Origin of the sequence: Endozoicomonas sp. ALB032 (assembly GCF_049310125.1) — a bacterium.
Lineage (GTDB): Bacteria > Pseudomonadota > Gammaproteobacteria > Pseudomonadales > Endozoicomonadaceae > Endozoicomonas_A.
This window is the reverse complement of record NZ_JBLYNW010000001.1, coordinates 6,664,502-6,895,187: the sequence shown is the minus strand read 5'-3', so window position 1 is coordinate 6,895,187 and position 230,686 is coordinate 6,664,502. Positions and strand designations below refer to the sequence as shown.

At 47.3% G+C, this 230,686-nt stretch carries 165 protein-coding genes, 4 tRNA genes and 1 pseudogene (2 of these 170 cut by a window edge); 80 read left to right on the top strand and 90 right to left on the bottom strand.

What is annotated here, in order from left to right:
• The 4 genes in view from ACO6VG_RS25050 to ACO6VG_RS25035 are tightly spaced (at most 27 nt apart) and all read right to left on the bottom strand, a layout consistent with a single transcriptional unit that may run on beyond the window.
• Nucleotides 1-192: the beginning of an arsenate reductase ArsC gene (locus tag ACO6VG_RS25050; RefSeq protein ID WP_422476151.1), read on the bottom strand. 282 nt of this gene lie to the left of the window's left edge; the window shows 192 of its 474 coding nt (coding positions 1-192); the start codon lies at nucleotides 190-192; the stop codon falls past the left edge of the window.
• A 27-nt stretch (nucleotides 193-219) separates the two neighbouring features.
• Nucleotides 220-1,149 carry a radical SAM protein gene (locus tag ACO6VG_RS25045; RefSeq protein WP_422476149.1) on the bottom strand — a complete coding sequence of 310 codons (930 nt, stop codon included), beginning with the start codon at nucleotides 1,147-1,149 and terminating at the stop codon, nucleotides 220-222.
• Nucleotides 1,140-2,192, bottom strand: a complete 1,053-nt coding sequence (locus ACO6VG_RS25040; protein ID WP_422476147.1) for a methyltransferase domain-containing protein — start codon at nucleotides 2,190-2,192, stop codon at nucleotides 1,140-1,142. The genes ACO6VG_RS25045 and ACO6VG_RS25040 overlap by 10 nt, the downstream gene beginning before the upstream one ends.
• The gene (locus tag ACO6VG_RS25035; protein ID WP_422476145.1) at nucleotides 2,185-2,892 is read right to left on the bottom strand and encodes a TIGR04282 family arsenosugar biosynthesis glycosyltransferase; all 708 of its coding nucleotides are present in this window, start codon (nucleotides 2,890-2,892) and stop codon (nucleotides 2,185-2,187) included. The genes ACO6VG_RS25040 and ACO6VG_RS25035 overlap by 8 nt, the downstream gene beginning before the upstream one ends.
• 293 nt (nucleotides 2,893-3,185) lie before the next feature.
• Here ACO6VG_RS25035 and ychF point away from each other — a divergent pair, with 293 nt between their 5' ends.
• The 7 genes from ychF (at nucleotide 3,186) to cls (ending at nucleotide 7,714) form a co-directional block, all read left to right on the top strand.
• Nucleotides 3,186-4,277: a redox-regulated ATPase YchF gene (gene ychF / locus ACO6VG_RS25030; RefSeq protein ID WP_422134804.1), complete on the top strand. Its 1,092-nt coding sequence runs from the start codon at nucleotides 3,186-3,188 to the stop codon at nucleotides 4,275-4,277.
• A 270-nt stretch (nucleotides 4,278-4,547) separates the two neighbouring features.
• Nucleotides 4,548-4,624: transfer RNA gene (locus ACO6VG_RS25025), tRNA-Met, on the top strand.
• 89 nt (nucleotides 4,625-4,713) lie between these two features.
• Nucleotides 4,714-4,788 (top strand) — tRNA-Gln (locus tag ACO6VG_RS25020).
• A gap of 7 nt (nucleotides 4,789-4,795) precedes the next feature.
• Nucleotides 4,796-4,872: transfer RNA gene (locus ACO6VG_RS25015), tRNA-Met, on the top strand.
• 88 nt (nucleotides 4,873-4,960) lie between these two features.
• Nucleotides 4,961-5,035, top strand: a tRNA-Gln gene (locus tag ACO6VG_RS25010).
• Nucleotides 5,036-5,357: 322 nt separating this feature from the next.
• Nucleotides 5,358-6,137, top strand: a complete 780-nt coding sequence (locus ACO6VG_RS25005; protein ID WP_422134803.1) for a TSUP family transporter — start codon at nucleotides 5,358-5,360, stop codon at nucleotides 6,135-6,137.
• Nucleotides 6,138-6,247: 110 nt separating this feature from the next.
• Nucleotides 6,248-7,714 carry a cardiolipin synthase gene (cls, locus tag ACO6VG_RS25000; protein ID WP_422134802.1) on the top strand — a complete coding sequence of 489 codons (1,467 nt, stop codon included), beginning with the start codon at nucleotides 6,248-6,250 and terminating at the stop codon, nucleotides 7,712-7,714.
• Between the two features lie 94 nt (nucleotides 7,715-7,808).
• On the opposite strand, the gene ACO6VG_RS24995 is transcribed toward cls, so the two are convergent.
• From ACO6VG_RS24995 to ACO6VG_RS24960, 8 genes are all read right to left on the bottom strand, one after another.
• Entirely contained in the window at nucleotides 7,809-8,357 is a 549-nt protein-coding gene (locus ACO6VG_RS24995) for a DUF3299 domain-containing protein (protein ID WP_422138666.1), read from the bottom strand.
• A 1-nt stretch (nucleotide 8,358) separates the two neighbouring features.
• On the bottom strand, nucleotides 8,359-9,621 hold the full coding sequence (locus tag ACO6VG_RS24990) for an ABC transporter permease (RefSeq protein ID WP_422138665.1): 1,263 nt from the start codon (nucleotides 9,619-9,621) through the stop codon (nucleotides 8,359-8,361).
• Nucleotides 9,621-10,340: an ABC transporter ATP-binding protein gene (locus ACO6VG_RS24985; RefSeq protein ID WP_422138664.1), complete on the bottom strand. Its 720-nt coding sequence runs from the start codon at nucleotides 10,338-10,340 to the stop codon at nucleotides 9,621-9,623. The genes ACO6VG_RS24990 and ACO6VG_RS24985 overlap by 1 nt, the downstream gene beginning before the upstream one ends.
• A gap of 1 nt (nucleotide 10,341) precedes the next feature.
• Complete coding sequence (locus ACO6VG_RS24980; protein WP_422138663.1) at nucleotides 10,342-11,049, bottom strand: ZrgA family zinc uptake protein; 708 nt, start codon at nucleotides 11,047-11,049, stop codon at nucleotides 10,342-10,344.
• 587 nt (nucleotides 11,050-11,636) lie between these two features.
• Nucleotides 11,637-12,131, bottom strand: coding sequence for a cytochrome b/b6 domain-containing protein (locus tag ACO6VG_RS24975; RefSeq protein ID WP_422476143.1), 495 nt, complete (start codon nucleotides 12,129-12,131; stop codon nucleotides 11,637-11,639).
• Nucleotides 12,124-12,525: a cytochrome b562 gene (locus ACO6VG_RS24970; RefSeq protein ID WP_422134796.1), complete on the bottom strand. Its 402-nt coding sequence runs from the start codon at nucleotides 12,523-12,525 to the stop codon at nucleotides 12,124-12,126. The genes ACO6VG_RS24975 and ACO6VG_RS24970 overlap by 8 nt, the downstream gene beginning before the upstream one ends.
• 156 nt (nucleotides 12,526-12,681) lie before the next feature.
• Complete coding sequence (locus ACO6VG_RS24965) at nucleotides 12,682-13,131, bottom strand: rhodanese-like domain-containing protein (protein WP_422134795.1); 450 nt, start codon at nucleotides 13,129-13,131, stop codon at nucleotides 12,682-12,684.
• A gap of 49 nt (nucleotides 13,132-13,180) precedes the next feature.
• Nucleotides 13,181-13,471: a PA4642 family protein gene (locus tag ACO6VG_RS24960; protein WP_422134794.1), complete on the bottom strand. Its 291-nt coding sequence runs from the start codon at nucleotides 13,469-13,471 to the stop codon at nucleotides 13,181-13,183.
• 253 nt (nucleotides 13,472-13,724) lie between these two features.
• Between ACO6VG_RS24960 and ACO6VG_RS24955 the strand changes: the two genes are divergently transcribed.
• On the top strand, nucleotides 13,725-15,164 hold the full coding sequence (locus ACO6VG_RS24955; RefSeq protein WP_422476141.1) for a hypothetical protein: 1,440 nt from the start codon (nucleotides 13,725-13,727) through the stop codon (nucleotides 15,162-15,164).
• A gap of 52 nt (nucleotides 15,165-15,216) precedes the next feature.
• Here ACO6VG_RS24955 and ACO6VG_RS24950 read toward each other — a convergent pair whose 3' ends face one another.
• The gene (locus ACO6VG_RS24950) at nucleotides 15,217-15,774 is read right to left on the bottom strand and encodes a hypoxanthine-guanine phosphoribosyltransferase (protein ID WP_422137133.1); all 558 of its coding nucleotides are present in this window, start codon (nucleotides 15,772-15,774) and stop codon (nucleotides 15,217-15,219) included.
• Nucleotides 15,775-16,065: 291 nt separating this feature from the next.
• Here ACO6VG_RS24950 and upp point away from each other — a divergent pair, with 291 nt between their 5' ends.
• Both upp and ACO6VG_RS24940 read left to right on the top strand, forming a co-directional pair.
• Nucleotides 16,066-16,692, top strand: a complete 627-nt coding sequence (gene upp, locus ACO6VG_RS24945) for a uracil phosphoribosyltransferase (RefSeq protein ID WP_422134792.1) — start codon at nucleotides 16,066-16,068, stop codon at nucleotides 16,690-16,692.
• Between the two features lie 18 nt (nucleotides 16,693-16,710).
• Nucleotides 16,711-17,970 carry a uracil-xanthine permease family protein gene (locus ACO6VG_RS24940; protein ID WP_422134791.1) on the top strand — a complete coding sequence of 420 codons (1,260 nt, stop codon included), beginning with the start codon at nucleotides 16,711-16,713 and terminating at the stop codon, nucleotides 17,968-17,970.
• 23 nt (nucleotides 17,971-17,993) lie between these two features.
• On the opposite strand, the gene ACO6VG_RS24935 is transcribed toward ACO6VG_RS24940, so the two are convergent.
• Entirely contained in the window at nucleotides 17,994-18,368 is a 375-nt protein-coding gene (locus ACO6VG_RS24935; protein WP_422134790.1) for an STAS domain-containing protein, read from the bottom strand.
• A gap of 250 nt (nucleotides 18,369-18,618) precedes the next feature.
• Complete coding sequence (locus ACO6VG_RS24930) at nucleotides 18,619-20,229, bottom strand: AbgT family transporter (RefSeq protein WP_422134789.1); 1,611 nt, start codon at nucleotides 20,227-20,229, stop codon at nucleotides 18,619-18,621.
• A 472-nt stretch (nucleotides 20,230-20,701) separates the two neighbouring features.
• Here ACO6VG_RS24930 and ACO6VG_RS24925 point away from each other — a divergent pair, with 472 nt between their 5' ends.
• The 3 genes from ACO6VG_RS24925 to ACO6VG_RS24915 all read left to right on the top strand — a co-directional run bounded on the left by ACO6VG_RS24925 (nucleotide 20,702) and on the right by ACO6VG_RS24915 (nucleotide 24,540).
• The gene (locus ACO6VG_RS24925) at nucleotides 20,702-22,024 is read left to right on the top strand and encodes a hypothetical protein (protein WP_422441945.1); all 1,323 of its coding nucleotides are present in this window, start codon (nucleotides 20,702-20,704) and stop codon (nucleotides 22,022-22,024) included.
• Entirely contained in the window at nucleotides 22,008-23,348 is a 1,341-nt protein-coding gene (locus ACO6VG_RS24920) for a hypothetical protein (protein WP_422476139.1), read from the top strand. The genes ACO6VG_RS24925 and ACO6VG_RS24920 overlap by 17 nt, the downstream gene beginning before the upstream one ends.
• A 136-nt stretch (nucleotides 23,349-23,484) precedes the next feature.
• A complete protein-coding gene (locus ACO6VG_RS24915; protein WP_422134786.1) occupies nucleotides 23,485-24,540 on the top strand; it encodes an endonuclease/exonuclease/phosphatase family protein in 1,056 nt (351 codons plus the stop codon).
• Between the two features lie 161 nt (nucleotides 24,541-24,701).
• Here the strand turns inward: ACO6VG_RS24915 and gatB are convergent, their stop codons facing one another.
• The 4 genes from gatB to ACO6VG_RS24895 form a co-directional block, all read right to left on the bottom strand.
• Nucleotides 24,702-26,204: an Asp-tRNA(Asn)/Glu-tRNA(Gln) amidotransferase subunit GatB gene (gene gatB / locus ACO6VG_RS24910; RefSeq protein WP_422134785.1), complete on the bottom strand. Its 1,503-nt coding sequence runs from the start codon at nucleotides 26,202-26,204 to the stop codon at nucleotides 24,702-24,704.
• A gap of 78 nt (nucleotides 26,205-26,282) precedes the next feature.
• The gene (gene gatA, locus ACO6VG_RS24905; RefSeq protein WP_422476137.1) at nucleotides 26,283-27,734 is read right to left on the bottom strand and encodes an Asp-tRNA(Asn)/Glu-tRNA(Gln) amidotransferase subunit GatA; all 1,452 of its coding nucleotides are present in this window, start codon (nucleotides 27,732-27,734) and stop codon (nucleotides 26,283-26,285) included.
• Between the two features lie 60 nt (nucleotides 27,735-27,794).
• Nucleotides 27,795-28,082, bottom strand: coding sequence for an Asp-tRNA(Asn)/Glu-tRNA(Gln) amidotransferase subunit GatC (gatC, locus tag ACO6VG_RS24900; RefSeq protein ID WP_317145569.1), 288 nt, complete (start codon nucleotides 28,080-28,082; stop codon nucleotides 27,795-27,797).
• Nucleotides 28,083-28,356: 274 nt separating this feature from the next.
• Nucleotides 28,357-29,046 carry a tellurite resistance TerB family protein gene (locus tag ACO6VG_RS24895; protein WP_422476135.1) on the bottom strand — a complete coding sequence of 230 codons (690 nt, stop codon included), beginning with the start codon at nucleotides 29,044-29,046 and terminating at the stop codon, nucleotides 28,357-28,359.
• 473 nt (nucleotides 29,047-29,519) lie between these two features.
• On the opposite strand from ACO6VG_RS24895, the gene ACO6VG_RS24890 reads away from it, so the two are divergent.
• From ACO6VG_RS24890 to ACO6VG_RS24855, 8 genes are all read left to right on the top strand, one after another.
• A complete protein-coding gene (locus tag ACO6VG_RS24890; RefSeq protein WP_317145571.1) occupies nucleotides 29,520-30,557 on the top strand; it encodes a rod shape-determining protein in 1,038 nt (345 codons plus the stop codon).
• A 98-nt stretch (nucleotides 30,558-30,655) separates the two neighbouring features.
• Nucleotides 30,656-31,561 (top strand): rod shape-determining protein MreC, encoded by a 906-nt coding sequence (gene mreC, locus ACO6VG_RS24885; protein WP_422134782.1) that lies wholly within the window; start codon nucleotides 30,656-30,658, stop codon nucleotides 31,559-31,561.
• Nucleotides 31,558-32,046, top strand: coding sequence for a rod shape-determining protein MreD (gene mreD / locus ACO6VG_RS24880; RefSeq protein ID WP_422476133.1), 489 nt, complete (start codon nucleotides 31,558-31,560; stop codon nucleotides 32,044-32,046). Before mreC ends, mreD begins: the two co-directional genes overlap by 4 nt.
• A 5-nt stretch (nucleotides 32,047-32,051) precedes the next feature.
• Entirely contained in the window at nucleotides 32,052-32,651 is a 600-nt protein-coding gene (locus tag ACO6VG_RS24875) for a Maf family protein (protein ID WP_422134780.1), read from the top strand.
• Nucleotides 32,652-32,860: 209 nt separating this feature from the next.
• The gene (rng, locus tag ACO6VG_RS24870; RefSeq protein ID WP_422134779.1) at nucleotides 32,861-34,333 is read left to right on the top strand and encodes a ribonuclease G; all 1,473 of its coding nucleotides are present in this window, start codon (nucleotides 32,861-32,863) and stop codon (nucleotides 34,331-34,333) included.
• 31 nt (nucleotides 34,334-34,364) lie between these two features.
• Nucleotides 34,365-38,321, top strand: a complete 3,957-nt coding sequence (locus ACO6VG_RS24865) for a YhdP family protein (RefSeq protein WP_422476131.1) — start codon at nucleotides 34,365-34,367, stop codon at nucleotides 38,319-38,321.
• Nucleotides 38,322-38,453: 132 nt separating this feature from the next.
• On the top strand, nucleotides 38,454-39,893 hold the full coding sequence (gene tldD / locus ACO6VG_RS24860; RefSeq protein WP_422134777.1) for a metalloprotease TldD: 1,440 nt from the start codon (nucleotides 38,454-38,456) through the stop codon (nucleotides 39,891-39,893).
• A gap of 96 nt (nucleotides 39,894-39,989) precedes the next feature.
• Nucleotides 39,990-41,507 (top strand): IS1182 family transposase, encoded by a 1,518-nt coding sequence (locus ACO6VG_RS24855; protein ID WP_422137198.1) that lies wholly within the window; start codon nucleotides 39,990-39,992, stop codon nucleotides 41,505-41,507.
• Nucleotides 41,508-41,796: 289 nt separating this feature from the next.
• Here the strand turns inward: ACO6VG_RS24855 and ACO6VG_RS24850 are convergent, their stop codons facing one another.
• Together ACO6VG_RS24850 and ACO6VG_RS24845 are read right to left on the bottom strand one after the other, a co-directional pair.
• The gene (locus ACO6VG_RS24850; RefSeq protein WP_422134776.1) at nucleotides 41,797-42,423 is read right to left on the bottom strand and encodes an NUDIX hydrolase; all 627 of its coding nucleotides are present in this window, start codon (nucleotides 42,421-42,423) and stop codon (nucleotides 41,797-41,799) included.
• A 60-nt stretch (nucleotides 42,424-42,483) separates the two neighbouring features.
• Nucleotides 42,484-43,581 (bottom strand): AI-2E family transporter, encoded by a 1,098-nt coding sequence (locus ACO6VG_RS24845; protein ID WP_422134775.1) that lies wholly within the window; start codon nucleotides 43,579-43,581, stop codon nucleotides 42,484-42,486.
• Between the two features lie 367 nt (nucleotides 43,582-43,948).
• Here ACO6VG_RS24845 and ACO6VG_RS24840 point away from each other — a divergent pair, with 367 nt between their 5' ends.
• On the top strand, nucleotides 43,949-44,341 hold the full coding sequence (locus tag ACO6VG_RS24840) for a hypothetical protein (protein WP_422134774.1): 393 nt from the start codon (nucleotides 43,949-43,951) through the stop codon (nucleotides 44,339-44,341).
• A gap of 61 nt (nucleotides 44,342-44,402) precedes the next feature.
• The gene (locus tag ACO6VG_RS24835; RefSeq protein ID WP_422134773.1) at nucleotides 44,403-44,582 is read left to right on the top strand and encodes a hypothetical protein; all 180 of its coding nucleotides are present in this window, start codon (nucleotides 44,403-44,405) and stop codon (nucleotides 44,580-44,582) included.
• A gap of 172 nt (nucleotides 44,583-44,754) precedes the next feature.
• On the opposite strand, the gene ACO6VG_RS24830 is transcribed toward ACO6VG_RS24835, so the two are convergent.
• Nucleotides 44,755-46,251, bottom strand: coding sequence for a carboxypeptidase M32 (locus tag ACO6VG_RS24830; RefSeq protein ID WP_422134772.1), 1,497 nt, complete (start codon nucleotides 46,249-46,251; stop codon nucleotides 44,755-44,757).
• A 169-nt stretch (nucleotides 46,252-46,420) separates the two neighbouring features.
• Between ACO6VG_RS24830 and ACO6VG_RS24825 the strand changes: the two genes are divergently transcribed.
• Complete coding sequence (locus ACO6VG_RS24825) at nucleotides 46,421-47,395, top strand: tetratricopeptide repeat protein (RefSeq protein ID WP_422134771.1); 975 nt, start codon at nucleotides 46,421-46,423, stop codon at nucleotides 47,393-47,395.
• A gap of 116 nt (nucleotides 47,396-47,511) precedes the next feature.
• Here the strand turns inward: ACO6VG_RS24825 and ACO6VG_RS24820 are convergent, their stop codons facing one another.
• From ACO6VG_RS24820 to ACO6VG_RS24800, 5 genes are all read right to left on the bottom strand, one after another.
• Nucleotides 47,512-48,900, bottom strand: a complete 1,389-nt coding sequence (locus ACO6VG_RS24820) for a hypothetical protein (RefSeq protein ID WP_422134770.1) — start codon at nucleotides 48,898-48,900, stop codon at nucleotides 47,512-47,514.
• Nucleotides 48,901-49,354: 454 nt separating this feature from the next.
• Entirely contained in the window at nucleotides 49,355-50,116 is a 762-nt protein-coding gene (locus tag ACO6VG_RS24815; RefSeq protein WP_422134769.1) for a sulfite exporter TauE/SafE family protein, read from the bottom strand.
• A gap of 8 nt (nucleotides 50,117-50,124) precedes the next feature.
• Entirely contained in the window at nucleotides 50,125-50,631 is a 507-nt protein-coding gene (locus ACO6VG_RS24810; protein WP_422134768.1) for an 8-oxo-dGTP diphosphatase, read from the bottom strand.
• Between the two features lie 81 nt (nucleotides 50,632-50,712).
• Entirely contained in the window at nucleotides 50,713-51,378 is a 666-nt protein-coding gene (locus tag ACO6VG_RS24805; protein WP_422134767.1) for a metallophosphoesterase, read from the bottom strand.
• 54 nt (nucleotides 51,379-51,432) lie between these two features.
• The gene (locus tag ACO6VG_RS24800; RefSeq protein ID WP_422134766.1) at nucleotides 51,433-52,794 is read right to left on the bottom strand and encodes a hypothetical protein; all 1,362 of its coding nucleotides are present in this window, start codon (nucleotides 52,792-52,794) and stop codon (nucleotides 51,433-51,435) included.
• Between the two features lie 125 nt (nucleotides 52,795-52,919).
• Here ACO6VG_RS24800 and ACO6VG_RS24795 point away from each other — a divergent pair, with 125 nt between their 5' ends.
• The 9 genes from ACO6VG_RS24795 (at nucleotide 52,920) to ACO6VG_RS24755 (ending at nucleotide 61,044) form a co-directional block, all read left to right on the top strand.
• Nucleotides 52,920-53,387: a YybH family protein gene (locus ACO6VG_RS24795; RefSeq protein WP_422134765.1), complete on the top strand. Its 468-nt coding sequence runs from the start codon at nucleotides 52,920-52,922 to the stop codon at nucleotides 53,385-53,387.
• Between the two features lie 133 nt (nucleotides 53,388-53,520).
• The gene (locus tag ACO6VG_RS24790; protein ID WP_422476129.1) at nucleotides 53,521-53,874 is read left to right on the top strand and encodes a hypothetical protein; all 354 of its coding nucleotides are present in this window, start codon (nucleotides 53,521-53,523) and stop codon (nucleotides 53,872-53,874) included.
• 124 nt (nucleotides 53,875-53,998) lie between these two features.
• A complete protein-coding gene (locus ACO6VG_RS24785) occupies nucleotides 53,999-55,057 on the top strand; it encodes a phospholipase A (RefSeq protein WP_422134763.1) in 1,059 nt (352 codons plus the stop codon).
• Between the two features lie 347 nt (nucleotides 55,058-55,404).
• A complete protein-coding gene (locus ACO6VG_RS24780; RefSeq protein ID WP_422476127.1) occupies nucleotides 55,405-56,289 on the top strand; it encodes a hypothetical protein in 885 nt (294 codons plus the stop codon).
• The gene (locus ACO6VG_RS24775; protein ID WP_422476125.1) at nucleotides 56,286-56,558 is read left to right on the top strand and encodes a phospholipase A; all 273 of its coding nucleotides are present in this window, start codon (nucleotides 56,286-56,288) and stop codon (nucleotides 56,556-56,558) included. Before ACO6VG_RS24780 ends, ACO6VG_RS24775 begins: the two co-directional genes overlap by 4 nt.
• Nucleotides 56,559-57,080: 522 nt before the next feature.
• On the top strand, nucleotides 57,081-58,004 hold the full coding sequence (locus ACO6VG_RS24770; protein ID WP_422138642.1) for a hypothetical protein: 924 nt from the start codon (nucleotides 57,081-57,083) through the stop codon (nucleotides 58,002-58,004).
• Nucleotides 58,005-58,323: 319 nt separating this feature from the next.
• On the top strand, nucleotides 58,324-59,244 hold the full coding sequence (locus ACO6VG_RS24765; protein WP_422476123.1) for a hypothetical protein: 921 nt from the start codon (nucleotides 58,324-58,326) through the stop codon (nucleotides 59,242-59,244).
• Nucleotides 59,245-59,334: 90 nt separating this feature from the next.
• Nucleotides 59,335-59,502: a phospholipase A gene (locus ACO6VG_RS24760; protein WP_422137131.1), complete on the top strand. Its 168-nt coding sequence runs from the start codon at nucleotides 59,335-59,337 to the stop codon at nucleotides 59,500-59,502.
• A 555-nt stretch (nucleotides 59,503-60,057) separates the two neighbouring features.
• On the top strand, nucleotides 60,058-61,044 hold the full coding sequence (locus ACO6VG_RS24755; RefSeq protein ID WP_422476121.1) for a hypothetical protein: 987 nt from the start codon (nucleotides 60,058-60,060) through the stop codon (nucleotides 61,042-61,044).
• Between the two features lie 49 nt (nucleotides 61,045-61,093).
• Here the strand turns inward: ACO6VG_RS24755 and ACO6VG_RS24750 are convergent, their stop codons facing one another.
• From ACO6VG_RS24750 to ACO6VG_RS24740, 3 genes are all read right to left on the bottom strand, one after another.
• Entirely contained in the window at nucleotides 61,094-62,266 is a 1,173-nt protein-coding gene (locus tag ACO6VG_RS24750) for an alpha-hydroxy acid oxidase (protein WP_422134758.1), read from the bottom strand.
• Nucleotides 62,267-62,454: 188 nt separating this feature from the next.
• Nucleotides 62,455-62,985, bottom strand: a complete 531-nt coding sequence (locus tag ACO6VG_RS24745; protein WP_422476119.1) for a general stress protein — start codon at nucleotides 62,983-62,985, stop codon at nucleotides 62,455-62,457.
• 327 nt (nucleotides 62,986-63,312) lie between these two features.
• Nucleotides 63,313-64,161 carry a hypothetical protein gene (locus ACO6VG_RS24740; protein ID WP_422412129.1) on the bottom strand — a complete coding sequence of 283 codons (849 nt, stop codon included), beginning with the start codon at nucleotides 64,159-64,161 and terminating at the stop codon, nucleotides 63,313-63,315.
• A gap of 275 nt (nucleotides 64,162-64,436) precedes the next feature.
• On the opposite strand from ACO6VG_RS24740, the gene ACO6VG_RS24735 reads away from it, so the two are divergent.
• Entirely contained in the window at nucleotides 64,437-65,693 is a 1,257-nt protein-coding gene (locus tag ACO6VG_RS24735) for a WD40 repeat domain-containing protein (protein ID WP_422412127.1), read from the top strand.
• A 170-nt stretch (nucleotides 65,694-65,863) separates the two neighbouring features.
• On the opposite strand, the gene ACO6VG_RS24730 is transcribed toward ACO6VG_RS24735, so the two are convergent.
• Nucleotides 65,864-67,117, bottom strand: coding sequence for a hypothetical protein (locus ACO6VG_RS24730; protein ID WP_422134754.1), 1,254 nt, complete (start codon nucleotides 67,115-67,117; stop codon nucleotides 65,864-65,866).
• Between the two features lie 202 nt (nucleotides 67,118-67,319).
• Between ACO6VG_RS24730 and ACO6VG_RS24725 the strand changes: the two genes are divergently transcribed.
• The gene (locus tag ACO6VG_RS24725) at nucleotides 67,320-68,600 is read left to right on the top strand and encodes a DNA polymerase Y family protein (RefSeq protein ID WP_422134753.1); all 1,281 of its coding nucleotides are present in this window, start codon (nucleotides 67,320-67,322) and stop codon (nucleotides 68,598-68,600) included.
• Between the two features lie 23 nt (nucleotides 68,601-68,623).
• On the opposite strand, the gene sctU is transcribed toward ACO6VG_RS24725, so the two are convergent.
• The 9 genes from sctU to ACO6VG_RS24680 all read right to left on the bottom strand — a co-directional run bounded on the left by sctU (nucleotide 68,624) and on the right by ACO6VG_RS24680 (nucleotide 75,706).
• Nucleotides 68,624-69,679: a type III secretion system export apparatus subunit SctU gene (gene sctU / locus ACO6VG_RS24720; RefSeq protein ID WP_422134752.1), complete on the bottom strand. Its 1,056-nt coding sequence runs from the start codon at nucleotides 69,677-69,679 to the stop codon at nucleotides 68,624-68,626.
• Nucleotides 69,676-70,467, bottom strand: a complete 792-nt coding sequence (gene sctT / locus ACO6VG_RS24715; protein ID WP_422134751.1) for a type III secretion system export apparatus subunit SctT — start codon at nucleotides 70,465-70,467, stop codon at nucleotides 69,676-69,678. Before sctT ends, sctU begins: the two co-directional genes overlap by 4 nt.
• A 14-nt stretch (nucleotides 70,468-70,481) precedes the next feature.
• Nucleotides 70,482-70,745, bottom strand: a complete 264-nt coding sequence (sctS, locus tag ACO6VG_RS24710; RefSeq protein ID WP_317145607.1) for a type III secretion system export apparatus subunit SctS — start codon at nucleotides 70,743-70,745, stop codon at nucleotides 70,482-70,484.
• A 9-nt stretch (nucleotides 70,746-70,754) separates the two neighbouring features.
• On the bottom strand, nucleotides 70,755-71,414 hold the full coding sequence (gene sctR / locus ACO6VG_RS24705; protein WP_422134750.1) for a type III secretion system export apparatus subunit SctR: 660 nt from the start codon (nucleotides 71,412-71,414) through the stop codon (nucleotides 70,755-70,757).
• A 30-nt stretch (nucleotides 71,415-71,444) separates the two neighbouring features.
• Nucleotides 71,445-72,470: a type III secretion system cytoplasmic ring protein SctQ gene (gene sctQ / locus ACO6VG_RS24700; protein WP_422412121.1), complete on the bottom strand. Its 1,026-nt coding sequence runs from the start codon at nucleotides 72,468-72,470 to the stop codon at nucleotides 71,445-71,447.
• 67 nt (nucleotides 72,471-72,537) lie between these two features.
• Nucleotides 72,538-73,272, bottom strand: a complete 735-nt coding sequence (locus ACO6VG_RS24695; RefSeq protein WP_422134748.1) for a type III secretion HpaP family protein — start codon at nucleotides 73,270-73,272, stop codon at nucleotides 72,538-72,540.
• Nucleotides 73,273-73,299: 27 nt separating this feature from the next.
• Nucleotides 73,300-73,761 (bottom strand): type III secretion system stalk subunit SctO, encoded by a 462-nt coding sequence (gene sctO / locus ACO6VG_RS24690; RefSeq protein ID WP_422138631.1) that lies wholly within the window; start codon nucleotides 73,759-73,761, stop codon nucleotides 73,300-73,302.
• Between the two features lie 5 nt (nucleotides 73,762-73,766).
• Nucleotides 73,767-75,098 carry a type III secretion system ATPase SctN gene (sctN, locus tag ACO6VG_RS24685; RefSeq protein WP_422476117.1) on the bottom strand — a complete coding sequence of 444 codons (1,332 nt, stop codon included), beginning with the start codon at nucleotides 75,096-75,098 and terminating at the stop codon, nucleotides 73,767-73,769.
• A gap of 110 nt (nucleotides 75,099-75,208) precedes the next feature.
• Nucleotides 75,209-75,706 carry a type III secretion system chaperone gene (locus ACO6VG_RS24680; protein ID WP_317145613.1) on the bottom strand — a complete coding sequence of 166 codons (498 nt, stop codon included), beginning with the start codon at nucleotides 75,704-75,706 and terminating at the stop codon, nucleotides 75,209-75,211.
• 235 nt (nucleotides 75,707-75,941) lie between these two features.
• Between ACO6VG_RS24680 and tadA the strand changes: the two genes are divergently transcribed.
• The 3 genes from tadA to purL all read left to right on the top strand — a co-directional run bounded on the left by tadA (nucleotide 75,942) and on the right by purL (nucleotide 81,501).
• Nucleotides 75,942-76,442, top strand: a complete 501-nt coding sequence (gene tadA, locus ACO6VG_RS24675; protein WP_422476115.1) for a tRNA adenosine(34) deaminase TadA — start codon at nucleotides 75,942-75,944, stop codon at nucleotides 76,440-76,442.
• A 111-nt stretch (nucleotides 76,443-76,553) separates the two neighbouring features.
• Nucleotides 76,554-76,856 carry a hypothetical protein gene (locus ACO6VG_RS24670; RefSeq protein WP_422134744.1) on the top strand — a complete coding sequence of 101 codons (303 nt, stop codon included), beginning with the start codon at nucleotides 76,554-76,556 and terminating at the stop codon, nucleotides 76,854-76,856.
• Between the two features lie 739 nt (nucleotides 76,857-77,595).
• Nucleotides 77,596-81,501 carry a phosphoribosylformylglycinamidine synthase gene (purL, locus tag ACO6VG_RS24665; protein ID WP_422476113.1) on the top strand — a complete coding sequence of 1,302 codons (3,906 nt, stop codon included), beginning with the start codon at nucleotides 77,596-77,598 and terminating at the stop codon, nucleotides 81,499-81,501.
• 70 nt (nucleotides 81,502-81,571) lie between these two features.
• On the opposite strand, the gene ACO6VG_RS24660 is transcribed toward purL, so the two are convergent.
• The 5 genes from ACO6VG_RS24660 to ACO6VG_RS24640 all read right to left on the bottom strand — a co-directional run bounded on the left by ACO6VG_RS24660 (nucleotide 81,572) and on the right by ACO6VG_RS24640 (nucleotide 96,060).
• The gene (locus ACO6VG_RS24660; RefSeq protein ID WP_422476111.1) at nucleotides 81,572-81,889 is read right to left on the bottom strand and encodes a hypothetical protein; all 318 of its coding nucleotides are present in this window, start codon (nucleotides 81,887-81,889) and stop codon (nucleotides 81,572-81,574) included.
• Nucleotides 81,890-82,041: 152 nt separating this feature from the next.
• On the bottom strand, nucleotides 82,042-83,499 hold the full coding sequence (dgt, locus tag ACO6VG_RS24655) for a dGTPase (RefSeq protein ID WP_422412110.1): 1,458 nt from the start codon (nucleotides 83,497-83,499) through the stop codon (nucleotides 82,042-82,044).
• Between the two features lie 517 nt (nucleotides 83,500-84,016).
• Nucleotides 84,017-85,279, bottom strand: coding sequence for an SGNH/GDSL hydrolase family protein (locus ACO6VG_RS24650; protein WP_422476109.1), 1,263 nt, complete (start codon nucleotides 85,277-85,279; stop codon nucleotides 84,017-84,019).
• Nucleotides 85,280-85,469: 190 nt separating this feature from the next.
• On the bottom strand, nucleotides 85,470-90,626 hold the full coding sequence (locus ACO6VG_RS24645) for a hypothetical protein (RefSeq protein ID WP_422476107.1): 5,157 nt from the start codon (nucleotides 90,624-90,626) through the stop codon (nucleotides 85,470-85,472).
• 385 nt (nucleotides 90,627-91,011) lie between these two features.
• Nucleotides 91,012-96,060 (bottom strand): hypothetical protein, encoded by a 5,049-nt coding sequence (locus ACO6VG_RS24640; RefSeq protein WP_422476105.1) that lies wholly within the window; start codon nucleotides 96,058-96,060, stop codon nucleotides 91,012-91,014.
• Between the two features lie 319 nt (nucleotides 96,061-96,379).
• Here ACO6VG_RS24640 and ACO6VG_RS24635 point away from each other — a divergent pair, with 319 nt between their 5' ends.
• Nucleotides 96,380-97,528, top strand: coding sequence for an RNA-guided endonuclease InsQ/TnpB family protein (locus ACO6VG_RS24635; protein WP_422138625.1), 1,149 nt, complete (start codon nucleotides 96,380-96,382; stop codon nucleotides 97,526-97,528).
• Between the two features lie 262 nt (nucleotides 97,529-97,790).
• Here the strand turns inward: ACO6VG_RS24635 and ACO6VG_RS24630 are convergent, their stop codons facing one another.
• Nucleotides 97,791-102,728, bottom strand: coding sequence for a hypothetical protein (locus ACO6VG_RS24630; protein ID WP_422476103.1), 4,938 nt, complete (start codon nucleotides 102,726-102,728; stop codon nucleotides 97,791-97,793).
• A 469-nt stretch (nucleotides 102,729-103,197) separates the two neighbouring features.
• Between ACO6VG_RS24630 and ACO6VG_RS24625 the strand changes: the two genes are divergently transcribed.
• A complete protein-coding gene (locus ACO6VG_RS24625) occupies nucleotides 103,198-105,006 on the top strand; it encodes a hypothetical protein (protein WP_422476101.1) in 1,809 nt (602 codons plus the stop codon).
• Nucleotides 105,007-105,008: 2 nt separating this feature from the next.
• Here ACO6VG_RS24625 and ACO6VG_RS24620 read toward each other — a convergent pair whose 3' ends face one another.
• Both ACO6VG_RS24620 and ACO6VG_RS24615 read right to left on the bottom strand, forming a co-directional pair.
• The gene (locus ACO6VG_RS24620) at nucleotides 105,009-105,227 is read right to left on the bottom strand and encodes a hypothetical protein (RefSeq protein WP_422476099.1); all 219 of its coding nucleotides are present in this window, start codon (nucleotides 105,225-105,227) and stop codon (nucleotides 105,009-105,011) included.
• Nucleotides 105,228-105,575: 348 nt separating this feature from the next.
• Nucleotides 105,576-106,589: an IS110 family transposase gene (locus ACO6VG_RS24615; RefSeq protein WP_422132667.1), complete on the bottom strand. Its 1,014-nt coding sequence runs from the start codon at nucleotides 106,587-106,589 to the stop codon at nucleotides 105,576-105,578.
• A gap of 439 nt (nucleotides 106,590-107,028) precedes the next feature.
• Here ACO6VG_RS24615 and ACO6VG_RS24610 point away from each other — a divergent pair.
• From ACO6VG_RS24610 to ACO6VG_RS24590, 5 genes and pseudogenes are all read left to right on the top strand, one after another.
• A pseudogene (locus ACO6VG_RS24610) lies at nucleotides 107,029-107,462 on the top strand (DNA topoisomerase); the annotation flags it as partial.
• A gap of 702 nt (nucleotides 107,463-108,164) precedes the next feature.
• Nucleotides 108,165-110,021: a hypothetical protein gene (locus ACO6VG_RS24605; RefSeq protein ID WP_422476097.1), complete on the top strand. Its 1,857-nt coding sequence runs from the start codon at nucleotides 108,165-108,167 to the stop codon at nucleotides 110,019-110,021.
• A 130-nt stretch (nucleotides 110,022-110,151) separates the two neighbouring features.
• Nucleotides 110,152-112,080, top strand: a complete 1,929-nt coding sequence (locus tag ACO6VG_RS24600; protein WP_422476095.1) for a DNA topoisomerase III — start codon at nucleotides 110,152-110,154, stop codon at nucleotides 112,078-112,080.
• 199 nt (nucleotides 112,081-112,279) lie between these two features.
• Nucleotides 112,280-112,624, top strand: a complete 345-nt coding sequence (locus ACO6VG_RS24595) for a hypothetical protein (RefSeq protein ID WP_422134733.1) — start codon at nucleotides 112,280-112,282, stop codon at nucleotides 112,622-112,624.
• A 137-nt stretch (nucleotides 112,625-112,761) separates the two neighbouring features.
• Complete coding sequence (locus tag ACO6VG_RS24590; RefSeq protein ID WP_422476093.1) at nucleotides 112,762-113,913, top strand: hypothetical protein; 1,152 nt, start codon at nucleotides 112,762-112,764, stop codon at nucleotides 113,911-113,913.
• Between the two features lie 144 nt (nucleotides 113,914-114,057).
• Here the strand turns inward: ACO6VG_RS24590 and ACO6VG_RS24585 are convergent, their stop codons facing one another.
• Entirely contained in the window at nucleotides 114,058-114,588 is a 531-nt protein-coding gene (locus ACO6VG_RS24585; RefSeq protein WP_422134731.1) for a hypothetical protein, read from the bottom strand.
• A gap of 442 nt (nucleotides 114,589-115,030) precedes the next feature.
• Here ACO6VG_RS24585 and ACO6VG_RS24580 point away from each other — a divergent pair, with 442 nt between their 5' ends.
• The 3 genes from ACO6VG_RS24580 to ACO6VG_RS24570 all read left to right on the top strand — a co-directional run bounded on the left by ACO6VG_RS24580 (nucleotide 115,031) and on the right by ACO6VG_RS24570 (nucleotide 118,388).
• Nucleotides 115,031-116,158, top strand: a complete 1,128-nt coding sequence (locus ACO6VG_RS24580; protein WP_422476091.1) for a hypothetical protein — start codon at nucleotides 115,031-115,033, stop codon at nucleotides 116,156-116,158.
• 345 nt (nucleotides 116,159-116,503) lie between these two features.
• A complete protein-coding gene (locus tag ACO6VG_RS24575; RefSeq protein WP_422476089.1) occupies nucleotides 116,504-117,532 on the top strand; it encodes a hypothetical protein in 1,029 nt (342 codons plus the stop codon).
• Nucleotides 117,533-117,707: 175 nt separating this feature from the next.
• Nucleotides 117,708-118,388: a hypothetical protein gene (locus tag ACO6VG_RS24570; RefSeq protein ID WP_422138620.1), complete on the top strand. Its 681-nt coding sequence runs from the start codon at nucleotides 117,708-117,710 to the stop codon at nucleotides 118,386-118,388.
• Nucleotides 118,389-118,943: 555 nt separating this feature from the next.
• Here the strand turns inward: ACO6VG_RS24570 and ACO6VG_RS24565 are convergent.
• On the bottom strand, nucleotides 118,944-119,846 hold the full coding sequence (locus ACO6VG_RS24565; protein ID WP_422476087.1) for a transposase: 903 nt from the start codon (nucleotides 119,844-119,846) through the stop codon (nucleotides 118,944-118,946).
• A 505-nt stretch (nucleotides 119,847-120,351) separates the two neighbouring features.
• Entirely contained in the window at nucleotides 120,352-122,400 is a 2,049-nt protein-coding gene (locus tag ACO6VG_RS24560; protein WP_422137130.1) for an FAD-dependent oxidoreductase, read from the bottom strand.
• A gap of 137 nt (nucleotides 122,401-122,537) precedes the next feature.
• On the opposite strand from ACO6VG_RS24560, the gene ACO6VG_RS24555 reads away from it, so the two are divergent.
• Nucleotides 122,538-123,146, top strand: coding sequence for a TetR/AcrR family transcriptional regulator (locus ACO6VG_RS24555; protein WP_422134726.1), 609 nt, complete (start codon nucleotides 122,538-122,540; stop codon nucleotides 123,144-123,146).
• Between the two features lie 20 nt (nucleotides 123,147-123,166).
• Here ACO6VG_RS24555 and ACO6VG_RS24550 read toward each other — a convergent pair whose 3' ends face one another.
• From ACO6VG_RS24550 to ACO6VG_RS24530, 5 genes are all read right to left on the bottom strand, one after another.
• Entirely contained in the window at nucleotides 123,167-123,859 is a 693-nt protein-coding gene (locus tag ACO6VG_RS24550; protein ID WP_422138617.1) for an HD domain-containing protein, read from the bottom strand.
• Nucleotides 123,860-123,916: 57 nt separating this feature from the next.
• On the bottom strand, nucleotides 123,917-124,594 hold the full coding sequence (gene artM, locus ACO6VG_RS24545; RefSeq protein WP_422476084.1) for an arginine ABC transporter permease ArtM: 678 nt from the start codon (nucleotides 124,592-124,594) through the stop codon (nucleotides 123,917-123,919).
• Nucleotides 124,594-125,256 (bottom strand): arginine ABC transporter permease ArtQ, encoded by a 663-nt coding sequence (gene artQ, locus ACO6VG_RS24540; RefSeq protein WP_422138616.1) that lies wholly within the window; start codon nucleotides 125,254-125,256, stop codon nucleotides 124,594-124,596. Before artQ ends, artM begins: the two co-directional genes overlap by 1 nt.
• Before the next feature lie 53 nt (nucleotides 125,257-125,309).
• A complete protein-coding gene (locus tag ACO6VG_RS24535; protein ID WP_422134722.1) occupies nucleotides 125,310-126,086 on the bottom strand; it encodes a lysine/arginine/ornithine ABC transporter substrate-binding protein in 777 nt (258 codons plus the stop codon).
• A gap of 187 nt (nucleotides 126,087-126,273) precedes the next feature.
• Entirely contained in the window at nucleotides 126,274-127,011 is a 738-nt protein-coding gene (locus ACO6VG_RS24530; RefSeq protein WP_422134721.1) for an ATP-binding cassette domain-containing protein, read from the bottom strand.
• A 377-nt stretch (nucleotides 127,012-127,388) separates the two neighbouring features.
• Between ACO6VG_RS24530 and argR the strand changes: the two genes are divergently transcribed.
• Genes argR through ACO6VG_RS24500 form a run of 6 tightly spaced genes read left to right on the top strand, consistent with a single transcriptional unit; the run spans nucleotide 127,389 to nucleotide 131,564 of the window.
• Nucleotides 127,389-127,847 (top strand): transcriptional regulator ArgR, encoded by a 459-nt coding sequence (gene argR / locus ACO6VG_RS24525; RefSeq protein WP_422134720.1) that lies wholly within the window; start codon nucleotides 127,389-127,391, stop codon nucleotides 127,845-127,847.
• Between the two features lie 45 nt (nucleotides 127,848-127,892).
• Nucleotides 127,893-128,087 (top strand): hypothetical protein, encoded by a 195-nt coding sequence (locus tag ACO6VG_RS24520; RefSeq protein ID WP_422134719.1) that lies wholly within the window; start codon nucleotides 127,893-127,895, stop codon nucleotides 128,085-128,087.
• The gene (locus ACO6VG_RS24515) at nucleotides 128,056-129,177 is read left to right on the top strand and encodes an ABC transporter permease (RefSeq protein WP_422134718.1); all 1,122 of its coding nucleotides are present in this window, start codon (nucleotides 128,056-128,058) and stop codon (nucleotides 129,175-129,177) included. Before ACO6VG_RS24520 ends, ACO6VG_RS24515 begins: the two co-directional genes overlap by 32 nt.
• Before the next feature lie 2 nt (nucleotides 129,178-129,179).
• Nucleotides 129,180-130,013, top strand: coding sequence for an ABC transporter ATP-binding protein (locus ACO6VG_RS24510; RefSeq protein WP_422134717.1), 834 nt, complete (start codon nucleotides 129,180-129,182; stop codon nucleotides 130,011-130,013).
• Nucleotides 130,010-130,978 carry an MlaD family protein gene (locus ACO6VG_RS24505; protein ID WP_422476082.1) on the top strand — a complete coding sequence of 323 codons (969 nt, stop codon included), beginning with the start codon at nucleotides 130,010-130,012 and terminating at the stop codon, nucleotides 130,976-130,978. The genes ACO6VG_RS24510 and ACO6VG_RS24505 overlap by 4 nt, the downstream gene beginning before the upstream one ends.
• Nucleotides 130,979-130,982: 4 nt before the next feature.
• Complete coding sequence (locus ACO6VG_RS24500; protein ID WP_422134715.1) at nucleotides 130,983-131,564, top strand: PqiC family protein; 582 nt, start codon at nucleotides 130,983-130,985, stop codon at nucleotides 131,562-131,564.
• 348 nt (nucleotides 131,565-131,912) lie between these two features.
• Here ACO6VG_RS24500 and ACO6VG_RS24495 read toward each other — a convergent pair whose 3' ends face one another.
• From ACO6VG_RS24495 to ACO6VG_RS24470, 6 genes are all read right to left on the bottom strand, one after another.
• Nucleotides 131,913-132,368: a DUF29 domain-containing protein gene (locus tag ACO6VG_RS24495; RefSeq protein WP_422134714.1), complete on the bottom strand. Its 456-nt coding sequence runs from the start codon at nucleotides 132,366-132,368 to the stop codon at nucleotides 131,913-131,915.
• 203 nt (nucleotides 132,369-132,571) lie between these two features.
• Nucleotides 132,572-133,048, bottom strand: a complete 477-nt coding sequence (locus ACO6VG_RS24490; RefSeq protein ID WP_422134713.1) for an RING finger domain-containing protein — start codon at nucleotides 133,046-133,048, stop codon at nucleotides 132,572-132,574.
• 152 nt (nucleotides 133,049-133,200) lie between these two features.
• Nucleotides 133,201-134,274, bottom strand: coding sequence for an SbmA/BacA-like family transporter (locus ACO6VG_RS24485; protein ID WP_422476080.1), 1,074 nt, complete (start codon nucleotides 134,272-134,274; stop codon nucleotides 133,201-133,203).
• 102 nt (nucleotides 134,275-134,376) lie between these two features.
• Nucleotides 134,377-136,353 carry an amidase gene (locus ACO6VG_RS24480; RefSeq protein ID WP_422134711.1) on the bottom strand — a complete coding sequence of 659 codons (1,977 nt, stop codon included), beginning with the start codon at nucleotides 136,351-136,353 and terminating at the stop codon, nucleotides 134,377-134,379.
• Nucleotides 136,354-136,608: 255 nt separating this feature from the next.
• Nucleotides 136,609-137,202: a transposase gene (locus tag ACO6VG_RS24475; protein WP_422476078.1), complete on the bottom strand. Its 594-nt coding sequence runs from the start codon at nucleotides 137,200-137,202 to the stop codon at nucleotides 136,609-136,611.
• Nucleotides 137,195-138,127 carry a transposase gene (locus ACO6VG_RS24470; RefSeq protein WP_422476076.1) on the bottom strand — a complete coding sequence of 311 codons (933 nt, stop codon included), beginning with the start codon at nucleotides 138,125-138,127 and terminating at the stop codon, nucleotides 137,195-137,197. The genes ACO6VG_RS24475 and ACO6VG_RS24470 overlap by 8 nt, the downstream gene beginning before the upstream one ends.
• A 996-nt stretch (nucleotides 138,128-139,123) precedes the next feature.
• Between ACO6VG_RS24470 and ltrA the strand changes: the two genes are divergently transcribed.
• On the top strand, nucleotides 139,124-140,431 hold the full coding sequence (ltrA, locus tag ACO6VG_RS24465) for a group II intron reverse transcriptase/maturase (protein WP_422132384.1): 1,308 nt from the start codon (nucleotides 139,124-139,126) through the stop codon (nucleotides 140,429-140,431).
• 237 nt (nucleotides 140,432-140,668) lie between these two features.
• Here ltrA and ACO6VG_RS24460 read toward each other — a convergent pair whose 3' ends face one another.
• The 5 genes from ACO6VG_RS24460 to ACO6VG_RS24440 form a co-directional block, all read right to left on the bottom strand.
• Nucleotides 140,669-142,702: an amidase gene (locus tag ACO6VG_RS24460; RefSeq protein ID WP_422476074.1), complete on the bottom strand. Its 2,034-nt coding sequence runs from the start codon at nucleotides 142,700-142,702 to the stop codon at nucleotides 140,669-140,671.
• 176 nt (nucleotides 142,703-142,878) lie between these two features.
• Nucleotides 142,879-143,658: an FKBP-type peptidyl-prolyl cis-trans isomerase gene (fkpA, locus tag ACO6VG_RS24455; RefSeq protein ID WP_422134709.1), complete on the bottom strand. Its 780-nt coding sequence runs from the start codon at nucleotides 143,656-143,658 to the stop codon at nucleotides 142,879-142,881.
• Nucleotides 143,659-143,900: 242 nt separating this feature from the next.
• Complete coding sequence (gene arsJ / locus ACO6VG_RS24450) at nucleotides 143,901-145,139, bottom strand: organoarsenical effux MFS transporter ArsJ (RefSeq protein ID WP_422410888.1); 1,239 nt, start codon at nucleotides 145,137-145,139, stop codon at nucleotides 143,901-143,903.
• The gene (locus tag ACO6VG_RS24445; protein ID WP_422134707.1) at nucleotides 145,114-145,908 is read right to left on the bottom strand and encodes a metalloregulator ArsR/SmtB family transcription factor; all 795 of its coding nucleotides are present in this window, start codon (nucleotides 145,906-145,908) and stop codon (nucleotides 145,114-145,116) included. The genes arsJ and ACO6VG_RS24445 overlap by 26 nt, the downstream gene beginning before the upstream one ends.
• 64 nt (nucleotides 145,909-145,972) lie before the next feature.
• On the bottom strand, nucleotides 145,973-146,977 hold the full coding sequence (locus tag ACO6VG_RS24440) for an ArsJ-associated glyceraldehyde-3-phosphate dehydrogenase (RefSeq protein ID WP_422134706.1): 1,005 nt from the start codon (nucleotides 146,975-146,977) through the stop codon (nucleotides 145,973-145,975).
• Nucleotides 146,978-147,408: 431 nt separating this feature from the next.
• Here ACO6VG_RS24440 and ACO6VG_RS24435 point away from each other — a divergent pair, with 431 nt between their 5' ends.
• The 3 genes from ACO6VG_RS24435 (at nucleotide 147,409) to ACO6VG_RS24425 (ending at nucleotide 150,975) form a co-directional block, all read left to right on the top strand.
• A complete protein-coding gene (locus ACO6VG_RS24435) occupies nucleotides 147,409-147,744 on the top strand; it encodes a PBPRA1643 family SWIM/SEC-C metal-binding motif protein (protein ID WP_422134705.1) in 336 nt (111 codons plus the stop codon).
• 457 nt (nucleotides 147,745-148,201) lie between these two features.
• Entirely contained in the window at nucleotides 148,202-149,929 is a 1,728-nt protein-coding gene (locus ACO6VG_RS24430; RefSeq protein WP_422134704.1) for a WD40 repeat domain-containing protein, read from the top strand.
• A gap of 242 nt (nucleotides 149,930-150,171) precedes the next feature.
• A complete protein-coding gene (locus tag ACO6VG_RS24425) occupies nucleotides 150,172-150,975 on the top strand; it encodes a hypothetical protein (protein WP_422476072.1) in 804 nt (267 codons plus the stop codon).
• A gap of 28 nt (nucleotides 150,976-151,003) precedes the next feature.
• Here ACO6VG_RS24425 and ACO6VG_RS24420 read toward each other — a convergent pair whose 3' ends face one another.
• Nucleotides 151,004-151,987, bottom strand: coding sequence for a hypothetical protein (locus tag ACO6VG_RS24420; RefSeq protein WP_422476070.1), 984 nt, complete (start codon nucleotides 151,985-151,987; stop codon nucleotides 151,004-151,006).
• A gap of 72 nt (nucleotides 151,988-152,059) precedes the next feature.
• Here ACO6VG_RS24420 and ACO6VG_RS24415 point away from each other — a divergent pair, with 72 nt between their 5' ends.
• Nucleotides 152,060-152,203: a hypothetical protein gene (locus tag ACO6VG_RS24415; protein WP_422476068.1), complete on the top strand. Its 144-nt coding sequence runs from the start codon at nucleotides 152,060-152,062 to the stop codon at nucleotides 152,201-152,203.
• Nucleotides 152,204-152,224: 21 nt separating this feature from the next.
• Here ACO6VG_RS24415 and ACO6VG_RS24410 read toward each other — a convergent pair whose 3' ends face one another.
• From ACO6VG_RS24410 to fba (ACO6VG_RS24395), 4 genes are all read right to left on the bottom strand, one after another.
• Nucleotides 152,225-153,247: a hypothetical protein gene (locus ACO6VG_RS24410; protein ID WP_422476066.1), complete on the bottom strand. Its 1,023-nt coding sequence runs from the start codon at nucleotides 153,245-153,247 to the stop codon at nucleotides 152,225-152,227.
• Nucleotides 153,248-153,320: 73 nt separating this feature from the next.
• Nucleotides 153,321-154,226 carry an N-acetylglucosamine kinase gene (gene nagK / locus ACO6VG_RS24405; protein WP_422476064.1) on the bottom strand — a complete coding sequence of 302 codons (906 nt, stop codon included), beginning with the start codon at nucleotides 154,224-154,226 and terminating at the stop codon, nucleotides 153,321-153,323.
• Between the two features lie 90 nt (nucleotides 154,227-154,316).
• Entirely contained in the window at nucleotides 154,317-155,381 is a 1,065-nt protein-coding gene (fba, locus tag ACO6VG_RS24400) for a class II fructose-bisphosphate aldolase (protein WP_422134699.1), read from the bottom strand.
• A 372-nt stretch (nucleotides 155,382-155,753) separates the two neighbouring features.
• Nucleotides 155,754-156,611 (bottom strand): class II fructose-1,6-bisphosphate aldolase, encoded by an 858-nt coding sequence (gene fba, locus ACO6VG_RS24395; protein WP_422134698.1) that lies wholly within the window; start codon nucleotides 156,609-156,611, stop codon nucleotides 155,754-155,756.
• A gap of 958 nt (nucleotides 156,612-157,569) precedes the next feature.
• Here fba (ACO6VG_RS24395) and ptsI point away from each other — a divergent pair.
• The 12 genes from ptsI to ACO6VG_RS24335 all read left to right on the top strand — a co-directional run bounded on the left by ptsI (nucleotide 157,570) and on the right by ACO6VG_RS24335 (nucleotide 174,269).
• Nucleotides 157,570-159,291 (top strand): phosphoenolpyruvate-protein phosphotransferase PtsI, encoded by a 1,722-nt coding sequence (gene ptsI, locus ACO6VG_RS24390; RefSeq protein WP_422138602.1) that lies wholly within the window; start codon nucleotides 157,570-157,572, stop codon nucleotides 159,289-159,291.
• Between the two features lie 178 nt (nucleotides 159,292-159,469).
• A complete protein-coding gene (gene adhE, locus ACO6VG_RS24385; RefSeq protein ID WP_422134696.1) occupies nucleotides 159,470-162,088 on the top strand; it encodes a bifunctional acetaldehyde-CoA/alcohol dehydrogenase in 2,619 nt (872 codons plus the stop codon).
• Nucleotides 162,089-162,525: 437 nt separating this feature from the next.
• Nucleotides 162,526-163,731 (top strand): 5-aminolevulinate synthase, encoded by a 1,206-nt coding sequence (gene hemA / locus ACO6VG_RS24380; RefSeq protein WP_422412963.1) that lies wholly within the window; start codon nucleotides 162,526-162,528, stop codon nucleotides 163,729-163,731.
• A gap of 25 nt (nucleotides 163,732-163,756) precedes the next feature.
• On the top strand, nucleotides 163,757-164,272 hold the full coding sequence (locus ACO6VG_RS24375; protein WP_422134694.1) for a YgjV family protein: 516 nt from the start codon (nucleotides 163,757-163,759) through the stop codon (nucleotides 164,270-164,272).
• 315 nt (nucleotides 164,273-164,587) lie between these two features.
• Nucleotides 164,588-165,970, top strand: coding sequence for an N-acetylglucosamine-specific PTS transporter subunit IIBC (nagE, locus tag ACO6VG_RS24370; protein WP_422134693.1), 1,383 nt, complete (start codon nucleotides 164,588-164,590; stop codon nucleotides 165,968-165,970).
• A 319-nt stretch (nucleotides 165,971-166,289) separates the two neighbouring features.
• The gene (locus ACO6VG_RS24365) at nucleotides 166,290-166,547 is read left to right on the top strand and encodes an HPr family phosphocarrier protein (protein ID WP_422134692.1); all 258 of its coding nucleotides are present in this window, start codon (nucleotides 166,290-166,292) and stop codon (nucleotides 166,545-166,547) included.
• A 709-nt stretch (nucleotides 166,548-167,256) separates the two neighbouring features.
• Nucleotides 167,257-168,264, top strand: a complete 1,008-nt coding sequence (gene gap / locus ACO6VG_RS24360; RefSeq protein ID WP_422134691.1) for a type I glyceraldehyde-3-phosphate dehydrogenase — start codon at nucleotides 167,257-167,259, stop codon at nucleotides 168,262-168,264.
• Nucleotides 168,265-168,657: 393 nt separating this feature from the next.
• Nucleotides 168,658-170,094, top strand: a complete 1,437-nt coding sequence (pyk, locus tag ACO6VG_RS24355) for a pyruvate kinase (RefSeq protein WP_422134690.1) — start codon at nucleotides 168,658-168,660, stop codon at nucleotides 170,092-170,094.
• A gap of 77 nt (nucleotides 170,095-170,171) precedes the next feature.
• Nucleotides 170,172-171,152 carry a 6-phosphofructokinase gene (pfkA, locus tag ACO6VG_RS24350; RefSeq protein ID WP_422134689.1) on the top strand — a complete coding sequence of 327 codons (981 nt, stop codon included), beginning with the start codon at nucleotides 170,172-170,174 and terminating at the stop codon, nucleotides 171,150-171,152.
• A gap of 291 nt (nucleotides 171,153-171,443) precedes the next feature.
• On the top strand, nucleotides 171,444-171,950 hold the full coding sequence (gene crr, locus ACO6VG_RS24345) for a PTS glucose transporter subunit IIA (protein ID WP_422134688.1): 507 nt from the start codon (nucleotides 171,444-171,446) through the stop codon (nucleotides 171,948-171,950).
• A 644-nt stretch (nucleotides 171,951-172,594) separates the two neighbouring features.
• Nucleotides 172,595-173,296, top strand: a complete 702-nt coding sequence (locus ACO6VG_RS24340; RefSeq protein WP_422134687.1) for a hypothetical protein — start codon at nucleotides 172,595-172,597, stop codon at nucleotides 173,294-173,296.
• A gap of 238 nt (nucleotides 173,297-173,534) precedes the next feature.
• Nucleotides 173,535-174,269, top strand: a complete 735-nt coding sequence (locus ACO6VG_RS24335; protein WP_422134686.1) for a copper homeostasis protein CutC — start codon at nucleotides 173,535-173,537, stop codon at nucleotides 174,267-174,269.
• A gap of 5 nt (nucleotides 174,270-174,274) precedes the next feature.
• Here the strand turns inward: ACO6VG_RS24335 and ptsG are convergent, their stop codons facing one another.
• Both ptsG and ACO6VG_RS24325 read right to left on the bottom strand, forming a co-directional pair.
• Nucleotides 174,275-175,711, bottom strand: a complete 1,437-nt coding sequence (gene ptsG, locus ACO6VG_RS24330) for a PTS glucose transporter subunit IIBC (protein WP_422138600.1) — start codon at nucleotides 175,709-175,711, stop codon at nucleotides 174,275-174,277.
• 194 nt (nucleotides 175,712-175,905) lie between these two features.
• On the bottom strand, nucleotides 175,906-176,910 hold the full coding sequence (locus tag ACO6VG_RS24325; RefSeq protein WP_422138599.1) for a LacI family DNA-binding transcriptional regulator: 1,005 nt from the start codon (nucleotides 176,908-176,910) through the stop codon (nucleotides 175,906-175,908).
• A gap of 363 nt (nucleotides 176,911-177,273) precedes the next feature.
• Between ACO6VG_RS24325 and ACO6VG_RS24320 the strand changes: the two genes are divergently transcribed.
• The 6 genes from ACO6VG_RS24320 (at nucleotide 177,274) to ACO6VG_RS24295 (ending at nucleotide 183,586) form a co-directional block, all read left to right on the top strand.
• Complete coding sequence (locus ACO6VG_RS24320; protein WP_422476062.1) at nucleotides 177,274-178,995, top strand: hypothetical protein; 1,722 nt, start codon at nucleotides 177,274-177,276, stop codon at nucleotides 178,993-178,995.
• Nucleotides 178,996-179,408: 413 nt separating this feature from the next.
• Complete coding sequence (locus tag ACO6VG_RS24315; RefSeq protein ID WP_422476060.1) at nucleotides 179,409-180,314, top strand: TIGR01777 family oxidoreductase; 906 nt, start codon at nucleotides 179,409-179,411, stop codon at nucleotides 180,312-180,314.
• Nucleotides 180,315-180,572: 258 nt separating this feature from the next.
• Nucleotides 180,573-181,544, top strand: coding sequence for an ABC transporter ATP-binding protein (locus ACO6VG_RS24310; protein ID WP_422137129.1), 972 nt, complete (start codon nucleotides 180,573-180,575; stop codon nucleotides 181,542-181,544).
• A gap of 62 nt (nucleotides 181,545-181,606) precedes the next feature.
• Nucleotides 181,607-182,320 carry an ABC transporter permease gene (locus tag ACO6VG_RS24305; protein WP_422137128.1) on the top strand — a complete coding sequence of 238 codons (714 nt, stop codon included), beginning with the start codon at nucleotides 181,607-181,609 and terminating at the stop codon, nucleotides 182,318-182,320.
• Between the two features lie 91 nt (nucleotides 182,321-182,411).
• Nucleotides 182,412-183,236 (top strand): NADPH-dependent 7-cyano-7-deazaguanine reductase QueF, encoded by an 825-nt coding sequence (queF, locus tag ACO6VG_RS24300; protein WP_422138596.1) that lies wholly within the window; start codon nucleotides 182,412-182,414, stop codon nucleotides 183,234-183,236.
• A 74-nt stretch (nucleotides 183,237-183,310) separates the two neighbouring features.
• Nucleotides 183,311-183,586 carry a hypothetical protein gene (locus ACO6VG_RS24295; protein ID WP_422134680.1) on the top strand — a complete coding sequence of 92 codons (276 nt, stop codon included), beginning with the start codon at nucleotides 183,311-183,313 and terminating at the stop codon, nucleotides 183,584-183,586.
• A 119-nt stretch (nucleotides 183,587-183,705) separates the two neighbouring features.
• On the opposite strand, the gene ACO6VG_RS24290 is transcribed toward ACO6VG_RS24295, so the two are convergent.
• The 7 genes from ACO6VG_RS24290 to ACO6VG_RS24260 all read right to left on the bottom strand — a co-directional run bounded on the left by ACO6VG_RS24290 (nucleotide 183,706) and on the right by ACO6VG_RS24260 (nucleotide 193,687).
• Nucleotides 183,706-184,209, bottom strand: a complete 504-nt coding sequence (locus ACO6VG_RS24290) for a YcgN family cysteine cluster protein (protein WP_422134679.1) — start codon at nucleotides 184,207-184,209, stop codon at nucleotides 183,706-183,708.
• Nucleotides 184,199-188,815 carry a hypothetical protein gene (locus tag ACO6VG_RS24285; protein ID WP_422476058.1) on the bottom strand — a complete coding sequence of 1,539 codons (4,617 nt, stop codon included), beginning with the start codon at nucleotides 188,813-188,815 and terminating at the stop codon, nucleotides 184,199-184,201. Before ACO6VG_RS24285 ends, ACO6VG_RS24290 begins: the two co-directional genes overlap by 11 nt.
• A 404-nt stretch (nucleotides 188,816-189,219) precedes the next feature.
• Nucleotides 189,220-189,468: a YcgL domain-containing protein gene (locus tag ACO6VG_RS24280; RefSeq protein ID WP_422134677.1), complete on the bottom strand. Its 249-nt coding sequence runs from the start codon at nucleotides 189,466-189,468 to the stop codon at nucleotides 189,220-189,222.
• Between the two features lie 43 nt (nucleotides 189,469-189,511).
• On the bottom strand, nucleotides 189,512-190,657 hold the full coding sequence (gene rnd / locus ACO6VG_RS24275; RefSeq protein WP_422134676.1) for a ribonuclease D: 1,146 nt from the start codon (nucleotides 190,655-190,657) through the stop codon (nucleotides 189,512-189,514).
• A gap of 328 nt (nucleotides 190,658-190,985) precedes the next feature.
• A complete protein-coding gene (htpX, locus tag ACO6VG_RS24270; protein WP_422134675.1) occupies nucleotides 190,986-191,873 on the bottom strand; it encodes a protease HtpX in 888 nt (295 codons plus the stop codon).
• Between the two features lie 101 nt (nucleotides 191,874-191,974).
• The gene (locus tag ACO6VG_RS24265; protein WP_422134674.1) at nucleotides 191,975-192,403 is read right to left on the bottom strand and encodes a hypothetical protein; all 429 of its coding nucleotides are present in this window, start codon (nucleotides 192,401-192,403) and stop codon (nucleotides 191,975-191,977) included.
• A gap of 66 nt (nucleotides 192,404-192,469) precedes the next feature.
• Nucleotides 192,470-193,687: a pyridoxal phosphate-dependent aminotransferase gene (locus ACO6VG_RS24260; RefSeq protein ID WP_422138592.1), complete on the bottom strand. Its 1,218-nt coding sequence runs from the start codon at nucleotides 193,685-193,687 to the stop codon at nucleotides 192,470-192,472.
• 44 nt (nucleotides 193,688-193,731) lie between these two features.
• On the opposite strand from ACO6VG_RS24260, the gene ACO6VG_RS24255 reads away from it, so the two are divergent.
• Both ACO6VG_RS24255 and msrB read left to right on the top strand, forming a co-directional pair.
• The gene (locus tag ACO6VG_RS24255; protein WP_422138591.1) at nucleotides 193,732-193,983 is read left to right on the top strand and encodes a hypothetical protein; all 252 of its coding nucleotides are present in this window, start codon (nucleotides 193,732-193,734) and stop codon (nucleotides 193,981-193,983) included.
• Nucleotides 193,980-194,372: a peptide-methionine (R)-S-oxide reductase MsrB gene (msrB, locus tag ACO6VG_RS24250; RefSeq protein WP_422476057.1), complete on the top strand. Its 393-nt coding sequence runs from the start codon at nucleotides 193,980-193,982 to the stop codon at nucleotides 194,370-194,372. The genes ACO6VG_RS24255 and msrB overlap by 4 nt, the downstream gene beginning before the upstream one ends.
• A 32-nt stretch (nucleotides 194,373-194,404) precedes the next feature.
• Here msrB and ACO6VG_RS24245 read toward each other — a convergent pair whose 3' ends face one another.
• The 9 genes from ACO6VG_RS24245 to ACO6VG_RS24205 all read right to left on the bottom strand — a co-directional run.
• Complete coding sequence (locus ACO6VG_RS24245; RefSeq protein ID WP_422412277.1) at nucleotides 194,405-196,732, bottom strand: response regulator; 2,328 nt, start codon at nucleotides 196,730-196,732, stop codon at nucleotides 194,405-194,407.
• A gap of 148 nt (nucleotides 196,733-196,880) precedes the next feature.
• Nucleotides 196,881-203,060, bottom strand: coding sequence for a hypothetical protein (locus tag ACO6VG_RS24240; RefSeq protein WP_422476056.1), 6,180 nt, complete (start codon nucleotides 203,058-203,060; stop codon nucleotides 196,881-196,883).
• Between the two features lie 209 nt (nucleotides 203,061-203,269).
• Complete coding sequence (locus tag ACO6VG_RS24235) at nucleotides 203,270-208,651, bottom strand: hypothetical protein (protein ID WP_422476055.1); 5,382 nt, start codon at nucleotides 208,649-208,651, stop codon at nucleotides 203,270-203,272.
• Complete coding sequence (locus tag ACO6VG_RS24230) at nucleotides 208,648-214,242, bottom strand: hypothetical protein (protein ID WP_422476053.1); 5,595 nt, start codon at nucleotides 214,240-214,242, stop codon at nucleotides 208,648-208,650. Before ACO6VG_RS24230 ends, ACO6VG_RS24235 begins: the two co-directional genes overlap by 4 nt.
• Nucleotides 214,243-214,836: 594 nt before the next feature.
• Nucleotides 214,837-215,820: a transposase gene (locus tag ACO6VG_RS24225; RefSeq protein WP_422476051.1), complete on the bottom strand. Its 984-nt coding sequence runs from the start codon at nucleotides 215,818-215,820 to the stop codon at nucleotides 214,837-214,839.
• A 126-nt stretch (nucleotides 215,821-215,946) separates the two neighbouring features.
• Entirely contained in the window at nucleotides 215,947-221,148 is a 5,202-nt protein-coding gene (locus tag ACO6VG_RS24220) for a hypothetical protein (protein WP_422476049.1), read from the bottom strand.
• A 214-nt stretch (nucleotides 221,149-221,362) separates the two neighbouring features.
• Nucleotides 221,363-225,016 (bottom strand): hypothetical protein, encoded by a 3,654-nt coding sequence (locus ACO6VG_RS24215; RefSeq protein WP_422476047.1) that lies wholly within the window; start codon nucleotides 225,014-225,016, stop codon nucleotides 221,363-221,365.
• Nucleotides 225,017-225,102: 86 nt separating this feature from the next.
• Nucleotides 225,103-230,328, bottom strand: a complete 5,226-nt coding sequence (locus ACO6VG_RS24210; protein ID WP_422476045.1) for a hypothetical protein — start codon at nucleotides 230,326-230,328, stop codon at nucleotides 225,103-225,105.
• 143 nt (nucleotides 230,329-230,471) lie between these two features.
• A protein-coding gene (locus ACO6VG_RS24205; protein WP_422476043.1) for a hypothetical protein crosses the window boundary here: on the bottom strand, nucleotides 230,472-230,686 show its 3' end. It continues 4,774 nt past the right edge of the window; 215 of the gene's 4,989 nt are visible here — the last part of the coding sequence; its start codon lies off the right edge, out of view; the stop codon is at nucleotides 230,472-230,474.

Genomic DNA, 230,686 nt, shown 5'->3' with positions numbered 1-230,686 from the left:
CGACTGCTGTCGGCTGATATCAACGCCAGCTTCCTGCATGACCCTGACTGCAGATGGGTTGAGCCCGTGGGCTTCAATGCCTGCGGAAAATGCTTCATAACCTGAAGGGAGCAGGTTTTTGGCCCAGCCTTCCGCCATCTGGCTGCGACAGGAGTTGCCAGTGCAGAGGAACAGTATCCGGGTTTTAGCCATCAAAATCTCCTGTTATTGAGCAGACAATCAGAGTTCGCTGCAGGAAGAGCCAAAAGCAAAACAGCTGTAGCAACGGTGGTGTTTCATACTGATGGTTTCACTCAGGCTCGTCCGTAAACTCTTGCCAAGGTTGTACTCAGTATCGTCATCCACCAGTGTGCAGGCGTAAACCTGCATCTGCCCGTTTTGTTTGACCATCATTTTGGAAAACGCGCACATAAACTGACGACGACTTTCTTCTGTCTGATAGCGGGTCATACAGTCTGTGCTGACGTGGGGAACATCCGGTAAAGAACCGGGAGGCAGGAAATCCGGAAAGGCCACCTGTTTCAGGTTGATGGGCAAACCGTTCAGTTCAAAAAGATCTCTGAAGGCCTGTTCAACCACTGCCGTGTTTTCGTCTTTTTCCATATGTCTGGCGACGGAGATGTTAAAGCCATTTTCATGCAGTAGTTTCAGTCCTGAAAGAGCGATGGCAAAGCTGTCTTCACCTCGTCCTGCGTCATGTTGTTCAGCGTTTGGATGATCCAGGCTGACTCTCAGGGATATGGGGTAAGGGTTACTGCTCAAACGAGTCAGCTCATCAAGCCTTTTGATCATGGGGGTCGTGCCATTAGTCAGAACCAGGCAGGGGCGATGCTGGGAGGCATAGTCCAGGATTCGGATAATGTCTTTAATGACAAAAGGCTCTCCTCCCGTAAAAGAGAATTGTTCAACCCCCAGTTCAAGTGATTCATCAATGTAGGGTTTTACTTCTGTCAGAGTCGGGGCGTCCAGCCTCTTGCTGGCCGGACTTGAACCCTCCAGACAGAAGCTGCAGGAAAGGTTGCAACGGGTTCCGGTATGAAACCAGAGTTCTTTCAGTTGATGAGGTTTGATATAACCTCTGGGGCTGCCATCAGGCGTAAAGTGCCAATCCTGGCTTTTAGTGTCTGGAGGTGTTCCTGTCAGCAACATGAGCCATCACTTCCTTTGTTTTCATGGGTGGAAGATGAGAAGGGCAGCGAGGTTCCGCAGCCATCAAAAATGCCATAATGGGTGCTGAAGTTACCAATGAACTCGAAGTGTTCACGGAATCTTGTATCGTGCAGCATTCTCCAGGTGTTACCGCAAACCGGGAAAACCTTGCCTTTGGTAATAGGGTGGTGCCCATCCAGATTGAAAGTGTTGGGATGGTGATCAATCGTGCCTTTATAGATCACAGCCTGTCCATAGTCCTCGCAATGACTTTCCAGCTCTGGCAGTTTGAACAATCGATAAGTCGCCGAGAAAAACCGGATATCACCGACCTGAGCTTCAATCTTACGGTTATTGATAGTGACAGGTTTATCTTCCACCAGTCTGGGGTCAGTGAAACCGGCCTTTTTGGCCAGATTCAAAAAGTCATTCCAGTAGAGGGCACCGCTGAGACACTCTCCGTAAAGCACCGGATCATCGACCAGTTCAGCAGGAATGCGGCGATCAGAATAGACGTCAGAGAAGTAAAGTTCACCGCCTGGTTTCAGCAGACGCCAGGCTTCTCTCAACACTGCTTCCTTGTCCGGAGAAAGGTTGATCACGCAGTTTGAAATGATCATGTCGAAGCTGTTTTCTTCCAGGTTCAGTTGATCCAGTTTTTCAATATAGCCTTTGTGGAATTCGGTGTTGGCTTTTGCATAGCCGAATTTTTCCCGGTGGTATTCGACATGTCGGTTGGCAATCGCAAGCTGTTCGTCTGTCATGTCGACACCGACGACATAACCCTTTTCTCCGACCATTTGAGCCAGGGCATAACAGTCACGACCTGATCCGGAACCAAGGTCGAGTATTCTGGCGCCTTGCAACTGCTCAGGGCAGACCAGTCCACAGCCATAGTAATGGCTCAGAACCTCGTCATGAATATTGGCAAGGGCACTTTTCAGGTGGCGTGGCATGGTTGTATCGGTGCAGCAGGCATTGGTCTGCAGGTCATCGCTGCCTTGCAGAGTCTTGCCATAGTAATTCTGTACTGTTTCATGCATGAGAGGTTTTTCCTTGCTTGAAAATAGATTGAATATGTTTTGACAGAGCCCTTCGGGCAGGTCGATTATCACGATTCAGTTCGGGGAGCACTCCGAGCAAATCTTTTAAATGATCAACATCCTGGCCAGAAGGAGCGTAGCCGACGGATAAGCGGGATTGACGACAAAGACTCGTCAGTGACACTCCCAGAGAGCCTGTGCTCCAGGGCAGCTTTGAAAGGTCAGGCCAATGAGTTCGGTTGGCCATGATGGTGACGCCGCCATCACTGGCCTTGCTGAATACTGTGTCATAGGTCTTGAGCTTTTGTGCCGTGTCAGAGAGGTCTTTGAGGCTGAGTGTCGGACAGTCACTGCCAATATAGATGAGGTTTTCTTTTCCCTGAAGTCTCAGCTCATTGTCGATGTGGTTCAGTCTCTCACCGAGGTTGCCAGAGCCCTGGGGTACTACCAGGTTGTCGTCGCCCTTCAGAAGCTGACTGGCCCAGTCATAGTCGCTTTCATGAGAGGGAGCAATAACTTTCTGGCCTGGCCACTCTGATAAATCTTCCAGTGCACAGGCTAGCAGGTGCTGAGCAACCGTCAGAGCCTGTTCTGTTCCCATGTCAGCAGCAAGGCGTTGTTTTCCCTGGTGTAAGGCGGGCTTTTTGCACACAAGTATCAATGTTGCCTTTTTTATCAGACTTGGTTCGTAGCTTGTCATTATTCTTTGATTTTAATTTCGCTTATGTGGTCGCAGGAGCCAGACTCCGGCCTGCTATTGCGTAACTATACTGCGGAAACAGTTGTTTGGATTCAAGGCTGCGGTTTTTTTTAAAGCTCTCTTCAGGGTTGTCTGGCTAACCTGCCGGGTGTTGTTCTGCCGGTAGGGAAAGCATTCTGCTGTGAGTCAGTATAAATCCGGAAAGAGCAGTCGGGCATAATACTGGTGTCAATTCAGGTCGGGCTTTATAATCCTGTCCCAAATTTTTATTGAATTTCCCCTGGTAACTTTTTATGGGCTTTAAATGTGGCATCGTTGGTCTGCCCAACGTCGGCAAATCAACACTGTTCAATGCTTTGACCAAGGCAGGGATTGATGCAGAGAACTTCCCTTTCTGTACTATCGAGCCAAATTCGGGTGTCGTGGCCATGCCCGATCCGCGTCTGAATAAGCTGGCTGAGATTGTTAAGCCTCAGCGTGTGTTGCCCACGACCATGGAATTTGTCGATATTGCCGGCCTGGTAGAAGGTGCCTCCAAGGGTGAAGGTCTGGGCAACAAATTCCTGGCCAATATTCGTGAGACTGATGCTATCGCCCACGTAGTACGTTGTTTTGAGAATGATAATGTTATTCATGTGGCCAATAAGATTGATCCGGCGGCGGATATCGGCATTATCAATATCGAGCTGGCCATGGCGGATCTGGAAAGCTGTGAAAAACAGCTGCAGCGAGTCACTCGTGTCGCCAAAAGCGGCGACAAGGATGCCAAGGCCCAGAAAGTCCTGCTGGAAAGAATTGTTCCCCATCTGGAAGAAGGCCACCCTGTTCGATCCATGGCAATGACCGATGAAGAGCAGAAGCTGACCAAAACATTCCATCTTCTGACGACAAAGCCCACCATGTACATTGCCAACGTCGATGAAGATGGTTTTGAAGATAACCCTTATCTGGACGTTGTTCGTGACATCGCCAGGAGCGAGGGTTCTGTCGTGGTGACAGTCTGCAACAAGCTGGAAGCTGAGATTGCTGAGCTCGAAGATGAAGAGCGGGATGAATTTCTGGCCGATCTGGGTATGGAAGAGCCAGGTCTGGATCGTGTGATCAGGGGGGGGTATGAACTTCTTGGACTGCAGACGTATTTCACTGCCGGAGTTAAAGAAGTGCGTGCCTGGACTGTGAAGATCGGTGCGACGGCGCCTCAGGCTGCAGGTGTGATTCACACTGACTTTGAGCGTGGGTTCATTCGTGCGGAAGTGACGGCTTACGATGAGTTTGTTCAGTACAACGGTGAACAGGGTGCCAAGGAAGCAGGTCGTCTGAGAGTGGAAGGCAAGGATTACATCGTCAAAGATGGCGATGTTATGCATTTCCGTTTCAATGTCTGATGCAATTGGGGTTGTCTGACCAGATAGCCCTATCCTTTTTAATTCCGGGTCATTCACTTCTGGAGAGTCATTATTGCTCTTATCCGGGATGGTATTAATAGAAGCATTAACAGTCCGTTCTGAAAAAATAATAAGGCTTTGAATAAGGCGCATGCCAGTACCCGCAGAAATACGAAACAGGGGTAGGGGTTTTCTGAAAGTTCCTAAAAAAGCCGCTTAAACAGTTGACAGGACAGCGTTAAATCCTGAAAATGCGCACCATCTTTCGGCGGCTAGGTAGCTCAGTTGGTTAGAGCACAGCACTCATAATGCTGGGGTCGGCAGTTCGAGTCTGCCCCTAGCTACCATATTCAGGAGCTTGCAGGCAGGCGACTGCTAACGTAGGGTCGAAAGTGTACACGGAATGTCCATATCCTATAAAACATTTCGTATTTGCTGGGGTGTAGCCAAGCGGTAAGGCAGCAGGTTTTGATCCTGCCATGCGGGGGTTCGAATCCCTCCACCCCAGCCATAAAAATGGCTAGGTAGCTCAGTTGGTTAGAGCACAGCACTCATAATGCTGGGGTCGGCAGTTCGAATCTGCCCCTAGCTACCATTACTGAAGGGTTTGCAAGTAAGCGAATACTAACGTAAAGTCGAAAGTATCCACGGAATGTCCACAACTTAAAAGCATTTCGTACTGTTGGGGTGTCGCCAAGCGGTAAGGCAGCAGGTTTTGATCCTGCCATGCGGGGGTTCGAATCCCTCCACCCCAGCCATTTCTCTGAAGCCCGACTGAAACAGGTTGGGCTTTTTCGTTTCAGTGACTTTTAAAACCTCAATGTGTAAGTAATACCCAACTTGATTTGATCAGGAAGGTGATCTTCGGGGGGGGCGCAGATGCTGTTCTGAGCATGAAGTTATTTGTGTGAATGTTTATCTGTTGTCATTGCGGATAGCCAGGCACTCAAAACATCAAGATAATCTCATTCGTGTTTGGATTCGATCCAATAAAAAAAGACATTTCGTCATTAAAGAAAAAACGTTTGGGTTATTTGCTGGACGACAAAGACCTGACGCATCATAAAGTTGAGGCCTGTTTTGGATTTTGTATTTACTCTTGATTGGGGGTTATTGCTGTTTTTTGTTGCGATTCTGGCTGGTTTTGTTGACTCCATTGCAGGCGGCGGCGGATTGATTACAGTCCCCGCGCTTCTGGCGGTGGGGCTTTCTCCGGCACAGGCTCTGGCGACCAATAAATTACAGTCAACAGGCGGCTCTTTCTCTGCCAGTGTTTATTTTATTCGAAGAGGGTTGGTGAATCTCAGGGAAATGCGTTTTGCCATTTTCATGACCTTTGTTGGCAGTGCCGCAGGCACGATTCTGGTTCAGTTGATTGATGCTTCGGTTTTGAAGCAGATTATTCCCTTCCTGTTATTGGGTATAGCTGCTTACTTTATTCTCTCCCCCAGTGTCCGAAATACTAAAGCTTCTTCTGCCAGAATGAGCCTGACCGCTTTTGCCTGTTCAGCAGGGTTGGGAGTCGGCTTTTATGATGGCTTCTTCGGCCCGGGCACGGGCTCTTTCTTCGCCATAGCCTTTATCAGCCTCCTTGGTTATTCCCTGACAATGGCGACGGCTCATACCAAGGTTCTGAACTGTACCAGTAATGTGGCTTCCCTGCTGTTCTTTATATTGGGTGGTCAGGTTGTCTGGGCCGTAGGGGGAATCATGCTGATAGGTCAGTTCATCGGCGCCAGACTGGGATCGAGAATGGTTGTGAAGCGTGGTCAGCAGATTATTCGTCCCATGATCGTCGTTATTTCACTGGTTATGACCGGCAAACTCATGTGGGACGAATACGGACATTTGCTGTTTTGACGTTTTTTCTGCGAAAGTGACGGTTTAGCGTTATTATAGATAGTCCTGCAGGCTCCTCGCCCTGGAGTCTTATAACTGTTTGTGAAGAATAACGTCACTCAGATATTTGAATGGACAACAGCTGGCTCAATGCATTGTTTGGGGGAATCTATCTTGCCCTGATCATCGCCTTCGGAATTCACATTATTATGCAGCGCAGGCCGGTAGGCGTGACTCTGGCCTGGGTACTGTTGCTGTTCATTCTGCCGGTAGCCGGTTTTTTCTTTTACCTGCTGTTTGGCTCAAGGCGCCTTGGGAGAAGAAGGCTCCGACGTCTGGAGAGTCTGTATCCTGACTACGAACAGTGGTCTAGCCACCTTTCGAGAGTGATTACCCAGCGGCAGCTTGAGTATCCCTCCAATACTCCTCATACAGGGATCTACAAGCTGGCGGAGCAGACCCTGGGTATTCCAGTGCTGCCTTGTAGCAAGCTTCAGCTGTTTCATGAAACCGATACCATTCTTCATGGCCTGTTACAGGACATAGAGAAAGCCAGATGCAGCATTGTACTGGAGTTTTACATCTGTGAGCCCAAGGGGCGAATCAAGGTTCTGGCAGAGGCTCTGATCAGAGCTTCACGAAGGGGTGTTGACTGTATGGTAATACTTGATGCAGTGGGCAGTCGTCAGTTTCTTCGAAGTGAGTGGGCAAGACGTTTCCGTCTGGAGGGCATCAGTGTTACCGGGTCCATGCCGGTTGGTCTTTTAAGGATGCTGTTTGAGCGCCTTGATATTCGCAACCATCGCAAAATTCTCGTGATTGATGATGAAATTGCTTGGAGTGGCAGCTTTAACCTGGTCGATCCTGTTCATTTTCGTCAGAAGGCTAATGTCGGACAATGGATCGACGCCATGGTCAGGGTAGAAGGTATACCCGCACACGTTATGGCAGTGATTGCTCATTGGGATAAAGCGCTTGAAACGGGTGAAAAACATTCGTCGTTTAATGCTACCTACGAGTTTCCACCTTCCTGTCTTGACAGTTACACCGGTGCTGATGTTCACGTACTGCCATCAGGACCGGGTATCAACCGGGAAAGGCTCCATCAGGTTTTGCTTACCGCAATTTACGAAAGTAAGGAAGAGCTGCTGATATCTACACCTTATTTTGTTCCGGACGAATCATTGCTGACAGCCCTGAAGTCAGCGGCCATGAGAGGGGTGGACGTTCAGTTACTGGTTCCTCGCAGAAATGACTCCAGAATGGTTCACTATGCCAGTCGCTCCTATTACGAAGACCTGTTAAACGCAGGGGTGAAAATATTGCAGTTCAAGGGAGGATTGCTGCATACCAAGTGTGTTCTGGTGGACCGATCGACCATTCTTTTTGGTACTGTAAATCTGGATATGCGCAGCGTCTGGCTGAATTATGAAGTGACCATGATCATCTATGACAGAGCCTTCAGCCAAACCATGGCGACGCTTCTGGATCAGTACATGCAGAACTCCGAGCGTGTTCGTTTGTCTCTATGGAGCCGAAGGTCTGTCACCAGACGGTTTCTGGAGAGTCTTTTTCAGCTGTTAAGTCCTTTGTTGTGAAGTAAGTACCTAACCAGCAGGCCTGGTAGTTACTGCGTCGTTTAAGAACATCCATGTTTTGATCAATAAAGATTTTTAACTGAAACAGTTCGCCTTATTTATAGACTTCCAGCGAGTCAACAGTTATGGAGTAAAGGGTTTCAGTGTACTCTGAGTGAGTGGTCTCAACGTGCAGGGTTCCAACCAGCCAATACGGGATTAAGCCCGCTTCCTCAACTTTGATGCCTTTTTCTTTATTCTTGAATTTTACATAAATGGTCTGGTTAGGCGGTGGTGCTGGTACGTGGATGCAGGCACCCCTGGTTGGTACCAGCAACAGCTCCGTCGCTCTCTGGTTTTTGTCGAGGTTAAGTGGCACGAGGTATCCGGGTATTTTTACCGTGCGTTTGTCCAGTCTTGCAACGGGCGTCTTGCCCAGATTATCCAGATAGGCGATGACATCATCTTTGCTCATCTCTCCGGCCTGATAACTGTCAACGACTTTTTGATCCGGTGCAGGCATCAGCTCGTCCCAGGTGATCTCTATGACTTCTGCTTGGGTTGCAGGCTTTTCCACCGGCTTGGCCTGAACGGTGGTGACTGGCAGCAGGGCCAGCAGCGTTGTCAGTATCAGGGATTTTCCTGTTTTCATGATGATATCCATTTTAGACTCTTATGGTCAGGCCATCGGCAAGAGAGTTTTTGTAGGCGCGCCAGGCCGGGATTATGCCCAAAACAATGGCGCAGACAATGATCATTCCGGCCAATGACCATTCAAAGGTGCCCGGAGCACTGATGGCCAGGTGCAGCCCCAGCATCTGTTGCACAACGGGCTGAATAGCGAAAAGCAGTCCATAGAGTATAAGGAAGCCCAGAAGGGTTCCTGACACCGCATAAACGACAGATTCAGTGATCATTAGCGTGAAGATATGGATCGGCCTTGCGCCAACTGAGCGGAGAATGGCCATCTCCCGGCGCCTTTCATTAAGAGAAGTGAGAATCGTAGTCAGCATGCCCATCAGACCTGCCAGGACCACCATGATGGAAACCGCCAGCAGTGCCTTTTCTGCGGTGCCAACCAGTTGCCAGAGCTCCTGAAGAGCAACACCGGGCAGAATGGCGGTCATGGCTTCCTGCCGGTATTCATTGACTTTCCTCTGGTATCGGAAAGCGGCAATACGGGATTTCAGGCCAACGAAATAGGCGGTAACACTGGCGGGCTGCAGATTCATGGCCTGTGCCTCTGCAGCGGACACCGAGAATGCGGCAATGGGTGGTGCACCACTTACCCAGTCGATATGCAGGGCTTCGATCCCCTCAAGAGAGATTAGAATTACTCTGTCCGTGGGCGTGCCCGTTGGCTTGAGAATGCCGGAAACCTTAAAAGGCTTATCATCGTGAGGCAGCAGACTCTTACTTTCTATGCCATGGCTCAGAACAATGCTGTCACCGACTTCATAGCCAAGGCTGGCAGCGACTTCAGATCCAAGTACAGCGTCGTATAAGGCATTGAAAGGTTGGCCCTCGGACAGTTGCAGTGATTCATCATCGCCGTATCGAAAATGACTGAACATGTCGTGGGAGGTGCCCACGACCCGATAGCCATGGTGGGAGTCACCCAGGGAAATGGGAACAGACCAGGCAACATCCGGGGCAGACGTCAGATCCTGATAAGTCTCCCAGGAGATATTGTTGGTGGCATTGCCAATGTGGAAAACAGAATACAACAGAAGATTGATAGAGCTGCTTCTGGCTCCCACAATCAAATCCGTACCTGATACGGTGTTGGTAAAGCTGTTTTTGGCTTCGACCCTGATACGTTCAACCCCCAATAGCAGGGCTACGCTGACAGCAATAGAAAATATAGTCAGCAAGGCGGTTGTTTTTCGGTTTTTAAGGCTCTTTAAAGCCAGGCTTAAAATCGACATCAGTCCACCTCTTTGACTTTGCTGGCCCGGTTAATTTCATTGAGCACAATGCTGCGATCAAATAACGATTCAAGGCTACGGTCGTGGCTGACGAATAGCAGGGTGTTGCCTACTGTTTCACATTCTGCGAACAGCAGATTGATGAAGGCTTCCCGGGTATCTGTGTCAAGTGCTGAAGTAGGCTCGTCGGCGATGATCAGATCAGGCTTGCCAATCAAAGCTCTGGCGGCGGCAACTCGCTGTTGCTGTCCGATACTCAGTTCTGTAGCGGGACGATGCAGTATGGATTCGTCCAGTTCCAGATGTTTAAGAAGACGTCTTGCTTCGTCCTGCTCACTGCCAGCAATACTGTCGAGATTGCTTTTGCGCTTTTTGGCAAAGCCCAAAGACAGAGTGACGTTCTCTATTACAGAGAGATAGGGAATCAGATTGAACATCTGGAAGATAAAGCCAATATGATCAGCACGGAAGCGATCGCGCTGCACCGGGGAAAAACGACTAATGTCGTTCCCCAGCACGTTGACCTGTCCCCGCTCCGGTGTAATGACGCCGCCGAGCAGTCCCAGTAGTGTGGTTTTGCCGGAACCCGATGGGCCGCGGACAAAGACCTTTTCGCCTCTGGATACAGTCAGTTCAGGAATATCCAGAACAGGTATTCCTGCTTTCCAGCTGAACTCAACAGCTGTGAGTTCAATAACGTGAGAGCGGGAGTCAGTCATCTTAGAAGCGAACCTCTGGCTTGCTCTTGGTCATTTCGGCAGCCATCTGACCTTTTTGGGTGAAGCCCTGAACACTTAAGGATTCGCTGCGCTCGAATGTTTCAAAGATTGAGGTGCTGATGGTGTTCAGCTGATTGGCATTGCCACATTCAAAGACGTACGTAGCTGAGATATCCATATGCCCGCTTTCGCTCTCATGCTCTTCATGGTTGTGTTCACCGTGATGGTCATCATGATGGTCATCAGAGGCATGCTCACCGTGATGATCGTGCTCATCATCATGGCCATGAGATGCGTGCTCATCGTGGTGATCATGCCTGTTATGATCTTTTTCATGATGTCCGTGATCGTCGTTATGAGCTTTTTCACGACCATGATCGTGATCAACAGAGCTTGAGGTAGCTTTGGCGCTAACCAGTTTGCAGGAAGCGGCAGGGGTCATGCTCCAGAGGCTGGCGGCTTCCAGCTTTTCCAGAGCTTCATGGAGCTGGTGGCGTTGTTTATCGGTAGTAATGGTCTCGAAGCCCAGCACATCATTGGCAGGCATTTTCAGTTCCAGGTGAATTTCAGAACCTTCGACTGCAAAGTTCAGTTCACCCTGTCCGTGAACATGGGCGTCAACGTGACGCTGCTCTCCATTTGCGGAATAAACAGTCAGGGACAGGACTCCGCAGGCAATACCGGCAGCCAGTTTAGTAAAAGTTTGCATAATGTCACTCGTAGAGGCACTTATCTGATAAATAGGTTTTCTGGTTTATTGATGACATCAGATAAAGGCCGGCGGAGCCCGGGTCAGCTTTTTGGTGGGGGTTTCCAGAGAAAAGGAGCGGGTTTTTTCTGCACTGTTGAAGGGAGCGAAGAACGAACGTTCTGCAGTAAACAGTGCGGGGGACGGAGGTGCCTGGGAAGTCAGTTGGCAGCCCGCTGAATGATGCTGATCCCCATGCCAGTGATCGGCATGATCATTCAGCGATAGTTGTTGGAGCAGATTGTGATAGCTAGAACTAAAGTCCTTAGGGGGATTATGCGTGTGACTGACGGAGTAATGGATAACCAGCAAATAAACGACACAAATCAGACAAAATCGAAGAGGATTTGGTCTGTGTCTGTGGGCAGTGTTTATCAGGCTTATGGTTAGCATTCAGTCATGTTATCGACACATTGGTAGTAATGGTCCGAATTATTCTCTAAAGCCCTAACAAAAAGCAATACTATAAGACACAGTCATTTGCGTTTAATCGAATTGCTTGCCGTGTACTTTAAAATGAACTTTCCTGGCTAAGCTAATGTCTGTCGTCAGAGCATTGTCTTGACCAGGTTTCGACGGGTCAGCCAGGAGGTAATGAATACTGCCAGTAAATGCAGGCCGACAAAGTAGTAGAGGCCATTCACCAGCATCGAATGCCATTCATAAACATTGTGTTCAAAGCCAAAGTCGGTATCCTGCAGCCACCCGGTAAACGCAGCCAGAGCCAGGGCAATCCACATCAGCCAGACAGCAATCGCTCCCATCGGGTTGTGGCCATTTTCACCCTGCTGCCGGGTTTTCAGCTCGTGAAGGTGCTGTTTGATGCCCGAGAATGAGGGCTTGATGTCCCCAAGGCGGGCAGGTGCCGGGGCAAAAGTCACGCCGTAAAGCAGTCTGAGTCCTACCAGGGCAAGGATGACCCAGCCAGAATACGCATGGTACTCGCTGTACCCGTCAATCAGAAAATGATTACTGAAAAAGAGTAATGCAACCGTCCAGTGAATCAACTGAACGGTTCGTGGCCATTGAAACTTTTTAGACATCGAACTTTCTGTGGTATTTCTTTCTGATGTCATTGAGCTTTTTCATTCTTTGTTTGGCCAGATCCAGATCTTTATTGTCGAGAGCAGCCTGAACCCCGGCCAGTCCGGTCAGCAGTTGATCAATGCCTTTTCGGAATTCCTCAGGCGCATCAGTGTAGCCGGTCTCCCTGGCGTTTTCGGCGTGCGTACGGAATTCAGTTAGGTAGCTCTGCATGTCTTCAATGGTTTTAGCAGAGCCGGAGCGTTTGAAATTGAAGCCCATTTTTTTCATTTCAGTGTTCAGTTCATCAGAATGACCTTCGTGGCCATGGCCATGAGCTGAAGCAGGCATGGAAGCCATCAATGAAGCGGACAGTGCCAGTGGTATAAAGAGGGCTTTGGCAAGCGATTTCATATTAACTTTCCGAATAAACATTTCGCTCGGGCATCATAATGATTCTTGCAAGAAATAAGAAGGCTAGTTGTGTAAAACTTTTTGATTTAAAGGCACTGTCACTGAAGGGCATGTCATAAAATATCCGAACACTTTCAGACATTTACCGACATAAAGTTATTCTGTTTTTCTGGTTGCCAGACTACCGCCCTGATCTTTCCAGTCTTTCAGACCTCCTCTGAAGTGCATGATGTTGGTATAACCCCGAGCCGCAGCAAAATCTGCTCCGGCAAACCAGGATGTACATTGTGGACCACCACAATAAACAACTATGGGGTAGTTTTTCAGGATGGGTAGTTGGCTCTCCAGAGTGGCTCTGTCTGTCAGAGAATAGGCATCTGGCAGGTGGCCCATGGTATAGGTCTCCCCCCTGTTAGTATCAAGAAGAAACACTTCGCCAGCATCGACTGCCTTGCGCAAGTCAGGGTAAGAGATGGCGGGGTAGTGCCTGTTGTAGGCGGCGAGCCTGTCTTCCGTGGTTGCGTTTTCTGAAGCTGTCACACTGGTGCTCAGCAGGATCGCGGCGCAAGCCAGCATACGTGGGTCTCTTAACCATGAAGTGAACATGGGGGGTCTCCGGTTTACTGCTAAAGCTCAGAGTATAGATGGCCTGTCGCTAGTTGGCTCCGAAGTTCTTTAAAGCTTGGGCATAGGGTGCGGCATGATGGTGTGTTTCCAGTAGCGATAGAAAGGTGCCGCCCTCTGGTGTCACTGGATTGATCTCCAGACTTGTTTCCGAGTAAAAGTGCAGGAATCGTTCAAAGTCCTCTACTCGCAGTGCACGATAAGCACGGGTCAGAATGTGTAGGGCGCGATCTTCTCCGGCTGGTGCCTGAAGGGTAAGCAGTTCTTTGATTCGCTCATCATTCAGCACTTCACCAATGACTTTCTGTTTGTCTTTCTTCATCGTTATTCCTGATAGCTTTTGGCTGTTTGCCGGCATTGTACACGATGGATTTTAAACTTTCAGGAATCTTAATCTTGATACTTTCACCGGGATTGTCGGAAAAGTGGCGATTATGGCATTTATAGTTGCCCAAGCCCTATTCAAGTAATCTGAATTATTCCGAAATGGTATAGATTTTTTAAATAAGCGCCTCAACTTTAGATGATACTTAATTTTACAAAGGAATAGACTGAATGAATCAGAGGTAACAAGGATGTCAGCAGCAGCAGTAGGTTCAGTTGGGGGGCAAAGTCCGGTAAAAACTGGGCAGCAGGTTTCTCAGGGTATTGAAGGAGGAGCCAGAACGAAAGCCCAGAGTATGAATCGCAGTATCGAAGTGCGTAATCATCCCAATTTTCTCCCTTCATCTCCCCCGACACACAGCAGTTCACTTCAATCACTCCCATCTGACATTTCGCTGTACGAACGAAAGAGCGAAGTAGTAGAGGGTCGAAAGCACATTGAATCAAATCATTTAGAAAAAGAGCCATCAGGCTCTGTCAGCCCAGCTAAAGAAATCACCAAACCGACCTTAAAGCAAAAGGTGGTTCACATCTTTGGCGAGTTGAAGCGTTCCTTAAAGAATGAAAACTGGAAGCCTGTTCCTCAGGATCTGATCAATAGGGTTCGCAACAATGGTTTGAGAGAAGAGCTTTCCACCAGAAATGAAAAGATAGTGCAACTGGGCGAGCTGCAAGAAAGAGCCAATGCTCTGGAGAACAAGCTGGTAAGTTTTGATAAAAAGTACGCCAAGTCACTTGCGCTTTATGCGGCACCGGAAAATCCTCCCAAAAAAGGTAAGTTTCCGGCTCCGGATGGAAAAACCTACGACTTTTCCAAGGGGCAATTTTTTGGTGACAGAGTGAAGATGTTGAATGAGTTCAAAGCTGCCTTTGATAAAGATCCTGGTTTTCAGAGTTACAACTCTGATCTTGAAGAGTTAAGAAGTATAAAAGGCAATGGAGATGAGCCAGGCAAAAAAGCTGAGCTGAAAAAGGAGATCAGGGAGCTGAGTCAATCCCTGAAACCAAGGGTTGACGCAGAGGCTGGTCAGGAAACCGAGCTTCGCCTTGGAAATCTCGATGCTCAGGTAGAGACTATTCAAATGAAAACGAAAAAGGCAATTCAGCAAAAGTCCGAAGAGTATCGAACAAATATAAAAACACTGAAAGAAGCAGTAGATAGTAAAAGAAAAGAACTGGACTCCCACAGAATGGAGAATGAGTTAAGGAAGTTCAAAATCTCGGGAGTGACACGCAAGCTCGAGGGAATCGAAAGCTCCAGACGACGGTGGCTGAATAATGTTGAGAGTAATACTCAATTGAATCCACAGCAGAAACAGCAGAGCAAAGCACGAATAGAGGCGTCATTCAGTCAGAGGAAGGTGGAGCTTCAGGAAGAGTTAAAGAGCCTTAAAAGTAAGGTAAATTCTTATCAAAGCATAAAGCAAGTGCTTCAGGAAGAATATGATCGAGCCATTGAGGCCAGGGACCACGCCGCTGAGGGCAGAGGTTTCAGAGAAAGCATAAATGAAATTCTCAATGGGGAGAGTAAAGAAATAAGAAAAATTTATGAAATGCGCAAGGCATTTCCCGGGAAAGTTGAACTTGATCGAGCTGCAATCAGAAAAGGTTTGCAGGGAAGAATAAGCTAAAAGGCGTTGAACCAGTCTACCACCGGGTAAACTGGTTCAGCTCACTCAATTTTCAGTGACCCTTCAAAGCAAAAATGCCGTTGGCATTTCGCCAGTAGCCCTGGTAATCCAGCCCATACCCAAAGATATAACGATCTTCAATTTCAAGACCAGAGAAATCTGCCTTGAGGCCGGGGCGAGCCTTGCGGTCGTGCAGCTTGTCAACCAGAACGGCGGTCAGAACCTTCTCGGCACCCTGTTCCTTGCAGAAGTCGACAATGGCGTCCAGAGTGTGGCCCTCGTCAAGAATGTCATCAACGATCAGAATTGTCCTGCCCTTCATGTCCTGTGAAGGGCGTACTTTCCAGTCCAGACGGCCACCGGTTAATTGATCACGGTAGCGTGTGGCGTGCACGTATGAGGCTTCCAGGGGGAACTGCAGGTGAGTGAGCAGCTTGCCGGTAATGACCATGCCACCATTCATTACACAGTAAACCAGTGGATTACTACCAGACAGTTGTTCTGTAATAGCGCTGCCCATATTTTTAATGGCGTCTTCTATCTGTTGTTCATTGTACAGGCAGTCAGCCTCGTTGAGGACTTGCTGGATATGGTCGAGATCAACAGACATGGGTTGGGAACCTCGTTGTAATAACTCGTCATTGGCTAACAACTGGCTTTCTCCGGAAACTGCCTGATGGGCAAGCAATGAATCGGGTTCCAGGCAGCGCAGACAAAAGTTGAACCGTGGAAAAAAGAGGGCAACGATACCTACATTAGATGTGAACAGCAAGTTATAGCTTACTTCGGTTTGCTGTGAGAAAAACTTATAGGTGGGTCATAAGGGCTGTGTAAAAATAAAAAGATTCAAGCCCGTCAAATGGGTAGAGTCAGTATTAAGTGGAAGGCATCGGGAGCTGACATGAGCGTACAAGAAATCAAGCACCCTCTGGTACAACACAAGCTGGGCATTTTACGCACCAGGGGTATCAGTACGAAAGGGTTTCGGACACTGGCTAATGAAGTGGGTTCGCTGCTAACTTACGAAGCGACCAAAGATTTTGAGCTGGAAGATCATGTTATTCATGGCTGGGCCGGAGACGTCACCGTCAAGCAGATCAAAGGTAAGAAAATTACTATTGTTCCCATTCTCAGAGCAGGTCTGGGTATGATGGATGGAGTGCTTGATCTGGTGCCGGGTGCCCGGGTCAGTGTCGTAGGTCTGTATCGGGATGAAGAAACCCTTGAGCCGGTTCCTTACTTCGAAAAGCTGGTTAAGGATATCGATGAGCGAATTGCTCTGGTATTAGACCCTATGCTGGCTACCGGTGGTTCCATGACGGCCACTATTGATATGCTCAAGAAAGCCGGCTGCAAGGAAATCCGCTGCCTTGTGCTGGTGGCGGCTCCGGAGGGTATAGAGAAAGTGCTTGAAGCTCATCCGGATGTCAAAATCTTTACTGCATCAGTAGATGATTGTTTGAATGACCACGGTTATATCATACCGGGTCTGGGCGATGCAGGAGATAAAATCTTCGGAACTAAATAGTGAAGGGAAAGGCTGATTATGACTGATATAAACCTGGCCGATGATGGAATGCCAGTATGGCGACAGATGTTGATGGGGGGGCAGATGCTGTTTGTCGCCTTCGGTGCTCTGGTACTGGTGCCCTTGTTGACCGGGTTGGATCCAAATGTTGCTTTCTTTACCGCTGGTATTGGTACGCTGATATTCCAGTTATGTACCAGACGGCAGGTGCCTATCTTTCTGGCCTCTTCTTTTGCCTTTATTGCGCCTATTACGTTTAGTGTTCAAAGTTGGGGCCTGCCTGCAACATTGGGCGGTATGATGGCAGCAGGGCTGTTTTATGTAGTGCTCAGCTTTATCATTCGCCTGCGGGGAAGCGGCATCCTTTATCGATTATTTCCTCCGGTAGTAGTGGGTCCGGTGATTATGGTCATTGGTCTCGGGCTGGCGTCTGTTGCCGTTGACATGGCCAGTGGTGATGCCAACTCATCGATTGATCCCAATACTTCCTTGTTGCTGGCGGGCGTCGCTCTGGTGACAACACTGGCCGTTTCCACCATGGCCGGCGGTATCTTCAAACTGATTCCGGTTATCTGTGGAATCGCTGTTGGTTATATTGCTGCGTTATTTATGGGGGTTGTGGATTTTCAGCCGGTTATTGATCGTCCATGGTTTGCTGTTCCTGCGTTTACGGCCCCGGAGTTTAACTGGAATGCCATTCTGTTCATGGTACCAGTCGCGATTGCGCCAGCTATTGAGCATATTGGCGATATGCTGGCGATCAGTTCGGTTACCGGTAAGAAGTACCTCGAAAAGCCCGGTCTGAAAAATACCCTGATGGGTGATGGTTTTGCCACTTCTGCTGCGGCCATGTTGGGTGGCCCTCCCAATACTACCTACTCAGAAGTCACCGGTGCGGTGATGCTGACAAAAGCTTTCAATCCCAAAATCATGACCTGGGCTGCAATCATGGCTGTTGCAGTGGCGTTTATCAGCAAAGTCGGTGGCTTTCTGGCTACGATTCCAACACCGGTGATGGGTGGAATCATGATGCTGTTATTCGGCTCTATTGCTGTTGTCGGTCTCAGTACCATGATCAAGGCTCAGGTGGATCTGAGCAAGCCACGCAATCTGGTGATTGTGTCAGTTGTTCTGGTGTTTGGTATTGGTGATCTGGCTTTGTCGATGGGTGGGTTCACTCTGAAAGGCGTTAGCCTTTGTGCCATTACTGCCGTTTTGCTGAATGCGATCTTGCCTCATGCCGACAGGGAAGATAAGTTTCAGTCTACAGATGCCTGATTGCAAGTGATCCTGTTACAAAACTAATTGAAACTGATCCTGTCCAGCTCGGTATTAGATTCTAACAGCATAGATTCAGCTTCATCCAGATCTTTGGCAATGTTGATGAATCTGGAGATGCCCGTCAGTTCCAGCAGTGAATGGATGGATCTTGAGACATTGCAAAGTGTGATGCTGTGAATCCGGGTCAATGAATTTCGCGTGTTGAGTAAGACTCTCAGGCCTTCGCTGCTGATGCTGAATAGCTGTGAACAGTCCAGAATCAGGTGGTGATTGCCCTCAAAGGTGGCGGCTTCGATGGCTCGGTCCAGCATTTGTGAGGTGGCAGCGTCCACTTTACCCCGAACTTCCAGCAGGGTGTAGTTGTAATGATCTTCCAGATTGATGGATAAGGCCATAGTCTTACTCCTTTAAAATGGCTGCTTTGTTGCGAGATATCCTAGGATCTGTTGGAAGCAATTGGTATAACAAGGTTGACAGCATTGCTGACAATTTCAGCTGAACAGCTTTTTTTCCGGCAGGTCTTTTCGTGGGTTAAGCTGTTCCGATGGAGCGGTAGGTTTGAGATTCGCTGGTGTCTCTGACTTATTTCCGAGCAATAAAAAAGGGGTGAACCATCACCCCTGTCTTAAATGTCCTGTCAGTCAGTTAGCCAGCACTGTAGAAAGTCGCTGACCCCGGTCCAACCGGCAGACCCATTACGAAGATCCAGATGAAGAACAACACACTCCAGCCAATCACAAAGAACATTGAGTAAGGCAACATCATGGAGATCAGAGTGCCAATACCGAGGTCTTTCTTATAACGTGAAGCAAAGGCAACGATCAGGCCAAAGTAGCTCATCATTGGCGTGATGATATTGGTGACTGAGTCACCGATACGGTAGGCGGCCTGAATGACTTCAGGCGCGTAGCCTACCAGCATCAGCATTGGCACAAAGATTGGTGCAGTAACGGCCCACTGCGCGGAAGCGGAGCCAATCATCAGGTTTACAAAACCACACATCAGGATGAAAACAACGAACAGTAGTGGGCCGGTCAGGCCGATGTTCTGAAGGAATTCCGCACCCAGTACCGCAAAGATGGTGCCGAGATTGGTCATGCCAAAGAAAGCAACAAACTGGGCAGCAAAGAACACCAGGACAATGTACATGCCCATGGTGCTCATGCTCTTGGACATGCAATCGATTACGTCTCTGTCATTCTTGACCGTGCCTACCGTTTTACCGTAGACAAAGCCGGGAATCGCAAAGAAGATCAGGATCATGGCAACAATGCCCTTAAGGAATGGAGAGCCCGCAACAGCACCCGTTTCAGGGTGTCTGAGAACGCCCCACTCGGGAACAATGGTGAGAGCCATAACACCCACCAAGACCAGTAATGCCATTCCAGCCCGTTTCAGGCCGCGTTTCTCAAGGTCGGTGACGTCTTCCATTTTGTCTTCAGAAAGATCAACGGAAGCTTCTGATTCGTTGTACTTGCCCAGACGAGGCTCAATGATCTTGTTGGTTACCCAGGTACCTACGAAGGTGATCAGGAATACACTGACCGACATGAAGTACCAGTTGGCTTCAGGACCCACGACATAAGCCGGGTCAATCATTCTGGCGGCCGTTTCTGTGATGCCGGAAAGCAGTGGATCAACAGTGCCCAGAAGCAGGTTAGCGCTATACCCCCCGGAAACACCGGCAAAAGCGGCAGCCAGACCGGCCAGAGGGTGTCTTCCCAGTGAGTGGAAGATCATGGCAGCCAGAGGAATAACAACCACGTAGCCCAGTTCAGCAGCGGTATTGGACAGAATACCGGCAAACACAACAATCATGGTTACGGTGTTGCGGGATGCCTTCATCACCAGGGAGCGAACCAGTGCACTTAGCAACCCGGAGTGTTCTGCAATAGCAACACCCATGAGAGCAACCAGTACGGTGCCCAGAGGAGCAAAGCCGGTGAAATTGGTAACCAGCCTGGTCACAATCATCCGCAGGCCATCACCTGTCAGCAGGTTGACAACATGGATCATGCCATCTGTTGCACGGCCTGCGGCTCCCTCCGGACGGGGGTCAACGACACTCAGTCCTGCCCATGAGGCGATACCACTGATAATAACAATACCCACAGCAAACAGGGCAAACAGGGTAATTGGATGGGGTAACAGGTTGCCAAGCCACTCTACAGTAGCGAGGAAACGATCAAAGGCGGTGCTATTATTTTTGCTATTATTTGCATCACCTGTTGGGAGAGTTTCGGACTGGTACGACATACTTCCGCTCCAAACAGTTTTAGTAGTTTTTTAGCCAGCATCTTTGCTTGTAGTTTTGATAGCCTGGCCATGAGTAACACTCATTCGTTAAATGCTTGTGATTGTGGTCGTTTAGCAAATGAATGCGACGGATGAGTCAGGCAAATGATCCTGACAAAAAGATAAGCTGGACTATATTCCCAGAAAATCTGGTCGGCATAATACTCTGAAACAGGATTTTTTTACAAATTTAGTTATAAGTATATAGTTTTTATTTGATTTGAATTTCATTTTAAAAGACGTTTGTCAATTAAGTTGAAAACCCTGAGTCCATGGTAAGCAGGTAACAGGGCTTGTTTAGGGAGGGATTTGACAATTAATTCTTCCGTGGCACGACTGATCGTGAGCTAAGGCATTTTTACGATGAATGATCAGAACCTGTTCACCTTCAATAGTACTTAGGATGTGGTTTTTGTAGATAAGGAGTCTGAGTATGGAGGCTGGATCCAGTCAATCTTTCACAGTCAGTCAACCTCTGAGGCCATCGGGCACGGGTAATGAGCTTCATTCAAGGGGGGTATCAGGTCGTTCTGCCACATTCAATACTCGCAATGTGACAAGGGCGGATAACCCTTCTTGTAAACTGACTGTTTACCTCGACAATGGCCACAGCTTTGTCAGGCTTGAAAACAAGGACAGAGGAGTAGACATTACCCGAGGTCTCTACCCAGCACGGTTTGTTGCATCGAAAGCTAATCTTCGTAATAAGCTGAGGCTGGAAGCTCTGTTCAATTCTGAGACTTTTCCCGTTAGTCCCTTGTTATTAAAACTATCCAAACCAGCTCCTGTGGAGGAAGTGCAAAAGCCTCGCGTTGCTCGTAATCAGTGTCCGGTGGTTGATAGTAATAATGATAAATTGAAATCCAAACTTTATCTGACCTATGCAGCGTCTTTGGGGGCAAAATTGGCGGGCAAAACACACGTAGGGCGAGCATTGGCGTTAATGGGTGTTCATAGAGTGCTTTTTTCGAAAATGCAGGGGCGCCTTTCAGATGAAACCTTCGGCTATGCCTATGAGGGGTTTGACAGTATCCCTAAAGTTACTTTCTTCATTTCTCAGCAAGAAGCATTGGCGGTGGAGAAGTATATCTCAGAGTATGACAATGCCTGTGATAAAGGAGAGGAAAGTTGTATCTTTCAAGGGATTGGGTTCAACTGTGTTGATTTTGCCCAGGAAGCTTTCTCAAAAACGGACTATTCCGGTCATTTTATTGAATATTTCACCCCTTCAATTTTGTCGCAGAGCGTGGGCATGGCAAGACTCTACGCAGTTGGCTGTCATCTTGTGGTCAAAAATCCCGCTTCGATAGCTGGAACACTGATGTTGGCGGTCGTGGTTGGCAAATACGCAGTTCCCAGGCTGAAGGAAGCTGTCAGGAGTGTTGGCAGTTGGATCTGTGGTTGGGTGTGGCCTGCACAGCAGGCAATCGCAGCGACACAGGTCGATGTGAGTGAGTTGAAGCGGCTTCATGGCAGCCTTCAATTAGCCAATTTATACTGCGAGGTATTCTGGGAAAATTATAGTGAAAGAGATGCTGAAGCCAGAAAGCTGATCAGCGATAGTGTTGATCTTCAGGCGCGTTTCGATGATCTGGAAGAGCTGATCAAAACAGAAGACTATAATGGAAGACATCAATCGTTTATTTATAAAGAGCTGAAAAATATTCAGGACGGCTTCACCGAATTCTTCAGGGAGGCTGCTGACATGAAGAACGCTCATAACAGCGGGGAGAGTTGGCATGGGCGCTGGGCATAGTAAACTTCAGACAGGGGCTCTGCCTCCCGGGCCGATGGATACCGGTGATCTTTCTCAATCCGGCGTCCTGTTTCGTGATTCGGCGACTTTCAATACTCGCAATGTGACAAGAGCAGATAACCCTTCCTGTAAACTGACTGTTTACCTCGACAATGGCCACAGCTTTGTCAGACTTGAAAACAAAGCCAGAGGCGTAGACATTGCTCGCGGTCTCTATCCTGTTTCGGCTACTCGGTGGGAAGTGATACCACAGAATGCAGAAGGTAGTCTTGATGATGATCATGAACTGGACTCCCTGTCTCATTCTGAGGCTCCCCCCGCTGATCCTCGAGTACCGAGAGATGAGAAACCAGACCCTGTTGACGAAGTGCTCGAGCCTTTCGTTGATCATAATCAGTGTCCTGTGCGGGAAGTTGTTGGGGATCTTGGGCGGGTTCGCAGACTCTTACTGGCCTCTGTAGTGTCTGGAGGGGCCAAGTTGGCGGGCAGAAGATCTCAGGGAAAGGTGTCGTGTTCTGTTGGAGTTGACAGATATTCATATGAAATTCTTTCCAAAACACAGCAGGGGGTTGTGTTGGATGAAGCTATCGAATTTAAAACTTATTACCATAACGAAATTAATGATATCCCTAAAGTCACTTTCTTTATCTCTCAACAGGAAGCCATAAGAGTTGAGAAGTATATCTCAGAGTACGCCGATGCCTGTGATAAAGGAGAGGAAAGTTGTATCTATCAAGGGCTTGGGTTTAATTGTGTTGATTTTGCTCAGGAAGCTTTTTCAAAAACCGGCTATCCCGGGCATTTTATTCAATACTTTACGTCTTCCCTTCTGGACCAGCATCTGGGTGTAGCGGGACTCTACGCAGGCAGCTACCATCCTCTAGTCAAAACGGCCAAATCGATAGGTGGAACCTTGATGTTGGTGGCAATAGTGGGTAAATACGTCCCTAAATTGACGGAAGCGGTAAGAAGTGTTGCTAGCTGGATGTGTGGCTGGGTCTGGCCTGAGCAGCAGGCAGTTGCAGCGACAAAGGTGGATGTGAGTGAATTGAAGCAGCTCCATGGCAGGCTTCAATCAGCCAATTTATCCTGTGAGGCGTTTTGGGAAAGCTATGAAGCAATTGATGCTGAAGCTAAAAAGCTCATCAGCAACAGTGTTGATCTTCAGACACGTTTCGATGATCTGGAAAAGTTGATCAAAACTGAAGGTTATGATGGAAGACATCAATCGTTTATTTATAAAGAGCTGCAAAATATTCAGGATGGCTTCACCGAATTCTTCAGGAAGGCTAATAATATGAAGAGTGCCAAAAACAGCCATTAATCTCCTTCTTGTGGTTCCATTTTTTACTAGTAGCTGAAGGCGTACGCCCCGGTCAGTAGCCCCTGATTTTCTTCTATGCTTTTTTTCGAGAGCTTCTATCCTGTAAATTTGATTTTCCAGTCAGTGAGCAAGCTTGATGAAAGAGTTCAGTGCCCTTCTGGCTTTACTTTTTGGGGTGAGTATCCTTGCAGTTGCAGGTTCGCCTTTGCCGGATGCTTCTGGAAAACGAAAAAGTATGGAATCCATTCCCGTCTACACCAGCCCTCCCACGACCTGTCCCTTGAGTGTCTCTGATCAGTGTTTGCCTCTTAAACTATTGACCTGGAATGTGAATCTGATGACTTCCTATGACTTTTTTGAGTTCCTGATGTGGTGGTTTGGTAGCCAGGACATGAACGATCCGGAAATGAGGGCGCAGGAAATTGCCCATTATATGAGCAAGAGGGATTATCACATTGTCTCGCTTCAGGAATTGGGTGATCAGTATCTCAGAGACGTCGTCAATGAGGGAATGAGGCAGGCAGGTTATTACATGACGCCTGTTTTGGGTGAAGGGTGGGAATGGCTGTTGTATGGCAGGCTATTCAATGGCGGGGTAGTGATTTATAGCAAGGCGCCGATTCTTGAGATGCGTGAATTTGTCTTTCCAATGCCGGCAGGCAACCAGGGGTGGTGTGCTGTCGGTGCCTGGTATATCAAGGTGCCAACCCAAAGTGGAAATTTGCATGTGTTTGGTCTCCATTTGCAAACGGTGCAAACTGATAGCGAAGATGAATACAAAGGTCTGATCAGGCACTACGATTATCTTGGGGAGATCAAGAGTAAATTGAATATACCCAGCCATGAAGCAGTCATTTACATGGGGGACTTTAATTCTGATGCGGGTAGAAAAGACGGAGAATCTGAAGGGGGTGAATATTTTCAAATCATGCTGGAAACCCTGTTCAGCCGCCAGGCAGCTGATTTTACCAATACCTCTTTGCCCTATTCCTTTGACATCCATAGCAATGGAATGGCCAAAGGAAAAGGTCCTCATCAGGGTACTCTGGATAATATTCTTTGTGACAGGAGAAATGTCTGTCCAGTGAGTGGTTACCTGAGAATTTTACAGGCCAATCAAACAAATACCCGATTAGGTGTGCTTTCGGATCATTATCCCGTTGAGGGTATCCTGTATTTCACTGAGGAATAAATCTTTAAGGTTCATATTCCTCTTCCCCGGAGGCTGTCGAAAAACTCTGGTTTCCACGCTTTCAGGTCCTGTAGGGCAAAGCGTGGGAAAGAGCTGTTGGAGTTTTGCGACTGCCTCCTTGGGGTGAGTTGGTTGATTGTCTCCGAATCGGAAAATAACTCTCAGGCGTCCAGCTTTTTCTTGAGAATCTGGTTAACCATACCTGGATTGGCTTTGCCTTTTGAGGCTTTCATGGCCTGACCCACGAAGAAGCCGATCATCTTGCCACGCTTTTCGGGAGGTGCAGCGCGATAGTTTTCGACTTGTTGGGCGTTGGCAGCAAGTACTTCATCAATCATGGATTCAATGGCGCCTGTATCGGTCACTTGCTTGAGACCTTTCTTCTCGATGATTTCATCCGCATCTTTGCCTTCGCTATTCCACAAGGCTTCAAAAACCTGTTTGGCGATCTTGCCAGAAATGGTGTTGTCCTTGATGCGGGCAATCAGGCCTGCCAGTGCTTCAGCAGAAACAGGGCTGTCTGAAATTGCAATGCTTTTGGCATTCAGGGACTTGGATACTTCACCCAGAACCCAGTTGGCAGCGAGTTTGGCGTCACCACTGATTTTCGCAGCGGTTTCAAAGAAAGTGGCCGTCGCCTGATCGCCTGACAGAATTTCAGCATCCACTTCGCTCAACCCCAGCTCTCTGACAAAGCGGGCTTTTTTGGTATCTGGCATTTCCGGCATTTCAGCACGGAGTTTTTTAAGACGACTGTCTTCTATCACAATCGGCAGCAGGTCCGGGCAGGGGAAATAACGGTAATCGTTGGCCTCTTCCTTGCTGCGCATGGAGCGGGCTTCGCCGGTGTCGCCGTTATAAAGACGGGTTTCCTGAATGACTTCGCCACCGTCTTCTATCAGATCGATCTGACGTTGCACTTCTTTCAGGATTGCTGCTTCCATGAACTTGAAGGAGTTCAGGTTCTTGGTTTCGGTGCGGGTACCAAGCTCTTTCTGACCCTTTGGGCGTACAGAGACGTTTACGTCAAAGCGCATGGAGCCTTGGGACATGTCACCATCGCAGATGCCGAGTGTGGTGACGATAGAGTGCAGTTTCCTGGCGAAGGCGACTGCTTCTTCGGCATTACGCATGTCGGGCTCTGTCACAATCTCAATCAGAGGTGTGCCAGCACGGTTGAGGTCGATACCGGTCATGCCGTGGTAATCTTCGTGCAGACTCTTGCCCGCATCTTCTTCCAGATGAGCGTGATGAATACGAACGGTTTTGGTCGAGCCGTCTTTCAGAGTAATCTCTATGTGACCTGCACCGACAATGGGCTTCTCCAGCTGAGTGGTCTGATAGCCTTTTGGCAGATCAGGATAGAAGTAGTTCTTACGTTCGAAAACGTTAACCTGGTTGATCTCGGCATCAATACCCAGACCAAACCTGATGGCCATGTTAATGGCTTCTTCGTTCACCACCGGCAGGACGCCCGGCAGGCCCAGATCGACCGCACAGGCCTGAGTGTTGGGCTCGGCGCCAAAAGCAGTAGAAGCTCCGGAGAAAATCTTGGTTTTGGTGGCCAGCTGAACGTGAATTTCCAGGCCGATAACGGTTTCCCATTGATCTGTTGACAGTGGCCAGTGATCAGTGGTCTGTTGACTCGGAGTTGTTTGAGACACTTTTCAAATCCTCGAAATGTAATCCGTTGTAAATTGTCTTTCAGGAGGTAAGTCTGAAGCACAATCTACCGCCCACTGTTAACCATTAACCGGGAACTGTTTATGAAAGTCGGTGGCCTGCTGGAAGCGGTGAGCAACGTTCAGCAGTCGGGACTCATCAAAGTGACGGCCAATCATCTGCAAACCTGCTGGTCGGCCACTGGCCATTCCGGCTGGTATCGACATGCCGGGCAGACCCGCCAGATTAACAGACAGGGTGTAAATATCGGACAGATACATGGCAACAGGGTCGTTGCTCTTCTCGCCAATGTTGAAGGCCGAGGTCGGAGCGTTAGGTCCCATGATAATGTCACACTGTTCAAAAGCATTTATAAAGTCATCACGGATCAGGCGACGAATCTTCTGGGCTTTTTTGTAGTAAGCATCGTAGTATCCTGCAGACAGTGCGTAAGTACCCACCAAAATACGACGTTTGACTTCTTCACCAAAACCTTCGCTACGGCTGCGCTTGTACATATCCATCAGGTCAACAGGATTATCACAGCGGTGACCAAAGCGGGCACCGTCAAAGCGTGACAGGTTGGAAGAAGCTTCAGCCGGTGCAATTACGTAATAAGAAGGAATGGACAGCTCCAGATTAGGCAGGCTGACTTCTTTGACCCTGGCCCCCAGCTTTTCGAATTCAGCAACGGCGTCTCGCACACATTGTTCAACTTCAGAGTCGAGGCCCGTTGAAAAATATTCTTTTGGTAAGCCAATTGTCAGACCGTCCAGAGACTCATTCAGATTGGCTGTATAATCGGGCACTTCACGATCCAGGCAGGTAGAGTCACGGTGATCGTAGCCAGCCATTACGTTCAGCATCAGGGCCGCATCTTCGGCGGTTTGTGTCATAGGGCCTGCCTGATCCAGACTGGATGCATAAGCAATCATACCGTAACGGGATACACGACCGTAGGTAGGTTTAAGGCCCGTGATACCGCAATGAGAAGCTGGCTGACGAATGGAGCCGCCAGTATCAGTGCCGGTGGCACCGGCTGCCAGTCGTGCTGCAACGCAGGCTGCAGAACCACCGGAGGAACCGCCGGGAATGGCCCGGGTATCCCAGGGGTTTTTCACAGCGCCGAAGTGACTGTTTTCGTTGGAGGAACCCATGGCGAACTCGTCCATGTTGGTTTTACCCAGCGTGACAGAGCCGACTTCCTTGAATTTTCGGGTAACCGTTGATTCATAAGGCGCTACAAAGTTGTCCAGGATTTTGGAGCCGCAGGTGGTTTTTACACCTTCTGTGCAAAACAGGTCCTTATGGGCCAGAGGAATACCCGTCAATGCCAAGGCATCGCCTGTTGCACGACGTTCGTCGGCAGCCCTGGCTTGTTTCAGTGCCAGTTCTTCGGTCACTGTTATGTAGCTGTTGTAATTGCCATCAAGCTGTTTGATTCGCTCAAGATAGAGCTGGGTCAGCTCAACACTGGACAGTTCCCCGTCGGCCAGGGCGCGGCTTTGTTCTGAGAGTGATTTATCGTACATGATTCTGGGTAATCGCTTTAAAACAGGGTAAAGGGTTGAGGTTTCTGGTATCGAGCCAGCTCACTCAATCACCTTGGGAACCAGGAAGAGTCCGTCTTCAATGGCCGGTGCACAGCTCTGCAGCTGCTCGCGATTATTCTCTTCAGACACAACGTCTTCGCGCAGGCGCTGGATGGCATCCAATGGGTGAGCCATGGGTTCAACATGATTGGTATTAACTTTCTGCATCTGGTCAACCAGTTCGAGAATGCGGCTGATGGTATTGGCAGTGGTCTCTACCTGATTGTCGTCTATGGACAAGCGCGCCAAATGGGCAAGCTTCTGAATTTCAGAGGCATCAATGGCCATGGCTATCTCCGAATTCGGGCTTTAAAAAGCGGTCATACCCAGCTTTCACCTGCTTTTTGAGGCTAAGAGAGAGCTGGACGTGAAGAATAAAGGCTAAATGTATGGGCTATGAAGGTGAATCTCAAGATGCAGTCGAGATTAATTCTTGTAGACAGAAGTCATGGGTGTCGAGTCGGTCTGGGAAGAGGTGTTGAGAAGTCAGGACCAAATCGTCAGAAGCAGGTTTGAGTCGGAACCACAAAGACGAACGGACCTTTGTGGTCCCTTCAGGGTATTACGCCGCTTGCACATGGGCTTGGGCTTCGAGTTTTTCAACCAACTCAGGCTCGAGTTTCAGCTGTCTACCCAGTTCCTCAAGATAGTTTTTTTCCATAGCATTTTGTTCATCCACAACGAGAAGGGAGGCAAGATAGACCTCAGAGGCTTCTTCAGGACCGAACACTTCATTAGCTACTTCTGCCGGATCAAGAGGTTTCTTCAATTCCTGCTGTACAAATTGATTCAGTTCTTGACTGGTTCCCATTGACTCGAAGGCTTTATAGATTCTTTCTCTTTCGACTTCATCCACGTGGCCGTCGGCTTTGGCGGCGGCAATCATCGCCATCAGAATCACCTGATTCTGCCTTTCTTCATTTTCCTGCTGCAATTCCAGATCGCTTGAGTCTTGTTGGTTATCTTCAGGCTGATTGGCCCAGCCCTTGTAGGTTTTCAGTGCTAATGCTCCCAGGGCTGCTGCACCACCCGCTTCGGCTGCTTTACCTGCCATCGTGCAGCCTTTTTTGGCGTCAAGTAGCAGAGACAAAGCACCGCCAGTCAGTGCACCTTTTCCGAAGCCAGAAAAAATAGAGCCGCCTTCTCTGTCTGATGAAGAGGTTTTCAGTTCTCCCTCAAGTTTGTGTTTACCTTCACTGATCAGGGAAGAACCTGAGCTAACAACTTGATTAAATAAACCTTTAAAATCCATAACGGCCTCCCGTTCAGATTGTGCTCATAACGGGGTTACTATACGTGTGTTCGTCTGCTTAGCATGAATAGGCGGGGTAAAGGTTTGTTAGCATCGGGTAAGGATTATCAAAAGTTTTAGTGTAAGCCATCACTAATGTCAGAAGTTCGGGCTTTTTTGTATGAAGTGCGCAAGGCATGTGATTTTTAATTGGAAACGAGTATAGCTCAAATAGTTCGAAAAAGGTGAGGAGCAGGTTCATGATTTTTTATTTTATTTCAAAATTATGAATGGCGGCCATTGAGAACGCAAGCTATCTGCATTAGGTTAATCTATGGTCTGTGTTGAATAGCTTAAGTGGCAATCCTCCATTTTGACCCTGAGTAACTCTTATTGGACCATACAGATTGCGGAATTGTTGCTTGCTCTGAGTACTGTGCATTGATAGAGTTTGCGGCATTTAAAGAAAGCCTTGAATCAAGGTAATACAGAAAATGCTGAAAAGGTTACGGGGTCTGTTTTCCAGCGATTTGTCAATCGACTTGGGAACGGCTAACACATTGGTCTATGTCCGCGAAAAGGGAATAGTCCTGAATGAGCCATCGGTTGTGGCCATTCGAAACTTGGGGCCACAGAAAAGCGTAGTCGCGGTAGGCGCTGATGCCAAGCGTATGCTGGGAAGAACACCAGGCAATATTACTGCCATCCGGCCCATGAAAGATGGTGTGATTGCAGACTTTGATGTCTGCGAGCGCATGCTTCAGCATTTTATTAACAAAGTGCATGAGAACAGTTTTATACAGCCCAGTCCTCGAGTACTTGTCTGTGTTCCCTGCAAGTCCACCAAAGTGGAACGCAGAGCCATTCGTGAATCCGTTCTGGGTGCTGGTGCCCGTGAAGTTTATCTGATTGAAGAGCCCATGGCAGCCGCTATTGGTGCTGGTTTGCCGGTAGAAGAAGCCAGTGGCTCCATGGTAGTCGATATTGGTGGTGGTACCACTGAAATTGCCATTATCTCTCTGAGCGGTGTTGTCTATTCCGAGTCTGTAAGAGTGGGTGGAGACCGTTTTGATGATGCGATCGTAACCTACGTTCGCCGCAACTATGGTAGCCTTATTGGCGACTCAACCGCTGAGCGCATCAAGCAAGAGATTGCTATTGCTTATGCCAGTGATGAGTTAATGGAAATCGACGTCCGTGGTCGTAATCTTGCTGAAGGTATTCCCCGCAGCTTTACCCTGAACAGCAGTGAAATTCTTGATGCCCTGCAGGAGTCCCTGAGTGCGATTGTTCAGGCGGTTAAAAGTGCACTGGAACAGTCTCCACCGGAACTGGCTTCCGACATTGCCGAGCGAGGTCTGGTGTTGACTGGTGGCGGTGCCTTGTTGCGTGACCTGGACAAACTGATCAGTGAAGAGACCGGCCTGCCCGTGCTGGTGGCTGAAGACCCGCTGACCTGCGTTGCCCGTGGCGGTGGTCGGGCTCTGGAAATGATGGACAAACATTGTATGGATTTACTGTCCACCGACTGAACGTCATTTGGGTTGCTTTCCAGCCAAACAACAGGCCAAGCGGTTTCCGCCTGGCCTGTTGTTATGAGTGAAGCCTGTATTTTTGTGAAATTAAAAGATTGAGTTCTCCGTGCAAATCACAGGAGCCAGCCATTAAATCGATATTTAGCCAGCAACAGTCTTTGGCGACACGTTTTGTCTTTTTGCTGAGTATTTGTATTGCCCTGCTGTTTGTTGATCACCGTTATGAGTACCTCTCTACTGCACGCTCCTGGTTAACAATGGCTGTTACCCCCCTGCAGTGGATCTCTGATTTGCCCTCCCGGGCTATTAGCACAGCTGATGAACTGGTGACTTCCCGAAGTGAGCTGCTTGAAGAAAATACCCGGCTGAAAGCCCGTAACCTGATTCTTGAACAAAAAGTTCAGAAGCTGGCATCTCTGACTGCCCAGAACCTACGCCTGAAGGAATTGCTGAATTCATCCGAACTTGTGGATGAGCAGGTTCTGGTGGCTGAAATCATTGGTATTGATCCGGACCCCTATGAACATATCGTGACGATCAATAAAGGTTCTACCGACGGGGTGTTCAGAGGTCAGGCCATTGTTGATGCCCACGGGGTTATGGGGCAGGTGATTGCCGTTAATCCGGTCAGTAGCCGGGTCATGCTGGTCACAGATACCGCCAGCAGGGTTCCTGTCCAGGTTAATCGCAGTGACTATCGTGCCATTGCCGTAGGCACCGGCAGTATGGATTCTGTCGAGCTGCTTCATATTTCCGACACAGTGGATATTAAGGAAGGTGACCTTTTGACCAGTTCGGGTCTGGGACAGATTTACCCGGTGGGCTACCCCTTGGGGAAAGTCAGGAAAATAGTGCGTACACCAGGGGAGGCGTTCGCCAGGATCGAGGTTCAGCTGATGGCTGAAGTCAACAGGACACGTTTTGTTCTGCTGGTCTTCCGTTCAAACGAAGACATGGAACCGAAATTGGCACCTGAGGCTAACCAGAAGGAGAGCCCATGAGTATGCAGAAAGCCAATGCTCACTGGATTGTCTGGTTTTCCGTGCTGGTTGCTTTCCTATTGAGTATTTTACCTCTGCCAGCCTGGATCTCCATTGCCAGGCCATCCTGGGTGGCTATGGTGGTGCTTTATTGGGTCCTGGCTCTTCCAGAGCGTTTCGGATTATTTTTTGCTTTCTTCACCGGCTTGTTGATGGATGTTGTGCTGGGAACAACCTTTGGTCAGAATTCTATGGGATTGTTGCTGGTGGCTGTGATTGTGCTGGGTCTGCACCGCCGTTTGAGAATGTTCCCCTGGTGGCAGCAGGCCTTTATGGTGTTTGTGATTGTCGGTTTTTATCAGTTGCTGAATTTGTGGATTCGCAGTGCCCTGGGTAGAACGCCGCCGACCCTCTGGTATCTGGCGTCGGCCCTCACCAGCGCCGCATTTTGGCCATGGGTGTCTGCTATTTTAGGGGCACTGAGGCGAAACTTCAGAGTGACCTGATTATCATGATTTATCTTGCTTCCCAGTCGCCGCGCAGAAAGGAACTTCTCCAACAGATCGGTATTGCCTTTCAGCAGATTCATTGCGGGATTGATGAAACTCCGCTTTTGAGCGAGGCTCCTGAAGCCTATGTTACCCGAATGGCTGAAGAAAAAGCGCTGGCCGGATGGCAGCAGCTTACTCTTGACCATTTGCCAGCCAGACCTGTGCTGGCAGCTGATACATCAGTGATTCTGGGAATGAAAATACTCGGTAAACCCGAAAATGAGCCACAAGCCTGTGATATGCTGTTGTCATTAAGTGGGAATAGCCATGAGGTATTCACAGCAGTTGCGGTCACTGATGGTAATAATCTATCTGTGAGAGTATCCAGAACAGTGGTCAGAATGGCTGCTTTTGATCGGAAAGTGGCAGAAGCTTACGTCGCCACCGGTGAACCAATGGATAAGGCCGGTGCTTACGGTATCCAGGGAAAAGGAGCCGTTCTGGTAGACAGCATAACGGGAAGCTACACCGGCGTGGTGGGTTTGCCCGTTAAGGAAACCGCAGATCTGCTTCAGAATCTGGGCATTAGCCCATGGCACTCTCAGTCAGTAAAAAACTGATCAGAAAGAACCTCGGGAGACTGTTCAACAGCTTTCCTGCCAGACAAGGCTCCTTCGGTCTGGCAAATCGTTTTCAGGTATTTGTTTTGTTTTTTTAGTTTTTCTGGCAGGTCAGGATTGTCATTGAATTTTGAACCCTTCGGACTTACAGCCAAGATGGCCTTAAGTCCGAAGGGCTCTGGGAGGCTGACCAGCTCAAGGGGAAGGGAATGAGTGAAGAGATTCTGATGAATATCACGCCAATGGAATCGCGTGTGGCGCTGGTTGAAAATGGGGTACTTCAGGAAATTTACATTGAGAGAGCCTGTAGTCGAGGCATTGTCGGTAATATCTACAAGGGCAAAGTAGTCCGGGTTCTCCCCGGAATGCAGGCTGCTTTCGTGGATATCGGTCTCGAAAGGGCCGCTTTTATTCATGCCAGTGAAATTGCTCCCCGCAATGAGAGAGACAATGATGATCAATCGGAGCGACCGATTGTCGCGCTCGTTCATGAAGGTCAGTCGCTGGTTGTCCAGGTTACCAAAGATCCCCTGGGAACAAAAGGTGCCCGCCTGACCACACATATCTCTATCCCTGCCCGCTATCTGGTACTGATGCCTCATAATAATCATGTAGGCATTTCCCTGCGCATTGAAGATGGAGAAGAGCGCGAGCGTCTCAGAAAGCTGGTTGAAGAAGGCATGAGTGACGACGGGGAAGATCAGAAAGGCGGCTTTATTCTCAGAACAGCAGCAGAAGGTATTACCGAGGCAGAAGTGAAGGCCGATATTCTTTTCCTGAGAAGGCTATGGCAGACCATTGAAGAAACGGTTAAGGAAAACACGGCTCCGGCCACGATTTATGAAGACTTGCCTCTGCACTTGAGAACTATGCGTGACCTGGTGGAACCAGATATCGAGAAAATCCGAATTGATTCCAGGGAGACCTTCAATAAGGTCTCCAAGTTTGTCAAAAAACTGGTGCCCCTGGTGGATGGCAGGGTGGAATATTATCCGGGCGAGCGTCCAATTTTTGATCTGTTTGGGGTCGAAGACGAAATCAACAAGGCGCTCAGTCGCAAGGTGCAGTTGAAGTCAGGCGGCTATCTGATTATCGACCAGACTGAGGCCATGACCACGATTGATGTCAACACAGGGGCTTTCGTAGGTCATCGTAACCTCGAAGAAACTATCCTTAAGACCAATCTGGAAGCATCTGTAGCCATTGCCCGGCAGTTACGACTGCGAAACCTGGGCGGCATTATTATTATTGATTTTATCGATATGGAAGACCCGGAGCATCAGAGGCAGGTGCTGAGAACCTATGAGAGATCTCTGGAGAAAGATCACGCCAAAACCAACATCACTGGCGTGAGTGAACTGGGGCTGGTGGAAATGACCCGTAAGAGAACACGGGAGTCGCTGGAGAATGTGCTCTGTGAACCCTGTCCAACCTGTGATGGTCGTGGCACATTGAAAACAGCTGAAACAGTGTGCTATGAAATTTTCAGAGAAATTCTTCGAGCTGTTCGCGCTTATGATAGCCAGAGTTACACCGTTCTGGCATCTGAACAGGTGGTGGACCGCCTGCTGGATGAAGAGTCAAGTAATGTGGCAGATCTCGAAGAATTTATTCAAAAACCGATTCGTTTCCAGGTTGAACCCATATACAGCCAGGAACAGTTTGATGTGGTGCTGGTATAACCGGGAATAGGAACTCGTCAATGAAAAACAGATGGCCTGGTATTTTATGAGGTCAGATTCAAGACTGGTAACTTACCTCAAGTCTGCCGCTCTATGGAGCTTCCGCCTGGTCATGGCGGCCCTTCTTTTAATTGTATTGCTGGTGGCCGGGGTCCGGATTTTTATCGGATCCCTGCCCTTGTTGCAAGACTATCTGGTTGAATATCTTAACAACACGCTCGACACTTCTTTCGCTGTCGATCAGCTGGACGCCAACTGGGCTGGGGGTACTCCTACTCTCAACATCAAAGGGTTGACGCTTCAGGGCAATGCTTCTGAAGCTCCCGGTTTTGCTATCGAGCGCCTTGATCTCGAGCTGGATTTTAAAGCCAGTCTGATGAACCGGGCTCCGGTCTTTTCCTATCTGGAAGCAGAAGGTGTCACTCTGGCCATTGAGAGCGACAGTGATGGCGTGTGGTCACTCAGAGGAGTTCAATACATCCGTGACGACGGCAAGGGCTTTAACCTGCACAAAACTCTGGAGTTATTACAGCTTCAGGAACACATTGATGTCACCAATTTTTCCCTGACAATGCAGCCTTATGGCAGTGAGCCGCTGATTATTGATACCCGCTATTTTTTCTTGGTTGAAGAAGCGTCAGATCTAAAGCATCTTCAGACCAGAATTGTGACACAACAAGGGAGTCTGGAGTTCAAAGCATTGGGCAAGGGGATTGAAAGAAATGACATGACCTGGACCGGGCTTATCAAGGCCAGTGCACTGGACCTGGCTCCCTGGTCTGCGCTCTTTTCACAAGACATTCTTCAGTTGAAAGCCGCTCATTTGAAAAGCACGGAGTTGAAAACCGCACAATTGAATCTCGATGCTGAGTGGCAATATCTCGATGGTCAGTGGCAGTTGCAGGGAGATTTGAATCTGCCATCGATTGTCTACCAGAAAGATCAGCAACTGCTGCCGAATGCTGCTTTGTCGACTGAGCTTTCACTGGCGAGTAATTATCTGATTGGAAGTACAGACTGGCAGCTTGGGCTGCAAAATATGAGTCTGACGTCCGGCGAGCATCATCTTGGTCTTAACATCAAGATTCATGGCAAGAGGGAAAGAGAGCCGACTTACACGACTTCGGTTAACTCTGTTGATCTGGCAGCGCTCAAATCTTTTCTGGTCAATACTCAGCTAATGCCAGAGCTGGCTGATGAGCTGTTCACTATTCTCAACCCGGCAGGTGAGCTCGATAACATATTTGCCCAATACCACCCTGATAAGCCACTTAGGGAGCAGCTGGATCTTTCTGCGAAACTGAAAGGCGTTTCAGTGGCTGCCTGGGAGGGAGCACCGTCTGCTTCAAACGTCAATGGCCATCTAAAAATGGGCATGATCAGCGGCTATTTTGACCTGGATACAGAAAATTTTACATTGGGGCTGACCAAACTGTTTCGCGATGTCTGGCACTTTGATACTGCCCAGGCAAGGCTGAGTTGGGATGTACTGGATAAGAAGAATTTCTTTCAGCTGAGTAGCGATGATATCACCATAAAAGCACCCGAGGGTAATCTCAGTGGTCGGCTGAGGCTCGATATTCCCCTGGATGGCAAGGAGCCCATTGTCATGGACCTGAATGTGGGCATGAAAAACGGTGATGCCAGCTATACGCCAAAATACCTGCCCAGCCATCTGCCAACGCTTTCAAAAGAGCTGGTCGAGTGGCTTGATTCCAGTATCAAAGGGGCCGAAATTTACCAAGGGCGCTTTACCTACGATGGTCCGCTGGAAGACACTGACGACTCTGATGCTGTGAAGTGGGGACTCTATTTCGATGTCAATAAAGCGCGTCTGGATTATGATCCTGACTGGCCAGAAGTCTATGACGCCCGGGGACAAGTGTGGGTGGATAACGACAACATCAAGATTGAATTGGCCTCAGCAAAGTTATTGGCTGCAAAGCTCAGTCATGTCCAGGCTGATCTGGCGCTGGATAAAAATCTGGATTTGAATATCTCTGGTCAGGTGGCCGCTACAGGCACGGATCTCGAAAAGCTCTTGACAGAGACCCCCATAGCTCAGCGGCTGAAGGGAGAAGCAAAGAAGTGGACGATTCGTGGAGACCTGAATGGCAGCATTCAGTTAGGGATTCCACTTGAGCGTACCATGGATACGTCAGTTGACGTAAGTATGGAAACATCGGGAGCGTATTTTGGCATAGATGCGGCGGACATCCAGATTGAAGACATTGAAGGTGTCTTGAATTTCAGTACTGAAACCGGATTGTCTGCTGAAAAAGTGAGGGGTCGCTTTCTGGGTGATGCTGTTGAGGCTCGAGTTTACACCGATATGAAGAATAAAACTGAGCCTGAAGTCCATGTCCACTGGAACGGTTCTGTTTCTGCTGAAGGACTTCAGCAATGGCTTCAGCTGGATGCTCTCAGTTTTCTCGAAGGTGCCAGTCACTACAAAGGCGAGTTAATACTGGGCGGCAAGCCTGCTGACCTTCAGTTGAAAGTGACCAGTGACATGAAAGGCATGGAAATCGAGCTTCCGGCGCCTCTAAAAGTAGCGGCTGGCCAGACAGTGCCTTTTGAACTGCGTCTTAATCAATTCACTCATCGAGGTGAACTGGATACTGCTGTTTTGGATATAGTTCTTGGCAGGACAGCACAGGCCAGAATTCAGTTTGAGAATGGCTTCAAGTATAAGTCTGCTGTCGTTCTGCTTGGCAATAAAGGTAAATTGCCGACTATGAAGCCCGATAAAATTGTACTGTCCGGGCAACTATCCAAACTTGATCTGATGCCATGGAAGCGTCAGTTTGAAGGGCAGCCGGGTGACACAACAGAAAAGACTCTGGTGAGTCAGATAGAAGTCCGTCAATTGAAGATTGACCGACTCATCTGCAATAAAGAAACTCTGAATAATCTGGTGTTTAACCTGTCTCATGAAGCCCGTGGCACACGTCTTGATTTAAGCAGTGACACGATAGATGGTAGTTTGATAATACCTGAGGATCAGAAGCAACCCTACCAACTGAATTTGAAAAAGCTGCATTTTTCCCAAGATCCTGCAAAGAATGAAGCTACTGCCGGGCATAAAGGTGTATTGGCTGATATCCGGCCTTTAGATCTGCCCAATGCTGATGTCTCCATTAGCTCTCTTAAGTTAGGCAGCAGGAATCTGGGTTCAGTTGCTTTTGGTTTGAGACCCTTTCCTGATGGCAAGCGTATTGAGAATCTGAAAATCAATCTGCAGAAGATGGAGTTATCCGGAGATCTGGACTGGACCTCTATCAATGGTCAGCAAAGAACTTTTTTTAATGAGCATCTGACGGGGTCGGGAATTCAGGCTCTTCAGGAAGCTCTGGGTATCTCACCTTTTGTTTCAGCAAAGAAGACGACCATTGAGGGAAAACTGGCCTGGGATGGACCTCCGATGGGTATCAATATGGCGTCACTGACAGGTGCCGTTCGACTGAAGCTGGAAACTGGCACCCTGCAGAAGTTGGAAGGGGGAGCCGGAGCTTTGAAAATGTTCGGCATCCTGAATATGGAGGCACTGACCCGACGTCTGCGACTGGATTTTTCTGACCTCTACAAGAAAGGCATCAGTTTTGACCGTATGGACGGGGTCGTGCGGTTCAACGAAGGGCTTATCACTTTCGATAAGCCGCTTGAAATTCAGGGGCCTTCATCGAACTTCAAGATGGATGGTCACATAGACACTCTTTCCGAGAGGATGGATATGAGTCTGGTTATTACACTTCCTCTATCGTCTAATCTGCCAATACTCAGTGTTTTGCTGGGGTCTGCGCCTCAGGTGGCTGGTCTGATTTATCTGGCGGATGTGCTGGTGGGCAAACAAGTGGATCAGCTGGCCAGTATTCGCTACCGGATCAAAGGTTCTTTTGATAATCCTGAAGTGACTCTGGATCAGTTATTCTCCGGCAAAGCCCGAAAACCAAACCAGACAGAGATTCCCAAGCGGAAAAAACCCTGACTCAAAAACAGGATTAAGCAAAATGAGAATGCTTTTTCTATCTATAGGTGTGACAATCTCACTATAACGACGTCTGCCCGCTCCGAATTCATAGGGGCAGGCTATGGATAATAGCAAAGGCCTGAATAAACTATGACCGACATTCTTACACAGGCGCGAAATCATTTGCTGGCGCCGGCAAATATCGGTGACAACGAATTGGGCAGAGTACTTGACAGTATTCTCGGCCATTCGGTAGATGCTGCGGACCTCTACTTTCAGTCCACACGCCATGAAGCCTGGTCGTTGGAAGACAGTATTATCAAGGAAGGCAGCTTCAATGTAGACCGGGGTGTGGGTGTACGTGCTATCAGCGGCGAGAAAACCGGTTTTGCCTATTCCAACGAAATTATATTACCGGCCCTGGAGCAGGCTGCGGGTGCGGCTCGCAGTATTGCCCGTCAGGGGCAGGAACATCAGATTCAGGCCTGGAACCGCAGCCAGCCACTGGCTTTATATGGCATGGATAATCCTTTGGATTCTATGAGCCGTGAAGAGAAAGTGGCACTACTCAAGGCTGTTGATCAGGAAGCCAGAAAAGCGGATCCAGCGGTTAAGCAGGTGAATGTCAGCCTGGCGGGGGCCCATGAAGTGATTCTGGTGGCTGCTTCTGATGGTACACTGGCAGCAGACATTCGCCCGCTGGTTCGTATGAGTGTCAGTGTTATTGCCGAGAAAGATGGCCGTATTGAGCGAGGTTCTGCCGGTGGTGGTGGCCGTGGTGACTATCTGCAGTTTATCCGGAATGACAAAGGTTTGGGCTACGCCCGTGAAGCGGTGCGACAGGCTCTGGTGAATCTTGAGGCCGTTGCTGCTCCGGCTGGGACCATGCCAGTGGTATTGGCTCCGGGCTGGTCGGGTGTTCTCTTGCATGAAGCCGTAGGTCATGGTCTGGAAGGCGATTTTAACCGTAAGGGAAGTTCTTCCTATTCGGGTCGCATCGGTGAAAGAGTTGCTTCCCCACTGTGCACCATTGTTGATGATGGCACTCTGACAGGCCGCAGAGGTTCCCTGAATCTTGACGACGAAGGCGTACCGACCGAATCAACGGTTCTGGTTGAGAACGGTATCCTGAAAGGTTACATGCAGGACAAGCTGAATGCTCGTCTGATGGGTGTCGCTCCAACGGGTAATGGACGTCGGGAGTCTTATTCTCATCTGCCCATGCCGCGAATGACCAATACTTACATGCTGGCCGGCAAGAGCGATCCGGGTGAGATTATTACCAGTGTTGACAAAGGTATCTACGTTGCCAATATGGGCGGTGGTCAGGTTGATATTACTTCCGGCAAATTTGTATTCTCTACCAGTGAGGCTTACCTGATTGAGAATGGCAAGATCACTACCCCGGTTAAAGGCGCTACCCTCATTGGTAATGGTCCTGATGTGATGAATCAGGTCTCCATGGTTGGTAATGATCTTGAGCTGGATCCGGGCGTTGGCGTCTGCGGTAAAGACGGCCAATCTGTGCCTGTTGGCGTGGGCCAGCCTACGCTGAAGATTGATGAAATCACGGTAGGCGGAACGGCCTGATCATTATGGGAAGTGGCCGGTGAAACTGCCTAGGAGCCTGACCGAGAATAGGCTTATCTGTTATGATAAGCCTTAAACCAACTCTGATTATGCCAAATGTCACCACCACCAAAGTTTAAGGACAGTCCTGTTGAGTTTGATCAGCATCTGCTGTTCCCAACCAACGTTTTCGATTTGCTTCCCAAAGATCATGATTGTTTTATTTATGAAAGCATTTTTCAGAACATTAATACGTCTGAAGTCGAAAAAAAATATCACCACCTTGGTCAGCACGCATACCCTCCAAAGCTCATTGTCGCTATTCTGATCTACGCATACAGCCATGGTGTTTTCAGTTCCCGTGAGATTGAGCGACGGTGTCGACAAGACTTGGCGTTCATGTATATCTCACAAATGAACTGCCCGAATTTCAGGGTTCTTGGTGACTTTCGTAAGGATAATCTGTCGTTTTTCCATGACTGCTTCAAACAGTCAGTCAAACTGGCCATTGAACTCAAAATGGCATCACTGGGTCATATCAGCCTGGACGGCTCCAAGTTCAAAGCCAACAGCTCAAAACACAAGGCCATGAGCTACGGGAGGCTCAAAGCGAAAGAGGCAGAACTCAGTGCCGAAGTGGATGAGCTGATCAAAAAAGCCAGTCAGTGTGATCAGGAAGAAGATGACGCCTACAAAGCAACCAATGGTTACAGCATTCCTGAAGACCTCCAGTTTAAAGAAGAGCGCCTGAAAAAAATCAAAGAGGCCAAGAAAGCACTTGAAGAACGTGAAAAAGCTTTAAATCCAGACAAACCAATAGACGACAAAAAGCAGATCAGTTTTGCAGATCACGATGCCCGCATGATGAGCAAGAAGGGGTATTGTGAGTACAGCTACAATGCTCAAATTACAGTTGATTCCGATAACCAGATCATTGTTGGCCAGCATGTCAGCCAACACGCCAACGATGTACAGGAAGTGGAGCCGGCGCTGAGGGCATTATCAGGAGCCACTGATGGCGCGGCTGTAGATAAGTGGAGTATGGATAATGGTTACTTTTCAGGGTCAAACTTACATACAGTCGAGCGACATGAGATTGATGCCTATATCGCAACCGACAAGGCGGAGAAGCCTGCCGCTGACGACCTTGAAAGCTCTGACAGGAAGTTTGTCAAAGCGGATTTTGCGTATGATTCCGAAGCTGATGTATTTATCTGTCCGGCAGGGGAAAAGCTGGTAACGAACCCGGCCAGCAAAAGCAAAAGAAAAAGCTACCGGGCAAACAAGACGGTATGCAGGGAATGCCCTTATCGTCGGAATTGCAGTGATTCAAAGAAAGAGGCTGGCAGGGTTATCCGTACCGATAAGTTTGAAAAAGCACGTCAGGCTATGAATAAGAAAATGGAGACAGCCGGTGCGAAAGCCATATATGAGCGTCGTAAAGTTATTGCGGAGCCACCATTTGGACAGATAAAAGAATCTGGTTTCCGAGGGTTCAGTCTCCGCGGCAAAGAAAAAGTTTCAGCGGAATTTTCACTGGTATGCACTGCGCATAATATCAAAAAATTTGTAAAAGCGGCTTCCACGAGGTCAATCCGTCTTGAAGATTTGAAAGAGGCTAAAAAGGCAGCATAGAGGCTGTGAGAAGGCATAAATATGCAAAAATGAGCAAAATCCCACTAATAATTGGATATTTTTTGCTCATTTTAAGATTTGGGAAAACTTCTGTTGGTCTGGTTGCGCTATTCTCGGTCAGGCTCCTAGCAGCCTGTCGGACTTAAGCGCCCGTAGCGAGGATTGCGAGAAATTGAGGATAAAAGTTTCTGCTTCTGAGGAGAATAGCGGTGCTATTTGACGAAGAAGCAGGAATTTTTAGACCAATTTATCGCAACCGCAGTAGGGCAGACTTAAGTCCGACAGGCTGCTAGCTATCGAACTCTGTGGGCAGTTCACGATTTTCATGATGTTGCTTCAGCAAAGCGATGTCAGAAGCAATGGTTCTCCCCTGTGAAAGAGGTGGGAGTTGATCCGGTTCGAAAAAGCCGACCTCTGATATCTCGATATTGGCAGTGGGACTACCGCCCTTGAGTTCGCAGAGAAACAGCATTTTGATCAGGTGATGGGGGTTTGTGGGGTAGTAGGGATGTTTATGAACATCGCGAACAGCCACCAGCTTCCCGGCTTTGACAACATACCCTGATTCTTCCAGAGTTTCCCGTTCTGCTCCCAGGGCCGGAGACTCACAGACGTCGGCCCAGCCACCCGGCAGGGCCCAGCGACCATCAGAGCGCTCTCTCACCAGCAGGATACGACCTTCCTGAAACACCCCGGCCCGGATATCGAGCTTGGGTGTGGTGTAGCCATTCTCAGGAAGAAAAAAATGATCAACTTTTTCAATGGGAGCACCGGCGAGAAGTGCCGTCATTTCGTGGGCAATGCCCTGGAGCTGATGGTAGCGCTCCAGGTCAAAGTCGCCATCAGCATAAGTTATTCCGTTTTGGGCTATAGCGCGAATCTTTTCAGCCCAGTCTATCCATGGATTTTTCTGCATGATATTTGCCTGTCCATTGATGAATCTATTCACTCTAGTACAGTCGGCTGGAGCTGAGTATTACTTTGACAGTTCAGCTTCTACTTCCTCTTTTGTCCGACCAGATCCGAGAAGCGCAGCAAACCTTCGGCTACCGGGTGAGGACTCCAGCAGTACTTTTATGCTGATGGTCAATGGAACTGAGAGCAGCATGCCAATGGGACCCAGTAACCAGCCCCAGATCAGTAACGATAAAAAAACGACCATGGATGAAAGGCCAAGCCCTTTACCCAAAACTCTGGGCTCAAGCATGTTACCAATCAGCATGTTGATCGCGAAATAGCCTGTTGAAACAAATATCGCTTCAGAAAAACCCAGTTGCAGCAAAGTGATCAGAATACCGGGTATCGCCGCCAGTATGGAACCAATGTTTGGAATAAAGTTCAGGGCAAAAGCCAGAATGCCACCGAGCAGGTAAAAGTTAACCCCTTGTGACCATAGCATCAGAGCGACCAGCAATCCGGTGAGCAGACTGATTGCCGTCTTCAGGGCAACATAATGATTGACCGAGGCAACAAATCTTTCGAGATCTTTCAGTTGCTGGTCCGGATTGGGCATGGCGCGGACCAGCTTATTTTTTAGCAGCGGAGCCTCGGCCAGCATGAATATAACCGTCAGAAAGATCAGAAAAGCATAACTGGTGGCACTGCCCATATGACTTAGCATGGACGTTAAAAAGCCAAACAGGGACGAGGTATCCAGTGGTTCAGTGATGGATTTCAGATCCAGATTAATGTTGCGCTGTGCCAGTTTTTCACTGACCTGGTGGATCATCTCGATCGTTTGCTGCTTATACCCTGGCAGTGCTTTGGCGAACTCCTGCAAGGCGCTGCCAATGGAAGCCACAATCATCATCATAGTAATGATAAGCACCGAGACCACTAACAAAATACCCAGCACCCTGGGAATGTGCAGTCGGCTCAAGGCATTAATGGCAGGGTTAAGAAGGATCGCCAGGAAGTAGGAAAACAGCAGGAGAGAGAGTATTTCACTGCCCAGACGGATACCGGCTAGAATAATCACCAGTGAAGCAGCTGTCACTAAATAGCGGCTAATGTTCTGTATTTCGGCTGATTGCATACTTGATTCTTGCTCCTTTTGCCTATGTTCAGGATTCAAGATCTGACTCCTCTGCTTGCAAAAATTGATTGTCATCATCGTTGCCAGCCATGGAGAGTCGAAGGCGAATGCTACGCCGATCCACCTTGGCTAACTTAGTGAGTAAGCCGCCATCTTTATACTAAAATGCTTTCAGAACAGGCTCGCCTGGATGTATCGCAGATGAAGCCGCATCAAGCTTAATCCCGACAAAGGGAGCGTCGCAATGACTGTATACAGGATTTTGAGGAAACCATCAAAAATTAAGTTGTGCCTGATCTCATTGCACAGCATGCCATGGGCAATTGGGCTTGCCTTGGTATTTGTCGTGCAAATTGAAAAGTCGATCATGCACTAAAATCCTAAAGCCAGATATTTGAGGCTAAAGATGATTAAAAATATCTCATGTTTATTTTTAATATCAATAATGGCATTTGCATCTAGCATTGCCTTATCCGGTAATTGCACAATAGTGACAAAAACATATGTAGAAAGCCTTAAGAATGGTAACGAATGCAATGGCATACTGCCATTATTCAGCAACAAGGATGACTTGGTGTATTCACCTAAATATGGAGAAATTACAGCTAAACACTTATTTTGCCATAAGGATAAAGATGTGAAATATGATGTTGTCAATCAACAGCTTTTGACTGACTGCGTGTTAAATTTAACTCTGAATATTGAGGGCATTAATAGCTCATATGTTGATGTTTTTGTGCTTGATGAAAATGGTAAGATCAAATCCTTATCCATTTTTCCTGACCCATCAACATTGTGACTGATATTCACTCCCACCCTCTACGAGGGTGTTGCAAAGCTCTCTCCGGCGTGGGAACGCGTTGACTCCCGTCATTGTCGGCTTCATTCTCGTCATTCCCGCGAAGGCGGGAATCCACACTGACTCTCCACCAGAACCATACTGCCCGGTGTCCCCCTGGCCTTGTCATCCCCGAGAAGGCAGAGATCCACCGTTGGCGCTGGATTCCCGCCTTCGCGGGAATGACGACTTCAGAGCGTGAGAACGAGCTGTTGAAGTTTTGCGACATCCTCTCTACTTGGGTGGGCCTCAGGTCTTGATCCTGCTCCTTTTAGATATGCTGGAGATTCAAGACCCGATCCCGCTGCTGCTCAGGGTAAACCTGAACCCGGTCTCGGAATGAGTGGGTCCGGAAATTTAAGGGGAGCGAGTCATCAGGTGTTCAGGTAACGACTCAAAACGTGCTGTTTGAAGTGATCTGCATTCAGTGGCTCGCCAGTAGCCTTAGTATAAAGTTCATGGGTTTCCAGCTTGCTGCCCTGCTGCCAGATGTTTTCTGTCAGCCAGTTAAATACCGGCTCCAGATCACCATTAGCGATGCGACTTTCTACATCGGGTAATTGTCGTTTAACAGCAGCAAACTGCTGGGCTGCATACATGGCACCCAGAGTATAACTCGGGAAGTAACCGAAAGCGCCCATCGGCCAGTGAATGTCTTGCATGCAGCCGGTGCTGTGATTTTTGCCGGTGGATAGGCCCAGGTAAGCCTGCATTTTCTCATTCCAGATCTGGGGCAGGTCATCCACCTGCAGGTCTCCTTCGATCAATGCCTTCTCGATTTCATAACGCAGGATCACATGCATTGGATAGCTGATTTCATCGGCATCAACACGAATAAAGCCGGGCTTTACCCGGTTGTAGATCATCTCAAGATTGGTCTGGCTGAAACGTTCATCTTCCTGACCTCTTGCCAGATGTTTCACGATCAGAGGCCTTATCAGATGCAGGAACTGGGGGCTGCGGCCCAGTTGCATTTCAAAAAACAGACTCTGGCCTTCGTGGACCCCCATGGAACGATAAGAGCCCAGCGGCAGCGCCCTCAGATCTGCCGGAAGATTCTGGTTATAGCGGGCATGACCTGTCTCGTGGATGGTTCCCATCAGGGATTCAACGAAGTCTCGTTCGTTATAACGGGTTGTGAGGCGAACATCTTCCGGAACCCCTCCACAGAATGGGTGAACACTGACGTCCAGTCGGCCATGGTCGAAGTCAAAACCCAGCAGTTTCATTACATCCAGCCCGAGGGCTTTCTGGCTTTCAGCAGGGTAGTGGCCCTGACTGGCGATCAGAGAGTCATTTTTCTGTTTTTCGACAACGGTTTGCAGGGTTTCTGGCAGCCAGCTCTTGAGGTTGCTAAAAAGGGCATCCAGCTCTCTGGAGGTCATACCGGGTTCATAAAGCTCGAGCATGGCATCGTAGCTTTTGGCACCGGAAGCAGCGGAGCGGATACTGGCCTCTTCACGGGCCAGTTTGACGACTTCTTTCAGGTTTTCGGAGAAGCCTTTCCAGTCGTTTTCCGGGCGCTGGGTTCGCCAGGCATGTTCGCACTTCGAGCTGGCCAGAGACTGAGCTTTAACCAGATCTGCTGGTATGACCGAAGCCTTTCTCCAGCTGCGTTCCATTTCCCGGATAGAACTTTGTATTAACGCATCGTCAGCTTTCTCTCTGGCTTCCTGAAGCCAATGGCCAACCTGTTCTTCAGTCAGCAGTTCGTGCATCAGGCTGGAGAGTTCTGCAAGGGCTCCAGCGCGGGCCTGATTGCCCCCGGAAGGCATCATGGCTGCCTGATCCCAGCTGGCCATGGCAGACAGATGTTGAAAACGGTAAAGCTTGTTGAAACGTTCTACCAAATGGTTGTAAGCCTGGTTCATAGTTCTGGTTCCATTGTTTTGGTTATTGTAACGGTTGAATTCTGTCGAGTAGTCATCCCGGCTTTTGGCCGTTGACAGAGCGAAGCTTCATCCAGTGCAGAATGGTTATCCTATACTAGACTCCTTTTTCTGTCGGCTATTAATTACGGGTAAGATGGAGTCTGAATTTATGCCAAAGCCGTTTTTCCTGACTGTTTCAAAACCTTATTTTCACAAATATAAAGCAAAATGCTTTGTACTTTTGTGCGCTATTCTCTTTGCGACACCCTCAGTCAGCGGGCAGGCGTCTGATGAAGACCCTGCTGTTTGTCAAAAATTTCAACCACCTGAGAGCAAGTCAGGACAATTGGTCGACTGGCTGTTGCGCAATGGCTACGAAATGAAGGAGCAAGGCTGCTGGCAGACCTATATCCAATTGGGCCCCCAGGGAATGCAGGAAGCGGCCATGCACTCGCGTTTTCAGGACCGGGTTCGAATTGCTCTGGCGGTGGCTTCCATTTACTTCTATCAGGGCGATTATGACCAGTCTCGCAAAGTGGCTGAGGAAGCCAGCAACTATGCTCAGGAGCACGAAGAGTGGGATGGATACATTGCCAGCCTGGCTCATTTGTCCGGGGTGGCCAGGGCCCAGGGTCGAGACGAGGCGGCGCTTGGCTATACCAAAAAAGGCATGGGAGTGATAGAGAAACACCCGCCCGTTGACCCGTACCTTAAGGCTAAGACGCTGTATAATCTGGGTGCGTTTCTCAGTGATTCGAATAAACCTGATCTGGGTCGTGCCAGGATAGCATTGGTGAGATCTCTTGCCCTCTATCATCATCTGAAAAATCATTACGAAATCGTCCGTACACACTTGAGGTTGGCAAGAATTGATTACCTTGAAGGTCACTACGACAGTGCTCTGATTGTTATTGAATCTGTAAAAAAACTTGAAGCCCTTGCTGGGGCTGAGAGTCCACGTACCCGGATGCTAACTCACTACATGGCGGCAAAAGTTCATCATCGTCTGGAAAATTGGGACACGGCGAGAGCGGAAGTCCTGAAATCACTGGCTCTGTCTGATCGCATGAATGCCAGGGAGGATGGGAAAAGAGCAAGAGCTTTGCTGGCTGCGATTGATAATAAGACTTTCGTTAACGATTAGTGCAGCTAAGCGTTAATATCCGTACCATTTCAACTTGCTCCCATGCTGCTGCATTGGAGTGTGACCAGCTCCCCGTATGCATTCCCTCGCAGAGCATGGGAACGAGAAGATCGTGTTTAGTCATCACTGTGGCGGTTTTTCAGTTTATTATACAGAGTTTCAGAATAGGCATTTGACACCAGCTTGATATATTCATTGACGGCAATTTTTCTGAGTTCATTCGTGAACAACAAAGAACCAATAGCGGCATCCGAGATCAAAGAAGTTGTAATCTGTCTTCCTTCTTTTTTGAACTTCTCCAGTTTTTCTCTTGAGTCCCAGATGGATTTATTGACTTTCTCCCTCACGGCACCCCGACAGTTTGCTACAAACTTGCGTTCTTGCTCGGGAGTAAGAGCAGGTAAAGATACATTGCTGTACTGAATCTTTTCTGCCACCAGCTCGAGTAATTCAGAAAAGTTTTTACCACCTGGAAAAAATTGCTGCATTCCTGCCTGAGACAGGTTGAGTACAGGTGAACTCCCCATTAGCTTTACCATTTTGATCCCGTCTTCACCCTTGAATGACTCGGGTTTTCCTTTAATCCCCAACGCAAGCTCCCGGGCTGCTCTGAAAATAAGACCGGCATTGTCAGAATCACCTCCCATACTTTCAATCCAGTCTTTTACGGCTTTTTTAAAGAAGCTATGGGATATCTTCTGGCGCAAAGCAGTATGATCCTGACCGAACTGAACATCAAAGTCAGTCTGATAAGCAGTGTTAGAAACGTTCAACCTGTTTCTTCCTATTAGATAGGAACGCAGATCATTTACCAACATAATCGAATTCGATGCTTTATCGAATTGAAACACCAATGCATCACTCGTATAATCAACAGCATCATTATCAGGCTCTTGTGCAGAATCTTTCTGTGGAGGCAGCTTCAACGCATTTAATAGCAACAGAGCCTCTTTTTCGGTTATTTTGTGCGTTGCGGGGTCATACCCCTGAGAAAAAAAAGCATCAAATACCTTATTGACGTCAGCGTCAGGAAAAGCATTCTGAAGTGCAGCTTTGAAACTATCATTGATCTCAACACGCGTTGGCTCTTTATGCTTTGGCCTGAACAGTCGGCCAATCCATGACGTTTTCGGAACAATCTCACCCGATTTGGAATTATAACTAACACATTCTGTGAGATACGCTGCTTGATGCTTATCCGTCTCAGAAGAAAAAGCAGACAAAATAGCCCGGGAAAAGTGAACCGGGGCACGCTTACTTAAAACAGGTGAAGGGGGCGTGGCTACCACATCCCTTGCCAAAATACTTTTCCCCTCCAAGGTAGAACCAGGGGCTTCAGGCGATGGAGTATATCGCCGGGAATTGTCCACCGAACTGACCCGATATCCAAATATTAGTGCTTTAGCAGCCCTGCTAACCGCAGCAATACGACTCTCGCCTTGATCCAGAGTCATTCTGTAAGTATGCTTGCACCCCTCCATACGACCCATTGGCTTTTGATCCATTGGTTTATCATCTTTGTATTCACCTTATAATGCTGTATCGGCTGAAAACTCAGGTGGATTAAGTGAGTGAGACTTTCGTTAACGATTAGTGCAGCCAAGCGTTAATCTCCGTACCATTTCAACTCGCTCCCACGCTGCTGCATCGGAGTGTGACCAGCTCCCCGTATGCATTCCAACGCAAAGCGTGGGAACGAGGAGAAACGAGTAACTGCTTGAATGGTTAGAAGGTTCTGAGAGCAACAATTCTTTTTTGGACACTTGATAAACCTTGAATGTTATTCAACTGAAAAGCTTCAATGCTGTCCTGGTGTTATTCCTGAACTTTGGTCAGCTGGATACCGGCATTAATATTCCAATATCTGATTTAAATTACCTCGGCAGTAAACCAATAAACTGACCAAGCAATGGGCTCGTTTATTCTAGTCGACAAACTTTTGGTTTCTGCAATTTTTTATTAGAACAAGCCGGTTAGAAGCTTCAGCCCTGTTAGAAAAAGGCAGATGTATAAAACCTTGTAAAAAAAATCAGTAGAGATGGTTTTAACCATCTTCATTCCAAGCCAGACACCCAGAGGGCAAACAGGTAGCAACAAAGAAGACAGTAGCAGGTTATCTGGGGTGAACTCGCCAAGGGCAGCATAGGCAGGACATTTGACCAGGTTGAGAGAACCAAAAAAGATCGCCATGGTGCCTGCCAGAAATTCCTTTTTAAGCTTCAACGGCAGCATGTAAACACTCAGGGGAGGTCCCCCGGAGTGAATGCCGAAACTGGTGAAACCACTGACGGTTGACCAGAAGATACCGGACAGTGTTCCCGGCTTGCGGGGTGAGTGAAAGTAGTGACCGAACCATTGCTTCAGGCAAAACAAAATGGCAATGATACCGATCATGCCTTTGACAGCCTGTTCACTGAGGGATGCAAACACCATCAGGCCCAGCAACAGGCCGAACAGGCCAGGAAAAATAATGATCCTGAACACAGTCCAGTCCACGTGCTTCCGCCATCCCCAGACGGCGAATCCGTCCATAGCTAACAGCAGGGGCAGGAGGATTGCGGCAGCCTGAACGGGAGGCATGGATAACGACATAAGTGGCACGGCAATCATGCCCAGAGCATTGCCCATGCCTCCCTTGCCCAGCCCCGTAATAACGACCGCCGGGATAGCCGTTATAAAGAAGGGCAGCTCTGGTATGGACGACAGCGGTGCTGAAAACATGGGAAAAGTCAGGTGAGAAGTTCGATTTCGTAATCCAGCATTTTATCCTTGTTGAACAGGTAGCGACCGATAAAACTCTTTTTCTTAAGCAACAGCGGTAACCAGTAGCGGTCATCCTCCCACATTTCATCATAAGGAATATCTTTGATATGAAACCACAGGGGAATCGCCTCGTCGGTTTCTTCGGGAATACCATCGTAGTCAGAAGCGGAAAAGGCGTAGACATGAATGGAGTAGCCATCGACAAACTGGAACAGGCATTCGCCATGGAAGGTCATATTCAGCGGGGTGATTTTCAGTTCTTCCTGAACTTCACGCACTGCGCACTCCAGTGTGGTTTCACCCTCTTCAAGCCTGCCGCCGGGCCCATTGATTTTACCGGCTCCCAGTCCGCGCTTTTTACGAATTAAAAGAATATGGTCACTTTTAACGATAAACGTCAGGGTAGCAGGATCCTGCGCTTTCCAGCTTTCCCAGTCGATGTCGGACAGTGTTCTGGCGATTATGGGCTGCATGTCAGGCTTTTGCTTTGTCGATACTTCAAATTCCCAAGTATAAAGCAGTGCTGAAAAAGATGGCGGGTTAATTTTTTCTCTCTATTTAAGTTGTGACAGTGGCAGCAGTGTCAGAGTGTTGGACCTGAAAGCCCCGGTGTCAATAAAGTGGGTATTACCGAGGGTTGTAGGATCTTCGACAATGGTGTGGCCACAGATGATATGATCAACACCTTCAACCCAGTCTGTGTTTCCGGTTTGTACTTTTGTTCTCGACCACATCAATTGCCGGGTCAGTTCCGGATCGGTCTCTATGTTACGGGGATTCCATTGCTTCAATGGGTATTCTGCGTGACAGATCGCCAGTTTGTTGCCATTAGAATGTTCAACGAGTATCAGGTAGGGCAAAGTATCAACCCAGTTGGCATACTCTCGCATTTTTTTTGCAGAAACTTTAAGATGCCAGCGACCGCCATTGAGAACCCAGTCTGCCAGAATAGCTGATGACTCAGGGTTTCGGGCAATGGTCCTCAGGGTATCTTCGTGATTGCCGCAGACAGGGTGAAACCAGGGTTCATGGATCAGGGAGAGGCAACCGGGCGAATCAGGACCCCGGTCAATCAGGTCTCCAACACTGAAACAACGATCTACCTTAAAATCAAAATCCACACGCTCCAGAGTTTCGAAGAGCAAGTCGTACATGCCGTGTAGGTCGCCGATTGCGAAATCTCTTCCTGATAAGTTGGGTCCAAAGGTTTGAAGAAACATGATAGCTCCTTTGCAGTCCATTGCTTCTGGAGTTAGAAGTAGACACGGGTCGTGTTAAGTTCCTTTGAGTGTTGCCAGACCCGATTTTGGATCAATCTGTATCCCGATGGGTGCTGACCTGAGTATAACCTTCACCTGTTTGTCATTGGCCAAAACCCTGAATGACAGTGGTGTACTCTTGGGCAGTTCGCCGTTTTTTCTTGCCTCGGCAGCGGTATCCAGGGCATTAAGGTAAAAAGGCAACACCTTCTCTACTGTTTCGGCCAGATTGCTGAGAATCATAGCGTTAGCCATTAGCGCAGGTACATAAGTCGGTGTAGCGTAATCGGTGGTCTTAAGCTGAGACTGGATATGATCGACCCAGAGTTTCTTTTTTTCTTCGGGCAACTTGTTGAAAGCTTTCAGCAACTGCTTACCTTCTTCCGGAGTAAAGAGTCTCATCATTGCAGCCAGAGCACCAAGAGCCTCGATTTCCTGAGTCGATAGCCCGCTATTGTTTGACAGGTTCAACCACCAGGCTCGCGCTGTCAGGTAGGAAGGAATGGGATTAAAACCGGGATCTTTCTGCAGCTTGTCCAGTTCTTCTTTGATCTGGTTCATTGCCCGGTAAGTGTTCTCTGTCAGGTAAAGAGAGCCTTTGGCACTGATGTGACCTCTGAAGCCGGCAATATTATCTACCCAGTAGGCATACCAGAGGTTCAGGTCCCCGGGCTTCAGTGTGCCACTGCGAAAGCCCTCTTTCAGAGTGCTGTACATATTCAATGAACCTTCGTCGTACATCATATGGCGCAGATGACTTTCCGGCAGGAACACAATGGTGAATTTACGGCCATCGGAGTGGTATTTACTGGCAACTTCTTTAGCCAGCGGGTAGATACTGGTGGCTTTTTTCGCCGTGACCGAAAGGAAACGGGTACTGTCTTCGGGGAGTTTGGTACCAAGGACTGCAGAGGCCCGCTCCCTCGCGGTCGGTGACAGGGTAACGGCGCTGATGATCGCTGCCGCAGCCAGTGTTTCGTAGGACTCCTCGTCCAGTCCACGAATGAGCGCTGATAGCTGGTTGAAGTGTTCAAGACTCAAGACCGGCTTATCCAGATCTTTCTGAGGCAGGATAAATGCATCGTAGTCCTTTTGTGTACCGGATCTCAGCAACTGCAGTGAATAAAGGCGCGACAGGGCACGAGGGACTTCCGAATGTATATTGGAGGGTAGCTGGTCCGCCGACATTTCAGGGGTGACATTGGGATTGTCCATGACCCAGCTTAGCTGCTCTATCTGGCTGCTGGTAATATTCAGATCCTTACCATAGGTGACGCTGATGTATTCTCTGATCAGGTTGACGGCTTCACTGGCCTGAGCCTGCCAGCCAGGCAGAATCAGCATTAAAATAAAAAGAGGCTTTAATAATGTTTTCATAACTGAAAGGGTAGTGGGTGAGATGCCTAAGCATAGCAACAGGCTTGGAGTTTGCTTCAGGGTTTTTGAATCCGCTTATGAAAATTCCGTCAAGAAACCTGCGTTGACTCTACCTGCAGTTTTATATGAATATTTCAGGAACAGGGCACTATTCAGGAGGGGACAGCATGGCGGACTCCAGAGAGACCATCCGATCATTGTTTGATCTGCAGGCTGAAAACTATATTCAGCAGGACAGTGTTGGCATGCTGGATCATTATGCACCAGAAGAAGAGCTGCTGTTCTGGAGCTCAGAGGGAGCCCAGATTAACGGTCATGATGCCTTGAAGTTTTGGTATGAAACCCTCTTCAACCAGTTCGAAATCCTGTCTGTTAAATACCGAATTGAGTCTGCCTGGGAGGGACCAGACCAGATTTCCTGCAGCAGTACCTGGCAGTTGGAAACCCGGCTCAGGGATGTTGAGTGGGCGGTGGTAGAACTACAGTTTCTGCGGGCGACACACGTTTTGAGACAGTACCAGGGAGCATGGAAAATAGCACATATCCACTCTTCTCCCATTGGCCAGGCCTCAGCCGATTTTCCCGCCAGCTGATGGTTCTCCAATAGCAGGTGGTTTTTCTTGTACCAGCCCCGGGGGGGACAATGGTCTAACCTGGAGTCACTGCTCTTTTTAACCTTCCTGTCTGGGACAGTGGGCTTTTCCCTGACCAACATTAGAGTGACTTATGCGGCGTTGCATTACTGCACCCAGTGAACAGTACAAACTGGCTCTGGCTGTCTCCATGGTTGCTATGCTGGAGCTTTATGGTTTCCTGATCTATGCCCTGATGGCCAGTTATATCGCCGGGCATTTTTTTCCTGCCTCGGATCAGCTGACGTCCCTGCTGGGAAGTTTTGCTGCCCTTGCTGCAAGGTATTTAACCAGACCGTTGGAAGGGCTGTTTTTCGGGCACCTGGGACCTGCATACTATCTTGTGGTCATCGGCATTATCAGTCTGATGGCGGTTCTGGCTCCCTGGCCTGACTACGATATGAAAAAAAATGAATGTCTTGACACAACACTAGCGGAAAAGGGTTGAGATTGCAGAGTCAGGGATTTATGTTCGCTCATGCAGTAAAGTTTCAGATTGCCCTGTGATGAGCCCAGTCGCGCACCGACATCTCGGCTCATTGTACTCATTAGGAAGAAAAAGAGTTTCAACCATGGATAACAATGCGACGCCTGTCTCATTCAAACAAGGACCTTTGTGGGTTGCAGTTACAGTCCTGAGTCTGTTGCCCGCTTTGGCTTTTTCATCAAGCTTCTATGAACAATGCCTCCTGAAACAGGCTATGGAAGCCGATGACCAGATCACAATGGCGGAGATCAGGGCCGTTTGCAGCAAACCCTCCGAAGAAGATGCTCTGTCAGTCGTTGCAGGTGATTCCGATATGGCCCGGGAGGGAGAGAAAAGCGCTTTTGATGAGCGAGTCAGAGGGGAACGTCAGGCATTTGATAATCGTTTCGTGATTACTCCCCATCGGCCCAATTATGTGCTTCCGGTTTCCTGGAACAGCAATGTTAACAAGGCACCTTACAATGAAGTAGGTGAGGAATTGTCGTCAACTGAAATCAAGTTTCAGCTGAGTCTGAAAGCGCCTGTCTGGGAAGGTCTGTGGAATGGTTACGGTAATGTTTATGTCGCCTATACCAACACTTCCTGGTGGCAGGCCTACAACAGCAACTCGGCACCATTTCGGGAAACGAATCATGAACCGGAGGTCTTTGCAATATTCCCGGTCGATTATTCGGTATTGGGTATGGACTTGAGGGCTGTAGTGGTCGGTCTGTCTCACCAGTCTAATGGCCGGTCGGGCAATCTATCCCGAAGCTGGAATCGGGCCTACCTGAATTTCCTGCTGGAAAAGGGTGATTTTTACATGAGCTTCAAGCCCTGGTATCGAATTCCGGAACCTGAAAAAGATCCCAATAACCCGAATGATACCGAGGGGGATGATAACCCGGATATTGAAAAGTTCATGGGGCATGGTGAGCTTCATTTTGGCTATAAACTGGACGAACATCAGATTTCCATGATGCTCAGAAACAACCTTCGTTTTTCTGATAACAAAGGCGCGGTGCAACTGGGTTGGTCCTTCCCTCTTAATGACCGTTTCCGGGGTTATTTCCAATACTTTAATGGCTATGGTGAGAGCCTGATTGATTACAATGCCAGTGTAAACCGGATCAGTATGGGTGTGATGTTGACCGACTGGTTGTGACAGTGCTTCTTACAACAACTCGACTATACTGAAGCGTCAATCATCAATAGCATGGGACGCTTTCAGTATCAGTGGGGTTCATCTCTTGATAGTATCGCCATTCCTCGTGTATCTCTGTGTGGGCGCAAAACCATCCGTCGGCAAAGAAATAATAATAAGAAAGTTCAGTGAACTTAATTTCGGTTTTTGGGTCAAAGCATCACTGAAAACGCTGTATCACAAAACAATGAAATATGATTGTTCCTGATTAGAGTGACTAACGGCGCTGTTATCGGTCGGGCTTTTGAGCTATGACCTGATGAAACGTCAGCTCTGAGCAGGCAGACAAAAAAAGGAGACTGGGCAAGATGGCAAATATTATCATAGCTGTAGCAGTGACATATCTTTATCATTGCTTTTCAGGATATGTTTCAGACAATCAGACGAAAACGAATGAAACAGTTTTGGAAGTGCATCAGCCTGTAAATAATGGGGCAGGTGTAGAAACACTGTACCGAAATTCTGACTTGGAAAAAACGATCATAAAAGAGCTGATGGATTTAGAGGGTGAAACTTTGCCTGAAGACTATGAATCCAGATTGTTCAGTTTAAGTAGGGGAAATATAAAAACGAATGCACTTAATGATGGTGAACTGGATAAGGTAAATCAGATCTTTGACGCCATTAAAGGCCATATGATTGAGTTGTTCAAAGGCCGTGGTACTTTTGATCTGGAACGGGTACAAGCTGCTGATATTGAGGCTGTTTATATTTATTCTTTTAGTCACAAAGCTGCTACTCCGGAATGTCTTACATTGAACGATATTTGTCAACCCGCTAATACCCAACTCATAACTCAAAGCAATAATCAAGACTCAATATTGGATAATTATAAAAAAATGTTCTCAGCAGAATGGATTCTTGATAATTCCAAAGGGGGAGAAAAATATCGGGAATTAAGTCCCGGAGACTTCCTTCTTGATGTAGACTTTGCCCAAAAAAAAATATTATATGAAAATAATTCTTCTTTTCTAACGGCATCCAGAGTCATTGCAAAAAATGAAGTATTCCCCACTACGGGTTTCAGAGCACTATTTGTAATGACAGATCCTGATAAAAAAGACCTTTTTATTCAAACGACTGGAAGAAGCTACACTCACAAAATTGATGCCGAACAGCTATCAAATATGCTTAAAACCATTCCAGGAAGACAAATATCAATGCTCACAGGGTTGGCCAAAAAGCTTAATTGAAAAATAACCCTGATATTGAAAAGTTCATGGGACAGGGTGAACTTTATTTTGGCTATAAGCTGGATGAGTACCAGAATTCCATGATGCTCAGAAACAACCTTTGTTTCTCTGATAACCAAGGAGCGGTGCAACGGGTCTGCTCCTTCCCTCCTAATGACTATTTCAGGGATTTTTGCCATTACCTTTATGACCATGAAGAGAACCTGATTGATTACAACGCCAGTGTAAACCGGATCAGTATGGGGGTGATGTTGACCGACAGACTATAAAGTGCGTTTCACGAGGACTCGACTATACTGGAGCGTCAATCACCAATAGCATGGGACGCTTCAGTAAGTGGGGGTCACCTCTTGATAGTATTGCCATTCTTTCTATGTCCCCGTGTGGGAGCAGAACCATCGATTTATAAAGAAATAATAACCAGAGAGTTCAGTGAACCTGGTTCTGGTTTCAGGGGCAGAAGTATCACTGAAAAAAGTATCAATGAAAACGGTTCATCTCAAACCATTGGAAGTAGGGTATTCCTGATTAGCGTCATTAGGGACACTAAGTACCTAACCAGTTGGCTTCGCATATTCTGGACGGCGGCTTTTTCCATCCTTCTGCGTTCCAACTCTGGTTGCGTAGCTATGGCTACGCACCAGTCGTTGCGCCTTGAAGGATGAAAAAATCCACTCGCCAGAATATGCGAAACCAACTGGCCAGGTACTTATGATCGTTAAGGCTCCTGAAGCTATGACTTAATGAAACGCAACCTTCAAGCAGGCAGTCAATAGAGGAGACTGGAAGACATGGCGGTAAATATTCTTATAGCAGCAGCAATAGCATATCTTTATTGTAATTCAGGAAATGCACCCGACAAACGCACCAAAAAGACTGAAACAGGCTTGGAAGTGCATCGGCCTGTAGATAGAGGGACAGGCGTAGAAACACTCTATCGAGCCTCCGGAATAGAAAAAAAGATCATCAAAGAGCTGATGGATTTGGATGGAATGACTTTTCCTGAGGACTATGAGTCCAGATTATTCACTTTAAGTAGAGGGAGTATAGACACTAATGCCCTTTCTGAAGATGAGCAGGATAAGGTGAATCAAATTTTTAACGCAATAAAAAGTCACATGATTGAGTTCTTTAAAGGCAAGGATACTTTTAATCTGGAAGAAGCTCGAGATGATGGCATTGAGGCTGTCTATATTTACTCTTTTAGTCACAAAGCCGCTACTCTGGAATGCCTTACATCAAACGATCTTTGTCAACCTGCAAATACCCAACACATAACGTTTAAAGGTAAGCCCACAGCTCAAAGCAATAACGAAGATTCGATTTTTGATAATTATAAGAATATGTTTTTATCCGAATGGATTCTTGAACAATCTAAAGCGAGTCTGAAAGGCTATCGGGAAACAGATCCCGGCTATTATCTTTCTGGGGCGGATTTTACCCAAAAAAAATCATTGCATGAAGCATGTCTTGGTTTTATAGAGGCGTCCAGAGTCGTTGAAAAAAATAAGGCATTCCCCACTGCGGGTTTCAGGGCCGTGTTTATAATGACTGATCCAGCTAAAAAAGATCTTTATATTCAAACTGCTGGAAGAAGCTACACTCACAAATTTGGTGCTGAAAGGTTATCAAATATGCTTAAAACCATTCCAGGAAAACAAATATCCATGCTCACAGGGCTGGCCAAAAAGCTTCATACAAAAAAACAACCCTGATATTGAAAGCTTTATGGGACATGGTGAGCTCCATTCAGGCTATTGCCATTCCAGACGCACACTGCGCTAAAGCAAATCAAATAACTGCAAAGAAATAATAATTAGGGTGCTCAGGGGAATTTAATTGAGGTTCTGATGTCTAAAGTACTATGGGAGGCTTCAGATTATCTCAAACCGGAGGAAGAAGGTCGTTTTTAAACGGAGCTGACTGCAGAATTGAGACTCTTTCAGAATTTATCCCTGGATAGTTAAATATCTGATGCCATGACTTTCTGAAATGCGAACGCTCAGAATAGATGTATAAAATGGAGGTGGAGGCATGAAACCAATTCTCGCAGGATTAGCAGTTTACTTTGCTCTACATTATTTTTCAGAGGATATTCCAGATATTCAGACTGAAACAGAAGAGCAAGTTTATCAACCTGTAAATAATGGTACAGGCATACAGTCACTATATCGAAATTCCAACTTGGAAAAAACAATCATCAAAGGACTGAAAAATTTAGGCGGGAGAACTTTGCCTGAAGACTATGAGACCAGATTGTTCACTTTAAGTAAGGGCGATCTGGATACTGCCAGTCTCTCTGATGCTGAGTTAGGTAAATTAAATGAAGTTTTTAGCACAATCAAGAACCATGTCATTGGGCTGTACCGACGCAGCGATGAAATTGATCTGGAACTAATAAAATCTGCTGATATTGAGGCTGTCTATATTTACTCTATTAGCCACACTGCTACCACTCTGGAATGTCTCACATGGAACGATATTTGCCAGCCTGATAGTGCCAAATACACAGAGCATAGATTAAAAGATATAACACAATTGGGTAATAAAAACTCAGTTCTGGATGATTATACAAACATGTTTGCATTCGATTTTATTATGAAAAAAACCATAGACGAAGGTTTTTTATACAACTACTATAGTACGTCTTACATGAACCTCATTGATGAAGTAAACTTTACCAAAAAACAGTTAATACAAGAACGAATTTCTGATCTTATATCGCTCGCCAGTATCACCGATGAAGATAAAGGATTGCCCGCTTTGGGATATAGGGCTTTATTTGTAATGACTGATCCTGACAAAAAGAACCTTTATATTCTAAGTACTGGCAGAAGGTACACCGGCGGTCACAATGCCGAACAGTTATCAGAGTTACTCAAAACCATTCCGGGAAAACAAATATCAAAGCTTACAGGAATCGGAAAAAGGCTTAATAAAAAAAAACAACCTTGATATTGAAAAGTTTATAGGACATGGTGAGCTTCATTCTGGCTATAAACTCTATGAACACAAAATTTTTCACGATGCTTAGCAGTAACCTTCATTTTTCTGATAACAAAGGCCCAGTTACCACTGGGCTGGTCCTTCCCTCTTAATGACCGTTTCCGCGTCTATGTCCAATACTCTAATGGCTATGATGAAAGCCTGATTGATTACAATTTCAGTCTGAACCGAAACAGCATGGGTGTGATGCTGACCGATTGGCCATAATATTGCCTTTTACAAAGAGTCGGCTACACTCCAAAGCGTCAATTGCCAATAGCGTGTGACGCTTCAATATTATCGGGGTTTATCTTTTGTCAGTATCACCACACTTCATAATTACTCAGCCATACGGAATCGAATATTTCTGGCTTATTGGGCAGGTGCTCTGCAAGGCGCAACGACGGGAACATAGCAAGCTATGTGACCAGAGTTGCAACGCATCACGACTGCATGGATGCAGGAGCTAGAGCAACGCAGGAGCAGTTGCCGCGAGTCCCTGAACAATAAGTCAGAAAATATGATTTTGTATGGTTGAGTACTTATATTCCTGTGCGGAATCAAAGCCATTTACCCAAAAAGCAATAATAACCAGAGAGTTCAGTGAGCTTAATTTCAGTTTTGGGATCAAAAATTTCGGTGAAAGTTTTTATCTCAAACCAGTGGGAAGAAGGTCTTTCCCAGTGGGAGTTAGTAACCGGATTCTAATCGGTCAGGCTCCCAGAGCTATCAATTAATGAAATACTCGCTTTAAGTAGGCGTTCAAAAAAGAAGGTTAAGCAGATGTTATTAAAAACGGTTGCATTAGCAGGACTGGCATATCTTTTTGGTTTTTTTTCAGAAGATGTTCCAGATACCCGGACTGAAACGACTGAAACAGGGTTGGAAGTGCAACAATCTGTTGAAAGAGGATTGGAAGCGCCTCAATCTTTTGAAACAGGTTTGGAATTGCCTCAACCAGTCAATAGAGGAACAGGCATAGAAACGCAGCTTCGAACTTCCGGCTTGGAAAAGACGATAATCAACGAGCTGATGGAGTTAGATGGGAAAACTCTGCCCGAAGACTATGAATCCAGATTATTCTCATTAAGCAGGGGGAGTATAAACATGGATGCTCTTTCTGATGATGAACTGGAGAAGTTCAATCAAATCTTTGGCGCAATAAAAGACCATATGATTGAATTGTTCAGCGATGAGTATACTGTTCGTCAGGAACTAATAAAAGCTGCTGATATTGAGTCTGTCTATGTTTATTCTTTCAGCCACAAAGCTGCAACTCTGGAATGCCTTACGTCGAACGATATTTGCCAACCTCCTAATGCTCAACACTTAATACTTAATGCCGAAAGTACAACTCAAAGCAATGATGAAGGCTCAATGTTTGATGATTACAAAAAAATGCTTTCATTCGAATGGATTCTTAAACATTCCAAAGTGGGCTTGGCAGGCTATCAGGATTCAAATTACGCGTTAACCCTTCATGGGGTAGACTTTGCCGAAAGAAAAATGTTAGAGGAAACAGCTTCTGATTTTGTAAGTCTGTCCAGAGTCATTAAAAAAAATGAAGCATTTCCCACTATGGGCTTCAGGGCTGTATTTATAATGACGGGTACCAGTAAAGAGAATGTTTATACTGTGTCTACGGGAAGAAGCTACACTCACAAATTTGATGCCGAACAGTTATCCATTATGCTTAGAACCATTCCGGGAAAAAAAATATCAATGCGCACAGGGTTGGCCAAAATGCTTAATAAAGAAAAGCAATATTGATATTCTAACTCTATAAAAGATCGTTAAATCGTTAAGACACTCACTCAAGTCACCGGGAATGATAGGCGAATTCTGGTCGGAACCGGAGATTACTTCGGTTCAACTCTGAAATGCTTTTACAACCCATCAGTTTCATATCCCGCTCCATTTCGCTGCACAGATTACCCAGAGCCTTTTCAACGCCAGCTCTTCCCGCTGCTGCCAAAGCATAAAGATACAGGCGGCCACCTGAGCAGGCTCTGGCGCCCATTGACAGAGCTTTAAGAACGTGTGTACCCCTCTGTATTCCGCCGTCGCATATCACATCAATTCGATCTCCAACGGCATCTACGATTTCTGCCAGCTGGTCAAAGGGAGAGCGTGAGCCATCCAGCTGTCGGCCACCATGGTTGGAAATCATAATGGCAGCAGCGCCGATATCTACGGCTCTGCGTGCATCTTCGACCGACATGATGCCTTTCAATACCAATGGCTTTTCCCAGTAGCGGACAATCTCTTCAGCTGCCTGCCAGTCCATACTTTGATCCAGCATGGTATTGATGTAGCTACCGATCGAAAGGGTAATGCTGGTGCCTTCGCCAACATAGTCCTGAAGCTGAGGCAGCTCAAAGCCACCATGGGACAAGTAATTCAGACCCCAGGCCGGATGACAGGTAAAACTCAGCAGACTCTTCAATGTCAGTTTGGGGGGGATGGTAAAACCGGTGACAAGATCCCTTTCCCTGTTGCCTCCCACAGCTGTATCCACCGTTAATGCCATGGCATCGAAGTTGGCTGCCTTGCATCGGTCTATCATGTTGCGGGTCAGCCCCTTATCCTTATGTACGTAAAGCTGGAACAGCTTCGGGGTTTTAATGGTTGAGGCAATCTCTTCGATGCTGGTGGTGCCCAGAGAAGAAAGGCCAAAAAGCGTGCCAAACTGTTCTGCTGCTTTTCCTACAGCCATCTCACCTTCATGATGAAAGAGGCACTGCAGTGCGGTGGGCGATAAGAAGAGAGGGATGTCCAGATCCAGCCCCATAACCCGGGTAGAGAGATCAACATGCTCTGCACCTCTCAAAACATTGGGTACCAGGTCACAGTTGGAATAGGCCTCGGTATTTCTTCGCCGTGTGGTCTCATCATCCGCAGCGCCGTCAATGTAATGAAAAATGGGGGAGGGCAACCGTCTTCGGGCGAGTTCCCGGAAGTCTCTGGTGTTGTGGCAGTGTTTCAGGCGCATGGTTTTCCACTGGCCTGTCGTCGGTGACAGTCTGTAGTTGGATCATGAAAAATATTTGGCGCTTTAGGTATAGCACCGATTTGGAGCAGATCAACAACAAACCGAAAAAATGCGTGCCGGTTTTGCATAGCTGCTGGTCAGTTCTTCTTATGATGTCAAGCAAGCTATTTCAGAGGGAGAAACTGGTATTATCCGACGTCGGCTTCATTATGGGTTTCGACACCGTCATGGTCAGTCTTTTCCAACAGTAACGCGGCAGCTGTTGCAACCTCTTCCTCTGTGCCGTTATACAGCAGCAGAAAGTTGCCGGCAGACAGAGATTTCTCGTAGCGGACAATGCTGTTTTTAGGAATCCCCATACTGGCCAGACCAGCCCCGAGAGCTGACAGCCCGCCAGCAATAACCGCACCTTCAAGCCCGCCGGCAATAGCTGATACCAGCGGTCCTGCGATCACCATGGGACCAATGCCAGGAATCACAAAAAACGCAGCACCAAACAAAATACCCCACAGACCACCCCAGAAGGCACCGATCTTGCCCCAGGCTTTCATCCGGTCCCCGGTGTTGTAGTAACCTACTACGTGCTCTTCGGTATGGTAGTCATTACCAACTACTGAAATTTTCTTCATCTCAAAGCCAGCTTTTTGCAAGCTTTTAACCGCATCATCGGCCGCATTATGGGTTTTGTAGGTAGCAACGCAGGTGTTTGGCGTCTTCATTGGAGTACTCCAGGTAGAAGTTAGCGCTCTAGGAGCCTGACCGAGAATAGACTGCCCTACTGCGGCGGCAGCAAATTGGTCTGTAAATCCGCTTTTGTTCGTCAAATAGCTCGCTATTCTCCTCACAAAACCGAATTTTCATCCTCAATTTTCTGCCGTCCTCGCTACGGGCGCTATTCTCGGTCAGGCTCCTAGGAAAAATAGTTGATTCTCGGTATCCGTCAAATAGTGGTCAAATGTCCAATAGCAGTCGAATTCAGGCTTCCAGTATCGTTTATTTGCAAAAAAAAGCCAGGAGCAAGTCCTGGCAAAAAGGAGTGTTCTCAATTATTTCGCGGTGGTGGTTCTAACCCTGGTTTTCTGTCCGTTCTGGCCTTCCAGCGGGCGGTTCTTTTCAAAGTCCTGTCTCAGATACAGTTTTGGAAAAGCGTGGTTGGCAAACTCTTGTTGAGTAAAGTCACGAATGGCTTTTTTCTCACCCTTTGTCCGGGTGTGTTTGGGTTGTGCCAGCCGTTTGATTGTTTCAGGGTTAACCTTGCCGCTTTTATCCCGGGCTACAGGGGCTTTCAGGTTATCCTCATATTTTTTTCTGGCTTCGACCAGTGCGTTTTGTCTGGCCAGAAAATCTGCAGAGAGGGCTTTCTGTTGTGCCTTGGGCTTGCGTTCATTTTTGTCACCGAAAACCACCGTGCGGATGTTCTTTTGATAACGGTCAGCGACCTCTGCTCCCGGAGTATCGAGAGGGATGGTGTGAGGCTTGGCAAGAGCCGTCATGAAGGCATGGTCTGGATTTTTCTTTAACTGGCCCACTGGACGAGGAATTCGAGATGGCGCTTTCGTGGATCGCTCTTTTAAGGGCTGTTCTTTGCTGGACGGCTCTTTGATATAGGAAGTGGTGTCAGCAACGGATACCTGCCTGTCGCCAATATCCGTTTCATCCAAATCCCACTCAAAGAACATGCCGTTCTCATAGAGGTCAAGCATATTGGTTATGGAGTCTTTCGCCATGGACCCGACTGCACTGGCTCCGGAATAAAATATGGATACTGCCCTCGAAGCACCATCACACAGCCAGTTTTTGGCTTGCTTTTTGCCCTCTGAAAATGCATTGAGAGCAAATTGCAGTGTACTGCCTGTTTCAGTGTCCGGTGATTTGGTGATCATACATGAGTACATAGGCAACTCCTTTCTATCCTTGAATGCTGTTATTGATATTCAGCTTACCCTTTTTTCAAAAGCTGCTTAATGACCTTCTGGTCAGCAGAACTAACGATCTTTCTCCAGTATGTGCAGCCAAAGCAAGTATGGGCTTCTGATTGAGTACGAATGTCTGCATTAATTCAACGCTCAATCTTTTTATGATCAAGAAGCTCAAGTTCGGATACTCTTTTTCCAACACCGGGTGAACAACAAGCTAGGATGTTAATGCTCAGATACAAGGTGGAAGGTGGATGAACATTGTGAAGAACCTGGCTGTTGCAAGCCTGATTATCTTACCGGCAGTAAGCTGTCTACAGGCACAGGCTCAAACGTCAGGCTCAATTCAGCCAACAGAAATACCACCTCAATTATTCTATGAATTTGAAGTAGATCCGAACCAGCTACCGGAAATACCCACTGCTCCTGCGCCAACACATTGTCCCCCTCACAGGGCATTGAGTATTTCATGGAATAAAAACAGTACGCTCATAGCTGTGGGAATAGGTTCTGGGGATAACGATGGCGATACGAGAAAGTGTCGGCTTTCAGGAGCCCTGCAAATCTTTAATGTGAGTGCCTCAGGATACCCGAGACTCGTGCGTACCCATCACGCAACAAACTGGATAGAAAGCGTTACTTTCAGCCCCGACGGCACTCAGCTGATAGCCGGGGGGAAGGATGGCAAGGTCAAGATTTATGGAGGGATAAGCCCGTTCAGCTACCAGGACACCCTGTCCGAAGCGCTAAGAGATTTACGAACCGTTGCCATTAACCCGAACGGCACCCTGCTGGCAGCCGGGGGATATAACACAAAGATCATGCTTTATCTTAAGAACGAAACCAATCAGTTCACCTACGTGAAAACCCTGTCCCAAGCATCACGGCTTAGTAGTGTAGTAGATCTTGACTTCAACCCCATCAACAGCCAGCTGGCAGCAGCTCAACGTCACCGAATTGTAAGAACTTATCGCGGGACCAGTCCGTACAATCTTCTGAAAACCCTGTTTGATTCGTGCTGCCAGATGTTGGCTGTTGCCTACAATCCCAACGGCACCCTGCTGACATCCGGGGATATGGTAGGACAGGTCAGGTTTTATAACGGGATGAACCCGAACAACACCCTGCACACTCTATCCGTATCAGGCCAGGTATCGAGCCTTGCCTATAACCCAAGTGGTACCCGGCTGGTAGTTGGGCAGGGCAATGGCAAGGTCAGTGTTTTTGAGGGAATCATTCCGTTCTCCCATCTGCACACCCTGCCCTCCGGCAGGTCACCGACGGTTGTTTACAGCCGCGATGGCAAATGGCTGGTCACCGGGGGGGATGATGGAAAGATCATGATTTATCGGGTCGATGGTTTAAGAGCACCGACAACAGAAGCTGTTACGAAAACCCGGATAAAAGTCAGCATAGAAAACGGCACAGAAGTACATAGCTCTTCGACATTCACAGCCCTTTCGCTAGTCACATTATTAACAACGGTTCTTCAGGGGATGATATTGCAATGATGTTTTTGGACAACTTCTCTCCGACTCCGGAGAAGTCTTGTCTCTCTATTTTCGCTGTTTTCTCTCATGACCATACCGGTCTCGGACATTATCCGAAGTATTGATAGAAAGCTGGAGGAAGATGTATTCCTTTTTTCAAAAGCTGCTTAATGACCGTCTGGTTAGCAGACCTAACGATCTTTCTCCAGTATTTGCAGCCCACCGCCTGAAAGGTTATGGAAGAAGGTGTCTCCGGGAACAATATCCACCCGACAGCGGGCTTCTTCCGGCAGGCTCTTCAGTAGCAGGTCTCTGTTTTCTGCCTTTTCCAGAACGTCGGCAGAGAACTCTCCCAGGATGACAATAGGGTGTTCCGGACTCTGCCCCGGATAATATTCGCTCTGTTTGATGTTGATAATAGTGGCCAGTTGCTCAATAACCTCATGGAAAAGGTCTTTCAGTTGAGTTCGGGCCTTGTCATAGTTGCTGCGGCTCACTGCATGCTGACCGCTGAGATAATCCTGACGGTTGCCGTCGTTGTAGATCTGGCTGACCTGGTAACCCAGAGTATTGATACCTGTGCGACCCCAGCGCTTCATCATGGCATAGGGATCACCTTTGTATTTACCATATTCCTGCACATAGTCGCTGGCGAACAGGGCCTGATGGATTGGCTGTGACGCCATATAGGGAAGATAACTTTTGTTTTTGCAGGGTGCAGGGCTGAACCAGGCGTTCTGGCTGGCCTGGCCAATATTCCAGTAACCCCCCGCCATACTCAGCCATTTCGGCAATCTGGCAGACCAGGGGGTGATCTGGCCGTTTTTGACCTGGTAAGGCACCGCTATTGTGGTGGCCTGAATCAGGTCGAAATGTCTGCTGGCTTTATGGTTTCTGTGCAACCAGCTTTTGGCACTGGCGGCCATCAGGGTATGGTCGCCCACCAACTTTACGTTTTCCACCATCATCCCGTGTTCCCTGAACAGAGCCTTTGCCATACAGGTGAAGTAAGCCTCCCGATTTTGACTAACCGGGCAGTTTTTAGTCATCAGAGATCGATATTTTGAGAGCTGGCCTGGTTCAGGTGCTGGCTTTTGGCGATAGAAATCGTAGCCAGCGATACCAATAACGAGATCCGTGCTGCTGTTGGGCGCCAGCTTCGAGTGTTCCAACATGTCTTTTAATGCGCTTTCCAACAGTTTTAGTGGCGATTCGTTGAATGCGATATTGCCGGGGTCTTCGGCCAGATGAGCATCTTTGCCTGAAGATGCATAACCTGCAAAGGCAGGCGTTTCGATGCCGGTGTGAGCAACGGCCATCCGGGCGTCGAAATTGCTTACGTAGACCGTGGTGCGGTATCTGGCCGCCAGAACGGCTTCGTTGAAGCCGAAAAAGCTGAACAGTGTCAGTACGATTTGAAAGACGATCCTTGCGTGTTTGAACATGGCTACTTCCCCGTGTGAACCAATGTAGAGCTGATCGTACGAGATTCAGACAAAGGCTTGCATAACATCTCTGTCAGCAGTGCTGACGAAACCGGAAGACCTTGTAAAACTGCACTCATACGCCTCAATTCACACGTTTACTCCCCTGTTTCCGGGGCAATAAAAAAAATCAATCAATGAGGGGCTTGTCTGGAAGCTTCAGGTGAATAATACTGTATGCATGAACAGTATTTCTGTAAAAGACAAGCCCTGGCCCAGAATGATTGCGCTGGTGGATATGAATGCCTTTTTTGCCTCCATTGAGCAGCTGGATCGGCCTCAATGGCAGCAAAAGCCGGTGTGTGTCACCAATGGCCGAACAGGGACTTGCATCATTACCGCCTCCTATGAGGCCCGTGCCCGGGGCATCAAAACCGGGATGAGGTTGCGCGAGGCCAGAGGGTTGGCACCTGACCTGATCCAGGCACCTTCCCGGCCTTATCGTTATGCCCAGATTTCTTCCAGCATTATGGCAGCTCTGGAAAGCATCACGCCGGAAATAGAAGTCTTCTCGGTGGACGAGGCTTTTCTCGATCTGACCGGCTGTCAGTCGCTTTATGATTGCCCGGTGGCCGAGATAGGTCGAAGGATCAAGGCGTGCGTTTTTGAGGCTTCCGGCCTGCTCTGTTCAGTAGGGATCAGTGGTGACAAGAGCACCGCCAAGTGGGCAGCCAAGCAGCAGAAACCGGACGGACTGACCATTGTCCACCCCTATCAGGCTCGTGAAACCCTGTCGAATGTGCTGGTTACTGACCTGTGTGGCGTAGGGTCAGGCATTGGACGTTACCTGGCTCAATACGGGGTGCATCGCTGTGGTGATATGCAGAAAGTGCCCATCAGCGTGCTGGGCAATCGTTTTGGCAATCTGGGTAAACGTATCTGGCTGATGGCCCAGGGCATGGACCCGGAGCCACTGCATAAAGAAGTGGGCGTGCCCCAGAGCATCGGGCATGGCAAGGTGATTCCGCCCAATACCCGGGATAAAACCATCCTGAGAACCTATCTGTTGCATATGTGTGAAAAGGTGGCTGCCCGCCTCAGACGTTATGACTTTGAAGCCCGGTTGTTTGCCATTGGCATGAATACGCCCGGAGGCTGGGTCAGCAAAAAGCTGAGGACGACAACCCCGACATCCGATGGCGATCAGATCATGGCACTGGCGGACTTTTTTCTGGATGTCTATTGGGATCAAGGCGAGAGAAGTCAGGGCGTGCATCAGGTACACGTTGGAGCCCTGGACCCTCAACCCAAACATAGGCAGAGAGAGCTGTTTACGGAAGAAGATGCCAAAAAAGAAAAACTGCTGGCGACTATTGATGAGGTCAACCATCGTTATGGAGAGTTCGCTCTGTGCAAGGCCCTCTTGCTGAATCGCTCGGAAATGCCCAATGTTATCTCACCGGCCTGGCGACCAGCGGGGCCCAGAAATACTTTGGAGAGTTGACTGGACGTTTGACAGGCTCAATCTCAAGACTCGTCTGAGATGCCCTGTTTTTCCTTGAGATCTTCTACCCATCGGAAGACTTCTGCCACCGGTTCAATCAAATCGCTGGGGATGTAACTGGCAATGTCTGTATCAAACAGGGCGTGAGCCAGGGGGACATTCTCCATAACGGGGATGCCTTCCTTATCGGCAATTTTCACAATAAAGCGTGCACGCCCACCCCGACCTTTAACCGTTACCACGGGCAGTGGCGTCACATCCTGTTTGTAGTGCAGGCCGATCGCCAGGTGAGTCGGGTTTTTGATCACCACGTCTGACTTCTTGGTGTTTTCTGCTTCGTTGAGAATCTCCTGGTGGATTTCTTTTCGTTTACCTTTGATTTCAGGGCTACCTTCCATCTCTTTATGTTCGCGCTTGACTTCATCCTTGGACATTTTATTTTCTTTAGTAAACTGCTGCTTCTCGAAAAGATAGTCCAGCACAGAAATCACTATGAAAGCCGCAATGGCATAGATCATCAGTTTTTTCATCAGGACCCCGACAACAGGAAGAATACAGTCACTACCACAGTAGGGGAGGTTGAACATATCAGCGAGGCTGTTTCTGATAACGAAATAAACAACGATGGAAAGAAACACAATCTTGATAACAGACTTGAAGAATTCCACCAGGTTTTTGATGGCAAAAATGCGCTTGAATCCGGCAATGGGGCTGATCTTTTTGAGGTCGGGTTTTACCGATTCACCGGCCAGCAGAAAGCCAAACTGCATGATGTTGCCTATGATGGCAGACAGCATGGATACCATGACCAGAGGTAGCAGAAGCTCAATGGATTTTTCAAGAATGCCCTGTGTGACAATCTTGAAAGCGTCCTGAAAGTTTTCGTTATAAACCGTTGCCGGGAGGATCACCATTTCCTGAATGGTCGTGAGGTAAGTATCGCTCATAAACCAGAGGGTGCAGAACACAGCGATAATGCCAAAGGTGCTGGAGACTTCCTTGCTCTTGGCTACCTGACCTTTTTTGCGGGCGTCACGCAGCTTTTTCGGAGTGGGTTTCTCTGTCTTTTCAGCACTCATTTCCAGAGCTCTCCCAGGGTTTTAAAGACCATGGGAATGCCTTCGTCATGTTTTTTGGCCAGTTTCAGAATCGTGCTGACGTAAATCACCAGGATGGCTGCCGCGACACCGGATTTGATCGGCATGGCGAGAATAAATACGTTAAGCTGAGGGGCTGAGCGGCTGATCAGGGCGATACCAAATTCTGTGATAAACATCGCGATAACGACAGGAGCAGAAAGCCACATGGCCAGGCCAATAATCAGGTTGAACTGATTCAGGAAAAAAGTGGAGGCTTCAGGGTTCAACCTGGGATAGAAACTGAATACAGGCCATACCTCATAGCTGATGAAAAGACTTTGCAACAACAGCAGGAATAAGCCGCTGGTCATGAAAATGGCGGTAAAGGCCTGGGAGAACAAAACACCCATGGGTGAAGTTTCGGCACCGGACAGAGGGTTCAGGGCGCTGGCCATGGAAGCACCCCGCTGGTTATCAATGAAGAAACCTGCTGATTCCAGTGCCCAGAACGGGATGGTGATACAAAATCCGATAATGGCTCCGATAAACGCTTCTTTCAGGACAATTCCGGCAGTGGCATAAATGGTGATGGTGTCATCGGGTTTGTGTTCTGCCAGCATAGGATGGAGAAACAGGATCATGCAGGCGCATATGCCATTTCTCATCATGGCACCCCCCAGCATGCGCTTGTGCAGGAAAGGAATCAGAGTGAACAGGGCAACAATTCTGGGCGTGCCCATGGTAAATACATAAAACCACTCTTTTAGCTCATCTATTGGGATGACCATGACGGATTATCCGGTTAGAGGTCTGGGATTTTGTTCATGATGGCCAGAGAGTAATGATAAATCTCAATGCCCAGCCATCGGGCAGTAGCAAAGATACTGATGATGACGGCAATCAGCTTGAAGGCGAAGGGCAGGGTTTGTTCCTGGATCTGAGTCAGGGCCTGAATCAAACTGATCAGCAGACCTACGCCAGCCGCGGCAATGATAGGCGGCATGGATAAAATCAGAGTCAGCATCAGCGCCTGGGCTGTGAGCTGGATGATGTCCGAATCTACCATGTTCTTTTCCTAGCCATAACTTAATACCAGCCCCTGAATTAAACGGGTCCAGCCGTCCAGCAAGACAAACAGGAGCAATTTGAAAGGCAAGCTGATGGTCATGGGCGAAACCATCATCATACCCATGGCCAGCAGGATGTTTGAGACGATCAGATCAATGACGATGAAGGGCAAATAGAGCAAAAAGCCAATCTGGAATGCCTTGGTCAATTCCGTGATACAAAAAGAGGGCAGCAGCACAATCAAGTCATCGCCCGAGAGTTCCTGCTGGTATTTTTTTGGCCACAGAAGGCGTGCCGATTTCAGAAAGAAGTTACGCTCATTTTCGTTGGTGTTGTCTTTGAGAAATTGCTTGTAAGGGGCGCTGGCGAGCCTGACAGACTCGATCCAGGAAAGATCCTCAAAATTAATTTTTTCAGGTTCCAGCAACTCATAAGACTCATAGCCTATAGGTGCCATGATATAGAGTGTCAGGATAATGGCCAGGGCGTTCATGGCAATGTTAGGTGGAATCTGCTGGAGACCGGTGGCGTTTCTGAGAATGGAAAAAACCACCACCAGCTTCAAAAAAGAAGTGCCCATGACTGCCATGAATGGAATCAGCGCCATCAGTGCCAGTGGCACCATCAAATAAAATGGGCTGGTTAAATTCAGAATGCCGCTTTCCATGGCGGGAACCTGCTTTAATCGATGTACTGCTTAGGATTCAGTCTTACCCGTCAGCTCTGTGATCCGGGCTCCGAGTCGGCCTTCAATTTCTACCAGCTGACATCTACCAATGAGTTGGCCATTGGCTCTGATCCTGACCGGTGCTTCTATGGGGTTACTGAGCTGGAAAACATAGCCTGGCGACAGGCTTTGCAGTTCTGCGAATGTCAGTTGTTGCTCACCCACTTCGAACATCAGTGTCACTGGCAGGTCGTGAAGATCAACAGGGCCTGCAGGTGCTTGAGGAGCTTCACCTTCCGGCATAGGCTCTTCATACCCTGTGTACCCCTGGTCATAATGTTCTTCCATAGCCTGAAGCCTCTGTGAAATAGTGACCCGGGTATCCTCGAGAGTGCCCAAAAAAGCAACATTCTGTTTGATTCCTACAATCACCTCTGAGTCACTGACGTGTTTTTCCAGAAAAACAATGTCACCTTCTTCCAGGTCATTGAGTTCACTGCGATTCAGTAAGGTGCTGCCTTTTTGCAGGGTTACCCATAAAGGTATATCGGGCAGCGAGGTGGATTGATGAGGCGGAATTGACTTCAAGAGGTTCTCTATTACCTCGGAATACTCAATCTGTATAGTTGAGCGGATGTTTTCGGCTTCAAGATCCACTGCAATGAGAGGAGCGTCTGTCGGCTCTGCAGGTTTGAGATGACTGAGCGTGACAGACTGACCTAACATCTGACCCAGGAAATTAAACAGGGGGGTCAGGCTACTGGCAATAGCAGCGTCACGAAGGCTTTCGGGCAGTTTTTTAATGATTTGATGGTCGAGTTTTTTGGGTAGAAGAAAATCCAGAACCTGTCGGCCCAGGTAGAGTTTGCCGGTGTAACCCGCCAGTTCCAGATCAGCCTGCCAACTGGATGTCTGGTGACCAAGACCGGCAAGGGAGACAGTGAATTCGATAGCGTTCAGTTGAATCTGGTAGCGGGCTTTGCGATGACACAGGAGTTGCCCCAACTGAAGCTCGGTGGCTGATATTGTTTCAAACTTCAGTGGTATCGCTTCCATTCGTGTTTATCCGCTCTTTTGGGAGTCCCTGTCGGAATTAACCGCAGTAGGACAGTCTTAAGTCCGACTAGGAATCATTGTCTTCCTGATCTTCTTCACCCACGTACTCCTGTTGGGAACGACCGTCATTCTGTTCGTTGCCATCACCAGACAGGTTGATGTTGACCTGAACTTTTTCGCCCAGCTTTTCCAGATTCTTCATCAAGCTGGCTTCGTTGGCTACCAGAAAGTTGTGGGAATCTGCTGAGGAGGTATTCATGGTGACCTGCAGTTCACCAGATACTCTCTGAATGCGGATTTCCGTGCCCGGCAGAATATTGTCTTTCAGAGTAATTCGAACTTCGGCACCCTGGATAGCGTCTTTTGAAGACACCATGATTTTATCAACCAGCTTGTTGATGACTTCATTGATCTCTTTGGGGCCAGTGACCGCCTGGATGCTTTTCAATTGAGTTTCTGAGGCCTGCTGAGTTTCCCTGACCTGACCGATCACATGGTCACTGCCGTCAAGCATAGACTTCATGGCACCTTCTTCCTGACCTTTCTGACCTTCACGACCACTACCCTGATCTTTAAACTTGCCTTCCAGGGCTTCCTTGGCACTTTTTCTGCGTTCTGCCATCAGGCTTTCAAGACTTTGACCGTCTTTGGATTCCCCTTTGGCGCTTTTCGGGTCTTCCTTCTTTTTCATCTTTTTGGAAAAGTCAGAAGCCTGATCCTCAGACACCTTCTGGCTCTGATTCTGGGTAGGCTGGTTGTTGTTATTCTGCTGAACATTCTGATTAGCGTTGGTGGGCTGCATAATTGGCCTCCTTGCGATCTGTAGACCCTAGGATTTCGGGCGAACAGTAAATTCTTCCATTTCCAGGTCTTCGAGGCGAGCGGCTTCTTTTGCGGCTTCCTGGTCCTGAACTTTGGTAAACTCTTCAAACTTTTCCACAGCCTGCATGGCTTTCATATGATCTTCACGGGCCTGTTCAAGCTGCTCTTTGGCCTTCTCGACATCCTGTCTGGCTTCGTTGATGGCCTGTTCCAGCAGTACATCCTTTTCACGCATCCTGGCTACATTGGCTTTCAGCTGATCCAGTTCGTTCTGCTTTACCTCGGTATTGATAATGTTATCGTAGAGCCTTTGTTCTTCTTTACAGCGCCAGTCAATGTACTCTTCCAGTTCCTGCTCTTTGTTTTTGACTTCCAGCTGAGCCTGTTCCAAACGGTATTCACACTTACGCACCTGGTCCTGAGCAGACTTTTCACGAATCTGCTTAACCTTGAGAAGTTCGTGCAGCATTCAGATCAGACTCCAACGACGTGACGCAGCTGCTGGATGGTCGTGTCATAGTCATTGAATTCGTCGGTGCGCTGCTTCAGAAAGGTTCGTATGGCGTCTATTTTTCGCAAGGCTTCATCAGCCACCGGATCTGAACCCGGTTTGTACTCACCGACCTTAACCAGCAGTTCAATCTCATCAAACTTGGCCAGAAGTTCCCTGAGTTTGCCCGCAGCGGCTTTGTGCTCTTCCGGGGTGATGGCATTCATGACACGGCTGGCGCTGGATAGAACATCAATAGCAGGGTAATGGTTAGCGGCAGCCAGTTTTCTGGAAAGGATAATATGACCGTCCAAAATGGATCGGGTTTCATCCGCTACCGGTTCAGTCATGTCATCGCCTTCTACCAGTACTGTATAGAGCGCCGTGATTGAGCCTGTATCTGACATACCGGCACGTTCCATTAACTTGGGAAGCGTGGCAAAGACCGAAGGTGGAAAACCCCGGCGGGTAGGTGGCTCACCGGCTGCCAGTCCTATTTCACGCTGGGCACGGGCAAAACGGGTGACGGAATCCATCAGCAGCAGAACTTTTTTGCCTTTGTCTCTGAAATACTCTGCGACAGCCGTGGCGGTATAGGCAGCCTTGGCTCTTTCCATGGAAGATTTATCCGAAGTGGCAACGATGATAACGGACTTCTTGACGCCCTCCGAGCCGAGATCATGCTCAATAAACTCCCTGAGTTCCCGTCCCCTTTCACCGATCAGCGCAAGCACGGTGACATCAACCTCAGCGCCTTTCACCAGCATTGAGAGCAGCGTACTCTTACCGCCACCAGCGGCTGCGAAGATACCCATACGCTGTCCTTCTCCGCAGGTCAGGACACCATCCAGAACTCTCAAGCCCAGAGGTAAGGGTTTATCAATGATCTGGCGGGTCATCGGGTCAGGGCTGTCGGCATAAACCGGATACCAGGTTTCAGGTTCCACGTCTTCGAAGGCTGCCGGATTCAGAGGGTTTCCCATACCATCAAGCACGTGACCCAGAAGATGAGAGCCAACGCCCACATGGTGAACCTTACCTGTAGGAATTACTTCTGTCGTGGAGGAGATACCCATGATTTCACCCATGGGGGAGAGTACTGTTTCGTGACCCTGAAAGCCTACCACCTCGGCATAGCTGGTTTTGTCATCGTTTGGAGTCACCAGCTCACACAACTCGCCAATCTTGACACCGGGAACCGCCGCCTTGATGATCATGCCCTGTACTTCGGTAACACGGCCACGAATATCTAATAGCCGACTGCTTTCAACCGCATTTTGAAGCGCTGAAGTGAGGTAGTTAAGTGCTTCGGCCACGATCCCTGTCTCCTCTGCCAGTCGTTGCTTTTGTCGCCCTATAGGGTTTGATCAGCTAGAAAGCAAAAGAGGGCTGAATAAGCCCTCTTTTTTGATGTGTTGATCAAGAGTCAGACCATCATGCCCATGTCTCCGGGTCCGCCAGGAGCGGTGGGAGGGGGCTTTGGGCCACTATCTTTAGGTGGGGCAGTCCCATCGCTTTCCGTATTATTCACTTCGGAGATCACCCACTCGAGCGTGTTGACGAACTTCTCCAGAGTGGATTCAAAGTTACCGTAGTCCGATGAAGCCTGCATAGAGCGAATCAGCAGAATTTCAGACTTGTCATGGTTCAGGGCGTGGAAGGCACCCTGCATACTGTGATGCTGAAGGTTGAGTGACAGGAGCTTTTCATACAGGCTGGTTTTGGCGTCGTCGTGAGCGTCCATGGGTTTTACTGAAGAAACGAATACCAGAGCTTCGTCTTCTTCCAGGTATTCCATGTTTACGATCAGGGTGTCATCAAAACAGAGACCACAGGCATCGTGTTCATTCAAGCTGAGCTCACCCAGACCGATGCTCTCTGCAAAATGCTGTATATTCTCTTCTACATTTTGCTTGTAACTCATTCGAACAGACCCTCCAATGGTTCTTAGTCAGAAACTGAAATAACGATAAGTAACTTTCAGTATATATCGCTCTTTTGTCTTGCGTTGGAGAATTCCTGATTACCTGCTCTGGGGAACTCCAAGACCCGATTAGAGTTTTTATCGGTCAAAGTGACGAACGTCTGTATACTTGTTTCAACTTTTTTTAAATATTCAGCTCATGGCAGTTTTATTCCCTGAGTAGTGAGATTCTTTTTTGGTAGATCAAAACAGTACCGATAGCCTCTGGATGCGCGAGGCCCTGAAGGAAGCAGAAAAAGCCCGGGAAAAAGACGAAGTTCCGGTCGGGGCCGTTGTGGTCAGGGGAGGCGAAATCATAGGTCGAGGGTATAACCAGCCCATCAGTGGCTGCAATCCGGTGGCCCATGCCGAGGTGCTCGCCTTGCAGGAAGCGGCTGCCACTCTCAACAACTACCGGTTGGTGGATTGTGAACTCTACGTGACTCTTGAGCCTTGCACCATGTGTGCCGGAGCAATTATCCATAGTCGGGTAAAACGAGTGATCTTTGGTGCTCTGGAGCCCAAGGCCGGGGCTCTGGTCAGTCAGAACCGGACTTTAGAGCTGCCCTATGTGAACTATCGGGTGGAAATGACTCCCGGAGTCCTTGAAGAGGAGTGCAGCGAAATCATTTCCTCTTTTTTCAGAGCCCGACGTGAGGCCAAGAAAGCAGAGAAGAGGCGCTTGAGGTTGTGCTGAGATGAAACTTTTTATTAAGAGGGACTGTCCTAGAATTAGCCTTTCATTGAAAGAGCAGCCCAAATCCTGACTTTTGGGTGAACTTATCTTTGTGAATAGGAGTACATTTTGATGAAAAAACTTATTCTGGCGATCCCACTGGTTGTAGCACCTATCATGGCTGCTGCAGAAATACGAGAAATTGAACGAAAGCTATTGAGTGATTGGGACTCAAGAACCATGACAAGTTATTTTGACACAGTGTCTGAACAGTACTGTCTGCTGGTTGTTGACCCTAAACATTCGATTTTGGATTGCAAACCTATCCATAAGTTTTCAGAGCGGGCTCAAAGAAACATTCTTGGCAACATGTACGTACCAAAATCCTGCGTTGGCGAAAGCGGAGTTTCTAAAGGCTATTGTCCCAAAAACTGAATTTCAGTGTGTTAACCCGGACGGAAGAAATACTCAGTTTACATTTATCTCTGAAAGTACACTCAAGCTGCATTTTTAGCAAAATCGTCGTAAACCCTCGCCCAATCGAGGGTGTCGCAAAAGGGTATGGTCAGCAGGATATATCAAGATCGTCGTTCCCGCGCAGGCGGGAACCCACCACGAGCAGTGGATCTCCGCCTTCGCGGAGATGACGGTTTGAAGCTTGAAGCGTTTTAATTGACCTTTTGCGACACCCTCAATCGGGCGGGGATATAAGACGGGAACGCAGAGCGTTCCGGTTGAGCATTTGTGTGTAGTTGGTTATATTTTCCATCGGTCTGTCTCTATGCAGAGACTCACGGTGACGAAAATCAAGCACTGTTAACAAAAAATTAAGGCAGAGACAACTGCCCAACCGCCCTTGAAGAACCAGACGAGCCCATACCTGAGTGACCCGTTAAGGCTGCGGCAAATCAAACAAAAGACCAATAAATAACCGAGGGGCACCCGGTTACTGCTGATGGAGGCTTCTGTGTAAGTCCAGTCGCTATAGGCTGGTTGTAGCCTGTGAAGTCAGAAGCCTCGCCTGACAAGGCGGGGAGTGTCACAGATAGATGGGAACCATTGAAGGGAAAACCTGCCAAGATCCATAGATCAATCACTGGTTTCCATACCTGGGTTTCGATTATCATAGCGCCCCTGATTATCTCCCTGAGTCCAGTTGAGGACAGTTTTTAACATGCTCATTTTGCGTGGTGCTCCGGCTCTCTCGCCGTTTCGTAGCCAAAAGCTGCTTGAAACCCTGCAACACAGGATCCCCGAAATTACCGGTGTTTTTGCTGAATACCAGCACTTTGCCCGGGTCGACGAGGCATTGTCCGACCAGGAATTGAAAGTTCTGAAACAGCTGCTGACCTACGGTCCCCGGATGCAGGAAGGTGAGTGCTCAGGCACTCTGTTTCTTGTCGTACCCCGTCCAGGCACTATTTCCCCATGGTCCAGTAAAGCCACCAACATTGTTGAAAATTGTGGTCTCAGCAAGGTTCACCGTATTGAGCGCGGTCTGGCTTACTATGTGTCTGCCGAAGAAGGCCTCAGTGAACATCAGAAAGAAGTGGTATCCAGCCTGATTCATGACCGCATGACCGAGGCTGTGTTGGCCGATGCCAGAGAAACAGAGCTTCTCTTTGCAGAAACCGGGCCAGCGCCCCTGACCCGTGTGGATATTCTTGCAGGCGGGCGTGAGGCCCTGGTTGCCGCCAACCAGTCCCTTGGACTCGCTCTGGCAGAAGATGAAATCGATTATCTGGTCACCAGCTATGAGGGGTTGGACAGGAACCCCACTGATGTTGAGCTGATGATGTTTGCCCAGGCTAACTCCGAGCACTGCCGCCATAAGATTTTTAACGCGACCTGGACCATTGACGGTGAGCGGCAGGATCATTCCTTGTTCCAGATGATCCGTAATACCCACACTATGAACAGTGAAGGTGTGCTCTCGGCCTATAAAGACAACGCCTCTGTTATTGAAGGCTCCAGAGCCGGGCGTTTTTTCCCGTCTCCTGAAAAGAAAGAGTACCAGTATCATCAGGAAGACATTCATATCCTGATGAAAGTGGAAACACATAACCATCCAACCGCCATCTCGCCCTGGCCCGGTGCTGCTACCGGTGCTGGTGGTGAGATCCGTGATGAAGGGGCTACCGGTCGAGGCTCCAAGCCAAAGGCGGGGCTGACCGGTTTCTCCGTATCCAATCTGAATATTCCCGGCTACAAACAGCCCTGGGAAAAAGACTACGGCAAGCCGGATCGGATCGTGACTGCCCTGGATATTATGCTGGAAGGTCCTCTGGGTGGTGCAGGCTTTAACAACGAGTTTGGTCGTCCAAACCTTTGCGGTTACTTCCGTACCTTTGAAGCCACAGCCAAAGGCTCTGCTGGCGAAGAAGTGAGGGGGTACCACAAGCCCATCATGCTGGCAGGTGGTCTGGGTAATATCCGCGCCGCTCATGTTGAGAAAGCTGATATTCCCGTTGGCGCCAAGCTGATTGTTCTGGGTGGTCCGGCCATGCAGATCGGTCTGGGGGGGGGGGCAGCCTCTTCCATGACTTCCGGTGAAGGTCAGGAAGATCTGGATTTTGCCAGCGTTCAGCGTGGTAACCCCGAGATGGAGCGTCGTTGCCAGGAAGTGATTGACCAATGCTGGCAGCTGGGTGATGAAAACCCCATCGTCTTTATCCACGACGTGGGTGCGGGTGGCCTGTCCAATGCGCTGCCAGAACTGGTCAGCGATGGTGGCCGTGGTGGTCGCTTCCAGCTCAGGGATATTCTGAATGATGAGCCAGGCATGTCCCCCCTGGCGCTCTGGTGTAATGAATCCCAGGAACGTTATGTGATGGCGGTAGCTCCGGAAAATATGGAGCTGTTTGAAGCTATCTGCCAACGTGAGCGTTGTCTCTATGCCGTTGTGGGTGAAGCCACCGAAGAGCCAAACCTGCTGGTGGAAGACAGCCACTTTGATAACAAGCCAGTGGATATGCCTCTGGATGTTTTGTTGGGCAAGCCTCCCCGCATGCATCGTGATGTGCAGGCAGAAACCATTCAACAGGATGCACTGGACCTTTCCGGTGTGACTCTGGAAGAAGCGTCTGAGCGAGTTCTCAAGCTGCCAACCGTCGCCAGCAAAAACTTCCTGATTACTATTGGCGACCGCTCTATTACCGGTCTGGTAGCCCGTGAGCAGATGGTCGGCCCATGGCAGGTTCCTGTTGCTGACTGTGCGGTCACCGCTGCTGCTTTTGATACCTTCACAGGTGAAGCCATGTCCATGGGGGAGAGAACCCCTCTGGCTCTGATCAATGCGCCTGCGTCAGGTCGTATGGCGATCGGTGAAGCGATTACCAACATTGCCAGCACCCGTATTGGCAAGCTGGGTGATATCAAACTGTCGGCAAACTGGATGGCCGCTGCCGGTCATCCGGGTGAAGACGCCAAACTCTATGAAACCTGTAAAGCGGTTGGTATGGAACTCTGCCCGGAACTGGGTATTGCTATTCCTGTAGGCAAGGACTCTATGTCCATGCGCACCAGCTGGAAAGATGGCGATGTAGAAAAGAGTGTTACCTCGCCTCTGTCGCTGGTGATTTCGGCTTTTGCTCCCGTAACAGACATCCGCAAGACCGTTACGCCAGAGCTGCGCACCGATAAAGGTGAGACTGATCTGTTGCTGGTGGATCTGGGTCGTGACCAAAACCGTCTGGGTGGTTCTGCTCTGGCACAGGTTTATGGCCAGATTGGTGATGTGGCGCCTGATGTTTCTTCTGCGCAAGACCTCAAAGGGTTCTTTACTGCCATCCAGCAATGTCTGGAAGAAGACCTGCTGTTGGCTTACCACGACCGTTCAGACGGTGGTCTCTTTACCACATTGGTTGAGATGTCCTTTGCCGGTCACACCGGAATTGAGGTGAATCTGAATAAGCTGGCGGGCGATGAAGCGGCCATTATCCCGGCCCTGTTTAACGAAGAGTTGGGCGCCGTTCTGCAGGTTCGTCGTGCAGACAAAGGTAAAGTTAAGGATATTCTGGCTGGGCTGGGTCTGGCTTCCTGCGTGCATACCATTGCCTCTCTGAGACCGGATCAGCGCATCAACTTTGTCTTCAATGGCCAGCTGGTCAGTAGCGAAAGCCGGGTTAAATACCAGCGCTGGTGGGCTGAAACCAGCTATCGCATGCAGGCTCTGAGAGATAACCCTGAATGTGCCCGTCAGGAATTTGATAACCTGCTGGATGACGGCGACACAGGTTTACATGCCTCTTTGCCGTTCGACATCAATAGGGATGTTGCTGCTCCATTTATTGCCACTGGCGCCAGCAAACCTCAGGTAGCCATTCTGAGGGAGCAGGGTGTTAACGGTCATGTGGAAATGGCAGCGGCTTTTGATAAGGCTGGCTTTCAGGCAGTGGATGTTCACATGAGTGACATTCTTTCCGGTCGCCGTAACCTGACAGAATTCAAAGGATTGGTAGCCTGTGGCGGTTTCTCCTACGGTGACGTTCTGGGTGCGGGAGAAGGCTGGGCGAAATCAGTGCTGTTTAACAGCATGGCCCGTGACCAGTTTGCGGCTTTCTTTGATCGTCCGGACAGTTTTGCCCTGGGTGTCTGCAATGGTTGTCAGATGCTGTCCAATCTCCATGAATTGATTCCGGGTGCAGAGCACTGGCCACACTTTGTCCGTAATCAGTCTGAGCAGTTTGAAGCCAGAACCGTGATGGTCGAAGTCCAGCAGAACAAGTCCATTCTCTTCAGAGGTATGGAAGGTTCCAGAATGCCTATTGCGGTGGCTCACGGTGAAGGCTACGCCGAGTTCAAAAAGGCTGACCAAATCCGGAAACTGTCTGCCAGTGGTCAGTTGGCCCTCAGATACGTGGATAATCAGGGACGGGCTACCGAGCGTTACCCCTACAACCCTAACGGTTCTGCTCAGGGGATCACGGGCCTGACTTCGGCTGATGGCAGGGTGACGATTATGATGCCTCACCCGGAGAGGGTATTCAGGGCGGTTCAGAACAGCTGGTATCCGGATACCTGGGGTGAAGATTCACCTTGGATGAGAATGTTCAGGAATGCCCGGGTCTGGGTTGATTGAATGTTGGGCGAGTAGTAAAGCAATTGATTAAGCTGGGTACTCAATGAGTATCCGGCTTAATCACTAAAAATCAGTTTTTGGGACAACTATCCGAAGAGGCATCACACGCGCTAGCGCCAGATTTTGGTACATAGGCGTCGCCGAGAATGTTTCTCTGTGCTTGCTCTGAGAGTTCATGGACACTTTTGCAGTGCATAAGCGAATTATATCCACTAGAAACCTTATCTAAAACCACCAGACAATATTGTTGAGAAACTTTGTCAAAGTAGTTTTCAATGACCCTGTCGAACCACGGATCCCTAAACGTTTGCCAGTTTGTTCGTTCTACTTCTGCACCAACCATGGTAGACGCTGCAGCCAACAGGACTGCCAGAATGAATTTTTTCATAGAATTTACTCCTTCTTTAAATAGTCAAAGATCAGTTCACCAGAAAGTCAGGATTTGATTTGAATTTTTAATGAACGCTTAATTGTTAGACATTCGTTCTAATAAAGAGTTCCAGTGAGAGGCTTGAACAATGACGACTTATGCTTTTTGACTCAGATAGCAGAAAGAGTTTGAAACTCGGTTAACACAAAGTGATCGGTCATCCCGCTGACGTAATCAATCAATAATCTTGCCCGGTAATACCATTCCAGCTCATCCTGTTCTTGAGCGGAGTAACTGCTGCCAGGCAATGATTTCACTGCCCGGTGATACGCCATTTTATGTTTGCCAGAGAGGCGGTGGTAAAGACGTTGCTCGATAAAATGTCGGCTGGAATCTTTTTCAGTAAGACTGGCAAATTCTTCACGGCTCAGCTCCAGCAAAGGCTGGAAAATATCCATCAGTCCCATCAGGGCAGAGTAGCCCCTGAGTTCCGGAGTTTCTTTCTCCATGCTGGTAAAGACATAGCGAATAGCGACGGTTTTCAGGGTCTGCAGTGCCAGATGCTGGTCGGACTGGCCGTCAATCAGAGGCTCATCGAGCGTCCCGTCAAAGATCGCCTGATGCTTTTGCAGATAACGATTTGCAGCATAATCCACCAGATCTCTTACCAACCGGGTGCGCAGCCGGATAATAAATTCCTGCTTGTTGTTGCCGGCTCTCTTGACCGCAGACTCCATGATATTGGGCAAATACTCGTTATATTCAGTAAATTCCTCCCAGACTTCATAGAGACTGAAGCGAAGATCGCGGAAAGAGAGAATCCCCTTATCGACTGCATCTTCCAGATCGGCAATGCAGTAGGAAATATCGTCGGCGGCTTCCATGATATAAACCAGAGGGAAGCGACAACCTTCATTGATAGCCAGATGCTGCCAGATGTCACGGACCAGAATGGCTTCGGAAAAGAAGTAACCCGGCTTTTTCTTGCGATAGGCATCGGGTGAGCCTTTTTCGGGTCTGGGCTCATAGGGCGTACGGGTGTATTTCATAAGCGCGCCCATCTGGGAATAGGTCAGGTTTAGATCCTGAAGGTGATGAATAATTCTTAACGCCTGGGCATTGCCTTCGTAAATAGACAAGTCTGGCAGCAGGGTTGACTCCAGTAAGGCTGACCGGGCTTTCTGACCTTTGCACGCTTTTTCATAACATAGCCCGGCTTTATCCTGCATCCAGCGGCTGATAGCCGCCTCGCCAAAATGACCGAATGGAGGGTTGCCAATGTCGTGCATCAGGCAGGCCATTTCTACCAGATTTATAAAAGCCGTGTCCTGATTGTCTAATCCCAGCGATGTTAATTGGCCGCTTTCTGACAGGCGCTGCAGAATCGTCTGTGCCAGAAAACGACCGGTTTGTTGCACTTCCAGAGAGTGCGTCAGGCGACTGCGAACAGCGGCATTGGTTTCCAGAGGGTAAACCTGAGTCTTTTGTTGCAGCCGACGTATGGCCGCTGACTGAATGATTCGCCCCCGGTTGCTTTCTGTTTCAGTTAACAGGTCCCGATCCGGTTCGACAGAACTGAGTCTTGGGCGAGTGCAGGTGAGTTTAGTCAGATAGTTCATGCTGATCATAGTCGGCAGGATCTGTTTGAAGGTGAGGTTTGACCTGGCTCTCTATAGGCTAAAAGCCAGCAGGTTAAGGACATAGGGTTTTAGCCAAAGGAATGAAAGGGAATATTATAGATGCTTTTCAAGCAACAGCCGTTCAAGATTGGACTAGGAGGCTGACCGAGAATAGACTGCCCTACTGCGGCGGCAGCAAATTGGTCTGAAAATCCGCTTTTGTTCGTCAAATAGCTCGCTATTCTCCTCACAAAACCGAATTTTCATCCTCAATTTTCTGCCGTCCTCGCTACGGGCGCTATTCTCGGTCAGCCTCCTAGCAGCCTGTCGGACTTAAGACTGTCCTACGCGGCAACTGCTCCTGCGTTGCTCTAGCTCCTGCATCCATGCAGTCGTGCGGCGGCAGCAAATTGGTCTAAAAATCCCTGTTTCTTCGTCAAATAGCTCGCTATTCTCCTCAGAAACAGAGATTTTTATCCTCAATTTCTTGCAATCCTCGCTACGGACGCTTAAGTCCGACAGGCTGCTAGAATTCTGCCGGACATCGCCCTTCAAATATCAACTGAACATATTCCCGCTCCAGATAGCCTGGCTTGCCGGTAAAATAATGCAGCAGCAGATCGTCAGCAAGCCTGCGATCTATCTCCGGGCACTTCACTTCATAGTTGAGCATAGACAGCATTTTGCAGTTAAAGTTGAATATCCAGTTCTGTACCGTACTTGATGGATGAACGGAATCAACATAAAAATGATCACTGCGGTTTTTGCAGGGGCTCGCCTTGTGACTCTCGCAGATATCTACCTGGGCATTATCAGAACAGCCTCTGAAGGTGACATCGAGACAGGGGGTTTCAGTGTCAACATCTTGCTGGCGGGCATGTTCTAACAAAATGTCAAACATTCTGTTGTAATCGAAAAACAGGAGTAACAGGTCAGGATACTGTCTTTTCAGCCGAAAAAACGCTTTCGTAGCCAATCGGTTATGATTGACGATCACCTCACGTACTTCCTGACGATCTTCTGAATTGCGCAAACAGGGGGTTTTAGTGACATCGGGAACCGTTCCCCAGAAAATGGTTCTGGCTCCATGGGCATAGAGGTTTTCAATAGCCGCTGACAGCTTGGCAACCACCAGACGATAATTCCAGTAACGGTTGAGATAATCATTAGCGCCACCGGCTAACATAAAAATCTGATCCTCAGAAAAGGGTGCATGATGTTGCACAAGGTGATTTATCTGTTCCTCGACCGAACTCAGAATAGGCTTTCCACCTCTGATGCTATTGGTGAGAAAACTGATATTGGCCAATTGACTTTCACCAAACAGAAACGACCAGAAAAAATCCGTTAACACCTCTGAAAAACCGACCACCGTACTGCCACCATGTGACTGATCGACAAACTCGGTTTTATTGGAGGTATTCAGATAAAGGGCTCTGGCAATAAGCTCTGGTGCCATCAGATCATCACAAAAACGCCCTCCATGATAATTGGCACCCGGTATGGCACCACAGAAACTGCCAAAAATAAAGCCCGGTAACATACGACCGCTCCAGGGATAAAGTGACATTTGACGTTCATTCAGTGTACCGTTACCTGTAAGGAATCGACTGTAGTTATAGAAATTACCCGAATCAACGCTACTGTCACCCACCACAAAGACATTGCTGACAGGTTGTGCCTCCTGCGAGCAAAAACGTTCGGTGAATTTGGGATAAAAAAGTTTTTCATACGCCAAACCGGGTAACGACAACAGCAGTAATACCAGACCCAGCCAACTACGAATCATATTGAAACCCTAATAGAGCAGTTACTAAAAAGCTGAGGATTATAGTGGATTACTCTCCCCGTGCGGTTGTATTAATCTTTATTTTGGCCCTGTTGCCATGCAAAAGCCGATAAAGCTACTTTAAAATCCCGGTTACCAGCTTTTTGGTAAGTTTTTCGATACTCGCTGTAGGATGTAGGAGGTTGTTAACTTACTGAGTATTGGTGGGTGTGACTGAAGTGGTAGAGAATGCCCCTGTGATCCTTTGAATCATCAACGATAAGGGGTTGTAATCCTGTGAAGTCTTAGGGTCAGTCTCGTTGGTTGAAACAGAAGAAGCAGAATCAAACTTTATTCTTTTATCATTTCCATCGATAGAAATTTCTTCAAAAGTCTCATCGAGCTGAGCGATTTGTGGCGAATCAAGTTCTATATTCCGGTCGGGAGCAATCCTGACTGCCGCATCAAAGTGTTCCAGGAGAGCCTCTGAATTGGGGGTGTGGATAAGATAAGCTGAAGACTGATGGGAGTCTGTCAGAGTTTGGGAGACGAAGAGATTAGCTTGATCGAAATTTTGCTTTAACAACAAGTGTAAAAGCATTGCTCTTTGACTTTCAGAGAGATCGGGAAATGTGTAATTGCTGTTTTGCAAAAGCATAACCAAAAGGTTAGGAGCAAAAACTACCCAGCGATTCAGGTCATAAATCTCGTGATGAGACCCATGGTGACCTTGTGTAATCACCGGGAACCAGACGCCATGTGTCGGCACGAGCAGTGCAATAAGCTGTGAATCGCCAAATTGTTGCAATCTGGCTAAATCCGATTGAGCGAAAGAGGCCGAATCAGTAATGACATTGTTATCGAGAACGGCTGGAATAACGTCAGTATCAATCCCCAATAATAACTCAAGCTCTTGCATTAGTTTTTCCTTCTCAGGATGAGCCTGAATCGTGGAAAAAATCTGTCGAAGGTTATAATCGATAGTTTGCCTTATTATTTGCTGGTTCCAGTCGCCTGCTTGTCCTGATCGCCCACTCCGGTTGAATATTTCTGCAATGGACGAGTACATACAGTTACCATCGCCATTAATTTTTATCAGTTCAAAACTGGTTTGAATCATTAACAATAAAGGGTCGTTATTTTCTAAAGTCTCACTGTCAGTCTCATTGGCTGAAACCGAAGAGACAGAACCGGACCTCATTTGTCTATTATTTTCATCGTTGGAAAGAGCTTCAAAAGCCTCATCAATCTCCATATTCTGAGGCGTGACAATGTTTACTGCTGCATCAAAGTGTTCCATGGTAGTCACTGAACCGGGGTAGTGGATAAGATACGCTGAAGCCTGATGGGAGGCTGCCAGAGTTTGAGAGATGAAGCGCTTGGCTCGATCGAATTTTTGGTTTAACAATAACTGTAAAAGTGTTGTCCTTTGACTTTCAGAGAGATCTGGAAAGGTATAATTTTCGTTTTGTAACAGCATAGTCAAAAGGTTGGGAGCAGAATCAATCCAGTATGTCAGGTCATAAAACTCTTGATAAGGTCCATCGTGACCTTGTGTAATTATCGGGAACCAGACACCCTGTGTAGGTACTAGCAAGGCAATCAACTGGGCACTGGCAAATGGTTGCAATGTGCTTGACCCAGACTGTGCGAAAGAGGCTGATTCAGTAATGACATTATCATCGAGAACCGCTGGAATAATGTCGGCATCGATCCCCAATAACAGCTCAAGCTCCTCTATCAGTATATCCTTGTCGGGGTGATTTTGAATCATGGAAAAAATCTGATGAAGGTTAAAGTCTATAATCTGTCTTATTGTTTTCTGGTTCCATTGTCCTGACGGTTCATATTTGTTGAAAATCGCTGCAATTGACGAATACATACAGTTATCATCGCCATTAATTCTTATCAGTTCAAAGCCCTCGGGGACGGGGTTATGATGAGAATAGTAGGGTTCATAAACCTGTGTTTTGGGGTATCCCTTTTCCATCTTTCTATATAATTGCCCTGCTTGTTCTCTGATGCGTTTGTCTTCAATCATACAGACTTTATGAAAAGGCCTTATCAGCGGTTCTTTTGTTTTTTTAGTGCTTCGGTTTGTATGACGTCCTTTCCCTCGTATGGGATTTTCAGTTTCATAAACTTCACCGCAATGGCAGCAGGTTTGTCTGAAACCACCTTGTCCATTTGGAACATTAATCAGAATCCTGGGAGTATTTTTTCTGAATAAAGAGATTAATTCATTAGTTTTTTCTTTACTGAAAATATCCGATTTTTGTTCTGTTTTTTTTAGAAAAGCTTGCAATGAAGCTTTTATATCTTTATTTGTTGTTCGACTTACGGTTTTTTTCAAAACACTTAAGGTGAACTTATTTAAAAAAACGTTGTTTTCGAAATTAAAACTATCCGGGTAATGTCTTGCGGAAGGGAGCAAGTGACTGAAAAAAAGTGGGATAGGGTTTTTTTTACCATCAATAATTTTACGCATGCCCTTGATAATAATCTGAAGATTTTCTAACTCGTTCTGATGAAAAACGAAATCGAAAGCCTCTTTATAAAAAGGAGTAAAGAGGGTTTTTGTAAAAAGGAAATCAACAATTTGTAACACATTAAAAGCTAAAGCAATACCTTGTTTGTTGGAAGTGTAAATGTCCTCCAGGCCAAATTGCTCTGGTTTTTTTGTAATTTTTTTGACTATACCAGAACTTCTGTCAAATTCGTTACAGGTAATTGACCTTACACAGACTTCAATAAGATAGTTTATAACAATACGATACATAACCTCTACTTTATCTGGACCATTGATTTTTGAGACGTATCTCAGACTCGGAACCAGGTGCCCAACAAAAAATCCCAAATCTTTGATGACTTTCTCATCAATATTGCCACTGATAACACACTCAAAAAAAATGTAGTTTTCCTTGGCAATTGAATAATCTTCATGACTTATAAGGAGAGACATCTGAACTCTTTGCAGCAATAATTCCAAATGGGTCTGAGAGGGCAACCAATCATCGTTCTGTGGCGTTAATAATGCTTTGGTAATAATGTTATTACCCAGGTTTGAAACGGAGGCTTTTTTGAGATTGTTTGGTATTTTAAATTTATTTCTTGATAAGTCATACATTGACAACAAAACAAATTTTTTTTCAACGTCTGACATATCATCTTTAATAGTGGGTATCCAGATATTGGCAAAACTTCCATACTGAGTTCCTCCTCTATAACGTTCTGTTGTCTTTTGTGTTTCTAAAGGAAAAATAAGCTTGTATTGATAAAACATAGTATTAGCTTTTGCCAATTTCTTTTTTACAGCTAAGTGTATTTCCCATTTTATGGGTTTAACTACCTTGCTTTTTATGGGTTTACCTATATCGTTATTTATGTGTTTGCCTTTATTAGCTGTGGTTTTGAATTGGTAGCTTTGGTTATGTTTCTCATTATACGTCAGTTGACGAGGATTTTCCGGAACATAATAGGTAACAGAACTGGCTATGGCATTTTCAAATGCTGGCCTTTCATAACCAGGAACTCTAACAATTATCGTGATGATGTTATTTTTTATTTTTCCTTCCTTTTGTTCTTTTTTATTCTTTTTTATATTTCTCTTCCTTAAATTATGTAAAACCTTTGGAAAATTATACTCATCCAGTTTTTCATTCTTATAATAAACAATAGGTTTAACATTTTCTGGTATTTTAAATCCCGACTTCTTCCTGGCCTCATTTATTAGATTGTCAAAATTTCTTATCGAAGTATAAGTGGATTCTACAATCTCAGCCTCATTGTGCATTTCAACAGGAATAAAAATATCTGTCCCTAGTGATAATGGTTTCTCTGAGTTATCTAGCTCATCATCAATAACTAAATAATCAAAATCTGGGTCTTCTCCATCTTTTATTCTTTCATTCACACTTCTTTTTATCTTGTTGTAATCCGTTTCTACATAAACAGAATTGTTGTTTTTTTTTGCCAGAGTATTAACTTCGAATATTTCATATGTGATAAGAAATTGGGTGCTTGTTAGAGACCTGATCTCTGAAAGAATACCTTCAAATTGAGGAGGTGTTAGATACCTGGTCTTTGAAAGAATACCTTCTGATCGTATATCGAAATCGGCTGTCAGAAAATTGATGGTATTTAAAATCTGCTCCTCTACAGAAAAGTTTTCAGATCCATAGCGAACACGTCCGGAAGAATGAAACCACCACCATTGATCAAAGCCTTCATAGATTTTGGGAGGCCCTTCACTGACTCTTTGAGAATTTTTATAAGTCTGCATCAGGCAAAGATTATGGCTATAAAGATAGGATACCTTTGGTGCATATTTAACATAAATGACTGGTCCTTCGTTGCCAATATTGTCGAAATAATACTCTATCCTGAAAAATGCATCTTTCCACCAACCATAAGGTGCTACAAAATCCAGTGTTACCATAAACATATTTTCTTCATTGATACTGAATTTAAATTTCTTTGGGTACCTCTTATTAAGAAAATTTTGAAGTCTATCAATAGCGATATAAATCTCTCTGGCTCTGGATGCGGAATTTCTTTTGGGTGATATTGGGTTAGGTTTGAATTTTTTTAAGGGAACTGTGTGAATTATTTTATCTCCATTCTGTAAGTTTCCTTTCCGAATAATATTGACATGGGTCAAGATGAATTCTCCATTGCGTAGCAGATGCAATGACCGGCAGTTTGGACTGCGTTGCATGTCTATTTCATATTCAGGATGGTTGACTGAATATAGCGATTGAAGATTAAAGTCTTTATTTTTTTTGGCTTTGATAATGCGCGTTATTTTTTTTGCACAATTTCGGTCTTCAAAGAACAGAGTTATCAATTCCATGTCCGCTGTGGGCGTTTGCTCAGCTCTTTCTGATAATAATCTGTCTATATAGTCTTCAACAACACGGACTGCCCTATTAATTTTATCAAGTGTTAATCGGTCTGAATTTATTATTGTTGTTTGTTTGATAGATTCTACTTTACCATAATGGATCATTGCCTGAACAAGATTAAACGTCCTTAACAGGGTGTAAGGTATGCCAAACTTGGTCGTATTATGATTAGCCTTAACCCCCATTTTCTTAGCCAATTCTCTATTTTTGCTTTTAAAAAAATTATTTCTTTTTCTTCGATTAACGCCTGACATCACTTTATCAATGTAAAATTTAGCTTGCACATACAAATTTTTTTCTTTAAGTACTCGATCAATTTCTTCGTACTCGTGAAAAGTAAGTTGTTTTAGTATACTTTTTTGATCTTCGTTTATTGCAAGAGCACTCCCTGATATAAGGTTTATTGATAAAAAGATAAGATGAATACTCTTTTTACTCAATTTGGCTAACGCAGTAAAAACCATACCTGGCGATCCTTATAATTCTCTGAAATTTGGTCTATTGAGCGACACTGGCTGAGTACTCCTCATTAAAAACTGTATCGAGTGAATAGTAGCTTGTTTTAAAATCATCTGCTTTCCTATTAATGGAACTGATGTTTAGGTGAATAGGGCCAAATGGATTACAAGACGATAACCAGCCGCTTCAATGCGGTATCTTTGTCCATTCTCTGAAGCAAACAGTGGGATTTTTCGTTCAGGTCAGGCTCATATCATAAGTACCTAACCAGTTGGTTAGTGTGTCTGATACACCATGTAGCGAGACACTGGGAAGCCGGTAAAGTTACCTCATAGTCCCGATAACCAGCTTTTATTGACACACTGTTCAGTGTACGGGGAGGTTGATAACTTACATGAAATTGGCCGGTGTGCCTGGCAAGGTAAGAAGTGCTTCAGCTCTGGTTTGAATCATTAACGATAAAGGGCTGTGGTCTTGTAGTGTCTCACTGTCTGTTTCATTGGTTGAAACTGAAGAAGCGGGATCAGGTCTCATTCTTTTGTTAATTCCATCTTGGGAAAGATCTTCAAAAGACTCAGCATTCAGATTGTTTTTTGAAGAATTAACCTCCATGTTCAGAGGCGTTTCAATCCTTACTGCTGCATCAAAGTGTTCCTGAAGAGCTTCTGAACTGGGGGAGTGGATAAGATAAGCTGAAGACTGATGGGAGTCTGTCAGAATTTGGGAGACAAAGAGCTTGGCTTCATCAAAATTTTGGCTTAATAACAATTGTAAAAGCATTGCCCTTTGACTTTCAGAGAGATCAGGAAATTCATAATATTCGTCTTGTAACAGAATAGCCACAAGATTAGGGGCAAAACTTACCCAGCGCCTCAGGTCATAAATATCGTGATGAGACCCATGCTGACCTTGTGTAATCACCGGGAACCAGACACCCTGCGTAGGCACCAGCAATGCAATTAACTGGGTATCGCCAAATTGTTGCAATCTGGCTAAGGCCGATTGCGCGAAAGAGGCTGATTCAGTAATGACATTATTATCGAGAACGGCTGGAATAACGTCGGCGTCGATCCCCAATAGTAGCTCAAGCTCTTGCATCAGTTTTTCCTTGTCAGGATGGTCCTGAATCGTGGAAAAAATCTGACGCAGGCTGTAATCCATAATCTGCCTTATTGTTTGCTGGTCCCATGCACTTGCATACCCTGGCCGGTCATTCCGGTTGAATATCTCTGCAATGGACGAGTACATACAGTTACCATCACCATTAATTTTTATCAGCTCAAAACTGGTTTGAATCATTAATAATAGGGGGTCGTAATTTTCTAAAGTCTCACTGTCAGTCTCAGTGGATGATCCCGAAGAAACAGAATCTGACCTCATTCTTTTATTATTTTCATCGATGGAAAGAGCCGCAAAAGCCTCATCAACCTCTATATTCTGGAGAGTATCAATGCTTAATGCTGCATCAAAGTGTTCCATGAGACCCACTGAACCTGGGTAATGAATAAGATAAGCTGAAGCCTTATGGAAGGCTATCAGAATTTGGGAGACGAAGAACATGGCTTGATCGAAATTCTGCTTTAACAAGAACTGTAAAAGTGTTGCCCTTTGACTTTCAGAGAGATCAGGAAAGGTATAATTTTTGTTTTGTAACAGCATAGCCAAAAGGTTAGGAGCAAAATTGACCCAGCGCTTCAAATCATAAATCTCGTGATAAGGCCCATCGTGACCTTGTGTAATCACCGGAAACCAGATACTCTGTGTCGGCACTAGCAAGGGAATAAGCTGGACATTGTCAAATGGTTGCAATCTGCCTGAATCCGAATGAGCAAATGAAGCTGAATCAGTAATAACATTGTTATCGAGTAGCGTTAGAATAACATCTGCATCGATCCCCAATAGTAGCTCAAGCTCCTGCAGCAGTTTGTTTTTGTCGGGATGACCTTGAATAATTTCAAAAATCTGACGAAGGTTATAATCCATAATCTGCCTTACCCTATGCTGATTCCATTTGCCTGCTTGTTCTGACGGTCCATTCCTGTCGAATATCTCTGCAATGGACGAGTACATACAGTTACCATCATCATTAATCCTTATCAGCTTAAAACCTTCGGGGACGGGATTATGATGAGAATAGTAGGGTTCATAAATCTGTGTTTTGGGGTATCCTTTTTCCATCTTTTTATATAATTGCCCTGCTTGTTCCCTGATGCGTTTGTCTTCAATCATGCAGGCTTTATGAAAAGGTCTTACCAGCGTCTCTTTTGCTTTTTTGGCCTTTCGGTTTGTACTGTGACCTTTACCTCTAATGGCGTTTTCAGTTTCATAAACTTCACCGCAATGGTAACAGGTTTGCCTGAAACCGCCTTGTCCATTCGGAACATTAATCAGAAGCTCTGGAGTATTTCTCCTGAATAAAGAGATTAGTTCCTCGGTTTTTTCTTTACTGAAAATCTCTGGCTTTTGTTCTTTTTTGTTTAGAAAAGCTTGCAGTGAAGCTTTTATATCTTCATTTGTTGTTCGACTTAAGAACTTTTCCAAAATACTTAAGGTAAATTTATTTAAAAAATCATTGCTTTCAAAATCAAGATCACCGGAGGAATACTTTGCTGCTGGCAATATATGACTGAAAAATAGTTGAATGCGATTTTTCTCAGCATCAATAATTTTACGCATACCCCTGATACTAAACTGTAGGCTCTCTAATTCATTCTCATAAAAAGTAATGTCAGAAGCTTCTTTATAAAAAGGATCAAAGATAGTTTTTGCAAAAAGGAAATCAACGATTTGTAATGCATTAAAAGCTACAGAAAAACCTTTTTTGTTGGAAGCGTGGATGTCTTCGATGCTAAATTGATCCGGATTTTCTATAAGTTTTCTAACTATTTCAGAACTTGCGTCAAATTCGTTAGCGGTCAGAGTCCTGACACATAGTTCAATGAGATAGTTTAAAACAATACGATAAACGACTTCTCTCTTATCTGGATAATTGATTCTGGATAGGTATCTCAAGCTTGGCACCAGTTCTCCAATAAAAAAGTCTAAATCCTTGATAACCTTCTCATCAATATTTCCACTGATGAGACTTTCAAAAAAAATATTTTTTTCCTTAGTCATTGAATAATTTTCGTGACTTATAAGGAGAGCCATCTGAACTCTTTGCAGTAATAATTCTAGACGGGGCTGATTTGGCAACCACACATCGTTATGTGGTGTTAGTAGTGCTTTGGTAATAATGTTATTCCCTAGATTTGAAACGTAGTCTTTTTTAAGATTATTTGGAATTTTAAATTTATTTCTCGATAAGTCGTACATTGACATCAAAGCAAATTTTCTTTCAACATCTGACATGTCATCACTAATAGTAGGTATCCAGACATTGGCTAAACTTCCATACTGAGCTCCCCCCCTGTAGCGTTCTGTTGTCTTTTGCTTTTCTAAAGGTAAAATAAGTTTGTAGTGGTTAAGCATAGTATTAGCTTTTGCCAATTTCTTTTTTTCAGCTAAATGTATTTCCCATTTTATGGGTTTTCCTTTCTTGGCTATGTCTTCGACTTCCTCGCTTTCGTTATGTCTGTCGTTGTACGTCAGTCGACGAAGATTATCTGGAACATAATAGTTAACCGAACTGGCTATAGCATTTTCAAACGCTAGCCTTTCATAACCAGGGACTTTAACAATCAGTGTCAGGATATTATTTCTTATCTTTCCTTCTTTTTTCTTCTTTTTTGTATTCTTGCTCCTAATGTCATATAAAACGTTTTGAAAATTATGCTCGTTCAATTCTTTATTCTTATAATAAACAGTGGGTTCAACATTTTTTGGTATTTTAAATCCCGAACACTTTCTGGTCTTATATATCAGATCATTAAAATTTTTAATCGAGGTAGAGTGAAGTTCTACAAGCTGAGCTTCACCATGCATTTCGACAGGAATAAATATATCAGTCCTTATTGATTCTGTTTTCTCTGCATTATCGAACTCATCATCCATAATTAAATAATCAAAGCTTGGATCTTTGTCTGGCTTTATTCTTTTACGTACATTTTTTTTTATCTTATTACGATCTGTTTCAACATAAACAGAGGTTTCAATATCTTTTGCCCGAGTATTAACTTTGATTATTTCTTTTGTAATCACATCCTGAGTTTTCTCTCCATCAGTATTATGTGAAAGAATACCTTCTGATCTTATATCGAAGTCAGCTGTCAGAAAGTTGATAACATTTAAAATCTGCTCTTGTACAGAAAAATTTTCCGATCCATAGCGCACATGTCCGGAACAATGATGCCACCACCACTGGTCCATGCCACCATACATTTTGGGAGGGCCGTCACTGGTTCTTTGAGAATTTTTATAAGTTTGCATCAGACAGAGAACATGTCCATAAAGATTGGATACTCTTGGTGCATATTGAACATAAATGTCTGGTCCTTCGTTGCCAATATTGTCAAAATAAAACTCTATTCTAAAAAATGCATCTTTCCACCAACCATAGGGTGCTACAAAATCCAGAGATACCTTAAACATATTTTCTTCACTGATACTGAATCTAAACTTCTTTGGATACCTCTTTTCAAGAAAGTTTTGAAGCCTATCAATAGCGATATAAATTTCTCTGGCTCTGGATGCCGAATTTCTTTTGGGTGATATTGCACTAGGTTTGAATCTTTTAAAGCGGTATGGGTAGATTATCTTATCTCCATCTTGTAAATTTCCCTGCCGAATTATATTGACATGGGTCAAAATAAATTCTCCTTTGCGAACTAGGTGTAGTCTCTTGTCTGTAAATTCGTCTCGCAAGTGTAGCAGGTGTTTTTTATAATCTGGATGGTCTTTTGGACATATTGAATCATAATCAAAGTCTTTGTTTTTTGACCCCTTAATATTACGCGTTATTTTATGATTAAGATTTCGGTCTTCAAAAAACAGATTTACCGAATTCATATCTGTTATGGGCGTTTGCTCAGTTCTTTTTGATATTAATCTGTCTACATATTTTTCAACAGCATTAACTGCCTTATTACTTTTATCAAGTTTTGCTTTATCTATATTTGTTATTGGTGTTTGGTTGATAGAGTCTACTTTACCATAATGAATCATTGCCTGAACAAGATTAAACGTTCTTAGCAGGGTGTAAGGTATACCAAACTTGGCGGTATTATCACTAGCCTTCACCCCCATTGTCTTAGCGATTTTCCTGTTTTTTCTTTTAAAAAAAAGATTTATTTTACTTCTGTCAATAGAAGTCATCACTTGATTTATGTAATATTCAGATTGCACATACAATTTTTTTTCTCTAAGTTCTCGATCAAGTTCTTCATACTCTTGAAGGGTAAGTTGTTTTAGTATGCTTTTTTGATCTTCGTTTATTGCAAGCGCACTCGCTGAAATCAGGTTTATCGATAAAACGATAAGAGGAACACTTTTTTTATTCAATTTGGTCAACACTGTAAAAACCATACTTAGTAAGCCTTACAATATCTTGAAATTTTATCTATTGAACGTCACAGGCTGAGTATTCTTTACTGAAACCTTTAGCGAGTAAATAGTAGCTTGTTTTAAAAACATCTGCTTTGCCATTACTGGAACTCATGTTTAAGTGAATAAGAGCCTATGGATTACACGACGCTTACCTGAACCTGCGTAAAGCATCGCCCAATCGGGCGGTGATATAAGCAACAAGCCCGTGTAGGCCTTGCAGAACCGGAAGCCTTAATTATTTACAGGCGCTTATCGTTTCTGTAATATTCCTGCCATGAAAACTAAACGTGCCTACAAAGAACGATTCTACCCAACGCCGGAACAGGAAATACTTCTTGCCCAGTCGTTTGGTTGCGCCCGTTTTGTCTATAACAACACCCTCCGTTTTCGCACTGATGCCTACTACAAAGACGGGCAATCTATCTCCCATTCCGAGGCAGAAAAGCGGCTTGTGTCGCTCAAGACAGAGTTCCCATTTCTGGCAGATGTATCCAGTGTCATCCTGCAACAAACACTCAGGGATCAGCAGGAAGCCTTCAAGAACTTTTGGGCTGGCAGGGCGAAATACCCTAAGTTCAAAAAAAGACATTCAAGACAAAGTATGCGGCTGACAAAGGCTGCTTTCAGCGTTAAAAACGGCCACCTGTTTATAGCGAAAAGCAAAGAGCCTCTGAATATCTGCTGGAGCAGAGAACTGTCTTCTGAGCCTTCCAGTGTAACTATCAGCAAAGATCGGGCAGGCCGGTACTTTGTTTCTATGTTGTGCGAATTTGAAGCTAAAGCAATGCCTATTAGAAATAAGACAGTGGGCATTGATTTAGGTTTGAATGATCTGTTCATCACTTCAGACGGCGAAAAATCCGGTAATCCAAGACACACCAAACGCTACGAGCGAAAGCTCGCCTACCTTCAGCGTCAATTGTCGAAAAAGCAGAAAGGTAGCAGCAACAGAGCTAAAGCAAAGCTCAAGGTTGCTCGCATTCATGCAAAAATTGCCGATTGCCGGATGGATGCTACTCACAAGGCATCCCGCGAATTTATAGACGAGAACCAAGGGGGCGGCCATCCGCTTGTTTGCGTAGAGTCTCTGAACGTGAAGGGTATGATTCAAAATCCAAAGCTGGCCAAGCACATAGCCGATGCAAACTGGGGAGAATTTGTCCGACAGTTGCAATACAAGGCGGAGTGGGCAGGAAGAAAGGTTGTTCAGATTGACCGGTTCTTTCCAAGCTCCAAGCGTTGCTCCGGCTGCGGGTTTGTCCATGAAAGCTTGCCGTTGTCTATTCGTGAATGGGAGTGTCCAGAGTGCCGCACTCATCACGACCGGGACATTAACGCAGCAAAGAATATCAAAACCGCCGGGCTGGCGGGGTTAGCCTGTGGAGCGACTGGAACGGGGATGGCTGCGAAAGCAACCATCTAGGGAAGGCGTGACGAAGCAGGAAGGTTCTTGGAGCGATCTAAGAACCCTCGCCCGATAGGGCGGGGAGTGTCAGCAGCCGCCTCATTGCAGCTATCTTTGTCAATTCTATGAAAGAAACAGTCGAATTTGTCGTGTAGTTTAGGCTCGTCTGGAAGGGGTGCTGAAGCGGTATGCAGCCACATAGGAAAGCCGTTAAGTTATTCGTAATCCCGATTACCGGCTTTTGGTGACAACCTCTTGAGCGGGCAGGGAGGTTGTTAACCTATAGAGTATTGGTTGGTGTGGTGTGGACTGCAAGCCTGGCTTGAATCATTAACGATAGGAGGTTATGGTCCTCTACAGTTGGTGACGAATTAAACTCCACATTTGGGGGCGTTTCAATGCTTACTGCCGCATCAAAGTGTTCCAGGAGAGCTTCTGAACTGGGAGTGTGGATAAGATAAGCTGAAGACTGATGGGAGTCTGTGAGAATTTGGGAGACGAAGAGTATGGCTTGATCAAAATTTTGGCTTAACAACAACCGTAAAAGTATCGTCTTTTCACTGTCAGAGAGATCAGGAAAATCATAATTTTTGTCTTGTAACAGAATAGCCAAAAGATTAGGAGTAAAGCTTACCCAGCGCTTCAGGTCATAAATCTCGTGATGAGAGCTTTGGTGACCTAGTGTAATCACGGGGAACCAGACACCATGAGTTGGCACTAGCAATGCAATCAGCTGGGCATCGCCAAATTGTTGTAATCTGGCTAAGTCCGATTGAGCGTAAGAAGCTGATTCAGTAATGATCTTATTATCGAGAATGGCTGGAATAACATCAGCGTCGATCCCCAACAGAAGCTCAAGCTCTTGCATCAGTTTTTCCCTGTCAGGATGGTCCTGAATCGTGGAAAAAATCTGACGAAGGTTATAATCCACAATCTGCCTTATTGTTTGCTGGTCCCATATGCCTGCTTGTCCTGACCGCCCATTCCGGTTGAATATCTCTGCGATAGACGAGTACATACAGTTACCATCACCATTAACTCTTATCAGTTCAAAACTGGTTTGAATCATTAACAATAAGGGGTCGGGATTTTCTGATGTCTCACTGTCAGTCTTATTGGCTGAAACCGAAGAAACAGTATCAGACCTCATTCTTCTATTATTTTCATCGATGGAAAGAGCTTCAAAAGTCTCTCCAACCTCGATATTCCGGGAATTTTCAATGCTTACTGCTGCATCAAAGTGTTCTATGAGAGCTACTGAACCAGGGTAGTGGATAAGATAAGCTGAAGACTGATAGGAAGCTTTCAGAATGTGGGAGACGAAGAGCTTGGCTTGATCGAAATTCTGGTTTAACAACAACTGTAAAAGTGTTGCCCTTTGACTTTCAGAGAGATCAGGAAAGGTATAATTTTCGTTTTGTAATAGCATAGCCAAAAGGTCAGGAGCAAAATTGACCCAGCGCCTCAGGTCATAAATCTCATGATAAGGCCCAGCCTGACCTTGTGTAATCACCGGGAACCAGACACCCTGTGTCGGTACTAGCAGGGTAATCAGCCGGGCAGCGCCAAATTGTTGCAATCTGTCTGATTCGGGGTGGGCGAAAGAGGCTGAATCAGTAATAACATTGTTATCGAGGATCGCTGGAATAATGCCAGCATCGATCCCCAAGAGTAGCTCAAGCTCCTGCATCAGTTTGTGTTTGTCGGGATGAGCCTGTATCGTGAAAAAAATCTCACGAAGATTATAATCCATGATCTCTCTTACTGTTTGTTGGTTCCATTGGACCGCTTGTTCTGACCATGCATGCCTGTTGAATATCTCTGCAATGGACGAGTACATAGAGTTACCATCGCCATTGATTCTTATCAGCTCAAAACCGTCGGGAACAGGGTTATAGTGATAATCAGGACCATATAGCTGTTTTTTGGGATAGCTCTTTTCCATCTCTTTAAATAATTGCCCTGCTTGCTGCCTGATGCGTCTGTCTTCTTCCATGCAGGCTCTGTGAAAAGGTCTGACGAGCGTTTCTTTTGATTTACCCGTGTTTTTGTTTTTACGACTCCCTTTCCCTCTTATAGGTTCTTCAGTTTGATACAGTTCACCACAATGGTAACAGGTTTGTACGAAACTACCTTGTTCATTCTGTGCATTAATAAAAAAATTCGGAGAATTTTTCCTGAATAAAGTGATTAATTCCTCCGTTTTTTCTTTACTGAAAATATCCGACTTTTGTCCTGTTTTTTTCAGGAAAAGTTGCAGTGAAACTTTTATATCGTTATTTGTTGTTCGACTTAAAAATTTTTCCAAAATACTTAAGGTGAACTTATTTAAAAAATCGTTGCTTTCGAAATCAAGACCACCCGAGCAATACCTAGCGGCTGGCAACAAGTGACTGAAAAATAGTGGAATAAGATTTTTCCCACCATCAATAATTTTATGCATACTCTTGATGTTAAGCTGAAGACTTTCTAGCTCATTCTCATAAAAATAAAAATCGGAAGCCTCTTTATAAAAAGGATTAAAGAGGGTCTTTCCGAAAAGGAAATCAGCAATTTGTAATACATTAAAAGCTACAGAAATATCTTTTTTGTTAGAGTTGTGGATGTCCTCCAGGCTAAATTGCTCCGGTTTTTCTATAAGTTTTTTGACTATTTCAGAGCTTGCGTCAAATTCGTTAGAGGTCAGAGTCCTGACACAAAATTCAATGAGATAGTTTAAAACAATACGATAAATAACTTCTACTTTATCAGGATTATTCATTCTTGATACATGTCTCAGGCTTGGAGCCAGGTACCCGATAAAAAATCCCAAATCCTTGATAACATTCTCATCAATATTTCCACTGATGAGACTTTCAAAAAAAACATTATTTTCCTCTGCAATTGAGTAGTCCTCATTACTGAGAAGGAGAGACATTTGAACTCTTTGCAACAAAAATTCCAAATTGGCCTGAGTTGGCAACCAGACATCGTTCTGTGGCGTCAATAATGATTTGGTAATAATATTGTTGCCAAAGTTTGAAACGGAGTTTTTTTTGAGATTATTTGGAATTTTAAATTTATTTCTTGATAAATCATACATTGACATCAAAGCGAATTTCTTTTCAACGTCTGACATATCATTTCTAATAGTGGGTATCCAGACATTGGCGAAACTTCCATACTGAGCTCCTCCTCTGTAGCGTTCTGTTGTCTTTTGTGTTTCTAAAGGTAAAATAAGTTTGTATTGATAAAGCATATTATTAGCTTTTGCCAATTTCTTATTTTCAACTAGGTGTATTTCCCATTTTATGGGTTTGCCTACCTCAAATATGTAAGCTGGCTTGTGACAATCGAGCGGCTGCTGACACGGGTTTTCTGGAATATAATGCGTGAGTGAACTAGCTTTAGCCTTTTCAAAAGCTCGACTTTCATAATCAGGGACTTTAACAATCATCGTCAGGGCGTTATGCTTTTTTTTGTGTTTTTTTATCATTTTTTCTTTTTTTATATATTTTTTATTCTGATTCCTTATGCCATCCCAAACCCTTTTGTAATTATTCTCATCCAGCTTTTCATTGTTATAATAAATAACGGGTTTAATATTTTTTGGTATTTTAAATTCCGACTTCCTTCTGGCTTCATATATCAGATCATCAAAATCTCTAATTGAGGTGTAATCAAATTCTACAATTTCAGCTTCAGCATGCATTTCAACTGGAATAAAAATATCTGTCCTTATTGATTCTGTATTCTTTGTGTTATCGAATTCTGCATCAAACTCGTCATCAAAAAACAAGTGATAAAAAGCCGGGTCTTCTCCATCTTTTAATCTTGTATTTACACTTTCTTTTATCTTATTATGATCTGTTTCTACATAAACAGACTTGCTGGCCATTTTTGCCTGATTATTGACTTTGATTATTTCTTCTGTAATTAAATCCTTGGTGGGCTCTCTATAGTTATTGCTAGAAAGAATACCTTCTGATCTAATATTGAAGTCAGCGATCATATAATTTATAACGTTTAAAATAAGCTCTTCTACAGTAAAAATGTCCGATCCATAGCGCACACGTCTGAAACAATTTAACCACCACCATTTGCTATAGCCGGGATTGAATCTTTCAGAATTTTTATAAATCTGCATCAGGCAAAGACTTTCACCATAAAGATTGGCTACCCTTGGTGCATATTTAACATAAACTTCTGGTCCTTCGTTGCCAATATTGTCAAAATTAAACTCTATTCTAAAAAATGCATCTTTCCACCAACCATAGGGTGCTACAAAATCCAATAAAACCTGAAAAAAATTTTGTTCATTGATACTGAGTCTAAATTTGTTTGGATACCTCTTATCAAGGAAGGTTTGAAGTCTATCTACAGCAATATAAATCTCTCTGGCTCTGGATGCGGAGTTTCTCGTGGGTGATGTTGATTTAGGTTTAAATAATCTGGATTTATCCAGGTAGATTATTTTATCGCCATCTTCTAAATTTCCCTGCCGAATTATATTGACATGGGTCAAAACAAATTCACCATTACGTAGCAGGTGCAGTTGATGATCCGGATGGTAGTCTGGATTATCTGCTAAGCGAATTAGATGATATAGATTGTTGTTTGGGTATACTGATTGAAAATTAAAGTCTTTATTTTTTTCTGTCTTAATAATACTTGTTCCTTCTTTTTGATGACTTCGGTCCTCATAGAACAGATTTACCAATCCCATATCGGTTGTGGGCGTTTGCTCAGCTCTTTCCAATAATTTGTCTACATAGTCTTCAACGACACTGGCTGCTCTATTACTTTTATGAAGCATTACTTGACCTGTATCGGCTATTGGTATTTGCTTAGTAGGTTCTACTTTACCATAGTGAATCATTGCCTGAACAAGATTAAACGTCCTTAGTAGGGTATAAGGCATACCAAACTTGGTAGTATTATAACTAGCCTTAACCCCCATTTTCTTAGCTATTTCCCTGTTTTTTCTTCTGAAAAAAACATTTCTTTTTCTTCTATTAACACCTGCCATCATTTTATTAATGTAAAATTTAGCCTGCACATACAATTTTTTTTCTTTAATTTCTCGATCAAGCTCTACATACTCTTGAAGGGTCAGTTGTTTTAGTATGCTTTTTTGATCTTCGGTTATTGCCAGAGCACTCCCTGTTATCAGGTTTATTGACAACAGGATAGTCTTAATACTTTTCTTATTAAATCTGGTAAATGCGGTAAAAACCATACTAAGTAATCCTTGTAATTTCTCGAAATTTTGTCTATTGAACGTCACTGGCTGGGTACTCTTCACTAAAATCTTTAGCGAGTGAAGGGTAGCTTGTTTTAAAAGTATCTGCCTTACTATGATTGGAACTAAAGTTTATTCTTATTTGATCCTCTTTTATATCGGAGGAAACTACTCCGTCCAGGCTGATTTTTTCGAATTGGGTTCTATGATGAATCATAATTTTTACGTATAACGTTGAGTGTTCTTCATTCAGTCCATACAGTTTCAGGGTTTTTTCGGGAAATATATGACATGGTTTCAGATCAGGCTATTGTTATTCAACAAAAACATGTCCTGTCATACTGATGTGTCTCAGTGAAAATGAACTACTATATCTGTTTTATTTCAAGCCAACAGTTATATCCCATTAAAAAATTGTTGATATGAGTTGCGCTTATCGCTTGTATCACAGGAGGTCTAATACATTATGAAGCTAAAAAGCTTCCACAAAAATTCTACAGCAACAATGTGTTTAATAGCAGTAATGCTTAGTTTTATGGCATCATTTATCTGCGCTACAGAAGTCGAAATGGGTGACAGGGAGATCAACCCCGGATCTTCTTTAATCAAATGGTTTCTTGCGTTGAACAAAAGGCCATACAGCTTTATTCCCTATGACCCAAGGTTGATTTTGGCAACAATAGCCGAAGAAGGTACAGATGACTTTGCCTATGTACTGGAAGTAACCAGAGAGCTTGGTAATGATAAAGCTTTTAGCAACATTCCTGTTGAACTGATAGTGCAAAGCACTGAATCTCAAAAAAAGGAGATCTATCGTGCTTTTTCTGAAGCTTCTGATTTGAAAATTAATTGGATTTATAAAGATGAACGGCAGGAATACTTGACTGGATTAATGCAGATGGAGTATGCAAGCTTTTCCCTTTTTCTGTCTACCTGGTCAGGAATGAGAGTCCCCAAAACATCCAATTGGTTGGGAATTGGTCACTTTTCTAATATTGAGGCTATGGATAAAGGCTTGGACGTTAGTATTACTGACGATTTATTGTTAACAGAAAATTATTATCAGAGTTCTGGTGTTAATAATTTTGCTAATCTGACATTGAGTCGTCGAAATAGAAGGTTCCTCTCAGACCCAGAACATTATAATCATAATGTTAATCATCCCTACTTGAAATATTCCCTTGATTCAGCTCAGGATAAATCCTGTATTGCATCGCCAAAATTTGGCTTGGGTGAACTGCACCTTGGGTTGCCTTTTAACTCTGAGTTGATCGAAAAAATTGATGATTACGAAATGTCAGTCGACAAAGCATCAACTTCGCTGCATCAAGATTTAAAGCAATTACTGCAAGATAAGCCATGGCTGGGATATGCTCTTACGGGGCATCGTGATTTGAATACTCAGGCAGAAACTATCCAGAACGTGTCGTATTATACTGCTTATTATCAAGATGAAGCCTTCTTGAAAGAGTATCTGGACATTATCAGAAGAATAGAGCCGGGTGAAATAAAAATTGTTACCCCCACTAAATCGACAATATTAAGCACGCCAGCCTTTAGGGAAATGTTGTATGAAATGGGCTTTAGCACTATACATTACAAATCAAGAGGTGGGTCTGGCATCTATTTTCAACGCATTGGCTCTGAATATAGAAAAATAACTTTTATCAATCCTGGTTTTATCGATAACGAGCGTGCTTATAATGCTCTCGCCTACTTCTCTCAGCCACTCACTCTGGTTACAGGAGATATGAGCCTGATCAAGGCCATCACAATGAATAAGATTCCTTTTTACGAATGGCATTACTTTCAAACTGATGTAAATAAGCATCTCCAATCACTCTGGAAAGGCACAGGCCTTGAGTCATTTTTTGTGAATGATTATCAGCCGGAAATAAAAGCAGCAGCACTTAACCAGTTTAACCTTGATTCACCGCTTCGTCGTGAGATAAACAGGCGAATTATTAGTGCGCACAACGCCATGCCCGGTCTACTTGATGTTATATGGTTGGTCCATCGTCCCAGTCATGCACTCTGGAATCTTGATACACAGGTCAGAGAGAGATTGGAGAATGGGCAGAACGATGAATTGTTCCATGAGATCAAACAGACGGAGAGTATGGATATACGGGATATTTTGGCTACCAAAGTGCTGATTCAGCACAGTCGTGATCAGAGTACGGGCTTTAATCAATACCAGCTTGACGAATTATTCATGTTAATTCAGGATCCAAGGCTCAGAGAATACCTGATACCATTGCTAAACAAACATTAGCACTAGTGCAGCCAAGCCTTGATATCCATACAGCCCACTCGTTCCGATACTCTGAGGTCGTCATTCCCGCGAAGGCGGGAATCCAGCGCCAACAGCGGGTCTCTGCCTTCTCGCGGATGAAAAGGCCAGGGGGGCACCGGGCAGTATGGTTCTGGTGGTGAGTCTGTGTGGATTCCCGCCTTCGCGGGAATGACGGGAGGGGAACCAGGCTTTTGCGACACCCTCTGTTGCGTGGGAACGAGGGGTGTATGGATATCAGAGCTTAGCTGCACTAGGAGCCTTATATGGTCCGCCCCGTTTTGCAAGAGCCTGTTTTGTTAATTAGCAAACAAAGATAACTGCAATCATATATACGGCCTATTCATGAGGTCTAACCCTCTGGCCCTGATGGGTATCCGCGCAACCTGGCCTTATCAGTCCGACGGCCTCAAGGGCCAAGACTCCTATCAGGTTTCAGGTTGCCGGTTTTTACCTGTTTGCCATCAACTGTACATGCTCATCGCAATCTGCGGGGGGGTTCCCCTTTGATTAAGCTTATGCTTTACTTTGCCGCTGCCGCCTTTACCTCATTATGCAGCCTTGTAAACTTCATTTCGGGTCATGATGACCCAGACAATCCGAGCCATTTTATTAGCCAGACCAACGGCGGCAACGTTGTGATTGCTGCGCTCATTAAGTTGGCTAACCCATTTTTTACAGCGGTCATCCTTATTTTTGAGGCAGTGGAGTACCGAACGTGCGCCGTGTATCAATAATGTGCGCAGGTATTTATCACCCCGTTTACTGATGCCCAGCAGGACTGACTTACCGCCTGTGGAATGCTGTCTTGGAACTAATCCCAACCATGCGGCAAGGTGTCGACCAGATTTAAAATACGTCGCATCACCAACGGCTGCCTTCAATGCTGTGGCAGTGATGGCTCCGATACCCGGCATAGTCATCATTCGACGACATTCGTCGTCGTTTTCAGCCAGCTCCTGAATTTTCTGGTCATACTGTTGAATACGCTTGTCAAGACTGGCCAACTCTTCTGATAAACCATGTAGCAGCTCACGAGTCAGCGAATGGAGTCCATTTTCAGCATCTTCCAGAATTCGTGGAAGCTGTGCACGAACTTTACCAATACCCTGGGCAACCACAATACCTTCTTCCAATAGTGACCCCCGGATCTGGTTAACCAGGGCAGTTCTCTGATCAACCGCTTGTTGACGATAGCGGTGCAGAAGTTGCCAGGCCTGCTGCTCTGACGTTTTAACAGGTACAAAACGCATGCTGGGCCGTGAAGCTGCTTCTGCAATCGCTTCAGCATCGTTGTAGTCATTTTTGTTGGTCTTGACATAAGGCTTGACAAATTGAGGTGAAATCAGCTTGACAGTATGCCCATAGTTCTTGAATAACCGAGCCAAATAGTGAGCACCACCACAAGCTTCCATAGCGATAATGCATGGCTCCAGATTTGCCACGTACTCCAAAAGGTTCTTCCTGGACAACTTCTTTCTGATGACTTTGCTACCCTGGTCATCAACACCAAACAGGTGAAAGTTGTTCTTGCCAATATCGATACCAAGTACTGAAATAGTCATGGGTGGTTCGCTCCGGTTAATCCTGTTTAAATGGTTAACTCCATTTTGGCTCATTTGAAGCCGTTTAGGAGGGGCGGACCATCCCATTAGACCGAGAATAGACTGCCCTACTGCGGCGGCAGCAAATTGGTCTGTAAATCCGCTTTTGTTCGTCAAATAGCTCGCTATTCTCCTCACAAAACCGAATTTTCATCCTTAATTTTCTGACGTCCTCGCTACGGGCGCTATTCTCGGTCAGGCTCCTAGAAACCCCGGAGACCCTGCCTGTCTGGTTATTCGGGGCTAACACAGGACCAGAAAGAAACTTACCCAACTGGCCAGATACTTAGGAAAAGGTCAAAGCCTTGGCCTGTCTGGTTATTCAGGGCTATGACACGGCCAGAAAGAAACTTATTATAGGCAGCTGTACCATTTATCTGATGTAACTTTTGTTGACCTGATGCGTTTAATCATTGCTGAAAAACCCAGTCTGGGCAGAGCCATAGCCGATGTTTTGCCTCGCCCCCATAAACGACAGGATGGCTACATAGAGACCGCATCCGGTGATGTCGTCACCTGGTGTATAGGCCACCTGCTGGAGCAGGTCCCTCTGCAGAAAGGCTCTATGGTATCAATTTAACCCGTGCCTATACCGTTCTTGGCAAAAAGGCAGGTTATGGTGGTTTGCTTTCTGTCGGTCGGGTACAGACTCCGGTTTTGGGCCTGGTGGTTCGAAGAGACGAAGCTATTGCCGATTTCCAACCCAAACCTTATTTCGAAGTCTTTGCCCTGCTGGTGACTGATCAGGGTGAGTGTTTTTCCGCTCTTCAGATTGATGCTGCCAAACAGTTAAGGATGAGTGCCAAGGAAGTGTTGGATGTCTGTCAAAAGCTTTCTAAGTAATCCTTTAGTACACAACCATACGAAATCATATCTTCTGACTCATTGTTCAGACACTCGCGGCAACTGCTCCTGCGTTGCTCTAGCTCCTGCATCCATGCAGTCGTGATGCGTTGCAACTCTGGTCACATAGCTTGCTATGTTCCCGTCGTTGCGCCTTGCAGAACACCTGCCCAATAAGCCAGAAATATTCGATTCCGTATGGCTGAGTACTTTTAATTTCTTGAAATTTTGTCTATTGAACGTCACTGGCTGGGTACTCTTTACTAAAATCTTTAGCGAGTGAAGAGTAGCTTGTTTCAAAAACATTTGCTTACCTATGATTGGAACTAAAGTTTTTTGTCATTTGTTCATCTTTTATATCTGAGGAAATTCAGGAAATACATCACATGGCTTTCAATCGGGTTGATGTCATTTAAAAAATCTTCCTGTGATATTGATGTACTTCATAAAAAATGAACTACTATTTCTATCCTGTTAACGGAACTATCATACACTCTGATTGTGATTGCTACATCGAATCGATCAGGAAAGATGTCAGGTTTTAGCTTTCAGCAGAGAGGTTCTATGGTTAGGTACTTATAACAGCCTGCCTCAATACAGGCGTTGATTTCTCAATTATCTGATGCAAATAATCGTAACCCGCAAAAATTGTCGGTATCAGGTACGCTTGTTTCATAGGAGGTCTGATACATTATGCAGCTAAAAAACGTCTACAAAACTTTTACATTAATGATGATTTTGTTACTGGCTCTTTTCCTTAATTTTTTGCCATCATCGGTCTGCGCTACACAAGTCGATATGGATGACAGGGAGATCAACCTCAAATCGTCCTTAGTCAAATGGTTGCTGGCACTGAATGCAAGGCCCTATGTTTATTATCCCAATGAGCCAAAACTGATTTTGGCAACAATAGCCGAAGATGGTCTGGATGACTTTGCCTGTTTACTGGAAGTCAACAAAGAGCTTCGTCGTGATAAAGCTTTTAACAATATTCCTGTTGAATTGACTGTACAGAGCACTCAATCTCAGAAAAAAAAGCTCTACCGTGCTTTTTCTGAAGCTTCTGATCTGAAAATTAATTGGATTTTTAAGGATGAAAGGCAGGAATACGACACCAGTTCGATGCAGATGGAGTTCGGAAGTTTTACCCTCTCCCTGTCAACCTGGGCAGGAATGAGAATCCCCAGTACATCCAACTGGTTGGGAATTGGTCAGTATTCTAATATTGGTGCCGGAGGCAAGAGTTTGGCTGAGAGCTTTATTGTCAGTTTATGGCTGGTAGAAAATTTTCACCAAAGATCTGGAGTCAGTAGCCTTGAATCTATGCCTTTGAATCGTCAAACCATGAACTACATCTCGGACTTTCGGTTTGAAGGTTATGATTTGTGTCAAAATCTTACAGAGTGCTCAATTAAAACAGAACAACATAAGTTCTCTATTGCTACGCCAAGGTTTGGTCTGGGTGAACTGCACCTTGGGTTACCCTTTAACTCAGAACTGATCGAGAAAGTTGATAATTACGAAATTTCAGATGACAAAACGTCAACTTCACTGTATGAAGATTTAAAGCAATTACTGCAAGATAGGCCATGGCTGGGACTTGCTCTTACGGGTCGTAGTGATTTGGATGCTCAGGCAGAAGCTATTCAGAACGTGTCGTATTATACCGCTTATTACGACGATGAAGCCTTCTTGAAAGAGTATTTGGAGATTATCAGAAGAATAGATCCGGGTGACATAAAAATTGTTACCGACCTTAAATGGTCAATGTTATCAACAGAATCCTTTAAAGAAATGCTCAGTGAACTGGGTTTTGGCAATGTTCATTACAAATCAAACAGTGCATCAAATAGCTATTGTCAGCGCACAACCTCTGAATATAAAAAAATAACGTATAGCGATTGTGACCCTAATGTCTCTGAATATAGAAAAATAACGTTTATCGATTCTGGTTTTATTGATAACGACAATGCTTACAATGCTCTGGCTTACTTCTCTCAACCATTAACCCTGGTTACAGGAGATATCAACCTGGCCAAAGCCATCACAATGAATAAGATTCCTTTTTACCAATGGCGTCATTTTCAAACTCAGGTGAACGAACATCTTCAATCACTCTGGCAAGGCACAGGCCTTGAGTCATTTTTCGTGAATGACTATCAGCCAGAAATAAAGGCAGCAGCACTGAATCAATTTAACCAGGACTCACCGCTTCGTCGTCAGACAAACAAGCAAATCATTAAGGCAAAAAACGCCATGCCTGATCTGCTGGATGTTGTATGGCTGGTCCACTGCCCCAATGCTGAAGTTTGGCGTCTCGATACACAAGTTAAGAGAAAGTTGGTACAGGGTGAGAACAAGGAATTATTTGATGAAATCAAAAACACAGAAAGCAAGGATATTCGTGATATTTTGGCAACCAAGGTACTGATTCAGCACATATTCGATCAGAATACCGGTTATGATAAAGAACAGCTTGACGAATTCTTCAAGTTAATTAATGACTCAAGGCTCAGGGAGTACCTGCTATCATTGCTGAACGTATATTGAACCAACTGGCCAGATACTTGAAAAAGGCTGAAGCCTTGGGCTGTCTGCTTATTCAGGGCTATGATACGGCCAGAAAGAAACTTATTATAGGCAGCTGTACCATTGATCTGATGTAACTTTTGTTGACCTGATGCGTTTAATCATTGCTGAAAAACCCAGTCTGGGCAGAGCCATAGCCGATGTTTTGCCCCGCCCCCATAAACGACAGGATGGCTACATAGAGACCGCATCCGGTGATGTCGTCACCTGGTGTATAGGCCACCTGCTGGAGCAGGTTGAGCCTGAACAGTATGACCCTGCCTTCAAGCAATGGCGTTTTGAACATTTGCCTATTGTTCCCCAGCAGTGGCAACTGCAACCACGAAAAAACACTCGCTCCCAGTTATCGGTGATTCGTAAGCTATTGAAAACGGCTGATGTCATTGTTCATGCCGGAGACCCGGACAGGGAAGGGCAGTTGCTGGTCGATGAAGTGTTGGATTATCTCAAACTTTCACCAACCCGCAGAAAAAGTGTCCGTCGTCTTTTAGTGAATGACTTGAACGGTCCGGCAGTTAAGAAAGCCTTCGATCGAATGCAGAGCAACTCTGATTTTGTACCTCTCTCTGTTTCCGCTCTGACACGCTCCCGTGCCGACTGGCTCTATGGTATCAATTTAACCCGTGCCTATACCGTTCTTGGCAAAAAGGCAGGTTATGGCGGTTTGCTTTCTGTCGGTCGGGTGCAGACTCCGGTTTTGGGTCTGGTGGTGCGAAGGGACGAAGACATTGCCGATTTCCAACCCAAACCTTATTTTGAAGTCTTTGCCCTGCTGGTGACTGACCAGGGCGAGTGTTTCAAGGCCAAATGGCAACCCAGTGAAGCCTGCCAGCCCTGGATGGATGACGAGGGCCGTGTACTCGATCGTCGGCTGGCGGAAAATGTTGTCAGCAGGATTCAGGGCAAGGAGGGGACAGTCTCTAAGCTGGAGAATAAAACGGGCAAGGAATCGCCACCGTTGCCCTATTCACTTTCCGCTCTTCAGATTGATGCTGCCAAACAATTAAGGATGAGTGCCAAGGAAGTGCTGGATGTCTGTCAAAAGCTTTATGAGCAGAAACTGGTGACTTATCCCCGATCGGATTGTCGTTATCTGCCTGTGGAGCATTTCAGGGAAGCACCGGAAGTGCTGGGCGCGATACGAAGCAATGATGAAAAACTGGCCAGTGCTGTGGACGGTGCATTACCCGACCGCAAAAGCAAAGCCTGGAATGACAGCAAAGTAAGCGCACACCACGGTATTATCCCGACCACCCGAAGAACTGATCTCTACAAAATGGGTGACCGGGAGCGCAACTTATATGGCCTCATCGCCAGACAGTATGTGGCACAGTTTTATCCGGATCACCGGTTTTTAGCTCGTAAAGTCAGTGTCACCCTGGAAGGCGGGCAATTCACGGCCAGCAGCAGGGAGGTGCAGGAAGAAGGCTGGAAAGCCATTTTTCCCCGCAAGCCGTCCGTCTCTGAGGATAAAGAGGACGGTCAGAGGTTGCCGGAATTGCACAGGGGGCAGGCACTGCTCTGCAAGGATGCGGATTTGGCAGAAAAGCAAACTCAGCCACCCAGACCTTTCACCGACGCCACTCTGCTGTCGGCCATGACCGGTATTGCCCGCTATGTTAAAGATACCGGGATCAGGAAGGTGCTCAAGGAGACCGACGGTCTGGGTACCGAAGCCACCCGGGCAGGTATTATAGAATTATTGTTCAATAGGAAATATCTTACCCGTCAGGGTAAAAACATTCATGCTACAGAGACCGGGAAAGCATTGATAAAAGCTCTGCCCGAGCCTGTCAGTCGTCCTGACATGACCGCCCGCTGGGAAGCCTCACTGAATCAGATTGTAGAGAAAAAAGGCTCTTATCAGACTTTTATGAGTGAGCTGGAACAGCATCTGGTTCAGTTGTTGCGGGAGGCCGGGCACTCTGGAACCATTAATGTACAGGGGTTGCCTCCGGTATCGCCAAACCGCTTCAAGAAGAAAACCCGGCGTAGAAAAAACTCTCCTCGAGCCTCCTGACAAAGATCCCTGAGTGTGAACGAATTCAGCGTTCCGTTTCTGCCTGGTAAGATGTTTGTCCAAGAATTTTCAGTTTCTGGCAAAGGCTGTGTTAGAGTGCCCCAGTGGTTCTTTTGATTCTACACGGGCAGATTCGTTGGGCTGACTCAGCCAACGTTTCTGGCATGGTTGACTATGAATTCGAACAGGATGATCCCCCATGTACAGAGCTTTTCTGGCCATTCTGGTTGGGTTGGGTATGACCGGACTGGCATCCGCATCGGATAATTACTCATACACCTGTGACCGCAGCAATCAGGAACGAAAGATAAGCGTCATCTATCTTCAGCGTGAATCCAGCCTGCCCTGTGAGGTCCGCTACACCAAAGGCAGTGATGAAAAGACACTCTGGAACGCCACTTACACTGAAGGCTATTGCGAAGGTCAAGCCTCAGAATTTGTGAAAAAACAGGAAGGTTGGGGTTGGAATTGCACCCTCGACCAGCCAAAAACCGGTGGCAGTCTGCCAGAAGATGCCGAAACGAGAGCGCCAGAGTCCGGCTGAATACCTGCTGATCCGGGCTTAAAGCTAACCACATTCAGGCTGGCAGCATGAATCTGAATCATGTTCGATCGCGGTAGTTAAACTTTCTGGGGTAATCAGGGTCTAAGAATTACCAGTAACTGATTCAGGAACACCTCATGCTGCCAACCCGCTTTACCCATGGGCAGGTTCTTTCTGCTCTGCTAATCCTTCTTCTGTCTGTGCAGTCGTCTCTGTCGTTTTCTTCAGAAAGTTGTCAGACAAGCGAATGCAGTGGCTTTCGAGGCTATAGGTTTCCTTTAGCAGCCCTGTTTGTCTCTGCAGTGACCTATTATGCATGGTCTGAGACGCCGGACGTTCCTTTATCCGGTGAGCATGAATCCTGCAGTATTCACCCCTTCGAACTCTGGAAGCCCAGGCTGGACAGAGAATTCTGTCAGTCCCTGGTTTCCCTGAAAGACCGCACAGAAGCGTTGGAACTATTAAGGCAAACGGGAGCTATGCAGCCTGCGACAGTGGCTTGCCATAACTGGCAAGCTGAGCTGGCAGACTATTTCAACTGGCGTTGGCCAGGAAACAACGCCAGCCAATGGCAGCAAATACCTGTAGGGGCTTTTAAGCAAGTGCTTGACATCATCGAAGAAACTGACTTTATAGGTATTCTGGCTCGCTCTGCCTCGATCTATTCGTTGAATACGATACAGATCAACAGTCAGCAGTTTATCCTGAAAGGCTATATCAACAGTGGCTTTATTATTGTCCCTATGTTGAAAGTGGCTGAATGTTATTTTGTACCCGAAGAAGAGCCGGTGGCTTTTGGTTTCGATGAGTGGAGTGGGCTAATCGGGGGGCGTATTCATTCCCTGTTCAAAGCCGTGAAGGGGCGTTCTCTTGGGGTCTGGGTTGCTGAGTCTCGCAAACCCTCAAGCCAGGTTGATCTTGATGCCTTGTTCTCGGAGTTTGGGCAAGTTCTGGCGAAGTTTCACCTGCGTCACAGAACTTCAAATTTCAATGGGATTTATACTCTATCCAGAGCGGTTCACCATGACCTGGATTTCAAGAATGTTTTTTATGATGAAAAGACGGGTTTCTCGCTGATTGATACCATTGGGCTTTCTATTTCAGTGCTGGAACCCTCCGAAATGATCCATGATCTGAGTCAGCTCTTTGAAGATATGAACAGAAGCAGGATATCAAAGAGAGGCTTTATCAGGGCTTACGCAAGTCAGTGGCCAGAAGAGACTCAGGCAGTTATCAAGGAGGACTTGGCAGTACTTCAATTGGCGCTGAAGTTGAGATATAGCCCGTAACGTTGGCCCTGAGCTTGTTATCGAAGCCAGAGCGGCAGTCGGGGTCTTTTGAATACACGCTGAATTACTTGGTAGATCATGAAATCGACACTTCGATCTTTCACACTCTCAAAAGCTTTCAAAAGCTTTCAAAAGTAAAAATTACTAATTTGTATCTGAATTGGGGCGGTGATTTTTATATTTAGAGTATGCCACCATGCAACCAAGAGCTGTCCAGCACATGTTTGAATAAAGGTCAGTATAATCAGGTTTTATTTGTCCTTTGTTCATATATTGCATTAAATATGCGGGGGGCTTATGAAATAGGCAATCGGCTAAAAAAAATGTTGCGATTGTGGCAATCGGGCGTCCTACTCTTGAAGGCAAGCATTTATATACAGGTCTAATAATATATTTAAAATGAATCATATCTTTACATTCACTGAATGCCAGTTCAATAGACCCGCAGACTCTGGAAACGGATCTATCAAAAATAGATATGCAATTGCCAGCTATTTTTTTTACCAGCGAACATTTTCTTTTCAGAAGTGGTATTTTATTATTTCTGGCTAAAAGTTTTCCTTCTTCATTGAACTCTTTACATAAATAAACAGTTTTTTTTGCACCAGTATTTTCTGACATGTGATCAGTAGAGTTAGAAAAGCTCAAAGTTTTTTCTTTGCAAGCACCTATCATTCGTATACCCCACATGATTTTTTATAAATAATTACTACTTTTGACGCGTATTAAAAAAAATAGTTCCTTAAGTACCTGGCCAGTTGGTTTCGCATATTCTGGCAAGTGGATTTTTTCATCCTTCAAGGCGCAACGACGGACGCGTAGCCATAGCTACGCAACCAGAGTTGGAACGCAGAAGGATGGAAAAAGCCGCCGTCCAGAATATGCGAAACCAACTGGTTAGGTACTTACTAGTTAGACCTGATAACAGCAATGTTATTAAGAAACCAAAGCGTCAACGTGGATCAGTGAGCCTCTTCTTTGCCGATCAGGATTCACCAAATAATCTTACTCAGGCTGGCAGCATGAATCTGAATCGTTGAATGATGTTCGATGGCCGTTGAACTCTCTGGAGTTATCACGGTCATAGAATGATCAGGATCTGATTCAGGAGTACTTTATGCCGTCAAACCGCTTTGCCTGTGGGCAGTTACTTTCTATTCTGCTGACCTCACTGTTCTTAATGCAGACGGCACCTTCATTTTCTTCAGAAAGTTATCATACAGAGCCATGCCGTCGCTCTGGAGGGCATCGGTTCTCTTTGGCCGTCCTGTTTGCGTCTGCAGCTAACTATTTTGCATCGCCCGAGACACCACACTCGCCAGAATCCGGGGAAGATGAATCCTGTACTATCCAGCCCTTTGAACTCTGGAAGCCAAAACTGGACCGTGAATTTTGTCAGTCTCTGATTGCCAGTAAAAACTGCACAGAAGCTTCGAAACTATTAAGAAAAACGCAAGCCATGCAACCTGCAACAATGTCCTGCGATGATTGGCAAGCTGATCTGGAAGACTATTTCAACTGGCGCTGGCCGGGGAACAACGCCAGCCAATGGCAACAAAATCCTGTGCATCACAGAGGGTTACAGTGGGTGACTGACACCATGGATGAAGCTGAGTTCATAGCTCTTCTGGCTCGTTCTCCTTCGGTGTTTTCGTTGGACAGGATCGAGATCAACGGTCAGCCGTTTATTTTGAAGGGCTATGCGGACACTGGCTTTATGATTACCCCCATGTTGAAAGTGGCAGAATGCTACTTTGTGCCAGAAGAAGAGCCCGTGGCTTTTGGTTTTGATGAGTGGAGCGGATGGGTCGCGGGGCGTATGCACTCCCTGTTCAAAGCCGTGAAAGGGCGCTCACTCCATGATTGGCTGGATGAGTCCCGTAAACCTTCAAGTAAGGTTGACCTTGGTGCCTTGTTCTCGGAGTTTGGGCAAATTCTGGCGAAATTTCACCTGCGTCACAGAGATTCGGATTTGGATGGAATTTATACTCTTTCCAGAGCAGTTCATCATGACCTGAATTTCCAGAATGTTTTTTATGATGAAGAGTCGGGCTTCTCTCTGATTGATACCATCGGGCTTTCTGTTTCAGTTTTGGAACCGTCTAAAGTGCATAATGACCTTATTATGCTGTTCAAGAATATGGACAAACACAGAATATCAAAGGGTAGCTTTATCAGTGCCTATGTAGGTCAGTGGCCAGAAGAAGCTCAGGAGAATCTCAAGCAGGAAATAGAGTCACTTTAAATCTTGCAACGAGACGTTTGCCCTGAGCTTGCTACCCAGGCCAAAAAGGGGGTTAAAGGGCGTCTTTTTTACCGGTCTGGACTAAATATAGAACCGTAATCAGGCTGGCAGCATGAATCTGAATCATCGAACGATGTTCGATGGGCGTTGAACTCTCTGGAGTAATTACGGTCATAGAATAACCAATATCTGATTCAGGAACATGTTATGCCGCGAAACCGCTTAGCCTTTGGGCCGTTATTTTTTATTATGCTGACCCTCCTGCTGTTAATGCAGTCCACATATTCTTTTTCTTTGGAAAGTTGTCCGACAGAGCCATGGAGTCGTGGAGGTTATCGGTTCCCTTTGGCCGTGCTGTTTGCGTCTGCAGCTGCTTATTTTGCATGGCCCGAGACACCGCAGTCGCCAGTAACCGGGGATGATGAATCCTGTAGTATCCAACCCTTTGAACTCTGGAAGCCGAAACTGGACAGTGAATTTTGTCAGTCTCTGACTGCCAGTAAAAACTGCGCAGAAGCTTTGAAGCTATTAAGAAAAACCCAAGCCATACATCCTGCAACAATGTCCTGCGATGATTGGCAAGCTGACCTGGAAGATTATTTCAACTGGCGTTGGCCGGGGAACAACGCCAGCCAATGGCAACAAATTCCTGTGCGTTACAAGGGCTTACAGTGGGCGACTGACAACACGGATGAAGCTGAGTTCATAGCTTTTCTGGCTCGTTCTCCTTCGGTGTTTTCGTTGAACACGATACGGATCAACGGTCAGCAGTTTATTTTGAAAGGTTATGCTGAAACTGGCTTTATGATTACCCCTATGTTGAAAGTGGCTGAATGCTACTTTGTGCCTGAAGAAGAGCCGGTGGCTTTTGGTTTTGATGAGTGGAGTGGATTGATCGGGGGGAGGATGCACTCACTGTTCAAAGCCGTAAAAGGGCGCTCTCTTCGGGATTGGGTTGCTGAGTCCCGCAGGCCCTCAAGCAGTTTTGATATTGAAGCATTGTTTTCCGAGCTTGGGCAAATTCTGGCGAAATTTCACCTGCGTCACAGGGTTTCGAAATTCGATGGGATTTATACCCTTTCCAGGGCGGTTCATCGAGACCCGAACTTCAATAATGTTTTTTATGATGAAAAGTCGGGTTTCTCGCTGATTGATACCATAGGGCTTTCTGTTTCTGTTCTGGAACCATCGGGAGTGTTTTACGATCTGAATCAACTGTTCTTAGAGATGAACGGAAGTCAGATATCAAAGGATGGCTTTACCAGGGCCTATATAAGTCAATGGCCGGAAGATGTTCAGGAGAGTCTTAAAAAGCAAATTGAGTCACTTCAGGTCGTGCAGATTAACTATACACCATCGTACCGTAAGCCTTGAATCAAGTAACAAGCCGCTGCACAAAGCAGGAGGCTTCAGTGTCTCCTGTTGCTGACTGGCCAATACTGATTTGTTTTTCAAATTGAATATGGCTGATTTTATGCCATTTTTAAGCAGCCTGTATGAGCGATGCAGGCGAATTTCTATGTTTTTTAAATTGGAGTAAAAAATAATCATGCTCAATCCCCTGAACAAAAACATTTTGCTACTTTTTGCGAGCCTTTCTTCTGCTTTGGTAGCAGCAAACCCTATTGTGGAAGGAAACAGTAATGGCATTATATTTGATGCTTCCTGCCCGAACGGAGAAAAGGTTTGTAAAAATCATCCGATTGACTGCCTGGGCGGCTGTGCGCTCAATGCATCAACAGGGGAAACTGTGTTTCAGTGGGAACGCACTATTTTTACAACCAAAGCCGACAAGGCTTCACGGCTTGATATTCAGGCAATGAAAAAGTGTCTTGGCCGCGAAGCCATCCGCACTGCTTTGCTCAAGGGGCAGGAAAACATGCAGGATACCGGTTCAGAGACATTACCCTGTACAGTCACTGGCTCGGAATGGCAATATATCTACCCCCAGTATCATATTTCGGCGCTTACACAGCCTGCTTGTGACAAAACCGAATCTTATCTTGATGAACTGACAGGCAGTTGCCAGAACTGGAAAAATACCGTCTCTGAAGCCGGACTGTGGGTCGGGGTCGGGGCGGCTGCTGTGGTTGCTTTGGTTACATCCTATTTTGTTATAGCACAGGTTGGCAGATGCACCGGATGGTTTCATTGGTTCACTCTTGGAGATGGTGTAGGTATGTGTATTAGAAAGTTCAAATGCTCCGGGTACGTGAGACCCGGCGGTTAATAGAAGGAAGAGGCAGGCATTCTTGCCATTAACAAAAAGCAAGTAAATTTTATGTAGACCATTCAACCGAAGCCGTTCAGGAGATTCTTCAGGAGCTAATAGAATTACCTTAACCATTGCAGCCAGGTGCCAGAGCTTGTCTAAGGCTTCGACAAGCTCTGGGCTAAGTATCAAAATTTTGAACTTTTTCGGAAAAATATGGACTAATAAAAGGTATGAATTGGAATTGTAAAGGAGTACTTCCATGTATTTATCCATAATTCCCTCGCAATCTCAGCCCACCGAGGCAGATACAGCCTGCCAGAAAGTTCAGAGCTCGAAAATAAATGTTTAAAGGACATCCATATAAAAAAAATGTTTAAAGGACATCCATATAGGAAATGTTTAAAGGACATCCATATAAAATACAATCAAACCCTGACAGCCACTAAAAGGTAAATATTAATCGTTTATCAGAACAAACAAAAAGCGAATCACTCAAAAGGGAGAAAAGTCAGAAATAGCAAAGCTTCCCATATAACAGGGGAAACTAATAACTACGGAAAAGTTGGTCAATTAACTTACGCCATAAAATAAACGACTACAGGCGAACATCCCCTGTACCCAATGCTGCCCCATTTCCTGAGCAAAAGTTTTCATGGCTTCCAGCTTGCCCACTGCCCGATAGAAGCGGCTATTCCATCTCATGGTTTTGAGCCATTCATTTGAATCAATTTCCAGTCGGGTCAGAATGGGTGGAATATCTGAAGGGATTGAACCTTTCTTATCAGATCGAACTGCACGCCCACTCCAGTCAACCAGCTCAAGATAATCGTGAAGAATATAAGGCAATGCCTTAGCCGGGTTTTGCCCTTGTGATCGAAAAGGCAGAAGGGTGATTGGCTGCTTTCGGGTATCAGAGCCTGCCAACTTTTCAATTCGTTCCTGGATCGACGTGTAGTCTGACTCTTCTGGTGTTTCCGATATTTCGGCACGGATCGGATTCAAGTCAACATAGGCCATGCAGGTCAACAACGCTGCTTCATCCAACAACGCCTGACTTTTAAAACGCCCCTCCCAGAATCGACCTCTGCAGCCATCTTCCTGGTTAGCCTCACGGGCAAGATGTTCGTTCAGGCAACGCATGAACCAGCTGATGTTCGTTAATCGATTTCGATACTCTTCAACAAATTCGTCCACGCGAGCCAGTTCCGAATGACTCAGCTGGTCAGCAGCAAGATACCTCTGAACCAGATGCGGACCTGTGAAAAGCCTTGTCCATCGATGTAAAATTTCCACTCGTGTCCACTCTCTGGCGGGTTTCTGATTGATATGCAAAACCACATGATAGTGATTCGACATGACAGCATAGGCGCAGACTTCTATAGAAAAGATTGAAACCAGTTCCCTGAGCTTGTCTACAACCCACTGCCGACGGTGCTCGTAATTTTTGCCCGTTAAATGATCTTCTCCACACAAATATGCTCTGCGTACGCACCGAGCTATACAGTGATAATAAGGTGTGGAACCTGGGTCGATCAGAGAACTTCGCGCACGGGTCATAATCTCTCCTGCCGGAACTAAAAATCAGCAACAAGAAAAAAGTAGACAAGCTGGTTTGTTTGTCAAATATAAGGGGGTCTTTTTATTCTTTTTTATGGGTGTCCTTTTATTTCTTTTTGGGTGTCCTTTTATTATTCCTTTATTATTTTTCTTATTTTTGGGTGTCCTTTTATTTTTTTATGGGTGTCCTTTTATTTTTCTTTGGGTGTCCCTTTATTATTCTTTTGGGTGTCCTTTTATTTTTTCTTTTATTTTTTCTTTGGGTGTCCTTTTATTTTTTGTTTATTTTTTATTATTATTTTATTTTCTTTATTATTTTTTTCTTTTATTTATTACGATCGCCCCGGGCTAGTCGCAGCTTTCGACATGCTCAGGGCAACCTCAGGTCAACAGAGTGTGAGTCTATCCGCACATAGCCGGATCAGATTTCTGCGGCAAGGCGAGCCCCCTGGTTAATGGCTCGCTTGGCATCCAGTTCGGCGGCAACGTCGGCACCACCGATAAGGTGAACAGGCTTGCTGATGATAGTATCAGCCAGCTCTCTGAGAGGTAATTGACCTGCACAGATGACTACGTTATCCACATCCAGAACCTTTGGCTCACCATCAATGGAGACATGAAGACCACTATCGTCTACCTTGTGGTATTCACAGGAAGGCACCATTTTCACGCCACGCTTGACCATTTCGGTTCGGTGAATCCATCCGGTGGTTTTACCCAGGGTGGCTCCCGGCTTCGTCTTTTTGCGCTGAAGCAGGTAAACCTCCCGTGAACTTTCTTCTTCCCGGGAGCCGGAAGCAGCCAGACCACCCCTGTTGCTGAGACTCATATCAACCCCCCAGTCTTTCATGAAGGCTTCGACATCCAGGCTGTGTGAAGGCCCTTTCTGGGTAATAAATTCACTCAAATCGAAACCAATTCCGCCAGCACCGATCACTGCTACGGTTTTACCGACTTTTGCACCCCTGAAGACATCCAGGTAGGTCAGAACTTTGGGGTGATCCAATCCTTCAATATCGGGTGTACGTGGTGTAACGCCAGTCGCTACGATGATTTCATCAAAATCGCTGTTTTCCAGTTCACTGGCAGAAACCCGGGTGTTCAGTTTCAGATTTACACCTGTGAGCTCTAACTGACGCTGGAAGTATCGAAGTGTTTCATGGAACTCTTCCTTGCCCGGTACCTGTTTGGCAATATTGAACTGGCCACCGATTTTGTCAGCAGCCTCAAACAGGGTGACATCATGGCCTCTGTATGCGGCAGTTGTCGCAAAAGAGAGGCCGGCGGGACCAGCACCCACCACCGCAAGCTTTTTCGGCTTGTCAGTAGGCAGATAGTTTAATTCGGTCTCATGACAGGCTCTGGGGTTAACAAGGCAGCTGACCAGTTTCAATTCAAAAGCATGGTCCAGACAGGCCTGATTGCAGGCGATACAGGTGTTGATTTCATCAGCACGGCCCTCTTCAGCTTTTTTAACCCACTCTGGGTCAGCCAGCAAAGGGCGAGCCATGGAAACCATGTCGGCATCGCCTCTGGCCAGAACCGTTTCAGCCACTTCTGGCATGTTAATACGGTTGGAGGTAATAACAGGAACGCTTAACTCTTTTCTGATTTTTGCAGTGACCCAAGTGAAAGCAGCACGGGGGACCATGGTTGCAATGGTGGGAATGCGAGCCTCGTGCCAGCCAATACCGGTGTTGATAATGGTCGCACCCGCTTTTTCGATCTCTTTGCCAAGCTCTACAATCTCATCCCAGCTGCTGCCGCCTTCAACCAGGTCGAGCATGGAGAGACGATAAATAATAATAAAGTCTTTGCCGGTCTTTTCTCTTACACGACGAATGACTTCAATGGGCAGTCGAATGCGGTTTTCGTAACGTCCACCCCAGTCATCATCACGGTGGTTGGTTTTAGCGACGATAAACTGGTTGATGAAATAACCTTCCGAACCCATGATTTCAACACCATCATAGCCCGCTTTCCGGGCATTCAGGCTACATTGCACAAAGTCTTCAATCTGGCTGTCAATCTCTTCGGGCGTCAGCTCTTTGGGAGGAAAAGGCGCAATCGGTGCTTGCAGGGCACTGGGAGCAATGGCTTTAGGGTGGTAGGCATAGCGGCCGGTGTGCAAAATCTGCATACAGATCTTGCCGCCTTCGTTGTGTACGGCCCGGGTGACCAGGCTGTGACCGGCAATCTCTTCTTCTGTTGTAATCTGGGCTGCGTTGGGCAAGCCGCCGGATTCCCAGTTGGGCGCAATGCCGCCGGTCACCATCAGACCGACGCCACCTTTTGCGCGCTCACCAAAGTAAGCGGCCAGCCGCTCGTAGCCACCGGGATGCTCTTCCAGGTTAGTGTGCATGGAGCCCATCAGCACCCGGTTTTTCAACTGTGTGAAGCCCAGATCCAGTGGTTCCAGCAGGTGAGGGTAGAGCTTATGGGGCTCAGAGCTGTGTGGGGAGATGGTCATCGACAGATCCTCATCAGGTTTTTTAAGGGACATTTGTAATTATCTTATCTGGACAGCGTCAAGATAAGACTGTATGTTGACACTGTCAAGATTGAGTATTCATTTTCTGAAACAGAGCACTGTCTTTGAGTAAAAATATGTCAGCCAAGAAGAATTACCATCATGGAGACTTACGACAAAGCCTGATTAATGAGGCAACCCGGATGATCGCCGGGTCCGGCGTTGAGAAGCTCTCTATGCGTGGGTTGGCTGATGCTGTTGGTGTCTCGAGAACCGCAGCCTATCATCATTTCAAAGATAAGAATGAACTTTTATGTGCCATCGCAGAGCAAGGGTTCAATCACTGGTACCAGGAACTGGGAAGTAGGCTGACAGAAGTCCCCGACGATCTTGAAACCTGGTTTCGTGAGTTTTCCTATGCTTACATCGATTTTGCCCAGAATCATGCCGAACAGTATGACCTGATGTTTGGCCGACCTATCTGGAAGAATGGGCAAGCCACTGATGAACTCAGTAAAATCTCATTTGAAGCTTTTCAGCGTTATGCTGACTTTGTCAAAAAATACTTACCGGGTGACAGCTTCAGTCAGGATCAGGATGCCCTGCGGGTAGCCCAGGTATCCTGGGGCAGTTTGCACGGTTTAAGTCGTTTATTAATTGATGGGGTTTATCTGGATAAGGCCTCCATCAATAGCATGTGCGATGTAGCGGCAAGATTACTGGTACAGAATATGAAGTCAACATAGCTGCTTTTAGCTGCTCTGATTCATAAGGGCCGCTCGGACTCATCAAAGCTACGCCAGAAAAGGCGAGCCATTCTGATATCATTTTGAGCCATGGATCGACCTGTTTCGGTCATCAGTTTTTCTTCAAAAAGGTTCTGTACTCTTCGGGTTTGCATCAACGCCTGATCGCAGGGGAATTTTCTGACTTCAAGGTTACAGGCCAGTTCGCGGGCTATGCCCCGGGCTCCCATTAGGTCCATGGCATCGGCATCAAAGACAATTTTCGCCTCTAAGGGGGAACGCCCGGAAATCAGATGAGGACGGCACAGCCTGACAATCTCGTACAGCTGAGATTGAACGACGGGATTCAATCCGGTTTCTTTCAAAAGTTTATCGAGTTGCTCCAGATGGTCATGATATTGATGGAGCCAGGCACCCGCTTCAACAAGAAAGGAATTACCCGATTCATACTGATTGATCTTCAGGGCGTATTTTACCACTCGTTCTCCATGCCTCAGGTTGTGGTAAGGGTCCTGCTGCTGATAAAAAACGCTGGCTTTTGCTTTTATGTCGTTCAGGCAGTTCTGCATGGTTTTGCTCTGATCGCGTCCATATCCATTCAGGGAGAACTGTCGGCAGGGTTGGGCAGTACCTTCAGCCTGAATGCCTGAAAATAATAGTATTAATGACAGAGTGGCTGACAGGATTTTGGGAGGCCGGAGTAGACATTGCAATGTATATTCCTGATGAGGTTGTCTGCCGCCCCTGACAGGCGGCAAAACCTTTACGATTTAGCGGGAAAATGCCAGGGCCCTGCGCTCTATCCACCTTATTATCACTGTCAGGATTCCAGTCAGAGTCAGGTAGATAAGACCCGCCAGTGAGAAAACTGTAAGGGTGTCGTATGTTTGGGCATTCAGGCGAGCGGCATAACCCATGAGGTCCATTAAGGTAATGGTACTGGCCAGTGAGGTTCCTTTCATAACCAGAATCATTTCATTGCCATAGGCTGGCAATGCCCTGCGAATCGCGTGGGGCAGAACGATCCGGGTCAAAGCCTGCTGGCGCGTCATACCCAGCGCCATAGCCGCTTCCCACTCACCGGCAGAGACCGCATCAATAGAACCCTTGAATAGTTGAGTGGAATAAGCCGCGCTATTCAGGGCCAGAGCCAGCATGGCACAGAACCAGGGTTCGCTGAGCAATGACCAGAATACTGTTTCCTGTAGGATCGGAAACTGAGCCGGACCATAATAAATCAGAAAAATCTGCACCAGCAGGGGGGTGCCTGTAAACATCAGGATTTGCAGGCGAACCAGCCAGACCAGAGGTTTAAAACGCAAGGAAAGGATCAGGGTAAAAAGCAAGGCCATGACCAGACCAGCCAGCAAGCTGACTAAGGTCAACTCCAGGGTGGTCTGAAGACCTCTTGATAGGAGGGGCAGGTATTCATACAAGGATTCCGGCATTATACGTTCACCGTCCTGATATGTTGACTGGTTTTCTGTTTCATCTTGTTCAGGCAATGTTGACTGATCAGGGTGATCAGCAGATAGATGGCACCAGCTGTTGCGTACCAGGTAAAAGGTTCATAAGTCTGGGATGAAACCAGTTGTGCCTGACGTAGCAGGTCCGTCACGCCTATCAGGGCGACCAGTGCCGTATCTTTCAGAAGCACCAGCCACTGATTGCCCAGCCCGGGTAGTGCGTGGCGCCAGGCCTGGGGCAGTATCACTCGATAAAAACAGCGGACAGAGCTGATACCCAGAGCTTTGGCCGCTTCCGACTGCCCCCTGGGAACGGCCATGAAAGCACCCCGCAGAGTCTGGCTGGCATAGGCTGAAAAGATCAGCGACAGGGCAACGGTACCGGCTGTGAAAGGACTGATCTCGATAAATTCATCGGTAAGCAGAAAGAGCAGGTGAGTCGCACCGAAATAGATAAAGAAGACCACCAGAATCTCGGGCATTCCTCTGATAAGAGTGACCCATGAAACGGTCAGGTATCTAAGCAACCGGAAACGGCTCAGTTCACCCAAAGCCAGCAGGGCCGCGAGTATCAGGCCCAGAAGCAGGGAAGAAAGCGCCAGTCCCAGAGTCATCAGAGTTGCATTGAAGAAGAGATCAAGCATGGGTACATGGGTCTGTCAGTTAATAAAGAGACTGCAACTGGGCAGGATGCAGTTCAGGCTTTGTTAAAGTATTTGTCGTAGATTTTTTGGTAAGTGCCGTTTTCTTTAAGTTTTTTCAGGGCAGAATCAATTTCTTCCTTCAGTTTGTCCTGTTTTCTGACTGCAATCCCGTAGCCGATGCCAAAATAATCTGCATCTTTCACCTCCGGGCCTGCCTGGGCATAGAGACCTTCGCCTCTTTCTTTCATCCATTCTCTGGCAACCGCAGTATCGGCGAAGACCGCATCAACCCGGCCACTGGTCATATCCAGGAAAGCATTCTGGAATGTGTCATAAGGACGGACCTTAACACCCTGACTCTCCAGCTTTTCGATCAGATACTGTTGATGGGTTGAGCCGTTCTGAACACCCACAGAGTGACCCTTGAGCGCTTCAATAGACGTTAATCCCTTGTTTTTGTCGGTGACAAAGATGGCCGAGTTCTCATAATAAGGGCCACTGAAGTCGACTTGCTTGAGACGGTCTGGAGTAATGTCCATCCCTGAAATCACTGCGTCAAAACGGCGGAACTTCAGACTGGGAATAAGGCTGTCAAAGGACTGATTGCTGAACGTACACTCTGCTTTCAGTTCGTTACAGATGGCTTTGGCCAGATCAATATCAAACCCTTCCAGTTGATTGTCTTTACCCACAAACTCAAAAGGAGGATAAGTGGCTTCTGTGGCAAAGCGAATAGTCTCGACAGCCTGAGCCTGAGTGAATTGAGCGCCAATGAGCGTGGCAACAGTCAAAGCACTGGTCGCCAGCAGGGAAGCGAACATCTTTTTCATTTTTTGATACTCCAGAAATCATGAAAGTCTATAAACAAGCCAGTGCAGTCAGGCGTAAGGCTCCATTCCATAAACAGCAGACTTGTTGAAGCGCGGTGACACCATCCTTCAAAAAGCTCAGGACGAAAGGAGTGTTTATCTGCATCAGCACCTGGCTGCAATGGTCGGAGACACTGTCTCCGGTGGGTCAATGTTCCAGATAGCTGCGAAAAGCCTCTGTCCGGGGGTGAGCAAAGTGATCGGATGATCCATCTTCAACAATATGACCATCTTCAAGATAAATCACCTTGCTGGCAATTTTTCGCGCAAATTCGACTTCGTGAGTGACAACTACCTGGGTGATACCGGATTGGCTCAGCTCCCTGATCACTTCTACCACCTGATTGGTGATAGCCGGATCAAGAGCAGCAGTGGGCTCATCGAATAAAAGAACGTCTGGCGACAGCATCAGGGAGCGGGCAATAGCTACCCGTTGCTGCTGGCCACCCGACAGCGAAGAAGGCCAGGCGTGGGCTTTTTCAGACAGGCCAACACGCTCGAGCAGTTCTCTGGCTTTGGTGGTGGCTTGTTCTTTGGGCATACCCTGTACGACCGGAGCCTCAATCAGATTGCCAAGCACGGTCATATGTGGCCAGAGATTGTATTGTTGAAATACCATGCCTACCCTGCGTCTCAGGGCGCAAGCCTGTTTGTTCAGGTGCCTGCTGTTATGGCCATTGTTGAAATTAAACGCCATATCAGCGATTTTCATGGTGCCCTGGTCGGGTGTTTCCAGCAGGTTGAGCATGCGCAGCAGGGTGCTTTTACCTGCACCGCTGGCCCCCAGAAGAACGGTGGTTTCACCCCGGGGAATATTAAAACTGATATCTTTAAGAACCTGTGTGGAGCCAAATGCTTTGCTGAGGCCCTCTACGACTATGCCCATTGCCTTTCATCTGCCATTTTGTGAGAATTCCCGCTTTGCCGGGTATGAGATGCAGCGGGTTTTTTTGTGCTCATGACTGTGTGAGAGTACTGCCCATTGCAAGGTGTTTGTGGTGCTTGCACAAAAAAGCCTGTCCCGATTTTATCGTATGGGCAGGCTTCAGGGCTGACGGAGTCCGTTGAGCTTGACCCTTTCTTACCAGAAAAGCATAGGCCGAACAGACGACTGGTTCACACAAAAATAGATTCTCTTATATGAATATGGATAAAATCAAGTATTTTTAGAATACTTATTCATAATTGGTGCTTTTTTATCCAGAAGAGGCCAGGGGTTCTGGTCACTACTGCCTGGGAATTCAGGAGCAATGAACAAAGGTTATGGCCAGTCAAAAACAGGAAGAACTCATTAAGGCTTTCAGACAGCTGCTTAAAGAAGAGCGCTGCGGGTCCCAAAGCCAGATCGTTGAGCAACTTCAGAGTCAGGGCTTTGATAATATCAGTCAGTCAAAAGTTTCCCGGTTACTTTGTCGCCACGGTGCTGTTCGTGTTCGCAATGCCCGCAATGAACAAGTGTATTGTCTGCCCCCGGAACTGGGGAAAATGGATTCCAATATTGCCGTCAGAGATCTGGTGGAAGACGTAGCTAACAACGGCATGTTGATCGTGATCAAAACCAGTCCGGGGGCTGCCCAGATGATCGCACGGCTGTTGGATTCCGTCGGCCGCTCCGATGGTATCCTGGGGTGTGTAGCGGGCGACGACACTATTTTTGTAGCTCCCGTTTCCTCTGCTGAAATTGACAGGCTTCAGGACGGTATCGTCAAGCTGTTTATGTAACACCCTGATTATCATTGGACTGATTGACATCCTCGCAGAACGTGAGTGCGAGATGCTGTTTTGTACGTCAATGAATTAATAATTTTGAGCGGACCCGAACTGTTGCTGAATGAGCTGATGGGCTGGGTAAAGCCTGCCACAGGCATATTTACCCGGTTCATTTTTGTCTATATGCTTGTGGCTCATTTTTTCAGTGCTTCCAGAGTCGATGGCATCACCCGGTTTCAAGATAGCGCATAACGTTAATCCAGAACACATGAGTGCGATCCTGTCCGGTAGTTGGGACCGGTATCAGGCGTTACCTGATGCTGTGCAGTTATTTTCTGAACTGATTTCAGGGGACCTCCAGACGCTTGATCTCCTGACCGACGCTTCCTTTCAATGGGATTCGCTGTTTTGTGCCTGGTTGCTCAAGCTTCAACGACACTGTGATAGTAATAATATAAAGTTGTTACTCTCCGGGTTGCCGGAAGATGTCCAGAACCTTCATCAGTTAGCCATCGCAGTTCCTGTGGAAAACGTTTCGACTAAAAAGACTTTTTTTTCACTGCAGTCACTGCAATTCCTGACGAAAGGAGTGTTTCAGTGGCTGGAAAATGTTGTTCTTTTTTTGGGCGATATCACGCTCGGAATAATCAGAATGTTCAGGTTGCGCAGCGATGTCAGACCTGGTGACTTTTTTCAGTTTTTGCATCAGACCGGGCCAGCGGCATTACCCATCGTGACCTTACTGAGCTTTCTGGTAGGCATGATTCTGGCCTACCTGGGGACAGTCCAGTTACGACAGTTTGGTGCTGAAGTTTACGTGGCTGATCTGGTGGGTATTGGTATGGTGCGGGAAATGGGGGCTTTGATGACCGCTATCATCATGGCCGGTAGAACAGGCGCTGCCTACGCCGCACAGCTGGGTACCATGCAGGTCAATGAAGAGGTTGATGCTCTTACCACGCTGGGCATCAAGACCGTTGATTATCTGGTGCTTCCGAGAATGCTGGCCCTTATTGTGGCCATGCCATTGTTGACGCTTTATAGCGATGTATTGGGAATGCTGGGAGGCTCGGCTGTGGCTCTCAGTATGGACATCACCTTCACCCAGTATTTTCATCAGCTTTCCGGTTCCTTCGCCATGGCCGATGTGATGACAGGCTTATTTAAAAGTCTGGTGTTCGCTATTTTGATCAGTTTTGCCGGGTGTCAGGCCGGACTGGCCTGTGGCCGCTCTTCTGCGGCAGTGGGTAAGGCAACCACTACGGCGGTGGTTACTGCTATTGTCTATCTGGTGGTCGCGGATGCAGGTCTGAATATTCTCTATTTCCAGATGGGTATTTGATAATGGAGCAGCCAGGTCCCCAAGCTACGGATAGAAAAAGCGCAGCAATAGAAGTCAGCCAGCTGACTATGAAATACGGCAGCAACCTTATACAGCAGGACCTGACCTTTAAGGTTCACAAAGGCGATGTGTTTGTGATCATGGGAGGTAGTGGTTGTGGTAAAAGCACTTTGCTCAAGCATATGATCGGACTCTATCAGCCAGCCGCCGGAACCATTGCCTATGAGGGGCGGGACTATTTTTCTGCCACAGACAACCAGCAGCTGGAAATGCGGAAGCGGTGGGGAGTCACTTATCAGAGTGGAGCCCTGTTCAGTGCCATGACTTTGGCAGAAAATGTCGGTTTTCCTCTCACCCAATATACCCGGATGAAACCGGCAGAGGTATTCGATCTGGTGCGTTACAAGCTGGCTCTGGTCGGGTTGGCAGGCTATGAAAACTATTATCCGTCACAAATCAGTGGTGGTATGGCCAAGCGTGCCGGTCTGGCCAGGGCTATGGCTCTGGACCCTGACGTGCTGTTTTTCGACGAGCCGTCAGCCGGTCTTGATCCTCTCAGTGCCAGGCGGCTGGACGATCTGATTCTTCAGCTCAGTCAGTCACTGGGAGTAACGATTGTGATCGTAACCCATGAACTGGAAAGTATTTTTGCCATAGGCTCCAATGGCGTATTTCTCGATGCGCAGACTAAAACACAGCTGGATACGGGGGCTCCGTCCTATATGCTGAATCACAGCTCTCAGCCCCTGGTCAGAGACTTTCTGTCCCGAGGGCAGAGCCATCAGCGGGCTTCTGAGAAGAGCTTTCAGCGGTCTTCCGGGGAAAGAGGACGATGAATAAAAAAAGGTACTCCATTTTTGCCGGTCTGTTCGTGATTACCTTGATCGGACTGGCAGTGGGTCTTGCCATGTTTGTAGGCCAGGGCAGTTACTCCAGTCACAGCAAAGAGCGTTATGAGCTGATCTACGACAGTAGTGTTATGGGTCTGAATATTGGAGCTCCTGTTACGCTGCGAGGGGTCAAAATTGGTGAAGTCACGGATATCCGCACCCAGCTGTATGTGGACAAGGAAGAGTTATTAAATACGGTGATTATCGATATCTATCCGGACATGGTTATTGGTAAGGGAGGAAAAGTTCCTGAAGATATCATGAAGCAACTGGTGTTCCGGGGACTGGCAGCCAAGCTCAAAACCCAGAGTCTTCTCACAGGATTGTTGTACGTCGAAGTGGACTTCTACAAAACCAGTGCGCGAACGATTCCTGTCTCTACACAATACCCTCAGCTCCCGACGGTGCCCACTGATTTTGAAACCATTACTCAAGATCTGGACGAAATGAACCTGCCTGCGCTTATAGCAGACTTGAAAAGTATTGCCCACAACCTGAATACCATCAGTAGCAGTCAGGCATTTCAGCAGATGCCGACAAAACTCAATAAGGCTTTTTCACAGTTTGGGGCTATGTCAGAGGATATGGCTAAAAGCATGTCAGACATCAGGGATGAATTTGTCCCTATGGCTGATAGCATGAACCAGATGTCTCAGGCTATTGAGAGAGAACTGCCAAAAACGCTTGGTCGGGTAAGCGAGGTATTATCCTCTGTAGAAGCTGCCCTGAAAGCACTGGAGCAAACGACAATGGAACTGAGTGATACCCTGGCACCTGACTCGCCTCTGATGTATCAATTGGATCGCAGCAGTAAGGATATCAGTCGCTCGGCAGATGCTGTCAGGGAGCTGGCAGAGTTGTTGGAAGAACAGCCGGGTTCAGTGTTGTTGGGCAGAGATACAGGGGAGTAATGTCATGAAAAGTCATGTTAAATGGTTTCTGCCTCTGATTGCCGTGTTTCTTATGTCGGCCTGCGTGAGTCAAGTCAGACCTTTTCAGTACTACACTCTGAAGCCGGTAGTTGAGGGGGAGTCCGGTCAGACTAGAGTATCGTCAATCGGAGTGGCTCCGGCCAGAATCCCGGGCTGGATGGATCGATCTGGTCTGATTATAAACGACGGGGGGTACAAACTTATCCGCTTCGATAATCAGCGTTGGGGTGAACCACTACAGGATGCAATCACACGTACCCTGACTCAGAATCTGATGGCATTATTTCCTCACTCTGATATTCAGGCCGGACCCTGGTTGAGGAGTCAGGCACCTGATATTGCTGTGGCAGTTGACATTAATAATCTGGCCTGGTCTGGCAATAACATGGAGCTGGATGCCAGTTTTACCCTCCTTAAAAAACAGGCAAGCGTTGAATTTCGCACCGTCAGGTTAACCAGAAATCTCCCAAAAGGAAGCACTTCTGAGCAATGGGTTGAAAGCTTCAGTTATTTGCTGGCTGATCTGAGTCAGCGAATAGAGAAGGGCATTGTTGCTCAGCATTGAAGAGTTGTTGGGTCGCCTGGACGGGGTCGCCCAGACGGGGTCGCCCAGACGGGGTCGCCCAGACGGGGTCGCCCAGACGGGGTCGCCCAGACGGGGTCGCCCAGACGGGGTCGCCCAGACGGGGTCGCCCAGACGGGGTCGCCCAGACGGGGTCGCCCAGACGGGCGCTATTCTCGGTCAGCCTACTAGGAGCCTGACCGAGAATAGACTGCCCTACTGCGGCGGCAGCAAATTGGTCTGAAAATCCGCTTTTGTTCGTCAAATAGCTCGCTATTCTCCTCACAAAACCGAATTTTCATCCTCAATTTTCTGCCGTCCTCGCTACGGGCGCTATTCTCGGTCAGGCTCCTAGTGCGGCGGGTCCTTTGGAAGAAAGTCATCGTGCATGACTTCTTCATACGTCCACGGACATTCTGAAGGGAAGGTTTTAAGGAGTAACTCGGTTTGCTTGGCCGCAAGGACGACGGCTTTTTGGTAGGCTTTTTTATACAGTTCTGCCTTCCTGAGCTTCAGACCGGGGTTTTCATCAAGTAAATCTTTAGCCTTGGCTCTTTGTAAAATGATGGAGTCTCGCCAGCTTCTTGAACGTCGCTCTGGCTGGTATTGCCATTTTAATAAGTGCATGAGCAGTTGCATCAGGTGACTGGTTAATGAACGCGGCTCATACTTCCCCATATCTTCCACTTCTTCAGCAAGGTTATCGAGATCAAGTTCGTCGAACCGGCGTTCTTTAATGAGTTGAGCCTGCTGTTTAGTCCAGCTATAGAAGTCGGACTCGTAAAGTGTTTTCTGATCATTATCCATGATGTAATTCCCCCGTTAATTTCAGCAGAGTATAGGACAAGTATTGTAATGTCATTCCCATCAATACCAACCAGCGTAGATCGCTACTGAACCGGCTATTGGGTCGCACCGGGGCCGCAATTTTACTGGATCAGACACGTCAACACGGCAGGTCAGCATTCCGGTTTCAATCAGCTTGATAGCACAGAACGACTGTAATGCTTTCACAAGTCATCGTCATCGTCATCATCGTCAACAAGATGTAGATTAATGATCTTCAATCTTAAGCGTTCTATTTCTTCTTCCAATCTCATATCAATTTCTTTTTTTAAGATTACAGATAAAACCTCATCTACTCTTGATCTGACAGAGAAAAGTTCAGAAAAAGAGCAAAGGTGGGGTGTGATTTCAATTTTAATGTAAGGAACTTTTCCGCATAAGTCATGAGCTTTTAAAATATGCAAATCGTGATGGTAGATTAGTTCCTTTCTGCATATTGGGCATGTGTCTTTTTTTTCTCTTTTATTCCAGCGTGAAATACAACGCTCATGAAATGTATGCTGACAGCATAAAGAAATACCTTTATCCTCATAGTGCAATATTTCAAGACAAATAGGGCAGATTGATTGGGCAGATACCGCATTTGAAATAAAAAAAATAATTATAAAAATTAAAAAATGTCTGATTGTATTAATTTTCATATTATTAAGCCCGTGATAGATTTGCTTTCTGAAGTGTGGCCGATGCTTTAGTTATGAAGGATATTAAACGACCCGGAAAGATCCAGAAGGCCGACCAATTTGCTGCGCATGGATCCAGGAGCTAGAGCAACGCCAGCGCAGAGTTAAGATTATTATTGAATTTTAAACAGTCCGGATGACCCCGGTTCAGAACGATAACCGATATTCACTTCAAACTCTCTCAGGCGTTTAACAATGGATAACAACTCAGTGACGTTTGCCCAGTTTTCAGTAAAGTAGGAAAGACTGTCTGAAACACTGCTAAATGCATGGGACACTCTGTTTAAAGTCCCCATCAGGATGATGCCGTAAATAACGCCCGGACCAATGACCATCAGGTCGGCAATGGACACAAACTGGAAAAAGAAGTTCTGCCAGAGGGAAAAGTAGGAGTGGTTGAGAAACAGTCGAAAATAGTTCAAACGCAGTCCTGTAAACAGCTCCAGCAGCGTTGGAGTTTCGGCGTAGTTTTTATCGTCTTCAGCATAAACCAGCTGTTTTCTGAAGCGGGCTTCAACTTTCTGGTTGTTGTATTCAAGGCCGGGCAGGCGGATGCCCACAACGTAGGAGATGATGACGGCGCTGAAAGACAGGAGGCAGGAAAACCAGAGCAGGGAACCAGGTATCTGACCCATGATTTCCATGCCTTTCAGGGATAGTGGAATTTTATCATAGCTCTCCGTAAAAGCCGGGCTGTTGAGCCAATCCGCCAGCTTGCTACAAATCTCTTCGCTGAGCGTCCAGAGAATGGGGATAAAAGCGATCAATGTCAGAATGGAGCGAAACAGTCCCAGGGCCAGCAGTTCGGTAACTCTGGCAAAACGCTGGGGATCTTCCTGTAAGCGTTGGGAGGCACCCTCAATATCGCTATCTACTTTTTGCCAGAAGGGCAGGTAAGCCAGGGTCATGGCTTGCCGCCAGCGGAAGCAAAAGTGCTGTGAAAGGAAGCTGGAAAGGGTTCTCAATAAAATATAGGGAAAAACTATGGCGCAGAATAGAAGAATCAGTTCCCAGAAACGGCCAATGGTTTCCGGTTTGGCCAGCTGCATCATATTCCACATCTCGCCATACCATTCATTCATTCTGACCATCATGCTGACTTCAATAAATATGGAGGTCAGCAGGGCGGCAAGTCCTCCCCAGGCCCATATAGCCCAGTGTTTTGACAAGAAAAAGCACTTCAGCATCCCTGCACTCCTCTACTGCATTGTGTATATAACTTTTGACAGTTGAAGATTCTAAAAGTTCATTTGTTAGTGCAGCAGCCGCTATCAGCCTGTTTACAATAGCTATAAATCTTTATGAGGCAGATGAGCGTCAGGGGATGGTTTTTCATGGGGTTTAAAACCTTTCAAAAACGTATTGCTCTCCGCCTTTTTCACGAGTTCTTCAGCCATCTCCTGTTCAAGCAAACTGCCAATGGCAAGCAACAGATATTCGCTGTCAATTGCTCCCATTAACTGAAGGCCAAAAGGCAGGTCTTCATGATTAAAGCCGCAGGGAATGGTCACCCTGGGGCCTCCTGTCAGGTTGGCCAGTGAAGTATTAAATGCCAGAAGGTAAGCTTTGGCTAAATTCAACTCGCCAGCGGTATTTGTTAGCCAGTGGTTCACTCTGGCCGGAGCAGGCGTTAACGTTGTTGGCATTGCAATAACATCAACCTTTGAGAAGATATTTTTTTCAAAGTGATCTGCCAGCACTTTCTGGTTCTGTCTGGCTCGTTCGGCCTGTTCATTAGACAGGGCTTTGCCCATTAACAGGGCCATTTCAGTTTCATAAGGTATACCTTTGCCCAAAAAATTGAGATTCCCTTTCGCTGCCCAGCTCCCAAACAGGGTTATATGGGTTGCCCAGAGCCGTTTTCTGAAATTCTCAGAGGTAAACTGCATTTTGACGAACAGGTTGTCTTTGCGATTTTGCAGTTTTTTAAGTCGGGTTCCTAATCGGTCGAGACATTCAAATGTTTTCTCTGAAACTTCTTTGTCTGCATGTTCAAGCCAGTCAGGATCAAGGCCTATTTTTAGAGTCTTCAAAGCTTCAGCTACTTGAAGGGTGGGATGACGTCCGCTTGCAACCTGATAGCCCAGAGCAATATCTTTAAAACGCTTACCGATGAGCCCAATAGCCACCATGTCTAACTCAGCGTTGATGTAATTTTTGGTGGACAACTTGTCAGATGTGGGTTTGAGACCGGGTAAACCATTTAATGAGGCAGGAATGGATACAGAGCCACCACCATCAGTCCCTACTGTTAATGGCGACAGGCCAAGGGCAACCATCAGGGCACTGCCACTGGATGATCCACCCGCGACATGGAAAGAACTGAATCGATTAGAGATCCCGGGAAAGTGGGGGTTTTCTCCCGTTGCCCCAAGCCCGAAAAGATGTTGATTGGTTAGGCCCAGGATAATAACACCCTCATGCTTTAACAATCGTACCACTTCAGATTCAGTCTCTTCAGTGACAATGGGAAAAAGCGATTGATCGGCTATTTTTTTTCGATTAACGCCAGCGGTCGCGTAATAGCCTGCAACATTGACTTCTGATTTTACAGCAATAGGAATACCTTCCAACTCGCTGATAATCCGTTGCTTTTTACACTCTTCAATAACTCCATTATACGCTGAAATACACTTTAGCCACCGCTGATCGGAGGCCCTGGCCATAAGCATGGCGAGATCTTTGTTTTGCTCAATCAGTACATCCTTCATGCTTTCTGGCAGTTTTTTTTCGTACCAGTCATAAATATTTTCAACCAGCCTGGAAGGGGTTAGTTTTTGTTCTGCAAACAATTGCTGAATATCATCAATGCCACCGGCACGATCAAAAAGTTCGGATATCTTGCCAGTTGTGCTGCCACGAGAGCCTCTCTCTTCAGAAGGTGTCTCTTCAGAAGCTGTCTCTTCAAAAGGAGCCCGTTCTGGCTTGTCCGGAATACCTGGATTGAGAGCCGTCAATTCTGCCTCAGAGAAAAGCACAGGGTCTTCAGGGTTTATGCCACTCATGACCAACTGACTTTTGACGAACTCAATCTGTCGATCAACAGTCCCATGACCCACTACCCAACTTCGAACAAAGGACAGCCAGAATCCGGAAAGGTTTTGTGAAGAGCTTAGCCAGTCTGGGTAATAGTCCCAGGAAATATAAGGCTTTTGCCGGTAAGGGTTATAAATATCAACAAGAGTAGGGTCAGATAAGTCATAGCCATTACTGCCGGTTGCCATCACAAGAAGAGTGAATACAAGAGCTACACCTGAACGCCGCATTAGAGTTCCTCAATAGATTATCATTAACAATTTTTTCAACAGGAGCCCAGTATAGAACACTCGGAGTCTGAGCCATTTTAGCAAAAACGTTCAAACCCTCGCCCAAACGAGGGTGCCACTAAACTCCTAGGAGCCTGACCGAGAATAGCGCAACCAGACCAACAGAAGTTTTCCCAAATCTTAAAATGAGCAAAAAATATCCAATTATTAGTGGGATTTTGCTCATTTTTGCATATTTATGCCTTCTCACAGCCTCTATGCTGCCTTTTTAGCCTCTTTCAAATCTTCAAGACGGATTGACCTCGTGGAAGCCGCTTTTACAAATTTTTTGATATTATGCGCAGTGCATACCAGTGAAAATTCCGCTGAAACTTTTTCTTTGCTGCGGAGACTGAACCCTCGGAAACCAGATTCTTTTATCTGTCCAAATGGTGGCTCCGCAATAACTTTACGACGCTCATATATGGCTTTCGCACCGGCTGTCTCCATTTTCTTATTCATAGCCTGACGTGCTTTTTCAAACTTATCGGTACGGATAACCCTGCCAGCCTCTTTCTTTGAATCACTGCAATTCCGACGATAAGGGCATTCCCTGCATACCGTCTTGTTTGCCCGGTAGCTTTTTCTTTTGCTTTTGCTGGCCGGGTTCGTTACCAGCTTTTCCCCTGCCGGACAGATAAATACATCAGCTTCGGAATCATACGCAAAATCCGCTTTGACAAACTTCCTGTCAGAGCTTTCAAGGTCGTCAGCGGCAGGCTTCTCCGCCTTGTCGGTTGCGATATAGGCATCAATCTCATGTCGCTCGACTGTATGTAAGTTTGACCCTGAAAAGTAACCATTATCCATAACTCCACTTATCTACAGCCGCGCCATCAGTGGCTCCTGATAATGCCCTCAGCGCCGGCTCCACTTCCTGTACATCGTTGGCGTGTTGGCTGACATGCTGGCCAACAATGATCTGGTTATCGGAATCAACTGTAATTTGAGCATTGTAGCTGTACTCACAATACCCCTTCTTGCTCATCATGCGGGCATCGTGATCTGCAAAACTGATCTGCTTTTTGTCGTCTATTGGTTTGTCTGGATTTAAAGCTTTTTCACGTTCTTCAAGTGCTTTCTTGGCCTCTTTGATTTTTTTCAGGCGCTCTTCTTTAAACTGGAGGTCTTCAGGAATGCTGTAACCATTGGTTGCTTTGTAGGCGTCATCTTCTTCCTGATCACACTGACTGGCTTTTTTGATCAGCTCATCCACTTCGGCACTGAGTTCTGCCTCTTTCGCTTTGAGCCTCCCGTAGCTCATGGCCTTGTGTTTTGAGCTGTTGGCTTTGAACTTGGAGCCGTCCAGGCTGATATGACCCAGTGATGCCATTTTGAGTTCAATGGCCAGTTTGACTGACTGTTTGAAGCAGTCATGGAAAAACGACAGATTATCCTTACGAAAGTCACCAAGAACCCTGAAATTCGGGCAGTTCATTTGTGAGATATACATGAACGCCAAGTCTTGTCGACACCGTCGCTCAATCTCACGGGAACTGAAAACACCATGGCTGTATGCGTAGATCAGAATAGCGACAATGAGCTTTGGAGGGTATGCGTGCTGACCAAGGTGGTGATATTTTTTTTCGACTTCAGACGTATTAATGTTCTGAAAAATGCTTTCATAAATAAAACAATCATGATCTTTGGGAAGCAAATCGAAAACGTTGGTTGGGAACAGCAGATGCTGATCAAACTCAACAGGACTGTCCTTAAACTTTGGTGGTGGTGACATTTGGCATAATCAGAGTTGGTTTAAGGCTTATCATAACAGATAAGCCTATTCTCGGTCAGGCTCCTAGGAGCCTGACCGAGAATAGACTGCCCTACTGCGGCGGCAGCAAATTGGTCTGAAAATCCGCTTTTGTTCGTCAAATAGCTCGCTATTCTCCTCACAAAACCGAATTTTCATCCTCAATTTTCTGCCGTCCTCGCTACGGGCGCTATTCTCGGTCAGGCTCCTAGCAGCCTGTCGGACTTAAGCGTCCGTAGCGAGGATTGCAAGAAATTGAGGATAAAAATCTCTGTTTCTGAGGAGAATAGCGAGCTATTTGACGAAGAAACAGAGATTTTTAGACCAATTTATTGCAACCGCAGTAGGATAGTCTTAAGTCCGACAGGCTGCTAGGAGGCTGACCGAGAATAGCGCCCGTAGCGAGGACGGCAGAAAATTGAGGATGAAAATTCGGTTTTGTGAGGATTGCGCCTTGCAAGCGCGTAAAATCTTGTGGCCTGAAATGGTCATCGCGGTAAAGCTGTGGTCGGCAGCCGTGTACCGAGTCTTGCGTGGTAGAAGGTAACGACTACTGCGAAGCGTAGACAGGGTGATAACAGGCCGTAACGTCTGCTAAGGGATAATTAGCCCCGAAATTGAACGTGGTTGAAGTAGCTGACCTTCTTTCTCAATGGGGAAAGCGGAAGTCGGGAGCTCCGCTAATGACAAGGCATCCCGACTGCTTCCGGGGTTCGTACCCACGGCATGTTATCGAATGATTTTACGTGAACAAGGGAGATCCTGAACGTTCAGGCGGAGCCTGTAGGGTCCGACGAGCCTGTAAAGCAAGAACGACTTGATGACGTTCAGGAAGTCAGACCAGCTGATAGTACTCCGAGGCGGGGAGAGCCCGTCACATGGGGAAGCGGCTGGCGGTATTTGAGCCTTTCCAGGGAAACATGGGCTCCACATCTGAGGGAGTTACGGTCTTTTACGCAGTGAGAAGGTAAACCAGCCATGGCAACGGGACTGGAGAGGGTAGCAGCGAAAGCCCGGAGTTATCCGAAACTTCGCTTTACAAGTCTGGCACATCATATTACCCCGGCGAGCCTGTGTATGAATCTGAACAAGATTCCACACAACACATCGCCCGGAGTCGATGGGCTGACTGTCGAAGAGACAAAGAAAGACTTTAAGCGGTGGTTGGAACAGACACTGACGTCTATCCATCGGCAAGGCTACAAGGCACCGCCGGTCAAAAGGGCATGGATACCCAAGCCGGGAAAAAAGGAAAAGCGCCCTCTGGGTGTTCCCTGCATCAATGACCGGGCTTTGCAGCGAAGTGTTGCTGATGTGCTGAATGCTATTTATGAGCAGGACTTTTTGCCCTGTTCCATGGGTGGCAGGCCACGACTGGGAGCGCACCATGCCCTGTCCACTTTTAACGAGGTGGTTTCAGGCCGAAAGGTCAGCTGGGTGCTGGAAGCGGACTTGAAGAACTTCTTTGGGAGTCTTGACCATGGATGGCTGCTTCGTTTTGTGGAACACCGGGTCGGTGATCCCAGAATCCTGAACCTTATACGGCGCTGGTTGAAAGCCGGGGTGATGGAGGCCGGGGAGTTGCAAGAGTGTGAAGAAGGTACGCCTCAGGGTGGGCCGATCAGCGTAGTTCTGAGCAACCTGTACCTGCATTATGTACTTGACCTCTGGTTCGAGTGCATGGTCAAGCCTCGGCTAAAAGGCGAGGCATGGCTGATCAGGTACATTGATGACTTTGTGGTGTGTTTTCAGTATCGCAGTGATGCGGAGCGGTTCATGAATGTGCTGCCACAGCGACTGGAGAAGTTTGCGTTGAAACTGGAGCGGGATAAAACCCGGTTAGTCAGGTTCGGACGTTTTGCCAGTCGTGGGGGAAGACGACCGGAAACGGTTTACTTCCTTGGCTTTACGCACTACTGCACAAGGAATCTGAAAGGAAACTTCATGGTGGGAAGGAGAACGGAAAAATCCCGCCTAAGACGCAGCATAGCCAAACTGAAGGAACTGCTGAGACGAATACGCCATGAACCGCTGCACGAACAAGTGACAGCGATCAATCGACGGTTGAGAGGGCATTATGCGTATTACGGTCTGGGAGGAAACTTCCGAAGTATGGAGAAGCTTTACCGGTTTGTTGACCGCTACTGGTACAAGATGCTGTGTAGCCGATGCCGGAAAGGCAAGATTCCATGGGAAAAGTACCATAACCTCAAGCAGCTTCTGCCGCTACAGAAACCGAGGATAATGCTGCCTTTTATGGCAATGAAATCCATGGCTGTGCTGTGAGTCAAATATCGAAGAGCCCGGTGCGGGAAATCCGCACGCCGGGATCTGAGGGGGTTGGAGCTACAATTGGTAGCTCCTTCTACCCGGTGAATAGCGAGCTATTTGACGAACAAAAGCGGATTTTCAGACCAATTTGCTGCCGCCGCAGTAGGGCAGTCTATTCTCGGTCAGCCTCCTAGACGGCAGCGGAAGCAGCAGTGCTGCGAAAGGAATTTTGACCATCATGGTGCGCAATAGCTACAAATCTCCTTTCCTGACTTTATAAGGAACACTGCCACCATCATCAGGGGATGGTTTTTGATAGGGTTTAAAACGTTTCAAAAACGTGTTGCTATCCGCCTTTTTTCTGAGTTCTCCGTCCATTTCCTGCTCAAGCAAATTGCCAAGTGCAAGCAACAGGTATTCACTATGAAAAGCACCCATTAGCTGAAGACCAAAAGGCAGGTCTTCATGATTAAAGCCGCAGGGGATGGTTATCCTTGGGCTGCCTGTCAGGTTGGCCAGCGAAGTATTGAATGCCAGAAGATACGTGGTGGCAAAATTCAACTCGCCAGCTGTATTTGTTAGCCAGTGTTTCAATTTGGCTGTAGCAGGCGTTAAGGTCGTAGGCATGGCAATAACATCAACCTTTGAAAATATATTGTTTTCAAAATGACCGACCAGGTCTCTCTGGTTTTGTTTGGCTCGCTGGACTTGTTCATAAGACAGGGCCTTGCCCATCAACAGAGCCATTTCAGTTTCATGGGGTAAGTCCATACCATCAGTTTTGCCTACAAATTTGAATTTCCCCTCCGCTGCACCATGCCCAAACAGGATCATATGGGTCGCCCAGAGCCGTTTTCTGAAGTTCTCAGGCATAAATTGCATTCTGACAAAGAGGCTGTCTTTGTGACTTTGCAGTTTTTTAAGTTGGGTTCCCAATCGGTCAAGACATTCAAATGTTTTCTCTGAAACTTCTTTATCTGCATGTTCAAGCCAATCAGGATCAAGGCCTATTTTTAGAGTCTTCAAAGCCTCAGCTACTTGAGGGGTGGGATGAATTCCGCTTGAAACCTGATAACCGAGGGCAATATCTTTAAAACGGTTACCAATAAGTCCAATAGCCGTCAGAGCCGGCACTGCGTAGTCATAATTTTTGGTGGACAGTTTGTCTGTGGTGGGTTTAAGACCGGGTAAACCATTTAGTGAGGCAGAAATGGATACAGACCCTCCATTATCGGTACCTACTGTTAATGGCGACAAGCCAAGAGCAGCCATCAGGGCACTGCCACTGGATGATCCACCCGCGACATGGAAAGGACTGAATCGATTAGAGATCCTGGGAAATTGTGGATTTTCTCCCGTTGCTCCAAGCCCGAGAATATGTTGATGGGTTGACCCCAGAATAATAACTCCCTCACTCTTTAACCGTTGGACCACTTCAGATTCAGTATTTTCAAACGCCATGTAAAAGGTCGGATGATAGGCCATTTTGCGACGAAGGCCAGCGGTCGGGTAATACCCTGCAACATTGATTTCTGAGCTTACGGCAATAGGAATACCTTCCAGCTCTCTAATAATCCGTTTTTTTTTACACTCTTCAATAACACCCAGGTATGCTGAAGTACAATTCCGCCATCGCAGATCCGAAGCTTCAGCCATTTTCATTGCCAGATTTTTGTCTTGTTCAATCAGCACATCCTTCATACTTTCTGGCAGCTTCTTTTCGTACCAGAGATAAATATCTTCAACCAACCTGAGAGGGGTTAGTTTTTGTTCTGCAAACAATTGTTGAATGTCATCAATGCCACCGGCACGATCAAAAAGTTCGGATATCCTGGCAGTTGGACTGCCGCGAGAGACATTGTCTAAAGAAGGAGCCTCTTCAGAAGGAGCCTCTTCAGAAGGAGCCTCTTCAAAAGGACCTTCTTCAAAAGGTCGCCGTTCAGGCCTGCCCGGAATACCTGCGTTGAGTGCTGATAATTCTGCGTCGGAGAAAAGCACAGGATCTTCAGGGTTTATGCAGCTCATGACCAACTGCCTTTTGATGTACTCAATCTGTTCATTGATACTCCCAAGACCCACTACCCAATTTCGGGTATAGTACAGCGAAAATCCGGAAAGGCTTTCTGAAGAACTCAGCCAGTCAGGATAATAGTCCCTGGTGATATAAGGTTTTTGCCCGGTACGACGATCAATATCAACAAGAACAGGGTCGGATAAGACATAGCCATAACTAACGGCCGCCACTAGAAGAAGAGTGAATACAAGAGCCACACCTGAACGCTGCATTGTAGTTCCTCAATAGAGTCTCTTTGACAATTTTCTAAGCAGGAGTCCAGTATAGATTAATGGGAGCCGACAAGGTTTCAGATTCTCTTTGGTATCGACCTGTACTCATTTTTTAACATAAAAAAAGGCCGGAAGATCTCCGGCCTTTTTGACTGACTGAAAACGATAGTCAGGAATTACTTCTTGTCAGTGCTGTTTTTGTCATTTTTGGTTTTATCGCTGTCGTCAGCGATATCCAGCAGTTCAACTTCGAAGATCAGTGTAGAAGCTGGTGGGATGGACCCTGCAGCCTGATCACCGTACCCCAGTTCAGCTGGAATATACAGCTTGTACTTGGAGCCTTCCGGCATCAATTGCAGACCTTCCTGCCAGCCTTTGATCACGCCGTTAAGAGGGAAGGTAGCTGGCTGGCCGCGCTCAACACTGCTGTCGAAAACGGTGCCATCGATCAGGGTGCCCGTATAGTGAACGGTGACCTGGTCTTCAGGGCCCGGCCTTGCTGCATCTTCTTTACCGGCTTCAATAACTTCGTACTGCAAACCTGAATCAGTGGTTTTCACGCCTTCTCTCTTGGCGTTTTCCTTCAGGAAGTCTTCTCCCTTCTTGCGGTCTTCGTCCAGACGCTCCTGAACCTTTTTCTCAATGATGGGTCGGATACGCTCTTCGTGACCCTGCAGGGCGGTGCGAATCTCTTCATCGTTCAGCTTACTCTCGCCATTCAAGGCTTCCATAAATCCTTTCTTGAGCAGTTCACGGTCAATGGTGATACCCATTTCTTCCTGCTGCTTGAGGGTTTGATCTGCGTAGTTGCCCAGCGAAGCCCCCATAGCGTAGGCGGCTTTCTGCTCAGGGGATTCCAGCTTGACTTCTTCAGTAACGGGTTGGGTGTTTTCCCTACAACCTGCGGCAAGAGCAACTACTGCGGCCAACGCGGTTACTTTGAGAACCTTTTTCACTATTTTTCTCCAATGGGTTGGTCAAAGTCCTGCCAGTCAAGGGCTTAGACCCGGTAAAGACAGGGAGAACCCTGCCCTGATGATTAAATATTGAATAATGGCACAGGGATTATAGTAATTGAACTTTTCAGAGCTTTTTTTGTGGGTTCTGACACTCTCTTGACCTTTTCAAACTGGATGTTGACTAAATTAGCGGCTTTATTGGTACATTTGTGCATATTTTTATGGATTCAGCCTGTGTCTTAAAGCTTGTTAACGGGAGAGGGAGCATGAGGATGCAGCCTCGGCAGGCCAAGGGAGATCAATGTAGTCAAGGCAACAAACAGGCAGGATACCCAGAGGCAGACAGTCAGTCCACCCAACTGGAACAGCCATCCTGATAATAGGGTACCCGTCAGTCGACCCATGGCATTGGCCATATAATAGAATCCCACATCCATGGACGCCCCATCCTCCCGGGCATAGCTGACAATCAGGTATGAATGCAGTGAGGAGTTAATAGCGAAGATGGCACCAAACACCAGCAGTCCGGCAATAATAGTCAGCTCAGGGTGCCATTCCAGCTGGATGCCCGAGGCAACAGCTATTGCGGATAATAACAGTGCTGCTGCCCAGACAGTGGCAGCTCTGCGTCCGGGAGGTGAGTCACTTTCATTGCCGGTAATTCGTGGCGCCAGCCCTTGCACAAACCCATAACCCATCACCCAAAGGGCCATAAAGCCACCGGTTTCAGAGTGACTCCATTCAAAGACACCAGAGAGATAGACCGGCAGGGCAATGACAAACCAGACATCCCGTGAGCCAAACAGAAACATTCTGGCTGCTGAGAGGATGTTGATGGCGCGGTTGTCAGAAAATATATGACTAAATTTCGCTTTTGCTCTGGACTTGCCGAAGTCCCGGTTCAGCCAGATCAGACTCATAATCAGAACCAGAGCCAGAACTGTCGCCATGGCAAACAGTGTATTTCTGAAGCCAATCAGTGATAAAAGTGCACCACCCAGAAAGAAGCCAGCCCCTTTCAGAGCATTTTTTGATCCTGTCAGGATAGCGACCCATTGGTACAGCTTACCCTGTTGTTTGCTACTGACCAGTTTTTTGATGGCTGTTTTGGCACTCATTTTATTCAGGTCTTTGGCAATACCTGAAAGGGCCTGGGCAAACATGACCAGTGGCACCGATAACCACTGGGAAGGTACGGTAAGCAACAACAAAGCAAAAATCTGCAGGCCAAGGCCGAAGTTCATCGTGCGGTTCAGTCCCAGTCTGGACGCCAGCCAGCCACCGACCAGGTTGGTTACGACACCGAAGAACTCATAGAACAGAAACAGCATGGCTATTTCCAGAGACTGATAGCCAAGACTGTAAAAATGCAGTACCACCAGCATCCGGAGGGCGCCATCGGTCAGAGTGAAATTCCAGTAATTGAACGTCACCAGCAAATACTGTCTGAGGTCATACGACAGATTCTTTAACACCATACTTTCCCGACTTTTGTCTGCTGCTGTTTGAAGCCTGTTCTTTCAGGCGGATCTTTTCCTGGTTAATAAAATCCGGCTGGCCGGTTCTTGTTACCGCCAGAATCAGCTTCATCCAGGGTGGAAGATTGGGATTGAGGCGATAGAAAATGTTCTGGGCACGGCGATGAGAGCTCAGCACTTTTAAAGTACGCATCTGTGCCAGATGACGGGAAATCTTGGACTGACTTTCCTGAAGGGCTTCTACCAGATCATTGACGCAGAGTTCATGTTCATCCTCAATCAGCATAAGAATACGCAGTCGTGTATTGTCAGAAAGCAGCTTGAAAAAGTCGCCCGGATTGGAATCATTTTTGATAACGTTGGGGGTATTCAGCTGGAGAAACAGTTTGATGTGTCCTTCCAGAATGTCTGCAGTAGTTTCAAACGGGCTCAGACCTTCCTGTCGTCTGGGGTCTGCAAGATCCCAGTGTAACAGTGCGTCCGATTGAGGGTAGTGAGCACATTCGTTTTTGGCGTTATCACACAGGGTGATAACATAATCAAAATGCTGTTCTTCAAGATCCTCCAGACTCTTGCTTGTCAGGCCATCAGCGGCGATGCCCCGTTTTTTCAGCGTCTGAAAGACTCTGTCATCAATACCCTGGGGCTGGGTTCCGGCACTGAAAACTCTGAAGTCATCATCGGCCATATTGCGAAAGATGGCTTCTGCCAGCTGAGAGCGGGCCGAGTTTCCGGTACAGAGAAACAAGATAGAAAGCAGTGTCGTCATCGGTAATAAATGTCCGTCGTATAACACTCGGTTTGGTCGGCTCAGGGCCGGGTTTGAAATTAACTCAGGCTCCTAGCCCGACTTTTCTGGCCAGTTCAGCCGTTCTGGCTGAATAACCCATCTCATTGTCGTACCAGGCATAGATCTTCACCATTCGATCATTGACCACCATGGTTGAGAGCGCATCGACAATACTGGAGCGGGTATCGCCCAGATAATCGATAGAAACCAGGGGCCTTTCCTCGTAACCGAGGATGCTTTCCAGTTCATTTTCGGCGGCTGACTTCAGCAGACTGTTCACTTCTTCAATACGGGTGTCTTTTGCCACTTCAAACACCATATCGGTCAGAGAAGCGTTGGCCAGAGGCACACGAACAGCATGGCCATTCAGCTTGCCCTTCAATTCCGGAAAGATGTGGGTGATGGCTGTTGCAGAGCCGGTGGTGGTGGGAATCAGTGACATACCGCAGGCTCTGGCACGACGCAGATCCTTGTGGGGAGCATCCAGAATGGTCTGGGTGTTGGTGATGTCGTGGATAGTCGTCATGCTGCCACGAACAATGCCCAGGTTCTCGTGAATAACTTTTACGACAGGTGCCAGGCAATTGGTGGTGCAGGATGCAGCCGTTACAATCCGGTGTGTTTCCGGATTGAAGAGGTGATCGTTAACACCCATAACGGCGTTCAGGACCCCTTCTTCTTTGACAGGAGCGCTTACAACCACACGCTTGACACCCTGATTGAGGTATTTTTGCAGGATTGACGTTTTCTTGTGAACGCCGGTGCTGTCAATAACCACATCGCAGTCTGACCAGTCAATGTCGTCTATTTCTTTCATCTGACTGCAGGCAATCGTTCTGCCATCAACGTTAATGCGGTTGTCAGCGGCTGAAATATTGCGTGACCAGCGACCCTGAACAGAATCAAACTCCAGCAGGTGCGCCAGGGTTGGGGCACTGCCTGCTACATCGTTGATTCTGACAAACTCCAGCTCTGGCCAGTCAAAAGCTGCACGCAACACCAGACGGCCTATTCGGCCAAAACCATTAATACCTACTTTTACTGCCATGATGACCTCACTACTTCAGGTTGTTTTATGAATTGAAGAATAAGTTTGAATATTTGAATATGCGGATAATCAAATATAAAAAAAAGAGTGTCAAGTATTACGCGTTGATTTCAGTCATTCTACCTGCAGGACTTAAGTTGGGTTTGCATGGCTAAAAAGCTCTTGGTAGCAGATTTCTATGGAGATAGCGGTTATGGATGAAAGGATAGACCCGGTTTTCACTGGTGGCATTCTTGAACTGGTCATCAGGGCTCGCTGGCGTGGAGTCGCGGCCTTGGAGGCTGAGTAATGAGCAATTTGACTAAAAATTCATCAGACTTCTGGCTAAATCCTTTCAAATCCAGTAGATTACGTCGGTTTTACTGGCTATCCCTGCTCAGAGGTTATCGGGTACGGATAAAAAATTTACGATCAAATGTGGTGGGCTACCTATGCTTTATGCCGAAGGCAACCGTCTGATGAACCTTGCGGATAAACACAACCGGGGTTTCGAGCGTAAGAAAACAGCCCGGCTGGGTACTGAGAAAAATCCTGCCAGTGTGGTTGTTCAGAATGAAGAGCGTGAGCAGGAGCTGTCGGCCATTTTTGAAGAGAATGGTTGGTTTTACACCATTGAGATTGATGAAGAGAAGCAGGAAGATGTCTCTGATCTGGAGTTACTGAAGAACCTGCCAACCACCAGGGTGGTAGAAAAAACGCCGGGTCGCAACGATCCTTGTGTTTGTGGTAGCGGTAAGAAATACAAGAAGTGCTGTGGCCGATCATAATAGCCTGGCACTGTGCTACATAAGAACCTGCCAGACTTTTCAGGCGGCTTTCACTTCAAAAGGCTCTGTTGGTTACCTGGTGGTAGTTCATTTGCCACCGGACTCGACTGTCTCCCACCTTGATTATTGCCCTATCGTTTTGTAACTCTGGCATCTGTGAAGCTGCAAGCATTTATAACGAATGGTGATTCTGGAGTTAATTTATCCTATCCAGCGGATTATCGAATTCGCTGATTTGGACCTGTGCAGACTGTTATTGATCAACGAAGTTCGGAATCTGTAGCGGAGTGAGCTGGTGCTAAGCGGCGCTGCCCAGTGTGTGATGAAAGACAGAAGCACTGTTGGTTGCCATTACCAACATAGTATGAACTTTTATTCCAAATCCGTGTCCAACTGCCGTATCCACTTTTAATGTCGTTTCAAAATAAGGACAAATAAAATTTTAGAGGAGCTGGAAATGACACCAGAAATCAGGCAATTAAATGACAATTCCAAAATTGTCGATTCAATACAGACGCCTTCAGGGCGATCTCAATCAGAGCCGCCAACCGGTATCGGTATGGGCAGAGACATTAATGCATCTGGCCAGTGTGAATCTTTATTGGAGCAAATGCCCTTAGAATTGAAATATAAAATCATTGACTACTTGCATCTTCCAACTGCAAACCTTTTAAAACGGACATGCTCCAACCTCAAAAATGCTATCAAAGACGGCGATGTTCTGGCAAAAGCCTGGTATAACCGGTTTCCTTCGGCACATCAGGCTCGACTGGAAACAATCGTCAGTACAAAAGATGACAACCAGCTTCACGATTGGTTGGGACAGTTTACGAATGATAAGGCACTAATCAAATCACTTATACAATGCCGGGAGAGTTGTGATTTTCCTGCTATTTTCTATTTCACCATGACTGAACTGATGTCTAAATGTGAAACGTTTAAATTGGTTGATAATGGTGAGATTTCTCATGCTGGCCGGGTTGCATTAGCCACCTTCAGCGACGATGGCCTCCATGTGTTGACCAGGAGGGTGTCTGCCGGTCCTAACACAGTGAAAATCTTTGGTCAGAGCATCAGTGGATCATGGGATGTAAAAGCTAACATTCCTCATATCGATTGTACCAATTCAGCCAACTTCAGCACCGATGGCAATCATCTGGTCACCGCCAGTAGTGATGGCACGGCGAAAATCTATGGTCAGGAGGCTGATGGATCCTGGGAAGCAAAAGTGACCATTAATCATGTTCGTGAGGTCAACTCAGCCATCTTCAGTCCCGATGGTACTCTTGTGGTCACCGCCAGTGATGATTGCAATGCGCAAATCTATGGTCTGGAGGCCGACGGATCCTGGGTACCAAGAGCCAGCATTTTTCATGAAGGTTCGATAACCTCAGCCAACTTCAGCGCTGATGGACGCTATGTGATAACCACTGGTAATGATATGAAGCTGAGGATCCATTACCGAGAGGAAGATGGATCATGGCTGTTTAAAGACACTATTACCCATGACAGTAATCTAGACTCAGCCATCTTCAGCCCCGATGGCGCCCACGTGATGACCATTGGTCAAATGTTTGCGAACAATATGGATCTATTCACCCCCGACTCCATCTGCGATTACATGGTGATAATCTTCGGCCAGGATTCCGATGGATTCTGGAAAGAAAAGGCTGACATCAGGCATTTTCGTGAGGTCAACTCAGCTAGCTTCAGCCCCGATGGCATTCACGTGGTAACTGCCAGTAGAGATGGTATGGCGCAAATCTATGGTCAGAAGGCCGATGGATCATGGCAACGAAAAGCCAACATTGTCCATCAGAAGTCGGTGGTATCAGCCACTTTCAGCGTCGATGGTCGCCATGTGGTGACTGCCAGCTATGATAAAACAGTGAAAATCTATGTTCTGAGGGCCGATGGAGTCTGGAAAGAAAAAGCTTCCATTGCTCATGACGACGAGGTCAATTCAGCGATCTTCAGCTCTGATGGTCGCCATGTGGTGACTGCGAGTAAAGATAAAACGGCTAAAATCATTGGCCAGGAGATTGATGGATCATGGGTAGTGAAAGGCACCATTTCGCATCAGGGTGCAGTCGACTCAGCCACCTTCAGTAGCGATGTTCGCTATGTGTTAACCGCCAGTCGTGATCAGACGGTGAAAATCACTGAAATAAGGATGGGTAATTGATTTTTTTTCTCAGTCTAAATCAACGGCCAACACTGGCGTTACAGGATTTTTTTACAGGTTGGTCTGCTCTGAAGGTCTGCATATCCTTTGAAGGGTATGGTGTGAATTTCAGGAAATTTCTGGTGGTTTTGTCAGTTATTCTCGGCATTTTTTCTGGGAGTAAATGTTTTTCATGGTGGTTATGTGGTGATTATATGGTACCCAATTTTCCCGTTTTGGCCATTCCTGGTCACGAGGCTTTCATGCAAGATCTCATGGCGGCTGCCCATGAAGTCCTGAATCGTGATCCAGACGACGATGATTCTATAACTGACACGCTACCTGTCGTGCCGAAACATGTTGTTCCCTATATTCCTTCCGACAGACAGCAAAATGCTGCACCCAAAAAACTGGACGAGTGCACCATTACCTTTCCTGAGGTGCCTGAGGATTCGCCTTTTCTGGTTGGTGTTCGGGAGAAAGATGCAAAGGCAGCAGCGAGGGCTCCAGAGGCAAAGGTCCCTGAAAGTTCAACAGAATGCAATCTGTCGGATGAGCTTGTTGCACGTCAGGAAGAAAAAAAACAGCTGACCGACGCTATTATCGAATTACGACTTGAGTGTCTTAAAATCAGCCGCAAATGGGAAACTTATGTCCCCCGTGTGGATATCGATTCGGAAGCTGCCCGGGACGTAATTAACTACGCCATGGCTATGCGTCGCGGTACCGTAAAAAAGTCAACAGTCGCATACCACAGGGCGCAACTGAACAAGCAGGTGGATACTGTTAATGTCCAGTCTGCAGGGGATCATGCCAAACAGGCTGTCAATCGCCCTGAGGCTGACCCTACACCCAAATTACTCAGTAACGCTGGTATTTGCGCGGAATTAATGAAGACACTGGAATTGGCAAAAGATGCTGCAGCTATTTATGATCCAGACAGAAGGTCACTTGAGGATGATGTCAAACTGCAAGAAACCATCAAAATCTATGAAACTTATCAAAAAGTAAAGGGGCAGTTAGTCGACTTACAGGCAGCCCTGCAGGGGATTGATGATTTTTCGTAACTAAATGATTGCGACGATTTTATCAAAGTCACTGGTCCAGAAGAACGTGCATTTCTTCTATCTGTTTGCTGCAGCGGATGTTTGAGGGGGTAGAAGCCAGTTCAGGGCAATTCTCATCATAACCGGGATTAGGCGTTCGGGAGGGTGAAGCAATCATACAGTTCATCCAGATCAACCCAAAGAATGCTATTTCTTTCATTGCCTCAATCTTGCCCCGGAAAGTCTTAGGCCAGAAGCTTAAAGCATCAAAGATATCTGGCGTGCCAAGGCTTATCTCAATGCAATTACTGAACACTTCAAGCACAAATTCCCAAAAGCTGAATTCGCTACGATGGATGTTGATGTACAGGCTGTGTTTATAGGCTTCAAGGGAGTTCCAAACCATGCCGAGCATCATCATCGGAAAGGCATAGACACTGTTTGATAGCTGATAAGTGTTCCATATTTTCTGGTAGATCATGCCATGGAAGAAAATTTCAACCAGGTTGCCACCCCCATTGTACAGGGCATAAGTAGCGAGTTCTGATAAAGACTCTGGATGTAGATAGATATCATCTTTTATGGGCACGATAGGGTAGTCGGGTATTTCATAGACATGGTTGCTGTAGGTAGCTATTTTCAACAGTGTCTGACAGTCAGGGAGCAGGTTTTTCCCAGAGCTGTTAAAGGTCAATGAGGGAAATGAGTAACATGCGTATTCCAGTGTGTTGGGAGGCACAAAAACAGTTTTCTCGAAGATCCAACGCTCCTCATTTGAAAGGATGGTATGGCATACCAGGTGCCTGGGAAAATAAAAGGGGTCAAGCTGATGGCGATCCCTCATGGCTTTATGACAGCTTTCATGGGCTTTACTCACCTGAACGCCGTCGTCTGCTTGTGTCGGCGTATGAAAATAAAAGCCGAGTAACGCAATCAGCTGAACAGTGCTGAGCATTTTAATTTTCAGTGAGCTGAGTTTTGAAGACAATTTATTGCAGCCCGGGCATCCTGCAGGCTTATGGGAAGGATTCATTGTTGCCTCTTCCTTTCAAAAGGAGCAGATCTGCAGGGAAGCGTAGACCTTTTTGATGAATTGTAAAAAAGAATGGTTTTTGCACAATGGAGTTTTGCGACACCCGCTAAGTTCATCTCCATGAAAAAAACCATTTCTGTTTCTGTCGCCAGAGACCTTCTGGAAAAGCTCAGACCTGCAGCAGGTCATCCTGTTTCAGCCAGACATTCCGGGTAAAGTTTTTTGTTACGTGGGAATCTATTGATCCAGAAGAACGTGCATTTCTTCTATCTGTTTGATGCAGTGGGCGTTTTCGGGGGCAGAGGCCTGAGTCGGGCAGTACTCATGGTAAGCATTGTCCAGGGAGTATGAAATCCAGGAAGTTACAGTGACATAGCAGTTCAGCCAGGTGAGTCCAAAAAATACCAGCCCTTTCATTAAATAGATGTCGTCCGGGGAATCTTTCGTTAAATAGATATCGTTCCGGAAAGTTGGTAATAATTTTAATGCCTTAATGACTTCCGGTGCTTCAAGCTCTATTTCAATGGGCATGCTGATAGTTTCAAAAAAGGTTTCCCAGGTGGTGAATTCATGTTCACGATGAGTGTTAATGGCATGCAGGCTGTGTTTATAGATTGCAAGAGAGTTCCAGACCAGGCCGAGCATCATCAGTCGAAGAGCGAAGGCATTGTTAGAGAGTTGATAATTTTGCCATATTTCCCAGTAGATCATGCCATGGAAGAAGGCAGCAGCCAGATTGCCACCGTTGTACAGGACAGAGGTAATGAGTTCTGACAGGGTCTGCGTGGGATGCAGATAGATATCGTCTTTGATGAGTACGATTGGGTAGGGGTAGTCGGGTATTTTGACGGCTCGGCTGGGGGACACGGTTTTATTTGACATTGCCTGGCATTCAGACAACTGGGCTTTCTCAGAGGTATTTCTCGCAAATGAGCGACAAGTGTATTCCAGCCTGTTGGGAGGCACGAATGCGGTCTTCTCGATAAAGAGACCCTTTTCAGTGTGAAGGATGCTTTTGCATCTCAGACGTTTGGGGAAATGAAAGGGATCGAAATGATGACGGTCTCGCATGGCTTTATGACAGTTTTCATGGATTTTACTCATCTGAACCCCGTCATCCGCTTGCACTGACATGTGAAAACAAAAACTGAACAGAGCCATGAGCTGGATAGTGCCGAGGTGTCTGATTATCAGTGCGCTGACTTTTAAGAACTGTTTATTGCAGCCCGGGCATCCTGCAAGCCTTTGGTAAGGAGTCATTGGTGCCTCTTACTATCAGAAGAATAAAGTAGACGAATAAGACATGCAGGAAAGCGTAGACCCTTTTCAGAAATCAGGCATTCAGCATAGCAGCACCACGCACACCCCCGGCATCACCGAATTCTGCCTTGCGTATCTCCGGCAGTTGTCCGATGTTCAGAGTGTATTTTGGCAGCAGAGGAGGAACCAGTTCGTAGAGTTCATCAAAGTTTGACAGGCCGCCACCCAGAACAATGACACCAGGGTCCAGAATATTGATCATGGCACCCAGTCCCGAGGCGAGCAGTTCACAGTAAATCTCAACAGCTCGTTCTGCCCGGGTATCATGATGGCGGTATAGTTGTACTATGTCTTTGCCTGACCGGGACTCGTCGGCAACATGCTTATATGCCAGCTCCAGACCTCTGCCTGACAGGTAGTTATCCAGACAGCCGTGCATGCCACAGCCACACTTGATGATGGGGAAGTCTTCGCCAGCCAGTTTGAAAACATGGTAGGGCAGTGGTGTGTGTCCCCATTCGCCTGCCAGGTTGTTTCTACCATCATGAATCTTGCCGTTGATATAGAGACCGCCACCACAACCGGTTCCGAGAATCACCCCAAAAACCGTAGGAATTTTATCACCTGCTCCGCCAATGGCTTCCGACAGGGCAAAGCAGTTGGCATCATTTTCAATTTTGATGGGGCGATCCAGAAGTAATTCAAGATCAACTTGCAGATTCTGGTTGTTGGTACAGGGCACATTAGCACACTGAGCCTTGCCGGTATCAGGATTAACAAATCCGGGAATACCAATACCTACACTACCTCGTGTGTTTAATTCACGATCGGTTTCTAATACCAGTTCACGTATGGCTTTTTTAAAGGCATCGTAGGAGTCGGTCGGTGTGGGTAAGCGTTTGCTCACGAGTTTGTTATGCTCATGATCAAAAACGGCCAGCTCCATTTTAGTGCCACCGATATCCACTCCATACAGCATGGCTCACTCCTGAATCTGTTTTAAAGTAGTTTAAGCATAAAAAAGCCAACCCCGGAGGAGGTTGGCTTTTGTGATCAAGCGACGGTTGTATTACTGGATTTTTGGGTCCAGCTCACCCTTACCGTAACGAATAAACATGCTTTCCAGACTGGTGTTGCCAATCTTTGAACCCTGACCTGCAGCGCCGAACGCTTCATAACGCTGGATGCAGATGTCTTTCATGGCTTTGGTGGCCACTGCGAAATATTTGCGCGGGTCAAATTCGGAAGGGTTTTCTGCCATGAAGCGGCGAATAGCGCCCGTAGACGCCAGACGCAGGTCGGTATCAATGTTGACCTTGCGAACGCCGTGACGAATACCTTCCTGAATCTGTTCCACCGGTACACCGTAAGTTTCAGGGATTTGCCCACCGTTTTCGTTGATGACTTTCAGCCATTCCTGGGGAACAGAAGAGGAGCCGTGCATCACCAGGTGGGTGTTCGGGATGCGCTGGTGGATTTCACGAATACGGTCGATCGCCAGAATATCGCCTGTCGGTGGACGAGTGAATTTGTAGGCGCCGTGGCTGGTACCGCAGGCAATGGCCAGGGCATCCACATGAGTGGCTTTTACAAATTCTGCTGCTTCATCCGGGTCTGTCAGCAGCTGATCGTGTGACAGGGTGCCTTCTGCGCCGACGCCGTCTTCTTCACCGGCCTGTCCGGTTTCCAGAGAGCCCAGGCAACCCAGTTCGCCTTCTACAGAAACACCACAGGCGTGTGCCATTTCTACTGTGCGACGGGTTACATCAACGTTGTAATCGTAGGAAGACGGTGTTTTGCCATCATCTTTCAGTGAGCCATCCATCATCACGGAGGTGAAGCCAAGCTGGATGGAACGTTGGCATACAGCGGGGCTGGTACCGTGATCCTGATGCATAACGACTGGAATATGGGGGAACTCTTCAGTGGCGGCCAGAATCAGGTGTCTCAGGAAAGGGGCACCTGCGTATTTACGGGCGCCTGCAGAAGCCTGAACGATGACCGGGGAGTCAGTCTCGTCGGCAGCCTCCATAATGGCGCGCATCTGTTCCAGGTTGTTGACATTAAATGCGGGGACACCGTAGTTGTTTTCTGCGGCGTGGTCGAGCATCTCACGCAAGCTGATCAGGGCCATTGCCTGCTCCTGCTAATCAAGGGGTGATTGAATTCGGTGGCTATTATCCCTGTTTCTTGGGAGTGGTGCAAAACATGAACGGCTTCAGGTATCTGAATACTAGTTCAGATAAGAAAGAGGTGGGCAAATAATAAGCCCGTTAGTCTGAACTACCGGGCTGATAAGTACTCAGCCATACGGAATCGAATATTTCTGGCTTATTGGGCAGGTGCTCTGCAAGGCGCAACGACGGGAACATAGCAAGCTATGTGACCAGAGTTGCAACGCATCACGACTGCATGGATGCAGGAGCTAGAGCAACGCAGGAGCAGTTGCCGCGAGTGCCTGAACAAGAAGTCAGAAAATATGATTTCGTATGGTTGAGTACTTAAATCAGGCTTTGCCTTCGGAGCCGAACTCACGGATTTTACCCATGACGGTTTCAATGATGGCTTCTTTACCCGGGCCAATGACCTTACGTGGGTCGTAAACTTCAGCGTCGTTGGCCAGGACCTTGCGAACCATGTTAGTCCAGGCGATCTGGTTTTCTGTGTTTACGTTGATCTTGGCGGTGCCACGGCTGATGGCATTCTGGATATCGGCAGTCGGTATGCCTGTGCCGCCATGCAGAACCAGTGGCACCCCCGTCAGCTCTTTAACCTGCAACATTTCTTCAAAGCCCAGATTTGGCAGGCCTTTGTATGGGCCGTGAACAGAGCCGAGAGCAGGGGCCAGACAATCTACGCCAGTGCGTTCAACCAGCTCTTTACATTCCTGCGGATCAGCGTAGATGCAGCTATCTGCAACAACGTCGTCTTCCTGACCACCAACAACACCCAGTTCCGCTTCAACGGATACGCCAAGAGCGTGAGCATACTCAACCACGGTTTTGGTCATGGCAACATTCTCTTCGAATGGGCCGTGAGAGCCGTCGATCATCACGGAAGAGAAACCGGCTTCGATGGCTTCTTTGCATTTTTCAATGCTGGAACCGTGATCCAGATGAACAGCAACCGGTACAGTAATTTTCATGCTCTCGATCAGGGCATTTACCATCGCGGTAATCACCTTGAAGCCACCCATATAACGAGCCGCGCCTTCAGATACACCAAGAATAACGGGAGACCGGGTTTTCTGGGCGGCAGTCAGTATAGCCTGAGTCCACTCCAGATTATTGATATTGAACTGGCCAATTGCGTACTTGCCTTCCAGAGCTTTTTTCAGCATTTCGGTCATGGATACCAGTGCCATAAAGGTTTCCTCGGTCAGTGGTCGGGAGAGCTGAGTCTGAATCAGTTTGAGTATCAGTCAACGATGAAGTTTGATAACACTTTCATACTGAGCCGTGCAAACTGAAATGTTTATGCTGTGATGCAAATTAATCCTGAGGCCGGAAACTTGGCTTGCCTGAAGTCTAACAAAAAAACTTTATCTTTCTCCAGTTATATAGAAAGAGAGTTTAAGAATTTTTTCAGCTTATTAATGCCTTGATCCTTTCAGGGGGCTTATGTTGACAAGAATTATATTTCCTCTTTATTAAAATAATGTTGTCGTTTAATGAAAAGAGTCATTGGGTAAGGTGTATGAAAATTCTGAGTATTTTATTGAAGTATGTCGTAAAAAAATGCTTGCAGCGGTCTGTTGACAGGGTGTTAGGTAGTAATGCGTATATTGGCTGGAGGTCAATCCTATTAAGGTGTGGAGCAATTTTTTGTGAGAAGGTGGGGGCTTTTTTAGTATTTCCTGAAGGAGTGACACGTCTTTTTTTGGGATTGAAGTGCTAAATAACGTCGCCTCCCTGAAGCAACCCTGAATGTTAGTGGATTGATCCGGTTTATTAATGAAAAAACATTACATAGCAGTGGGCTTTTTATGGTTTGAAGGCATTCTAAACCGCTTGTTGATGGTGTTTATTTTAGTGTGGCTGTTCATCATACGGCAGGCGATTAATTAGATGATGCACTATCTTGGAGTGGGTCTCTCTATAAGCAATGAAGTTTGTAAGAAACTCCGTATTCAGGTGCACGTTTTGAAATAATTTGTCGAGCTATGTCAGGGTTTGTGTGATTGATTGCCGGTTGTATCCTGTCGCTTACAAGCCTGATACTCCGGTAGCTGAGCAGCTATGAGCCGAGAAGAGTAGTTTGCGTCACTTTTCATCATGAGAAGAGGGCGGGCGGGCTGTTTTTCCCGGCAGGTAACTTTTTGAGTGGGTAAGATCATGTTTTCAGGCATCATTGCGTCTTCCGGCGTGGCCATTGGTAACGCCTTTGTGCTGAAAGAGGTCGAAATACAGATCAGCGATGGCGTTCTGGACAACTCTGAGGTCGAGGCGGATATCACTCGCTTCAGGCAGGCCAGAGATCGCGCAGTTGAGCAGCTTGAAGCCATTCGTGATAAAACTGCAGGCAAACTGGGGGAAGAGGAAGCTGAAGTCTTTGAAGGTCACATTCTGGTGGCAACAGACGAAGAGCTGGAAGAAGAAGTTATTTCAGCAATCCGTTCGCTGAAACCGGCAGATGCGGCACTGAATGACGCCATTATGGCTAATGTCAGTATGCTGGAAGAGCTGGACGACCCGTATCTGCGTGAGCGTGTAGCGGATATCAGGGATGTAGGGCGCAGGATGCTGAAGAATTTGCTGGGTATTCCTGTGACCTCTCTGGAGGAGGTGGAAGAGGGTTCTATTATTATTGCCAATGACCTGACTCCCTCTGATACTTCCCAGATTGATCTCAAAAAGGTCTGGGGTTTTGTGACCAACGTCGGTGGTCGTACTTCTCACTCTGCTATTATGGCTCGTTCTCTTGAGTTGCCCGCCATTGTTGGAGCCAGGGTGGCGACTGACAGAATTCAGAGTGGTGATCAGGTGGTGCTTGATGCCATCAACAATAAAGTGCTGGTGAATCCTGATGCCTCCGCGCTGGATTACTACCGGACGCTTCAGAAACAGCTGGATGAAGAACGTATTGAGCTGACCAAGCTTAAGGATCTCCCCTGCGAGACCCTGGACGGTAAAGCCTTCGAAGTCTGTGCCAATATTGGTACGGTCAAGGATATCGGAGGAGCTGATCGTCATGGTGCTGAAGGTGTGGGTCTCTACAGAACCGAGTTCCTGTTTATGGACCGCACTCAAATGCCTTCGGAAGAAGAGCAGTTCGAGGCTTATAAGGCCGTTGCTGAAGCCATGGGGGGGCGGCCGGTAATTATCCGCACTCTGGATATCGGTGGTGACAAGGAGCTGCCCTATCTTGATCTGCCTGAGGAACTGAATCCGTTTCTCGGCTGGCGAGCCATTCGAATGTGCTTTGACAAGCCTGAAATTCTTAACACCCAGTTACGTGCCATTTTCAGAGCCAGTGCTTTTGGCAAACTGAAGATTATGTTCCCCATGGTCATTTCCGTGGAAGAAGCCCGTCGGCTGAATGCCATGATGGCAGCGGTCAAGTCAGAGCTCAGCAATGAAGGCGTGTGCTTTGATGACCATGTTGAGGCAGGAATCATGGTGGAAACCCCTGCTGCGGTTATGATTGCCGACCTGCTGATTGAAGAAGTGGACTTCTTCAGTATCGGTACCAATGACCTGACCCAGTACGTTCTGGCTGTGGATCGTGGCAATGAAATGATTGCTGATCTCTATGAACCTATGTCACCCGCTGTACTGCGTGCCATCAAACGGGTGATTGATTGCTCTCATAAAGCAGGCAAGTGGACCGGTATGTGTGGAGAAATGGCGGGCGATGAGCGTGCCGCTTTGATACTTGCGGGTTTAGGGCTGGATGAGTTCAGTATGAGTGCTACGTCGATTCCCAGGGTTAAAAAAGTGCTCAGAGAGCAGCGTTTCGAAGCATTGCAAAAGCTGGCCAATGATGTGGTAAATCAACCTACCATCAAGGATGTACAAGCAGCCCTTGATGCATTTATTCAATGACCGACAGGGGGGGCATGGGCTCCCTTTTTTCAGAATTGCCAGAGAAAGTCAGTAGACAAGCAGTTCCGGATTAGAGTCCGATAGCCCGGACACAGTGCCCAAGAGTAAGAATATTTCGAACCAACTATGTCTTAGCGAGTGATTTTGCCTTAATAAACGACAGTGTGAGGTGCTTCTCATGGTGAGTAATAAATCAGCAGCCAAGGCCAGGGAGAAAAAACACGACAGTGCGTCCAGTGTGAATGAGCAGCTGGATGGTCTGCTTAAGCGAGCCGGGATAGCGAGAGAAAAGTACCTGAAGCTCAACCAGGAAGACGTGGACCGGGTGACACGGGCTATGGCTCTGGCAGGGCAGTCTGCTCACATGGAGCTGGCGAGAATGGCCGTTGAGGAAACCGGAAGGGGAATCCTCGAAGATAAGGTCACCAAAAACATCTTTGCGACTGAGTCCATCTACCATTCTATCAAATACGATAAAACTGTCGGTGTGATTGAAGATAATGAGGAGGAGGATTTCATGTTGGTAGCTGAACCAGTAGGCGTTGTCTGTGGTATCACGCCAGTGACAAACCCCACCTCCACCACCATGTTCAAGTCTATTATTGCTGCCAAGACGCGTAATCCTATTGTTTTTGCTTTTCACCCTTCGGCACAACAATGTTCAACAGAAGCGGCAAGAATTGTTCGCGATGCGGCCATAGAGGCAGGAGCGCCAGAAGATTGCATACTCTGGGTAGAGCATCCATCGCTGGAGGCCACTCAGAAGTTGATGACCCATCCCGAGATCTCAGTCATTCTCGCCACCGGTGGTTCAGGTATGGTTCGGGCCGCCTATTCTTCTGGCAAGCCGGCTCTGGGGGTGGGTCCGGGTAATGTGCCCTGTGTTATTGATCGCACTGCCAATATCAAGCAGGCCGCCAATGATCTGGTTCTGTCCAAGAGTTTTGATAACGGAATGATCTGTGCCTCCGAGCAGGCTGCCATAGTACACGACGAAGTTTATGCTTCTTTTAAGGAAGAGATGAAGAGGCTGAATGTCTATTTCACCTCTCCCAAAGAGACCGATCGCCTGGCTGAAGTGGTCATTATTGATGGCCATGTCAACAGTAAGATTGTGGGGATGAAGCCATCCGATATTGCTGCGCTGGCAGATATTAAAATACCGCAAGAGACAAGGGTTATCGCGTCTGAGATTGAAGGGGTTGGGCCCGAGTTTCCCCTGTCCCGCGAGAAGCTCTCGCCGGTGTTGGGCTTTCTCAAGGCCAGGGATACCCAACATGGTATTGAACTGGCCGACCAGATGCTGAACTTCGGTGGTCTCGGGCATTCCGCTGTTCTGCACTCCCAGAACGATGATGTGATTGATGAATTCTCGCTGGCGATGAAGGCCGGTCGTATTATCATTAACTCACCAAGCACCCATGGTGCTATTGGTGATATTTATAACACCAACATGCCCTCCCTGACTCTGGGTTGTGGCACCTATGGTGGGAACAGTACGACGTCCAACGTTTCTGCTGTTAACCTCATCAACGTCAAGCGCGTGGCCAAGCGCAGGGTTAATATGCAATGGTTCAAAGTGCCCAGAAAAATCTATTTCGAAGCCAACTCCCTGCAATACCTTGAAAAAATGCCCGACATTTCTCGTGTGTTCATCGTGACAGACGAGGTGATTCAGAGTCTGGGATATGTTGAAAAGGTTCGGTACCACCTGAGAAAACGTCCGGTGCCAGTGCAGGTGAGGGTATTTAATCAGGTTGAGGCCGATCCGAGTCTGGCGACTATTCGCGAGGGTGCCGAGGATATGGCGCTGTTCAATCCGGACGTCGTGATTGCTCTGGGTGGTGGCTCTCCTATTGATGCGGCCAAGGGCATGTGGTTGTTCTACGAGCAGCCAGAAGCTGATTTTGCGGGTATGGCCCAGAAGTTTTTTGATATCCGCAAGCGGGTTTACAAGTTCCCGAAACTGGGCAAGAAAGCCAGACTGGTGGCTATTCCCACAACGTCCGGAACCGGCTCTGAGGTGACTTCCTTTGCCGTTATTACCGATAAAGAGAAAGGCATCAAGTATCCTCTGGCCGACTATGAGTTAACGCCTGATGTAGCCATTCTGGACCCGAATCTGGTGCTGACGGTGCCCAAAAAGGTGACCGCAGACACAGGTCTGGATGTCCTGACTCACGCACTGGAAGCTTATGTCTCTGTGATGGCGTCAGATTATACGGATGCCCTGGCTATGAAGGCGATTCAGTTGGTTTTTGAGTATCTGCCGAAATCCTGCGAAGAAGCTGACAAGGTAGCCAGGGAAAAGATGCATAATGCTTCCTGCATTGCCGGTATGGCCTTTGCCAACGCTTTCCTGGGTATCAATCACTCTATGGCTCATAATTTGGGGCATGAGTTCCATATTCCCCATGGTTTGGCCAATGCACTGTTGTTGCCTCATGTGATTGAGTACAACGGGTGTCCGAATCCTTCCAAGGTGGCTTCTTTCCCGAAATACGATCATTACATCGCCCATGAGAAATATACCGAAGTGGCCAGGGCGCTGGGCCTGCCCTGTAAAACCCCTGAAGAAGGAGTCAAATCCCTGGCCAATGCTGTTCGTAAATTGATGAAGCGGCTGGGGATGCCTTTATCTCTGAAAGAGCTGGGGGTTTCTGAGAAAGGGTTTATGGAAAAAGTCAAAATGCTGGCTGATCATGCTTTTGAAGATCAGTGCACTACGGCAAACCCAAGAATGCCACTGATCTCTGAGCTGGAAACTTTGCTGAGGAAAGCTTATTACGGTGAGTGATCTTGTTTTTACTGTGGGGCGTTCCACACATCAGCATTGAAGGCGGCTCTGAACTATCTGGAGTCACACTGGTTCAATGGACTGTTGGCAAATGCAAGAAATCAAAGGGGCGAAAGCGAAGAGCCTGACGTTATCCGGCAAGCATTAGCCAGAGAGGCTCCGATGTTTATGGCGTGCTGGCGTATTGGCTTGGTATTAGCGGTTGGATGAGGAGGTCATTAAGTGCTGAGTGATTCAAGTATACTTCTGTGAGCACCTGATGAGGTGGTTCTTTTGGGTGAGCCCACTGGCAGGAGTATGGTCGCGAGGCTATGTCCTATCTCGAATGCAATAAGTGAATGATTATATTGGATAATTTGATGTTTTGAATTATTTCAGTTTGTTACATCTCGCAATAAAATAAGCATGAGGCATAACAAAAAAAGAGCAAATTGCTGATGTATGAAATAATGGAAAGCCAATTGGCTCGCATAAAACAATCCGGCGAATACAGAATATTTACGGACATCAATCGCATTGGAGACAATTACCCTCGTGCGTTATCCAACGGCAAGCCCGTCACGGTCTGGTGCAGTAACGACTATCTGGGTATGTCTCAGAATGATCTGGTCATGGCCTCCGCCGTGGATGCCATCCAACAGCATGGCGTTGGCTCCGGCGGCTCTCGTAATATTGGTGGCACGCACCAATACCTCACTGAATTGGAAGTCTCGATTGCAGACTGGTATCAAAAAGAAGCTGCACTGGTTTACCCGACCGGTTACTCTTCAAACGATGCCACCTTGCAATGTTTACTGAGGATGTTCCCAGAGCTAATAATCTTTTCTGATGAAAAGAATCATGCCTCCATCATTAATGGCATTCGCTCATCTAAAAACCAAAAGCACATCTTCAGACACAATGACGCAGACCACCTCGAGTCACTTCTGAAAACCGTCGACATCGATTGCCCGAAACTGATCATCTTTGAATCCGTTTACTCTATGGATGGTGACATTGCCGACATCTTTGGGATTGTTACACTAGCGAAGAAATACAGATGCTTGACTTATTTGGATGAAGTACATGCCATAGGTATGTACGGCGCACGCGGGGCGGGTATTGCGGAGGCCTTGGGCCACGAATCGGATATCGACATCATACAAGGTACCATGGCGAAAGCCATCGGCGTGATTGGTGGTTACGTTGCTGGCAACCGAACCATTATCGACTTTATTCGCTCGTTTTCGTCCGGCTTTATCTTTACCACTTCATTGCCTCCAAGCATCGCCAGAGCCTGTTTAACCAGCATCAACCACTTGAAAGCCTCGGACTCTGAGCGCCAGAAGCTCAAGTTCAATACAGCGCTCTTGCGCGCGATTTTTGCGGAGTTGGGCATTCCCATCATGGGATGCTCAGAAACGCACATTTTGCCAGTCAAGATCGGCGACGCCCGGAAATGCAAACAAGCGGCCGATCTGCTGCTGAGCAAGCATGGGATTTACATTCAGTCGATCAACTCACCAACCGTCGAGGTAGGCACCGAGCGCTTCCGGATCAATGCAACGCCCAATCACACCGAGACGCATATTCGTCACCTCGCTGAGGCAATCAAGAGCGTGTTCGTTGAGCTAGAAATCGATCAAACTGTTGCGCTTGGGTGAGCCAGAGTGAACAAGGGTTGTAAACATGGATAATTACACGCTTTCACAGATCCTGGTATCCATCGCTATTGTGTTTGACCTGTTGTCTTTCCAGTTCAAAACACGCAAACACGTGGTGTTGTGCCTGTTTATTGCGGGAGCGTTGATTGCGACGCACTTTTACTTGCTCAATGCTTTCACAGCGGCCGTGGTTATGACGATTGCGTCAATACGCTATCTGACCAGTTACTTTACGTCTCGGCCCGGGGTAAGAAACCTGTTTTTGATTATCAATGGTGTGACACTCTTTGTTACCTACGAGTCTTTCATCAGTCTCGTGGCGTTCGTCGGCTCCTGCCTGCAAACGATAGGCGCATTCAGTAAAGACGATCGTGAGATGAGACTGATCATGATGGTGGGTGCGGTAGTTTGGTTGAGCCACAACGTTCTTGTCCTGTCCCCGATGGCCGTCGTCATGGAAGTGCTGTTCCTGCTCAGTAACATCGTGGCCTACCTGAGGTTCTACAACAAGAGCCCAATAGTGACAAAGTCCGAGTACTGAGCTTTACGTCTGTTTCATTCCAGCTAATGAACAGACATCTGGCTTCCATCGCTTAAGCACCTCATTGAGGTGCTCTCTATTGTGGTGTGTCATATATGACTACTGATGCCACATGTTCTGTTTGCTTTTTTGCTCTGGGTCAATAACCGGTTAATCTCTTTACGAAACCTTCACAACACAGTTGAACTGGTGCATTGTGACCGGTTACATTTCGTCCCAAACCATGCGCTGCCCATCAACTGTCTGCCTGTTTGAGTTCCACGGGGTTTTGATTGAGGTTTGTGCAGTGACGTTAATATCTAAGGGGTAACTATTTTGAACATTCTTGGCTATATGCAGAGATTGGGTAAGGCATTGATGCTGCCCATCGCCACTCTGCCTATTGCAGCAATCCTGTTGCGTCTTGGGCAGCCTGACCTGCTGGATATTGCCTTTGTCGCAGAAGCGGGTAACGCTATTTTCAGTAACCTGCCTTTGCTGTTCGCGATGGGTATTGCTGCCGGACTGTCAAAGGACGATGCCGGTGCAGCGGTGCTGGCGGGTGCAGTTGGCTATTTTGTCCTGACTGCCGGGGCCAAGACCATCAATGCCGACATTGATATGTCATTCTTTGGCGGCATTATTGCCGGTATTATTGCCGGTCATAGTTACAACCGTTTCCATGCGGTGGCACTGCCACCCTATCTGGCGTTCTTCGGTGGCAAACGTCTGGTTCCGATCATGACCGGTCTGATTGCTCTGGCGGTCTCTGTAGCAGCAGGTTATGTATGGCCAGTCATCCAGTCTGCCATTGATGCATTTGCTAATGGCATCTCTGAGTCTGGCCCCATTGGACAGTTTGCCTATGGAGTGCTGAACCGTGGCCTGATTCCGGTAGGTCTGCACCATGTTGTGAACTCTGTTTTCTGGTTTGGCTTCGGTGAATTCACCAATGCTGCCGGTGAGGTAGTTACGGGCGATCTGCCTCGTTTCTTTGCCGGTGACCCCACTGCCGGTACTTTTATGGCGGGCTTCTATCCGGTCATGATGTTCGGTCTGCCAGCTGCTGCGCTGGCTATGTATCTGGCGGCGCCTAAAGAAAATCGTGCCCGTGTAGGTGGTGTTCTGCTGTCTGTCGGTGCTACTGCCTTCCTGACCGGTGTCACTGAGCCTCTGGAGTTCATGTTCGTATTCCTGGCGCCAGGTCTCTACGCTGTTCATGCCGTGCTGACAGGTTTATCTCTGGTAATCACCAATATGTTTGGTGTTCTGCATGGCTTTGGTTTCTCTGCGGGTGCCCTGGATATGGCTCTGAACTGGGGGCTGGCTACCAAGCCTGTGACCCTGGTGTTCATTGGTCTGGCTTTCTCTGTTATTTACTTCTGTGTTTTCTATTTCGCTATCAGGGCTTTCAACCTGAAGACACCGGGGCGCGAAGACGAGGAGCCGGAAACAGCAGGATCTTCTGAAGCAGTCAGTGGTTCGGAGCGTGCTCTGCGTTTCATCGAACTGTTGGGCGGTGAGGGCAACCTGACCTCTGTTGAAGCCTGTATCACCCGTCTGCGTCTGACTCTGGCCAATCGTGACCTGATCGATGAAGCTGGCCTGAAAGCCGTGGGTGCCAAAGGTGTGGTGAAGCTGGGTGAAAATAACCTGCAGGTGATTCTTGGGCCTCAGGCTGAGATCATTGCGGGTGAAATAAATGCCCTGATGGCTTGACAATAGCTATTTTGCCCTGACTCAAAGAAACTTGTACCGGTCTTTCCCCGCAAAGCAGTTTAGGGGAAAATCCGGATACCTTTTTAGTCAGGGCTGTCTGATTCTTAGGTTATGGTGCGGAGTATACCTGGAGTATGTTCGACTTGCCGAATGACTGGGTGAATCAATATTTCCTGTCGGCTTACGTTCTGAAATTCAGGCTCAGCGTCTGAATTAAAGCAGACAGATAGTGTATCTTTATTCTGATGCATCCGTTTAGAGTCAGGCCTGTCCAGCCTCTTGCTTCCTGACAGGTGCTCAAGTTAGAGAGAGACCGAATATGTTTAAGAAAGATGTAGTGATCACGGCTGAGAATGGCCTTCATACTCGTCCAGCTGCTCAGTTTGTTAAAGAAGCCAAGAGTTTTGACTGTGACATCAAACTGGAAGCAGGTGGCAAGCAGGCCAGTGCCAAGAGTTTATTTAAACTGCAGACCCTGGGGCTGACTCAAGGCTCAACAGTGACCATCATCGGCGAAGGTGATGGCGCTGAAAAGGCTGTAGAGCATCTGGCAGAGTTTATCATTACTTTGAAGTAAGCTCTTTGTTGACCTGGCCTCTCCGGCCGGGTTGTCTCTCGGAATAAAGCAGTCGTGAATCAGGAAATGATTGAGTCGTCCTCTGACGGATTAGTTTGTTGCTGCAAAAATGCCTGTAATACTAAGGCGGTTGCGGGTATTCTCTAGAGAGTATCACGTACCGGGTGTATCTGAACGAATACATCGGGGCGATGTCATTCACGAGGCAATACTGAGACGTGTTCTCAAGTATGTCTGTTGGATAGCTGGCGGGTAATGCGCTCTGGTGAGTTAAATTGTCAGGTGTTGTTACTTGTTAAAATGTTCCGGATTCTCTTCAGATTGCCGTCTGTACAGAGAATTCCGGCTCTTCGTGTACTCTTTAACAGGTACATTACGATCCTCCAGTAAAGATTTGCCGGGGAACGATGTTTTCAAGTGTGCGATTATGTGTGTCTTGTTGAGCGTATTTGTAACGTCGTTCCAATCCTGTGTCAAGTCCTGGTGGTTTAATACGGATAACTTTTGTTGTGTTCCGTGAATAAAAGTGTCCTTTGGTGTGACTGTATGTTGGGCAGAGTCATCAACTCTGTTGATTGTTGAAAAAGCCTGTTAGCCCTTGTGTGGCAAGGGGGTTAGGTATTTTCACGAGGCTGAATTTACACCGGAAATCCTATTTACTAATGAACTGGCGGGTTATCCCGCTGTGACTAAGGGTATTGGAGACGTCATGATCAAAATCGCAATCAATGGCTATGGTCGTATCGGTCGCAACGTTCTGCGTGCACTCTACGAAGCAGGTCGCCGTGAAGAATTCCAGATTGTTGCTATCAATGACCTGGGTGATGCGAAAATCAATGCTCACCTGACCAAGTACGATACTGTACATGGTCGTTTCGACGCTCAGGTTGAGGAGGGTGAAGGTGCACTGTTTGTAAATGGTGACGAAATCAAGACATTCTCTGAGCGTGATCCTTCCAGTCTGCCCTGGGCCGCTCTGGGTGTAGACGTTGTATTTGAATGCACCGGTGTGTTCCGTTCCAAGGAAGCCTGCAAACCTCACTTGAGTGCTGGTGCCAAGAAAGTCATCATCTCTGCTCCGGGCAAGGAAGTAGACGCCACCATCGTTTATGGTGTTAACCACGACACTCTGACTCCTGACATGACCGTTATCTCTAACGCTTCATGCACCACCAACTGCCTGGCTCCCATTGCCAAGCCTCTGAACGATGCTCTGGGGATTGAAAAAGGCTTGATGACCACTATTCACGCCTACACCAATGATCAGCGTCTCAGCGATGTATACCACAGTGACCTGTATCGTGCCCGTGCTGCTGCACAGAACATGATCCCGACTGCTACCGGTGCCGCTGCAGCGGTTGGCCTGGTGGTTCCGGAGCTGAAAGGCAAGTTTGACGGTATGGCCGTTCGTGTACCTACCATCAACGTATCTCTGGTAGACCTGAGTTTTGTGGCCAGTCGTGAAACTTCTGCTGAAGAAGTTAACGAAATCATTGCTTCTGCTGCCAAGTCTTCCGAAGCGATGGGCAAGGTTTTGCACGTAAACCATGAGCCTCTGGTTTCCATGGACTTTAACCACAGCCCATTCTCTTCCAGCTTTGATGCCACACAGACTCGCGTTCAGGGTAACCTGGTGAAGGTTATGTCCTGGTACGACAACGAGTGGGGCTTTTCCAACCGAATGCTGGATACTGCTAAAGCGCTGCTGGGCGCCTGAATCCAGATCATTGAAAAGCCTCGCTGATCTGAGGCTTTTCAGGTTGATGCCGATGCTCTGATAACAGGGCATTGGATTCCTGAGACTGAGTGGCAAAAAGAAGAAGGTGTTTATGAAGCTGGCCGGGAATTAACCTCTCAACCTGCCTTCTGGACGATGGTAGATTAGCCTGCCATCTATAATGGGCTCAGATTGGCATACTGGCTTTCAGGTACACACTCTCCTTTTTGCTGCTTTATCAAGATAAGCAGATGCAGGAACGTTACACTTCGAACGTTCCTCACTTAAAAATTGTTGTCAAACTGCCGTATGGCATTTATGCCCCGGTCGACTCTTCCTTTAAGTAGTTTCATCGTGCTGGGTCGGTTCGTGGCGAATTCGCGAGAGGATATCATGCTCAGACGCACAAAAATCGTTGCCACACTCGGACCAGCTACAGAGTCCGAAGAACAGCTCACCAAGCTGATTGAAGCCGGTGTCAACGTTGTTCGACTGAACTTCTCCCACGGTGATGCTGATGATCACCGTGTCCGTGCAGAGCGCATTCGCAATATCGCTGCCCGTCTGGGTCGCAGTGTTGCGATTCTGGGTGACCTGCAGGGGCCCAAAATTCGAATTGGTCGTTTCCAGAATGGCAAGATCTTTCTGCCCGATGGCGCTGAGTTCGTTCTGGATGCAGAGCTGCCTATTGATGCCGGTGATGAAACCCAGGTCGGTCTGGCTTACAAGAATCTGCCAAACGATTGCAAGGTGGGCGATGTGCTGTTGCTGGACGACGGTCGTCTGAGCCTGCAGGTTAAGTCGATTGAAGGTTCGCGCATTGTAACCACTACTCTGGATGGTGGTGAGCTGTCTAATAACAAAGGTATCAACCTGGCCGGTGGGGGTCTTTCTGCCGATGCCCTGACCGAAAAAGACAAGGAAGACATCAAGCTGGCTGCCTCTCTGGAGGTGGATTTCCTGGCTGTGTCTTTCGTTCGCAGTGCCAGTGATGTTGAACAGGCTCGCAAGCTGCTGGCTGAAGCCGGTGGTACTGCTGCCATTTTGTCCAAGATTGAGCGTGCTGAAGTGGTTCAAAGCTTTCAATTGCTGGAAGAAGTGATCCGGGCCTCAGACGCGGTCATGGTAGCTCGTGGTGACCTGGGGGTGGAAATTGGTGACGCTGAACTGATTGGTGTTCAGAAACAGATGATCAACGTTGCCCGTCGACTGAACCGTCCTGTCATTACCGCCACACAAATGATGGAATCCATGATTCACAACACACAGCCAACCCGTGCTGAAGTGTTTGACGTGGCCAATGCCGTTCTCGATGGCACCGACGCAGTCATGCTCTCCGGTGAAACAGCTACAGGCAAGCGTCCACATGAAGTCGTCAAAGCCATGGCCCGTATTTGTCAGGGCGCTGAAAAACATCCTGAAATGATCTCCGGAAGCAACCTGGATAAGGCCTATGCCGGTGAAACCGATGCCGCCATTGCGCTGGCTGCCATGCATGCGGCTAACCGTCTGGAAGGTGTAAAAGCGATCGTTTGCCTGACCAAAACCGGTGCGACTCCTCTTTGGATGTCCCGTGTTAATACCAGCCTGCCCATTTTTGCCCTGACTCGCTACAAAACCACCGAGCGCCGCGTTGCACTTTACCGTGGGGTGGAGTCGGTCGCTTTTGACAGTGGCAGCCAGTACGGTCCTGAAGTGAATCAGCGTGCTATTGCCGAACTAAAAGGTCGTGGCCTGCTGGAATCCGGCGACCGTATTATTCTGACCAAGGGTGAGTCCTGTGAAATTGAGGGCGGTACCAACACCATGCAGATCGTTACTGTGAAATAATTTCAGTCAATTCAGGCATGTTGACTGGGCAGCATGCCTCACGCTTTCCCTTACGGGATTCAGGAGACGAGCAGATCATGGCAGAACTAAAAAAAATTGGTGTGCTTACTTCAGGTGGCGATGCGCCTGGCATGAATGCTGCCATTCGTTCCGTAGTACGTAGCTGCATCTTTTACGGGGTTGAGCCGGTAGCCATTTATGAAGGTTACAAAGGCCTGATTGAAAACGATCTGAAGGTAGTGAATGCGCGTTCAGTGGCCAATATTATCAACCAGGGTGGGACATTCCTGAAGTCTGCCCGTTGTCAGGAATTCCGTGCTCCGGAGGGACGGGCTGCTGCTTATAAAAATGCCTCTGCCGCCGGACTGGATGGACTGGTTGTTATTGGCGGTGACGGTTCCTTCACGGGTGCCATGCTGCTGGAACAAGAGCATGGTCTTCGCTGCATTGGTGTTCCCGGCACTATTGATAACGATATCTTCGGAACCGATTTCACCATCGGTTATGACACCGCCCTGAATACCGTGGTCGAGGCGATTGACAAGATTCGTGATACCGCCACCTCTCATAATCGTCTGTTTCTGATTGAAGTTATGGGTCGTGATGCAGGCTTTATCGCATTGAACGCCGGTATTGCTGCGGGTGCAGAAGATATTTTGATTCCGGAAGATCAGAAGCCCATAGATCAGTTGATGGGCTCTATTGAAAGCAGTGGCAGAGCCGGGAAAACATCCAGTATCGTAGTGGTTTCAGAAGGTGATAAATCCGGTGGTGTTTTTGAACTGTCCCGGGCTGTGGAAGAAAACTTCCCGGCCTATGAAGTCAAAGTGACGGTGCTGGGCCATATTCAGCGCGGTGGCAAGCCCAGCTGTTATGATCGTGTCCTGGCCAGTCGTCTTGGGGTGGCTTCTGTGGAAGCTCTGCTTGACGGTGTCAGTGGAGTGATGGTGGGTGTACGTGATCAGAAGATTGTCCATACACCCTTAAAGGAAGCCATTAGCAAACACAATGAGATTGACAGCCAACTGTTGAAAGTAGCGGACATAGTTACAGTATAAAGACATATAATACTAATCGTGCTTTCTAACTTCCGTGATGAGCATGGAGATTTGAGCCTTAAGAAAAGGCGGGGTGAGGAGTCATAGTCTTAGCTGCGACGATCGCCAACGCAGGATTAAGGCTCAAATCTTCAGCGCAATAGGGAGTTAGAAAGTTCGATTGGTATAGCAGCTGTGGTCTGCCGTTTCAGCTGTTAATCTGGAAAGGAATCGGGAGTTTCAGTCAGGTTAACTGGCCTGATTACTCAAAGGCTCCTAAAATCAATGCGTTTAAAGTAGAAGGTGAAAGTGATGGGCCTTTTTGACTCTCTCAAGAAAAGTATGGGGCTGGGTGCCAGTCAGGGAACGGTGATCAGAGCACCGTTGACCGGCGACATTGTACCAATTGAAGAAGTACCTGATCCTGTTTTTGCTGACAAGGTGGTAGGTGATGGTATCGCCATTAATCCCACCGGCAAAGTCATGGTAGCCCCTTGCGATGGTGAGATTGGCAAAATCTTTGAAACCAATCATGCCTTCAGCATGGAGACGCCAACCGGGGTTGAGCTGTTTGTTCACTTTGGTATCGACACCGTTGAGCTGAAGGGCGAGGGTTTCAAGCGTATTGCCAGCGAAGGCCAGCAAGTCATGGCTGGAGATCCCATCATCGAAGTGGATCTGGACTTTCTGAAAGAGAATGCCAAAAGTATTATTACGCCCGTTGTGATCTCCAACATGGACGATGTAGCCTCTCTGGAAAAATCTTCGGGCTCTGTTGTTCAGGGCAACGACAAGTTGCTGGTGGTCAAAATGAAGTAAAACTTTACAAAGACTATTATTTTTTGAACAAAAAAATCAGCCATACCCTGAAGCCGGTTCTCTGTCGGCTTTTGAAATGTCTGGCCTTAAAGCTTTCCCTGCCAGTTAGTATCCCTGACCACCCCGTTAGTGAAGACTTATCTTCCTTCCCCTATCCTGTTTGCGATTGAACCCTTTGGGTAACTCGTTGTCTCACTATATAGACAGGTATGAATTTAGAAATGCAGTTTACGTCCTGAAAAGCAATGCCTAGGAGCCTGACCGAGAATAGCGCCCGTAGCGAGGACGGCAGAAAATTGAGGATGAAAATTCGGTTTTGTGAGGAGAATAGCGAGCTATTTGACGAACAAAAGCGGATTTTCAGACCAATTTGCTGCCGCCGCAGTAGGGCAGTCTATTCTCGATCAGGCTCCTAGCAGCCTGTCGGACTTAAGCGTCCGTAGCGAGGATTGCAAGAAATTGAGGATAAAAATCTCTGTTTCTGAGGAGAATAGCGAGCTATTTGACGAAGAAACAGGGATTTTTAGACCAATTTATTGCAACCGCAGTAGGACAGTCTCAAGTCCGACAGGCTGCTAGTAACCGCCTGTCGTGACTTATCCCCATAATAAAAACCCTATGCGATTAGGCTGAAGGAGGTGTATATGAAAGGAATTGTGTCACTTTTAGTGATGGTGTTTACCGGTTTCCTGCTGTTGATTTTTTCATTCCAAAAAGTGTCTGTACCCACGGAAGAGCCTGGGGAGGCAGAAAGTTTGCAGGTTGTTATTGATGAGTTGGACTTTATCAGAAGCGAGACAGTGTCCAAATACCTGGACGGAGACCCGCTCTTGAATGGGGACAGCTATCTGTCTTACGACAAGGCTCGTGAGGCTCGCTTGAACAAGATGTCCCATCAGGAATTGGTTGCAGAGCTCAAGCGTCTTGAAACCCTGCAGGTCAGTCAGGCTACCCAACTTGCCGGAATCGTTCTTCCTCCGCAGGAAGAAACTGCCAAGACAGCAGAGATATGGGGCCTCGATGACATAGTCAAAAAAAGCTCAGGCAACGGGTGTATGGGAGCAAGATCAGCCTATTCCTCTTATATGTCGTCTTATTATGATGACCTTCTGAGGTATCAGTCAGGGGGATGTTTTGGCGATTTTCTTCATCCTGTGCCCTATTTTGTTATGGACCCATCCTATGAGGAATATACCGTTACAATGCCTGCAGCGATTACCGAGGGTGAGCCTGAAAGTTACAAGGTTTGGGTCAGCCCGGGTAAGATGGAAATGCTTAAGCAGAAACAGAAGCTGGACAAGATGCTGATTGATGATGTGCTCAGAATGACGGGTGAGTTGCCTTGATGGATGGCTAAATAAAAGGTTTACGTCGTATGGTTAGCCCATGAAGACCACCACTCTCAATTTTGTGAGATTTTTTTTGTAAAGACTATGATTTCCTGAGCAGTCTGTGACAATCTGGTTATTATTGTCAGAGTTGTCCTGTCTATGTTTTTAGTCACTTTAATTCAGTCACTTTAATTTAGTCACTTTAAATAGTAGGCCAGACTTCTATAACTGATATCCAGCCAGGAGTCATACATTGTCAATACCTGTTGAGATCTGCATCAACAGTCTGAATCCAGACTATGTTTACCGCTCTGCTGCAGCCGCTTACGAGGGGGGCGCAGCACGTATAGAGTTGTGTGACGATATGTCCGTGGGAGGCACTACTCCCACAATAGAAGCTTTGGAAGCCGCCCGGAAAGCCTTTCAGGATCGCTGTGGTTTACTGTGCATGATTCGTCCCCGGGGTGGCGACTTTTCATTCGGCACTGAAGAGGTTCTGCTTATGGAACAGCAGATCTGTGATGCTGCAAAGGCAGGTGCTGATGGTGTCGTCATTGGCGCTCTTGCGCCTCCCGGTAATACCATTAATCGTGATGTGTTGGGCCGACTGGTCGATACCGCCAAGACCCGAAATCTGATTGTGACTTTTCATCGTGCACTGGATGCTACGCCCAATATGTTTGAGAGCCTGGATGTACTGATTCAATATGGTGTGGATCGTATTCTGAGTAGTGGTACAACCTGGGGTTCTGCTGACGGTGCCTTTGAAGGTGTGAGGATGCTCGAGCAACTTATGTTGAAAGCTGAAAACAGGCTGGAGGTGGTCGTCGGTGGCGGGGTTGATCCGGAAAATATCGGAAAGATACTACAACAGCTGCCAGTAGCGAATCATTCAGCCAGCATTCACGCGTACAGCAGTGTTCTTGATGAAGGGGAGTTATCGGTGGAGAGAGTCCGTTCCCTGTGTGCAGCAGTAGAATCCTTTTAGCCGGTCTACATGGCCTTAATGGCTTCTTCCATCTCGGTTCGGATATTGTCGGACTGAGTACCAAAGATAGCCTGCATATTCTGACCTATCACCACTACAGCCGTGGCTCCCAGCTGTTTAATGGCCTCCTGATCAACCTTGTCAGGGTTGTTAACCGTGACTCTCAAACGAGTGATGCAGGCATCCAGATTCTTGATATTTCCCTTGCCACCAAAGGCCAGAATAAGGTCCCTGGCCAGTTCACTGGATGGAACCACTTTCGCTGATAATTCTGATTCAATTTCTCGCCCGGGTGTCTTGAGGTCCAGCAGCGTGATCATAACTCTGAAGATCACATAATAGAGGACTGCGTAGATCAGTCCCAGGCCGATAATCCAGGCGGGTCTGGTGGCTATGCTGTAATAGAGGAGATAATCGATCATGCCGTTGGAAAATGACATGGCCATCTTGATGTCGAGGTAATTGGTAATGGCGTAAGCCAGTCCGGCCAGCAGCGCATGAATCACATAAAGTATCGGAGCGACAAAAAGGAATGAGAACTCTATGGGCTCGGTGATACCAGTGAGCAATGAGGTAAGCGCCGCTGACATCATAAGGCCACCGACTTTTTGTTTATTCTCAGATTTGGCGCAATGCCAGATGGCAATGGCCGCAGCAGGTAGGCCAAACATTTTGAAAAGATAGCCGCCTGCCAGAAATCCGGCAGTAGGATCACCGGCAAAGAATCGCGCGATGTCACCTCTGAAGACGTTACCTGTTGATGGATCAATGAACTCACCCATCTCTATCTGGAAGGGCACATTCCAGATATGATGTAGGCCAAATGGAATCAGGGCACGTTCAACCACACCGTAGATAAAGCCAGCCAGAACCGGGTTCTCAGTCACTGACCATTGAGAGAAGGCGTCGATAGCCTGTTGTATAGGGGGCCAGATAAAGCTGAGGAGAATGCCAAGGAAGACGGCTCCTATGGCAGTGACGATCGGAACAAAGCGCTTTCCTGCAAAGAAGCCCAGGTAATCCGGAAGTTTGATTTTGTAATAGCGTCTGAACATCCATGAGGCCAACATACCAACAACGATCCCACCGAAAACACCGGTATCAATGGTATCTATTCCCATAACAGAACTGGGCTCAACTCCCAGCTCTGAGGCCATAACGCCCATGGTTCCCAGCATGACCACGTAGCCGACAGTTGCCGCTACTGAGGAAACACCGTCATTATCAGTTAGGCCAATAGCAGTACCAATGGCAAAGATAATGGGCAGGTTTCCGAAAACCATGCCGCCGGCCTGGGCCATGACGCTGGAGACGAGATCTGGAATAAAGTTGAAGCCCGCACTGCCGACGCCCAGCAGTATCCCTGCAACAGGCAGAACGGCTACAGGCAGCATCAGCGCCCGACCTATCTGCTGAAGTGTGCCGAATGCAGATTTGACCATTGGAGAAACTCCGGGGAGACGATTCTGATCTGAGAGCAAACCGAAGACTCGTGGATTTATGGAAGAATAGACCAAACAGCCATGAGCGTAGAAAAAAACATCTTCTTTCCTGGGTGTATTGCAAGTCCGGGCACGTGCGCCGCTGAGGGCGGCGACAGTCTAGGATGAAAGTCCTTTGACAAACTGAAGTAAAACTAACAGAGCCTTCCTATTGAATCTCTCAGGCGCAGCTCGCCCTCAAAATGGGTGCTTTCCGGCCTGCTAAAACCCTCCTCCCGTAGTCGGTTCATCAAGAGTTCTCCGGCAACTCTGGCCATCTCTGTCATTGGAAAATGCAATGCAGTGACATGTGGAGTCAGGAAAGTACAAAGGTCCACACTGTCATAACTGATGAGAGAAACGTCTTCGGGCACACGGATGTTGTTTTCACGAAAGGCGTCCATACAACCTGCCGCCATCTCTTCGCTGCAAGCAAATACAGCAGTAAAAGGTTTGCCGGTTGTGAGTAGTTGCCTGGTGCCTTCGTATCCGGCTTGTCTCGTATAGTTGCCTTCAGTGATCAGGTCCATATCCAGGGCAATATCATGCCGGGTAAGGGCATTGGCATAACCCTGGAAACGTTCTTTTGCTTTTGACTTGGCGAGTTTTCCGGCCAGACAGGCAATACAGGTGTGGCCATTTTTCAGAAGCAGTTCTACGGTGTTGTCGCTGGCTTTGATGTGATCAAAGGTGACGCAGCGGTCGGCCAGGACATCGACGTAACGATCCAGAAGTACAAAGGGCGGAGCGGTTTCTGCAATGTTAATCAGCTCATCATCACCCAGGTAACGGACGTGCAGCAGTAATCCGTCAACCCGCATGTTGATCAGGTGGTCGATAGCGGCACGCTCGCTTTCAGCACTGTGCTTGCCCTGGGTGACGATCATCACTTTACCTGCAGAGTCTGCGACCTGCTGAACCTCTGCCATAAGGTCACCAAAAAAAACACCCCGGAAGGACGAGACCATCAAGCCGATGGTATTGGTGGTATTGCTCGCCAGTGACTGGGCAACAGGATTTGGATGATAATTCAGTTCGTCGATGGCGGACTCTACTCTCAGACGAGTTGTCTCCTTTACCTGTCCGGTGTTGTTCAGTACCCTGGATACCGTAGCGCGGGATACTTTGGCTCGCTCAGCGACATCTTTAATGGTTGCCATTATTGCTTCTGATCGACTTTTTTGTGAAGTGTTATCAACTCCTGAACCATTTCCCGGGCCAGCATGGATGTCATTAAATGGTCCTCAGAAAATGTTTCAAGGTAAAGATAGTCAGGACACCGGTCTGCGCTGTGTGTTTTTAGATGTAACCGGTTTTATCGACCGGCCTCATAATGGTTGATCTAAGTCAAAAAACCAAATTATGGACTTCGTCGATGAGAATCAGGTCAACAACAAACAGATGTCTGGTATTAGGAAAACACAAAAACACACTTATTTTCTTGATCTATCCTTTCTCTCTGTAGGTCAGAAGACAGGGATAGGATTATTAAACACTCACTCTTTATTGTGCTGCTGTCGCTGTTGTCTGCCATTTGTCAGGCTAAATCTTTGACAGAGCATTTTATTTTCGAGTCTAAACAGATTGTAGATTTTTCAAAACAGAGCTTTTCTATAAAGCGTGAACTGCGAACATTGTCTGACAACCCGCTAGAGATTACCGACACAGACGTTTATGAAGAACCCGATTTTCCTGCTGATAACAAACGACAAAAACCTGGCAACTACAGGGCAAAAACAATCATTACTCTAAGCTCAACCCCTTATTCATGGTTATCTGTAGAAATGATTGTCACTGTCAGTTGGCTTTTGAAAGGCTATTGGAACATAGATTCACCGCTGTTTAACCCGATTGAACAACAAGAGGCGGCATTTATGTTTGGCTCAGAACAGGATCAGCAACAACACCAGCCATCAGAACCATCCAGCCAGCAAGGACCACCAGTCAACCGCCACCGAACAGTTTCTTTCATCCGCCCCCGGGATACTGACTACAGTGACGGGAACGGAGGCTCTGAACGACACCAGCATTCGTTGGGTTTAAATTGTTTTGTCCAGCCCTGTCATGGCGTCTGTCGATTTCGACAATTTTCCGATTCATTGGTTAGCGGAGTGCAGAATTGTGAAGAAAGTTCGACAGACAGCACTGTAGCAACACCCGAACACAGCTTATGCAACCATTTGACCAATGCACACTGTTATCGTTGCAACTTGATAGACGGGGTCGCCTTAGACGGGGTCGCCTCAGATTCAATGGCAGCAGGAACAGCTAATACAATTGACCCTGACTGGCAAGTAACCTGCAACGTGATCCTGGTTGGAGAGGATGGTCAACTGCGGCAATGCGGGAAGGTCCTCAAGAATAACAAAGCGCTTTTAAGTCACAAACGCAGCATTCACAGCGGGGAAAAAACTTGTAATGCAATCAGGGTTGGGAAGGATGGCCAGCCACAGCCATGTGGAACGGTCTGCAAGAATGCAAAAGCTCTATTCGATCACAAAAGAGGAATCCACTCCGGGCCACAAACCTGTGATGTATCAGTAGCCGGGGAGGATGGACAGCGGCAGTCATGCGGGATGGTCTGCAAGAGTGCTACAGCCCTGGCGTATCACAAAAGATTAATTCACTCCGGGCAACAAACCTGCAATGCGATTGTGGTTGGGGAGGATGGCCTGCATCGACCATGCGGGAGGACCTACAAGAATGCTAAAGGCCTGTCGTCACACAAAAGCCAATACCATACCGGGCAAAAGACCTGTGACGCCACAGTAGTCGGGAAGGATGGCCAGCCGCAGCCATGCGGAGTAGTCTGCAAGAATAGTCAAGCCCTGGCGAATCACAAAGTCACATACCATAGCGGGCAAAAAACCTGTGATGTAACAATAGTCTGGGAGGACGGCCAGCCACGGCCATGCGGAATGGTTTGCAAGAATGCTAAAGCCATGTGGAGTCACAAAGTCAAAGTACACAGTGGGCAAAAAACCTGTGACGAAATCGTGGTCGGAGAAGATGGGCATCCACAGACATGTGGGAGAGTCTGCGAAAATGCCGGAATCCTGTTGTCTCACAAAAACAGAAGCCATAGCGGACAAAAAATCTGTAACCTGAGAGAGTTCGGGGAGGATGGTCAGCAGCGGTCATGCGGGGCTGTCTGCAATAATGCTCAAGCCTTGTCGATCCACAAAAGAATACATCGAAAACGCAAGCCCGTTGATATGGACCAGAAAGATAACCTCAGACCTTAATTTGTTTCTCCGCTCTTTCAGAGTGTGTCGCATGTCAGGCTTGGATGGACGGGTAAGTGTAAACCGAAGTTTTATTGATGTAGGTCAAGGTTTTGATAGTGGCTAGTACGTATTATGAAATCACTCAGGCAATCAAGAAAAATAATAAAAAGCGCCAGAGAATTAAGGACATAAAAAAAAGAAGCGGGAGCCAGTGACAAGCCAGCCGATCAAATACCCGGGTTTGAGGGGACCACGGGTATTTTTTTATGGGTAAAAAAACTGCCCGGAGTTCATTCTTTCTGTAATAAAATCGTCAGTGAAAAATTGTTTCTGACCCCCATGGCTGTTTACTATGGAACCATGGGTTTTTGTCCCGTGGGACCGAAGACGTTTTAATACCATCTCAAGGTTTTTTTTCAGGACTTAATGTTATGCAGATACTGATTACCGGGGGAACAGGATTTATTGGCCGACGACTGGTGGCCAGGCTTTTGTCAAGAGGGCATCGGCTGACCATTTTAAGCAGGCAGGATGCCGTGGGTGTCCAACGTCTGCTGACCCCTGAAGTGAGTTCTGTGAAGTCTTTGACGGCAGTGAATCCTTCTGTGGCTTTCGATGCCGTTATCAATCTGGCCGGTGAGGGGGTAATGGATAAACGTTGGACACCCTCGAGAAAAACACAGTTGCTCGATAGCCGGGTCGCCCTGACTTCAGAACTGGTTGACCTGATTGAACGAATGGAAAACCGACCAGGCTGCCTGATCAGTGGCTCTGCCATCGGGTTTTATGGTGGCAGGGATGATGCGGCCCGTCTGGACGAGTCTTCCGGCGCAGGAGACGACTTTGCTTCAGGGCTCTGTGTGCGCTGGGAACAGGCTGCCGAGCGTGCCAAAGGTCTGGGGGTACGGGTTTGTCTGGTCAGAACTGGCGTTGTGTTACACCCCGAAGGAGGTGCGTTGCATGAAATGATGACTCCTTTTCGTTTAGGGATTGGAGGTCCGCTGGGTTCTGGCCAACAGATGATGTCGTGGATTCACATGGAAGATATGGTGAATGCGCTGCTGTTTTTGTTGGAGAATGAATCAGCTGAGGGTGCTTTTAATGCCACCGCCCCTGAAGCGGTCAGCAATAAAGACTTTGCGATGGCTCTGGCTGGTACTCTCAATCGTCCCGCCTTGTTGAAAATACCAGCAAGGGTTCTGAAGTGGATGTTGGGGGAATCTTCTGAAATGGTATTGAAAGGCCAGAATGTTTATCCAGAGCGTCTAATGGCTGAAGGCTATCAGTTCACCTATCCACAATTGAAACCGGCACTGACGCAGTTGATCAGAGCATAGCGTGAAAAAATGCTCTAAAAGTGCCGTTTACTTCGTCGTTTTATAATAAAATGACCCTCTTTTAAGTACTGACAGCCATAAGCAACAGGATATTTTTCTATTTCCTGATGATGGGAAAACGTTCAAAGTAACTGCCAAGACTAATCGCCTCTGTTTGACTTCACGCAATGGATGAAAAGGAAGCAGGGTAAAGCAAGAGTGAAACTGTGCAGAGGCTCTGATGGAGAAGAAATCCTGCATAATACGGACTATAGAAGCATGCCCCAGGCACTGAAAATACAGAATCTTAGAAAACAATACGACAATGGATTTCAAGCCCTGAAAGGGATTGATCTCTCAGTTGAAGAAGGCGATTTTTACGCCCTGCTGGGACCCAATGGTGCTGGCAAATCAACCACTATTGGTATTATTTCATCATTGGTTCGCAAGACTTCAGGCGAGGTTTCAATATTCGGGCACGATATTGATACTGACCTTGTCAAGGCCAAGCGGATGCTGGGCGTCGTTCCCCAGGAGTTCAACTTCAACCAGTTTGAAAAAGTTGAAGATATCATTGTGACGCAGGCCGGCTATTACGGCATATCGGCAAAAGAAGCCCGCAAACGTGCCGAGAAGTATCTCAAGCAGCTGGGCCTGTGGGATAAACGACACAATGTCTCAAGAATGTTGTCCGGCGGTATGAAGCGACGTTTGATGATTGTCAGAGCCCTGATTCATCAGCCAAAACTACTGATTCTTGATGAACCGACCGCCGGAGTTGATATTGAACTTCGTCGCTCTCTCTGGGATTTTCTCAGGGAGATCAACGAGCAGGGCACCACGATTATCCTGACTACTCATTACCTTGAGGAAGCCGAGCAGCTCTGCCGCAATATCGGCATCATTGACAGTGGCAGGATCGTCGAGAACACCAGCACCAAGGCTCTGCTGGGCAAACTGCAACAAGAAAGTTTTGTGCTGGATCTGAAACAGCCGATTGGAGATCTGCCGACCCTTGCGGATTATATTGTCAAGAAGTTGGATAACCACAGTATTGAAGTTGAGGTCGGCAAGCACCAGGGGGTTAATGACCTGTTCCGGCAGCTGAGTGAATATCAAATTGAAGTGGCCAGTATGAGAAACAAGTCCAACCGTCTTGAGGAGTTGTTTGTCAGTCTGACTTCGGATGCTTTAGCGGCTTCAGGACAAACAAAGGACAGCGCGGCCGTGAAGGGAGGAAGTGCACAGTGAGTGAGTGGAAATATAACCTGGTTGCATTTAATACGATCTTCACTAAAGAAATTCGTCGTTTCATGCGGATCTGGCCACAGACGCTATTGCCACCGGCGATGACCATGTCTTTGTATTTCGTTATTTTTGGTGCTGTTATTGGCTCCAGAGTGGGCGAGATGGGTGGCTTTGATTATATGACCTTTGTCGTACCGGGTCTGGTCATGATGGCGGTGATTACCAACAGCTTCACTAATGTGGCTTCCAGCTTTTTCAGTAACAAGTTTCAGAAGTGTGTTGAAGAGTTGCTGGTGTCACCCGTACCGAACTGGGTGATTCTGGCCGGTTACACCATGGGTGGTGTTGTCAGGGGGGTCTACGTAGGTGTTCTGGTTATGCTACTGGGCGCTTTCTTCGTAGAACTACAGGTACATCATATTCTTATTACCCTGCTGGCTGTTTTCCTGACTGCAACTCTGTTTGCACTGGGTGGTTTCATCAATGCAGTGTTTGCCAGAAAGTTTGACGATGTGGCCATCATCCCGACCTTCGTACTGACGCCTCTTACTTACCTGGGAGGTGTTTTCTACTCGATAGACGTGCTTCCAGAGCCATTTCGATCCATCTCGCTGCTGAATCCTATCCTGTATCAGGTGAATGCCTTTCGATATGGAATCCTGGGACAGGACAGTGGTATCAGTTTAGGTTGGGCTTTTGTTGTGATGGTTCTGGCTATCGTAATACTGGCCGCCTGGGCTCTCCACCTTCTGCGAGTGGGCAAAGGCCTTCGAAACTGAATTTGAAGCGAGGCTTTCCAGGCCTCGTTTTTTCCAGAGGATACTGATCTGGCGGGGTTGCCGGGCAAACAGGATTGGGTCAAGTGAAGTTATGAGTGAATTAGTGAATGCTTCCCCGCTGGGGAAAAACAGTGAGTATCAGGCGGAGTATAATCCGGAAGTTTTGTTCCCTATTCCCCGCAGGGAGAAGCAGTTGGAGTTGGGGCTGGACCCCGATAACCTCCCTTTTGCAGGCAGTGATGTCTGGTTTGGTTATGAGCTGTCCTGGCTTGACGCCAAGGGTAAGCCGTTGGCAATGATCGGTCGCTTTGAGCTGCCCTGCCAGTCTCCCTGCCTGATTGAATCCAAGTCCTTCAAGCTTTATCTGAACTCATTCAACCAGACTCAGTTTGATTCTGTGGCACAGGTTCAGGCGGTTATGGAAAAGGATCTCAGCCAGGCTGCAGGTGCGCCGGTCAGAGTAAAGCTGATGACGATTGCTGAAATGGAAGCTTTCGGATTCAAATCGGCTCCCGGCACCGGAGTGGATGAGCTGGATGTGGTTATTGATTGCTATGACTATACACCTGATCTTTTGCAAAAGGCTGAAGGCATTCGGGAAGAAACTATCCATTCTCATCTGCTGAAGTCCAACTGTCCTGTGACCGGGCAGCCAGACTGGGGAACTGTGGTTGTTCAATATAAGGGAGAAGCCATTAGTCATGAGTCGTTTCTGAAGTTTATCTGTTCATTCCGTGGGCATCAGGAATTTCATGAGCAATGTGTGGAAAGAGTATTCACAGAAATACAGGCCCGTTTCAAAATGGAGTCCCTGACCGTCTATGCCCGCTATGTACGCCGGGGGGGGCTGGATATTAACCCATGGCGCAGCACTGATCAGGCCGGGCAGGATGATGGGCGTCTGATCAGGCAATAAAGTCAGGTTTTGAGTTGCAAGATCAGTAAGTTGGTCCATATATATTCTTTGGTATATGGAGGTTCTCTACCGATATGAAAAAATATATAGCTCTTACTGCTCTTTGTCTTTCCTGTAAAAGTTTTGCCGCAGGCTATGTTATCCGCAGTCCTTATGACTATCATTCAGTGGCTAGTTTAATACTTTTATCAAACGGCTGGGGTATTCTCTGGTTGTCCAGCAGACAACAGTTTCTTCCTTATCTGGTGCAGGGCTACCCAGCTCCAACAAACTTCTTCCCCAGCCATATCGGTATTGTGATTCGAGGCTGCGTACACTATACAGAGGTACTGGATTACTTCTCCCCATAGCTCAGTCGATCTGACACAGTTGACCTGTAACTCCGCCAAGGGCAAATAACGGCTCCCCGACACAGGGAGCCAGCAAAAACCTGGCAGGAGAGGCCACTTCGTTTGCTTGTGACTCAACTCTAAACAGGCCGCATGGGGATAATGTAATCTTCCCAATCCTCTTCAGGCACCGAGGTTTCTGATTGCGCAAAGGCCCTGACGGAAATGCCAGCCAGGTGAACGCTGTTCGGGTTTCCCGATATCAGAGGGTGCCAGTCGAAGAGCGGTTTACCTTCGGCCAGGAGTCGGTAGGCACAGGTGTCTGGCAACCAGTGAAAATGAGGTATATCACCGGCTGTAAGTTTCAGGCATTGAGGAACCTTTTCCTTTCGGTGTTCATAGTCTGAACACCGGCAGCTGTGAATATCCAGCAGCTGGCAGGCCAGAGAGGTGTTGTGAACCTCTCCTGTCTCCTCATCTTCGAGTTTTTGCAGGCAGCAGCGACCACAGCCATCGCAAAGACTCTCCCATTCTTCAGGGGTCATCTGTTCGAGAGATTGGGTCTGCCAGAAAGGTGTTGTCATATCGCAATGCCGACTATTTACAGTGTCGTGTGACTGGGAAACTAACGGACTAATGCTCATCAAGCAACTCCAGTTCCTGACAGTTCTGATAAACATCAGGAGCAACATCTGATAATAAAGTGTCCCGTTTTTTTAACTGCTCTATTTTACTGCATGCCCGTTGCCTCCATCCTTCCAGTATGTAGTCAGCGATATCGATTTTGGCTTTTTTAAGGACGGTCACCGTATGCGTAAGCTCCATTTCATCCCCATACTCGTCGAGTAAGTTCAGAATTTCGGTGCCAAAAATTTCTGTCTGGTTTAGCTTTGACCACAAACTGTCAAACGCCTGTTTTTCTCTTTTGCTGTCTGGCAGGTTAATGCTTTGTGCTTCTGTTTCACTCACCGTGTCACAGGCTTCAGCGTCTCCGGGTTGAATGTTGTCCAGGTATTGGGACAGCGATTCTTTAATCTCATCGGGGCACTCGCTACCTGATGCTTCGACTTTTTCTCTCAGTTGGCAAAACAGGGGGGCAGGCAGTCTCTCTTTATGATGGTCAAGGGATCTCCAGGTGATGGGTTTGATGGTCATTCCTCTCCTGACCAGAAGAATCAGAACATGAACAGGTATCGGATTGAAGGGGGCTGCTGTCAACGCACCTTCTGCCCTCAGCTCTCTGTTTGCGGCCAGTTTGGCTTTACGTCTTTGGATGTATACCGGGCAATCGGGTTTTAAACGCTTTTGCCACTCATCTGCTGTCAGATAATAACGTTCAGACATCTCAGTGATTTTCAAAAAAATCCTGAGTTGCTCCTCTGTCCAGTTGCTGATTTCTATTTTTTCATCCCGTATTTTCAGCAGTGGCATGGGGAAACGGTAGGTCTGAACACCGTCAACCTCAACCTCAAGCCGCTGCCCTTTGACGGTAAAAGACATCTCGTTGAGGTTTTGCAGCAGCACAGCGATATAGCTCAGGGCCAACTGTTTTCCTGACTGGATATGTCCAGAGACAGTTATCTCAACATTGTTGTTGTCGGTTGAACGCATCCCGGACAGAAAGTGATCGGGGATATCCTGATCCCAGGGCAGAAGACTGTGGGTTTTGAGTAATGCTTCAAACAGTATCTGGATGCCTTTTTTGGTGATGTTATGGTTTTTTAGTCGAAGGCAGGCTTCAAGCAGCCGTTTTAAGTATTGAGAGGAATGCTCTTCGCTGAGTTTTTGCAGGGCGCTCAAAGAAGGAAACAGATCGAATACAGCTCGGGCATGGCTGGCATCCAGAAAACGCAGTTGATCATCCTTTGTTAAGGGTTGCAGGATTTCCCAGTAGAGTCTTTTCATAGAGTCGTGTTTCAGCACGCCCGATAGTTGTTGCAACCGGGTTGAGAGCTGTTGCCATTGGTTTTTACCCGGCAATGACATCAGCCGCTTGACAAAGTAGACATAACGCTCTCTGTATTCATCTGAAGAAAACAAAGCCATTGTCTTCTTTAACACGTGCAAAGGCGTGGTTTTACCCGAATGACGCCACAAAAAAATCCGGTTCCGTTGATTAGCTTTAAGATAGTTCCTGACGCCTTTCCCTCCATAAGAAGACAGAAGCCTTATTAATGATTTCAGCATCAGAGCGGGTTTAGTCTTTTCACGGTGGTGAAATTGTTTTAAAACCGCCCAGTTGATTAACCAGTCTGGTTTAGGGGTGGAAAGATAAAGGGAAACTGTTTTTAGCTGGCGATTGAATTTGTCATTCTCTTCATTATCCAGGTTGTCATCCAAGCCGCTATTTTCTTCAGTAGATTCTGTCAACAGCCACTGCTTCAGTTGTGCTTCCTGGTGTTTCAGCTCTTCAATAGCAGGTAGCCCTTCTGATGCCCAGAGTCTGGCCATAATTTGCAATAACAGATGGTTGGGTGCCCCCCCGCAGCTTATCCAGTTCATCACTTTTTTCACTGGCCCATGTTTGGGCACGCCCTGGCCATAATTTATGGACGAGAAGGCACGGAACCGCTCCTTACTGAACTCGCCATCCTGGTCTTTCCACTCCGGCCAGCCAAGCACTTTTTTCACTTGCTCATATCTGGGCATGCCCCGGCTAAAATTCATGGAAGAAAATGCGCGGAGCCGCTCCATACTGAACTCGCCATACTTATCTTTCCATTCCGGCCAGTTCAGAACCTCTTTCACTTCCTCCTCATGTTCAGGCAAGCCTCTGGAATGAATCATGGACGAGAAGGTGCGGAGTCGCTCCATACTGAACTCGCCATACTTATCTTTCCACACCTGCCAGCCCAGAACCTCTTTCACTTCCTCCTCATGTTCAGGCATGCCTTTGCCACCATTCATGGATGAGAAAGCGCGGAACAGCTCCATATTGAACGCGCCATCCTTGTCTTTCCATACCTGCCAGCCCAGCACCACCTTCACTTCCTTGTGTTTGGGCATACCTTTTTTGGTTAACATAGACGAGAAAGAGCGGAATAAATCCATATTGAATTGGCCATCCTCATCTCTCCATTCCGGCCAGTCCAGCATTGCTTTTAATTTTTTATGTTCCTCATGTTTGGGCATGCCTTTGCAACTATTCAGGGACGAGAAAGCGCGGAACAGCTCCATATTGAACTCGCCATCCCTGTCTTTCCATTCCGGCCAGGCCAGCACCTCTTCCACTTCCTTTTTTTTGAGCATGCCTTTGCCACCATTCATGGATGAGAAAGCGCGAAACAGCTCCATATTGAACTCGCCATCCTTGTCTTTCCATTCCGGCCAGTCAAGGATCTCTTCCACTGCCTCATGTTTAAGCATGCCTTTGGAACTATTCAGGGACGAGAAGGCGCGGAACAGCTCCATATTGAACTTTCCATACTTGTCTTTCCATTCCGGCCAGCCCAATATTTCTTTCACTTTCTCATAGTTGAGCTTTCCTTTGCCATGATTCATGGATGAGAAGCAGCGGAACAACTTTATATTGAATTGGCCATCCTTGTCTTTCCACTCCGACCAGCCGAGCACCTCTTCCACATCCTTATGCTCGGGCAAGCCTTTTGTGTTGTACATGGACGAGAAAGACTGGAACCGTTCCCTATCGAACTCGCCATTCTGGTCTTTCCATTCCGGCCAGCCCAGCACTTCTTCCACTTCCTCTTGTCTGGGTATGCCTTTGCTATTGTTCATGGAAGAGAGGGAAGTCAATAAATCCAAACCCGCCAAATATTCGAGTTCATCCTGGCTACGTTGTGCAAAGCTACGGATATATTTTCTGACATTATGTAGCATGCTGGTCAGCATGCCGGTATTTTTGACGTTTTCAGGAAGATGCCCAAAAAACGCAGTGGCATTATCGAAGAAATCATTAAAAGACTCTCTCTCTACGAAACCAAGCAGCTTATAAAAAGTGTGCTTGACGGTGATGTTTTTTTTCTTGAATACCTCAATCAAAGTTTGCACTTTCTCCAGATCTTCCTTGCTTAATTTGTATTTGATGTTTTCTTTTACTTTTTCTAATGGGTCGTCGGGGGTCTGAGTGTCTGCCGGTTTACTTTTTTTGGCCGGTGGTGCAGCGGCTGCTTGTGAAATCTTTCTCTTTCTACCCGCGTCCTTCTTTTTTTTCTGAGTGGGTTCTGATGAATCTGGCTCTGTTTCATGGTGGGCTGGTCTTGCCCTCTTTTTGCCGTGAGTGCCCGACAGGCACTGGTTGCATAAAAATGCTGAAGCTGCTGTCTCATTAGCTACACGTCTTAATTCCTGTTGAGTCAGCGCCTTGTCACACTTCGAACAATTGACAGCGGCTTTTCCGGTATCCTGCTGAGCTGAGGGGCCCGGTGGCTCGTCGCCTCCACGATCGCTGCCGTCTATTGAACCGGTTCTCTGGTTACGGGCAGCGACTCGGCTCCTCTGGCTGTTCTGAGCTGTGGTCGCAGTTGTTGGTTCTTTGGTCGTTCGGGAGGTTTGATTCTTGTCGCCGGAAGCCGCCTGTCGGCCAGAATATTTGCCAGAAATGATTTCACAGTAAACACTGAGTTCCTGACCATTCTCTGCCAGCCATGACTGAACCAGCCCCGTTTGAAACCCGGCAGGGCCTGACCTTTCCAGATCAAGAAGGTCGGCTTTAATTACCATGATCCGGTCTGACATAATCCGGGCCAGCGTTGTTTGGCCCGTCATAGTAGCCCATAGTCGTTTTATTCGTAATACTCTAAGCAGTTGTCTTTTTTGTTGCTGGCATTTTTGAACAGGATCAGGAACAAGGATAAGGTCAGGCTGGGGTTCCGGGTCAGAATTCCAGTTGTTTCCATCAGGTGGCTTATCGCCATCATCTCCCCCGGCAGCATCCATGGCGATGGGCGTGTTGGTCGTCTTCTCAGGCGCTTCAGGGGACCAGGTCACCCGATCAATGCGGCGTGTTTGTTTTATTGGCCAATCGGGTAGGAGAGGCAGTTGAAGCGACTCAGGAGGACTGATATTTGGCAGTAGCTGAAGCAAACTGAAAGCGAACAGCATAAACCCGACCGGAAAAGGGTCGGGCTGTTCAGGTTTAGCCAGCTTATTGGCATATAAGGAATGTGCTGGCAGCGGACTTGAGCCGGTGAGCCCCATCGCAAGCAGCGATTCCCAAAACACCATCGTCACTAGCAGAAGCAGTGATCGGGTTACCGAGCAGACAATTTTGTTTTTTTGTGAGCGTCTCATAGACCCTGGCGAACTGGTTGCCATTTGCACGAGTCTGTATAGCACTGCACTGGCTATAACGCCATTAACGGAGTTGACGAATATTTCTGAGTCAACTCCCTGTCTGCAACCTTGTTTTTGCAGTTTGTAGTGGTACCCACTGGCTTCCCTGAATGTCAAGGCTCAGGACAAACCGGGCTCTATACCCTTGTTTTCACAGCGGGTCGTTAAAGCTCAGCAGTTCTTCAGGAAGGTGTTGAATGTAAGTACCTAACCAGTTGGTTTCGCATATTCTGGACGGCGGCTTTTTCCACCCTTCTGCGTTCCAACTCTGGTTGCGTAGCTACGGCTACGCGCCCGTCGTTGCGCCTTGAAGGATGAAAAAATCCACTCGCCAGAATATGCGAAACCAACTGGCCAGGTACTTAGTCTTCTTCGGCTGGGGGCATCTGCAGGTAAAACCCCTTTTCCTGAATCCCGGTCATCACTTTTTCAATGTCTGCCCTGGCCAGTTTGCGCTCAGGTGTCAGCAGAATATCCATCACATGGGTAGCTTTGCCGAAAGCCTGATGAAGGGCTTCAGGGACTTTCTTCAGTTGATCACGCTTGTCAACGTAAAGGTACATCTCGTTGCGTTTGCTGCTTTTGAAAATGGAAGCAAGAATTTTAGACATAATATTAATACTATCTTGAATTTGCCTGGAGTCTGGGAAGTAATTATCTCTGGTTCTCTTTGTACTCTTTCATAGCCAGAATCAGGGGTTCGGCAATTTCCCGTTGTCGCCAGCCTTTAATGCTCTCTGGCATCGAAAAACGGCCACTGTTTTGCCACTGACGTAAGAGTGCGTTAGACATTTTTCCCGGGAATAACAGCTCTGCAGGTACATTCAGCTCATCTGATTTGTGAGTCACCCAGGCCTTGATCAGTTTGCCATAGTCGCGGGCGGCTTTCGGCAGGGGGGCAGGGAGCTGTTCCGGATAGTCAGCTTCCGGACTGTCTTTGGCCTGTTTGACCAGGTTCAGAATAATCCCGCCGTATTTTCGAAGCGTTTTGGGTTTCATATCCTGAATAGAAGAGAGTGAACGTATATTCTCCGGCATATAACGGGCAATTGGCCACAGGCTTCCCTTGGGGATGACCCGGTTGCGCGGGGTATTGGTTTTTCGGGCTTCCAGTTCACGGTATTCACAGATCTTCTGTAAAACCGCCAGTTGTTGAGGCTGCAATTGCCAGGCACGCTTAACATCTTTCCAGATTTCGCCGGGGACCGGAAACAATGGCGAGCTGAGCAAGGTGTCACAATCCTCGTTAAGCCATTGCAACTGAGGCTTGCCTTTCATTTTTTCGAGTAATAGCTCATAAGCTTCCAGCAGGTGAACGACATCGAGCGTGGCATAGCTGATCTGGGCTTCAGTCAGTGGTCGCTGAAGCCAGTCTGAGCGAGTGGCATCCTTGGGCAGGTCCACTTCCAGAAGCGCCTTTAGCAAGTTTTGGTAGCTTAATGAATGTCCCAGTCCTGCATAGGCCGCAGCAAGCTGTGTATCCAGCAATGCAACTGGGCGGCAGCCGGTGAGAATATTGAAAACTTCGAGATCTTCTCCGCAGGCGTGAAGGACTTTGATGACAGATTTGGATTGCAGAACCCGGCCAAAGGAAGCCCAGTCCTGAACACTGAGTGGGTCAATCAGGAAAACTCTGTCACCGGTACCCACCTGAATCAGTCCGGGAATAGGGTAAAAGGTATCAGTGCGAATAAACTCTGTGTCCAGTGCAATGGCATCCAGCTCAAGCCACTGCTGGCAGTAATGGTTAAGGCTTTCGCTGTCGAGGACCCAGATGGGGTCAGGATGTTCAATAGGCATATAAGCAGCTGGATTAGAAATAAAAGCCTATTATAAGGAGCTTGTCTCTGAAGCCAAAACAATATTCTCCAGGGCTTGATGAGAAAGTCAGTAAATTCGTGGACAAGATGGCTCAGATACTCTCATCCCCCATGAAGAAGCTGAAACGTATATCCTCAATCGAATTAAATAATAATTATGAACATTTACAGGATCAAGAAGGCCAGAGCAGACATGCATCATTGGCTTGACTAAGTGTGTATTCGTAATCCTGAAGCAGAAGTGCTTTCGTAATAAAAAGGCCCGCATCAGCGAGCCTTGTGGAGTGGATGCGATAAAAGAAACCCTGTCAGCGATGGGATTGCAGCGACTGAATTCGATCTTCAAGAGGAGGGTGGCTGGAGAACAGTGCGGCCAGGCCACCCTGACCGTTCTTGCGAATACCGAAGGCCGTCATGGTGGCAGGCATCGCACTGGGTGCGTCGTATTCAGCTCTCAGTCTTTCCAGAGCGGCAATCATATCACCACGACCTGCGAGCTCGGCACCGGCTTCATCGGCACGGAATTCTCGCTTGCGGGAGAACCACATCACGATGGCGCTGGCGGCAATACCCAGAACAATCTCGGCAATAAAGCTGACAACATAAAAGCCAATACCCGGGCCACTGTTTTCTTCATCACGACGGAGGAAGCTGTCTACGGCATAGCCGATGATACGTGCAAAGAACATCACGAAGGTGTTCACAACACCCTGAATCAGCGCCAGCGTCACCATGTCACCGTTAGCAACGTGACCTATTTCGTGACCAATAACGGCTCTTGCTTCCCTCGGGCTGAAACGATCCAATAATCCCTGACTCACGGCAACCAGTGAGGCGTTTTTGTTCCAGCCGGTGGCAAAAGCATTGGTTTCCGGGGATGGGAAAATACCCACTTCCGGCATGCCAATGCCCGCTTTTTCAGACAGCTCTTTGACCGTATCCATCAACCAGCGCTCCTGGGCTGTTCGGGGCTGATCGATAACCTGGGTGCCTGTGCCCATCTTGGCCATGGTTTTGGAAAGGAGCAGAGAAACCAATGAACCGGCAAAACCGAAAACGGCACAGAAAGCCAGCAGTGACTTCATATCGAGTCCCTGGGCTGTGACATAGCTACCCACGCCAAGGATGTTAAGCGTGATGCTGGCGACTGCGATGACAGCAAGGTTAGTTGCAAGAAATAGCAGAATTCTTTTCATTACCGAATGGTTGCCTTTGTTAGTTGGATAGTTGGACTATGGAGGCGTTGAGTCCGGATTTCAATCCTCAGCCCGTCACATTTAACAATGTTTACACTCCTTCAGGCTTTGCAGGCGAAAAAGTGCTGGCAGAGCAGGTTCAGCTGGTGGGTGGTCCCGGATTTTAATGTTTCACGAAACTGCCAGCCCAGAGTCCTCTGTTTCTGAAGCATCGGTTCTGGCAGGTCTTCCAATTCGGTTTTCAGGCTTGGCATACCGAGTCTGAGGAAACTTTTTTCAGTCAGAACCACCTGGTCCAGCCCTTCCAGCCGAACTCTTTCGGAGTAGTGTATGTAGCCTTCTCTGGCCAGCCAGAGAAAACTGTCAAAGCAGGCCTGGTGTCGCTTGCCGGGTAATCCGAATTCATCCACGGGCACGGGCGTAATGATGTCGTCGACGTACAGAGAGGTCAGCCGCGGGAAGACATTGTAGAGATGTACCAGTGTCTTGGCACAATCATGAAAAAAGTCGTCGATGTGGATGTCAGCCATGTTCAGAATGTGAGTGTCTGGAATTCAGTAATCGGTAGCAAACGGGCCGTTGAGTCACGGCCAGGATTATGATTGTTTGTATCGGCTCAGGAATCGTTCAAGTTTATCGCCCACCATCTCCAGATCTTCAACCCGGGGCAGGGTAATTATCCTGAGATGGTCCGGGTCCGGCCAGTTGAAGGCACGACCCTGTACGAGCAGAATTTTTTCCTGAATCAGCAGGTCGAGTACCAGCTGTTCATCGTCGTGAATCGGATACTTTTTCGGGTCCAGTTTCGGGAACACGTAAAGGGCTCCCCTGGGTTTGACACAGCTGACACCGGGTATCTGATTCAGGCGCTCGTAGATCACATCTCTCTGTGCCAGGAGTCTGCCGCCGGGAAGAACGAGGTCATTGATGCTCTGGTAACCCCCCAGTGCCGTTTGAATAGCATGCTGGGCAGGAACGTTGGAACACAGACGCATGGAGGCCAGCATTTCCAGACCTTCCAGGTAGTCCCTGGCTTTATGTTTGGGACCACTGGCAACCATCCAGCCAGAACGAAAACCGGCTGCACGATAAGATTTGGAGAGCCCGTTGAATGAGATCATGAACACATCATCCGCCAGCGATGCCATGGCAGTGTGCTCTGTTCCATCGAAGAGGATCTTGTCGTAGATCTCGTCAGCAAAAATAATCAGGCTGTGCTGGCGGGCAATCTCAATGATTTCCTGCAGCAGCTCAGGTGGGTAAACGGCACCCGTTGGATTGTTAGGGTTGATGACAACAATGCCCCGGGTCTTGGCGGTGATTTTGCTGCGAATATCATCCAGGTCAGGGTACCAGTCAGATTGCTCGTCACAGAGGTAGTGAACCGCTCGGCCTCCTGAAAGGTTAGCCGCCGCAGTCCAGAGAGGGTAGTCCGGCGCCGGGATCAGCAATTCATCACCGTTGTTCAGTAATCCCTGCATGGCCATGACGACCAGTTCGCTGACGCCATTACCGATAAAAATGTCTTCCAGCTCGACACCGGGAAAATCTTTCTGCTGACAGTAGTGCATTACGGCCTTGCGTGCCGAAAACAAACCCTTGGAGTCGGTGTAGCCCTGGGAGTTGGGGAGGTTGAGAATGACGTCTTGAATAATCTCTTCAGGTGCATCAAAGCCAAAAGGCGCAGGGTTGCCTGTGTTCAGTTTCAGAACACGCTGGCCTTCCTCCTCCAGTCTTCTGGCTTCGCGCAATACCGGACCACGTATTTCGTAGCAGACGTTTGCCAGTTTCAGGGACTTCTCAATATCCTTCATGGGTTCTTTTCCTGTGGCCGATATAAGGCTCATTGTCTTTTTGTATGTTATCTGTTACTCAGGGCTGCCTGAGTATTGCTCCGTTAATGAGTGGCGTCAGTTCCGATCGTTGTGGATCAGGTCATGGGATTCTCTGGAACATCATCAATCTGATTATAAACCTGACTATAAATAGACAAGAGTGGGTAAAAAATGTTCTCTCTGGCAGGGAGTCAGGTGGCCATTATGATCGCTTTAAGGCTACAGTGCACGACCCAATCCGGATATTTCCGTTAAAGAAGCTGGAGGTGGTATGAAAGTTGAAAAAACCGATGCCCAATGGCAGTCAGAGCTGACTGAAGAGCAGTATTATGTCTGTCGGCAAAAGGGTACTGAACGGCCTTTTTCTGGTGAGTACGTTCATTTTGATGGCCAGGGTCGTTATAGCTGTGTCTGCTGTGATCAAATCCTGTTCGAATCCACGACCAAATTTGATGCCGGCTGTGGTTGGCCCAGCTTCTGGGAAGTCGTGGATAAGGAGGCGGTCAATTACCTTGAAGACAAAAGCCTGGGTATGGAGCGGACAGAAGTGGTGTGTTCAGCCTGCAACGCGCATCTGGGGCATGTATTTCCTGATGGGCCTGAGCCTACAGGGTTGAGGTACTGCATGAATTCAGTCGCTCTTCAGTTCAAAGCAGACAACTGAATAGCGCAAAAAAACAGTGTACACACTGTCCATCAGGCTATTAACCAGCGGGTCAGAGTGCTTTCAAGCTGCTCCTTGTTGAAAGGTTTAGCCAAATGGTCGTTCATTCCGGCATCCAGGCATTGCTTTCTGTGCTGATTCATAGCGTTGGCGGTTAAGGCTATGATGGGTGTCTCTCTGGTTGCTATCTGAACTCGCAGTCTCTGAGTGGTGGTAAACCCATCCATAATTGGCATATTGCAGTCCATCAGAATCAGGTCATAGTTTTTTTGCTGACAGGCTGCCAGACAACTCTCGCCATTATGAGCCAGCTCTACCTTATAGCCCAGCTGCTCAAGCATTCCCTCCGCCACCATTCTGTTGATGGGATTATCTTCGACCACCAGAACCGAATAATCCCTGTTTTTTTGGTGTTGGATTTTCACTGTGTCAGGTAACGGTTGGGAGACCTGATGACGTATAGTCCGGGTTTTCTCCAGTGCCTGGATAAAGAGTTTCCGGGTCAGAGGGAGTGGCAGCCAGACCAGGGTGTCCGGGCCGTTATCCAGAGGTGTATGAGCGGCATAAATCACTTTTAGTGACGGATTATCCTGACCGGCATTTCTGGCCAGACCTTCATTCTCTGTAATCAGAATATCCGCCCAGTCGGACAGGTCACCGATGTTGTTGTTCGAGGTCTGTCGGTGGCTGATATCCCAATGCGCCAGAAGATGAGAACAACAGCTTTGCAGAGCTTCTGAGCCATTGAGCACAATCTGGTTACTCTTGATATCAGCAGAAACCGATACTTTTTCTTCCCTTGATTTATATCGGAATGGTAAACGGACAGAAAATGTGCTGCCTTCTCCGGGCTCTGATATAACAGACAGTTGTCCGCCCATGTTAGTGACTATGGACTGGACCAAAGGCAGGCCCATACCGGAGCCCCCGAAACGGCGACTGGTATCACTGCTGGCCTGGGCAAAGGGTTTGAAAATTTCGTCCAGGGCTGATTCAGGGATGCCGATACCGCTATCACTGATGTTCACCATAATATCAAGATGATTCTCGGAGGTTTTCTGGCAGTCGAGCCAGATACGAATGTCACCCTCATCGGTAAATTTTGCAGCATTGCCTATCAGGTTGGAAATGACCTGATGAAAACGGGTTGGGTCACCCAGGACTTCTTCCGGCAGGGTGGGATCGATATCACAATAGATCGGAACCCCTTTGGTAAATGTGGATTGTCCTGCAAGCACCACAACATCTTCCATTGAGTTTCTGAGGTCAAAAGAGATTTCTTCAAGAATCATCTTGCCCGAGTCAAGTCGGGAAAGGTCCAGGATATCATTGAGCAGACGGATCAGATGAGTACCAGAATCTCTGGCAGTGGTTAAACGCTGATGTTGTAGTTCGGTCAGTTCGTCGTTGAGGGCGATACTCAGCATGCCCAGAACTGCATTGAGTGGGGTTCTGATTTCGTGACTCAGACTGGACAGCTGCCTGGCTCGCTGACTGGCAGTTTCCAGTGCCTGGCTGCGTGCTTTCTCAAGCTGACGGTTGGTCTTCTCAAGGGCCTGGTTGTTTTTGCGAATATCCCTGGTCCGCCGGGCAATAATGGTTTCCAGTTCAGCCAGATGTTCACGTAACTGTTCTTCAGCCAGTCGCCGGTGGTGCAGATGGTGATGAATGTTGTTCAAATAATGGTTGATAGTGCGGGTCAGCAGGCCGATTTCGTCATTCTCATGCCCCCTGGGCTGCGGAAGCTGAATCTTGCTACTGTTTTCCGGGTGCTCAACCATTTTTTCTGTCATGTTCAGCAAAGGCTTGGTCAACATGTGATAAAACATGATGGACAGAACCAGCGAAAGCAGGAAAGTTTTGATCAGGACAGTCACCAGGGTAAAGATGGCCCGATCAAAAAACTGAGTGCTGATAGGGCGAGTGTCGGCAACGATTTTAAGCCAGCCGAGCGGTTCATCTTCATCAAAGGGAACCTTAAGCTCCCGGATATAGGTTCGGCTGGCACCAAACAGCATATCAGTGAAGGGGCGGGCTTTATCCTGTTGCGGCTCTTTACTCACAGCGGCAAGGATTGCACCCGATGGTTCAACAATTTCTGCCCTGACGATGGTGGGCGATTTAATGAGTCCCAACACCAGCTCGTTGGCCAGCTCCTTATCAATGTTGTAAGCGATGCGGGCAGCTGGAGTCCGGGTGATATCAATGAAGGTTTCTATGGTGGCATCAATTTGCCGGTCCTGAGACCGGTAGTCGATGATCACGAGATAAAGACTCAGGAACAGCCCCAGGATAAAGGCAAAGACAACGGTGTTACGCGCCTGTTTAAACGACAGTCGATCCCTGAAACGGATTGGCATGAGAAACGTTTTATTTTAATTATTACTCTGTGATTCGTTTTACCTGTATTTTCCTGACAGCGCAACAACAGCCCGAATTTAATCTGCTTGTTTGGGAACCTAACTTCCCTGTTCTCCCTCATCGAGTTGTTTGTTCATTATCATCGCCCTACTGCCAGTTGTAGAAGGTGCCCAGAGTGTAGGAGTAAGGAATACTTTTTGCGTGGGAAAACGACCATTTAGGCAGATTTTCCCTGAAGTATTTCTCCCATCCGTTCTCAAATAGTTTCATGGTTTGATCGCGGCGTTCACGGAACTGCAGGTAATTTTCGTGTCGAGTCCAGCCATGTATCATGTCATTTGCTTCAACACGGTCTGTATAGTCTCCATCGGCTTCACCGAAACGTTGAGGCGAAGCAGTATCGGTACGCATCTCATATTCATCGTCCGTTTCACCTGCGCCTCGCCAGCGATTAATCCTGTCAAGAGTGCGGCCCAGGGGTCCACCCAGCCATTGAGTGAGCATCTTGTTGTCGTTCATAAAAAAGTCGAAAGTGAGACCCGATGCCAGAGCAAATCCGAAGGTTTGAGCACTGGTAAATCCTGCTATAAGACCGTGGGCGTATGCTCCGACGGTGGAAATTGGGCCCAGCATGAGACCGGCTGTGGCGGAGGCCAGCGTTTTCGCTGTTTGTGGTGTTACCCTGTGCAGCAGGGGTACCTGAATCCCTTGCCTGGAACCCATGGATTGCACTATTTCGGGCACCAGACGGAAAATGCTGCGATACATTTGAGGGTTGGCGTTGTACTGTCTGGCAAACAACATGGAGCCGGTTCTCAACAGAATCACTGAAGAAGCGGCCTTGCCCAATGGCATGGCCAGTCCGCCCAGTTCAGAAACTTTCTCGATTCCGTTGTGGTGGGCATATTGCGCGGTTCGGTCTGGATCAACACCATAGTGTTCGAGCCAGTGCTGGAAAGGTATGAGCATCCGGTGCAGGTAATCACCCCTGTTGGTCAGATCCAGAAGGTAGAGGAACGCCATGTTTGTCAGGGACAGATCGGTAGCCTGCCAGACGGTATGGGTCGCCAGCAGGGGTTTGTAACTGGTGTAGTACCAGGTGACAGCCTGTACCAGGAAGGCTGAAGGTTTGCCCCAGTAATCATTGAGCTGCCACTCAACTGCTGCGACATGAGCCAGCATCAATGTGTTATGGATTGCCTTGATCAGGTCTGATTCAGACAGGCCAGCAACATTGGCATAAGGTGTCAGGGTATCCTGAAGATTGCACAGGAAGGCTGCCGTCCTGCGGCCATTTTCAAAGGCAATATCGTCAAGAACGTAGTTGGCGATGACCGCAGCTGCATACTCTTTCATGCCGACAACAGACTCTTTCATACCCGCCGGGTCAGTGGCCGCCACGGTCACAGGATTAAAGGCAGTCTGCATGAATTCGTCAGCCCCCTCATCAGACAGTATCCCGACAACGACTTTAAAGCGAGGCACGTCGACACCGTGTTTGTAGCCAAGCAAGTGTTCAAATTCGGCCACTGTCTGATAACCATCAACACCTCTGACGGCCTTTATATAGTTCTCAAGTTCAACTTTACTGATCAAGCCTTCCCGCAGCAGAGTGATGATCTTGTCAGCACTGGCAGAATGGGTAGCGAAGTATTCTGAGAAGCTTTTCAAGTCTTCCGGTTCATGCCCAACGGAGTCTATGGCTGTTTTGCCAATGTCGCGAATTTCGTCTTGGAATTGCTGAGACCCTATTTCCATCTCATACATGGCGTTGAGCACCATAATCTCGATTTCTTCCAGCACGTCTTCGGGCCGATTTTCCGGGGAGGCGACGGGGGATTTCGGAAAGCTGGTCTTCAGGCTTTTAAAAACTTCCACAATCCGACTGGCCTGTTTAAACGTCAGTTTGTCTCCGGCCATTGCCTGCACGCGAATGGGTGCAAATTCATCGTCAAAATTGAAAACCGAAAGAAATGGTATTGTCTTATCGCTCTGCATTGCTGCTTCGTTCAGGCCAATTGCGGCTTGCAGAGCTTGTTTTTTGAGAGGGTGCCGCTGCATGAAGTCGTTCATATCGGTCAGCAATTTTGCCTGTTTCTCTGAGTACTGGATGAGACTGCGGTCATTCTTGACGGCTTCTTCGGCAACCTTCAGGACTTTTTCCATTCTCACAACGTCTGCTTTCCTGGCTTCAAGTTCAGCTTCCAGACGCATCTGACGGGACGGTTCCTCAATCAGTTGCCGAATCTTGCCGCCAGTACCATCATCACCGCCCAGTTCTAACTGTTTGTTTCTCAGGGCATTAATCCGTTGTTCATTGGTGTCAGAAGTGTCAGGTTCAAGACCCACGGCTGCTTCGGTGGCTTCAAGAAACGCGTCATGATCCGCCAGGTCCTGTTTTGCACTTAATGCAGCTTGATATTTATGATGCAGGGCTGAATTCAGCCGATCCCGATCGATTTTATCTGAGCTTGATGGGTTCCCATTGATGTATTCATAGTCGAACATTTGCTGTTCTTTGCGAACCAGATTTTCTCGTGCATCAACTTCTTCAGCCATTGCATTGGCTAAATCCATACTTTTCCTGTCGTGTTCATGCAGAAACTCCGTGACCTGAGCGTACATTTTTCTGGTTAAAGGCAGTTCACCCCGTACTCCATCGATTTCATCGGCTGCGGCATGAAACGGAGTGTATGTATAGCCATTAACATGAAAAACGTAGTCAGCTTCTTGCAGCGAAGTGGGGTCGAAATGTATCCGGACGTACTGATTTGTTTTGGCTTTCAGTTTCTCAACGATTTTATCTCGTACGTCTACACTGTACCCCAGCAGGAAATTTATGATCTCCTCTGCTCGCTCTTTATTGGTTTGTTCGTCACCTGCAGACAGGCCCAGCTCGGTCTGAAGTTGTTTCATTCCCTGATTGAGAGCGATATTACCCCGGTTATGTTGGAGAAAAATATCCATGTTGCGGTCAGCCATTTCCAGCTCATTTTCAGCTTCTCTTACTGCTCGCCTGGCTCTGGCTACCTCACGATCAAGTAAGTATCGGGGTTTTGGCCCCAGCCGGGCCATTTGCCTGTCAAGCTCATTCTCAATGACTGCGACGCTCTCAGTAACGGTAGGCCGACCCACTTTGAAAATTTCTTTGCTCAGTTTTGAGAGTGTTTCTTCAATGAGATTGGTCTGATCATTCACACAGGCATTATTGTTATAGTCTTCAATGTTGAGTTGATGAGCAATTTCATTGTTAATATTTCTTGATAAATCTTCATCTTCATAGCGGTGGGATACTTTTAACCTTAATTCCGAAACTCTGGACCTTAGGGCTTGCACCTGTTTTTTTCGGCTGACATCTTTTTTTAATTCTACTTTCAGATCATCGGCCAGTTTAGCAATTAAAGCCTTGTCCCTTTTCCTGAGAGCAGCGCTTTCATAAGCGGAGATGCCCAGAATGCGCTCTAAAGCCATGAGCATCTCACTCTGCCGTCCTTTGGCTAGCTGATCTGCATCTTCGACATAAAAGGTAAGATGGGCATCAAGCAGGAGCTTCTCATGTTTACCTTTCCTTTTTTTGTAATCAGCAGGTTTGGTATCGTCTCCCCAGAGGGCATAATACTGCTGCTCGGTTATTTTTTTGATGACATTATTGTCATGAAGTTTTTTACGAACCCTGTCAAGTCGTTCCAGTTTGTTATCACCTTCACTGACCTGGATCCCGAGTATTTCTTCTGCGGTTTTCAGTGTATCCAGCGCCCCTTCCTCTGCCCGCTGCATAGCCTCGTTAAAGTATGTCTGAATTTTCTCAGAAATGGCGTTCCGACGATCATACACATCGCCCTCGCTATCGATGTCGACCATCTTCAGGGTTTTTTCCACAGCAGTGAGTTTCTGAAGTAGTTCAGGGCTGGGTTTGAGGCGGTCTGGCGTTCTGATCTCTTTCAGTTTTTTTTCCAGGCGTGCAAGATTGTGGACCACCCTGAATACCGCTTTTTCCAGGACGTCCTGATTCTTTTCTACGTTGTCTTTACTCAGTTTAATACCAAGAATTTCTGCCAGAGCATTTTGTTTGGCCTCGGTGTAAGAATTATCTTGGCCATGCAGTGTCTCAATTCTATGAAGCAGGACATCTTGTTGAATATCCATTGTCTTGATTTTCTGAAGCATGAGTTGTTTGTGAGCATTCATTTCCTCGATTTTTTGAAGCAGGTGTTCTTGCTGAGCGTCAACATCTGCATTGCTATCAAAATCCTGAATGTTTAAATGTGCGGCAATGGTTGCATAGCGGGCTTTGATTGCGGCTGCTTTTCCAGCTTCTATAATGGTTCTCGGAAGAAGATATCGCTGGACCAAAGCTTCCTGCTGTTCAAGGAGCTGCAGAATGGCCTGCTGACGGGTTTCCGGGGTATCTTTGTCGTTAGAGATCAGGCCGAGATTACTTTCAAGGTTTGTCAGTCTCTGCGGAGCCTCATCGTCGGTCAGGTCTGTCTTATGTCGTATATGCTGCCGAACAGACTGAAAGCGGGCAACAAGATCGTTTTTATTGTTCGGGGTCATACCGAACTGATCTTCAACGGCTGTCAGTATTGTGATTATAATTTCATAGTCAGGCTGTTCTACTGCAGCAAAGGTTGTGACCAACTCCTGGGTGATTTCATGAATTTTATTTCTGAGAAGTCTGGCTTGTTCTTCTGGTGTCTGGGTATTATCCCAATTATAAATACCAAGTTCTGCTGCCGTTTCACGAAATATTTTTTCGTTTAGCTTGCCCAGTTTGGCATATTCTATCCGCAGCTCCTCCAGGTTGTTGTGTAACTCAAACAACTGTCTCGCCATGTCGGTCATGACTCTGAAAGTAAACTCTTCGTCTTTGTCAGGATCGATCTGTGCTTCTTTGATATAGCCGACAACGGGTAACACTTTGCGAATATGCTGAAAAAAGTGCGGGTTCATCAGAAGATTTTTAAGTACGGGTTTGAAGCCAAAGTGTCCTAAGAGTTGCCTGTACATCCGGGTTGGCGTGATGACTAATGAAGCGACTTTGATGTGTTCTGGTGTGAACTCAAATTCATCTGATCCATATGCCTCATCTGGAGAAGCCAGCGCCAATGCCTGCAGGAGGGATTCGTAATATACAAGCGAACGCACCGCCAGTTTATCCTCGTTTGAAAGCACCGTCAGTTGATCTTTGTCAACGTCGGCATCGTGCCGTGCAACTAACTCCTCCAGCACCGCCATCTGCCTGCTTCGAATGACGAACGGGTAGTTTTTGAGCTTGCGTTTGATAAGCTCTGCTTTTACTGCAGGGGCGGGATTATTACCCTCAGCTTCTATCCAGAATTTATAGAGGTTTTCTACGAAAGCGACATCGTCCGGATTCTGCATCAGACCATGAAAAACAATATTCTCCCCCGGAGCTTCTGCTATTTCCAACTTTGGATAACCCGCAGGCACATGATAAACCCGTTTGGCATCCTCAGCGTCTACTATGTAGCCAACAGGTTTGTTGTGTGCCAGTAGTTCGTTCAGAGCCTCCTGTTGTAAATACTCTTCCAGTACATGAACCTGGATATAGGCAGAGGCGGCAGCTGCCAGGAGAGCCTCATCATTGACAAAGAGTGATTGACCCAGACGGTGCAGTTCAGGGGGCTGATCGCCCGCAGCGATAAGGCGCATGAAGGTACGCCCATTCACTTCAACTTTTTCAACTTCAATGGTGGCAAGGCCAACATAGTGATCATTTGAGCCGAGGTTTCCTGCTCTTTCTGCAGCGGCTTTCAAAACTTTAGCCAGTTGCAGGTGGTTGGCGATTTTCGTTAACGGTTGTAATGATGAACTCCAAACTAATTGATCACGAGCAACCTCCACGGAATCCTGATCGGTCATTCCGCCTCTGACTTCAATGACCAGTTCCTTTTCTTCAAGGTTGTGGGTGAACCTGAAGACTCCCTCATCGCCTACTTTGAGAACTTTGATATATTTCTGAGCAACGTCATTTTCGCCTGTTTCAAACTGATCAACACTGGAAACACCATCACCAATACCATAAAGAATTTCTGTAAAACTCATAGTAGTAGAGATAAAGCCCTGACCTTCTGAAGGCTCATAAGGGTACGTGGTGGTAAAAGATTTGGGTATTGGTTGCTGGTCATCACCTAAAGTTGGCTGAACCATGACCTCACTACGAAGTTTCACAACATTTCCGCTGCCCAAAATATAGGCTTTCGTCTGCAGTTTGCGAGCAGCCAGTGCCTCTGTATTAATGATGGAAGAGCTGATCGCAACGGCCACTGCAAGGCTTAATGCATTGTGGCGGATATTTGTCATTCTGCTACCTCAGAGCTGAGTACTTTTGTTATCTTGAAAAGTGATTGCCATACCTGGAGAGGAAGCACATTACAGCGGTTCATGACCGTCAATCGCTCATGGTTGTTCCGGCAAGCTGTTGAGTGAATTTAGTTCAAAGTGAGGAATCCGCCAGAAGCGAATTCAGTTCGCAGTGGTAAAGCTCAATGCCCGTATAATTGAGTGGTTTTTCAGGGAAGGAATGCATTCATGGCTGTAGAGGCTTCCTCAGGCGCTTCAGTCCCTGACTCGAATAAAGCACCCAGAGTGCAGGAGTAAGGAATACTTTCTGCGTGGGAAAACGACCATTTGGGCACATTCTCCCTGAAGTATTTTTCCCAGCTATTCTCGAACATCTTCATGGTGCGATCACGGCGGTCACGGAACTGCAGATAATTTTCATGTCGAGTCCAGCCATGCATCCTGTTGCCTGCTTTAGCACGGTTTGTATAGGCTTCATCAGTTTCATTGAAGCGTTGAGGCGAGGCAATAGCGGTACGTTTCACAAATTCATCTTGCGTTTCCCCCATGCCTTTCCAGCGATTTATCTTGTCAAGACTGCGGCCCAGGGGTCCACCCAGCCACTGAGTGAGCATCTTGTTGTCGTTCATAAAGAAGTCGAAAGTGAGACTCGATGCCAGAGCGAATCCGAAGGTTTGAGCATAAGTGAATCCAGATATAAGGCCATGGGCGTATGCTCCGACAGTGGCTACCGGACCCAGCACCAGACCGGCTGTGGCCGAGGCCAGAGTTTTTACTTTTTGTGGTGTCGCTCTGTGCAGCAAGGGTACCTGAACCCCTTGCCCGGAACCCATGGATTTCACTATTTCGGGCGTCAGACGTGAAATGCTGCGATAGCTGTGCGGGTTGGCGTTGTGCTGTCTGGCAAATAGCATAGCGCCGGTTTGCAGCAGAATGACTGATGACGCGGCCTTGCCCAACGGCATGACCATCCCGCCCACCTCAGAGACTTGTTCAATTCCACTGTGGTAGGCATATTGCCCGGTTCGGTCAAGATCAACACCGTAGCCTTGCAACCAGTGCTGGAAGGGTATGAGCATCCGGTGCAGGTAATCACCCCTGTTGGTCAGATCCAGAAGGTAGAGGAATACCATGTTTGACAGCGACAGATCGTTAGCCTGCCAGACGGTATGGGTCGCCAGCAGGGGTTTGTAACTGGTGTAGTACCAGGTGACAGCCTGTACCAGAAAAGCTGAAGGTTTGACCCAGTAATCATTGAGTTGCCACTCAACTGCTGCGACATGAGCCAGCATCAATGTGTTATGGATGGCCTTGATCAGGTCTGATTCAGACAGGCCAGCAACATTGGTATAAGGTGTCAGGGTATCCTGAAGATTGCACAGGAAGGCTGCCGTCCTGCGGCCATTTTCAAAGGCAATATCGTCAAGCACGTAGTTGGCGATGACCGCAGCTGCATACTCTTTCATGCCGACAACAGACTCTTTCATACCCGCCGGGTGAGAGGCCGCCACGGTCACAGGATTAAAGGCAGTCTGCATGAATTCGTCAGCTCCCTTATCAGACAGTATCCCGACAACAACCTTGAAGCGAGGCACGTCGACACCGTGTTTGTAGCCAAGCAAGTGTTCAAATTCGGCCACTGTCTGATAACCATCAACACCTCTGACGGCCTTTATATAGTTGTCAAGTTCAACCTTGCTGATTGAGCCTTCCTGCAGCAGAGTAGTGATCTTGTTAGCACAGGCAGAATGGGTAGCGAAGTATTCCGAGAAGCTTTTCAGCTCCTCTGGTGAGTACTGGAAGGGACCACCGTCATTTTCGACGGCTTCCTCTGCAGCTCTCAGGGCTTCCCTTAATATCTCTAATTCCGCTTTTTTGCCCTCTGCTGCTCTTTTCAGATTCTGCTGTTTCCGTGTCAGTTGCAGAATCTTGCCGCCAAAACCATCATCCCCACCCAGTTCCAGCTGTTTGTTTCTCAGGGCATCAATACGGGCGTCATGGGTAGCAGTGGAGTCTGGCTTAAGACCCAGATTATTTTCAATGACTTTAAGACTTGCTTCATGATCCTCCAGAGTTTCCAGTGCTTTTGATATTTTTACTATTTTGTCCATTATTTCTTTATTGTGCTCAAGTTTGGTTTTAGTTTTCGGATCTATGTCTTTGGAGTTGTCAATCGCCTGATTTTCAGTATCCAGAGGCGCTTGTGATTGCTTTTCTTCATCCTTGGCACTGGCCAACTCCATTTCTCTAAAATCGTGCTCATGCAGGAACTGTGTAACCTGAGTGTACTTTCTCCTGGTTTCTGGCAGTTCGCCCTCTGCGTGATTGACTTTATCCTTACCATGAGACGCTTGATAGTCTCTAATGGCATTAATGTAATTAGATCCTTCTAAATAATTATCATGGTCAAACTCAAAAGGGATTTTCAGGGCTCTAATGTTAGTGTTCAGCTGATGAATGAGGCCAACCCGTTTTTCTGCATAGTATTCGCTTTCCTGAAGAAAGCGTTCGATGTCGTTTAATAGGTCTTCAGGGGTTTGATTATCATTCTGAGTCAGGCCAAACCTGGCATGAATGCGTTTCAGTGATTTATGGAGAGCCGTAATGTATTTATCTCTGTCGGTGGGGACGTCAGTAGAATCTGTGAATACCACCTGTTTACGATCAACAGCATCCAGTTTGCGATGAAGTTCCTCCAGCTCAGTTTCAGCTTCTTCTATGCTTACTTTCGCTCTGGCCAGCTCTCGATCAAGAACGTATCGGGGCTTAGGTCCCAGGCGAGCCATTTGCCTGTCAAGCTCATTCTCAATGGCTGCAACGCGCTCATTAACATCGGGCTGACCCGCATTGAAAACTTCTTCATCCAGCCGCGCGAGTGTCGCTGTAATCAGACGGTTCTGGTCTTTGAGAGGAGCATCTTCTTTATAATTTTCAATGTTGAGTTGAAGAGCTATTTCATTGTTTCTGTCTCTTTTGACACTTTCATGGTTATAGAGTTCGTCTACTTCATCCGTTAATAACCAAATTTTGGTACTTAGAGCATCCTTTTTTTCATCCAGGCTGGCATCTTTTCTAAATTTTACTTTCAGGACATCGGCCAGTGTAGCAATGAAATGCTGGCCTCTTTCTTCAGCCGCAGAGTTTTCGCTAATGTCGATGTTCAGCTTTTCCTCTACAACTTTAAGCAGCACTATCTGTTGTTTTGTGATTAACTCATCAGCGTCTTCGACAAGAAAGTTAAGACGCCCTTGCAGCCTCGCAAGTTTTAATTTCCCTGTTTCGTACGTCGGTGCGATGTTTTTTTTCCGGACCCTGTAATCTATATCAGCCAGCATTTTTTCGGTGACATCATCGCTCTCAAGTTTGCTACGAACCCTGTTAAGTCTTTCTGCATTGCCATCATCTTCATTGACTTTGATCCCGACGATTTCTTCTATGATTTTCAGTATACGCTGCGCCTCTTCCTCTGCATTCTGTCTGACATCAGTGATGTATGTCTGAATTTCCTCAGAAATGGCGTGACGACGGTCATAGACATCTTCTTTTCTATCGAGGTCATCCATCTTCAGGGCTTTTTCCACAGCCGTCAGTTTCTCTACTACTTCAGGCATGGCTTTGGTATGGTCTGGTGTTCTGATGTCTTCCAGTTCTTCTTTCGAATCTGTAAGAATATGAACTCTGTTGTGTATTGGCTGTATCAGTGCCGACAGGTGCTGTTGAATGGACTGAAAGCGGGCACCCAGGTCGTTTTCATTATCGGGAGTAATACCGAGTTGGCCTTCAATAGCGGCCAGATTTGTTTTTACAGTGTCTTTGTCATTAAGTCTCTCTCTGATGCGTATGGCTTGCTCTTCGGGTGACTGGGCATCATCCCAGTGATCAATACCAAGGGCTTCTGCCAGCTCAATGTTGCGAATTTTTATGGCTTTTTCTCTGGCATTACGAACTTCCTGTTTCAGTGCCGGAATTTCCGCGACTTCCTGCTGAAGTTTCTGTAACTGGTTTTGCAGTCCTTCCTGCAATGAAAGAGACCGCGCAAGGTCATGCTCAGCTTTAACTTCAATTTTTTGCCTGAGTTTAAGTGCCAGGATTTTTTCCCTCTGAATCAGCTGTCTGGCCATGTCGGCAGTGACTTTGGCCGCAAACGGATCGTCCTGGTAAGCCACATCGGCCCGTAATTCGGCGGCAACGGGGTTCAGAATACTCTGAACAAAATCCTGGTTCGTCAGAAGATCTCCAAGCACGGATTTGAAGCTGAAGTATTTTGCGAATTGCATCTGCAGCCAGGTTGGCGTGATGGCTAACGAAGCGACTCTGATGTGTTCTGTTGTGAGCTCAAATTCAGCAGCTGGAGATGCCAGAGTTGGAGTAGCACTGACCAATGCCTGCTGGAGAAATTCGTAGCATGCAAGTGTATTCAATGCCCGTTTATCTTCGTTTGTAAGCGTCGTTGGCTCTTCAGCGCCGTGCCGCGCAACAATCTCCTCCAGCACTGCCATCTGCCTGCTTCGAATCACGTACAGGTAGGTTTCGACCTTACCTTTTTTAACTTTTGTTGCCGCTGACGGGATGGTGTAGTCAGCCTCCGCTTCTTTCCAGAGGTTATAGATGTTTTCTACAAAAGTGAGATCATGCGGATTCGGCTTCTGACCATGGAAGACGATAACCTCCCCCGGAGCTTCTGCTACTTCCAGTTTTGGGTAACCCGAGGGCACAGGACAAAGCTGTTTGTCACCCTCGACGTGGACAACATATCCGACGGGTTTGTTGTGCGCTAACAGTTCATTAAGAGCTTTCTGTTGTAAACCTATTTTCAGAACGTGAACCTGGATGTAGGCAGAGGCGGCGGCTGCCAGAAGAACATCATCATTGACAAAGAGTGATTGACCCAGACGTTGCAGCTCAGGAGGCTGATCGCCCGCAGCGATAAGACGCATGAAGGTACGCCCATTCACTGCAACTTTTTCTACTTCAATGGTGGCAAGTTCGACATAGTGATCACTTGCGCCAAGGTCTCCTGCTTTGTCATCAGCTGCTCCCAGCACAGCATGCAGCAGTTGGGGGTGGGCGATTTTCGTTAATGGTTCTAATAATTTAATGCCAACTAATCGACGACGGACAGCCCAGACTGAATCCTCGTCGGTCATTCTGCCTCTGACTTCAATGACCAGTTTCTCTTCTCCAAGGTTATGAGTGAACCTGAAGATTCCTTTATTATCCACCTTCAGAATTTTGGTGTATTTCTGAGCAACGTCGTTCTCGCCTGTTTCAAACTGATCAACAGTGGAAACGCCACCATAGATATTATAAAGAATGTCTGTAAAGCTTACAGAGTGAATACTGTAGCTCGTTCTGTCATGATTCTGATCAATGTAGAGGGTGTTAATGGATTTGGGTATTGACTGCTGGTCATCCCCTACAGCTGGCATAACAGTGACTTCACTCTGGGTAAACTCCGCATGTCTATAGCTCAGAAAATGGACAGATTTCGTCTGCAGCCTGCGACCGGCCAGTGCCGGTGTAGCTATCATGGAAGCACTGACGGCAACGGCCACTGCAAGGCTTAATACACCAGGGCGGAGATATGTCATTTTACTGCCTCGAAGAAGGCACCCAGAGTGTGGGAGTAAGGAATACTTTCTGCGTGGGAAAACGACCATTTGGGCACATTTTCCCTGAAGTATTTCTCCCAGCCATTCTCAAATAGTTTCATGGTGTGATCGCGGCGTTCACGGAATTGCAGGTAATTTTCGTGTCGAGTCCAGCCATGTATCATGTCATTTGCTTCAACACGGTCTGTATAGGCTGCATCGGTTTCACCGAAGCGTTGAGGCGAAGCAGTATCGGTGCGCATCACATATTCATCGTCCGTTTCACCTGCGCCTCGCCAGCGATTTATCCTGTCAAGAGTGCGGCCCAGAGGTCCACCCAGCCATTGAGTGAGCATCTTGTTGTCGTTCATAAAGAAGTCGAAAGTGAGACCCGATGCCAGAGCAAATCCGAACGTTTGAGCACAGGTAAATCCGGCTATGAGACCGTGGGCGTATGCTCCGACGGTGGAAACTGGGCCCAGCACCAGACCAGCTGTGGCGGAGGCCAGGGTTTTCACTGTTTGTGGTGTTACCCTGTGCAGCAGGGGTATCTGAATCCCTTGTCCGGAACCCATTGATTTCACTATTTCGGGCAGCAGACGGAAAATGCTGCGATACATTTGCGGGTTGGCGTTGTACTGTCTGGCAAACAACATGGAGCCGGTTCTCAACAGAATCACTGCAGAAGCGGCCTTGCCCAATGGCATGGCCAGTCCGCCCAGTTCAGAAACTTTTTCAATTCCTTTGTGTTGGGCATATTGTGCGGTTCGGTCAAGATCAACACCATAGCGTTCCAGCCAGTGCTGAAAAGGTATGAGCATCCGGTGCAGGTAATCACCCCTGTTGGTCAGATCCAGAAGATAGAGGAATGCCATGTTCGACAGGGACAGATCGGCAGCCTGCCAGACGGTATGGGTCGCCAGCAGGGGTTTGTAACTGGTGTAGTACCAGGTGACAGCCTGTACCAGAAAAGCTGAAGGTTTGACCCAGTAATCATTGAGCTGCCACTCAACTGCTGCGACATGAGCCAGCATCAATGTGTTATGGATGGCCTTGATCAGGTCTGATTCAGACAGGCCAGCAACATTGGCATAAGGTGTCAGGGTATCCTGAAGATTGCTCAGGAAGGCTGCCGTCCTGCGGCCATTTTCAAAGGCAATATCGTCAAGAACGTAGTTGGCGATGACCGCAGCTGCATACTCTTTCATGCCGACAACAGACTCTTTCATACCTGCCGGGTCAGTGGCCGCCACGGTCACAGGATTAAAGGCAGTCTGCATGAATTCTTCAGCCCCCTCATCAGACAGTGTCCCGACAACGACTTTGAAGCGAGGCACGTCGACACCGTGTTTGTAGCCAAGTAAGTGTTCAAATTCGGCCACTGTCTGATAACCATCAACACCTCTGACGGCCTTTATGTAGCTTTCGAGTTCAAGCTTGCTGATCAAGCCTTCCTGCAGCAAAGTTATGATCTTGTTAGCACTGGCAGAATGGACAGCGAAGTATTCCGGGAAGCTTTCCAGATCCTCTGGTTCATGCTCGACGAAGTGAATGTCTGTTTTGCCCATGGCGCGAATTTCGTCCTTGAATTGTTGAGACCCTATTTCCATCTGAGACATGGCCTTGAGTACCAGAATATCAACTTCATCCAGCGCATCCCTGGGCTGGCCGTACAGGGGCTGGACAGGGTATTTCGGAAAGCTGGTCTTCAGGCTCTTAAAAACTTCCACAATCCGACTGGCCTGTTTAAATGTCAGTGTGTCTCCAGCCAATGCCTTTACGCGAATGGATGCGAATTCATCGTCAAAATTGAAAACCGGAAGAAATGGCATTGCTTTATCGCTCTCCATTGTTGCCAGGTGCAGGCCAATTGCGGCTTGCAGAGCTTGTTTTTTGAGAGGGTGCTGCTGCATGAAGTCGTTCATATCGGTCAGCAGTTTTGCATGTCTCTCTGTGTACTGGATGGGACTGCGGACATTCTTGGCGGCTTCTTCGGCAACCTTCAGGACATTTTTCATTCTCACAACGTCTGCTTTACTGGCTTCAATTTCAGCTTCCAGACGCATACCCAGGGACGGTTCCTCAATCAGTTGCCGGATCTTGCCGCCAGCACCATCGTCACCACCCAGTTCTACTTGTTTGTTTCTCAGGGCATTAATCCGTTGTTCATTAGTGTCAGAAGCGTCTGGTTTAAGACCCACAGCTGCTTCAGTGGCTTCAAGAAGCGCGTCATGATCCGCCAGGTCCTGTTTTGCAATTAATGCAGCTTGATATTTACGATTCATGGCTGAATTCAGCCGATCCCGATCGATTTTATCGGAGCTTGATGGGTTCCTATTGATGTTTTCATAGTCGAACATCTGCTGTTCTTTGCGAACCAGATTTTCTCGTGCAGCAACTTCTTCAGCCATTGCGTTGGCTAAATCGATACTTTTCCTGTCGTGCTCACGCAGGAATTCCGTGACTTGAGTGTACTTTTTTCTGGTTAAAGGCAGTTCATTCCACAATCTTTCCATTTCACCGGTTGTTTCCCGACCCGGAGTATATGAATAACCATTAAAAGTAAGAACGTAATCATCAGCTTCTTCCAGCGAAGCGGGGTCGCCTTTTATCCAGACGCGCAGATTGGTTTTGGCTTTCAGCTCCTCAATGATTTTATCTCGTATGTCTACTCTGTATCCCAGCAGGTAATATATGATGTCCTCTGCCCGCTCTTCGTTGGTTTGCTCGTCACCTGCAGGCAGACCCAGCTGGGTCTGATACTGTTTCATTGCCTGATTGATAGCAATGTCTTCCGGGGTACGTTGGAGCAAAACATCCATATTGTAGTTTGCTTTTTCCAGCTCATTTTCAGCTTCTTTTACTGCTCGCCTGGCTCTGGCTACTTCGTGATCAAGAACGTATCGGGGTTTTGGTCCCAGCAGAGCCATTTGCCTGTCAAGCTCATTCTCAATGACTGCGATATGTTCATTAATGGTAGGCTCAACGACGTTGAAAACGTCTCTAATCATTTTTGAGAATGTTTTATCAACGAGACTGATCCGGTCATTCTGACAGGCATTGTTTTTATCTCCTGAGACAGGTTCATCTTTACAGCGCCTGATTGCGTCAAACTTTAATTCTGAAAGGCTTTTTAACATAGCAATCATATGTTCACGCATACTGGCATCTTTCTTTAATTCTACTTCCAGGCCGTCGGCCATTTTAGCAATGAAAGCCATGCCTCTTTCTTTAGCAGGAGCGTTTTCGTTCTTGTCGATGCCCAGCCTGTTCTCTACAGCTTCAAGCATCCTTATCTGTCGTCTTGTGGCTAGCTCATCCGTTTCAACATAAGAGGTAATACGCACGCAAAGCTGGAGCTTCTCAAGTTTACCTTTCCTTCTTTCGTAATCAGGTTTGGGATCTTCTCTCCAGAGGGCTTGAAATTGATACTCCGTCATTTTTTCGATGACATCATCCTCCAGAAGCTTATCACGAACCCTTTCAAGTCGTTCCAGGTTGTTATCACCTTCACTGACTTGGATCTCGAGTATTTCTTCTGCAGTTTTCAGCACATCCAGCGCCTCTTCTTCTGTCCGCCGTTTGGCCTCCTTGAGGTATGTCTGAATTTTCTCAGAAATGGCGTTCCGGCGATCATAGACATCCCCCTCGCTATTGAGGTCGACCATGTTCAGTGCTTTTTCTACAGCAGTCAGTTTCCGAAGTACTTCAGGGCGGTGGCTTGGCGTTCCAGCTTCTGTTGCAGCAAGCCTTGTGGCAACTGATTGGTGGATTTCATGAATTTTTCTGCTGATAATTCTGGACTGTTCTTCGGGGGGTTGAGTGACATCCCAGTCATCAATGCCAAGCTCTTCTGCCAGTTGCGCGTTGTGAGCTTTTGCGGCATCATTGCGCACATGTTTTTTTAGCAGTTGAATTTGATCGTCTTCCCATCGAAGTGTCTTTATCTGGTTTTCCTGCTCTTCTACTCTGGCACGAAGCTGTTCAAGCTTATCCTCATAGTAATGTATTAGTTCTGTTAATTCGTCTTGATCGCTGAGTTCGGCCTCTTTTACCCTCAGCTTTTCCAGCTCGTTTTCCATTTCAATCAGCTGCATGGCAAATTTGCGCTTGACTTTGGAAGCAAAGCCTTCCTGTTCGCTGGAAGGATCGTCAAAATAATCGTCAGAAAATACGGTGGTATCGGATTTAATTATTTGATGAATATTCTGAATGAAATACCGGTTATTCAGAAGGTTTCCAAGTACGGGTTTGAAGCTGAAGCGTTTGACAAGTTCGACATGCATCCAGGTCGGCGTGATGAACGACGAAACAAATCTGACCTGTGGTATTGTTAATTTAAATTCATCGGCTCGATCTGAACTGGCACAGGTCAATGCCTGCTGGAGATATTCATAGTATGCAAGTGTCACCACGTTGCCAAAGTATAAAAAAGACGTACCTGTATTACTGACAATGCCCTTCTCGTGCTCTGCAGCTAACTCCTCGAGCACTGCCATCTGCCTGCTTCTAATGTTGTACTGGTAGCTTTTGAGCCGGTCTTTTTTAATCTGTATCGTTTCTCGAGGGCGAGGACTGTTGCGGAACTCTTCCATCCAGACGTCATAGATAGCTTCCATAAAAGCGATATCCGTCGGATTCTGCTTCTGACCACGGAAAACAATAATCTCCCCCGGAGTCTCAGTCACTTCCAGTTTTGGAAAGCCTGCAGGCACAGGGAGAGCCTGCGTGTTATCCTCAGCGTAGATAACATAGCCAACGGGTTTCTGGCAGGACAAGAGTTTATTCAGAGTTTCCTGTTGTAAATCTTCTCTCAGAACATGAACCTGGGCATAGGCAGAGGTGGCTGCTGCTAAAAGCACCTCATCATTGACAAAGAGCGATTGACCCAGACGTTGCAGTTCTGGTGGCTCATCGCCTGCAGCGATCAGTCGCATAAAGGTGCGCCCTTTCACTTCAACCTGGTCTACTTCAATAGTGGCAAGGGCAACATAGTTATCAATTTCGCCAAGACTTCCTGCTCTTTCATTCGCACCTTTCAGCACGCCGACCAGATGTTCAGGGTCGGCGACTTTCGTAAACGGTTCCAGTGGTTGGATATCACTTGATTGAGCACGAACAGCCGAAATTGAATTCTGATCGGTCATTCCTTTTCTAACTTCAATGACCAGTTTCTTTTCCGCAAGATTATGGGTGAATTTGAAGATCCCCTCATCACCGACCTTGAGGACTTTGGTGTATTTCTGAGCAACGTCATTATCGTCCGTTACAAACAGATCAACACTGGAAACGCCACCTTCGATGCCGGAAAGAACGTCTGTGAAGCCTTCAGAAGGAGCCTCGTAGCCTGCTACGGCTTCAGTCTGATCTGGGTAGGTGGTTGTAAAAGATTTGGGTATGGGTTGCTGGTCATGACCTAAAGTTGGCTGAACTATGACCTCACTCTGGATAAACTCCACAGATTCATTGTCCAGAATGTCAAAAGATTTTGTCTGCAGTCTGCGATCGGCCAGTGCCTGTGTACTGATGATGGAAGAGCTGATTGCAATGGCCACTGCAAGGCTTAATGCAGTGGGGTGAATAGTTGTCATTCTGCGATCTCACTGCTTTTGTTATCGTGAAAAGTGATTGTTGCACCAGACGAGGAAGCAACTTTCAAAATCACCCATGGTTGTTAATTGCTCATGGTTGATACGGTAAGCCGAAGTGTTCACCTGTTTCATGGTGAATTGCTGAGGTTGCTGGTGGAAAGCTTGATTGAGAGGTGTTTCTCTTATCATCACCGTGTACTTACAGTTCATCATCCTTTTGCAATTTATTGAAGGCTTCAAGAGTGTAGAAGTAAGGAATGTTTTCTGCAGAAAAAAATAAGACACCCATGGAGAAAAAAAAAGAAAAATAAGACACCCATGGAAAAATAAGAAAAAAAATAAGACACCCATAAAATAAAAAATAACAAAAAAATAAGACACCCATAAAAATTAATAAAAAAATAAGACACTCAAAAACCGTATTCCCAAAAAGTATCAGAAAATCTATCCTCAAGTAGCGTATCAACGAGCCACACAGAGAGCCATTAAACGCACAGAGTCTTTCAAGCCATAACTCAGGCAGTACAAATCCATTCCGACATAAGTCGAAGAGAGATAAAGAGAGGGTCTTTGACGTCTTAACTGACTTCTACGCTAACCTGTCAGGTACAAACGACTGTAGGCGTTTAAACCTCGAAGCCACTTCTGTCCGGCTTCAAGTGCATAAGCCTTCATCGCCTTCAGACGGCCAACTGCCCGATAAAAACGATTATTCCATTGCATGGTTTTCAGCCACTCATCCGGATCAATTTCCAATCTTTCAAGAATAGGAGGGGTACACGACGGAATGGAACCTTTCTTGTCTGTCCTGACAACGCGGCCACTCCAGTCAACCAGTTCCAGATAGTCGTGAAGAAGGTAGGGAAGGGCAACGTCCGTATTCTGGCCCTGCAAACAAAAAGGTTTCAGGGTCAGCGGCTGATTTTTAGTCTCAGAATGTCTAACCTGCTCCACGCGTTCCTGAATCGACGTGTAGTCTGATGCTTCCGGTGTTTCTACCTTACCAGCCCGAATCGGATTCAAGTCAACGTAGGTCATGCAGGTCAGTAAAGCTGCCTCGTCCAGCAATGCCTGGCTTTTAAAGCGACCTTCCCAGAAGCGTCCTTTACACTGGTCTTCTTTATTGGCCTCACGAGCAAGGTATTCATTCAGGCAGCGCATAAACCAGCTGATATCCATTAAACGACGCCGGTATTCCTCAGCATATTCATCAATACGGGCCAATTCAGCGCTGCCCAGTTTGTCAGCGGCCAGATACCTTTGCACCAGAAGCGGACCTCTGAACAAGGTTGTCCAACGATGAAGCACTTCATTCCGTGACCAGCCTCTGGCAGATGACTGATTGATGTGCAAAACCACATGATAATGGTTTGACATGACTGCGTAAGCGCAGACTTCGATAGCAAAGACTGAAACCAGTTCCCGGAGTTTATCCACCACCCACTGGCGGCGGTGCTCGTAGTTCTTGCCAGTCAGGTGGTTCTCTCCACAGAGGTAAGCCTGACGAACACATCTTGCCATGCAGTGGTAATAGGGCGTTGAGCTGGGGTCAATCAGTGTATTGCGGGCCTGAGCCATGGACTCACCTGTTTGGGTAAAAAATCAGTGATGGGTGAAAAAGTAGACCAGATGGGTGGTAAAGCAAATTTATGGGTGTCTTTTTTTTTCTTCTTTTCTAAAGGGGTCATTCACTGGTTTCTGATATCAAAGTTCGTCATAGGTATTCTTGTCTTCCAGATCGGACTTCTTAACCTCAAGACCAGCCAGCGCTGCTTTCTCGGCTGTGGGGATGGTGGTTGATTTGGTTTGAGGGTTATTTATCTGATCATCACTCTTTTGCCAATCATTGAAGTTTCCCAGAGTGTAGGAGTAAGGAATACTTTCTGCGTGGGAGAATGACCATTTAGGCACATTGTCCCTGAAGTATTTCTCCCAGCCATTCTCAAACAACTTCATGGTACGATCACGGCGGTCACGGAATTGCAGATAATTTTCGTGTCGCGTCCAGCCATACATTTTTTTGCCTGCTTTAACACGCTTTGCATAGGCTTCATCGGTTTCATTAAAGCGTTGAGGCGAAGCAATAGCCGTACGTTTCACATATTTATCCCGGTTTTCCCCCAGGCCGAGCCAGCGATTAATCCTGTCAAGGCTTCGACCCAGAGGTCCACCCAGCCATTGCGTGAGCATCTTGTTGTCGTTCATAAAAAAGTCGAAGGTGAGACTCGACGCCAGAGCAAATCCAAAGGTTTGAGCATAAGTGAATCCAGATATAAGGCCATGAGCGTATGCTCCGACAGTGGCTACCGGACCCAGCACCAGACCGGCTGTGGCCGAGGCCAGGGTTTTTACTTTTTGTGGTGTCGTCCGGTGCAGCAGTGGTACCTGAAGCCCTTGTCCGGAACCCATGGACTTCACTATTTCGGGTGCCAGACGAAAAATACTGTGGTACATATGCGGGTTGGCGTTGTACTGCCTGGCAAACAACATGGAGCCGGTTCTCAGTAAAATGACTGAGGAAGCGGCTCTACCCATTGGCATGGCCAGTCCGCTCACTTCAGTGACTTGTTCAATTCCACTGCGGTCGGCATATTCGTCAGTTCGGTCAAGATCAACACCGAAGCGTTCCAACCAGTGCTGGAAAGGTGTGAGCATCCGGTGCAGGTAATCACCCCTGTTGGTCAGATCCAGAAGATAGAGGAATGACATGTTCAAGAAGGATAGCTCGGTAGCCTGCCAGGTGGTGTGGGTCGCCAGCAAGGGGGCGTAACTGGAGAAGTACCAGGTGACAGCCTGTACCAGAAAGGCTGATGGTTTGAGCCAGTACTCATTCAGCTGGTGCTCAACCGCTGCGGCATGAGCCTGCATCAAGGTGCTATTGATAGCCTTGATCAGGTCAGACTCAGACAGGCCGGCAGCATTGGCATAAGGCGTCAGGGTATCCTGAACATTGGTCAGAAAGGCTGCCGTCCTGCGGCCATTTTCAAAGGCAATATCGTCAAGAATATAGTTGGCGATGATCGCGGCAGAGTACTCTTTCATACCGGCAACCGACTCTTTCATTCCTGCCGGTTCATTAGCAGTAACGGCCACAGGAGTAAAGGCACTCTGTATGAACTCATCAACTCCTGCATCGGACAGCATCTGGACAACGGCTTTGAAACGGAGCACATTGATGCCATGTTTGTTGCCCAGGAAGTGTTCAAATTCAGCCGCTGTCAGATAACCACCGACATCTTTGGCAGCCTTCATGTAGTTTTCAAGCTCAATCTTGCTGATCAGTCCTTCACGCAGCAGAGCTATAATTTTGTTACCACTGGCAGAATGAGTAGCGAAGTATTCCGAGAAGTCTGTCAGGTCTCCTGATTCATGTTCGACGAAGTGAATGGCTGTTTCGCCCATGCCGTTAATGACCTCGTCGTATTGTTGAGCCCCACTTCCTATCTCACTCCTGACCCTGTGCGCCAGACTCTCGACTTGTTCCATGATATCTGGCTCAGAGGGGGAGAGCGGGAAGCTTCTTTTCAGGCTTTTGAAAACTCCCACAATCCGACTGGCCTGATTAAACGTCAGGTCTTTTCCGACCAGCGCCTGCAAGCGAATGGGGGCAAACTCATCGTCAAAATCGAAAGTGGTAAGACAGGGTATGACCTTACCACTGTTTACCGCAGAGGCTGCCAGACCTGTTGCGGCTTCCAGAGCTTGTTTCTTGAGAGAGTGCTGCTTTATGAAGTCGTGCATCTCGGCCAGAACTTTTACCTGTCCCGGGGTATACCGGAAGGGACCGCCGTCATTTTTGACGGCTTTGCCTGCCGCTCTCAGCACTTCCTTCATTCTCTCAATATCTGCTTCTCTGGCTTCAATCTCACTTTCCAGACGGTCCTGTTCCTGAATCAGTTGCTGAATCCTGCCGCCATTGCCATCATTCCCACCCAGTTCCAGTTTTTTGTTTCTCAGGGCATTAACCCGGTCATCATAGTTAGCAGTAGAATCTGGTTTAACGCCCACAGTTTCTTCAATGGCTTTAAGACTCGCTTTATGATCCTCCAGAGCTTTTTGTGCTTCTGACTTCAGCGTTTTTTTCTGTTCCAGGACTAAATCCAGCTCAGCTCTCTCGTCCTCAAGTGAGGTTTTAGTTTGCGGATCAATGTCTTTGGAATGGTTAATGTCCTGATTTTTTCTATTCAGAGCCTCTTGTGCTTGTTTTTCTCGAAATTGTGCATGAGCCAATTCCATTTCTCTAAATTCGTGCTCATGCAGGTATTTCGTAACCTGAGTGTACTTTCTTCTGGTTTCAGGCAGTTCGCCTATTGCGAAATCGACTTCATCCCGACCATAAGCGGCTACATAGTTTCTGACAGCATTCATGTAATCCTCTTCTGACATGTTATCAGGGTCACTCTCAAAAGGGGGTCTGAGATCTTTGATGGCAGCACCCAGTTTCTTAAAGGTTTCAACTCGTCTATCTGTCTCGTCCCTGTTTCTTTTCAGAAAACGTTTAATGCCGTCTATCAGGTCTTCAGGGGTTTGATTATCATCCTGAGTCAGACCCAACCCGGTCTGAATTTGTTTCATTGCCTGATTGAGAGCAGTGGTATCTCTGACCGTGTCAGGGCGGACGTCAGTAGAATGTGCAAATAGCACTTGTTTACCATGAACAGCATCCAGTTTGCGATGAAGTTCCTCCAGCGCACTTTCAGCTTCTTCTATGTCGCCTTTGACTACCTCTGAATCAGGAACGTATCCTGGTTGAGATCCCGGACGAGCCATTTGCCTGACAAGCCTGGTTCGAACCCTCTCAAGCCTTGCTGTCATGTCATCTCCTTCATTGACTTTGATCTTGAGTAGTTTTTCTACGGATTCCAGTACATTCAGTGCCTGACGGTCTTGTAATTTACTGTCTTCATTCAGTTCAGGATCAGGAACCTCAGCCAGAGCATCTTGTCTGAGTTTGACGAAAGTTGCTTCTTTAGTGGCTTGAGTATTCAGTGTCGTCTTTTCAGGTTCTTCCTGAGGCTGTCCTGCTGAGGCAGCCGCTCTGTGCATACCATTAATTTTCTCCAGGAGGCGTCTGGCATGCTCATCCAGTGACCGGGTATCACTCCAGTCATCCTTGCCAAGTGCTACTGCCAGTTCAGCGTTGTAAAGACTTCTGGCAAAAAGAACTTCCTGTTCCAGCTCAGGAATTCGCCCGATTTTCTGAATAATTGTATTTTGCAGGCTTTGCTGATCTTCCAGCTGCACAAGAAGCTTTGCAACTTTACCCTTAATGATCTGAAGGAGTTGTTGCACTTCCAGTTTTATCTCATCGCCGGTATCGGCTATTTCCGGTGCCCGCTGCAACCTGTATTCAAGCTGCAAGAGTTCGACTGCCTCTTTCTGAAGAAGCTCTTGCAGGTCGCTGTCCCGTTCAGCCAGCTGTCTGGCCAGGTTTTTCCTGAATTTGACATAAAACTGTTTGTCGTCGTGTAAGTCGTCGGTCTCTAATTTAACGACAGTGGATATATGATTAAGAATATTCTCAACAGCATGCTGGCTAGTCAGAAGGTCTCTGAGTACAGGGTTGAAGCTGAAGCGTTTTAAGAGTTGGGCCTGCATCCAGATTGGCGTGATGAGTGACGAAGCAGCTCTGATGTGGTCTGCTGTGAACGCAAACCGAAATGTTTCATCTTGGTCAGCAATGCTCAGCGCCTGCTGCAGAGATTCATATTTTGCCAGTGCAAGCGCCGTCTCTTTATCTTCGTGTGCAAGCGTCGTTTGATCTTCGTTCACTCCAGCATTGTGCCGCACAACAAACTCCTCCAGCAGCGCCAGCTGCCTGCTTCGAATGAACCGCAGGTACCTTTTGACATTAGATTTTAAAACAAGAACTGATACTGGATTAGCGGAGTTGTGAGCCTCAGCTTCTTTGAGGTTAAGAAGGTTTTCTACAAAAGCGACATCGGCTGGATTCGGATTATGGCCACGGAAAATAATGATATCCTCAGCAGTCTGAGTCACTTCAAGTTTTGGATAACCCGAAGGCACAGGATAAACCAGCGTGTCATCATCGGCGTGTACAACATAGCCAACGGGTTTGTTGTGTTCCAACAGTTCATTGAGAGCCCTCTGTTGTATATCTCCTCCCAGGACGTGAACCTGAATATAGGCAGAAGTGGCAGCCGTCAGCAGAGCCCCATCATTAACAAAGAGCGATTGGCCCAGGCGCTTTAGCCCGGGAGGCTGAGCACCCCCTGAGATAAGGCGCATGAATGTACGCCCATTCACTGCAACCTGTTTTACTTTAATGGTGGCAAGGGCGACATAGTGATCGCCTGAACCCAGGCTTCCTGCCCTGTCATCGGCACACAACAGCATTGAATACAGTTCTTCGGTGCTGGCTAGTTTCGTTGACGGTTCTAATGGTTGGCCGCCAGATAATCCAGCACGAACAGAGTTAACTGAATCCTCATCGGTCATTCCTGCCCTGACTTCAATCAACAGTTCCTCTGCGTCAAGGCTATGGGTAAACCTGAAGACTCCCTCATCGCCCACCTTCAGGACTTTGGTGTATTTCTGAGCAACGTCATTCTCGCCTGTCTCAAACTGATCGACAATGGAAACGCCTCTATCGAAATAAAAACAAAGGCCGACAAATGAGCTTTTTGAAGGACAAATATGGCCCTCCCTGAACTCAACCTGAGGAGTGTAGGTGGTTGTAAAGGATTTGGGTATTGGCTGCTGGTCAAGACCTAAAGTTGGCCGAACCTCCACCTCACTCTGGATAAACTCCGCATGTTCATTGTCTTGAATGTCGACAGGTTTTATCTGCAGCCTGCGACCGGCCAGTGCCTCTGTGGCAATGATGGAAGAGCTGATTGCAAAGGCCACAGCAAGGCTCAATACTTTGGGGCGAGCATTTGTCATTCTACTACCTCAGAGCTGAGTACTTTTTATTACCGCGAAAAGTGATGACCACACCAGGCGAGGAAGCAACTTGTGATCGCTCATGGCTGACATTCGCTCATGGCTGTCATTTGCTTGTGTGTTTGCTTGTGTGAGTAGCTTCAGGCTCTTTCAGCAGAGAAACCTCTGTGGACTGGAGGAGGAAACGCTCACACCTGCAGCCATCACCTGTATTTCATCGTTCAGTGGTGTAACTGGTTGCTGGTTGCATGACGCATTCAGCGAGGTTCTGTCTCTTATCATGAACAGAAGCTTTCTTGTTATTGCCATGTCGCCATTCGAAGAAAGCTCCCAAAGTGTAGGAGTAAGGAAAGCTTTCTGCATGGGAGAATGACCATTCAGGTATATTTTCCCTGAAGTATTTCTCCCAGCCATTCTCAAACAGTTTCATGGTGCGATCACGGCGTTCGCGGAACTGTAGATAATTTTCGTGTCGAGTCCAGCCATACATGCTGTTGCTGGCTTTAGCCCGGTTTGTATAGGCTTCATCGGTTTCATTGAGGCGTTGAGGCGAGGCAATAGCGTTACGTTGCTCATATTCATCTTGCGTTTCCCCCAAGCCTATCCAGCGATTCATCTTGTCAAGAGTGCGGCCCAGAGGACCACCCAGCCATTGAGTGAGCAGCTTGTTGTCGTTCATAAAGAAGTCGAACGCGAGACTCGACGCCAGAGCGAATCCGAAGGTTTGAGCATAGGTGAGCCCTGATACAAGACTATAGACGCATGCTCCGACAGTGGCTACCGGACCCAGCACCAGACCGGTGGTTGCAGAGGCCAGGCTTTTCACTTTTTGTGGCGTCACCCTCTGCAGCAGTGGTACCTGAACCCCTTGTCCGGAGCTCATGGATTTCACCATTTCAGGCAGCAGACGGAAAATGTTGCGATACATTTGGGGGTTGGCGTTGTGCTGTCTGGCAAATAACATGGAGCCGGTTCTCAGCAGAATGACTGAGGAAGCGGCCTTGCCCAATGGCATGGCCAGCCCGCCTGCTTCAGAGATTTGTTCAACTCCACTGTGATAGACATATTGGCCGGTTCGGTCAGGATCAACACCGAAGCCTTTCAACCAGTGCTGGAAAGGTATGAGCACCCGGTGCAGGTAATCACCCCTGTTGGTCAGGTCCAGAAGATAGAGGAATGACATGTTCGAGAGGGATAGCCCGGCAGCCTGCCAGGTGGCGCGGGTCGCCAGCAGGGGTTTGTAGCTGGAGAAGTACCAGGTGACAGCCTGTACCAGAGAGGCTGAAGGTTTGATCCAGTAGTTATTTAGCCCCTGCTCAACCGCAGCGGCATGAGCCTGCATCAAGGTGTCATGAATAGCCTTGATCAGGTCTGATTCAGACAGGTCGGCAGCATTGGCGTAAGGCGTCAGGGTATCCTGAACATTGGTCAGAAAGGCTGCCGTCCTGCGGCCATTTTCAAAGGCAATATCGTCAAGAATATAGTTGGCGATGACTGCGGCTGCGAACTCTTTCATGCCGTCAACAGATTCTTTCATACCTGCCGGGTCACTGACAGTTGAGATCACAGGAGTAAAGGCACTCTGCATGAATTCATCGACCCCCTCATCGGACAGTATCTGCACAACGGCTTTGAAACGAGGCAGGTTAATGCCGTGTTTGTTGCCAAGGAAGTGTTCAAATTCATCCACTGTCTGATAACCATCAACACCTCTGACAGCCTTCATGTAGTTCTCAAGTTCTATCTTGCTGATCAGACCTTCACGCAGCAAAGCAATGATCTTGCTACCACTGACAGAGTGGGTAGCGAAGTATTTCGAGAAGTCTTTCAGGTCCTCTGGTTCATGCTCGACGAAGTGAATGGCTCTTTTAGCCATGCCATGAACTTCCACAATACGACTGGCCTCATTAAACGTCAGATCATCCCCGACCAGCGCCTGCAAGTGAATCGGTGCAAATTCATCGTTAAAATCGAAAGTCGTGAGGCAGGGTATTGTTTTAGCACTGTTGATTGCTGATTCTGCCAAACCCAGCGCAGCATTGAGAGCCTGTTGCCTGAGAGGGTGCTGCTGTGTGAAGGAGTCCATATCGGCCAGAACTTTTTCTGCTTTTGTGCTGGTGCTCTGTTGCTGAATGGTCCCTTGAGCTTCCGATTCACCTGTTTCATCGGGAGCCAGTCCGGGTCGATCTTCGGTGATACTCAGTCTCTGAAGCTGTAGATAGTCATCCTCAGCCTGTTGCCTGAGTTGAAGTGCTCTGAGTTTTTTCTTTTCACCGGGAGTGGCTTTCTTGAATATGAGCCCTAACTGGTATGTAACCCGGGTGAGTTTACTTTTTGTTGTTGACAGCTGCTTTTCCAGCTTGCTTTCCCTCTCAATCAGCTGCCTGATCATGTCGGCCGTGACTTTGGTAGCAAACTGTTTGTTGTCGTGCAAAATATCGGTTTCTGAATCGACGGCAACGGGTTTAATGTTCAGAATATTCTGAAGAAAGTACTGGTTAGTCAGAAGGTCTCTGAATACCGGTTTGAAACTGAACTCTTTTGCCAGTTGAATCTGTATCCAGGTTGGCGTGATGGCTGACGAAGCGACTCTGATGTGTTCCGGTGTGAGTTCAAATTCAGCTGCTCCATATGTTCCATCTGGAATAGCACTGGTCAGTGCCTGGTGGAGATATTCATAATTTGCAAGCGCACGCAGTGCCTGCATATCTTCGTTTATAAGCGTCGCTGGTTGATCTTCGTTAACACCCGCATGGTGCCGCGCAGCAAGCCCCTCCAGCAATGTCATCTGCCTGCTTCGAATGACGGACTGGTAGGCACTGACATCATATTGTTTAACCCATGTTGCAACTGCCTGGGCGGGGTTATTACCCTCAGCTTTTTCCCAGAGGTTATACAGGCTTTCTACAAAAGCAATATCATCGGGACCATGCATCTGACCATGGAAAACAATTACCTCTCCCGGAGTTTCTGAGACCTCCAGCTTCGGATAACCTGCAGGCACAGGATAAGCTTGTGTGTGATCTTCGACGTGTACAACATATCCGACGGGTTTACTATGTGCCAGAAGTTCATTAAGAGCTTGCTGTTGTAAATCCTCTCCCAGGATATAAACCTGGATATAGGCAGAGGCCGCTGCTGCCAGTAGAACATCATCATTGACAAAGAGTGATTGTCCCAGACGTTGCAGTTCAGGGGGCTGATCGCCCGCAGCAAGAAGTTGCATAAAGGTGCGCCCATTCACTGCAACTTTTTCTACTTCAATGGTGGCAAGGGGAACATAATGATCACTTCTACCGAGGTTTCCTGCCATAAGCTCGACAAGGTTCAGCAAGGTGGCCATTCTTGAAGGGCTGGCGATTTTCGTTAGCGGTTCCAGTGCGCCATCTGATTGACTGCGAATCACCTCAACTGAACCCCTATCAGTGATTCCGCCTCTGACTTCAATGACCAGTTCCTTTTCTGCAAGGTCATGTGTGAACCTGAAGACTCCCTCATCACCCACTTTCAGGGTTTTGGTGTATTTGCGGGCAACGCCGTTTTCGCCTGTTTCAAACACATCAACAATGGAAATGCCACTGTCAAAGGAAAGACTGTCTGTAAAGCTTATAGAACTAGAGAGAAAGACCCTCTCACCGGTCTGATGAGGGTAATTGTAGGTGGTCGTAAAGGATTTGGGCATTGGCTGCCGGTCTTCCCCTAAAGTTGGCCTGACCATGACCTCAATCCGGGTAAACTCCAGATGTTCCTGAAAATAGACAGACTTTATTTGCAGCCTGCGACCAGCCATTGCCTGTGTATTGATGACGGAAGAGCTGATTGCAATGGCCACTGCAAGTCTTAACGCGTTGAGGCGGGCGCTCGTCATTTTACTACCTCAGAACTGATTAGAAAGCTTGATTAAGGGGCATTTCTCTTACCATGACCGCCAACTTTCTGATCATCGACCTTTTGCTATTTGTAGAAGACTCCAAGGGTGTAGAAGTATGGAATACTTTGTGCGTGGGAGAATGACCATTTGGGTATATTCTCTCTGAAGTATGTCTCCCAGCCATTCTCAAACAGTTTCACGGTGCGATCACGTCGTTCGCGAAACTGCAGATAATTTTCGTGTCGAGTCCAGCCGTGCATCCTGTTGCTGGCTTTAACACGGTTTGTATAGGCTTCGTCAGTTTCATTGAAGCGTTGAGGCGAGGCAATAGCGGTACGTTGCACATATTCATCTTGCGTTTCACCCAAGCCTATCCAGCGATTCATTTTGTCAAGACTTCGGCCCAGGGGGCCACCCAGCCATTGAGTGAGCAGCTTGTTGTCGTTCATAAAGAAGTCGAAAGTGAGACTTGATGCCAGAGCGAACCCGAAGGTTTGGGCATAGGTGAATCCGGATATAAGTCCATGGGCGTATGCTCCGACAGTGGCTACCGGACCCAGCACCAGAGCGGCCGTGGTCGAGGCCAGAGTTTTCACTTTTTGTGGTGTCACCCTGTGCAGAAGCGGCACCTGTACCCCTTGTCGGGAACCCATGGATTTCACTATTTCAGGTACCAGACGGGAAATGCTGCGATACATCTGCGGATTGGCGTTGTACTGTCTGGCAAACAATATGGAACCGGTTTTTAACAGAATGACTGAAGCAGCGGCCTTGCCCAATGGCATGGCCAGACCGCCCACTTCAGAGACCTGTTCAATTCCATTGTGGAAGGCGTATTGGCCGGTTCGGTCAGGATCAACACCATAACGTTCCAACCAGTGCTGGAAAGGTGTGAGCATTCTGTGCAGGTAATCACCCCGGTTGGTCAGATCCAGCAGATAGAGGAATGACATGTTTATGGCAGACTGCTCGGCAGCCTGCCGGGCGGTATGGGTTATCAGTAGCGGTTTGTAGCTGGCGTAGTACCAGGTGACAGCCTGCACCAGAAAGGCTGAAGGCTTGATCCAGTAGTTAGTTAGCTCCTGCTCAACCGCTGTGGCATGAGCCTGCATCAAGGTATCATGGATAGCCTGGATCAGTTCTGATTCAGACAGCCCGGCAGCATTGGCATAAGGTGTCAGGGTCTCCTGAACATTGGCCAGAAACGCTGCTGTTCTGCGACCATTTTCAAAGGCAATATCGTCCAGAACGTAGTTGGCGATGACCGCAGCGGCGTACTCTTTCATGCCGTCAACGGACTCTTTCATGCCCGCCGGGCCAGTTGCGGTCACGGTTACATAAGCAGTCTCCAGCTCACTTTCAGCTTCTTCCAATACTCGTCTGGCTGTGGCTGCCTCACGATCAAGAACGTATCGGGGCTTAGGTCCCAGGAGAGCCAAATGCCTGTCAAGCTCGTTCTCAATGATCTGGAGGCGCATATTAACGTCTGGCTGAACCCTGTTGATAACTTCTTCGTCCAGCTGTAGGAGTTTTGCTTTAATTAGACTATTTTGGTCGTTTATGCTGGCGTCATCGTTATAGTCTTCAATATTGAGTTGGCGGGCCATTTCATTGTTCCGGGCTCTCCTGACTGCTTCATTTTCATAGACTTGGTTGACTTCATCCCGAAATGCCTGAATTCTGGCTATCAGGGCCTCCTTCTGGTCAGACAGACTGGCATCCCTGTCAAGGTTCATCACCAGGTCACGGGCCAGTTTGGCTGTGAAAACCTTGACTTTTCTTACAGCGGTAACGAAATCAAGAGGGGGGATGTTCAGCTGCCGCTCTATGGCTGCAAGCCAACGTTTCTGCAGTTCTCTGAACAGCTTAATATGGTACGGATCTGCGACTTTATAAGTAAAACTCGCATCAAGCTTTTTGAGTCTGAGGCCTCTCTCGTCGATAGCTTTGCAGTCTTCTTTCCAGAAAGTCTGGTCTATCCGATCCAGTAGCTGTTCTCTGACAAAATCGCTGTCAAATATATTAATAACCCTGGCAAGTCTTAGTGCTCTGTCATCCCGTTCAATGAGGTTGACCTTAAGTAATTCTTCTACTTGTCTCAGTGGATCAGTCCGTTGTTCTCTGGTTCGCTGATCAGGGTCATGGACTCCGACTTTATAGTGAAGATGCGCGAGAAGCTTCTCGAGTTTAAGAGCCCTCCCGTCCAGAGCTGTGTTTTCATCTGCCCAGAGGGTGTTATCTATCTTATCCAGCGTCTGATCTGTAAGATCATCGCCGTAAAGCATTCTCCGAATCCTGTTAAATCTTGTTGTTTCGTCATCCTTTTCATTGACTTTGATGTTGAGTATTTCTTCTGAGGTTTTCAGGATCTCCAGCGCCTTTTCCTCTGACTGTTGTATGGCTTTTCTGACAAGCCTCTGCATGTTTTCAGAAATGGCCTGGCGACGAAGATACACGTCATTGTTGTCATCAGGGGCTCTTATCTGAAGGGCTTTTTCCAGGTTACTCAATGTCTCAAGGACTTCAGGCATCACTTTGGAGTGGCCTGTCCTGATGTAATCCAGCTGTGTGTCCAAAAATTTAAGCTTGAAAAGTTTGTTAAGGACTGCTGTCTCCGCAGCGGCGCGGTCTAATAGTAAGGTGTTGTCATTCTGATCAGCACCGAGAACCTCAGCCAGAGCAGCTGTTCTGCCAGCGGTGTAAAGAAGCTCCTCAGTGAGTTGCTTGCTCGTAGTATAGAGTTGTTGACGCAGGGATTGTGCTTCAGCCTTCATTGCCTTCAGTTTTTCAACCAGATGTACTTGTTGAACGTCAATATCTGCATTGCTATCAAAATCATCAATGTCAAAATGTGCGGCAATGGTAGTATAGCCGGCCTTCATTGCAGCAGCTTTGTCAGCCTCTGTGCGGGCCTGAGCATTCAGCTGCTCAAAGAGTCGCTCAATGGTCTGTTGACGGGCTTCCAGGTCTGCTTCGTCGACCGGGACCAAACCATAGCGACTTTCAATGTCAGCCAGTTCCTGTGAGAGTTCGCCATTGGGTAGCATTGTCCTGTCCAGATTCAAAACAGGCTGAGACTCGTCGGCATCCTTGCTATCAAAATCATCAATGTCACAATGCACGGCAATGGTTTTATAGCTGGCCTTCATTGCAGCCGCTTTGTCAGCCTCTGTGCGGGCCTGAGCATTCAGCTGCTCAATGTGTTGTTCAATGGCCTGTTGACGGGCTTCCAGGTCTGCTAAGTCGACCGGGACCAAACCAAGCTGGCTTTCAACGGAAGCCAGTTTCTGCGAGAGATCCTCACCGGTTTGTATTGAGATGCACAGACTTAGAGTAGGCTGGGAATTGGTTGCGGCCGATGTTGCGGCAACCGATGTTGCGGCAACCGATGTTGTGGCAACCGGCGTTGCGCTGGCCTGTGTTGGGGTAATTGATGACGCAGTAACCGATTGCCTGGTTTCATCAATTTTCTGACTGGTAAGCCTGGCGCGTTTTTCTGGCGGCGGAGTAGCATCCCGGTCATCAATACTGAGCCCTGCTGCCAGTTGAGCGCTGTGAGTTTTTCTGGCGTCTGCCCTGTCATCACTGACCTGTTTTTCCAGCTCCGGGATTCGTTTGTTATCCTGCTGAGGTTCATCAGCCATGTTTTTCATCACCATGAGCACTTGACGAAGCTCTTGAAGCTCACCCTGAAGTTTCTGTTTGAGTCGTTCTATGGTCAGTTTTGCCTCATCACTGGCAATGGCCATTGCCGTTATGCTGCGATCTAATGTCTTGACTGCCCCGGCGAGTTCGGCCTCTCTTGACTGCAGTTTTTTTATCGTGCTTACCATCTCAAGCATCTGTCCGTTAATGTCTTCCGGGACTGTAGGGGGATAGTCTCTGTCATGAAGATCAGCAAAGTTCTTCGTCACTGTGTTGGCAAGGGATATAAAGTTCTGAATACTCTGAACAAAGTTATGATTAATCAGAAGATTTTGAAGTGCAGGTTTGAAGCTGAAGTTTTTTATGAGTTGAAACTGCATCCAGATTGGTTTGATGATCGATGTCGCGATTCTTATCCGTCTTGATGTTAACTCAAATTCATCGGCTCTATCCGAAGTGGCACTGGTTAATGCCTGCTGTAAAGATTCGTAGTAGCTAAGCGTTGACAATGTATCTTCATTAAATTTGGCATCTTGCTGTACCGCCAGTTCAGCAGCAAGCTCTTCCAGCAGCGCTATTTGCCTGCTCCTGATGATGTGCTGGTAGCTTCTGATTTTATCTTTTTTAACTTTAACCGTTGCCTTGTATTGTCTAAATCGATAGTGTTCCCAGCGGAAAATTTGACTATCCAGAAAAGCAATATCGGCTGGATTCGGCTTCTGGCCACGGAAAACAATAATCTCCCCCGAAGCCTGATCCACTTCCAGTAACGGATAACGAGCAGGTGCAGGATATGCTTGTTTGCCGTCCTCGACGAGTACAACATAGCCGACGGGTTTTTGGTTCGACAACAGTCTTTTGAGCGCTTTATGTTGCAGCTTTGCCCCCCGAACATGGACTTGGATGTAGGCAGAGGTGGCTACTGCTAAAAGAGCCTCATCATTAACAAAGAGCGACTGTCCAAGACGCTGCAGTTCAGGGGGCTGATCACCCGCAACAACATGACGCATAAAGGTGCGCCCGTTCACTTCAACTTTTTTTACTGGAATGATGGCAAGGGCAACGTATTGATCTCTTGCGCCAAGGTTTCCCGCTCTTCCATGCGCACCTTTCAGCACTCCCGCCAGCTGAGTGGGACTGGCGAGTTTCGTTAATGGTTCTAATAATTCGATGTCATCTGATTGAGCACGGGCAGCCTCAATTGAATTCCGGTCGGTCATTCCTTTTCTGACTTCAATGACCAGTTTCTTTTCTGCAAGGTTATGGGTGAACTTGAAGACTCCCTCATCACCCACCTTGAGGACTTTGGTGTATTTCTGAGCAACGTCATTCTCGTCGGTTTCAAACTGATCAACACTGGAAACGCCGCCTTCAATGCCAGAAAGAACGTCTGTGAAGCCTTCGGAAGGAACGTCGTAGCTCGCTCTGGCCTGAGCCTGATCAGGGTAGGTGGTTGTATAGGATTTGGGTATTGGCTGCTGATCAGCACCTAAAGTTGGCTGAACTATGACCTCACTCTGGGTAAATTCCACCTGTCCATTGCCCGTAATATCGACAGATTTTATCTGCAACCTTGAAACAGCCAGCGCCTGTGTACTGACAATGGAAGAACTGATTGCAACGGCCACGGCAAAGCTTAATGCATGGGGGCGAGCATTCGTCATTCTGTTACCTCAGAGCAGAGTAATTTGATTACCGTAAAAAATTTCTCATCCCTGAGGGCGCAAAAAATTGTTTCTGTCGCTCATGGCTGATTTATGCTGGATTCTTTTTGACGCCTGAATGGGTCGTCAAAAGGGTCTGATATTCAGAGTTCGTCGCGGGTAGCCTTTTTGTCACCCCATTCGTAGAAGGTACTCAGAGTGTAGGAATAAGGAATACTTTTTGCGTGGGAGAACGACCATTTAGGTACATTTTCCCTGAAGTATTGCTCCCAGCCATTCTCAAACAGTCTCATGGTGCGATCCCGGCGTTCACGGAATTGCAGATAATTTTCATGTCGTGTCCAGCCATACATTGTGC

Bases quoted from the DNA above. Each gene is read 5' to 3' on its own strand.
- pyk (WP_422134690.1), top strand. From the start codon at position 168,658: ATGCTCAGACGCACAAAAATCGTTGCCACACTCGGACCAGCTACAGAG.
- ACO6VG_RS24865 (WP_422476131.1), top strand. From the start codon at position 34,365: ATGGCCTGGTATTTTATGAGGTCAGATTCAAGACTGGTAACTTACCTC.
- rnd (WP_422134676.1), bottom strand. From the start codon at position 190,657: ATGCCTATTGAACATCCTGACCCCATCTGGGTCCTCGACAGCGAAAGC.
- ACO6VG_RS24560 (WP_422137130.1), bottom strand. From the start codon at position 122,400: ATGACCATCTCCCCACACAGCTCTGAGCCCCATAAGCTCTACCCTCAC.
- ACO6VG_RS24475 (WP_422476078.1), bottom strand. From the start codon at position 137,202: ATGGATAATGGTTACTTTTCAGGGTCAAACTTACATACAGTCGAGCGA.
- ACO6VG_RS24800 (WP_422134766.1), bottom strand. From the start codon at position 52,794: ATGAAAACATTATTAAAGCCTCTTTTTATTTTAATGCTGATTCTGCCT.
- ACO6VG_RS24415 (WP_422476068.1), top strand. From the start codon at position 152,060: ATGGTTTTTGCACAATGGAGTTTTGCGACACCCGCTAAGTTCATCTCC.
- ptsG (WP_422138600.1), bottom strand. From the start codon at position 175,711: ATGGTCAAATCTGCATTCGGCACACTTCAGCAGATAGGTCGGGCGCTG.
- ACO6VG_RS24955 (WP_422476141.1), top strand. From the start codon at position 13,725: ATGTCAGCAGCAGCAGTAGGTTCAGTTGGGGGGCAAAGTCCGGTAAAA.
- tldD (WP_422134777.1), top strand. From the start codon at position 38,454: ATGACCGACATTCTTACACAGGCGCGAAATCATTTGCTGGCGCCGGCA.
- ACO6VG_RS24220 (WP_422476049.1), bottom strand. From the start codon at position 221,148: ATGACAAATGCTCGCCCCAAAGTATTGAGCCTTGCTGTGGCCTTTGCA.
- ACO6VG_RS24765 (WP_422476123.1), top strand. From the start codon at position 58,324: ATGAAACCAATTCTCGCAGGATTAGCAGTTTACTTTGCTCTACATTAT.
- ACO6VG_RS24745 (WP_422476119.1), bottom strand. From the start codon at position 62,985: ATGAAGACGCCAAACACCTGCGTTGCTACCTACAAAACCCATAATGCG.
- argR (WP_422134720.1), top strand. From the start codon at position 127,389: ATGGCCAGTCAAAAACAGGAAGAACTCATTAAGGCTTTCAGACAGCTG.
- ACO6VG_RS24895 (WP_422476135.1), bottom strand. From the start codon at position 29,046: ATGGATTTTAAAGGTTTATTTAATCAAGTTGTTAGCTCAGGTTCTTCC.
- ACO6VG_RS24770 (WP_422138642.1), top strand. From the start codon at position 57,081: ATGGCGGTAAATATTCTTATAGCAGCAGCAATAGCATATCTTTATTGT.
- ACO6VG_RS24920 (WP_422476139.1), top strand. From the start codon at position 22,008: ATGGGCGCTGGGCATAGTAAACTTCAGACAGGGGCTCTGCCTCCCGGG.
- msrB (WP_422476057.1), top strand. From the start codon at position 193,980: ATGAAAGTTGAAAAAACCGATGCCCAATGGCAGTCAGAGCTGACTGAA.
- ACO6VG_RS24730 (WP_422134754.1), bottom strand. From the start codon at position 67,117: ATGTTCAAACACGCAAGGATCGTCTTTCAAATCGTACTGACACTGTTC.
- ACO6VG_RS24445 (WP_422134707.1), bottom strand. From the start codon at position 145,908: ATGACGACACTGCTTTCTATCTTGTTTCTCTGTACCGGAAACTCGGCC.
- gap (WP_422134691.1), top strand. From the start codon at position 167,257: ATGATCAAAATCGCAATCAATGGCTATGGTCGTATCGGTCGCAACGTT.
- ACO6VG_RS24830 (WP_422134772.1), bottom strand. From the start codon at position 46,251: ATGAACCAGGCTTACAACCATTTGGTAGAACGTTTCAACAAGCTTTAC.
- ACO6VG_RS24825 (WP_422134771.1), top strand. From the start codon at position 46,421: ATGCCAAAGCCGTTTTTCCTGACTGTTTCAAAACCTTATTTTCACAAA.
- ACO6VG_RS24425 (WP_422476072.1), top strand. From the start codon at position 150,172: ATGCAAGATCTCATGGCGGCTGCCCATGAAGTCCTGAATCGTGATCCA.
- crr (WP_422134688.1), top strand. From the start codon at position 171,444: ATGGGCCTTTTTGACTCTCTCAAGAAAAGTATGGGGCTGGGTGCCAGT.
- ACO6VG_RS25040 (WP_422476147.1), bottom strand. From the start codon at position 2,192: ATGCATGAAACAGTACAGAATTACTATGGCAAGACTCTGCAAGGCAGC.
- ACO6VG_RS24650 (WP_422476109.1), bottom strand. From the start codon at position 85,279: ATGATTCGTAGTTGGCTGGGTCTGGTATTACTGCTGTTGTCGTTACCC.
- ACO6VG_RS24310 (WP_422137129.1), top strand. From the start codon at position 180,573: ATGCCCCAGGCACTGAAAATACAGAATCTTAGAAAACAATACGACAAT.
- ltrA (WP_422132384.1), top strand. From the start codon at position 139,124: ATGGCAACGGGACTGGAGAGGGTAGCAGCGAAAGCCCGGAGTTATCCG.
- ACO6VG_RS24420 (WP_422476070.1), bottom strand. From the start codon at position 151,987: ATGAATCCTTCCCATAAGCCTGCAGGATGCCCGGGCTGCAATAAATTG.
- purL (WP_422476113.1), top strand. From the start codon at position 77,596: ATGCTCATTTTGCGTGGTGCTCCGGCTCTCTCGCCGTTTCGTAGCCAA.
- ACO6VG_RS24260 (WP_422138592.1), bottom strand. From the start codon at position 193,687: ATGAAGGATATTGAGAAGTCCCTGAAACTGGCAAACGTCTGCTACGAA.
- ACO6VG_RS24940 (WP_422134791.1), top strand. From the start codon at position 16,711: ATGACTGATATAAACCTGGCCGATGATGGAATGCCAGTATGGCGACAG.
- ACO6VG_RS24925 (WP_422441945.1), top strand. From the start codon at position 20,702: ATGGAGGCTGGATCCAGTCAATCTTTCACAGTCAGTCAACCTCTGAGG.
- ACO6VG_RS24495 (WP_422134714.1), bottom strand. From the start codon at position 132,368: ATGGATAATGATCAGAAAACACTTTACGAGTCCGACTTCTATAGCTGG.
- ACO6VG_RS24855 (WP_422137198.1), top strand. From the start codon at position 39,990: ATGTCACCACCACCAAAGTTTAAGGACAGTCCTGTTGAGTTTGATCAG.
- ACO6VG_RS24590 (WP_422476093.1), top strand. From the start codon at position 112,762: ATGCTGCCAACCCGCTTTACCCATGGGCAGGTTCTTTCTGCTCTGCTA.
- ACO6VG_RS24950 (WP_422137133.1), bottom strand. From the start codon at position 15,774: ATGTCTGTTGATCTCGACCATATCCAGCAAGTCCTCAACGAGGCTGAC.
- ACO6VG_RS24460 (WP_422476074.1), bottom strand. From the start codon at position 142,702: ATGCAGCGTTCAGGTGTGGCTCTTGTATTCACTCTTCTTCTAGTGGCG.
- ACO6VG_RS24750 (WP_422134758.1), bottom strand. From the start codon at position 62,266: ATGCGCCTGAAACACTGCCACAACACCAGAGACTTCCGGGAACTCGCC.
- ACO6VG_RS24985 (WP_422138664.1), bottom strand. From the start codon at position 10,340: ATGACTGACTCCCGCTCTCACGTTATTGAACTCACAGCTGTTGAGTTC.
- ACO6VG_RS24315 (WP_422476060.1), top strand. From the start codon at position 179,409: ATGCAGATACTGATTACCGGGGGAACAGGATTTATTGGCCGACGACTG.
- sctS (WP_317145607.1), bottom strand. From the start codon at position 70,745: ATGGTAGATTCGGACATCATCCAGCTCACAGCCCAGGCGCTGATGCTG.
- ACO6VG_RS24230 (WP_422476053.1), bottom strand. From the start codon at position 214,242: ATGACAACTATTCACCCCACTGCATTAAGCCTTGCAGTGGCCATTGCA.
- ACO6VG_RS24245 (WP_422412277.1), bottom strand. From the start codon at position 196,732: ATGCCAATCCGTTTCAGGGATCGACTGTCGTTTAAACAGGCGCGTAAC.
- sctT (WP_422134751.1), bottom strand. From the start codon at position 70,467: ATGGTCATCCCAATAGATGAGCTAAAAGAGTGGTTTTATGTATTTACC.
- ACO6VG_RS24580 (WP_422476091.1), top strand. From the start codon at position 115,031: ATGCCGTCAAACCGCTTTGCCTGTGGGCAGTTACTTTCTATTCTGCTG.
- ACO6VG_RS24975 (WP_422476143.1), bottom strand. From the start codon at position 12,131: ATGTCTAAAAAGTTTCAATGGCCACGAACCGTTCAGTTGATTCACTGG.
- dgt (WP_422412110.1), bottom strand. From the start codon at position 83,499: ATGATCAGCATGAACTATCTGACTAAACTCACCTGCACTCGCCCAAGA.
- gatC (WP_317145569.1), bottom strand. From the start codon at position 28,082: ATGGCCATTGATGCCTCTGAAATTCAGAAGCTTGCCCATTTGGCGCGC.
- artM (WP_422476084.1), bottom strand. From the start codon at position 124,594: ATGCCGGAATCCTTGTATGAATACCTGCCCCTCCTATCAAGAGGTCTT.
- ACO6VG_RS24785 (WP_422134763.1), top strand. From the start codon at position 53,999: ATGGATAACAATGCGACGCCTGTCTCATTCAAACAAGGACCTTTGTGG.
- ACO6VG_RS24265 (WP_422134674.1), bottom strand. From the start codon at position 192,403: ATGGCTGACATCCACATCGACGACTTTTTTCATGATTGTGCCAAGACA.
- ACO6VG_RS24285 (WP_422476058.1), bottom strand. From the start codon at position 188,815: ATGAGACGCTCACAAAAAAACAAAATTGTCTGCTCGGTAACCCGATCA.
- ACO6VG_RS24235 (WP_422476055.1), bottom strand. From the start codon at position 208,651: ATGACATATCTCCGCCCTGGTGTATTAAGCCTTGCAGTGGCCGTTGCC.
- ACO6VG_RS24645 (WP_422476107.1), bottom strand. From the start codon at position 90,626: ATGGTTTTTACTGCGTTAGCCAAATTGAGTAAAAAGAGTATTCATCTT.
- ACO6VG_RS24340 (WP_422134687.1), top strand. From the start codon at position 172,595: ATGAAAGGAATTGTGTCACTTTTAGTGATGGTGTTTACCGGTTTCCTG.
- ACO6VG_RS24630 (WP_422476103.1), bottom strand. From the start codon at position 102,728: ATGGTTTTTACCGCATTTACCAGATTTAATAAGAAAAGTATTAAGACT.
- gatA (WP_422476137.1), bottom strand. From the start codon at position 27,734: ATGTACGATAAATCACTCTCAGAACAAAGCCGCGCCCTGGCCGACGGG.
- ACO6VG_RS24980 (WP_422138663.1), bottom strand. From the start codon at position 11,049: ATGCAAACTTTTACTAAACTGGCTGCCGGTATTGCCTGCGGAGTCCTG.
- ACO6VG_RS24555 (WP_422134726.1), top strand. From the start codon at position 122,538: ATGTCAGCCAAGAAGAATTACCATCATGGAGACTTACGACAAAGCCTG.
- ACO6VG_RS24615 (WP_422132667.1), bottom strand. From the start codon at position 106,589: ATGACTATTTCAGTACTTGGTATCGATATTGGCAAGAACAACTTTCAC.
- ACO6VG_RS24605 (WP_422476097.1), top strand. From the start codon at position 108,165: ATGCAGCTAAAAAACGTCTACAAAACTTTTACATTAATGATGATTTTG.
- ACO6VG_RS24515 (WP_422134718.1), top strand. From the start codon at position 128,056: ATGGCATCACCCGGTTTCAAGATAGCGCATAACGTTAATCCAGAACAC.
- ACO6VG_RS24660 (WP_422476111.1), bottom strand. From the start codon at position 81,889: ATGAAAAAATTCATTCTGGCAGTCCTGTTGGCTGCAGCGTCTACCATG.
- artQ (WP_422138616.1), bottom strand. From the start codon at position 125,256: ATGCTTGATCTCTTCTTCAATGCAACTCTGATGACTCTGGGACTGGCG.
- ACO6VG_RS24430 (WP_422134704.1), top strand. From the start codon at position 148,202: ATGACACCAGAAATCAGGCAATTAAATGACAATTCCAAAATTGTCGAT.
- sctR (WP_422134750.1), bottom strand. From the start codon at position 71,414: ATGGAAAGCGGCATTCTGAATTTAACCAGCCCATTTTATTTGATGGTG.
- ACO6VG_RS24790 (WP_422476129.1), top strand. From the start codon at position 53,521: ATGCGGCGTTGCATTACTGCACCCAGTGAACAGTACAAACTGGCTCTG.
- ACO6VG_RS24210 (WP_422476045.1), bottom strand. From the start codon at position 230,328: ATGACGAATGCTCGCCCCCATGCATTAAGCTTTGCCGTGGCCGTTGCA.
- cls (WP_422134802.1), top strand. From the start codon at position 6,248: ATGGACAACAGCTGGCTCAATGCATTGTTTGGGGGAATCTATCTTGCC.
- ACO6VG_RS24295 (WP_422134680.1), top strand. From the start codon at position 183,311: ATGAAAAAATATATAGCTCTTACTGCTCTTTGTCTTTCCTGTAAAAGT.
- ACO6VG_RS24810 (WP_422134768.1), bottom strand. From the start codon at position 50,631: ATGCAGCCCATAATCGCCAGAACACTGTCCGACATCGACTGGGAAAGC.
- ACO6VG_RS24735 (WP_422412127.1), top strand. From the start codon at position 64,437: ATGAACATTGTGAAGAACCTGGCTGTTGCAAGCCTGATTATCTTACCG.
- fba (WP_422134698.1), bottom strand. From the start codon at position 156,611: ATGGCACTGGTATCCATGACCGAAATGCTGAAAAAAGCTCTGGAAGGC.
- ACO6VG_RS25035 (WP_422476145.1), bottom strand. From the start codon at position 2,892: ATGACAAGCTACGAACCAAGTCTGATAAAAAAGGCAACATTGATACTT.
- rng (WP_422134779.1), top strand. From the start codon at position 32,861: ATGAGTGAAGAGATTCTGATGAATATCACGCCAATGGAATCGCGTGTG.
- ACO6VG_RS24325 (WP_422138599.1), bottom strand. From the start codon at position 176,910: ATGGCAACCATTAAAGATGTCGCTGAGCGAGCCAAAGTATCCCGCGCT.
- ACO6VG_RS24470 (WP_422476076.1), bottom strand. From the start codon at position 138,127: ATGTCACCACCACCAAAGTTTAAGGACAGTCCTGTTGAGTTTGATCAG.
- ACO6VG_RS24850 (WP_422134776.1), bottom strand. From the start codon at position 42,423: ATGCAGAAAAATCCATGGATAGACTGGGCTGAAAAGATTCGCGCTATA.
- ACO6VG_RS24290 (WP_422134679.1), bottom strand. From the start codon at position 184,209: ATGAGCATTAGTCCGTTAGTTTCCCAGTCACACGACACTGTAAATAGT.
- sctQ (WP_422412121.1), bottom strand. From the start codon at position 72,470: ATGGAAGCGATACCACTGAAGTTTGAAACAATATCAGCCACCGAGCTT.
- pfkA (WP_422134689.1), top strand. From the start codon at position 170,172: ATGGCAGAACTAAAAAAAATTGGTGTGCTTACTTCAGGTGGCGATGCG.
- ACO6VG_RS24440 (WP_422134706.1), bottom strand. From the start codon at position 146,977: ATGGCAGTAAAAGTAGGTATTAATGGTTTTGGCCGAATAGGCCGTCTG.
- upp (WP_422134792.1), top strand. From the start codon at position 16,066: ATGAGCGTACAAGAAATCAAGCACCCTCTGGTACAACACAAGCTGGGC.
- ACO6VG_RS24255 (WP_422138591.1), top strand. From the start codon at position 193,732: ATGTTATCTGTTACTCAGGGCTGCCTGAGTATTGCTCCGTTAATGAGT.
- ACO6VG_RS24535 (WP_422134722.1), bottom strand. From the start codon at position 126,086: ATGAAAAAGATGTTCGCTTCCCTGCTGGCGACCAGTGCTTTGACTGTT.
- ACO6VG_RS24680 (WP_317145613.1), bottom strand. From the start codon at position 75,706: ATGAGTTACAAGCAAAATGTAGAAGAGAATATACAGCATTTTGCAGAG.
- ACO6VG_RS24795 (WP_422134765.1), top strand. From the start codon at position 52,920: ATGAATATTTCAGGAACAGGGCACTATTCAGGAGGGGACAGCATGGCG.
- ACO6VG_RS24875 (WP_422134780.1), top strand. From the start codon at position 32,052: ATGATTTATCTTGCTTCCCAGTCGCCGCGCAGAAAGGAACTTCTCCAA.
- ACO6VG_RS24510 (WP_422134717.1), top strand. From the start codon at position 129,180: ATGGAGCAGCCAGGTCCCCAAGCTACGGATAGAAAAAGCGCAGCAATA.
- sctU (WP_422134752.1), bottom strand. From the start codon at position 69,679: ATGAGTGCTGAAAAGACAGAGAAACCCACTCCGAAAAAGCTGCGTGAC.
- ACO6VG_RS24485 (WP_422476080.1), bottom strand. From the start codon at position 134,274: ATGCTGAAGTGCTTTTTCTTGTCAAAACACTGGGCTATATGGGCCTGG.
- ACO6VG_RS24240 (WP_422476056.1), bottom strand. From the start codon at position 203,060: ATGACAAATATCCGCCACAATGCATTAAGCCTTGCAGTGGCCGTTGCG.
- ACO6VG_RS24890 (WP_317145571.1), top strand. From the start codon at position 29,520: ATGCTGAAAAGGTTACGGGGTCTGTTTTCCAGCGATTTGTCAATCGAC.
- ACO6VG_RS24505 (WP_422476082.1), top strand. From the start codon at position 130,010: ATGAATAAAAAAAGGTACTCCATTTTTGCCGGTCTGTTCGTGATTACC.
- ACO6VG_RS24930 (WP_422134789.1), bottom strand. From the start codon at position 20,229: ATGTCGTACCAGTCCGAAACTCTCCCAACAGGTGATGCAAATAATAGC.
- ACO6VG_RS24815 (WP_422134769.1), bottom strand. From the start codon at position 50,116: ATGTTTTCAGCACCGCTGTCGTCCATACCAGAGCTGCCCTTCTTTATA.
- ACO6VG_RS24965 (WP_422134795.1), bottom strand. From the start codon at position 13,131: ATGTTCACTTCATGGTTAAGAGACCCACGTATGCTGGCTTGCGCCGCG.
- ACO6VG_RS24225 (WP_422476051.1), bottom strand. From the start codon at position 215,820: ATGGCTCAGGCCCGCAATACACTGATTGACCCCAGCTCAACGCCCTAT.
- fba (WP_422134699.1), bottom strand. From the start codon at position 155,381: ATGGCCCTGATCAGCTTGCGTGAGATGCTCGACCACGCCGCAGAAAAC.
- queF (WP_422138596.1), top strand. From the start codon at position 182,412: ATGAGTGAATTAGTGAATGCTTCCCCGCTGGGGAAAAACAGTGAGTAT.
- ACO6VG_RS24435 (WP_422134705.1), top strand. From the start codon at position 147,409: ATGCTTTATGCCGAAGGCAACCGTCTGATGAACCTTGCGGATAAACAC.
- ACO6VG_RS24625 (WP_422476101.1), top strand. From the start codon at position 103,198: ATGAAGCTAAAAAGCTTCCACAAAAATTCTACAGCAACAATGTGTTTA.
- ACO6VG_RS24780 (WP_422476127.1), top strand. From the start codon at position 55,405: ATGGCAAATATTATCATAGCTGTAGCAGTGACATATCTTTATCATTGC.
- hemA (WP_422412963.1), top strand. From the start codon at position 162,526: ATGTATGAAATAATGGAAAGCCAATTGGCTCGCATAAAACAATCCGGC.
- ACO6VG_RS24805 (WP_422134767.1), bottom strand. From the start codon at position 51,378: ATGTTTCTTCAAACCTTTGGACCCAACTTATCAGGAAGAGATTTCGCA.
- ACO6VG_RS24280 (WP_422134677.1), bottom strand. From the start codon at position 189,468: ATGTCTAAAATTCTTGCTTCCATTTTCAAAAGCAGCAAACGCAACGAG.
- ACO6VG_RS24490 (WP_422134713.1), bottom strand. From the start codon at position 133,048: ATGAAAATTAATACAATCAGACATTTTTTAATTTTTATAATTATTTTT.
- mreD (WP_422476133.1), top strand. From the start codon at position 31,558: ATGAGTATGCAGAAAGCCAATGCTCACTGGATTGTCTGGTTTTCCGTG.
- ACO6VG_RS24970 (WP_422134796.1), bottom strand. From the start codon at position 12,525: ATGAAATCGCTTGCCAAAGCCCTCTTTATACCACTGGCACTGTCCGCT.
- ACO6VG_RS24670 (WP_422134744.1), top strand. From the start codon at position 76,554: ATGAAAAAACTTATTCTGGCGATCCCACTGGTTGTAGCACCTATCATG.
- htpX (WP_422134675.1), bottom strand. From the start codon at position 191,873: ATGAAAAGAATTCTGCTATTTCTTGCAACTAACCTTGCTGTCATCGCA.
- ACO6VG_RS24375 (WP_422134694.1), top strand. From the start codon at position 163,757: ATGGATAATTACACGCTTTCACAGATCCTGGTATCCATCGCTATTGTG.
- ACO6VG_RS24530 (WP_422134721.1), bottom strand. From the start codon at position 127,011: ATGGGCATAGTCGTAGAGGGCCTCAGCAAAGCATTTGGCTCCACACAG.
- ACO6VG_RS24585 (WP_422134731.1), bottom strand. From the start codon at position 114,588: ATGATAGGTGCTTGCAAAGAAAAAACTTTGAGCTTTTCTAACTCTACT.
- ACO6VG_RS24570 (WP_422138620.1), top strand. From the start codon at position 117,708: ATGCTCAATCCCCTGAACAAAAACATTTTGCTACTTTTTGCGAGCCTT.
- arsJ (WP_422410888.1), bottom strand. From the start codon at position 145,139: ATGGTGTTAAAGAATCTGTCGTATGACCTCAGACAGTATTTGCTGGTG.
- ACO6VG_RS24695 (WP_422134748.1), bottom strand. From the start codon at position 73,272: ATGCAGCCCACCAACGCTAATCAGAATGTTCAGCAGAATAACAACAAC.
- ACO6VG_RS24960 (WP_422134794.1), bottom strand. From the start codon at position 13,471: ATGAAGAAAGACAAACAGAAAGTCATTGGTGAAGTGCTGAATGATGAG.
- ACO6VG_RS24365 (WP_422134692.1), top strand. From the start codon at position 166,290: ATGTTTAAGAAAGATGTAGTGATCACGGCTGAGAATGGCCTTCATACT.
- ACO6VG_RS24480 (WP_422134711.1), bottom strand. From the start codon at position 136,353: ATGCGGCGTTCAGGTGTAGCTCTTGTATTCACTCTTCTTGTGATGGCA.
- ACO6VG_RS24820 (WP_422134770.1), bottom strand. From the start codon at position 48,900: ATGGATCAAAAGCCAATGGGTCGTATGGAGGGGTGCAAGCATACTTAC.
- ACO6VG_RS24600 (WP_422476095.1), top strand. From the start codon at position 110,152: ATGCGTTTAATCATTGCTGAAAAACCCAGTCTGGGCAGAGCCATAGCC.
- ACO6VG_RS24410 (WP_422476066.1), bottom strand. From the start codon at position 153,247: ATGACTCCTTACCAAAGGCTTGCAGGATGCCCGGGCTGCAATAAACAG.
- ACO6VG_RS24935 (WP_422134790.1), bottom strand. From the start codon at position 18,368: ATGGCCTTATCCATCAATCTGGAAGATCATTACAACTACACCCTGCTG.
- ACO6VG_RS24990 (WP_422138665.1), bottom strand. From the start codon at position 9,621: ATGTCGATTTTAAGCCTGGCTTTAAAGAGCCTTAAAAACCGAAAAACA.
- ACO6VG_RS24305 (WP_422137128.1), top strand. From the start codon at position 181,607: ATGCGGATCTGGCCACAGACGCTATTGCCACCGGCGATGACCATGTCT.
- ACO6VG_RS25045 (WP_422476149.1), bottom strand. From the start codon at position 1,149: ATGTTGCTGACAGGAACACCTCCAGACACTAAAAGCCAGGATTGGCAC.
- sctO (WP_422138631.1), bottom strand. From the start codon at position 73,761: ATGCTGCACGAACTTCTCAAGGTTAAGCAGATTCGTGAAAAGTCTGCT.
- ACO6VG_RS24500 (WP_422134715.1), top strand. From the start codon at position 130,983: ATGAAAAGTCATGTTAAATGGTTTCTGCCTCTGATTGCCGTGTTTCTT.
- ACO6VG_RS24755 (WP_422476121.1), top strand. From the start codon at position 60,058: ATGTTATTAAAAACGGTTGCATTAGCAGGACTGGCATATCTTTTTGGT.
- ACO6VG_RS24995 (WP_422138666.1), bottom strand. From the start codon at position 8,357: ATGGATATCATCATGAAAACAGGAAAATCCCTGATACTGACAACGCTG.
- ACO6VG_RS24635 (WP_422138625.1), top strand. From the start codon at position 96,380: ATGAAAACTAAACGTGCCTACAAAGAACGATTCTACCCAACGCCGGAA.
- ACO6VG_RS24840 (WP_422134774.1), top strand. From the start codon at position 43,949: ATGATTAAAAATATCTCATGTTTATTTTTAATATCAATAATGGCATTT.
- ACO6VG_RS24915 (WP_422134786.1), top strand. From the start codon at position 23,485: ATGAAAGAGTTCAGTGCCCTTCTGGCTTTACTTTTTGGGGTGAGTATC.
- ACO6VG_RS24740 (WP_422412129.1), bottom strand. From the start codon at position 64,161: ATGTACTCATGTATGATCACCAAATCACCGGACACTGAAACAGGCAGT.
- ACO6VG_RS24215 (WP_422476047.1), bottom strand. From the start codon at position 225,016: ATGACGAGCGCCCGCCTCAACGCGTTAAGACTTGCAGTGGCCATTGCA.
- adhE (WP_422134696.1), top strand. From the start codon at position 159,470: ATGGTGAGTAATAAATCAGCAGCCAAGGCCAGGGAGAAAAAACACGAC.
- ychF (WP_422134804.1), top strand. From the start codon at position 3,186: ATGGGCTTTAAATGTGGCATCGTTGGTCTGCCCAACGTCGGCAAATCA.
- nagK (WP_422476064.1), bottom strand. From the start codon at position 154,226: ATGCTGTATGGAGTGGATATCGGTGGCACTAAAATGGAGCTGGCCGTT.
- ACO6VG_RS24595 (WP_422134733.1), top strand. From the start codon at position 112,280: ATGTACAGAGCTTTTCTGGCCATTCTGGTTGGGTTGGGTATGACCGGA.